The 230,686-nt window shown below is 71.8% G+C and carries 187 protein-coding genes, 2 tRNA genes, 1 other RNA gene and 3 pseudogenes (2 of these 193 cut by a window edge); 127 read left to right on the top strand and 66 right to left on the bottom strand.

Annotation, left to right across the window (positions count from 1 at the left end):
• Window positions 1-796, top strand: the 3' portion of a protein-coding gene (locus tag Bequi_RS07785; RefSeq protein ID WP_249737371.1) for an alpha/beta hydrolase. 14 nt of this gene lie to the left of the window's left edge; the window shows 796 of its 810 coding nt (coding positions 15-810); the start codon falls outside the window, past its left edge; its stop codon occupies window positions 794-796.
• A gap of 66 nt (window positions 797-862) precedes the next feature.
• Here the strand turns inward: Bequi_RS07785 and Bequi_RS07780 are convergent, their stop codons facing one another.
• The 4 genes from Bequi_RS07780 to Bequi_RS07765 all read right to left on the bottom strand — a co-directional run bounded on the left by Bequi_RS07780 (window position 863) and on the right by Bequi_RS07765 (window position 3,649).
• On the bottom strand, window positions 863-1,279 hold the full coding sequence (locus Bequi_RS07780; protein WP_249737370.1) for a hypothetical protein: 417 nt from the start codon (window positions 1,277-1,279) through the stop codon (window positions 863-865).
• The gene (locus tag Bequi_RS07775; RefSeq protein WP_249737369.1) at window positions 1,276-2,385 is read right to left on the bottom strand and encodes a serine hydrolase domain-containing protein; all 1,110 of its coding nucleotides are present in this window, start codon (window positions 2,383-2,385) and stop codon (window positions 1,276-1,278) included. The genes Bequi_RS07780 and Bequi_RS07775 overlap by 4 nt, the downstream gene beginning before the upstream one ends.
• Window positions 2,386-2,387: 2 nt before the next feature.
• Entirely contained in the window at window positions 2,388-3,011 is a 624-nt protein-coding gene (locus Bequi_RS07770) for a helix-turn-helix domain-containing protein (RefSeq protein ID WP_249737368.1), read from the bottom strand.
• 101 nt (window positions 3,012-3,112) lie between these two features.
• Complete coding sequence (locus Bequi_RS07765) at window positions 3,113-3,649, bottom strand: hypothetical protein (protein ID WP_249737367.1); 537 nt, start codon at window positions 3,647-3,649, stop codon at window positions 3,113-3,115.
• 193 nt (window positions 3,650-3,842) lie between these two features.
• On the opposite strand from Bequi_RS07765, the gene Bequi_RS07760 reads away from it, so the two are divergent.
• Window positions 3,843-4,124 (top strand): YciI family protein, encoded by a 282-nt coding sequence (locus Bequi_RS07760; RefSeq protein ID WP_249737366.1) that lies wholly within the window; start codon window positions 3,843-3,845, stop codon window positions 4,122-4,124.
• Window positions 4,125-4,138: 14 nt separating this feature from the next.
• Here the strand turns inward: Bequi_RS07760 and Bequi_RS07755 are convergent, their stop codons facing one another.
• Window positions 4,139-4,648, bottom strand: coding sequence for a DUF2254 domain-containing protein (locus Bequi_RS07755; RefSeq protein WP_249737365.1), 510 nt, complete (start codon window positions 4,646-4,648; stop codon window positions 4,139-4,141).
• A gap of 11 nt (window positions 4,649-4,659) precedes the next feature.
• Entirely contained in the window at window positions 4,660-5,574 is a 915-nt protein-coding gene (locus Bequi_RS07750; protein WP_249737364.1) for a LysR family transcriptional regulator, read from the bottom strand.
• 107 nt (window positions 5,575-5,681) lie between these two features.
• Here Bequi_RS07750 and Bequi_RS07745 point away from each other — a divergent pair, with 107 nt between their 5' ends.
• From Bequi_RS07745 to Bequi_RS14430, 8 genes and pseudogenes are all read left to right on the top strand, one after another.
• The gene (locus Bequi_RS07745; protein WP_249737363.1) at window positions 5,682-6,440 is read left to right on the top strand and encodes a LamB/YcsF family protein; all 759 of its coding nucleotides are present in this window, start codon (window positions 5,682-5,684) and stop codon (window positions 6,438-6,440) included.
• Window positions 6,437-8,227, top strand: a complete 1,791-nt coding sequence (locus Bequi_RS07740; RefSeq protein WP_249737362.1) for a 5-oxoprolinase subunit B/C family protein — start codon at window positions 6,437-6,439, stop codon at window positions 8,225-8,227. Before Bequi_RS07745 ends, Bequi_RS07740 begins: the two co-directional genes overlap by 4 nt.
• The gene (locus Bequi_RS07735; RefSeq protein ID WP_249737361.1) at window positions 8,224-9,972 is read left to right on the top strand and encodes an acetyl/propionyl/methylcrotonyl-CoA carboxylase subunit alpha; all 1,749 of its coding nucleotides are present in this window, start codon (window positions 8,224-8,226) and stop codon (window positions 9,970-9,972) included. Before Bequi_RS07740 ends, Bequi_RS07735 begins: the two co-directional genes overlap by 4 nt.
• Before the next feature lie 4 nt (window positions 9,973-9,976).
• Entirely contained in the window at window positions 9,977-10,663 is a 687-nt protein-coding gene (locus Bequi_RS07730) for a GntR family transcriptional regulator (RefSeq protein WP_249737360.1), read from the top strand.
• A gap of 139 nt (window positions 10,664-10,802) precedes the next feature.
• On the top strand, window positions 10,803-11,531 hold the full coding sequence (locus Bequi_RS07725) for a DUF969 domain-containing protein (protein ID WP_249737359.1): 729 nt from the start codon (window positions 10,803-10,805) through the stop codon (window positions 11,529-11,531).
• On the top strand, window positions 11,528-12,496 hold the full coding sequence (locus tag Bequi_RS07720) for a DUF979 domain-containing protein (protein WP_249737358.1): 969 nt from the start codon (window positions 11,528-11,530) through the stop codon (window positions 12,494-12,496). The genes Bequi_RS07725 and Bequi_RS07720 overlap by 4 nt, the downstream gene beginning before the upstream one ends.
• A 350-nt stretch (window positions 12,497-12,846) precedes the next feature.
• A pseudogene (locus tag Bequi_RS07715) lies at window positions 12,847-14,865 on the top strand (PhoX family protein); the annotation flags it as partial.
• Window positions 14,851-15,432 carry an S-layer homology domain-containing protein gene (locus Bequi_RS14430; RefSeq protein WP_430623102.1) on the top strand — a complete coding sequence of 194 codons (582 nt, stop codon included), beginning with the start codon at window positions 14,851-14,853 and terminating at the stop codon, window positions 15,430-15,432. The pseudogene Bequi_RS07715 and the gene Bequi_RS14430, both read left to right, overlap by 15 nt.
• Before the next feature lie 117 nt (window positions 15,433-15,549).
• Here Bequi_RS14430 and Bequi_RS07705 read toward each other — a convergent pair whose 3' ends face one another.
• The 3 genes from Bequi_RS07705 to Bequi_RS07695 form a co-directional block, all read right to left on the bottom strand.
• Entirely contained in the window at window positions 15,550-16,947 is a 1,398-nt protein-coding gene (locus Bequi_RS07705; RefSeq protein ID WP_249737357.1) for a carbohydrate-binding domain-containing protein, read from the bottom strand.
• 162 nt (window positions 16,948-17,109) lie between these two features.
• The gene (locus tag Bequi_RS07700; RefSeq protein WP_249737356.1) at window positions 17,110-17,904 is read right to left on the bottom strand and encodes a polyphosphate polymerase domain-containing protein; all 795 of its coding nucleotides are present in this window, start codon (window positions 17,902-17,904) and stop codon (window positions 17,110-17,112) included.
• Window positions 17,901-18,554, bottom strand: coding sequence for a DUF4956 domain-containing protein (locus Bequi_RS07695; protein ID WP_249737355.1), 654 nt, complete (start codon window positions 18,552-18,554; stop codon window positions 17,901-17,903). Before Bequi_RS07695 ends, Bequi_RS07700 begins: the two co-directional genes overlap by 4 nt.
• 312 nt (window positions 18,555-18,866) lie before the next feature.
• On the opposite strand from Bequi_RS07695, the gene Bequi_RS07690 reads away from it, so the two are divergent.
• From Bequi_RS07690 to Bequi_RS07675, 4 genes are all read left to right on the top strand, one after another.
• Window positions 18,867-19,862, top strand: coding sequence for an aldo/keto reductase (locus Bequi_RS07690; RefSeq protein ID WP_249737354.1), 996 nt, complete (start codon window positions 18,867-18,869; stop codon window positions 19,860-19,862).
• Between the two features lie 129 nt (window positions 19,863-19,991).
• Window positions 19,992-20,720 (top strand): hypothetical protein, encoded by a 729-nt coding sequence (locus tag Bequi_RS07685; protein ID WP_249737353.1) that lies wholly within the window; start codon window positions 19,992-19,994, stop codon window positions 20,718-20,720.
• Between the two features lie 103 nt (window positions 20,721-20,823).
• Window positions 20,824-21,822 carry a phosphodiester glycosidase family protein gene (locus Bequi_RS07680; RefSeq protein ID WP_347271980.1) on the top strand — a complete coding sequence of 333 codons (999 nt, stop codon included), beginning with the start codon at window positions 20,824-20,826 and terminating at the stop codon, window positions 21,820-21,822.
• A gap of 54 nt (window positions 21,823-21,876) precedes the next feature.
• A complete protein-coding gene (locus tag Bequi_RS07675; protein ID WP_283774727.1) occupies window positions 21,877-23,028 on the top strand; it encodes a bifunctional glycosyltransferase family 2/GtrA family protein in 1,152 nt (383 codons plus the stop codon).
• Here the strand turns inward: Bequi_RS07675 and Bequi_RS07670 are convergent.
• Complete coding sequence (locus tag Bequi_RS07670) at window positions 22,989-23,318, bottom strand: hypothetical protein (RefSeq protein WP_249737351.1); 330 nt, start codon at window positions 23,316-23,318, stop codon at window positions 22,989-22,991. The two genes, Bequi_RS07675 and Bequi_RS07670, sit on opposite strands and share 40 nt — an antisense overlap.
• Before the next feature lie 162 nt (window positions 23,319-23,480).
• On the opposite strand from Bequi_RS07670, the gene Bequi_RS07665 reads away from it, so the two are divergent.
• The 5 genes from Bequi_RS07665 to Bequi_RS07645 all read left to right on the top strand — a co-directional run bounded on the left by Bequi_RS07665 (window position 23,481) and on the right by Bequi_RS07645 (window position 29,436).
• Complete coding sequence (locus Bequi_RS07665; protein WP_249737350.1) at window positions 23,481-24,449, top strand: class II glutamine amidotransferase; 969 nt, start codon at window positions 23,481-23,483, stop codon at window positions 24,447-24,449.
• Window positions 24,446-25,450, top strand: a complete 1,005-nt coding sequence (locus tag Bequi_RS07660; RefSeq protein ID WP_249737349.1) for a CPBP family glutamic-type intramembrane protease — start codon at window positions 24,446-24,448, stop codon at window positions 25,448-25,450. Before Bequi_RS07665 ends, Bequi_RS07660 begins: the two co-directional genes overlap by 4 nt.
• Before the next feature lie 293 nt (window positions 25,451-25,743).
• A complete protein-coding gene (locus Bequi_RS07655) occupies window positions 25,744-27,408 on the top strand; it encodes a type 2 periplasmic-binding domain-containing protein (RefSeq protein WP_249737348.1) in 1,665 nt (554 codons plus the stop codon).
• The gene (locus tag Bequi_RS07650; protein WP_249737347.1) at window positions 27,398-28,402 is read left to right on the top strand and encodes an ABC transporter permease; all 1,005 of its coding nucleotides are present in this window, start codon (window positions 27,398-27,400) and stop codon (window positions 28,400-28,402) included. The genes Bequi_RS07655 and Bequi_RS07650 overlap by 11 nt, the downstream gene beginning before the upstream one ends.
• Window positions 28,399-29,436: a carbohydrate ABC transporter permease gene (locus Bequi_RS07645; RefSeq protein ID WP_249737346.1), complete on the top strand. Its 1,038-nt coding sequence runs from the start codon at window positions 28,399-28,401 to the stop codon at window positions 29,434-29,436. The genes Bequi_RS07650 and Bequi_RS07645 overlap by 4 nt, the downstream gene beginning before the upstream one ends.
• A gap of 42 nt (window positions 29,437-29,478) precedes the next feature.
• On the opposite strand, the gene Bequi_RS07640 is transcribed toward Bequi_RS07645, so the two are convergent.
• The 3 genes from Bequi_RS07640 to Bequi_RS07630 all read right to left on the bottom strand — a co-directional run bounded on the left by Bequi_RS07640 (window position 29,479) and on the right by Bequi_RS07630 (window position 32,668).
• The gene (locus Bequi_RS07640) at window positions 29,479-30,669 is read right to left on the bottom strand and encodes an ABC transporter permease (protein ID WP_249737345.1); all 1,191 of its coding nucleotides are present in this window, start codon (window positions 30,667-30,669) and stop codon (window positions 29,479-29,481) included.
• On the bottom strand, window positions 30,666-31,361 hold the full coding sequence (locus Bequi_RS07635; protein ID WP_249737410.1) for an ABC transporter ATP-binding protein: 696 nt from the start codon (window positions 31,359-31,361) through the stop codon (window positions 30,666-30,668). The genes Bequi_RS07640 and Bequi_RS07635 overlap by 4 nt, the downstream gene beginning before the upstream one ends.
• Before the next feature lie 218 nt (window positions 31,362-31,579).
• Window positions 31,580-32,668 carry an efflux RND transporter periplasmic adaptor subunit gene (locus Bequi_RS07630; RefSeq protein ID WP_249737344.1) on the bottom strand — a complete coding sequence of 363 codons (1,089 nt, stop codon included), beginning with the start codon at window positions 32,666-32,668 and terminating at the stop codon, window positions 31,580-31,582.
• 312 nt (window positions 32,669-32,980) lie between these two features.
• On the opposite strand from Bequi_RS07630, the gene Bequi_RS07625 reads away from it, so the two are divergent.
• Both Bequi_RS07625 and Bequi_RS07620 read left to right on the top strand, forming a co-directional pair.
• Complete coding sequence (locus Bequi_RS07625) at window positions 32,981-33,919, top strand: GT-D fold domain-containing glycosyltransferase (protein WP_249737343.1); 939 nt, start codon at window positions 32,981-32,983, stop codon at window positions 33,917-33,919.
• Window positions 33,916-34,821 (top strand): glycosyltransferase family 32 protein, encoded by a 906-nt coding sequence (locus tag Bequi_RS07620; protein WP_249737342.1) that lies wholly within the window; start codon window positions 33,916-33,918, stop codon window positions 34,819-34,821. Before Bequi_RS07625 ends, Bequi_RS07620 begins: the two co-directional genes overlap by 4 nt.
• 15 nt (window positions 34,822-34,836) lie before the next feature.
• Here Bequi_RS07620 and Bequi_RS07615 read toward each other — a convergent pair whose 3' ends face one another.
• On the bottom strand, window positions 34,837-35,577 hold the full coding sequence (locus Bequi_RS07615) for a glycosyltransferase family 2 protein (RefSeq protein WP_249737341.1): 741 nt from the start codon (window positions 35,575-35,577) through the stop codon (window positions 34,837-34,839).
• 213 nt (window positions 35,578-35,790) lie between these two features.
• On the opposite strand from Bequi_RS07615, the gene Bequi_RS07610 reads away from it, so the two are divergent.
• The 5 genes from Bequi_RS07610 (at window position 35,791) to Bequi_RS07590 (ending at window position 40,850) form a co-directional block, all read left to right on the top strand.
• Window positions 35,791-36,711 carry a glycosyltransferase family 2 protein gene (locus Bequi_RS07610; RefSeq protein ID WP_249737340.1) on the top strand — a complete coding sequence of 307 codons (921 nt, stop codon included), beginning with the start codon at window positions 35,791-35,793 and terminating at the stop codon, window positions 36,709-36,711.
• Window positions 36,712-36,833: 122 nt separating this feature from the next.
• The gene (locus Bequi_RS07605; protein ID WP_249737339.1) at window positions 36,834-37,922 is read left to right on the top strand and encodes a glycosyltransferase; all 1,089 of its coding nucleotides are present in this window, start codon (window positions 36,834-36,836) and stop codon (window positions 37,920-37,922) included.
• Window positions 37,919-38,866, top strand: a complete 948-nt coding sequence (locus Bequi_RS07600) for a GT-D fold domain-containing glycosyltransferase (RefSeq protein ID WP_249737338.1) — start codon at window positions 37,919-37,921, stop codon at window positions 38,864-38,866. Before Bequi_RS07605 ends, Bequi_RS07600 begins: the two co-directional genes overlap by 4 nt.
• Complete coding sequence (locus tag Bequi_RS07595; RefSeq protein ID WP_249737337.1) at window positions 38,863-39,768, top strand: glycosyltransferase family 25 protein; 906 nt, start codon at window positions 38,863-38,865, stop codon at window positions 39,766-39,768. Before Bequi_RS07600 ends, Bequi_RS07595 begins: the two co-directional genes overlap by 4 nt.
• Window positions 39,768-40,850 carry a glycosyltransferase gene (locus Bequi_RS07590; protein WP_249737336.1) on the top strand — a complete coding sequence of 361 codons (1,083 nt, stop codon included), beginning with the start codon at window positions 39,768-39,770 and terminating at the stop codon, window positions 40,848-40,850. The genes Bequi_RS07595 and Bequi_RS07590 overlap by 1 nt, the downstream gene beginning before the upstream one ends.
• A gap of 22 nt (window positions 40,851-40,872) precedes the next feature.
• On the opposite strand, the gene Bequi_RS07585 is transcribed toward Bequi_RS07590, so the two are convergent.
• From Bequi_RS07585 to Bequi_RS07570, 4 genes are all read right to left on the bottom strand, one after another.
• A complete protein-coding gene (locus tag Bequi_RS07585; protein WP_249737335.1) occupies window positions 40,873-41,670 on the bottom strand; it encodes an alpha-1,2-fucosyltransferase in 798 nt (265 codons plus the stop codon).
• Window positions 41,671-41,808: 138 nt separating this feature from the next.
• Complete coding sequence (locus tag Bequi_RS07580) at window positions 41,809-42,696, bottom strand: capsular polysaccharide synthesis protein (RefSeq protein WP_249737334.1); 888 nt, start codon at window positions 42,694-42,696, stop codon at window positions 41,809-41,811.
• Window positions 42,693-43,337 carry a WbqC family protein gene (locus Bequi_RS07575; protein WP_249737333.1) on the bottom strand — a complete coding sequence of 215 codons (645 nt, stop codon included), beginning with the start codon at window positions 43,335-43,337 and terminating at the stop codon, window positions 42,693-42,695. Before Bequi_RS07575 ends, Bequi_RS07580 begins: the two co-directional genes overlap by 4 nt.
• Window positions 43,334-43,957: a PIG-L deacetylase family protein gene (locus Bequi_RS07570; protein ID WP_249737332.1), complete on the bottom strand. Its 624-nt coding sequence runs from the start codon at window positions 43,955-43,957 to the stop codon at window positions 43,334-43,336. Before Bequi_RS07570 ends, Bequi_RS07575 begins: the two co-directional genes overlap by 4 nt.
• A gap of 205 nt (window positions 43,958-44,162) precedes the next feature.
• On the opposite strand from Bequi_RS07570, the gene Bequi_RS07565 reads away from it, so the two are divergent.
• From Bequi_RS07565 to Bequi_RS07500, 13 genes are all read left to right on the top strand, one after another.
• Complete coding sequence (locus Bequi_RS07565; protein WP_249737331.1) at window positions 44,163-45,905, top strand: pyruvate dehydrogenase; 1,743 nt, start codon at window positions 44,163-44,165, stop codon at window positions 45,903-45,905.
• A gap of 129 nt (window positions 45,906-46,034) precedes the next feature.
• Complete coding sequence (locus tag Bequi_RS07560; protein ID WP_249737330.1) at window positions 46,035-47,684, top strand: tyrosine-protein kinase domain-containing protein; 1,650 nt, start codon at window positions 46,035-46,037, stop codon at window positions 47,682-47,684.
• Entirely contained in the window at window positions 47,681-48,613 is a 933-nt protein-coding gene (locus tag Bequi_RS07555) for a glycosyltransferase family 2 protein (protein ID WP_249737329.1), read from the top strand. Before Bequi_RS07560 ends, Bequi_RS07555 begins: the two co-directional genes overlap by 4 nt.
• Entirely contained in the window at window positions 48,610-49,638 is a 1,029-nt protein-coding gene (locus tag Bequi_RS07550; RefSeq protein WP_249737328.1) for a CgeB family protein, read from the top strand. The genes Bequi_RS07555 and Bequi_RS07550 overlap by 4 nt, the downstream gene beginning before the upstream one ends.
• Window positions 49,626-50,708, top strand: a complete 1,083-nt coding sequence (locus Bequi_RS07545) for a hypothetical protein (protein ID WP_249737327.1) — start codon at window positions 49,626-49,628, stop codon at window positions 50,706-50,708. Before Bequi_RS07550 ends, Bequi_RS07545 begins: the two co-directional genes overlap by 13 nt.
• The gene (locus tag Bequi_RS07540; protein WP_249737326.1) at window positions 50,705-51,418 is read left to right on the top strand and encodes an acylneuraminate cytidylyltransferase family protein; all 714 of its coding nucleotides are present in this window, start codon (window positions 50,705-50,707) and stop codon (window positions 51,416-51,418) included. The genes Bequi_RS07545 and Bequi_RS07540 overlap by 4 nt, the downstream gene beginning before the upstream one ends.
• Complete coding sequence (locus Bequi_RS07535) at window positions 51,403-53,667, top strand: N-acetylneuraminate synthase family protein (protein WP_249737325.1); 2,265 nt, start codon at window positions 51,403-51,405, stop codon at window positions 53,665-53,667. Before Bequi_RS07540 ends, Bequi_RS07535 begins: the two co-directional genes overlap by 16 nt.
• On the top strand, window positions 53,658-54,758 hold the full coding sequence (locus Bequi_RS07530) for a glycosyltransferase (protein ID WP_249737324.1): 1,101 nt from the start codon (window positions 53,658-53,660) through the stop codon (window positions 54,756-54,758). Before Bequi_RS07535 ends, Bequi_RS07530 begins: the two co-directional genes overlap by 10 nt.
• Before the next feature lie 29 nt (window positions 54,759-54,787).
• Window positions 54,788-56,044 (top strand): ABC transporter permease, encoded by a 1,257-nt coding sequence (locus tag Bequi_RS07525; RefSeq protein WP_249737323.1) that lies wholly within the window; start codon window positions 54,788-54,790, stop codon window positions 56,042-56,044.
• Window positions 56,045-56,125: 81 nt separating this feature from the next.
• A complete protein-coding gene (locus tag Bequi_RS07520) occupies window positions 56,126-57,055 on the top strand; it encodes a glycosyltransferase family 2 protein (protein WP_249737322.1) in 930 nt (309 codons plus the stop codon).
• A complete protein-coding gene (locus Bequi_RS14380) occupies window positions 57,052-58,101 on the top strand; it encodes a glycosyltransferase family 4 protein (protein WP_249737321.1) in 1,050 nt (349 codons plus the stop codon). The genes Bequi_RS07520 and Bequi_RS14380 overlap by 4 nt, the downstream gene beginning before the upstream one ends.
• A 12-nt stretch (window positions 58,102-58,113) precedes the next feature.
• A complete protein-coding gene (locus Bequi_RS14375; RefSeq protein WP_347271979.1) occupies window positions 58,114-60,219 on the top strand; it encodes a glycosyltransferase in 2,106 nt (701 codons plus the stop codon).
• Window positions 60,220-60,313: 94 nt separating this feature from the next.
• Entirely contained in the window at window positions 60,314-62,158 is a 1,845-nt protein-coding gene (locus tag Bequi_RS07500; protein WP_249737320.1) for an ABC transporter ATP-binding protein, read from the top strand.
• 161 nt (window positions 62,159-62,319) lie between these two features.
• Here the strand turns inward: Bequi_RS07500 and Bequi_RS07495 are convergent, their stop codons facing one another.
• Entirely contained in the window at window positions 62,320-63,198 is an 879-nt protein-coding gene (locus Bequi_RS07495; protein ID WP_249737319.1) for a glycosyltransferase family 25 protein, read from the bottom strand.
• A gap of 321 nt (window positions 63,199-63,519) precedes the next feature.
• On the opposite strand from Bequi_RS07495, the gene Bequi_RS07490 reads away from it, so the two are divergent.
• Entirely contained in the window at window positions 63,520-65,073 is a 1,554-nt protein-coding gene (locus Bequi_RS07490) for a sugar transferase (RefSeq protein WP_249737318.1), read from the top strand.
• A gap of 4 nt (window positions 65,074-65,077) precedes the next feature.
• Window positions 65,078-65,608, top strand: coding sequence for a VanZ family protein (locus Bequi_RS07485; RefSeq protein WP_249737317.1), 531 nt, complete (start codon window positions 65,078-65,080; stop codon window positions 65,606-65,608).
• On the opposite strand, the gene Bequi_RS07480 is transcribed toward Bequi_RS07485, so the two are convergent.
• Window positions 65,493-66,341, bottom strand: a complete 849-nt coding sequence (locus Bequi_RS07480) for a nucleotidyltransferase family protein (RefSeq protein WP_249737316.1) — start codon at window positions 66,339-66,341, stop codon at window positions 65,493-65,495. The two genes, Bequi_RS07485 and Bequi_RS07480, sit on opposite strands and share 116 nt — an antisense overlap.
• Before the next feature lie 46 nt (window positions 66,342-66,387).
• On the opposite strand from Bequi_RS07480, the gene manA reads away from it, so the two are divergent.
• Genes manA through Bequi_RS07465 form a run of 3 tightly spaced genes read left to right on the top strand, consistent with a single transcriptional unit; the run spans window position 66,388 to window position 69,187 of the window.
• A complete protein-coding gene (gene manA, locus Bequi_RS07475; RefSeq protein ID WP_249737315.1) occupies window positions 66,388-67,593 on the top strand; it encodes a mannose-6-phosphate isomerase, class I in 1,206 nt (401 codons plus the stop codon).
• Complete coding sequence (locus Bequi_RS07470; protein WP_249737314.1) at window positions 67,590-67,880, top strand: PqqD family peptide modification chaperone; 291 nt, start codon at window positions 67,590-67,592, stop codon at window positions 67,878-67,880. Before manA ends, Bequi_RS07470 begins: the two co-directional genes overlap by 4 nt.
• Window positions 67,877-69,187, top strand: a complete 1,311-nt coding sequence (locus tag Bequi_RS07465) for a phosphoenolpyruvate carboxykinase (ATP) (RefSeq protein WP_249737313.1) — start codon at window positions 67,877-67,879, stop codon at window positions 69,185-69,187. The genes Bequi_RS07470 and Bequi_RS07465 overlap by 4 nt, the downstream gene beginning before the upstream one ends.
• 13 nt (window positions 69,188-69,200) lie before the next feature.
• Here the strand turns inward: Bequi_RS07465 and Bequi_RS07460 are convergent, their stop codons facing one another.
• Together Bequi_RS07460 and Bequi_RS07455 are read right to left on the bottom strand one after the other, a co-directional pair.
• Window positions 69,201-70,340 (bottom strand): MauE/DoxX family redox-associated membrane protein, encoded by a 1,140-nt coding sequence (locus Bequi_RS07460; protein ID WP_249737312.1) that lies wholly within the window; start codon window positions 70,338-70,340, stop codon window positions 69,201-69,203.
• Window positions 70,337-71,068, bottom strand: a complete 732-nt coding sequence (locus Bequi_RS07455; protein WP_249737311.1) for an arsenate reductase/protein-tyrosine-phosphatase family protein — start codon at window positions 71,066-71,068, stop codon at window positions 70,337-70,339. Before Bequi_RS07455 ends, Bequi_RS07460 begins: the two co-directional genes overlap by 4 nt.
• Window positions 71,069-71,203: 135 nt before the next feature.
• On the opposite strand from Bequi_RS07455, the gene Bequi_RS07450 reads away from it, so the two are divergent.
• From Bequi_RS07450 to Bequi_RS07440, 3 genes are read left to right on the top strand one after another with little or no spacing between them, the layout of a single operon-like run.
• Window positions 71,204-72,631: an MFS transporter gene (locus Bequi_RS07450; RefSeq protein ID WP_347271978.1), complete on the top strand. Its 1,428-nt coding sequence runs from the start codon at window positions 71,204-71,206 to the stop codon at window positions 72,629-72,631.
• 32 nt (window positions 72,632-72,663) lie between these two features.
• Window positions 72,664-73,842 carry a hypothetical protein gene (locus Bequi_RS07445; RefSeq protein WP_249737310.1) on the top strand — a complete coding sequence of 393 codons (1,179 nt, stop codon included), beginning with the start codon at window positions 72,664-72,666 and terminating at the stop codon, window positions 73,840-73,842.
• 50 nt (window positions 73,843-73,892) lie between these two features.
• Window positions 73,893-74,819: a methylenetetrahydrofolate reductase gene (locus Bequi_RS07440; RefSeq protein ID WP_249737309.1), complete on the top strand. Its 927-nt coding sequence runs from the start codon at window positions 73,893-73,895 to the stop codon at window positions 74,817-74,819.
• On the opposite strand, the gene Bequi_RS07435 is transcribed toward Bequi_RS07440, so the two are convergent.
• The gene (locus Bequi_RS07435) at window positions 74,809-76,893 is read right to left on the bottom strand and encodes a glycosyltransferase (RefSeq protein WP_249737308.1); all 2,085 of its coding nucleotides are present in this window, start codon (window positions 76,891-76,893) and stop codon (window positions 74,809-74,811) included. The genes Bequi_RS07440 and Bequi_RS07435 overlap by 11 nt on opposite strands.
• Before the next feature lie 177 nt (window positions 76,894-77,070).
• Between Bequi_RS07435 and metE the strand changes: the two genes are divergently transcribed.
• The gene (gene metE / locus Bequi_RS07430; RefSeq protein WP_249737307.1) at window positions 77,071-79,377 is read left to right on the top strand and encodes a 5-methyltetrahydropteroyltriglutamate--homocysteine S-methyltransferase; all 2,307 of its coding nucleotides are present in this window, start codon (window positions 77,071-77,073) and stop codon (window positions 79,375-79,377) included.
• A 98-nt stretch (window positions 79,378-79,475) separates the two neighbouring features.
• Here metE and Bequi_RS07425 read toward each other — a convergent pair whose 3' ends face one another.
• Together Bequi_RS07425 and Bequi_RS07420 are read right to left on the bottom strand one after the other, a co-directional pair.
• Entirely contained in the window at window positions 79,476-80,663 is a 1,188-nt protein-coding gene (locus Bequi_RS07425; protein ID WP_249737306.1) for a neutral zinc metallopeptidase, read from the bottom strand.
• A 187-nt stretch (window positions 80,664-80,850) separates the two neighbouring features.
• Window positions 80,851-82,215, bottom strand: a complete 1,365-nt coding sequence (locus tag Bequi_RS07420; protein ID WP_249737305.1) for an MATE family efflux transporter — start codon at window positions 82,213-82,215, stop codon at window positions 80,851-80,853.
• Between the two features lie 198 nt (window positions 82,216-82,413).
• Between Bequi_RS07420 and Bequi_RS07415 the strand changes: the two genes are divergently transcribed.
• The 3 genes from Bequi_RS07415 to Bequi_RS07405 all read left to right on the top strand — a co-directional run bounded on the left by Bequi_RS07415 (window position 82,414) and on the right by Bequi_RS07405 (window position 90,129).
• A complete protein-coding gene (locus tag Bequi_RS07415) occupies window positions 82,414-85,839 on the top strand; it encodes an efflux RND transporter permease subunit (RefSeq protein ID WP_249737304.1) in 3,426 nt (1,141 codons plus the stop codon).
• 28 nt (window positions 85,840-85,867) lie between these two features.
• Window positions 85,868-88,066 (top strand): MMPL family transporter, encoded by a 2,199-nt coding sequence (locus Bequi_RS07410; protein WP_249737303.1) that lies wholly within the window; start codon window positions 85,868-85,870, stop codon window positions 88,064-88,066.
• A gap of 125 nt (window positions 88,067-88,191) precedes the next feature.
• Window positions 88,192-90,129: a hypothetical protein gene (locus Bequi_RS07405; protein ID WP_249737302.1), complete on the top strand. Its 1,938-nt coding sequence runs from the start codon at window positions 88,192-88,194 to the stop codon at window positions 90,127-90,129.
• Here Bequi_RS07405 and Bequi_RS07400 read toward each other — a convergent pair.
• The gene (locus Bequi_RS07400) at window positions 90,110-91,756 is read right to left on the bottom strand and encodes a pyridoxal phosphate-dependent decarboxylase family protein (RefSeq protein WP_249737301.1); all 1,647 of its coding nucleotides are present in this window, start codon (window positions 91,754-91,756) and stop codon (window positions 90,110-90,112) included. The two genes, Bequi_RS07405 and Bequi_RS07400, sit on opposite strands and share 20 nt — an antisense overlap.
• Window positions 91,757-91,872: 116 nt before the next feature.
• Between Bequi_RS07400 and yczE the strand changes: the two genes are divergently transcribed.
• The 3 genes from yczE to Bequi_RS07385 all read left to right on the top strand — a co-directional run bounded on the left by yczE (window position 91,873) and on the right by Bequi_RS07385 (window position 94,627).
• Window positions 91,873-92,661, top strand: coding sequence for a membrane protein YczE (gene yczE, locus Bequi_RS07395; protein WP_249737300.1), 789 nt, complete (start codon window positions 91,873-91,875; stop codon window positions 92,659-92,661).
• Window positions 92,658-94,016, top strand: a complete 1,359-nt coding sequence (locus Bequi_RS07390; RefSeq protein WP_249737299.1) for an MFS transporter — start codon at window positions 92,658-92,660, stop codon at window positions 94,014-94,016. Before yczE ends, Bequi_RS07390 begins: the two co-directional genes overlap by 4 nt.
• Before the next feature lie 98 nt (window positions 94,017-94,114).
• Window positions 94,115-94,627 carry a mycothiol transferase gene (locus Bequi_RS07385; protein WP_249737298.1) on the top strand — a complete coding sequence of 171 codons (513 nt, stop codon included), beginning with the start codon at window positions 94,115-94,117 and terminating at the stop codon, window positions 94,625-94,627.
• Between the two features lie 118 nt (window positions 94,628-94,745).
• On the opposite strand, the gene Bequi_RS07380 is transcribed toward Bequi_RS07385, so the two are convergent.
• Complete coding sequence (locus Bequi_RS07380) at window positions 94,746-95,192, bottom strand: DoxX family protein (protein WP_249737297.1); 447 nt, start codon at window positions 95,190-95,192, stop codon at window positions 94,746-94,748.
• 144 nt (window positions 95,193-95,336) lie between these two features.
• Between Bequi_RS07380 and dnaB the strand changes: the two genes are divergently transcribed.
• The gene (dnaB, locus tag Bequi_RS07375; protein ID WP_249737296.1) at window positions 95,337-96,728 is read left to right on the top strand and encodes a replicative DNA helicase; all 1,392 of its coding nucleotides are present in this window, start codon (window positions 95,337-95,339) and stop codon (window positions 96,726-96,728) included.
• A 142-nt stretch (window positions 96,729-96,870) separates the two neighbouring features.
• Here dnaB and Bequi_RS07370 read toward each other — a convergent pair whose 3' ends face one another.
• Window positions 96,871-97,938: a hypothetical protein gene (locus tag Bequi_RS07370; RefSeq protein ID WP_249737295.1), complete on the bottom strand. Its 1,068-nt coding sequence runs from the start codon at window positions 97,936-97,938 to the stop codon at window positions 96,871-96,873.
• 165 nt (window positions 97,939-98,103) lie between these two features.
• Here Bequi_RS07370 and Bequi_RS07365 point away from each other — a divergent pair, with 165 nt between their 5' ends.
• Window positions 98,104-98,697, top strand: a complete 594-nt coding sequence (locus Bequi_RS07365; RefSeq protein ID WP_249737294.1) for a DapH/DapD/GlmU-related protein — start codon at window positions 98,104-98,106, stop codon at window positions 98,695-98,697.
• A 96-nt stretch (window positions 98,698-98,793) separates the two neighbouring features.
• Here the strand turns inward: Bequi_RS07365 and Bequi_RS07360 are convergent, their stop codons facing one another.
• Entirely contained in the window at window positions 98,794-100,185 is a 1,392-nt protein-coding gene (locus Bequi_RS07360; RefSeq protein WP_249737293.1) for an aldehyde dehydrogenase family protein, read from the bottom strand.
• 173 nt (window positions 100,186-100,358) lie between these two features.
• Here Bequi_RS07360 and Bequi_RS07355 point away from each other — a divergent pair, with 173 nt between their 5' ends.
• Window positions 100,359-101,156: a serine hydrolase gene (locus tag Bequi_RS07355; protein WP_249737292.1), complete on the top strand. Its 798-nt coding sequence runs from the start codon at window positions 100,359-100,361 to the stop codon at window positions 101,154-101,156.
• A gap of 112 nt (window positions 101,157-101,268) precedes the next feature.
• On the opposite strand, the gene Bequi_RS07350 is transcribed toward Bequi_RS07355, so the two are convergent.
• Window positions 101,269-102,348 (bottom strand): C40 family peptidase, encoded by a 1,080-nt coding sequence (locus Bequi_RS07350; protein WP_249737291.1) that lies wholly within the window; start codon window positions 102,346-102,348, stop codon window positions 101,269-101,271.
• Window positions 102,349-102,404: 56 nt separating this feature from the next.
• On the opposite strand from Bequi_RS07350, the gene Bequi_RS07345 reads away from it, so the two are divergent.
• The 4 genes from Bequi_RS07345 (at window position 102,405) to Bequi_RS07330 (ending at window position 107,136) form a co-directional block, all read left to right on the top strand.
• Window positions 102,405-103,733 (top strand): SLC13 family permease, encoded by a 1,329-nt coding sequence (locus Bequi_RS07345; RefSeq protein ID WP_249737290.1) that lies wholly within the window; start codon window positions 102,405-102,407, stop codon window positions 103,731-103,733.
• A gap of 332 nt (window positions 103,734-104,065) precedes the next feature.
• A complete protein-coding gene (locus tag Bequi_RS07340; RefSeq protein WP_249737289.1) occupies window positions 104,066-104,611 on the top strand; it encodes a DUF1990 domain-containing protein in 546 nt (181 codons plus the stop codon).
• A 96-nt stretch (window positions 104,612-104,707) separates the two neighbouring features.
• The gene (locus Bequi_RS07335) at window positions 104,708-106,084 is read left to right on the top strand and encodes an MFS transporter (RefSeq protein WP_249737288.1); all 1,377 of its coding nucleotides are present in this window, start codon (window positions 104,708-104,710) and stop codon (window positions 106,082-106,084) included.
• Complete coding sequence (locus Bequi_RS07330; RefSeq protein ID WP_249737287.1) at window positions 106,081-107,136, top strand: alpha/beta hydrolase; 1,056 nt, start codon at window positions 106,081-106,083, stop codon at window positions 107,134-107,136. Before Bequi_RS07335 ends, Bequi_RS07330 begins: the two co-directional genes overlap by 4 nt.
• 236 nt (window positions 107,137-107,372) lie before the next feature.
• Here Bequi_RS07330 and Bequi_RS07325 read toward each other — a convergent pair whose 3' ends face one another.
• Window positions 107,373-108,047, bottom strand: a complete 675-nt coding sequence (locus Bequi_RS07325; protein ID WP_249737286.1) for a GNAT family N-acetyltransferase — start codon at window positions 108,045-108,047, stop codon at window positions 107,373-107,375.
• Between the two features lie 214 nt (window positions 108,048-108,261).
• Between Bequi_RS07325 and Bequi_RS07320 the strand changes: the two genes are divergently transcribed.
• Window positions 108,262-109,950: a serine/threonine-protein kinase gene (locus Bequi_RS07320; protein WP_249737285.1), complete on the top strand. Its 1,689-nt coding sequence runs from the start codon at window positions 108,262-108,264 to the stop codon at window positions 109,948-109,950.
• A gap of 225 nt (window positions 109,951-110,175) precedes the next feature.
• On the opposite strand, the gene Bequi_RS07315 is transcribed toward Bequi_RS07320, so the two are convergent.
• The 6 genes from Bequi_RS07315 to upp all read right to left on the bottom strand — a co-directional run bounded on the left by Bequi_RS07315 (window position 110,176) and on the right by upp (window position 120,689).
• Window positions 110,176-111,840 (bottom strand): serine hydrolase domain-containing protein, encoded by a 1,665-nt coding sequence (locus Bequi_RS07315; protein ID WP_249737284.1) that lies wholly within the window; start codon window positions 111,838-111,840, stop codon window positions 110,176-110,178.
• A gap of 10 nt (window positions 111,841-111,850) precedes the next feature.
• The gene (locus Bequi_RS07310; RefSeq protein ID WP_249737283.1) at window positions 111,851-112,708 is read right to left on the bottom strand and encodes an SWIM zinc finger family protein; all 858 of its coding nucleotides are present in this window, start codon (window positions 112,706-112,708) and stop codon (window positions 111,851-111,853) included.
• Window positions 112,705-116,076, bottom strand: coding sequence for a DEAD/DEAH box helicase (locus Bequi_RS07305; RefSeq protein WP_249737282.1), 3,372 nt, complete (start codon window positions 116,074-116,076; stop codon window positions 112,705-112,707). The genes Bequi_RS07310 and Bequi_RS07305 overlap by 4 nt, the downstream gene beginning before the upstream one ends.
• A 161-nt stretch (window positions 116,077-116,237) precedes the next feature.
• A complete protein-coding gene (locus Bequi_RS07300; protein WP_249737281.1) occupies window positions 116,238-118,016 on the bottom strand; it encodes a chromosome partitioning protein in 1,779 nt (592 codons plus the stop codon).
• 476 nt (window positions 118,017-118,492) lie between these two features.
• On the bottom strand, window positions 118,493-119,290 hold the full coding sequence (locus tag Bequi_RS07295) for a winged helix-turn-helix domain-containing protein (protein ID WP_249737280.1): 798 nt from the start codon (window positions 119,288-119,290) through the stop codon (window positions 118,493-118,495).
• 760 nt (window positions 119,291-120,050) lie between these two features.
• Window positions 120,051-120,689, bottom strand: a complete 639-nt coding sequence (gene upp / locus Bequi_RS07290) for a uracil phosphoribosyltransferase (RefSeq protein ID WP_249737279.1) — start codon at window positions 120,687-120,689, stop codon at window positions 120,051-120,053.
• Window positions 120,690-120,915: 226 nt separating this feature from the next.
• On the opposite strand from upp, the gene Bequi_RS07285 reads away from it, so the two are divergent.
• The 4 genes from Bequi_RS07285 to Bequi_RS07270 all read left to right on the top strand — a co-directional run bounded on the left by Bequi_RS07285 (window position 120,916) and on the right by Bequi_RS07270 (window position 124,395).
• Complete coding sequence (locus tag Bequi_RS07285) at window positions 120,916-121,392, top strand: nucleoside deaminase (protein ID WP_249737278.1); 477 nt, start codon at window positions 120,916-120,918, stop codon at window positions 121,390-121,392.
• Between the two features lie 183 nt (window positions 121,393-121,575).
• The gene (locus Bequi_RS07280) at window positions 121,576-122,418 is read left to right on the top strand and encodes an ABC transporter ATP-binding protein (protein WP_249737277.1); all 843 of its coding nucleotides are present in this window, start codon (window positions 121,576-121,578) and stop codon (window positions 122,416-122,418) included.
• On the top strand, window positions 122,415-123,275 hold the full coding sequence (locus tag Bequi_RS07275) for an ABC transporter permease (protein WP_249737276.1): 861 nt from the start codon (window positions 122,415-122,417) through the stop codon (window positions 123,273-123,275). Before Bequi_RS07280 ends, Bequi_RS07275 begins: the two co-directional genes overlap by 4 nt.
• 49 nt (window positions 123,276-123,324) lie before the next feature.
• Window positions 123,325-124,395 (top strand): ABC transporter substrate-binding protein, encoded by a 1,071-nt coding sequence (locus Bequi_RS07270; protein ID WP_249737275.1) that lies wholly within the window; start codon window positions 123,325-123,327, stop codon window positions 124,393-124,395.
• Window positions 124,396-124,634: 239 nt separating this feature from the next.
• Here Bequi_RS07270 and Bequi_RS07265 read toward each other — a convergent pair whose 3' ends face one another.
• Genes Bequi_RS07265 through Bequi_RS07250 form a run of 4 tightly spaced genes read right to left on the bottom strand, consistent with a single transcriptional unit; the run spans window position 124,635 to window position 128,543 of the window.
• On the bottom strand, window positions 124,635-125,312 hold the full coding sequence (locus Bequi_RS07265) for a response regulator transcription factor (RefSeq protein WP_249737274.1): 678 nt from the start codon (window positions 125,310-125,312) through the stop codon (window positions 124,635-124,637).
• Window positions 125,309-126,724 (bottom strand): sensor histidine kinase, encoded by a 1,416-nt coding sequence (locus Bequi_RS07260; RefSeq protein WP_249737273.1) that lies wholly within the window; start codon window positions 126,722-126,724, stop codon window positions 125,309-125,311. The genes Bequi_RS07265 and Bequi_RS07260 overlap by 4 nt, the downstream gene beginning before the upstream one ends.
• Window positions 126,721-127,551 carry an ABC transporter permease gene (locus tag Bequi_RS07255; RefSeq protein ID WP_249737272.1) on the bottom strand — a complete coding sequence of 277 codons (831 nt, stop codon included), beginning with the start codon at window positions 127,549-127,551 and terminating at the stop codon, window positions 126,721-126,723. Before Bequi_RS07255 ends, Bequi_RS07260 begins: the two co-directional genes overlap by 4 nt.
• Window positions 127,548-128,543, bottom strand: a complete 996-nt coding sequence (locus Bequi_RS07250; protein WP_249737271.1) for an ABC transporter ATP-binding protein — start codon at window positions 128,541-128,543, stop codon at window positions 127,548-127,550. The genes Bequi_RS07255 and Bequi_RS07250 overlap by 4 nt, the downstream gene beginning before the upstream one ends.
• A gap of 537 nt (window positions 128,544-129,080) precedes the next feature.
• Here Bequi_RS07250 and Bequi_RS07245 point away from each other — a divergent pair.
• The 8 genes from Bequi_RS07245 to Bequi_RS07210 all read left to right on the top strand — a co-directional run bounded on the left by Bequi_RS07245 (window position 129,081) and on the right by Bequi_RS07210 (window position 136,575).
• Window positions 129,081-130,109, top strand: a complete 1,029-nt coding sequence (locus Bequi_RS07245; protein WP_249737270.1) for a methionine ABC transporter ATP-binding protein — start codon at window positions 129,081-129,083, stop codon at window positions 130,107-130,109.
• The gene (locus Bequi_RS07240; RefSeq protein ID WP_249737269.1) at window positions 130,109-130,816 is read left to right on the top strand and encodes a methionine ABC transporter permease; all 708 of its coding nucleotides are present in this window, start codon (window positions 130,109-130,111) and stop codon (window positions 130,814-130,816) included. Before Bequi_RS07245 ends, Bequi_RS07240 begins: the two co-directional genes overlap by 1 nt.
• Before the next feature lie 94 nt (window positions 130,817-130,910).
• A complete protein-coding gene (locus Bequi_RS07235) occupies window positions 130,911-131,762 on the top strand; it encodes a MetQ/NlpA family ABC transporter substrate-binding protein (RefSeq protein WP_249737268.1) in 852 nt (283 codons plus the stop codon).
• A gap of 216 nt (window positions 131,763-131,978) precedes the next feature.
• Entirely contained in the window at window positions 131,979-133,064 is a 1,086-nt protein-coding gene (locus Bequi_RS07230; protein WP_249737267.1) for an ABC transporter substrate-binding protein, read from the top strand.
• Window positions 133,061-134,116, top strand: coding sequence for a FecCD family ABC transporter permease (locus Bequi_RS07225; RefSeq protein WP_249737266.1), 1,056 nt, complete (start codon window positions 133,061-133,063; stop codon window positions 134,114-134,116). Before Bequi_RS07230 ends, Bequi_RS07225 begins: the two co-directional genes overlap by 4 nt.
• On the top strand, window positions 134,113-135,204 hold the full coding sequence (locus Bequi_RS07220; protein ID WP_249737265.1) for a FecCD family ABC transporter permease: 1,092 nt from the start codon (window positions 134,113-134,115) through the stop codon (window positions 135,202-135,204). Before Bequi_RS07225 ends, Bequi_RS07220 begins: the two co-directional genes overlap by 4 nt.
• Before the next feature lie 5 nt (window positions 135,205-135,209).
• On the top strand, window positions 135,210-136,178 hold the full coding sequence (locus Bequi_RS07215; RefSeq protein WP_249737264.1) for an ABC transporter ATP-binding protein: 969 nt from the start codon (window positions 135,210-135,212) through the stop codon (window positions 136,176-136,178).
• A gap of 76 nt (window positions 136,179-136,254) precedes the next feature.
• Complete coding sequence (locus Bequi_RS07210; RefSeq protein WP_249737263.1) at window positions 136,255-136,575, top strand: addiction module antidote protein; 321 nt, start codon at window positions 136,255-136,257, stop codon at window positions 136,573-136,575.
• Here Bequi_RS07210 and Bequi_RS07205 read toward each other — a convergent pair.
• Window positions 136,549-138,042 (bottom strand): amino acid permease, encoded by a 1,494-nt coding sequence (locus Bequi_RS07205; RefSeq protein WP_249737262.1) that lies wholly within the window; start codon window positions 138,040-138,042, stop codon window positions 136,549-136,551. The genes Bequi_RS07210 and Bequi_RS07205 overlap by 27 nt on opposite strands.
• 242 nt (window positions 138,043-138,284) lie before the next feature.
• Entirely contained in the window at window positions 138,285-140,480 is a 2,196-nt protein-coding gene (locus Bequi_RS07200; RefSeq protein ID WP_249737261.1) for a S9 family peptidase, read from the bottom strand.
• A gap of 109 nt (window positions 140,481-140,589) precedes the next feature.
• Between Bequi_RS07200 and Bequi_RS07195 the strand changes: the two genes are divergently transcribed.
• Window positions 140,590-140,677: transfer RNA gene (locus Bequi_RS07195), tRNA-Ser, on the top strand.
• 455 nt (window positions 140,678-141,132) lie between these two features.
• Here the strand turns inward: Bequi_RS07195 and Bequi_RS07190 are convergent.
• The 4 genes from Bequi_RS07190 to Bequi_RS07175 all read right to left on the bottom strand — a co-directional run bounded on the left by Bequi_RS07190 (window position 141,133) and on the right by Bequi_RS07175 (window position 145,887).
• Complete coding sequence (locus Bequi_RS07190; protein ID WP_249737260.1) at window positions 141,133-141,408, bottom strand: HPr family phosphocarrier protein; 276 nt, start codon at window positions 141,406-141,408, stop codon at window positions 141,133-141,135.
• 258 nt (window positions 141,409-141,666) lie between these two features.
• Complete coding sequence (locus Bequi_RS07185; RefSeq protein WP_249737259.1) at window positions 141,667-142,821, bottom strand: mannitol-1-phosphate 5-dehydrogenase; 1,155 nt, start codon at window positions 142,819-142,821, stop codon at window positions 141,667-141,669.
• Between the two features lie 5 nt (window positions 142,822-142,826).
• On the bottom strand, window positions 142,827-145,013 hold the full coding sequence (locus Bequi_RS07180; RefSeq protein ID WP_249737258.1) for a PTS mannitol transporter subunit IICBA: 2,187 nt from the start codon (window positions 145,011-145,013) through the stop codon (window positions 142,827-142,829).
• 391 nt (window positions 145,014-145,404) lie between these two features.
• Window positions 145,405-145,887: a GtrA family protein gene (locus Bequi_RS07175; protein ID WP_249737257.1), complete on the bottom strand. Its 483-nt coding sequence runs from the start codon at window positions 145,885-145,887 to the stop codon at window positions 145,405-145,407.
• A gap of 177 nt (window positions 145,888-146,064) precedes the next feature.
• Between Bequi_RS07175 and Bequi_RS07170 the strand changes: the two genes are divergently transcribed.
• The 14 genes from Bequi_RS07170 to Bequi_RS07105 all read left to right on the top strand — a co-directional run bounded on the left by Bequi_RS07170 (window position 146,065) and on the right by Bequi_RS07105 (window position 158,988).
• Window positions 146,065-146,868, top strand: a complete 804-nt coding sequence (locus tag Bequi_RS07170) for a PfkB family carbohydrate kinase (RefSeq protein WP_249737256.1) — start codon at window positions 146,065-146,067, stop codon at window positions 146,866-146,868.
• A 249-nt stretch (window positions 146,869-147,117) separates the two neighbouring features.
• The gene (locus Bequi_RS07165; protein WP_249737255.1) at window positions 147,118-147,951 is read left to right on the top strand and encodes a class II glutamine amidotransferase; all 834 of its coding nucleotides are present in this window, start codon (window positions 147,118-147,120) and stop codon (window positions 147,949-147,951) included.
• A gap of 115 nt (window positions 147,952-148,066) precedes the next feature.
• On the top strand, window positions 148,067-148,888 hold the full coding sequence (locus Bequi_RS07160; RefSeq protein ID WP_249737254.1) for an amino acid ABC transporter ATP-binding protein: 822 nt from the start codon (window positions 148,067-148,069) through the stop codon (window positions 148,886-148,888).
• A gap of 140 nt (window positions 148,889-149,028) precedes the next feature.
• A complete protein-coding gene (locus tag Bequi_RS07155) occupies window positions 149,029-150,012 on the top strand; it encodes a glutamate ABC transporter substrate-binding protein (protein WP_249737253.1) in 984 nt (327 codons plus the stop codon).
• Window positions 150,013-150,075: 63 nt separating this feature from the next.
• Window positions 150,076-150,765, top strand: a complete 690-nt coding sequence (locus Bequi_RS07150; RefSeq protein ID WP_249737252.1) for an amino acid ABC transporter permease — start codon at window positions 150,076-150,078, stop codon at window positions 150,763-150,765.
• Window positions 150,762-151,604, top strand: coding sequence for an amino acid ABC transporter permease (locus tag Bequi_RS07145; protein WP_249737251.1), 843 nt, complete (start codon window positions 150,762-150,764; stop codon window positions 151,602-151,604). Before Bequi_RS07150 ends, Bequi_RS07145 begins: the two co-directional genes overlap by 4 nt.
• Window positions 151,605-151,708: 104 nt before the next feature.
• Window positions 151,709-152,632, top strand: coding sequence for a class II glutamine amidotransferase (locus tag Bequi_RS07140; protein WP_249737250.1), 924 nt, complete (start codon window positions 151,709-151,711; stop codon window positions 152,630-152,632).
• Window positions 152,633-152,658: 26 nt separating this feature from the next.
• Window positions 152,659-153,771, top strand: a complete 1,113-nt coding sequence (locus tag Bequi_RS07135; protein ID WP_249737249.1) for a Gfo/Idh/MocA family oxidoreductase — start codon at window positions 152,659-152,661, stop codon at window positions 153,769-153,771.
• A complete protein-coding gene (locus tag Bequi_RS07130; RefSeq protein WP_249737248.1) occupies window positions 153,768-154,799 on the top strand; it encodes a Gfo/Idh/MocA family protein in 1,032 nt (343 codons plus the stop codon). The genes Bequi_RS07135 and Bequi_RS07130 overlap by 4 nt, the downstream gene beginning before the upstream one ends.
• Before the next feature lie 142 nt (window positions 154,800-154,941).
• A complete protein-coding gene (locus Bequi_RS07125) occupies window positions 154,942-155,751 on the top strand; it encodes an ABC transporter ATP-binding protein (protein WP_249737247.1) in 810 nt (269 codons plus the stop codon).
• Window positions 155,748-156,473 carry an ABC transporter permease gene (locus tag Bequi_RS07120; RefSeq protein WP_249737246.1) on the top strand — a complete coding sequence of 242 codons (726 nt, stop codon included), beginning with the start codon at window positions 155,748-155,750 and terminating at the stop codon, window positions 156,471-156,473. Before Bequi_RS07125 ends, Bequi_RS07120 begins: the two co-directional genes overlap by 4 nt.
• Window positions 156,470-157,135: an ABC transporter permease gene (locus tag Bequi_RS07115; protein WP_249737245.1), complete on the top strand. Its 666-nt coding sequence runs from the start codon at window positions 156,470-156,472 to the stop codon at window positions 157,133-157,135. The genes Bequi_RS07120 and Bequi_RS07115 overlap by 4 nt, the downstream gene beginning before the upstream one ends.
• Before the next feature lie 43 nt (window positions 157,136-157,178).
• Window positions 157,179-158,147: an ABC transporter substrate-binding protein gene (locus tag Bequi_RS07110; protein WP_249737244.1), complete on the top strand. Its 969-nt coding sequence runs from the start codon at window positions 157,179-157,181 to the stop codon at window positions 158,145-158,147.
• A 376-nt stretch (window positions 158,148-158,523) separates the two neighbouring features.
• Window positions 158,524-158,988 (top strand): SRPBCC family protein, encoded by a 465-nt coding sequence (locus Bequi_RS07105; RefSeq protein ID WP_249737243.1) that lies wholly within the window; start codon window positions 158,524-158,526, stop codon window positions 158,986-158,988.
• 97 nt (window positions 158,989-159,085) lie between these two features.
• On the opposite strand, the gene Bequi_RS07100 is transcribed toward Bequi_RS07105, so the two are convergent.
• The gene (locus Bequi_RS07100; RefSeq protein ID WP_249737242.1) at window positions 159,086-159,673 is read right to left on the bottom strand and encodes a dihydrofolate reductase family protein; all 588 of its coding nucleotides are present in this window, start codon (window positions 159,671-159,673) and stop codon (window positions 159,086-159,088) included.
• A 227-nt stretch (window positions 159,674-159,900) separates the two neighbouring features.
• Here Bequi_RS07100 and Bequi_RS07095 point away from each other — a divergent pair, with 227 nt between their 5' ends.
• Together Bequi_RS07095 and Bequi_RS07090 are read left to right on the top strand one after the other, a co-directional pair.
• The gene (locus tag Bequi_RS07095) at window positions 159,901-161,043 is read left to right on the top strand and encodes an MFS transporter (protein WP_249737241.1); all 1,143 of its coding nucleotides are present in this window, start codon (window positions 159,901-159,903) and stop codon (window positions 161,041-161,043) included.
• The gene (locus Bequi_RS07090; protein ID WP_249737240.1) at window positions 161,040-161,399 is read left to right on the top strand and encodes an MFS transporter; all 360 of its coding nucleotides are present in this window, start codon (window positions 161,040-161,042) and stop codon (window positions 161,397-161,399) included. The genes Bequi_RS07095 and Bequi_RS07090 overlap by 4 nt, the downstream gene beginning before the upstream one ends.
• 3 nt (window positions 161,400-161,402) lie before the next feature.
• Here the strand turns inward: Bequi_RS07090 and Bequi_RS07085 are convergent, their stop codons facing one another.
• On the bottom strand, window positions 161,403-162,362 hold the full coding sequence (locus tag Bequi_RS07085) for a sugar-binding transcriptional regulator (protein WP_249737239.1): 960 nt from the start codon (window positions 162,360-162,362) through the stop codon (window positions 161,403-161,405).
• A 138-nt stretch (window positions 162,363-162,500) separates the two neighbouring features.
• Between Bequi_RS07085 and Bequi_RS07080 the strand changes: the two genes are divergently transcribed.
• From Bequi_RS07080 to glpK, 3 genes are all read left to right on the top strand, one after another.
• On the top strand, window positions 162,501-164,249 hold the full coding sequence (locus Bequi_RS07080; RefSeq protein WP_249737238.1) for a glycerol-3-phosphate dehydrogenase/oxidase: 1,749 nt from the start codon (window positions 162,501-162,503) through the stop codon (window positions 164,247-164,249).
• Between the two features lie 264 nt (window positions 164,250-164,513).
• Window positions 164,514-165,254, top strand: coding sequence for an MIP/aquaporin family protein (locus Bequi_RS07075; protein ID WP_249737407.1), 741 nt, complete (start codon window positions 164,514-164,516; stop codon window positions 165,252-165,254).
• Between the two features lie 62 nt (window positions 165,255-165,316).
• Entirely contained in the window at window positions 165,317-166,870 is a 1,554-nt protein-coding gene (glpK, locus tag Bequi_RS07070) for a glycerol kinase GlpK (RefSeq protein WP_249737237.1), read from the top strand.
• A gap of 172 nt (window positions 166,871-167,042) precedes the next feature.
• Here the strand turns inward: glpK and Bequi_RS07065 are convergent, their stop codons facing one another.
• Window positions 167,043-168,476, bottom strand: a complete 1,434-nt coding sequence (locus tag Bequi_RS07065; RefSeq protein WP_249737236.1) for an N-acetylmuramoyl-L-alanine amidase — start codon at window positions 168,474-168,476, stop codon at window positions 167,043-167,045.
• 152 nt (window positions 168,477-168,628) lie between these two features.
• Here Bequi_RS07065 and Bequi_RS07060 point away from each other — a divergent pair, with 152 nt between their 5' ends.
• Complete coding sequence (locus Bequi_RS07060; protein ID WP_249737235.1) at window positions 168,629-169,105, top strand: NUDIX domain-containing protein; 477 nt, start codon at window positions 168,629-168,631, stop codon at window positions 169,103-169,105.
• A 25-nt stretch (window positions 169,106-169,130) separates the two neighbouring features.
• On the opposite strand, the gene Bequi_RS07055 is transcribed toward Bequi_RS07060, so the two are convergent.
• Window positions 169,131-171,131: a glycogen debranching N-terminal domain-containing protein gene (locus Bequi_RS07055; protein ID WP_249737234.1), complete on the bottom strand. Its 2,001-nt coding sequence runs from the start codon at window positions 171,129-171,131 to the stop codon at window positions 169,131-169,133.
• Window positions 171,132-171,329: 198 nt separating this feature from the next.
• Here Bequi_RS07055 and Bequi_RS07050 point away from each other — a divergent pair, with 198 nt between their 5' ends.
• The 6 genes and pseudogenes from Bequi_RS07050 to Bequi_RS07025 all read left to right on the top strand — a co-directional run bounded on the left by Bequi_RS07050 (window position 171,330) and on the right by Bequi_RS07025 (window position 177,577).
• Window positions 171,330-172,379, top strand: a complete 1,050-nt coding sequence (locus Bequi_RS07050; RefSeq protein ID WP_249737233.1) for a LacI family DNA-binding transcriptional regulator — start codon at window positions 171,330-171,332, stop codon at window positions 172,377-172,379.
• A gap of 232 nt (window positions 172,380-172,611) precedes the next feature.
• The gene (locus tag Bequi_RS07045; protein WP_430623101.1) at window positions 172,612-173,718 is read left to right on the top strand and encodes a sugar ABC transporter substrate-binding protein; all 1,107 of its coding nucleotides are present in this window, start codon (window positions 172,612-172,614) and stop codon (window positions 173,716-173,718) included.
• 169 nt (window positions 173,719-173,887) lie between these two features.
• Window positions 173,888-174,273, top strand: a pseudogene (locus Bequi_RS07040) (carbohydrate ABC transporter permease); the annotation flags it as partial.
• Between the two features lie 336 nt (window positions 174,274-174,609).
• Window positions 174,610-176,229 carry a sodium/proline symporter PutP gene (gene putP / locus Bequi_RS07035; RefSeq protein ID WP_249737232.1) on the top strand — a complete coding sequence of 540 codons (1,620 nt, stop codon included), beginning with the start codon at window positions 174,610-174,612 and terminating at the stop codon, window positions 176,227-176,229.
• A gap of 350 nt (window positions 176,230-176,579) precedes the next feature.
• Window positions 176,580-176,744: a hypothetical protein gene (locus Bequi_RS07030; RefSeq protein ID WP_249737413.1), complete on the top strand. Its 165-nt coding sequence runs from the start codon at window positions 176,580-176,582 to the stop codon at window positions 176,742-176,744.
• Window positions 176,741-177,577 carry an aldo/keto reductase gene (locus Bequi_RS07025; protein WP_249737406.1) on the top strand — a complete coding sequence of 279 codons (837 nt, stop codon included), beginning with the start codon at window positions 176,741-176,743 and terminating at the stop codon, window positions 177,575-177,577. The genes Bequi_RS07030 and Bequi_RS07025 overlap by 4 nt, the downstream gene beginning before the upstream one ends.
• A 196-nt stretch (window positions 177,578-177,773) precedes the next feature.
• Here the strand turns inward: Bequi_RS07025 and Bequi_RS07020 are convergent, their stop codons facing one another.
• Together Bequi_RS07020 and uxaC are read right to left on the bottom strand one after the other, a co-directional pair.
• Complete coding sequence (locus Bequi_RS07020; RefSeq protein WP_249737231.1) at window positions 177,774-179,042, bottom strand: mannitol dehydrogenase family protein; 1,269 nt, start codon at window positions 179,040-179,042, stop codon at window positions 177,774-177,776.
• A gap of 38 nt (window positions 179,043-179,080) precedes the next feature.
• A complete protein-coding gene (gene uxaC / locus Bequi_RS07015) occupies window positions 179,081-180,511 on the bottom strand; it encodes a glucuronate isomerase (RefSeq protein WP_249737230.1) in 1,431 nt (476 codons plus the stop codon).
• Between the two features lie 302 nt (window positions 180,512-180,813).
• On the opposite strand from uxaC, the gene Bequi_RS07010 reads away from it, so the two are divergent.
• The gene (locus Bequi_RS07010) at window positions 180,814-181,854 is read left to right on the top strand and encodes a LacI family DNA-binding transcriptional regulator (protein ID WP_249737229.1); all 1,041 of its coding nucleotides are present in this window, start codon (window positions 180,814-180,816) and stop codon (window positions 181,852-181,854) included.
• Between the two features lie 4 nt (window positions 181,855-181,858).
• Here Bequi_RS07010 and Bequi_RS07005 read toward each other — a convergent pair whose 3' ends face one another.
• From Bequi_RS07005 to Bequi_RS06990, 4 genes are all read right to left on the bottom strand, one after another.
• The gene (locus tag Bequi_RS07005; RefSeq protein ID WP_249737228.1) at window positions 181,859-182,830 is read right to left on the bottom strand and encodes a Sir2 family NAD-dependent protein deacetylase; all 972 of its coding nucleotides are present in this window, start codon (window positions 182,828-182,830) and stop codon (window positions 181,859-181,861) included.
• The gene (locus tag Bequi_RS07000; RefSeq protein ID WP_249737227.1) at window positions 182,827-183,690 is read right to left on the bottom strand and encodes an SMP-30/gluconolactonase/LRE family protein; all 864 of its coding nucleotides are present in this window, start codon (window positions 183,688-183,690) and stop codon (window positions 182,827-182,829) included. Before Bequi_RS07000 ends, Bequi_RS07005 begins: the two co-directional genes overlap by 4 nt.
• An 80-nt stretch (window positions 183,691-183,770) precedes the next feature.
• Window positions 183,771-184,547: a CE1759 family FMN reductase gene (locus Bequi_RS06995; RefSeq protein WP_249737226.1), complete on the bottom strand. Its 777-nt coding sequence runs from the start codon at window positions 184,545-184,547 to the stop codon at window positions 183,771-183,773.
• Between the two features lie 208 nt (window positions 184,548-184,755).
• Window positions 184,756-185,916: an LLM class flavin-dependent oxidoreductase gene (locus tag Bequi_RS06990; protein WP_249737225.1), complete on the bottom strand. Its 1,161-nt coding sequence runs from the start codon at window positions 185,914-185,916 to the stop codon at window positions 184,756-184,758.
• Window positions 185,917-186,459: 543 nt separating this feature from the next.
• Here Bequi_RS06990 and Bequi_RS06985 point away from each other — a divergent pair.
• The 3 genes from Bequi_RS06985 to Bequi_RS06975 are packed head-to-tail and all read left to right on the top strand — an operon-like array spanning window position 186,460 to window position 191,128.
• Window positions 186,460-188,373 (top strand): glycosyltransferase family 2 protein, encoded by a 1,914-nt coding sequence (locus Bequi_RS06985; protein WP_249737224.1) that lies wholly within the window; start codon window positions 186,460-186,462, stop codon window positions 188,371-188,373.
• Window positions 188,370-189,107: an efflux RND transporter periplasmic adaptor subunit gene (locus Bequi_RS06980; protein ID WP_249737223.1), complete on the top strand. Its 738-nt coding sequence runs from the start codon at window positions 188,370-188,372 to the stop codon at window positions 189,105-189,107. The genes Bequi_RS06985 and Bequi_RS06980 overlap by 4 nt, the downstream gene beginning before the upstream one ends.
• A gap of 56 nt (window positions 189,108-189,163) precedes the next feature.
• Window positions 189,164-191,128, top strand: coding sequence for a glycosyl hydrolase (locus Bequi_RS06975; protein ID WP_249737222.1), 1,965 nt, complete (start codon window positions 189,164-189,166; stop codon window positions 191,126-191,128).
• Window positions 191,129-191,344: 216 nt separating this feature from the next.
• On the opposite strand, the gene Bequi_RS06970 is transcribed toward Bequi_RS06975, so the two are convergent.
• From Bequi_RS06970 to Bequi_RS06960, 3 genes are all read right to left on the bottom strand, one after another.
• A tRNA-Ser gene (locus tag Bequi_RS06970) sits at window positions 191,345-191,429 on the bottom strand.
• A gap of 210 nt (window positions 191,430-191,639) precedes the next feature.
• The gene (locus tag Bequi_RS06965) at window positions 191,640-191,747 is read right to left on the bottom strand and encodes a methionine/alanine import family NSS transporter small subunit (protein ID WP_249737221.1); all 108 of its coding nucleotides are present in this window, start codon (window positions 191,745-191,747) and stop codon (window positions 191,640-191,642) included.
• 1 nt (window position 191,748) lies between these two features.
• Window positions 191,749-193,482, bottom strand: coding sequence for a sodium-dependent transporter (locus Bequi_RS06960; RefSeq protein WP_249737220.1), 1,734 nt, complete (start codon window positions 193,480-193,482; stop codon window positions 191,749-191,751).
• Window positions 193,483-193,733: 251 nt separating this feature from the next.
• On the opposite strand from Bequi_RS06960, the gene Bequi_RS06955 reads away from it, so the two are divergent.
• From Bequi_RS06955 to Bequi_RS06940, 4 genes are all read left to right on the top strand, one after another.
• Window positions 193,734-195,113 (top strand): M20 family metallopeptidase, encoded by a 1,380-nt coding sequence (locus tag Bequi_RS06955; protein WP_249737219.1) that lies wholly within the window; start codon window positions 193,734-193,736, stop codon window positions 195,111-195,113.
• A 103-nt stretch (window positions 195,114-195,216) separates the two neighbouring features.
• Window positions 195,217-196,833, top strand: coding sequence for an AbgT family transporter (locus tag Bequi_RS06950; RefSeq protein WP_249737218.1), 1,617 nt, complete (start codon window positions 195,217-195,219; stop codon window positions 196,831-196,833).
• An 83-nt stretch (window positions 196,834-196,916) separates the two neighbouring features.
• The gene (locus Bequi_RS06945; RefSeq protein WP_249737217.1) at window positions 196,917-197,921 is read left to right on the top strand and encodes an aldo/keto reductase family protein; all 1,005 of its coding nucleotides are present in this window, start codon (window positions 196,917-196,919) and stop codon (window positions 197,919-197,921) included.
• Window positions 197,922-198,007: 86 nt separating this feature from the next.
• The gene (locus tag Bequi_RS06940; protein WP_249737216.1) at window positions 198,008-198,706 is read left to right on the top strand and encodes a hypothetical protein; all 699 of its coding nucleotides are present in this window, start codon (window positions 198,008-198,010) and stop codon (window positions 198,704-198,706) included.
• A 238-nt stretch (window positions 198,707-198,944) separates the two neighbouring features.
• Here the strand turns inward: Bequi_RS06940 and Bequi_RS06935 are convergent, their stop codons facing one another.
• On the bottom strand, window positions 198,945-200,501 hold the full coding sequence (locus Bequi_RS06935; protein WP_249737215.1) for an alanine/glycine:cation symporter family protein: 1,557 nt from the start codon (window positions 200,499-200,501) through the stop codon (window positions 198,945-198,947).
• A gap of 549 nt (window positions 200,502-201,050) precedes the next feature.
• On the opposite strand from Bequi_RS06935, the gene ffs reads away from it, so the two are divergent.
• Window positions 201,051-201,147, top strand: an RNA gene (ffs, locus tag Bequi_RS06930) — signal recognition particle sRNA small type.
• A gap of 106 nt (window positions 201,148-201,253) precedes the next feature.
• Here the strand turns inward: ffs and Bequi_RS06925 are convergent.
• Complete coding sequence (locus Bequi_RS06925) at window positions 201,254-201,790, bottom strand: DUF4188 domain-containing protein (protein ID WP_249737214.1); 537 nt, start codon at window positions 201,788-201,790, stop codon at window positions 201,254-201,256.
• A 160-nt stretch (window positions 201,791-201,950) separates the two neighbouring features.
• Here Bequi_RS06925 and Bequi_RS06920 point away from each other — a divergent pair, with 160 nt between their 5' ends.
• The 3 genes from Bequi_RS06920 to Bequi_RS06910 are packed head-to-tail and all read left to right on the top strand — an operon-like array spanning window position 201,951 to window position 206,830.
• Complete coding sequence (locus Bequi_RS06920) at window positions 201,951-202,667, top strand: MerR family transcriptional regulator (RefSeq protein WP_249737213.1); 717 nt, start codon at window positions 201,951-201,953, stop codon at window positions 202,665-202,667.
• Complete coding sequence (locus Bequi_RS06915; RefSeq protein WP_249737212.1) at window positions 202,667-203,638, top strand: hypothetical protein; 972 nt, start codon at window positions 202,667-202,669, stop codon at window positions 203,636-203,638. The genes Bequi_RS06920 and Bequi_RS06915 overlap by 1 nt, the downstream gene beginning before the upstream one ends.
• A gap of 9 nt (window positions 203,639-203,647) precedes the next feature.
• On the top strand, window positions 203,648-206,830 hold the full coding sequence (locus tag Bequi_RS06910; protein ID WP_249737211.1) for a DNA polymerase III subunit gamma and tau: 3,183 nt from the start codon (window positions 203,648-203,650) through the stop codon (window positions 206,828-206,830).
• A gap of 15 nt (window positions 206,831-206,845) precedes the next feature.
• Here the strand turns inward: Bequi_RS06910 and Bequi_RS06905 are convergent, their stop codons facing one another.
• On the bottom strand, window positions 206,846-207,388 hold the full coding sequence (locus Bequi_RS06905) for a GyrI-like domain-containing protein (RefSeq protein WP_249737210.1): 543 nt from the start codon (window positions 207,386-207,388) through the stop codon (window positions 206,846-206,848).
• Between the two features lie 129 nt (window positions 207,389-207,517).
• On the opposite strand from Bequi_RS06905, the gene recR reads away from it, so the two are divergent.
• Both recR and Bequi_RS06895 read left to right on the top strand, forming a co-directional pair.
• Window positions 207,518-208,111, top strand: coding sequence for a recombination mediator RecR (gene recR / locus Bequi_RS06900; RefSeq protein ID WP_249737209.1), 594 nt, complete (start codon window positions 207,518-207,520; stop codon window positions 208,109-208,111).
• Window positions 208,112-208,124: 13 nt separating this feature from the next.
• Window positions 208,125-209,792: a hypothetical protein gene (locus Bequi_RS06895; protein ID WP_249737208.1), complete on the top strand. Its 1,668-nt coding sequence runs from the start codon at window positions 208,125-208,127 to the stop codon at window positions 209,790-209,792.
• A gap of 53 nt (window positions 209,793-209,845) precedes the next feature.
• On the opposite strand, the gene Bequi_RS06890 is transcribed toward Bequi_RS06895, so the two are convergent.
• Entirely contained in the window at window positions 209,846-210,961 is a 1,116-nt protein-coding gene (locus Bequi_RS06890) for an ABC transporter permease (protein WP_249737207.1), read from the bottom strand.
• Window positions 210,958-211,995 carry an ABC transporter ATP-binding protein gene (locus Bequi_RS06885; RefSeq protein WP_249737206.1) on the bottom strand — a complete coding sequence of 346 codons (1,038 nt, stop codon included), beginning with the start codon at window positions 211,993-211,995 and terminating at the stop codon, window positions 210,958-210,960. Before Bequi_RS06885 ends, Bequi_RS06890 begins: the two co-directional genes overlap by 4 nt.
• A 192-nt stretch (window positions 211,996-212,187) precedes the next feature.
• Between Bequi_RS06885 and Bequi_RS06880 the strand changes: the two are divergent.
• From Bequi_RS06880 to Bequi_RS06830, 11 genes and pseudogenes are all read left to right on the top strand, one after another.
• A pseudogene (locus Bequi_RS06880) lies at window positions 212,188-212,727 on the top strand (type 1 glutamine amidotransferase domain-containing protein).
• A gap of 240 nt (window positions 212,728-212,967) precedes the next feature.
• Window positions 212,968-214,335 (top strand): aspartate kinase, encoded by a 1,368-nt coding sequence (locus Bequi_RS06875; RefSeq protein WP_249737205.1) that lies wholly within the window; start codon window positions 212,968-212,970, stop codon window positions 214,333-214,335.
• The gene (locus Bequi_RS06870; protein ID WP_249737204.1) at window positions 214,332-215,438 is read left to right on the top strand and encodes an aspartate-semialdehyde dehydrogenase; all 1,107 of its coding nucleotides are present in this window, start codon (window positions 214,332-214,334) and stop codon (window positions 215,436-215,438) included. Before Bequi_RS06875 ends, Bequi_RS06870 begins: the two co-directional genes overlap by 4 nt.
• Before the next feature lie 215 nt (window positions 215,439-215,653).
• Window positions 215,654-216,349, top strand: coding sequence for a DedA family protein (locus Bequi_RS06865; RefSeq protein WP_249737203.1), 696 nt, complete (start codon window positions 215,654-215,656; stop codon window positions 216,347-216,349).
• A 116-nt stretch (window positions 216,350-216,465) separates the two neighbouring features.
• Window positions 216,466-217,338 carry a glucose-1-phosphate thymidylyltransferase RfbA gene (gene rfbA / locus Bequi_RS06860; RefSeq protein ID WP_249737202.1) on the top strand — a complete coding sequence of 291 codons (873 nt, stop codon included), beginning with the start codon at window positions 216,466-216,468 and terminating at the stop codon, window positions 217,336-217,338.
• 439 nt (window positions 217,339-217,777) lie between these two features.
• Window positions 217,778-218,779 (top strand): dTDP-glucose 4,6-dehydratase, encoded by a 1,002-nt coding sequence (gene rfbB / locus Bequi_RS06855; RefSeq protein WP_249737201.1) that lies wholly within the window; start codon window positions 217,778-217,780, stop codon window positions 218,777-218,779.
• Window positions 218,780-218,867: 88 nt separating this feature from the next.
• Window positions 218,868-220,283 carry a sugar nucleotide-binding protein gene (locus tag Bequi_RS06850; RefSeq protein WP_249737200.1) on the top strand — a complete coding sequence of 472 codons (1,416 nt, stop codon included), beginning with the start codon at window positions 218,868-218,870 and terminating at the stop codon, window positions 220,281-220,283.
• Window positions 220,284-220,377: 94 nt separating this feature from the next.
• Window positions 220,378-221,865 (top strand): APC family permease, encoded by a 1,488-nt coding sequence (locus Bequi_RS06845; RefSeq protein WP_249737199.1) that lies wholly within the window; start codon window positions 220,378-220,380, stop codon window positions 221,863-221,865.
• 75 nt (window positions 221,866-221,940) lie between these two features.
• Window positions 221,941-223,002 carry an AAA family ATPase gene (locus Bequi_RS06840; protein ID WP_249737198.1) on the top strand — a complete coding sequence of 354 codons (1,062 nt, stop codon included), beginning with the start codon at window positions 221,941-221,943 and terminating at the stop codon, window positions 223,000-223,002.
• Window positions 223,002-224,216, top strand: a complete 1,215-nt coding sequence (locus tag Bequi_RS06835; protein WP_249737197.1) for a DUF58 domain-containing protein — start codon at window positions 223,002-223,004, stop codon at window positions 224,214-224,216. The genes Bequi_RS06840 and Bequi_RS06835 overlap by 1 nt, the downstream gene beginning before the upstream one ends.
• On the top strand, window positions 224,213-226,597 hold the full coding sequence (locus Bequi_RS06830) for a transglutaminase TgpA family protein (protein ID WP_249737196.1): 2,385 nt from the start codon (window positions 224,213-224,215) through the stop codon (window positions 226,595-226,597). Before Bequi_RS06835 ends, Bequi_RS06830 begins: the two co-directional genes overlap by 4 nt.
• Before the next feature lie 97 nt (window positions 226,598-226,694).
• On the opposite strand, the gene Bequi_RS06825 is transcribed toward Bequi_RS06830, so the two are convergent.
• Window positions 226,695-228,119: an NAD(P)/FAD-dependent oxidoreductase gene (locus Bequi_RS06825; RefSeq protein ID WP_249737195.1), complete on the bottom strand. Its 1,425-nt coding sequence runs from the start codon at window positions 228,117-228,119 to the stop codon at window positions 226,695-226,697.
• Between the two features lie 294 nt (window positions 228,120-228,413).
• Here Bequi_RS06825 and Bequi_RS06820 point away from each other — a divergent pair, with 294 nt between their 5' ends.
• Window positions 228,414-230,686, top strand: the 5' portion of a protein-coding gene (locus Bequi_RS06820; protein WP_249737194.1) for a 5'-nucleotidase C-terminal domain-containing protein. It continues 301 nt past the right edge of the window; only the first 2,273 of its 2,574 coding nucleotides appear in the window; it begins with the start codon at window positions 228,414-228,416; the stop codon falls past the right edge of the window.

Here is a 230,686-nt window from a genome sequence, read left to right as displayed (position 1 = left end):
CGTCGACCACTACGCCGAATCCCTCCGCATGAACACCTCGATGGTGGTGCTGATGCCGCAGGCCGCCGCCGGGATCGGCATGGCCGGCGCCTACGGCGCCTACGGCGCCCCGGCGGCCGACGTCGGCGTGCCCGTGCTCTACCTCCTGCATGGGCTGTCCGACGACTGCACCATCTGGGAGCGCCGCACCGCGATCGAGCGCTACGCGAGCACGAAGGGCATCGCGGTCGTGATGCCCGAGGTGCGCCGCTCGTTCTACGCCGACGAGGCGCTCGGCGAGGACTACTGGACGTACATCGCCGACGAGCTTCCGCAGCTGCTCGCGCGAACCTTCCGCATCTCGACCGCCCGCGAGGACACCTTCGTCGCGGGGCTCTCGATGGGCGGCTTCGGCGCGATGAAGCTGGCCCTGAACCGCCCGGATCGCTTCGCCGCCGCCGCTAGCCTCTCCGGTGTGCTGGATCTCGGGGCGCTGGACCTCTCGGAGCACGGCGGGCACCTCGCCGCCCGCATCTGGGATGTGCGCGGGAGCGACGCCGGCCCCGGAGCGCATCTCGCGGCGGGAGGGCCCGACGATCTCCTCGGCCTCATCGCCGCAGCGGATCCCGCCTCGACCCCGGCGCTGTTCGTCGCGTGCGGCACCGAGGACTATCTGATCGAGGGCAATGAGCGCTTCCTCGAGGTCGCCGCGCGGCAGGGCCATGCCGTCGAGACCGTGCTGCGGCCCGGGGCGCACACCTGGGAGTTCTGGGACGAGGAGATCCAGCGCGTGCTGGAGTGGCTGCCGCTGCGCTGAGCGCGGGGGCGCCGCGCCGCCGCGCTGGCATGGCCGACGGGCCTCAGCCGGCGCACGCCGGCCGGATCACCCCGCCCACAGCATCGCGCCGACGAGCGCGAGGAACAGCACGATCTCGCTGACGAGCTCGAACCTGCTCGGACGCGTCGCGAGGCGCACCCGGCGCTTCTCGAGGAACGTCGGCCGACGATCCGGATCGACCTGCCGGGGCAGGCGGGGCGGATCCATGCGGGCCGCTCGCACCCACGCGGCGAGGGTGCCCACCAGGGCGAACACGAGCAGCGCCCACCACAGCAGGCCGAGGATCCCCGTGAGCGGCAGCATCAGGGAGAGCAGCAGCAGCCAGAACCCGGTGCCGAGGGTGAGGGTGAGCATCCGCAGGGGGTGCAGCCAGCTCCCGATGAGCACGGCGGTGCTCCAGATGACCATGACCGCGAGCACGAGCGGCACGGCGAGGGAGAGAAGGGCGATCGCAGGGCTCATGCGGCAAGGCTCCCGTCGAGGATGCTGACGCCCAGGTTGTCGAGCGTATTGGCGGTATCGGTCAGCAGGACGACCCCGCGCCCGCTGGCGGGTGCGAAGCCGATGAAGGAGGCGAAGCCGCCGGTCATGCCGTTGTGCCAGATCATCTCCGTGCCGGATGCCAGCTGCGTGCGGAACCAGTGCACAGCGACCTGCTGCGCCGGGTTCTCGCGTGCGATCGGCTCGAGTCCGCTGCCGACGGGCGCCGCCCCGTCGATCACTGCCCGCAGATACCGGGCCATGTCGGCGGCAGTGGAGCGGATGCCGCCGGTCGGGGCGTAGCCGTTCATCGTCCAGGCGGCCGCGCGGTGGCCGGTGGAGGAGTGGCCTCGCGGGTCGGCGTCCCCGAGCCGGTTCGGCGTGATGGGGGCGAAGGTGCGGGTCATCCCGAGGGGATCGAGGATGCGCTCGAACAGCAGGGTGTCCCAGTGGTCGCCGCCGATCTTCGCCAGCAGCTGTCCCTCGAGCGCCGCGCCGAGGTTCGAGTAGGCGACGGTGCCGCGACCGGTGAGGGGGGAGCGCAGGGCGTCGGCGATGACGTCGTCCGGGCTCTGACCTGCGTAGGGGTCTTTCCGCAGGGTCGTCGTCCAGATCGAGGAGAGACCGAGGCTCGAGCCCAGCCTGGGCAGCCCGGAGGTGTGGCTCGCGAGCTCTGCGAAGGTGACGTCCGCGACGGCGGTGCCCGCGGCCTCGGGGAGGACCTCCGCGACCGTGGTCGCGAGCTCCACCTCCCCGGCCTCGACCGCTGCCATCAGCAGGGCCCCGGTGAAGGTCTTCGTCGCGGAGCCGATCTCGAAGTCGCGGTTCTCGTCGGCCCCGAAACCGGCGAAGCGGGGCTCCGCACCCGGGCCCAGGAGGGCGACCGCGACGCGGCGGTGGCTCGTGAGCTGGGGGGAGAGGGCCGCGGCGAGGTCGGCATCGCCCGTCGGCTCGCCGAGGACGGCGGGGCGGGGGGAGCCGAGCGCGGCGGTCACGCCGAGGGCGGCGACGGCGGGGATGCCGGCGCCGAGCAGGGTGCGGCGGGAGGGGCTTGCGGGAGGCGCCGGGGCGGCGGGGGTCTCGGGCATGCTCAGCCTTCCTCGAGGGCGGTGATGATGGCGAGCAGGGGCACCACGCGGGTGGCGGGGACGGTCCAGCTGCCGCGGTGCGGAGAGGTCGCCCACTCCGCGCCCTGCAGCAGGTTCAGGTGGTGGTAGGCGACGCCGGTGGAGGCGAGGTCGAGCCGATCCACGAGCTGTGCGACGGTCTGCTCGCCCTCGAGCAGGAGCTGCAGAATGCTGAGGCGCAGGGGGTGCCCGAGGGCGGCGGCGCGGTCGGCGCGCTCGGCCCAGTCGGCCCGCAGCAGCGGATCGGTGGGGCGGCCCCACTGGTACTCGACGTGCCCGAGGCCGACGTCGACCGAGCCCGCGTACATCACGCCGCCCGGCGGTGGGAGCTGCTCTTTCAGAGCGGTGATGCCCCAGAACGGGTCGCCCGCGAGAGCAGTCGCGGGGGTGGCGGCGCCGGCGCCGACGGATGCGGCATCGGCAGTGCGTTCCGCTGGGCCGCCGGGGCCTGCTGCAGATGCGGCAGGAGCATCCAGACGGTCGAGGAGGTCCCCGAGCAGGGCCTCGAGGCGATCGAGCCGCGCCTCCGCGGATCGCGCGCCCGCGTCAGGAGCGCCGACAGGCCCCAATGTGTCTGGTGCGTTCACGAATGCTCCCTCTTCCGCGAATTACGGATCTACGGAAGAACGTAGCACAGCTCTCGCGGCAGCACCAGAGAGCGGGCGGCATGGAGGCGGCGAAGCGCGCCTCAGCGCGAGTGCAGGATCCGTGCTGCCTTCGCCGGGGTGACCGGCCGTGCCAGCGCTACGATGGCGAGCACGATCGCGGCCAGGGGATAGAGCACGGCGGTCACGATCGCGCCCACGGTCAGGATGGCGGACTGCACGGGCTCCTCATCGAAGCTGACGGGCTCCGTGCTCGTCAGCACGAAGAGCGTCAGGATGAAGAGCGCAGGCAGGGCGATCCCCACGGCGCCGAAGGCGGCCGCCCGCAGGCCGACGGACTTCGCGACCCGATTGCGCCGGCTGAGCACGAGGCCGGTGATCAGCATGGCGATCCCCGGCAGTGCGGCGGATGCCAGCGGCAGAGCGACGAGCGCCAGCAGTCCGAGAGCCCAGGCGAGGCGGCCGTCGTCCAGTGCGCTCGCCGGGAAGTGCTCGGGCCCGGGATCGGGAGGCAGCGGCGGGCGGCGCTGGGGTGCGGGCTGGCCGGGGGCGGGCTGCGGCGCGGTGCTATCAGGCGCGGTGGCATCAGGCGCGGTGAAGTCCGGCAGGGAGCTCGACATGGGTCTGCCTCTCGCAGGGGCCGCCGCGGCGGCCGGTATCGCGGCCCCGTCGGCCGCCCTTCGACCCTACGGGTGCGCGGCGACATCCGAGACGGAATCCGTCTCCCGTTCGCCCGCGTGCCTCCCGCCGCAGGAATGTCCCACGCCCGTCATATCCTGCTCGCAGCCCCGCCGAACCGACCCAGGAGCAGCCATGACTCTCTTCGCCGTCCGCTACGACTACACCGACGACGTCGCCGCGATGGATTCCACCCGCCCCGAGCATCGCGCTTTCCTCGGCGCTCTCCAGGAGTCAGGGGACGTCGTCGCGAGCGGCCCGCTGCTCGACGGCCCCGCCGGCGCGCTGATCCTCGTGCAGTCCGGCAGCGCCGAGGAGGTCGAGGAGATGCTGGAGGCGGATCCGTTCCGTCGCGAGGGCGTGATCGCCCGCCGCGAGGTGCGCGAGTGGAGCGTCGTGATCGGCTCCATCGGCTGAGCTGGAGGGAGCGCTCACGCGCTCTCGCTCTGCGCAGCCGCCCGCTCGGCGCCGTCGGCCATCGCGTCGAGGAGCTGGCCGACGGTCGCGCGGCGCAGAACATGGGAGCCGACGATCACCAGCGGCAGCGCCCCTCGCCCGCCGCTCGTGCGCAGGAACTCCTGCGCCATCGGATCCTGCAGCACGTTCACCCAGCTCACGTCCGGGCGGCCGCTGCGGATCGCCGTCTGCAGTCGGGCCGAGAGCGGATCGCCCGGCGCCCACAGGATGATCGCGCGCTCGTCGGACCGCATCTCGAGCGCGGTGGCGAGCGGCACGTGCCGCCCGCGGCGCAGCGGGGAGGTCCAGAAGCCCATGAGCAGGGCGAGCGCGGCGAGGAGCACCCCGGCGAGCACCTGATCGATAGCCACCAGCAGGAGCGCGGCGGCGATGCCCCCGATCGTCAGCAGCGCAGGGCGCAGCCAGAGCCGCGCGCGGCGCACGGGCGGTCCGTCCAGGGGAGCGGGGTTGCGGGACTCGTCCACGGCGGTCCTCCTCAGATGTGCAGCGCCGAGACGGAGCGCTCGGCGGCCTCGGCGGTGAGGGCGGCGCGCAGGGCCGCGACGGCGGGAACGGCGAGAGCCCCGGGCCGGCTGACCAGCCCGATCGTGCGGTCCGCGAGATCGGGGAGTGCGCGCACCACGACCTGCGAGGAGGGGTAGGCCTCGAGCGCGATCTCAGGGAGCAGGGCGACGCCCGCCCCGTGCTGGATGAGGCGCTGCACGACGGTGGCGTCGTCGGTCGAGTGGCGCACGTGCGGGGTGAAGCCGGCACGCTGCGCGTTCGAGAGCAGGTTCGCCCGGCAGCGCTCGCAGCCCGCGATCCACGGCTCCTCGCGCAGGTCGGCGAGGGTGAGACCCGGATCCTCGGCGCGGGGATGCGTGCGGGGGAGGACGGCGAGCACGCGGTCCTCGATGAGCGGCTGCCATTCCAGCGCCCCCTCGCTGACGATGTCGGTGCAGGAGTAGCGGAACACGAGGGCGAGGTCGAGATCGCCCGCGAGCACGGAGGCGATCGCATTCGGCGGCTCGAGCTCGTCGAAGGTGACATCGACCCCGGGGGCGGTCTCGCTCACGCGGGCGAGGGCCGGCGGGAGCAGCACCGCCGCCGCGGAGGGGAACGTCGCGAAGCGCACGCGCCCGCGGCGCAGCGAGGTGATCTCGGCGAGCTCCTCCTCGGCCGCGTGGAGAGCGGCGGCCATGGTCTCGGCGTGCACGAACAGCCGCGAACCGGCCTCGGTGGGCGTCACGCCCGAGGAGGAGCGCAGCAGCAGGGGCGTGCCGACCTCCTTCTCCAGGGCGGCGAGGTGCTGGGAGACGGCCGGCTGGGTCCAGCCGAGCTCGCGGGCGCCGCCGCCGATGGTGCCGTTGCGCACGACGGTGCGGAAGATGAGGACTCGACGAGGATCCATGGCGCGAGTCTACGAGCATGTCCCTAGGAATGCTTATGGGTGGCGGATTGTTGAACAACCTGGGAAGGTCCGGCATGCTGGGGTCCCTGCGACCGAAGGGGCCCGAAGTGAGCACGATCGACCTGAACAGCGATATCGGCGAGTCCTTCGGCGCCTGGAGCATGGGGGACGACGAGGCGATCCTGGACGTCGTCACCAGCGCCAACATCGCCTGCGGCTTCCACGCGGGGGATCCCTCGCACATGCGCGCGACCGCCGAGGGCGCGGCCCGCCGCGGGGTGAGCGTCGGCGCGCACGTCGCCTACCGCGATCTCGCCGGCTTCGGGCGCCGCTTCGTCGATGCGACCGCGACCGAGCTCGCCGACGACGTGCTCTACCAGATCGGCGCGCTCGAGGCGATGGCCCGCGCGGCCGGCACCCGCGTCACCTACGTGAAGCCCCACGGAGCGCTCTACAACACGATCGTCGACCACGAGGTGCATGCGCGCGCCGTGGTCGACGCGGTCGGCGCCTTCGGCGGCGGCCTCTCCCTGCTGCTCCTGCCCGGCTCCCTCGCCCTGCGCCTCGCAGAGCAGGCCGGCACCGAGGGCGTCGCCGAGGCCTTCGCCGATCGCGCATATAACCCCGACGGCACCCTGGTCTCGCGGCGCGAGCCCGGAGCGGTGCTGCATGATCCCCAGATCGTCGCCGCGCGCATGGTGCGCCTCGCGACCGAGGGCGTGCTCGAGGCGGTGGACGGCACCCTCATCCGGCCCGACGCCCGCAGCATCTGCCTGCACGGGGACACCGCCGGCGCCGTCGCGCTCTCCCGCGCTGTGCGCTCCGGCCTCGAGGCGGCCGGCGTGCAGATCGCGAGCTTCACGTGAGCGGCGCGATGCCCACGGGGGCGGCGGGAGACGCCGGGACTGCGCTGACGGCCGCAGCCCCGGACCTGCGGCCGATGGGCGCGCTCGCCGTGCTCCTCACGCTGCCGACGCTCGAGGACGTCATCGCCTGGCACGCCGAGCTCACCGCCCGGCCCGTCGCCGGCCAGGTCGAGGCGCTCGCCGCGGCCCGCACGGTGCTCGTGGGCTGCGTGAGCCCTGCTGCTGCCGCCGCTGCTCTCGGCGCCCTCGCCGCGCGCACCCCGGGCGCCGCGCGCTCCGCCGAGGGGCAGGCCGTGCAGATCGAGGTCGTCTACGACGGCGAGGACCTGGAGGAGGTCGCCCGCCTCACCGGCTTCAGCCCCCAGGGCGTGATCGACGCGCACACCGGCACCGCCTGGACCGCCGCGTTCGGCGGGTTCGCGCCCGGCTTCACGTATCTGACCGGCGGCGATGCCCGGCTGCAGGTGCCGCGCCGCAGCACGCCCCGCACCGCTGTGCCCGCGGGGTCGGTCGCGCTCGCCGGGGAGTACTCGGCCGTCTACCCCGGGGCCTCGCCCGGCGGCTGGCAGCTCATCGGCCGCACCGACGCGCCGCTCTGGCGCACCGACCGCGCCCAGCCCGCGCTCATCGCGCCCGGGGACACGGTGCGGTTCGTCGCGGTGCGGGAGCAGGCGCGCGTGGGTGCGGGTGCGGGTGCAGTGTCGGCCGACGGGCAGGCGCCGCCCGCCGATGGGGCCGGCAGCGCCCAGCGCGACGCGGACGCGGCGACTCCGCTGGCCCCCGCCGCCACCGCCGCGCTGGCCCCCGCCCTGCACGTCCTCGATCCGGGACTGCGCACGCTCGTCCAGGATCTCGGCCGCCCCGGTCGCGGGGACCTCGGCGTCACCGCCTCCGGCGCGGCCGACGCCCCCTCCGCCCGGCAGGCGAACCGCCTGGTGGGCAACGACGAGGGCGCGGCCGTGCTCGAGAGCCTGCTGGGCGGGACCGCCGTGCGCGCAGGGGAGCAGGCGCTCGTGCTCGCCCTGAGCGGAGCGCCGGCGTCAGCGACGATCTCTCCCTCTGCTGCCGACGAGCGCCCCGACCGCCCTGACCTCACCCCCGACCGCCCCGGCCGCCCCGACCGCCCCGCCCCCCACTGCGCGCCCTTCGCGCTCTACCCCGGCGAGACCCTGCGCCTCGCGCCGCCCGCCGCGGGACTGCGCACGTATCTCGCCGTGCGCGGCGGGATCGACGTCCCGCCCGTCCTCGGCAGCCGCGCCACCGACACCCTCTCGGGCATCGGCCCAGCGCCCCTGGCAGGCGGCGACGTCCTGCCCGTCGGCACGGAGCCGCACCGCGCCGTCGGCCCCGCGGAGACCCCCGCGACCACCCCGCCCGCCGCAGGCGAGCGCGCTGTGCTGCGCATGCTGCCCGGTCCGCGCGCCGACTGGTTCGGCGAGGGTGGCGCCCAGCAGCTCTGCGCACGCGAGTGGCGCGTCGGCCCGGCGAGCGACCGCGTGGGCGTGCGTCTCGCCCTCGCCGACGAGGCAGGCGCCCCCCTGCAGCGCGAGCGCGACGGAGAGCTCGCGAGCGAGGGGATGGCGCCCGGCGCGATCCAGGTGCCGCCCTCCGGCCTGCCGGTCGTCTTCCTCGCCGATCACCCCGTGACCGGCGGCTATCCCGTGATCGCGGTCGTCCACCCCGATGACCTCCCGCGCCTCGCGCAGCTCGCCCCCGGCACCGCCGTGCGCTTCGCCCTGCACGACGCCCCCACCCCCGCCCCCGCCTCGCCCCAGGAGACCTCGTGAAGAAAGTCCTCATCGCCAACCGCGGCGAGATCGCCGTGCGCATCGTGCGCGCCTGCGCCGATGCGCAGATCGCCTCGGTCGCGATCTACGCCGACCCCGACGCCGACGCCCTCCACGTGCGCCTGGCCGATGAGGCCTACGCGCTCGGCGGCACCTCGGCCGCCGAGACCTACCTCGACATCGAGAAGGTCCTCGCGACCGCCCGGCGCAGCGGGGCCGACGCCGTCCACCCCGGCTACGGCTTCCTCTCGGAGAACGCCGACTTCGCCGCCGCCGTGATCGAGGCGGGACTGACCTGGATCGGCCCGAAGCCCGCCGTGATCAGCGCGCTCGGCAACAAGGTCAGTGCCCGTGAGCTCGCTCAGCGCGCCGGCGCCCCGCTCGCGCCAGGGTCCGACGGGCCCGTCGGCAGCGGGGCAGGGGTGCGGGCCTTCGCCGAGGAGCACGGGCTGCCGATCATCATCAAGGCCGCCCACGGCGGCGGCGGGCGCGGCATGAAGGTCGTGCACGAGGTCGAGGAGGTCGAGGCGGCCTTCGAGTCGGCCGTGCGCGAGGCCGTCACCGCCTTCGGCCGCGGCGAGTGCTTCGTGGAGCGCTTCCTGGACCGCCCCCGGCACGTCGAGGCGCAGGTCGTGGCCGACGAGCACGGGAACGTGGTCGTCGTCGGCACCCGCGACTGCTCCTTGCAGCGCCGCAGCCAGAAGCTGGTGGAGGAGGCCCCCGCGCCGTTCCTGACCGACGCCCAGCGCACCGAGATCCACGAGGCCGCGCGCCGGATCTGCAGGGAGGCCGGGTACACCGGCGCCGGGACCGTCGAGTTCATGGTCGCGGCCGACGGCCTCATCTCCTTCCTCGAGGTCAACACCCGACTGCAGGTCGAGCACCCCGTCACCGAGGAGGTCTACGGGGTCGATCTCGTCGCCGAGCAGCTCCGCATCGCCCGGGGCGAGCGCCTCTCGCTCGCCGAGGATCCGCAGCCGACCGGCCACGCGATCGAGTTCCGCCTGAACGCGGAGGATCCGGCGCTCGGCTTCCTGCCGACCCCCGGCCCGGTCACCGCGATGGCGCTGCCCACGGGGCCGGGCGTGCGCGTGGATTCCGGCGTGGTCGCGGGCTCCGTGGTCCCCGGTCATTACGACTCCCTGTTCGCGAAGCTGATCGTGCGCGGCGCCGACCGCGACCAGGCTCTGCGCCGCGCGCGCCTCGCCCTCGCGGAGCTGCGGATCGAGGGTCTGCCGACGGTGCTGCCCTTCCACCGCGCGGTGGTGCGCGAGGCCGACTTCACCGACTCGCCGTTCCGCGTCGACACGACGTGGATCGAGCGCGAGCTCACCGGGCGCCTCGCCGCCTCCGACCCCGCCGCCCCCGCTCCGGACGGCTCCCGGCGCGAGGTCACCATCGAGGTCGACGGCCGCGCGGTGCGCCTCGGGCTGCCCGCCGACCTGCTCGGCGCGCTGGGTGCGCTCGGGGCGTCGGCCGCGGGCGGTTCGGCGGCGAGCGGCGGGGCTGACGGGCCGGACGCCGGGGCCGACGAGGGCGCGCTCGCCGCCCCGATGGACGGCACGCTCGTCGCCTGGCGCGCCGAAGACGGCCAGAGCGTCGAGGAGGGCGCCGTGATCGCGGTGCTCGAGGCGATGAAGATGGAGACCGAGGTGCGCTCCCCGCGCGCGGGGAGCGTGCGCCGCGAGGCGCTCGAGGCCGGGACCGCCGTCAGCCGAGGGCAGGTGCTCGCTCGCATAGGGTGATTCGGTGAGCACCCCTGAGCCTCCCCGGCGGGAGTCCCGGCGCCGGCTTCCGCGCCGCCACCCCGCGCAGACCGCGGCGCGCGTCGCCGACCGCCTGCGCAGCCAGATCGAGGACGGCACGCACCTGCCGGGGGCGAAGCTGGCCGAGCAGAGCCTCGCCGAGGCGCTCGACGTCTCCCGCAACACCCTGCGGGAGGCGTTCACCGCCCTCGATGCCGAGGGGCTGGTGCGGCGGGTGCCGTACCGCGGGGTCTTCGTGAAGCGGCCGAGCGTGGAGGACATCGCCGAGCTCTACCGCACCCGCCGGATGCTCGAGCCCGCCGCCGCGCTCTGGGGGCAGCTGAGCCCGTCGGCCCTGGAGCGGATGCGCGGGATCGTCGCGGAGGCCCTCGCGGCGAAGGACCGGTCCGACGTCCCCGCGATGGCCGCCGCGAACGAGGACCTCCACCGGGCGATCGTCGCGATGACCGGCGCCGCGATGCTCATCGAGACGATGGAGCAGGTGCTCGCGCAGGCGCGGCTGGTGTTCTTCACAATGCCCGACCGCGTCCAGTTCCACGCCTCCTTCGCGGTGGCGAACGCCGCGCTCGTGGAGCTGCTGGCCGCGGGGGATCGGCAGCGGGCGGCCGAGGAGCTGCGCGACTACCTCGACCGCGCGGAGAGGGAGCTGCTCGCGCACGTGCGGGGCTGAGCCTCCAGGTCACGGAACGGTCACGACGGGGACGGGATCCGGGGGAGGGGTCGCGCGCTGAGGTGTTGAACACTATTGTTCAACAATCGCGTCTTCGCGCGACGGCCATCCCTCCCCACCCCCCACGAAGGGAACGACCATGTTCGTCCTCCTCGGCGTGGCGCTCGTCGTCATCGGGTTCGCTCTGCGGATCAACCCGCTGCTCGTCGTCACCGTCTCGGGCATCGTGACCGCCCTCATCGGCGGCATCGGCCCCCTCGATATCCTCAACGCCTTCGGCACCGGCTTCGCCGGCAGCCGCTCCGTCACCACCTTCGCGATCATCCTGCCGGTCATCGGCCTTATCGAGCGCTACGGGCTCCAGGCCCAGGCCTCGCGACTGATCTCGGGCCTCAAGGGCCTGACCACCGGGCGCATCCTCGCGCTGTACATGGTGGTCCGCCAGGTCACCGCCGCCATCGGCCTGACCACCATCGGCGGGCCCGCGCAGACCGTGCGCCCCCTCGTCTACCCGATGGCGAAGGCCGCCGAGGAGCGCCGCCTCGGCCTCGACGTCCCGAACCAGGCGCTCCCCGAGAAGACCGCCGAGAAGATCAAGGCGTTCTCCTCCTCGTCCGACACCGTCGGCCTGTTCTTCGGCGAGGACGTCTTCGTGGCCGTCGGCTCGGTCCTGCTGATCACGTCCTTCGTCGACACGAACTACGGTCTCAGCCTCGAGCCCCTGAACATCGCGCTGTGGGCGATCCCCGTCGGCATCGTCGCGATGCTCGTGCACGGCAGCCGCCTGCTGATGCTCGACCGGACCCTGAAGACCATGGCCGGGGTCGTCCCCGCCACCGCCGCCACCCGCGCTGGAGGTGCGCTGTGATCACCGCTGAATGGCTGTACTGGGTCGTCGGGGCGTTCTTCCTCGTCGTCGCGCTGCTGATCCTGTCCGACCCCTCCCACGCCAAGCGCTGGACCTCGGGGATCTTCTGGGGCCTGCTCGGTCTGTGCTTCTTCTACGGCACCTTCGTCATCGCCGAGACGGCGCCCGCCTGGGTGCTCGGCATCGCCGTGCTGGTGCTCGTCGCGATCGCCGGCACCGGGCAGCTCGGCAAGGGCACCGAGGTGACCACCAGCCCCGCCGATCGCGAGGCCTCCGCCGAGCGCCTGCGCAACCGCCTGTTCATCCCCGCGATCACGGTCCCGCTGGTCACCGTGATCGTCGCGATGCTCGGACCGAAGCTGACCATCGGCGGCGAGCCCGTGCTCGCCACCGGCACCGCCACCCTCACCGGCCTCGGCATCGGCGGCCTCGTCGCGCTGATCGTCGCGTTCGTGCTGCTGCGCCCGCCGTCGCTGGCCACTCCGTTCCGCGAGGGCGCGCGGCTGCTCGAGGCCATCGGCTGGGCGGCCCTGCTGCCGCAGATGCTCTCGACTCTCGGCACCCTGTTCACCCAGGCCGGGGTGGGCGTGGCCGTGGGCGACATCGCCGCCTGGGTCGTGCCCGAGGAGATCCGCTTCTGGGCGGTCGTCGCCTACTGCGTGGGCATGGCCCTGTTCACGATCATCATGGGCAACGCCTTCGCGGCCTTCCCGATCATGACCGCCGCGATCGGCTGGCCGATCCTGGTGGGCAACTTCGGCGGCGAGCCCGCCGCGGTGTTCGCGATGGGAATGCTCGCCGGCTTCTGCGGCACCCTGTGCACGCCGATGGCCGCGAACTTCAACATCGTCCCCGCGGCGCTGCTGGAGATGAAGGACAAGTACGGCCCCATCAAGGCCCAGCTCCCCACCGCGGGCATCATGCTCGTGGTGACGACGGTGTTCATGTACCTGTTCGCCTTCTGAGCCCGGCCGCGGCGGGAGGGCGCAGCCCCCGCTGCTGGCCGGCCGCCCGGCACCCCCGCAGCCCCCGCTGCAGCGAGTTGGCGCACTCACGTTCCACCTGTGGAACGTGAGTGCGCCAACTCTGTTTCGGGGGCGGGCCGACGGCTGCCCCCCGCCGCCCCCGCCGCACCCGGACCGCGGTCCGATTGTTCCGATTCGGCGGAACACCTCGCCCCCCTGACATCTGCCGTCCACCCGCAGCGCCGTCGGATGCCATGTCGGGCCGCGACCGTGGAGCCACGCCCCTTCTCGCCCGCACCTGCGCATCGCCCTGCGCCGCCGGGCGGGATCCTTCTGCGAAAGGCCCCGCAATGGCTCTCCACCTCCCCCTCCTCATGAAGGATCACGTCGTCGGCAAGCGCTCGGCCGTGACCTGTGCGCTCAAGTGCGGCAACCAGTGCATGAGCGACACCTGCAACACCAGCTCCAACTCCTACTTCCGCGATATCGCCAGCGCCGCCCTCTCGCGCCGCGCGCTGCTCGGCGGCGCCACCGCCGGCGCTCTCGCGATCGCGGTGGCCGGGACCACGGGCGCCGCTCCCGCGCTCGCCGAGGGCAGCGCCTTCGCGCCCGCGGCGCCGTCGGCCCCCGCCGGCAGCCCCCTGAAGTTCGAGGCCATCGCCCCGGTCGACTACACGGTCGACGAGTTCACCGTCCCCGCCGGCTTCCGCTGGCACCCGATCATCCGGTGGGGCGACAAGCTGTGGTCCGACGCCCCCGACTTCGACTGGAATGCGCAGTCGGGCAAGGCTCAGAGCCGCCAGTTCGGCTACAACAACGACTACACGGAGATCCAGGAGATCCCGGGGTCCGACGGCACGCGCGCCGTCATGTTCGTGAACCACGAGTACACGAACGAGAACATCATGGTCCCCGAGGGCACCCCCCACGAGGAGGTCATCGAGATCGGCCTGGAGGCCCACGGCCTCACCGTCGTCGAGCTCCAGCGCCGCAACCGCGACTCGGCCTACACCTACGTCGTCGACGCCCCCCTGAACCGTCGCTTCCTGGCCGAGACCGAGTACGCCTTCACCGGCCCGGCGCGCGGCTCGGATCTGCTGAAGACCGTCGAGAGCCCCGAGGGCCTCGTCGCGCACGGCACCTTCGGCAACTGCTCCGGCGGTCTTACTCCCTGGGGCACGCTGCTCTCGGGCGAGGAGAACTTCCACTCCTACTTCCGCTCCCCGGGCACCTCGGCCGAGGACAAGCGCTACGGCCTGGCCGACAAGGCCACGGCTCGTCGATGGGAGGACACCCACCCCCGCTTCGACACCCACAACGCCGGGTACGAGCACGCTGCGAACCACTTCGGCTGGATCGTCGAGGTCGACCCGTGGAACCCCGATTCCACCCCGCTGAAGCACACGAGCCTGGGCCGCTTCAAGCACGAGGGCGCGAACATCATCATCGCCGAGGACGGCCGCGCCGTCGCCTACTCGGGCGATGACGAGCGCTTCGACTACCTCTACAAGTTCGTCTCGAAGGCGAAGTACATCGAGGGCGACCGCGGCCACAACATGACGCTGCTGTCCGAGGGCGACCTCTACGTCGCGAAGTTCACCGGCGACTCGGCCGGAGAGATCGACGGCTCGGGCAAGCGCCCCTCCGACGGCCAGTTCGACGGCACCGGGCAGTGGCTGCCGCTGATCCTGGACGGCAAGTCCATGGTCCCCGGCATGAGCGTGGAGCAGGTGCTCGTCTACACGCGCCTGGCCGCCGACAAGCTCGGGCCGACGAAGATGGACCGCTGCGAGGATGTCGAGCCCTCGCTGAAGAGCCGCAAGGTGTACGTGGCCTGCACGAACAACACCAACCGCGGCAAGGCCGGCTACGCCGCGGCCGACGAGGCGAACCCCCGCAACCAGAACCGCGACGGCCACGTCATCGAGATCGACGAGCAGGGCAGCCAGACCACCGCGGGCTTCGCCTGGAACATCCTCCTGGTCTGCGGCGATCCCGCGACCAACGAGTCCACCTACTTCGGCGGTTTCCCGAAGGACAAGGTCTCGCCGATCTCCTGCCCGGACAACCTGGCCTTCGACTCCGTCGGCAACCTCTGGATCTCCACCGACGGCGCGCCCTCCACCATCGAGCGCAACGACGGCCTGTTCCGCGTCACCCTCGAGGGCGGCGAGCGCGGTCGCGTCGAGCAGTTCTGCTCGGTGCCGGTCGACGCCGAGACCTGCGGTCCGATCGTGCGGGACCAGGACCGCACCGCGTTCGTCTCGGTGCAGCACCCGGGTGAGGACGGCTCCTTCGCGAAGCCGACCTCGTACTTCCCGGAGTACATGGGCACCGGCCCGAAGCCGACCGTCGTGCAGATCCTGCGCGCCGGCAGCCCCTTCACGGACATCAAGGAGGGCGACGAGCACTTCGACGCCGTCCTGTGGGCGTACAACGCGGGCATCGCCAAGGGCTACCCGGACTACACGTACCGCCCGCTGGCCCCGGTGAACCGCGATGCGATGGCGGCCTTCCTGCACCGCATGGCCGGCAGCCCCGCCGTGACCCTGCCGCGCACCGAGCCCTTCACCGACATCACCAAGGGCGATCAGCACTACGAGGCGGTCATCTGGGCCTACCAGAACGCGATCACCACCGGGTACCCCGATCGCACCTTCCGGCCGACCGAGCCCATCGCGCGCAACGCGATGGCGGCGTTCCTCTACCGCTACGCGGGCTCGCCCGCCACGGCGGCGCCGACGACCGCGCCCTTCGCCGACGTCCCCGCCGGTTCGGCGTTCGCGAAGGAGATCGCCTGGCTGAAGGAGCGGGGCATCGCGAAGGGCTGGGCCGACGGCACCTTCCGCCCCTACTCGCCGATGAACCGCGACGCCACCGCCGCGTTCATCCAGCGCGTGGTGGTGCAGGAGGGCGTGAAGTTCCGCAAGGGCTGATCGCTGCGGGCTGATCGGCCCCGGCCCATCGGCCCTGGCTGATCGCGTCGCGCACGCAGAGTCGGCGCACTCTCGTTCCACCTGTGGAACGAGAGTGCGCCGACTCTGCTTCGGGGCTCAGTGGCCGCCGCCGGGCCCGCCGCCCTGGCCGGGACCGCCGCCCATGCCGCCGCTGGAGAGGGCGTCGGCCGAGGTGATCGCTGTGCCGTTCGCGGTCAGGGTCGCGCCGTCGAGCGTGGTGTCGCCGTTGGTGTCCACCGGGGAGTCGCCGCCGTTCGCGGCCGAGGTGATCGTGATGTCGCCGCCGGTCAGGGAGGCCGCGCCGTTCGAGTCGAGGCCGTCGAAGTCCGCGGTCACCGTGACCGTTCCGCCGGTGATCGAGATCCAGGAGCCGTCGTCGGCCTCGCGGTTCTGCTGGGAGTCCGCGGTCGTGCCGGCCTCCTCGGCTGCGGCCTCCTCCGCCGTGGTGGCGTGGGTGGCGTTGATGCCGTCGTCCGACGCGGTCACCGCGACGGTGCCGCCGGAGATCTGGATGTCCTGCGCCTCGATGCCCTCGACCGACTTCGCGATGGTCAGCGTGCTGCCGGCGATCGTGACCGCCTGCTCGGCATCGATGCCGTCATCGCCCGAGTCGACGGTGATCGTGCCGCCGCTGATGAGCACCCAGCCGCGGTCCACGACCTCGTAGTTGTCGGACTTCAGCGCATCCCCGCCGCTGGTCAGATCGAGGGTGCCGTCGAGGATGTCGACGTAGTCCTTGCCGCGGATCGCGTCGTCCACCGCAGTGACGGTGATCGTGCCGGAGGCGATCACGAGGCCGTCCTTGGTGGAGATGCCGTCGTTCGTATTGCCGGTGACGGTCAGCGCGCCGGTGCCCGCGATCGTGAGGTCGCTGGCCGAGGCGATCGCCGCCACGGGGGTGGAATCGTCGGCGACCTCGTAGCCGGTGCCGTCGGCCACGGTGTTCTGCGTGCCGTCCTCGAGGTAGATCGTGGCCTCGTCGGCGCTGGTCACGGCGATGGCGGTGCCGTCGGCGTTCGTGATCGAGGCGCCGTCGAGGATGATCGTGACGGCCGCGTCGTCGGGGGCGGCGATGACGAGCTGGCCGTCGGTGAGGGTCCCGGAGATGCGGTAGAGGCCGCCGGCGGTAATCGTGACCGTCGAGCCGTCCACCGTGACGTCGCTGCTGGAGCTCGAGGAGCCGGAGTCGGCGAGGGTGATGGTCTGCTCCGCGGAGGCGTCCCAGGCCAGGTCGTCCTCGCTGTAGTGGGTGTCGAGCGAGGCGAGGTCGAAGGTCGAGAGGAAGTCGTTGGTGCGGGTGCCGTCGGCATTGCTCGCCCCGCCCGCCGTGTCCGTCGTGGTGGAGACGGTGGTGGTCGTGGTGCTCGACGTATCGGTGGAGTCGCTGGCGGTGGTGCCGGTGACGGCGGTGGCCGCGCCGCAGGCGGCCAACGCCAGGGTCGCGGCGCCGACGGTGACGGCGGCGGTCGTGCGGCGGATGCTCGAGAGGTTCATGGGGTTCCTTCCATCGGGCCCGTGCGGGGCGGTCCTTCGCCGACGGGCCGCGGCTGCGGCCGCTGCGAGCGGCGATGAATCAAGAGTCGAGGTCGGTGCTGTGCAGGGGCTATGTCTGAGGGGTGGTGGGGCTATGAGGTGCGGGAGTGCTGGTGAGCGCGGCTATGCCGCATCCGCCGCGACCGCGCCGAGCGTCTGGTGCCAGCGGTTGCGGGGGAGCGCCTCATCCAGCAGCGCGAGGCCTGTGGAGTACTTCGACAGGCGCAGGGGGCGGTGGGCGTGGGACCACAGCCAGCGGTCCGCGCGGCCGGGCTGGGTGCCCGCCTTCGTCTCGACGACCACGAGGCCGCTGAGCGCCCGGCGGCGGGCGGGCGGGCCCGCGCGGTCCGTCCTTAGGTCCTGCCGGAGGTCCTGCCAGGTCAGCTCCGCGTCGATCGTCAGGCGCGATCCTTCGCTCTCGACCAGCAGCGTGCTGCGGTCGTACGTCGTGCCGAGGATCGGCACGAGCGGGAGCGTCGGCGGCGTGCAGCCGGCGTCGATGAGGCGCTCCTGCACGAAGGCGAGCTGGCCGCCTGCGAGCGGCCGGTCCGCAGGGAGCCGAGACGGGATCTCGATGCGCTGCTTGGAGGTCTCACCGCGGCCCGTCGGGGTCTTCACCTCGAGGTAGGAGGCGCCGGTGTCGACGTAGTCGCGACGGCGGATCTTGAAGCGCCGGCGCCGGCTGCCCGCTGCGTCGCGGAAGGAGCGCAGATCGGCGGTGTCGTAGTAGGTCGAGCGATAGCGGAAGGTGCGCGCGCCGTCGATCTCCAGGACCCGCAGCCCGCCGTCCAGGGCTTCCAGGAGGCCCCGCACAGCAGGAAGGGGCACGAGGTACTTCCGGTCCACGCGGGTCATGAGGCTCGCGCGCTCGGCGAGCTCCCCGAGGTCGATGCCGGGGATCCGCTCGAGGCCGGTCACCGGGTCACCGCCGGGATGCGCTCGCGCTCGGGGAAGTCGACCCCTTCGGCAGTCGGCGCAGCGGCGAGGGCCTCGGCGCTCGTGCCGGCGAGGGCCGAGCGGCGCCCGGAGCGGACGCGGAACCGCACGTCCACGGTCGTGGTGTCGCTGACCAGGTCGACCTTCAGCACCGTGAACGCCGTGACGTCGGCCCCGAGCGTCTCCTCGAGGTGCGAGCGCAGCGCCCGCTCGTCCGTCAGCGCCCGGTCCAGGACCAGCAGCTGGCGGCGGTGCGCGGCGAGCAGCGCGGGGTGGTCCACCGCGGTCATCACGCCGACGATCAGCGCCAGGAACCCGGCGGCGAGCCAGATCGGGCTGAACCCGAGGCCGCCGACGAGCGCCAGCGCCAGGAATGCGAAGTAGTAGGCGATCTCGTGCTGGGCGAGCTCGTCGGACCGCAGGCGGATGATCGAGAGCACGCCGAACAGCCCCAGCCCGATGCCCGCCGTCACGGCGGAGGTCGCCAGCAGCGCGCACACCGCGAGCACGCCCACGTTGATGCCGAGGAACGCGACCACGAGATCGCGGCGGCGGTGGCGCGGCCAGTAGACGCCGAAGGCGAGCACGGAGGCTGCGAGGACATCGAGTGCGTACAGGGCGATGGTGGACATGGGGTTCTCCTCAGGGTGATGGATGAGGAGCGCGCCGGGACCCTCAACCCCCAGGGTTCGGATCCGCTGCGAGAGAGGGGGTGCCGACAGCGGATCCGCTGCGAGCCCCGGCGGCTCGAGAAGAACTCTCCGGCGCGGTGCTGTGCAGGGGCTATGTCCGTCCTGTCGCCGCTGTATGAAGGGAGGGAGCGCAGGTCAGAGGGATGAAGAGGTGCGTGGAGGGCGTACTGGAAGTCCCTCCCACTGCCTCCAAGGGGGCGTAGCCTGGCCCGGAGCAACCCCGTACGGCGACCTGCGACGGAGGAGCGCCCCATGGACTGCGTGAAGCTCGGGAACACCGCCCTGGACGTCTCGAGGCTCTGCCTGGGGACGATGGGGTCCGGAGATCCGAACGCCTGGATCCACTCGTGGGTGCTCGAGGAGGACGCCGTTCGCCCGGTCATTCAGCACGCGCTGGACTCCGGCATCACCTTCTTCGACACCGCCGACATCTACTCCCTCGGCCGCAGCGAGGAGATCGTCGGCAAGGCGCTCAGCGACATGGCCGACCGCGATGAGATCGTGCTCGCGACCAAGGTGCACGGCACCATGCGCAAGGGCCCGAACGGCGGCGGCCTCTCGCGCAAGCACATCCTCTCGGCGATCGACGCGAGCCTGGACCGCCTCGGCATGGACTATGTCGACCTCTACATCGTGCACCGCTGGGACTATGCGACGCCGATCGAGGAGACGATGGAGGCGCTGCACGACGTCGTCCGCTCCGGCAAGGTGCGCTACATCGGCGCCTCGGCGATGTTCGCCTGGCAGTTCCTCACCGCGCAGAACGTGGCCGAGAAGCACGGGTGGACGAGGTTCGTCTCGATGCAGAACCACTACAACCTCCTCTACCGCGAGGAGGAGCGCGAGATGATGCCGCTCCTGCGCGCCACCGGCGTCGCCTCCACCCCGTACTCTCCGCTCGCCTCCGGCCGCCTCACCCGCGATCCCGGCGAGACGACGGCCCGCTCGGAGACCGACGCGATCCAGTCCTCGAAGTACGACGGCTCCTCCGAGAAGGACCGGGAGATCATCGAGACCGTCGCCCGGATCGCGCAGGAGCGCGGCGTGGAGCGGGCGCACGTGGCGCTCGCCTGGCTGCTCTCGCGCCGCCAGGTCGCCTCCGTGCTCGTCGGGGCCACGAAGACCCGTCACATCGATTCTGCCCTCGGCGCTCTCGACCTGGTGCTGAGCGAGGAGGAGATCGCGGCGCTCGAAGCGCCGTACGTCGCGCACGAGGTGGTCGGGCCGGTGGCGGACCCGCGAGGGTGAGCGGTCCGGTGAGCATCGGGCGGGGCGGACCGGAATGTGATATCCACATTTCCCGTCGGTAAGTTCGGAAACGGGGCACTATTCTTCGATTCGACCGCGATTGTCGCGGATCCCGATCGAAGGATCGACATGACGTCATCCCGCCCCGCCCCTCGCCTCACCGCTCCTTCCCGCCGGGCCCTCGTCGGCGGCGCCGCATGGGCCGTGCCCGCCGCGGTCCTCGCCTCCGCCGCCCCGGCGTTCGCAGCCTCCACGGCCTGCCCGGCGAAGTCCTGGCACGCGCGCTCGCTCAGCCAGATCACCGCTCCGGACTGGACGAACAACGGCTTCCTCGACATCCACAACAGCGCCGACGGCGCCATGAAGTTCCAGCACTTCAGCCTGGGCCCGGGGATCCTCACCTGGCGCCTGATGCTCCTGTTCGAGGAGAGCCTCCCCGCAGGCTCGGTGACCCTCACGATCCCGAAGGATCCGACGTGGGCGGGGATGCCCGCGCAGATGGACTACGTCGCCTGGGGCACCGAGCTGGTGGCCGGGCACACGGTCGAGGAGTGGTTCTACAAGGGCTACACCCGGGCCGACGGCTCAGTGTGGCGGGCGTTCTGGCCGGCTCTCGCCCTCGAGCACGCGGGAGTCGCGACCCTCGCCGAGATCCCCGAGGACAGGTTCGTCGGCATGCCCCAGCCCACCATCGCCATCGGGGCCGACGCCATCGTCGTGACCTGGGCGGATCCGATCCCGCCCGGCTCCATGGGGATCATCCAGTTCGGCGCTCCCGCCTTCGGGGGTAATGCCGCGATGGAGGCGGGCGATCAGTTCTACGCCTCCGGGACCATGGACTTCGCAGACCGCTGCTGACCCCTCCCGCTGCCGAGCCCCGCATCGGGGCCCTCGCAGCGCATAGCCGGCGCACAGCACTCCCCGCCCCTCCCGCATAGGAGGGGCGGGGATCGTCGTCCCCATGACGATCACGCACCCCGCCCCCTCCGGAGCTCCCGCTCCCGCTCCCTCCGGCCCGTCGGCCCGCCGCTCGATGACGCGCCGCGTCGTCCTCGGCGGCGGCCTCGCCGTGCTCGCCGGAACCGGAGGCTCCGCCGCCTGGGCCTACGACCGCTTCCTGCGCGAGAAGGTCGAGGTCTCCGACGTCGCCGCCGCCGAGGAAGCCGCCGGGACCTCCGCCACCGCCACGGCATCGCCCGCGACGGACGGCGCGTTCACCCAGACCGGCTACACGTCCTCCACCACCACGATCACCCTCACCACCACGCAGACCGGCACGGGATCCGACACGGTCACCTGGTACGCGGCGGAGGTGCAGGTCGCCGACGCCGCGCTCATCCGCTCGGCGTTCGCCCAGAACAAGTTCGGCGAGAACATCACCGCCCTGCCGAGCGAGATGGCGGCCGATGCCGGCGCCGTGCTCGCGATCAACGGCGACTACTACGGCTTCCGCTCCACCGGCATCGAGATCCGCAACGGCGTCGCCTACCGCGACGAGCCCGCTCGCGACGGCCTCGCCTTCTACACCGACGGCCGCGTCGAGGTGTACGACGAGACCTCCACCAGCGCCGACGCCCTGGTGGCGGCGGGGGTGTGGAACACTCTGAGCTTCGGTCCGGCAGTCCTCGTGGACGGCGCGGTGCCCGAGGGCCTGGAGGACTTCGAGGTCGACACGAACGTCGGCAACCACTCCATCCAGGGCAACCAGCCGCGCACCGCGATCGGCGTGATCGGCACGAACCACCTGGTCTTCCTCGTGGTCGACGGCCGCAGCGAGGGCTACTCCCGCGGCGCGTCGCTGCCCGAGCTCGGCGAGATCCTCGCGGGCCTCGGCTGCACCACCGGCTTCAACCTCGACGGCGGAGGCGGCTCGGTGATGATCTTCGACGGCGAGATCGTGAACCAGCCCTCGAACAACGGCGAGCGCGCCACCAGCGACATCCTCTGCGTCGTCGGCTGACGCCCTCCTTCACCCCACTCCGCTCCCGCTCCACCCGTTCGAAAGGCGATCGCCATGACTCTCACCGCTGCCGCTCCCGCCGTTGCCCCTGCTCCCGCCGCTGCCCCTGCTACCGCCGCTGCCCCTGCTCCCGCCGCCGGCACCGCGCAGTCCGCCGCTCCCGCGGTCGTCGTCATCCCGGCGCTCGAGCCCGGTCATGACCTTGTGGTCCTCGTCAGCTCCCTGCTCGCCTCCGGCACCGACGTGGTCGTGATCGACGACGGCTCGGGCTCTCGGTTCGACGTGGTCTTCGATCGCTGCGAGCTGCAGGGCGCGCACGTGCTGCGCCTCCCGGAGAACCACGGCAAGGGCTACGCCCTGCGCACCGCCTTCGCGTTCGTGCGCGAGGAGTTCCCGGGAGCGGGGGTCGTCACGGCCGACGCCGACGGCCAGCACCGCCTCGCCGATATCGCCGCGGTGCGGGCGCTGCTCGATTCCCCGGCGACGCTCGCAGGGGTGACGCGCCCGATCGTGCTCGGCGTGCGCACCTTCGACAAGGACGACGTCCCCCTGCGGTCGCGCCTGGGCAATGCCGTCAGCGCCCTCCTGTTCCGCGCCGCCTCGGGGACTGCCCTCGGCGATACGCAGACGGGCCTGCGAGGGATCCCTGCCGAGCACCTCGAATGGGCGCAGTCGCTGCCGGGGGACCGCTACGAGTACGAGTACACGATGCTCGTGCGGGCCTCGCGCGAGGGGATCGGGCTCGCGCAGGTGCCGATCGAGACCGTCTACACCGAGGAGAATGCGACGAGCCACTTCCGGCCGGTGCGCGATTCCCTGCGGGTCATGGGGCCGGTGCTCGCCTTCGCCGGATCCGGGGTGCTCGCCTTCGCGGTGGACACCGGCCTGTTCCTCGCCTTCACCGCGCTCGGGGCGCCGCTGTGGCTCGCCCTCGGAGCGGCCCGGGTGGTGAGCGGCGGGATCAACTTCTCGGTGAACCGCTGGGGCGTGTTCGGCGGAGGCGCGCAGGTGCCGCTGCGACAGGCCGCGGTCCGGTACGCCGCGCTCGCCGGCGCTGTGCTCGCGGGCGGGATCGCGGCAGTCGATGCGCTGGCCGCGATGGGGGTTCCGCTGGTGGTGGCGAAGATCCTCGCCGATGCCGGCCTCTTCGCCCTGAGCTACCTGGCTCAGCGCTTCCTGGTGTTCGGGCGCCGCGCCGAGCGCTGAGGGGCGTCGGGCGCGGCGGCGGGGCGGCGCAGCCGCCCGTCGGCCCGGCGCCGAGCAGGCGCGGGGCGCAGCGCCTCGACCAGGCGCAGCGCCAGCAGGGCGCCGACGATCCCGAGCAGCAGCCAGTGCTCCGCCCAGATCGACAGGGCTGCCGTGATCAGGAGCGCGGCGATGTAGGCGATGTCGAGGACCCGCTCGGAGACGCCGAGGAACCGGGCGCCGAACCGCCCCCGCAGCAGCCGCAGCGCGAACAGCGCGAGGACGAGGGCGAGCGCGAGGTATCGGAGCACCCGCCCATCCTCGCCCACGCGCCTGGGACCGGGGGCGATGGCCCCCCGCGCGGGGACCGGCCGCGGCTCCTCCCGCTGCCCTGAGGCTTGCCGCCGCTGCTCCCACCGAAGGAGGGCTTGCCGCCGCTGCTCCCACCCGCCGCGCCTACGATGGTCCCCGCTATGTGCCGACTCTTCGCTCTCCACGCCGACCGCCCGATCACCGCTCAGTTCTGGCTGGTCGATGCGCCGTACTCCCTCTCGCACCAGTCGCAGTTCAACGCCGACGGCACGGGGATCGGCTGGTTCGGGGAGGACGGCACACCGCATGTGGTCAAGCGTCCCGTGGCGGCGCACTCCTCCAGCAGGTACGCCCATCTCGCCTCCGAGCTGCGCAGCCGGGCGATCGTCGCGCACGTGCGGAACTCCTCGGGCACCGCGAACGAGCTGTGCAACACCCACCCGTTCCTGATCGACGGGATCGTGCTCGCCCACAACGGCGTGGTGCGCGTGAACGAGGAGATGCGCGAGCGGGTCCGCGCGCTGCGGGGGGCATCCGACGGCGGCGCGATCGAGGGCGATACCGATTCGGAGTGGCTGGCGGCGCTGATCGCGGGGGAGACGGCCCGTCATGACGGCGACCTGGAGGCCGGTCTGATCGCCGCGATCAGCTGGGTGCTCGCGAACGCCCCGGTCTACTCGCTGAACCTCATCGCCGCGAAGGATGAGCACCTCTTCGCGCTGCGCCTTCCCGAGACGAATGAGCTCTGGGTGCGCGACCGCCCGGCCGGCGGCCGGGACGACGCCCCTCTTCATCAGCGCTCGGAGACCCTGGAGACCACCTCCGAGGATCTGCGCGAGGTGCGCTCGATCGTCGTGGCGAGCGAGCCGATGGACGACTCCCCGGACTGGCGCCTGCTGGAGTCAGGGGAGCTGCTGCACATCACCCCTGACGGCGCCATGCGCGCGCAGATGCCTTTCGACGCCCCGCGCGAGCAGCTCGTGCTGGAGGATCTGGGCCTCTCGGAAGCGGCCTCGCAGGCGCACGCGGCGGAGGCCGCGGCCCGAGAGGAGCGGCGCCGGCGCCTGCAGGAGTCCTGGCGCGCAGGTGTAGGTGCAGGCGCCGGCAGTGCTGCGGCGGCGGCGCGGTGAGCACGCGGACTGCCGGCACTCCGGCGACCGCCTCTATCCCTGAGCCGGGGCTCTCGCCTGCACCGTCCGCGCCCTCTGCGCCGGGCCTGCCCTATCACCGGCTCGCGCATCTGCGCCCCGAATGGGCGGCATGGTTCCGCCCGCTGCTGGCGGCGTTCGTCGCGGGCAGCGCGCAGGTGATCTTCGCGTACCTGGTGCTCGTGGGCGTCGTCTCCGTGCTCGCGGTGATCCCCGGGGTCGACCCGCTCGCGATCGGGCGCTCCCAGGGCGACCCGGCCAGCCCGCTCAGCGTGCTGGTGGCGCTGCTGCTGGGCGCGTTCGCGCTCCCGGCCGGGCTGCTCGGCGCGAGACTCGGCGGCTGGCGCCCCGCGGCGTGGCTGTGGTCGATCGCAGGGCGCCTGCGCAGGGACGCCCTGCGCGGCGCCGCAGCACGGATGCTGCCTATCCTCGCTCTCACCGCCGCCCTCTCGCTGCTCGTCGGCGCAGGCCCGCAGGCGATCCGTCCGCTCGCCGGCGCGGGCCAGATCGGCGCCGTCCTGCTCATCACCGTGCTGCTCGCGCCCCTGCGGGCGGTCGGCGAGGAGCTCGTGTTCCGGGGCCTCGGCCAGCAGGCCATCGGCACCTGGCTGCGCAGCCCCGTCTGGGCGATCCTCCTGCCCGTCCCGCTGAGCCTGATCGGCCGCGGGTACGAGGCCGACGCCGGCGCGCTCGCCGGGGCCGCGCTGATCTCCCTGTGCGCGGGGTTCCTGGCATGGAAGAGCGGGGGGCTCGAGCGGAGCATCCTGCTGCAGCTGGGCACGTTCGGGTTCACGGCGCTGCTCGCGCCGTTCGGGGGGCCGGTGATGCCCGGTCAGGGCGCGAGCATCGCGCCGCTGCTGATCGGGGTGCTGCTGGTGACCGTCCTCGAGGCCCGCGGCATCTCGCGACGCGAGGGACTCGGCTTCGGCGAGCCGCTGCGGCGGGCGGCCGATGCACCGAGGCCCCGCGTCGTGCGCATCTGACGGGCTCGCATCACCCCTCGCAAGTGTGCCCGAATTCACGGATATGTCCCCATTTATCCGCGCGAGCCCCCTTGCGCGACATTGACGGGAGGTGGTAGTAGGCATAGCGTGGCGAGCGCAGTGAGCCCGTCCCGAGAGGCTGGTCGACCGTCAGATCGGCGCCGCCTCCATCGGTGCCGAGCGCCATTCGGCCCGGCCCTCACCCCTCCGCAGCGAAGCGATCGGGCCTCTGCGCCTCTGCCGCGCCGGCATCCGCCGGCCCGCGTGCTCGTCCTGCCCTGAAGGAGCCCCCCGTGAGCGAAACCCGCCCCGCTCGGCCCATCGTCCCCTCGCGCCGCAGCATCCTCGGCGGGCTCACGGCCGCGGCCGTCGGCCCCTTCGCGCTCGCCGCGTGCTCGGCGCCGGATCCCGCGCAGCAGGCATCGCAGGCCGCGCCGACGGGCCTCGATGCCATCCTCCCCGCGCACATCCCGCAGACCGCCGTCACCCCGGACATCGCGGGCGAGAACGGGTCCACGCCCGGTTACCTCAGCTACCCCGCCGAGCTCCCGCAGACCGTCGACGCCCCTCCCGGCTCGGGCGGCTCCTACAGCGCGATGGTCCCCAGCTGGAGCGCCGTGCAGTCCGATCCCTCGAACGCCTTCACGGCCGCGCTCGATGAGGCCTTCGGCGCGACGCTCAGCTACCAGATGACCACCGGGAACGACTACCGCGACAAGCAGGCCGCCGTCTTCGCCTCCCCGGCCGACGTCGCCGACTGGGTGAGCGTGTTCGCCTGGAACCCGCCGGCCCGCTTCGATCAGGCCGTCGAGGCCGTCTTCCAGGACCTCACCCCGTATCTCGCGGGCGACAAGGTCTCCGAATGGAAGAACCTCGCGAACCTGCCCACCGCGGCGTGGCAGTACGGCGTGTTCAACGGGAAGCTCTACGGCATCCCCGTGCCCGGGGAGATCGTCACCGACGGCATCTTCGTGCGCCCGGATCTGCTGGAGGCCGCGGGCGTCGAGGCGCCGAGGACGGCCGAGGAGTTCCTGACCGTCTGCGCGGCGCTGACGGATCCCGCAGCGAGCCGCTGGGCGAGCAACGACATGGCCACCGGCGCGCCGAACCTGCTGTTCGGCGCGCCGCCGGACTGGCGCGAGACCTCGGACGGCGCCCTCGAGTACCGCTGGGAGACCGCGGAGTACCGCGCGGCCCTCGAGTTCCAGATCGAGCTGTTCGAGAAGGGGTACGTGCACCCCGACGTGGTCGCGGGCTCCGGCGATGCCAAGCAGCGCTTCGAGTCCGGCCAGGTCGCCATCCACTACGACGGCGTCGGCGCCTGGGCCGACATGCGCCGACGGATCGCGGCAGCGAACCCCGCCGCCTCGGTCGCGCCGCTCACGCAGCTCTCCGCGCAGGGCTCCGAGTCGCTGCGCTACGCCGGGGCGCCCGCGAACTTCTTCAGCTTCCTCAAGAAGTCCGACGACGAGGCCCGCATCCGCGAGCTCCTCGGCATCGCGAACATCCTCGCCGCCCCCTTCGGCACGAAGGAGTGGGAGCTCGCCGGCTACGGCGTCGAGGGCGTGCACTTCACCCGCGGCGCCGACGGCGTCCCCGTGCCCACGGACGCGCTGAAGGCCGAGCACCCCGGCGTGCTGTCGACGCTGGTCACCGGGCCGGTCGCGAAGTACGACTTCGGCGATCCCGACTTCGTGCGCGAGTACTGCGCGTGGATGGCAGGGGAAACCGCGCACATGGTCGAGGGGCCGTTCCACGGCTACAAGATCATCCGCCCCCTCGAGTACGCCGCGCTCGATCAGCCCCTGTACGACCTCGAGAAGGACGTGGCGCGCGGGCGCAAGACCATGGCCGACTTCGACCAGGCGGTCACGAACTGGAAGAACGCAGGCGGCGACCGCATGCGCGAGTACTACCAGCAGGTCCTCGCCCAGCTGCGCGACGCCGATGGCTCCTGAGAAGAGGCGGGGCAGCGCCCCGATGATCGAGCGGCGGAAGGTGCCGCTGGGCACGAGGCTGCGCAGGGACTGGCCGCTGCTGGCGATGGTCTCGCCCGCGGTGGTGCTGATGATCGTGTTCGCCTATATCCCGATGGCGGGCAACATCATTGCGTTCCAGTCCTACTCGCCGTACGCGGCGCCGGGGCAGAGCCCGCTGATGGCGATCGTGCGCAGTCCCTTCGTGGGACTGTGGAACTTCCAGCGCGTGCTCACGGCGCCCGACTTCTGGAACGCCGTCGGCAACACGCTGATGATCACCGCGTTCCAGCTGGTGCTGTTCTTCCCGGTGCCGATCATGATCGCTCTGCTGCTGAACTCGGTGCTCGCGCCCGGGGTGCGCACTGCGATCCAGTCGATCGTGTACCTCCCGCACTTCTTCTCGTGGGTGCTGGTGGTGACGATCTTCCAGCAGATCCTCGGCGGGGCCGGGCTGCTGAACCGCCTGCTGCGGCAGGCAGGGCTGATCTCGCCGGACGGCGGCGGCCTCGACATCATGACCAACCCCGACACGTTCCTGCTGCTGGTCACCTCGCAGGCCGTGTGGAAGGACGCCGGGTGGGGGATGATCATCTTCCTCGCGGCGCTGAGCACGGTGAACCCCGAGCTCTACGAGGCGGCCGCGATCGACGGCGCGAACCGCTGGCGGCGCATCTGGCACATCACCCTGCCGGCGCTGCGGCCGACGATCATCCTGCTGCTGATCCTGCGCCTGGGCGATTCGCTCACGGTCGGCTTCGAGCAGCTGATCCTGCAGCGCGACGCCGTCGGCCAAGGCGCGGCAGAGGTGCTCGACACCTTCGTCTACTACCAGGGCATCCAGGGCGGCGACTTCTCCTACGGGGCGGCCGCGGGACTGATCAAGGGCGTCGTCTCGCTGCTGCTGGTGCTGGGCGCGAACCGCCTGGCGCACGCCTTCGGCGAGGCCGGCGTCTACCAGAAGGAGGCGCGATGAGCACGGGGATGCAGGAGTCGTCGGCCTCGCGTGAGGCCGAACCGGGCACGTCGGCCCGGATCACGTCGGCTCAGCGCACGTCGGCGCAGCGCACGTCGGCCCGGAGCGCCTCGGTCAGGGACGGGCGGCGCAGGCGCTCTCGCGGCCCGGTGTGGGCCGAGCGGCCGCCGCTGGTCGAGCGGATCGGCAAGGTGCTCGCGCTCGTGCTCATCACTCTGGTGGTGCTCGTGCCGCTGTACACGGTGGTGCTGACGTCGCTCTCGACCGAGGAGACGATCACCCGCGCCGGCGGGATGGTGCTCGTGCCCGGCGAGCTCACCCTCGATGCCTACGCGACGATCCTCTCGGGGAACGTGGTCTCGCGCTCGATCCTCGTCAGCCTCGGCGTCACGGCCGTCGGCACGCTGCTCTCCACCGCCGTCTCGGTGCTCGCCGCCTACGGGCTCTCGCGCACCGACTCGGTGCTGCACCGGCCGCTGCTGTTCGTCTTCCTGATCACGATGTTCTTCTCGGCGGGGATGATCCCCGCGTACCTGCTGGTCTCCTCGCTGGGGCTGATCAACAGCTACTGGGCGCTGATCCTGCCCGGGGCGGTCTCCGCGTTCAACATCCTGATCCTGCGCGCGTTCTTCATGGGCGTGGACCGCTCGATCCTCGAGGCCGCTCGGATCGACGGTGCGGGCGAGTTCCGGGTGCTGGCGAAGATCGTGCTGCCGATGTCGGGGGCGGTGATCGCAGTGGTCGCCCTGTTCTACGGGGTGGGCTACTGGAACTCGTTCTTCAGCGCCATGCTCTACCTGACCGACCAGGGCAAATGGCCCCTGCAGCTCGTGCTGCGCTCCTATGTGCTCGAGGGCGTCCAGCTGCCCGGCAGCGAGCTCACCCCCGCCGGGGTGACCGGAGCGGCCCCGCCCGCGAGCCTCGCGCTGAAGATGGCGATCGTGGTGCTCGCCCTCGTGCCGATCCTCGTGATCTACCCGTTTGTGCAGAAGCACTTCACCAAGGGCGTCATCTTCGGGGCGATCAAGGGGTGAGGGGGCGGGGCGAGCATGTCGGCCCCGCCCCTCCGGTGAGCCTCAGCTCCTGATCGCGTCGATGACCTTGATCCGGGTGGCGATCAGCGCGGGCAGGGCGCCCGCGAGGATGCCGACGGCCGTGGCGGCCACGAGGCCCGTGATCACCGCCGAGGCGGGGAACGGCGGCAGATCCACCAGGCCCACGCCCTTGAAGTAGTCCAGCACCATCGGCGAGCGCACCAGGGCGACCGCCCCGAGCACGCCGACGATCCCGGCGATCACGGTCGCGACCACCGACTCCATGAGCACGCCGAAGAAGATCCGGCCGCCGGTCGCCCCGTAGGAGCGGCGGATGCCGATCTCCCGCACGCGGTAGCGCACGGTCACCAGCGCGATGTTCAGCAGCCCCATCGCTCCGAGGATCAGGATCACCGCGGCGATCGCGATCAGGGCAGTGGAGAGGATCCTGAACGGGTCGTCGGAACCGGGCCAGTAGTTCGAATAGACGTTGTACGTGCCGGTCGGGGTGGAGCTGAGCCGAGTCGTCAGCGCATTGGAGATCTGCTCGGTCATCTCCGGCGGGATCCAGGCGAGGTACTCCTGGCTGCTGAAGGCGGACTCGTCGATCCCCGGCAGCTCCGCTGCGCTCCCCACCGCGGTGTACGCCATGGGGTAGGGGCCCTGGGAATCGGGGACGACCCCGATCACGATCGCCGTGGAGTGCGCCTCCCCGCCGTAGAGATCGACGGCCTCCGAGCCGAGGTCCGGCCGGCCCATCGTCGCGTAGGCGGTCTGATTGACGACGATCGCGGGCGCAAGGCGGTCCTGATCGGAATCCGCGAGCCAGCGCCCGGCGTCGGGCCGGACCCGGTACATCTCGGCGTAGGCCGGATCCACGGCCGTGATCTGCATGCTCATCACGCCCTGGAGCGTCTGGATGCCGATCGGCAGGCTGGCGCGCCGGCTGCGCTGCTCGATGCCCATCACGTCGAACGTCTCGGCGACGGCGGCGTCGCGCTCGGCGCGAGTGCTCGAGGTGGTGTCCGACGCCTGCACCGTGACGATCGCGGGCCGACCGTTCGAGGCCTCGTTGCTCTGCTGGATGGCGGCGCCGAGCATCCCTCCGGCGCCGAGCGTCGCGGTCAGCGTGAACACCGAGAACGCCACGCCGAGCAGGGCGAGGAGGATGCGCAGGCCGTTGACGCGCAGCTCCCCGTAGGCCTCGACGAGGGAGGCGATCAGCGCGGTCATGCCCCCACCGCCTCGCGCCCGGCCCGGATGCCCTCGGTCGCCGCGAGCGCCGAGTGCGCGGCGCTCGTGTCGACGTCATGCAGCACCCCCCCGTCCAGCAGGTAGGAGCGGTGCGAGAGCCGCGCGACCTGCAGGTCGTGGGTGATCGTCACCAGGGCGGCGTCGGAATCCCGGGCGATCTCGTCGAGCAGGGACATGATGGCCTCTCCGGTGGTGACGTCGAGCGCGCCCGTGGGCTCGTCGGCGAGGATCAGGGTGGGGCGGCGCACGAGCGCCCGGGCGACGGCCACGCGCTGCTGCTCTCCTCCCGAGAGGCGGTTCGGCTTCTGATGGGCGCGACCGGCGAGGCCGACGCGGTCCAGCATCTCCATCGCCGCCTTCTCGCGGCCCCAGAACTGGCGGGCGGTGCCGTACATCATCGGCATCATGACGTTCTCCAGCGCCGTGCGGCCGTCCAGCAGGTTGAACTGCTGGAACACGAAGCCGATCGACGCGCCGCGCAGCCGCGCGCGGCGCCGATCCGAGAGTCGGGAGACCTCGTGCCCCTGGAAGAGGAGGTCGCCGGTGGTCTGGCGGTCGATGAGGCCGAGCAGGTTCAGCAGGGTCGACTTCCCCGATCCTGAACGGCCGACGATCGCCACGTGGTCGCCGGGGTGCACGGTCAGATCCACGCCGCGCAGGATGTGGAGCATGTCGCGCGAGGGCAGGCGCACGGAGCGGGTGAGGCCGCGCAGCTGGAGCAGGGCGCTCGGATCGACGTCAGCAACGGGGATCGGCGCCGTCTCCGGCTCTGCGGGGAGCAGGCCGATGGCGGCGGCGGTGTCGAAGCGCTCGCGGTCGGCGGGCTCGAACTGCTCGGTCGCGAGCTCCGGCCGATCCTCCGCGGGGCCGCGGGGCGGGACGGCGGTGCTCACCAGGGGCCCATCCCGCCCATGCCGGCCTCAGGGTTCTCCACTCCCGGGACGAACTGCAGGACCATGTCGCCCTCGTTCAGGCCGCCGGTGATCTCGACGACGGAGTCATCGCGCAGTCCGAGCGTGACGGGGACCGGGGTGGGCTCGCCAGTGGCCTCGTCCATCGTGTAGACCGTGCCGGAGCCGAGCTTCCCCTCGACGGCCGTGATCGGGAGGGTCAGCACGCCGCTGGCCGTGCCGAGGCCCACGGTCACCTCCACCGAGAGGCCGGGCACGATCTTGGTGCCCGCAGGTACCGGGCAGCGCAGAGAAGCGGCGGGCCCGCTCGAGGAGACGGGCATGCCGGTCATCGGATCGGTGGAGGTGGAGGGCTGCTGCGCGTCGGCCTCGTCGGCCGAGAGCTCCGTGATCGCGGGCGCCTCGCAGGGCACGGGATCCGGGGTGGTCGGCAGCTCGACGGTCGCGCTCAGCGGCACGTCGATCAGGCGCAGCTGCTGCTCGGGGGTGAGGTCGGCGACGATCGCGTACGTGCCGGGGGAGAGCTGGCCGATGGTGTCGCCGATGCTCACCTGCTGCTTCTCCAGCAGCTTCATCTCCGTCATCGTGCCGCTGCCGGTCGAGGTCACCTCGAAGTACTGGTACTTCGTGGCCACCGCCTTCGGGGCCTGGGCGGGCTTGTCGGGGTGGGTGAGGTTCCAGGCATCGGCGTCGGCCTGCGCCTTCGCCTCCGCTGCGGCGGTCGCCTTCGCGTCCTCCGCGCGCACCTCGAGGATGACGTCACCGAGGGCCACGGGGTCGCCGTTGTGCTTGGAGACCTTCGTGATCTCGCCGGCAGCGGAGGAGAGCACGGGCGTCGTGGCATCGGGCTTCACGGTCGCCGGCAGTTCGAGGGTGGAGGTGATGTCGGCAGGGGTCGCGGGCACCAGCGCATACTCGTCGTACGCGGCTGTGGGGGAGATGCCGTCCCCGCTCGCGCCGTCGGCGGCAGTGGCGGGGAAGAACGCCATGCGCACGAGCGCGGCGGCGATCAGGGCGAAGAGCACCATCCAGATGATGGGGAAGACGTAGCGGCGGGCCGTTTCCATGAGGACCTCTCGGAGCGCGGGGAAGGGAAGAGCGCCGGGCCGGATGGGGGTCCGCCAGGTGATGGGCTCCAGGCGCCGTCACCGGCTGTGACCTGGGGCATAGCAGGATCCTAGAGGCGCTGGTCGGCGCGCGGATCCGGTTTGGGGATGATTGGTACCCGGAGATGTCCCGGAGCGGGCTCAGCGCTCTCGGCTGCAATGCCCCCCGGTCCGCATCGCCTTAGGCCTCACGACCTGTGCCAGGATGACAGGCGCCGCAGCCGACTGCGCCCCGTCTCATCGTGGCGCTCCGAGGAATGATCGAGGTCAGCGATGCCATCCCTGAAGCGACTGGCGCGCCGCGCGAGCCGGCGGAGCGCTGCGCTGATCAAGCGCGCCGCCTACCACCCGGTCCTCATCCGCAGCCCGTTGAATCCTCTCGTGCGGGCCGGCATCCGGATCGCTGGGCCGGATGAGTCGGCGGAGTTGCTGATCGACAGCGAGAGGAGTCTGGCTCGATTCGGCGACGGCGAGTTCACGGTACTGATGGGGCTCGGTGCGACCCGGTTCCAGGACAGCAGCGCCGATCTCGCGGCACGGCTCGCCGAAGTCCTGGCCTCGGACCGGGAGGATCTCCTCATAGGGCTTCCGATCTGCCTCCAGGACACGCATGAAGCGCTGCCCGCGGAGCGCGTCTTCTGGGGCGACTACCTGCGGCGCAACGGCCGGCGTCTGCTATCCGTGGTGCCCCACCACCGCACGTACGCGGACGCGCAGCTCACCCGGCCGTTCGTGCCATACGGCGATCGCGATCTGGCACTTCGCCGGTTCGCGCGCCTCCAGGTGATCTGGAAGGACCGCGACATCCTCATGGTCGAGGGGGAGATGACGAGGGCCGGGATCGGCAACGATCTCTTCGACGGCGCCCGCAGTGTGCGGCGGATCATCTGCCCCGCGACCGATGCGTATGCGCACCTCGAGGAGATCGTCGGGGCGACTGTGGAGCACGGACAGGGAAGGCTGGTGCTGTGCTCCCTCGGCCCGACGGCCACCGTCGTCGCCCACGATGCGAGCGCCCGGGGGGTGCGATGCCTGGATCTCGGGCACCTGGACCTCGAGTACATGTGGGCGCTCGCCGGGACGCCCCGGGTGCCCCTGCGCGGGCGCTACGTCAACGAGATCCTGGACCAGGCTGATTCCGGACTGCTCCCGGAGGAGGCCGCTCTCTACGATTCGCAGATCATCGCTCGGATCGGGGTGGCACAGGCATGAGCAGACTCTTCGATGCCATTGCCGGAAAGGCTCGGGGATTCCAGAGGCGCCTCGCGCGGCAGCGCGGGAGCGCGGCGGACCGGGCGTTGCGCGCCGCCGCCGCGCGCGAGCCCTATGTCTATGACCGCGAGCGCTATGTGCATCACTACATGGAGGTGCGCACGCCCTCCTCGAGTACGTTCTCGGTCAACCACCTGGACCATGGTCCGGTCGTCGAGGCGGCTGCTCCGCTGGCCCCTGCGCCCCATGTGATCCATACGTTCTGGACGGGCTTCACGCCGATGAGCCCGACCCGTCGGCGCAATCTCGATGCGCTGCAGGCGATGAACCCCGAGGCGGAGCTGGTGGTGATCACCCCTGAGAACCTGGACCGGATCCTTGTCCCCGATCACCCTCTTCCGCCGGGATACGCCGGTCTGAGCGAGATGCATCGATCGGACTACCTGCGCTCGTACACGATGCTGTTCCACGGAGGGATCTACTGCGACGTGAAGGCGATGACGGCGCCCTGGGGTCCCACGGTCGAGAGGCTCAACGCCGATCCCGAGCTGTGGGCCGCCGGTCCCGAGGAGATCACGGCCGAGCACGCCTCGCCCGTGACCGGGCCGCTCGGGGACGACCAGCGCCGTCGCTACTTCGAGATTCCCAGCCAGATGGGCTTCGCGTTCAAGCCGGGCTCTCCGCTGGCCCAGGAGTGGTTCGACGAGGTCCAGCGCAGGATGCGCTATTTCGAAGATCTCCTGGAGCGCCACCCTGCGGCCTCGCCCCATGACTCGTCTGCGGACTATCCCGTGCCCTGGGCGGACCTCCATGGGCACGTGCTCTCGCCGCTGCTGCTGAAGTACCGGCCGCACGTGATCGCGGATCCGGACCTCCGATTCGATATCAGCGCGTATCGCTGAGTGCGGCGCGCCTCGTCAGCGGCTTCTTCTGCGCGACGCGTCTATCGCGCTCTTCAGGCTGTGGCGGCTGCGACGGATCTTCTCTAGCGCCCCCACGAGGAGTCGGACATGCGCGGGTGGACGGATGCCGATGAGGAGACGCTCAGCCACGTCAGTCTCGTGACCGGTCTTCTTCGAGAATTCAGGCGACGAGCTCGTCGTGCCCATATCCGTGCGGAACGGGGTCCTGATGAGAACGCCGTTCGCCTTTCGCTGGTGAGTGAGGAGCCAGTTGTCGCCGCCCCAGATCGTCAGCTCCTCGGGGATCGGGACATAGTTCTCTCGGCGCAGGCACATGAATGTTCCGTAGGTGACGACATACGGATCGGAATAGATGCGGGACCCGATTCCCCGGGCCTGGTCATCGATCGAGAAGCAGGTGCGGTCGGGGCCGATGATCCCGTACCGCTTCCGGCGGAGGAGCGCGGCGGCATGCGACAGCGCTTCGTCGCGGAAGCGCACGTCATCGTTGATGATCGCGAGCAGGGCTCCGCGCGACTCCCGCACCCCCAGGTTCCAGGCGGGGTTGACGAAGATGTTCCTGCCCGGCTGGAGCACTCGCACGGCACGATGGTCGAACTCGAGCGGCTCCTCGGCGTTGTTGACCACGGTGACCTCGTCCACATCCGGATGCGCTGCGCACTGCTCGACGATCGCCCTCAGATCTGACGATCGCTGCAGGGTCGGGATGATGACAGTGAAGTTCTCGGTGGACATGGGATTCCTCAGCAGGAGGGCACAGCGCGCTGCGCGAGCGGACCTGACTGACACTAGCCGAGGCGGACGCTCTGTCCGACTGCGCCCCTCTCCCGGCGGGGCCGGCTCTGCCAGAATGAGGGCATGGAACACCGATGGCGCCCCGCTGAGCCCTTGCACGTGCGTGCGGCGGGCAGGGCGCGACGGATCTTCGGGGGGGCGTGGCTGCGCGCAGTGCGCCGCTTCGGATACGGCTACGACGATCTCGCCGGGTCCTTCCGCTCCGAGAACGCGGATCTGATCGCCGCGGTCCGCGCGAAGATGGATCTGCCGGCGATCCCTGCTCGTCCCGGAAGTATCTGGGCAGTGGGGTTGGCCCGGAATGAAGCCGACATCATCGGCGAGACCGTGCGCCACCTCTGCTCGCAGGGCGTGGATGGCGTGATCGTGATGGACAACGGATCGGTCGATTCCACGGCGGAGGTGCTCAGGACGCTCTCCGGGACGCTTCCGGTCTTCGTCGGACAGGATCGCTGCTCGGCACACCTTCAGGCCATCAAGATGATGATCCTCTCCGACCATGTCACAGCGCATGGGGCGCGCTGGGTGGTGCCGTTCGATGCGGATGAGTTCTGGTTCGGCGTCGAGGGGACCCTGGCGGAGACTTTCCGGAGTTCACCAGCTCGAGTGATGCGCTCGCGGATGCTCAACGCCTTCCCGTATGGAAAGGGTGGCGAGGACTGGGTGATCGATCCCCATCAGCACCCCATGGGGAAAGTCGCGTTCCGCACCTCGACGACTGCTGTTCCCGAGGCGGGCAATCACGATGCCTTGCGGCGCGGCCTGCGACTGGGCGGCCTGGGTATCCTCCATCTTCCCTGGCGCTCGTATGACCAGATGCGGAAGAAGGTCGCCCAGGGTGCTCAGAGCCTGTCGCAGCCGGGGGTGAGAGCGTCCGAGGGCGCTCACTGGCGCCATCTCGGCTCGCTGGAGGAGGCTGGGCTGCGTGCCCAGTGGGAAGGGCTGCTGGAGGGGCGGCCCCAGCCCGAGCTGGGCTGGTACCCGCAGGGCGAGGTGCGGTCATTCACCCGTGAGGTCCCGAGCACGTGGCCGCAGATCGAGGCGCTGGTGCGACGAGCACCCAGATCGGAGTGAGGAGAGAACGCCAGACGTCAGCTCTTCGCGAGACGCTACCCACGATTCCCGCGGATCGCCCTGCGGCGACAGCGCCGCCGCATATTCTGATGGTCTTCACAGGTGGAGGAGAGGGGGTGCAAATGCGTTTCGCAGTACTGAGCGAGCACGATGCCGCGAGCTGGCGGGCTGCACATGCGCGCGGCGAACGGTCCAGCGCGCTTCCCTATGGCATCGATGCTCTCGAAACGAAGGGCCATCAGATCGCATTCGCGAAACAGAGCCCCTCCCCACGCCTGCGCCGTGCGTGGGCGAAGATCGAGCATCGCATCGGCGGGGATGTCGAGCGTCCGTTGCGTGCCCAGCGGCTCGCTGTCGGTGCCGACGCAGTGATCGGCCTGCTCGAGCAGCGCACCATCACCGCAGCCGCGGTGCGCCGCAAGCGGGTCGGTCCGCTCGGTCGGCGCCCGCTCATCATGCTGTCTTGCTGGCTCGCGCAATGGATCACGACCGCCGGCCCTTCGGAACGCTCCAGACTGATCGATCGCTACCGAGGAATCGATCAGATCGTCGTCTGGAGCCGGAATCAGATCGAGACGCTGGAGGAGGCGGGATTCGTGCGCGAGAGCCTGGGAGCCATCCCCTTCGGGGTGGACACTGCCTTCTATCGCGGCGAGGCGGACGCCCCTCGCAGCATCGATGTCCTCGCCGTAGGGCAGGACTCCGGTCGCGACTACTCCACGCTCTTCGATGCTGTCCGCGCTAGCGATCTCACCCTCGATCTGGTGTGCCGTCCGGAGAACCTGCGGGGCCTCGACGTGCCGGAGAACGTGCGCGTGCACGGGACGGTCCCCCACGCGCGGTACCGCGAGCTGCTGCGCTCTGCTCGGGTGGTAGCAGTTCCCACGCACGAGTTCCAGTATCCGACCGGCCAGTCCGTGGCGATGGAGGCGGCATCTGCGGGTGCGGCGGTGGCCGTCACGGGCACGCGACCGATGCGGGAGTACTTCGACGAGTCCGTCGCCCGACTGGTCGATCCGGGCGACGCTGCGGGCTGGCGCGATGCCCTGCAGGATCTGCTCGCCTCGGATGCCGATCGCATTCGCCTTGCCGGCGGGGGGCAGTGCAGGGCCGTCGAGCGCTTCGACACGGAGAGCTCCTGGGCCGCCTTCGATCGTCACCTCCGTGCCGTGGGGCTGACCGCGCCCTCCGCACTCGAGGGAGCTGCATGAGCGCGAACTCCTTCCAGCAGAGAGCGCGGGCCCTGGCCCGGAGAGCGGTGGGGGACCGCTGGAAGCTCGCGAAGAGCGCTCTCTACGCGCCTGCTCTGATGCGCTCCCGGGCGAATCCGCTGGTGCGGGCCGGGGTCTCGATCCTCGGCCCGGACGAGTCGATCGATCTCCTCGTGGATTCCGACAAGTCCCTCGCGCGCTTCGGCGACGGGGAGCTGGAGCTCATCATGGGGGTCGGAGGCCCCCGCTTCCAGAGGGGCTCCAGCGGCCTCGCCGAGCGCCTGCGCGAGGTGCTGAACAGCTCTCGGAGCGACCTCATGCTGGGCCTTACCCACTGCCTGGTCGAGACCGCCGGTGTCACCGAGCACGAGCGCCTGTGGTGGGGCGACTTCGTGCGCAGGCATGGCCGGCAGCTGGCCCGCGAGATCCCCTCCCGCCGCACCTTCCTCGACACCATGCTCACGCGGCCGTACATCCCGCATGACGACGTCGATCAGGCGATGGAGCGGTTCGGACGCCTGCGGCAGCTCTGGGCTGGTCGCGACGTGCTCTTCGTCGAGGGGGTGTACTCGCGGTCTGGGATCGGGAACGACCTGTTCGATGATGCTGCCTCGATCACCCGGCTCATCGGCCCCCCGTCGGACGCCTTCGACCACCTCGAGGAGATCGCGGCTGCGACCGAGGAGCTGGGTCGGGACCGCCTGGTGCTCACCTCGCTCGGGCCGACGGCGACGGTGCTCGCTCACGATGTCTCTGCGGCGGGGATTCGCTGCGTGGACATCGGCCATCTCGACATGGAGTACATGTGGGCGCGGATCGGTCGCGGGCGTGTTCCGCTCCCCGGTCGCCTCGTCAACGAGATCGCTCAGCAGGCTCCGCTCGACCTTGCACCGGAGCAGGCTGAGCTGCATGCCTCGCAGGTGGCAGGAAGGATCGGCGCATGAGCGGGAACGGGGGGCCAGGGGCGGCACGGATCGTGGCTCGCCGCGTCATCTCCGTACCGGATTCGCCCCGGAGGAATGCGTTCGAGGGCAACGGCGCAGCATCCACTTTCACGTTCTTCGATGCTTTCGACGCGCGCCGGGGCGGAGGGGAACAGCTCTTCGACGTGGAGGCTTATGCCCGGGAGGAGGGGCGAGCGCCGCTCGGAGGCGAAATCGGCTGCGCGATCAGCCATTACCTCGTGATGAGGGAGTTCGCCGAAGGCTCGGGCGCGGCGGATGACCTCATGCTCGTGGCAGAAGACGACGTGGTCTTCTCCACGCATCTCGAACCCGTGCTGCATAAAGTGGCATCCCTTATGCGCGCGGGCGACCTCGCCCTCCTCGCAGATCCCTACGGCGAGATGGACGTTCGTGATCGGCGCAAGCGCTCCGAGCGCGACGTGCAGCTCTCTCTGCTGGCCCGCCCTGTGGGCGGACGCCATCCCGCACACTTCCTCTTCGGTCATTACGAAGGGGAGCCCGCCGGGGCCATGCTCTATGCAGTCAGTCGGCGCGCTGCCGCTCTGTACTGCGCCTTCGTCGCCCAGCAGGGCCGGATCCAGTGGGCTGCCGATGACTACCGCAGGTGGGCCCTTCCTGCGGGGATCGACGTGCGGGTGCTGAAGCCGAACCTGGTCTCGTGCCGAGGGCCCTCTGAGATCGGGGTGACGGATGACCGGCACACCCCTGTGCTCACCGGCCCCCCTGGTCGTGCACCGGGCGACGAAGAGGATTTCTTGCAGTCCATCAAGTCGTTCATCGGCTTGCGCACGCGCGGGCTGATCTATCGCGGGATGGTGCGCGCGACGATCTCCGATGTGCGCCGCCGTCTCGCTTCTCGCCGCTACTGGAAGGCCCTCTGATGACCGTCACGTTCATCGCACCGGATCTGCCCCATCCCAGCGGCGGTCTGCGGGTGATCCACGCGCTGGCGGCGTCGCTCGATCGCCAGGGCGTTCCCGCGAAGGTGTGGCACGGGGATCGGTACCGAGTGCCGACGGGAGATCTCGCACCCGCTCCGGTGGTGTGTGCGGATTCTCTGGCATTCGTCCCCGGCGACATCCTCGTGATGACCGAGATCAACGCGCTGGCCTGGGCGCCCGAATTCTCCCAGGTTCCTGTGGTGCTCCACGTGCAGGGCCCCGATTTCGTCTTCGCCGGGATCGAGCCGGGAAGCACTGCGGCCCGAGCGCCGTATCCCGGATGGCCGAATGCGACGGCCGTGATCGCTGCCTCGCGCACCCTCGAGACATTGATGGAGGAGACTCTCGCGGGGCGCCTCCCGCTGTTCCGGATCCCCGTCGTGGTCGACACCGATCTGTTCGCGCCCGCTGAGAAGGACCAGCTGATCGCCTACATGCCGCGCCGGCGGATGGAGGAGATGGTTCCCGTTCTGAATCTTCTTTCCCGTCGAGAGGAGATGCAGGGCTGGGATCTCCTGCCCATCGACGGGATGACGCGCGAGCAGGTGGCTGAGGCGCTGGGGCGCAGCGCGATCTTCCTCTCCGGTGCCGAGCGCGAGGGATTCGGGCTGCCGGGGGCCGAGGCGCTCGCCGCAGGGGCGGCAGTCGTGGGCTTCAGCGGCCACGGCGGCACCGAGTACATGGCCGATGGACGCGCGACGGTGATCCCCGAGGGCGACGCCGTCGCGATGATGCGAGCGGTCCTGGCGGAGATGGAGGCATTCGAGAACGATCGGAGGGCCTGGGACTCGAAGCGCGAGGACGCACGGCAGTTCATCGGCGAGGAATTCTGCGGCGGCAGCCGCGATGCGGCAGCGCTCCGGGTGTTCACCCAGCTGCTCGCCGATGGTGCCCCTTCGCGGATCACTGAGTCTGTGGAGCTCCGGCACTTCTCCGCTTACAAAGTGCGCGGAGCGCTGCCACGGGCCCGTGTCGCCGTCCGGTCAGCCCTCGGCGGTCTGCGACGGCGCATTCGCGGCTGAAGGGTGGGGCGCTCCCGAGGGGTCAGCCGGGTCGATCGGCATCGGCCGTCTCGATGACGGTCCAGCGGGGATCGAGCTGGAAAGCTCGGCCTTCCGGCAGGTGGCGGGCGAAGAACGAGGGCATGATGATTCGTGCGTCCTCGAACATCGCGGTGGCGGCGTAGGCGCCCCAGTAGGTGAAGGTCGAGTTCGTACCTATCACCGCGCGGTGCCCGGCGATGGCGCGGAAGTTCGCGATGGCGTCCTGGGGGTCATATTCCACGCTCTCGCAGTGCCCGGAGAGCATCGCGCCGAGTGCGCTCCGGCACCATTCCGGGTCGTCGGAGACCACACGGATGCGTGGCAGTGCTGGCGCGGCCTCGAGCGCAGCGGCGAGGTACGCAGGAATGTCCATGCCGAGATCTGCGCGGAATCTCGCGACCGAGTAGTAGTCCCCGCGACGGATGTTCACGAGCAGCTCGTCCTGCGGTGCCGCAGACAGTCCCGGGAGGATCCGGTCGCGCAGGAAGCGGTCGAGGTCATCGGCCTCGAAATCGGTTCCGAAGCGCTGGTAGAACTGGCGCGAATGGTCCCATTCCCGCTCGTCGTTGAAGCGCACATCCTGAGGACGGATCGTGAGCTCCTGGAGTCGGGGGAACTCCTCCAGGAACGGATGCATGGACGCGCTGTGCAGCACGAAGCCGGGACGGCCGGAACGCGAGGCTATGTCGGCCTGCAGCCACAGATTGAGCAGGTTGCCGAAGCGGGTGCCGGCCGGAGGGCGGAAGACGATCCGATCGCCGCGGCGCACCGTGCGCTCCACGACATTCCGCCCGCGCACCAGAGAGTTGTAGATGCGAGGCCGGCGGGCCCGAAGCTCGTCACTGAGAAGCTGCATCCTGGGGGGATGTGGCATAGAAGTCGTCTCGCTTCTTCCGGGGGGGGGGTGCAGGAGCAGGGCGATCCGCAGAGAGGGCGGTCAGATGTAGCCGGTGAGAACAGGTGTGAGCGACGGCAGTTGGCGGATGTGGGAGGCGTGTTTGATCTGCAGCGGATGGAACACCTGCCCCAGCAAGGAGGACCACGGCACCGGATACTGGGGCCCTCCTGTTCGCTCACCGTTCGCGGGATGTGCCCTGAGCCGCGCGGCGAAATAATCCAGACGGCACTCCGTCTCCGTCAGCCATTCTGACGTGAGCGGGGTGCCGGGTCGTACAGCGTATGCACAGTTGCCGATGAAGCGCCAGTAGTTCGCCCGGAGCGCCTCCCCGATCCTGCCTCCCACCGGAGCCATTCCCCCGGGGGAGGGCTCGGGATACCCGACGGCCCACACCTCGGGATCGGACAGCATGGTGAACGCATCACCCCAACCCGCCCCTGACCTCTTCACGTCTGTGTAAGCGCCCCCGTGATGGTGCATCAGATACGTGCGCACATAGTCGGAGCGGTGGACCGCTGAGAGCTGCGGAAACGCACTGTGAATGGGGTGCTCATCCACCTCGTATTCACGAAAGCTCAGGTCATCTAGGAGGACGACCTCTGCTCCTCCCGCGTTCTCCCGGATCGATTGCAGGCCTCGGAGCCGATTATCCGACATCGGGGCATCGCCGCTCCAGTAGGCGAATATTGTCCGCGGCACGGGGGCGGGCTGCGGACGAAGCGGGAGCAGTCCTTCTTCGTGGAGGAAGAATGAGAACGGGAAGAAGCCGTCTTCGCCGCGGAAGCGGTCGAGGTCAGCTGGGAGCTGTCGGAAGCGTCCGATCATCCGCAGGCCGCGCGCTCTGGCCATCTCGCTTCGTTCCTGCAGCTCACGGCTTCCGAGCATTGCGTAATGCTTCGCGACACGTGCCCGCTGGAGAAGGCTCATGCGGTGGACTCGCGAAGGACGTTCTCCATCGGGTCATCCTCGTCCAGCAGCACCGTGACGATCGAGTCGCCGGTAGTGTGCTCGTGGCGAGACCATTCCAAGGCGATGCCGTGCTCAGCGAAGTCCGCTTCGGCCTCCTCGCCCATGTATGCCCGCCCGCCTGCGCCGGACAGGTAGGCGTCGCCGCCGACGGCCAGCACCTGCTCGATGAGGCGATCGGGACCGTTCTGCGCGGGGGGATCGGTGAACAGCAGAGGGGTGGTGATCCCCAGCATGTCGCGCACGATCTCGATCAGAGCGAGGTTCACCTCGTCGAGAGTGGTGCCCTGCGCGGCGTTGATCCGCTCCACGAGCTCGGTGCCGCGGTCCTTCCAGTGGCGCGCGGAGCGGTAGCGCCCGCCGATGATGTCCGTGAGGTTCATTTGCCAGCCCTCGCGCACGGAGACCTCGGTGATGGGCACGAGGGACGGCTTGCCGTCGAGCAGATGCGATGCCCAGCTGTCGCGCATCTTCACGCGGCGCTGATAGCCGTGCTTCTGGAACTGGTCGTGGCGGGAGACGATGAAGCCGTCGGAGACGGCCATCTTGTACCAGAACCCCGAATAGGGCAGCAGGTCGGGCTGGTGGATCGCGATTCTCATGCGGAGCGCACCTGCTTCACGAGGGCGTACTGCTCGGCGTACTCGAGGCCGCGGGTCTTGCCGACGGCGCCGGCGATGGCCTTGATCGCAGCGATCGGGTGCGGCCGGCTTGGAGTCTCCGAGACGTACTGCTCGCATGCGAGGGCTTTGAGGTCCGCCTGCTCCTCCGTGAGCGGCTCGAAGACGTTCCAGCGCAGGTCAGAGGGATAGAGATTCACGTCGTACACGGCGACGTCGTACACGAAGACCTGTGGGGCGCTCCAATGCCCCTCGCTCATGGAGAGCCGGGCCGAGCGCATACCCGCCTCGTACACCGCGATGTGGTCCTGGTGCACGGAGGGAAACGGGAGGTAGAGCTCCTCGGGCTGCAGCTCGCGGCACAGGGCGTCGACTCGCCCCACGAGATCTGGGATGTTGCGATCCACGAAGCCGTCGTCCATCCCGAACTCACGGGTGCTGCGCACCCCGAGCACGTCCATGGCTCGGGTGAACTCGTCCCGACGGATCGACCCGGAGTCGGCGGCAACCGCCACCGTGCACTCATGGGGGTGCTTTGCCAGCAGGCCGCCGCAGCCCATGCTCTCGTCGTCCATGTGGGGTGCCAGCACCAGGCGTCGCATCCAGGAATCCTTGCAGTGGGTGAACTCGGGCTTCCGGGCTGACGGGATCTTGAGCGCCGGATGCGAAGAGGCTATCCCAGGTGCCCGTTCCGTGCTGATTTCTCGGTGTCTGCGGTTTGGGATGCGTGCAGGGCCGAGCGATAGCGTGAAGTCCTCGAAGGCGCGCCTGCCGCCGCGCGCCATCCGACTTCTCAGGGAGGCCCCCATGGCACGCACCACCACCCTCGCCCGCCACCTCGTGACGCAGCTGCGCGACTGGGGAGTCGAGCGGATCTACGGGGTCGTCGGCGACTCGCTGAACCCCATCGTGGACGCCGTGCGCCAGACCGAGGGCATCGAGTGGTTCCACGTGCGCAATGAAGAGGCCGCCGCGTTCGCCGCCGGCGCCGAAGCCCGGCTGACGGGGAAGCTCGCCGTCGCCGCGGGCTCTTGCGGCCCAGGCAACACCCACCTCATCCAGGGCCTCTTCGATGCCCACCGCGACGGTGCCCCGGTGCTCGCGATCGCCTCCCACATCCCGAGCGGCAACATCGGCACCGGGTTCTTCCAGGAGACCCACCCCGAGATCCTCTTCCGCGAGTGCTCGCACTTCTGCGAGATGGTGAACTCCGGCCAGCACGGAGCGCGCCTCCTCCACCAGGCCGCCCAGACGGCCCTGGCGAAGAAGGGCGTCTCCGTGCTCGTGATCCCCGGTGATGTCGCCGACGAGGAGATCGAGCAGCCCTGGACCAAGGACCTCGCCATGCGCTTCGGCCGCATCCAGCCCGATGCGCTCGCCGTCCAGGAGCTCGCCGACCTCATCGAGCAGGCCGAGAAGGTGATGATCTTCGCGGGCGCGGGCGTGGAGGGCGCGCGCGAGGAGGTGCTCGCGCTCGCCGAGGCCGTGAAGGCCCCCATCGGCCACGCCTTCGGCGGCAAGGAATGGATCGAGTACGACAACCCCTTCGACGTCGGCATGAACGGTCTGCTCGGCTATGGCGCCTGCTACGACGCGATGCATGAGGCCGACCTCGTGCTCCTGCTCGGCACCGACTTCCCGTACACCGAGTTCCTGCCGCAGAAGGACGTGAGGATCGCGCAGGTCGACGCCGACGGCTCCCGGCTCGGCCGGAGGATCCCGCTCGACGCCGCGATCCACGGCGACGTGGCCCTCACCATCGAGGCGCTCATGCCGCTCATCTCGGTGAAGAAGAAGCGCCGCTACCTCGACGACATGCTGCGCAAGCACGAGAAGGCGCTGAAGGGGGTCGTCGCCGCCTACACGAAGAACGTGCAGAAGATGAAGCCGATCCACCCCGAGTACGTCGCCTCCGTGCTCGACGAGCTGGCCGACGACGATGCCGTCTTCACCGTGGACACCGGCATGTGCAACGTCTGGGCCGCCCGCTACATCACCCCGAACGGCAAGCGGAGGGTCTTCGGCTCCTGGCATCACGGGACGATGGCCAACGCGCTGCCCCAGGCCATCGGCGCCTCCGCCTCCCACCCCGGCCGCCAGGTGATCTCGATGTCAGGGGACGGCGGCCTCGGCATGCTGATGGGGGAGCTGCTCACCGTGAAGCTCCACCAGCTCGACACCAAGATCGTCGTCTTCAACAACTCGAGCCTCGGAATGGTGAAGCTCGAGATGCTCGTGGAGGGCATGCCCGACTTCGAGACCGACCATGCTCCCGTCGACTTCGCCGCCATCGCCCAGGGGGCGGGCATCCCCTCCGTGCGCATCGAAGATCCGAAGAAGCTGCCCAGGGACCTGAAGCGGGCGCTGGCGATGCCCGGCCCCGTCCTCATCGATGTCGTCACCGACCCTGATGCTCTCTCGATGCCGCCCAAGGTGACCCTGCAGCAGATCCGCGGGTTCGCGATGGCCTCCACGAAGGTGGTGCTCGGCGGCGGCGTCGGGAAGATGGTCGACATGGCCGCGAGCAACGTGCGGAACATCCCCCGTTGAGGCGGCTCGGCCTCCTGCGGGTGTGGTGACAGTCGCAGGGCCCGGCCCCTCCGCGCCGCACGCCCCGACCTATGATGGCAAGGACTATGGCATCGCAATTGCCATAATTCGACAACTGATGGGTGCCCCGTGACGATCGAAGAATTCCTCCGGATGCTGTTGCGCAACGCGCTGCTCCTGCTCGCGGTGACGGCACTCGGCGCGGGGCTGGGGTACGCGTACTCCTACACCAAGCCGGAGGTGTACGAGGCGCAGGCACTGGGCTTCGTCTCCGGTGCGACCGGCGCGGGCACGGGGGAGGGTCAGCAGTCGTACTCCAAGGCGCAGTTCTTCCTGCCACTGTTCACGACCAAGCCCGTCGCCGAGGCCATCGAAGCCAAGACCGGCTTCGCTCCGGGAGGGATCGAAGTCTCCCTCAACCCTGACGCAGCGATCATCACGGTCAACGCTCAGGCGGGATCGCCGGAGGCCGCTGCGGCGATCGCGAACGCGTCGATCGAGGCGGTCTCGGCGGAGGGTGAGAAGCTCGATCCCGGCACCGCGAACATGCTCGCGCCCTATGTGATCGCCAACCAGCCCGGTGCGCCCATCGGCCCGAATCGCACGCGGTTCGCCCTCGTCGGCGCCGTCCTCGGCCTCGCGCTCGCCATCGCGCTGGCGTGGCTGCGCAACCGCAACGACTCCCGCGTGCGCACCGTGGACGACATCCGAGCCTCCGTGGACGTCCCAGCCCTCGGCGTCCTGCCGGACGTCAAGGATCTCGCCCGCGGCAAGGATGGCCTGCTGCCCGAGCCCAGCTCGTTCCAGTCCCGCGAGGCCGTCCGCAAGCTCCGCACGAACCTGCAGTTCGTGAACGTCGACAACCCGCCGCGCTCGATCGTGGTCACCTCGAGCGCGCCCGGCGAGGGCAAGTCCACCGTCTCCGGCAACCTCGCCCGCGTCATGGCGTCCTCCGGCCGCCGCACGATCCTCATCGATGCGGATCTGCGCCGCCCGATGGTCGCGACGGAGTTCGGGATCGACGGGTCCGTGGGCCTCTCCCAGCTGCTCGCCGGCGCAGTGAGCCTGGACGAAGTCCTCCAGCCGATACCGGGCGGCCGCTTCTTCATCCTCCCCGCCGGGCGGATTCCCCCGAACCCCTCGGAGCTCCTGGGCTCGCGCCGCATGCACGACCTGATCGCCGAGCTCAGCCAGGAGTTCTTCGTCGTCATCGACGCACCGCCGGTGCTCGCGGTGACGGACGCCCAGCTGCTGAGCCGCCATGCGGACGGCACGATCCTCGTGGCCGTTCCCGGCCGTACCCGCGTCGAGGGGCTCACTCGTGCGGTGGACTCGATCCATGGGGTCGGCGGCGCCGTGCTCGGTGCGGTCATGAACCGCGCGTCGACCAGTCGCTTCAACCGCGTCGCGTACGGCGATGCGGAGTACGGCTACAGCTCCTACGGCTACTCGAGCTACGGCAAGAAGGGCTACGGCTACGGCTATGACGCTGCGACGCCCACGATGTCCGATGACGAGGTCGTGGCCGCGGATGAGCTGGAGCCGGCGGTCGGGCCGGGAGCGGTGAACGGTGCCCTGGCGGGATCGACCATCCCGGCCCGCGAGGGGGCTGTCGCACAGTCCGCTCCTGCTCCGCGGCCCGCGGTGAGCACTTCCGCTGCTGATATCGCTCCCGCGAGCGACGCATGGACCTCCCGCTCCGATGCGACCCGCGCTGACGGCGCCGGCCGTCGGCTGGGCCGCCGCGCGGCCCTGCCGAGCCAGGACGAGCAGCAGTGATCGACGGGCTCAGCGTGGTCGTGCCGGTGCACGGCCCGATCGAGCCCGTCCTGCCGCTGCTGGAGGCGCTGGTCGGCGGGAGCGTTCCCGAGGGCGACCGCCCACAGCGCGTGATCCTCGTCGATGATGCCTCTCCGATCGCCGTGGAAGCAGATCGCCTTCCTCAGGGAGTCGAGCTCGTCCGGCGCTCCGCCAACGGCGGCTTCGGGGTGGCCGTGAACACGGGGCTGCGCGAGGCGAGCACTCCGCTGGTCCTCGTCCTGAACTCCGACCTGGATCTCCCCGCGGGCTTCTGCCGACGGCTCGCAGAGCACGCCGCCCCCTGGCAGTCGGCGGTCGTCGGCTGCCGGAACGAGAGCGAGAGCGGAGCGTCGGGGTACGCGGCCCGCACCTGGCCGACGATCTCCCACCAGGTGGTGGAGTGGCTCATTCCGCTCGCCTCCCAGCGCCACCGCGACCTCCTCCATCGGGCCGTCGGCCATGATCTCTCGGCCGACCGCGGCACCGGCATGGTGCCGGTGGACTGGGTCTCCGGCGCCGCCCTGCTCCTGCCCCGCGAGGAGGTGCTCGCAGTCGGCGGCTTCGACGAGGGGTACTTCATGTACACCGAGGAGGTGGACCTCCAGCTGCGCCTGCGCGAGCGCGGGATCCCGGCTCTGCTCGACGCAGATCTGACCGTCGTGCACGCGGGGGGCGGCTCCTCCGGCACGGAGGCCCGTCGCCGTCGTTGGCTCGTCGGCGCGCGCATGCGCTATGCCCGCAAGCACGGGAACGTGCACGCCCTCCGCGCAGGGATGACGGCCGCCAGCGCCGCGAACCTGGTGTGGAACGCCGGGCGGCGGATCGCCGGCCGGGACGTGCGCCCGCTCGCCGTGCTCCGCGAGGAGCTCTCCCTGATCCACCGCGCAGGCAAGGACCTTCCCCGATGACTGTCACGCAGCCCGCGCCGCGACGCATTCTGCTGCTCTCCCCGGCCTTCCACGGCTACTGGAAGAGCATCGAGGATGCGCTCGTGCGCCTCGGCCACGAGGTGCGGAGCGTCCGCTACGACGCCTACGACACGGTGCCCGACAAACTGCGCCTGAAGGCGACCGTGGAGCTGCCCGATCGCCTGCGGCTCCCCGGGGATCGGCGCACCCCCGAGCGGCACCGGAAGACCGACCGCGTGATCGCCGCCCTGCGCGAGTTCCGGCCCGATCGCGTGCTCGTCGTCAAGGGCGACCTCCTCGATGACCGCTTCTGGGAGGCGCTGGGCGAGATCCCGCGCATCCTCTGGCTCTACGACGATCTGCACCGCCACGACTACTCGCGCGAGTTCCTGCGGGCGGTGGGCCCGGTGGTGAGCTACTCCCCGAGCGAGACGAAGGAGCTTGCCTCCGACGGCGTCGCCGCCGCTTTCCTGCCCGATGCTTTCGACCCGCACCGCGTGGCTGCCCCGGTCCAGCGGACCGGCGAGATCGCCTTCGTCGGCTCCGGGTACGAGAACCGGTACCGCATCCTCACGGACCTCCACGAGGCCGGCCTCCCCGTGCACGCCTGGGGACGCGACTTCTCGCGGCATCCCGTGGACCGCCTGCGCACTTTCTCCTGGTCGAGGCCCCCGATCGCGGCGTCCCGCGATGTGCCGCTGGACCGCGCCTACGAGATCGTGGGCGAGGCCGCCGCAGCAGTGAACATCCACGGCCTGCAGACGGGCCACGCGATGCGCACCTTCGAGATCCCGGGGATGGGCGGAGTGCAGCTCGTGGACCGCGAGGACGTCGAGATGTTCTACGAGGTCGGCACCGAGGTCGCGGTCTGGCGCAGCACCGAGGAGCTCATCGCGCTGGCGAGGCGCGCCGTGGAGGATCCCGCGTGGGGGAACGGACTGCGCGCGGCAGGTCAGCGCCGCACGCTCGCCGAGCACACTTTCGACCATCGCATGCGGACTCTGGAGGACCTGTGGCTGGACTGATCCACCCCGAGAGCATCGAGCTGTGGCGCGAATGGGCCGCATCGAGGGATCGCGCACGCCGCGCGAAGCATGCCGTCACCGATGCCGCACGCGCCCTGCGGCGCAGGGGCCAGGAGCCCGCTGAGGCCTCCGAGCCGGCGTGGATCCTGCATTCGCGCGAGGGCGAGGGCGAGGGCCGACTCCTCATCGCCGTCGACTCCGGCTCTCCGACCTCGCGCGCCTCGCTGCTGGCCTCCCTGCCCTACCTGAACGCCGGGATCGATGTGATCGCCCCGCAGGACGCCGCGCTGCCCGAGCTCGCTGGCGAGGAATGGTCCCGCACTCCCTTCGACTCGCCCCGCGACGCGGCGCGGGAGCAGACGGCCGCGGTCGTCTCCATCGGACAGCACCTGCCGGCCGGCGCCGCCACCCATTCGATCGCCCAGCGCCGCGGCCTCCCCGAGTTCGTGGTGCAGCACGGCGCGCTCACGCCCTACGCCCCGCCGCTCCCGCGCGACGCCGCCCTGCTGGCGTGGTCCGACGCCGACGCCGCCTTCTGGTCGACCCGCCGCTCCGACGTGCGCGCGGAGACGGTCGGATCGCAGCTGCTCTGGCAGGCCGCCCACGAGGACCGCGCCCCCGCGGCGCCGGAGGGGTGGGACGGGGATCGCCTGCTCTTCCTCGGCCAGCTGCACGGAGCTGAGCTCCCGCGCGCGGTCACCGGTGGCGCCGCGCGCGCGTTCTGCCGGGCGCATGACGCGCTCTATCGCCCCCACCCCTCGGAGACAGACATCCGCTCCCGGGCCCAGCACGCCCTGTGGCAGCGTCGCGGGATCGCGCTCGCCCCCACCGACGTGGCGCTCAAGGATCTGCCCAATCCCGTGGTCGCCGTGTTCTCGACCGGGGTCCTCGAAGCCGCGGTGCGCGGCCGCGACGCCTGGGTGTACGCCCCGAAGGCACCCGCCTGGGTGCACGAGTTCTGGGAGCGCTACGACATGCGTCCGTTCGGCGCCGAGCCCACCCCCGCACCGGATGCCACCGGCGAGGAGCCCGCAGCGAAGATCGCCCGCATCCTGGAGGAGGCCCTGTGACTGCCCTCGCCGTCATCCCCGCGCGCGGAGGCTCCAAGGGCATCCCGCGCAAGAACCTCCTGCCCGTCGGCGGGCAGCCGCTGATCGCGTGGACGATCCGCCAGGCGCTCGCGGCGAACGAGGACCGCGAGGGCGACGTGATCGTCGCCGCCTCGACCGAGGACGCCGAGATCGCCGAGGTCGCGGCCTCGTACGGGGCGCGCGTGATCGAGCGCCCTGCCGAGCTCGCCGAGGACACCACCCCCACCGAGCCCGTGATCCTGCACGCGATGGACGTGATCGAGGCCGAGGGCACCGCTCTGGACGCCGTCCTGCTGCTCCAGGCGACCTCGCCCGTGCGCCGGCCGGACACGATCCGACGCGCGATCGATCAGTTCCGCGAGACCGGCGTCGAGTCGCTCGTGGGCGTCGTCCCGGAGTCCCCGTTCTTCTGGCGGCCGCCGTCGGCCCCCGGCGAGAGCGCGACCGCGGCCTACGACCCGCAGCACCGCCCGCGCCGCCAGGAGCTCACTCCTGAGCAGATGCACTACTTCGAGAACGGGAGCCTGTACGTCACGGCCCCGCACATCTACCGCACGCTCGGCAACCGAATCGGCGGCCGCACAGACCTGTTCGTCCTCGACGAGGTCGAGGGCGTGGACATCGACACGGTGGCTGACGTCGCCGCCGCAGAGAGCATGCTCTCGAGACTCGGATGGAGCATCCCGTGATCCTGGACCGCACCACTGCCCCGTACATCGTCAACACCGAGGCCAGCGTCCTCGAGGCGCTGCGCGTCATCGGGGAGAACAAGGCGCGCGTCGCCTTCCTCGTGGACCCCAGCGGCGCCGTGCGCGGCGCCCTCACCGACGGCGACGTGCGCCGCTGGCTCGTCGGCCAGACCACCCCCGATCTCGCCGCGCCCGCGCTGGAGGCCGCGAACACGCAGTTCCTCTCGGTCGCCGAGGGCACGCCCGTCGAGCGGATCGCACCGCTGCTCACCGGCGGCGTCACGCGCATCCCTGTGCTCGACGAGCGCAGCCGACTGGTCGCGATCGCCTCGCCCGCGAGCCGCACCTTCACCATCGGCCGCCACACCGTCGGCGAGGATCAGCGCGCCCTGATCATCGGCGAGATCGGCAACAACCATCAGGGCTCCGTGGAGCTCGCGAAGGAGCTCGTGGACCACTGCGTCGCCGGGGGCGTGGACGTCGTGAAGTTCCAGCTGCGCGACATGGCGGCCCTGTACCGCTCCGGCAGCGGCGCCGACTCCTCCGGCGAGGACCTCGGCCCGCAGTACACGATGAACCTGCTGGCCAAGTACACCCTCAGCGTCGAGGACATGCGCACAGTGCTCGACTACTGCGCCGAGCGGGACATCGACGCGATCTGCACCCCCTGGGATGCGCCGTCGGCCGACGCCCTGCACGCCTACGGCGTGCCGGGCTACAAGATCGCCTCCGCAGATCTCACGAACCACGAGCTGCTGCGTCAGGTCGCCGGCTTCGGCGTCCCGATGATCGTCTCCACTGGTATGAGCACGGAGCAGGAGATCACCGGAGCGGTCGAGGTGCTGCGGGCGGCGGGCGCCCAGTTCGCGCTGCTGCAGACGCAGTCCACCTACCCGGCGCCGTTAAAGGACGTGAACCTGCGGTACATGGATCGCCTCGCGGAGCTGGGCGACGGGATCGTCGGCTATTCGGGCCACGAGCGCGGCTGGCACGTCCCGGTCGCGGCCGTGGCGCGCGGCGCCGCGATCATCGAGAAGCACGTGACCGTGGACAAGTCGCTCGAGGGCAACGACCACAAGGTCTCCCTCCTGCCCGAGGAGCTCGCGCAGATGGTGCGCCAGATCCGCGACCTCGAGGAGGCCCTCGGCTCCGATCAGCCGCGCGAGCTGTCGACCGGCGAGCTGATGAACCGCGTGAACCTCGCGAAGTCCCTGGTCGCCGCGCGCGATCTGCGCGTGGGCGATGTGGTGACCGCGGCCGACGTCGAGGTGAAGAGCCCGGGCCGCGGGCTGCAGCCCGACCAGAAGGACGTGCTGATGGGCTCGACCCTGTTCCGCGACGTCCCGGCCGGGGACTTCTTCTACCCGGGCGACCTCGCCGGCACCGCCCAGCAGCGCAGCGAGTACGACTTCCGGCGCCCGTGGGGACTGCCCGTGCGGTTCCACGACTTCCGCGCGCTGATGGAGGTCTCCGCGCCCGACTTCCTCGAGTTCCACCAGTCCTACAAGGACATGGAGCTGGATCCCTCGACGTTCTTCGAGCCCGGTGAGAAGCTCCCCCAGTTCTTCACCATGCACGCCCCCGACCTCTATGCCGGGGACTTCCTCATCGACCTCGCGAGCCCCGACGAGGCGATCTTCGAGCGCTCGATCGTGGAGGTGCAGACGGTCGTGGACATGGCGCGCGACGTGCGCCGCTACTTCATGTGCGCGGAGGATCCGATCCTTATCGTCACGATGGGCGGCTTCCTCCCCGACCACCACGTCGCCCCCAGCGAGCGCATGGCGATGTACGAGCGCGTGCAGCAGGGCCTCGCGCGGATCGACGAGGAGGGCGTGCGCCTGACGGCGCAGACCCTCCCGCCCTTCCCGTGGCTCATGGGCGGCCAGCAGTTCCACAACCTCTTCATGGAGCCCGAGGACACCGTCTGGTTCTGCGAGAAGTACGGGCGGCGCCTCACCTTCGACGTCTCCCACACGAAGCTCGCCGCGAACTTCGCGAAGCGCCCCTTCAGCGAGTACATCGACCTGATGGGCCCGTACACCGAGCACCTCCACATCGTCGACTCGATCGGCGTGGACGGCGAGGGCGTGCAGGTGGGCGAGGGCGAGGTCGATTTCAAGGACCTCGCCGAGCGCATGGACCGCCTCGCCCCGAAGGCCCCGTTCATCCCCGAGATCTGGATGGGCCACGTCAACAACGGCGAAGGCTTCTTCACGGCGCTCGATCGGCTGCAGAAGTGGTTCTGAGCGGCGCATCGGCGCCGCTCGCCCTCTGGTACGTCCCCGTGCCGGAGATCGGCGGGGTGGCCAGGCATGCGCTCGACGCCGTGCGGACGGGCATCCCCGGATTCCGGATCGTCGTGCTGTGTCCGGAAGGCCCGCTCGCCGCGCAGCTCCGGGCGCTGGGTGCGGCTGTGCTGACGGGCCCCGTGAGCCCTGCCGACGGGGCGCGCACGGCGATCGCGGAAGTGCGCCGGGTGCTCTCGCGGCTGCGCCCGGACGTGCTGCATACGCATCTCGCCTTCGCCGATATCGCGGGAGCAGCGGCCGTCACGGGACTTCGCTCCGGAGCGGGCCGACGGATCCGCCTGGTGAGCACCGAGCACGGGATCTCCCCGCGCCGTGGGTACTACCAGTCCAGTGCGGCCGGGGCCGCAGTCAAGGCTGCGGCGCATCGCGCGCGCCTGCACCGCACCGACCGCGTCATCGCCGTCAGCCAAGCCACCGCGCGGGAGATCCGACGTCAGTGGGGGAGCGGCGCCCCCGTCTCCGTGATCCGCAACGGCGTGGACGCGCCCGCCCAGAGCGCAGCCCGCGAGCCGGGGCTCCGCGTGCTCTCCCTGGCACGCCTCGCTCCGGAGAAGAGGATCGATGCCCTCCTCGAGGCGTTCGCCCTCGTGCATGCCTCGCACTCGGAGGCGCGGCTGACGATCGCCGGGGAGGGCGAGCGGGAGGCGGCGCTGCGCGAGCTGGCTCGCAGGCTCGGACTCGCGGGAGGAGAGGAGGCCTCGGTCTCTTTCCCCGGGCACGTGGATGCCGCCGAGGCCCTCGCCGCGCATGATGTCGTGGTGCAGCTCTCCGACTCCGAGAACCTCTCGTACACGCTCCTGGATGCCGTGGCGTCCGGGCTCGGCGTGGTGGCGACGCCCGTTGGCGGGAACGCCGAGATAGTGCCTGCGCGATGCCTCGTGTACGCCGCGAACAGTCGCGGAGTGGCCGCTGCGATCCTCGCCCAGGGCCTCGACGTGACGGCGCGGCCTCGGCCGGGGGAGGATGACCAGAGCGTCGCGGGGATGTGCACGGCTATCGGCCGCGAATACCGGGAGGCCTTGGCATGAGCAGAACCGCTGCGCCGGCGCGGCCTGTGGTGAGCACCGGAGTCCGTCGAAAGTATCTGGTCGGCGAATCCGCGTGGATGCGAGAGGGCGCCACCGATGCCCTGCGCACCATCGGAACGATCCGGATACCGGAGTTCGTGCTGTTCTTCCTGCTCATCTTCGAGGGCAGTTATGGCCTGCCGATCCCGTTCGACATCGCGCAGTTCTCCGCGATTCTCCTGTGCGGGCTCGTGTTGTTTCGTCGCCCATTGTTCGAGCTCGGCGGTCTGCAACGACTAGTGCCGACGTTCGCTCTTGCGCTGCTATACCTCGGCATAGTCTCCATGTTCGCGAGCCCGACGGAAGAAGCCGGGGACTGGACGCGGCGGATCTTCCGTATGACGCTCGTCCTGGTGATGATCTTCTGCCTGGCCTCGGGCCGGCTCGATCTGCGGTCTGGTCTCCTGGGACTTTTTGCGGGCACAGTATTCAACCTGGTCACCTTCTATGCCGGGCTGGCTCCCGACAATTACGGCGGCGTCCTCTCGGGTTGGTTCTTTGACAAGAATGTTGCAGGCCTCGGTCATGCAGTCTACGGATTCCTCGCGGTATTCGCTTTCCAGAAGCGGTGGACGCGTCTTCTCGCGGGAATGTTCGCGCTCGGAGCCACCTACCTCACGGGGTCCAGGACGTCGATCGCGGCGTTGGGTGCGGCGTTCATTTGGTACTTCGTGGCGCCGAAGCTGCCGCTCCTCGGTCGCTATGTGCTGGGCGCTGGTATTTGGTTCGGATTCTCAGCGTTGCAGGAGGACTTCTCCCAGGTGGGGCAGTTCTCCGATCGCAAGGGCTCGGACCTGCTCCGCGCGCGCATCGATGCCGCCTCGGAGATCCGCGTGCATCAGACCCCCTTCAGTGGCCAGGGGCTCGGCGAGGCATACGTCGATGTCCAGGGCCAGCACTTCTTCTTCCACAACTCGTACTGGACGGCGATCGTCGAGGGCGGCTATCCGTGGCTGATCTTCATCGTGGTGTTCACTGTGATGGTCGGGATCCGGCCGTTCGCACGGCAGCTCACCCGCTGGGAGTTCGGTGCCCAGGCGGCCACGATCATCCTGCTTCTGTGCTCCTGGAGGCTGGGCGAGGTGTTCCTCACCGCCGAGTGGGGGGTTGTGATGGCGTTCGCGCTCCAGGCGCGCTGGACCGCGCAGCGCGACTCGCAGCTCGAGTCCGGACCGGGCTCCTTCCAAGGGACTCTGAGTCCGGAGGGCCGAGGGGCCGGGCTCGGTGCCGCCCCTGGCCGGCGGTGACAGGATGGACCCGGTCGTGGATGCCCCAGCGGACTCTTCGAATGAGCGGGTCTCTTCCTTCAGAAAGGTCGGTGTTCTGCCGTGATAGAACCTGTCTTCTCCGTCGTCATCCCCGTGCTCAACGGTGCTGAGACGATCGAAGAGGAGCTCGACGCGCTGGCCGGGCAGCAGGGGGTTGATTTTCCCTGGGAGGTGATCGTCGCGGACAACGGATCGACGGACGCCACCCGGGATATCGTCCGTGCGCGCGTCGAGGGCTTCCCGGCCGCGCTCCGACTCGTGGACGCCTCGGCTGTTCGGGGTGCCGCGTTCGCGTGCAATGCCGGGGCGGTGGCGGCGGTGGGATCTTCACTGGCCTTCTGCGCGGCCGATGACCGGGTCGGTCCCAGATGGGTCGCTGCGGCTCACGAAGCCCTTCAAGGCGCCGAGGCCGTCGGCGGCCCGATACGACAGCTGCGGACGCCTCATGATCCCAATGCGCCGATCCTCCGCTATTCTATCGAGCACGCGATCCGAGGGGACTGCCCTGTCATCGTCGGCACCGGCAACCTCGCGATGCGACGTGACGCGTTCCTCCGCGTAGGCGGCCTCGACTTCTCCATGACGCGCTATGGCGGGGAGGACAACGAGTTCGCGCTTCGAGTCATGCAGGCTGGTGTGAGACCGGCGATCCGGGAAGATGTCACTCTATTTTTCCGGAGCGCTCCGACCCTCCGCACCGAGATCCGGAAGATTCTTGGCTCTGCTGGGGCTGAGGTGGATATCTGGAGGAAGCATCCCGATCAGTTTCCGTTCGAGAACGGCCGTGGCTGGCTTCTTGCTGTCTTGCGTGAATATCCGGGGCTGATGTTGCACGACCTTCGGAATCGCAACCCCCGGAGCGCCGTCCGATTCACTCTTCGACGCTTAGGAAATATCCGCTCGAAGCTCACGGGTAGGAGGCGGCCCCTCCCTCCTCCCCGTCTGATAGACCAGGTCGAGATGCCCCGTGACATCACCAAGGCGCCGTGAACGCCGCTCGGATCGCGATCGCCACCAACAACGGTGACATGGGAGGCGGCGAGGTGATGTTGTTGAACATCGCCGAGGCGCTGCGCTTCTCAGGCATCGCTGTGACCGTCGTGGGCCCTCGGGAGCCCGGCGGACTGGTCGAGGCGGCGGAGGAGCGCGGATTCTCGACGACGGTTCTGCCGGCATCCGGCCGCGCCGCCTACATGGTTCAGCTCGCGCTCTGGAGGCTGCGGAACCTTCGCGTGCCCCTGTGGTGCAACGGGCTCGTGCCTTCCGCAGCCACAGCCGGACTCGGGCCCCGCTTGGTGCATCTGCACATCATCCCGGAGGGGGCAAACGCCTTGGTGGCGCGGGTCGCGCGCCTCGGGGCCCGACGGGTGCTCGTGCCGAGCCGCTTCATGGCGCGCGAGATCCCCGGCACCCACGTGCTTGAGAACTGGACCGAGGATCTGCAGCGGGCTGTCCGCCGGCCCGCCCTGCAGGAAGGCGGACCGGTGAGGATCGGATTCCTCGGTCGTCTGATCCGCGACAAGGGAGCGGACGTGCTCGCCCGGGCAGTGCGCGAGCTGATCGAGGTGGACGGACTGGACATCCGGCTCGTGCTCGCAGGGGAGAACCGCTTCGGCTCTCCTGAGGATGACCGCGCGCTCGCCGCCGCTCTGGACGGGATCGAATCGCACGTGGAGCGTCTGGGATGGACTGACCGGGATGCATTCTTCGCCGGGGTGGACCTCGCAGTCTTCCCGAGCGTGTTCCCCGAGCCGTTCGGTCTCGTCGCCGCCGAGGCCATGGCCTCGGGCACGCCCTTCGTCATCTCCGACGCCGGGGGCCTGGCAGAGGTCGCCGGCCCCGATCATCCGTGGGTGGCGCGTGCGGGGGACCACCGGCACCTCGCCGCCGCGATCCGCTCCGCCCTGCCCGTGCTGCAGGATCCCGAGCAGCGCGCCGCGATGCTGGGTGCGGCGCGCGCCCGCTGGGAGGAGCTCTACAGCCCCCCGGAGGGCGCGCGACGGGTCCAGCGCCTTCTCTCCTCGCTCGTCGGCTGACAAGGAGCCACTGTGTTTCCCGCACCTCTCGCCTCGATCATCGTCCCCTCGTATCGGGGGGCTGCCCGCCTGCCCGCCCTGCTGGAGTCCCTGGCCCGCCAGGAGGAGAGCACCCCGCCTTTCGAGGTGATCGTGGTGGTCGACGGCTTCGACGACGGCTCCGTCGCGCTGGTCGAAGCGGAGTCCCGGTTCGATGTGCGCTCGCTCCTGCTCCCTGAGAATCGCGGACGCGTCGGCGCGCTCAATGCCGGATTCTCCGCGGCCCGAGGAGCGATCCTGATCCGCTGCGACGACGATCTCGTCGTGCCCCCGGGTTTCGTCTCCGCGCACGTCGCCGCGCACCGGGACCGCGCGGAGCCGGTCGCGGTCGCCGGTCTCACCCGGGACGTCCACGAGGACTCGCCGTTCGCGCACGCCTATGGGGCCGCCGCCGCAGAGCGGTCGTTCTCGCACGCCTCCACCCGTCCCGCCCCGGAGCGCTGGCGCCACTGGGCTGCGAACTGCTCGATCGACCGGGCCACCTGGGAGGAGATCGGCCCGTACGATCCCGCCTACCGCGCCTACGGCTGGGAGGACGTCGATTTCGGCTACCGCCTGCACGCAGCGGGGATCCCGCTGCTGCGCGTGCCCGCGGCCGACGCCGAGCACCACGGCCCCGCCCGCACCGCGGGAGCTCGCGCCCTCAAGGCCTTCGACTCCGGAGCCGCGCGCGACACCTTCCACCGTCTGCACCCCGAGGCGCCCCTCCAGCAGCCGGTCCCGGGGGAGGGGCTCTGGGGCCGCGCGGTGGACCTCTACGCCCGCACCCATCGCAGCGGGGCTGCCGTGGAGCGGACGGGCAGGGCCATCGATCGCGTGATCGGGCGGATGCCGCGCCGCGCGGCGGAGAAGCTGGTGGCGCTGAGCGTGGAGGGTGCGGGCCTCGCGGGTGCCCGTGCGGGGGCCGGCTCCAGGCCCGGACTGTCGGACGCCCCCGCGCCGGGTCCCCGCACGGGGCCGCGCATCGCCATCGCCCACGACTACCTCACGCAGCGCGGCGGGGCGGAGCGCCTGGTCCTCTCGATCTGCCGAGCCTTCCCGGAGGCCGAGGTCCACACGCTGTTCTACGAGCCTGAGCAGACGTACCCGGAGTACCGCGATGTCCGCATCCGCTGCAGTGCGCTCAACCGGGTCGGAGTGCTCCGCCGGGATCCCCGCCTGGGGCTGCCGCTTCTCGCCCCCTTCGCCTCGCGCATGCGGATCGACGCCGATGTCGTGATCGCGAGCTCTTCGGGCTGGGCGCATGCCTTCCCCGCCCGAGGGAAGAAGATCGTGTACTGCCATTCGCCCGCCAGGTGGCTCTACCTTCCGGAGGACTACTTGGGGGATGCGGGGCGCCTGGATGCCAAGCGGGTCGCTCTCACCGCCCTCGGTCCGCTGCTGAGGCGCTTGGACCAGCGGGCTGCCGCCCGCGCCGACCTCTACCTCGCGAACTCCAGCGTCGTGCGCGAGCGCATCGCCCGCGTCTACGGGATCGATGCGCCCGCCCTGTTCCCTCCGTTCAGCCCCGACGTGGCCGAGGGGCCCCAGGAGCAGATCGGGGCCCTCGCGGAGTGGACCGGCCCGGGAGGGGCGGAGGGCGGCCACTATCTCGTGGTCTCGCGACTGCAGCCCTACAAGCACGTCGATGCGGTGATCGAGGCGTTCCGCCGCATGCCGGAGCGGCGCCTGCTGGTGATCGGGAAGGGGCCCGAGGGCGAGCGCCTGCGCGCTCTTGCCCCCTCCAACGTGCGCCTGGTCGAAGGGCTCAGCGATGCCCAGATGCGCTGGGCCTACGCGCGCGCAGCAGCCCTGATCGCCGCCAGCCACGAGGACTTCGGACTCACTCCGCTGGAAGCAGGAGCTCACGGGGTTCCCACGCTGGCCCTGCGCGCGGGAGGCTACCTGGACACGGTGATCGAGGGGGTGAACGGACTGTTCTTCGACCAGGCGCGGCCCGAGCAGATCCGTGCAGCGGTGGAGCGCGCAGAGCGTGCAGCGCTGGATCCCATGGCCATCCGCGACCATGCGCGAGCGTTCTCCGAGGACCGGTTCATCCAGGAGCTGCGCGCGGCAGCGGCGAGCGTGACGTTGCGCTGAAACGATCCCCGGATGTTGGCGCAAGTGCGGCGCACCGGGCACTCTGGGCGTGCTGGCAGTGCTCGCCCGGGCACAGGAAGAAGGGGGAGCGCTGATGGCACAGATCGCCGACATCGAGCAGCAGAAGGACGGGCTGCAGACCGATATCGCGAATCTCCGCGTCGTCTTCCGTCTCATCCCGTGGCGCATGCGGTGGCGCATCATCCTCCTGGTTCTCGCCTCGGTGATCGCCGCCGGCCTGGACATGGTCGCGGTCGCGACGATGCTGCCGCTCACCCAGATGCTGACCGGCGGCGGGGAGATCCCGCCCGTCGTGCGCTCCTACGTGATCCCCGTGATCGGCACCTCCGATCGCAAGATGATCCTGCTGGCGCTCGCTCTCTTCGTGGGGCTGAGCTTCGTGACCAAGAACATCGGCATGATCGTGATCCGGTGGTTCAGCCTGGGGATGACCGCGCGCGCCTCCACCTCGGTGCAGGCCGGTCTGCTGCGGCGGTACATCTCGGCTCCCTACGCCTCCCATCGCCGCCGTTCCAAGGCGACGATCCTCCAGGCCGTGACCTCTGCAGTGCCCACCGCGCTGAATGCGGTGCTGCTCGGGTACGTGACCGTCGTCGTGAGCGGGATGACGACAGTCCTGCTGTTCCTGACCATCCTGATCCTGTCGCCTCTCGCCTCTCTCGCCGCAGTGGTGATCTTCGGCGGGGCCGCGCTGCTGATCGCTCGAGTGCTGAAGCCCTGGGCGATCCGGGCCGCCCTGCGCAACCTCGACATCGAGGTCGATGCCTGGCGTTCGGTGAACCCTGCGATCGAGGGCTTCCGCGAATCGCGCGTGTTCGGCAAGGAGGATCTCTTCGCTGACTCCTACGCGCAGAACCGCACCGATTCCGCTCGGCAGTCGCGCATCCAGGGCATCCTCGGCGAGCTGCCGAAGTACCTGCTGGAGATCGTGATGATCTTCGGAATCCTCGTGGTCGCTCTGCTGCTCTTCGCCACTCGCTCCGAGTCTGTGGCGTTCGGGCTGCTGGCGGTCTTCGCGGCCGCGAGCATCCGGATCGTCCCCTCGCTCAACATGCTGGTGGCGACGTTCAACGGCATCCGTGCTGGCCGCCCGCAGCTGAAGCTCGTGGCCGCGGAGGCGCTGCGCCTCGAGGCGGAGGAGGCGGAGAGCCGCGGCTTCGAAGAGGTCGTGGTCGAGCTGCCGCGGGCGGACATCGTTGTCCGCGACATGGGGTTCCGCTATCCGGATGGCGACCAGGACGTCCTGAGCGACGTGTCCGTGACGATCCCAGCCGGCAGCACTGTGGCTCTGGTGGGGGCCTCCGGTGCCGGAAAGACCACGTTCGCCGACATCCTCGCAGGGCTCCTGGAGTCCACCACCGGCTCGATCACCGTCGACGGCCGGGACATCGCCGAGTTCCCCCGGTCCTGGCGCAGCGGGATCGGCATGGTCTCCCAGAAGGTCTACGTCTGGGAGGCGACCCTGCGGGATCTGATCACGTTCGGGGATCCGGTCGAGCAGGTCGATGAGGCGCACCTGCGCGATGTCGTCCGCCGCGCGCGGCTGGAGGAGCTGGTGGAGTCGCTCCCGCAGGGCCTCGACACGGTGATCGGGGATTCCGGGGCTCGCCTCTCGGGAGGCCAGACCCAGCGCGTGGGCATCGCCCGGGCGCTCTACGCGGATCCGCAGGTGCTGATCCTCGACGAGGCGACCAGTGCACTCGACAACGAGACCGAGCACGAGATCACGGCGACGATCGAGGCGCTGCACGGGGAGATCACGGTGATCGTCATCGCGCACCGCCTCTCCACGGTCAAGAACGCGGACGAGATCCTCTACTTCTCCCGCGGCAGGCTCCGCTCCCGAGGCACCATGCAGGAGCTGCGGACGACGGACCCGGAGTTCGCCCGCCTCGTGGAGCTCGGATCGCTGACGTGACCGAGGATGGCGGCGGGCATGTCGAACAGACGCTTGGCTTCCGGTAGGCCGGTACCAGAGGCAAGGGCATGCCATTCTTGCAGTACTTGCATGATTGCAGAGGGGGCGCCGCGCGCGAGCCCCGACTGCCGAAGGCAAGCCTCCACCTGCCACGGATCAGCTCAGGGGGTGGCTAGGCAGCTACATAGGTCTGCTGCGGTGGCACGGAGTTGCATTGAGACATGTCGCAGTCGGCGCCCGGGGGCAAGCCAGGCTCGAAGCTTGCCGATGCGCGTGCTCGGCAGCGGTACGTCCGTGGGCGGTGCGATCTGGCTCTCCGGGCGCTCCTCGTATCCGATCATCGAGGGGCTGTCGCCCGTGACGGCGAGCGTGGGGCGCACTGCGCGCAGGTCCGTCCCGGAGACGATGGCGAGCTCGTGGTAGTCGTCGGCGAACCAGCTCATCCGCCCTGCCGTGTCGACATGGGTGATGTACGCGCGCGCTGCCTGGCGCGAGACGAGGTAGAGGCAAGCCCCGACCAGGAATCCGTCGATATGGCCCACGCGGTAGCGCCGCCCGGTCGCGGGGCCGGTGATCCGGGTCGAAAGCCATGAGAGCTGATGCTGGCTCTCCGACATGGACCAGAGGTTCCGCGCGGTCGCTGGGCCCGTGCCGTCGCGCAGCACGACGAAGCCGAGTTCGTCCCCCCGGTCCAGGATGGCCTGGACCACCCCGGGATAGTCGGGGGTGGGGAGCGTGTCGTCCTCGGCGACGACGAGGACATCGTCGTCCGGTCCCGGCGCCTCCGCGAACTCGCGAAGAACCCGCATGTGGCTGATCGCGGCACCCACTTCGCCCCCGGCTGGAGGGCGGCCGTAGCGCTGGGCGAAGGCCTCGCGATCGAACAGATCGTCTCCCCCACCCTTTCGCCCGTCGAGAGCCTCGTGCACACGGAAGCCCTGCGTCTGGGGATTCGCGAAGAACTGGTGGAGCCGCGGCGACCCGGCAAGTGCGATCACGACTTCGTCGGCCACTCGATGATGGGGGTGCGCTGCGCTCATGCGACGAGACTATCGGCGAGCCGCGGGTGGCGCAGAGCTGTGCGGTCCAGGTCCCCCAAAGGGAGGCAGAGGCCTCATAGCTCCGGAGTAACGTGTCACCCCGCACCCGGAGATGAACCGCGTTGTCCCTTTAACCCGGGCTCAGTAGTCTCGAAGCGCGTCCGGAAGACGTGTGCCCGGAAGCGGCGCGAGTCGATTTCTTGCCGGGCGCGGGCGGATTCCCGAGCCGCTTCCTCCGGCCGTCGCCTCAGGGAGTCGCGTCGAGAAGTCGCTGGGCCCGAGGCGGGTCAGCAGGAGCTCACGAGTGAGGGGAGGGGTCGCATGACGCAACGGGAGAGCGCACCTGTGAATGTCCAGCCTGCGCAGCGCGTCGGCCCGGTCGCTGCGAGCAGCTCCGGGTTCTCAGGCGAGGCCTCCGCGGGACTCGAGCTGGGGGAGCCGGCGCGCCATGCGCGCCTTCGGCGCGGTCGCTGGGCCCTGCAGATCAGCCTCCTGGTCGCAGACGTCCTCATGCTGGCCCTCGCCACCGCGTTCGCATACTCCCTGCGCCAGGCGCTCCCCGGGTTCGGGCGAGCGAACGATCTCTCGGCGAACGTGCTGGACAGCGGGCTGATCATCGCTCTCGGCTGGCTCCTGGCGATCCAGCTCTTCGGCGGCTACAGCACGGGCCTCATCCGCACAGGACCAGAGCTGTATCGCAATCTTCTCCACGCCTCGCTCGCTGCGGCGGGAATCGTCGGCGCGTTCCTGTACCTGGCAGGCACCGATCTCTCGCGCTCCTTCTTCGTCGTCCTGTTCGTGGTCGGGCCCCTCCTGCTCCTGCTCAATCGGGTGACCGCGCGCCGCATCGTCAACCTGCTGCGCCGGCGGGGCCACTTCCGCCAGGATGTGCTGGCGGTCGGAGCTCCAGTCCACGTCGAGGGAATCGCCCGGACCCTTCATCGCGAGAGCTGGCTCGGCTACGACGTCGTGGGCGCGGTGGTGCCCGTCCAGGCGCATCCGGGGCCCCTCGACTCCGAGATCCCCGTGCTGGGCACCGAGAGCGATCTGATCGACGTCGTGCGCCGGATCCGTCCTTCGGTGGTCCTGTTCACCGCAGGGTCCGCAGCGAGCGCCGAGCAGTTCCGCCGCATGGCATGGGAGCTCGAGGACCAGGAGATCAGCGTCATCGTGGTGCCCGGTCTCAGCGAGATCTCCAGCGATCGCGTCCGCATGCGGCCGGTCGCCGGGCTGCCGCTGGTCCACATGGACCTTCCACGTTCTCGGGAGTCCCTCAAGCTCGGCAAACGCGCTTTCGACGTCATCACCAGCGCGAGTATCCTCCTGGCTATCGCGCCTCTCATGGCCCTTCTCGCCGTGATCGTGAAGCTCGACGACGGGGGCCCCGTGATCTTCCGGCAGGTTCGAGTGGGACGCAATGGCGAGCCTTTCGAATTCCTGAAGTTCCGCTCGATGGTGACAGACGCCGAGGCTCTCCTGCAGCGGCTCCAGGAGCAGGAGCAGGACCGCGGCAACGACGTCATGTTCAAGATGGCGGACGATCCCCGCATCACGAAACCCGGCCGGATCATGCGGCGCTTCTCGCTGGACGAGCTGCCGCAGCTGTGGAACGTGCTGCGTGGCGACATGAGCCTCGTCGGCCCGCGCCCTGCGCTGCCACGCGAGGTCTCGTCATACGCCGGCGATGTGCACAGGAGACTCGCCGTCCGTCCCGGCATCACGGGGCTGTGGCAGGTCTCCGGCCGCAGCGACCTCTCCTGGGATGAGACCGTGCGCCTGGATCTTTACTACGTCGACAACTGGTCCTTCACGCAGGATGTGCTGATCCTCGGTCGCACGGTGCGCGCAGTGCTCTCCTCGAGGGGAGCGTACTGAGCGCATGTTCCTGCGCTCCGCCCGCATGCTCGCGGCGCTCATCCTGCTTGCCGGTTCCGCTGGAGCTGCCGTCCTCCTGCTGACGGCCGACGGCTGGGCGGTGAACCGCCTCAACGTGCGGATCTGGAACACTGTGACCAGTGAACTCGGGATCCGCCATCTGGTCACCCCGGAGCAGTTCGCCGTCCTCGCGAACGTCGCCCTGTTCATTCCCGTGTTCGCGGCGCTCGCCGTCCTCGTGCCGACCTGGTGGTGGGTGCTCCTCGCGGCTGTGCTCAGCACGGCGGTGGAGGTGTACCAGTCGAGCCTCGGTGGTCTGAGGATCGCGAGTTTTGGGGACGTCCTCGCCAACACTCTGGGGGCGCTGCTGGGGGTGCTACTAGGCCGCTGGGTCCATCATCGGCTCCGAACGCGCGACCTCAGCCGCGCCTCCCCAGCCGCCGCAGCCCCCGCGGCCACCGCTCCCACCACTCCCGGCGCAGCTCCTCAGGGGTCGGCGGGTGGCCCAGGCGGATCTCCAGATGATCGCGGTTGACGTGCGCGGCGCTGAGCAGCACGCGCACGCGCTCGCGCACTCCGCGCGCATCGCGCAGCCGCGCTCGCCACACCTCCGTGGGGTTCGCGTCGCGGTGCACGGCCTCCCAGAGGTGCTTCCCGTGGAGCCCGCGCGCGCGCTCGGGGCGGCCGGTGACGATCGCGAGCGGCACGCGCGCCCCGAGGCGATCGGCCAGCGCGTCCAGCTGGGCGCGCTCGGCGTCGTCGAGAGCGGTCCACGCGGAGGCGAGGTCGCCGTCGCGTCGGCCCATCGCATCGCGCGCCGCGTGCACGAGCAGGAGCAGGCGCTGGCTGACGAGGTCGGGGACGGCGCAGTCCCAGCCGCCGAGCTCCACGGTCTCGCGGCGCGACCAGAACTCCTCGAAGGTGCGCGCGGGATCCGCTTCCAGCCCCGGGAAGTGGCGGTGCAGATCCACCGTCCCCCATACCGGGCTGTAGAAGGTCGCGGCATGGCCGAACACGCTGCCCTGCTCGAAGTGGGTGCGCTGCTCCCAGCCCTGGTCGAGCAGCTCCTGCACGAGTGCGCTCACGCCCGCGGGGTCCACGAGCACGTCGCAGTCGCTCGAGGCGCCGCGGCCCGCGGAGAGCTCCGGGTGCAGGGAAACGCCCTTCACGTGCAGGATCCGCACTCCGGCGCCTCCCGCGACATGCTCCAGGCAGGCGTGGGAGAGGCGCAGGAGCACGTCCGTGGGGACGGCGAGGGGTGCGGTCATGGCATCCATGGTAAGAACGGTGGCAGCGAATCGGAGAAGAGGCCACATGTGGGAGATTGACGGCAGGCTCCAGCATTACGCCTGGGGCTCCGCCGAGGCGCTCCCGGAGTTCCTCGGCCGGCCCGCCGATGCGCAGCCCTGGGCCGAGGTCTGGTACGGCGCGCATCCCCTCGGCCCCGCCGTGCACGCGCGCACCGGAGAGCCGCTGGACGGCGCGATCGCTGCGGAGCCGCGCCGCCTGCTGGGCGACCCGGTGGCGCGCGCCTTCGGGGACCGCCTGCCCTATCTGCTGAAGGTGATCGCCCCCGCTGCTCCGCTGTCCCTCCAGGTGCATCCCACGCGCGAGCACGCCGCGGAGTCCTTCGCCGCGGAGAACGCCGCCGGACTGGCGATCGACGGCGAGGCCCGCAATTACCGCGACGACAACCACAAGCCCGAGATGGTCGTGGCGCTCACGCGGTTCCAGGCGCTGTGCGGGTTCCGCACGCCCCGCCGCGCCGCGACGATCCTCGAGGGCCTCGGCACGCCCCTCACCGATCGCCTGCACCGCCTGCTGGTCGATCAGCCGACGGCCCACGGGATGCGGGCCGCCTTCCGCACGCTCGTCTCCGCCTCGATGCGGCCGGGCCCGGAGCTCGTCCACGAGGTCGCAGCGGCCTGCGCCGCGCGCCTCGACGCCGGCACCTCGCCCTCCCCGCGCATCGACCGCACCGTCGGCGAGCTCCAGGCCCACCACCCCGGTGATCCGGGAGTGGTGGCGGCGCTGCTGCTGAACCCGGTGACCCTCCAGCCGGGCGAGGCGATGTTCGTGCCCGCCGGGGTCATCCACGCGTACCTCACGGGAGTGGGCGTGGAGATCATGGCGGCGAGCGACAACGTGCTGCGCGCCGGCCTCACCCCCAAGAAGGTGGACGCCGAGGAGATGCTGCAGTGCGTCTCCGTGCTCGCGGCCCCGCCGATGCGCGTCGCCCCCGAGCGGCTCACCCCCACCACCGTCGCGTACTACGCTCCTGTCGATGACTTCGAGCTCTCGATGACCGCGCTGGAGGACGGCCCGGGGATGTTCCAGCCGCGCCATCAGATCCCGGGATCGGGGCCGCGCGTGCTGCTCGGACTGGAGGGGGAGGTGCTGGTGGAGACGGGATCCGGTCGCGCCCGCCTGTCCCGGGGCCGTGCGCTCTTCGTCCCCGCGGCCGACGGCGCCCTGCGCGCCGGCGGCACCGGGCGCTTCGTGCAGGCGTGCGTGCCGTGACGGCCGCCCTGTACACCCCGGCGCCCCTGCGGGTGCAGGCGGAGACGGACACCTCGGTGTGGGTCGGGCTGCTGCCCTCGGGGCCGATCACCGAGCTCACGGGCATCGGACCGCTGCTGCTGGAGATCCTCGAGGACGCCGCGCGCCCGCTGAGCGCCGCCGAGGCGACCGCGCGCATGCGGGAGCTGGTCCCCTATGCCCCGATCGATGCAGAGGAGATCGTCGGCGCCTTCCTCAAGGGGCTCGCCGAGATGGGGATACTTCTGCACGCGGAGGGCGCCGCATGAGCGCGACCGCCCCGCGTGCCGACGAGGCCGCCGCTCCCGGGGACGCCGACACGTCGGCCCCGGAAGCAGCGCCGGGGCTGGATCTGGAGCACGTGCTCTTGGACCTGCCCGGCGGCCCGATGCTGCTCGAGTTCACCCCCGCGCACGCCGAGCTCGCGGGCGAGATCGCGGCGCTGTGGTCGCACGTCTCCCTGCCGCTGGATGCCTCGGGCGCAGGTCCTGCCCCGGACCCGCACCGCCTCAGCGCCCCCGAGGATCCCGGCGCGGGCGTGAAGGGCGAGGTGGTGACTCCGGGAGACGGCGCGTCCTACGCGGTCTCCGGGTACATCACCCGTGAGGTGATCTCCGCGCTGATCGGCGAGAAGCTGCTGCTCCACTCGGGGGCCGTGCGCATCCCCGGCCACGGGGTCGTGCTGCTGATCGGCCCCTCCGGCGCCGGGAAGTCGACGGCCAGCACGCATCTGGGCCGGATGGGGGAGTACCTCACGGACGAGCTCACGATCCTCGATCCGCAGTCCCTGCGCGTCACCGGATTCCCGAAGCCCGTCTCGCGCATCCAGCGCGATCTGGACGGCGCGCCCAAGCGCGACCTCGGCCTCGCCTCGCAGGGCCTGCGGCCGATCCGGGAGTCCGAGCCGCCCTCGCATGTGCTGCTCCTGAACCGGCGACAGGAGGGGGAGGGCACCAGCGGTGTGCGGCGCCTGCCGCTGCATGAGGCGGTGCTGCAGATGGTCGCCCAGTCCTCCTCGGTGTGGACCCTGCCGGATGGCCTGGAGACCATGGCGCGCCTGCTGACCTCCGTCGGCGGAGCCGTGGAGATCACCTACGCGGACGCCGACGAGATCCCCGGGCTCCTGGACGCGTTGCCCGCGCGCATCGAGGAGGAGTGGGAGACAGTGGCTGGCATTGGGGCCGACGCCGACGCCTCCGGGCTCGTCCGCTGCCTCCCGTTCGCAGGGGCCCTCGTCACCGACGAGGCCACGGTGCTGCTGCGCACCGGGACCGTGCTGACCCTCCAGGGCCTCTCGGACATCGTGTGGGAGATCGTGCGGGCCGAGGGGCCGCTCCCGCTCGAGCGCCTCGAGGAGGAGACGGTGGCGATGATCGGCCCCCATCCCGAGAGCAGCGCGCTCATCGCGGCCGCCCTCGCCGAGCTGGTCCAGCAGGGCGCGGTGGAACAGGATGCCGTGCAGCAGACAGCAGTGCAGCAGACGGCCGTGCAGGAGGATGCCGCAGAGACGATCCCCGCGGAGTCGGCCCCCGCGGAGGATTCCCCCGCGGATCAGGGGAGCGCGCCGAGCAGCTGAGCGCTGCGGGAGGTCAGAGGCCCGAAGTCTCCGCCACGCCCTCGTTCTCCCCGGGCTCCCCAGTCTTCGCGGTCTCCCTGCCGTCCTCGGGCAGCTCAGCCTCCTCGATCTGGGCGATCACCTGCTCCACGAACTCGGCGACCGCAGGCCCACCGAACACGGGGCCGCCGGCGGTGAGCCCGTCGGCCCCCAGCAGCATCGCCGCCGGTGCGCCGGCGGAGCGCAGGGAGGTCGCGATGTTCATCTCGACGTCCACGCTCGCGTGCTCGCCCGTGCGCTCCAGGAACTCCTCGGAGAAGGTGTCGAAGGGCTGGCGGAGCATCGCGCGCAGCTGCACGTGCGGGGCGAGCCGCTCGCTCCACCCCCGCATCTGATCGACCGTGCGCTCGCAGGGACCGCAGCCGGGGGTCACCCACACCATGAGCTGCGCGGCGCGGCTGAGGGTCTCGCGCACGCTCACGTAGCGCTCCTCGCCGTCGACGCGCTCCACGAGCATGCCGAAGGGGATCTCCTCGCGCTCGTACTCGAGCTCGTCGTCATCGGTGGCATCAGCGATGCCGTCCGCCTCGTGCGTGCGAACAGAGCCCGCGGCCGCGCCCGCGGTCCGCTCGTCTGCCGGCGCCGCCTCGGCCCGCGTCCCGCCGAGCGCGAGGGCCGTCAGCACGGTCGCCGCGACGAGGGCGAGCACCCACAGGATCCACGCGCCCGTGTGGGCGGTGACGGCGGCGGCGAGGTCCCCGCGAGCGGCGGCGGCCAGGCCGATCACGCCGAGCACGGTGAGCAGGATGTTCCGCAGCAACGTCGTGCGCGAGACCGTCGGCGAGCCGAGCGTGCCGAAGCACGAGCAGGTCACGGCCTCCGGGAACGTCAGCGCGCGGGCGATGATCACGAGGTACGCGAGCATCAGCGCGAGGATCGCTGCGGAGAGCACGATCTGGAGCGGCACCCACGGGATCCACAGGGCGAGGGCGGCCGCGATCTCCGCGATCGGCACCGCCGCCGCAGCGAGCGGATGCAGCGAGCGGGCGGGCAGGCGCAGGGAGCGCATCGCATCCTGGGTGCGCTCGCGGGCCTCGCGGCCCCCGGCCTTTGCCAGTCCGCTCACCAGCAGGGTGATCGACAGCAGGATCGAGGCGGCGACGAGGGGGCTCATGCGGAGGGCTCCTGGCGGGGGGAGTCGGAGTGGGAGGGGGAAGCGGGGGAGAGCGCTGCGGCGAGGCGCCGCACGTTCTCCTCGAGCTGGGCGGCGGCGGTCGCCGCGGCGGCGGCGCCGCGCTTGTAGGGGTCGGCGATCTCGGCGTCGGCCGGGACGGCCTGGCGGGCCCACTGCGCGACGTGCGAGCGGCGCAGCGTCTCACCCGGCGGCACGAGGGCGGCGAGGCTCGCGGCATCGCCCAGCAGTCCCACGCGGCGCATCGCCCCGGGGTGCTCCTCCAGCAGGTACTGCCGCTGGCGGCGGCTCATCACGAGGATCAGGTCTGCTGACGGCATCTCCGGCCCCAGCTGGCGCGAGCGGAATCCCGTCGCAGAGCCGCCGCGGGCCTGCAGCTCCGCCGCCATCAGGGAATCCATCGGCGCGCCGACCATCGCGTGGGTGCCCATGCTCTCCACGGCCGCTCCCGGGGCGAGGGCCTGCAGCAGGCGCTCGCCGAACGGCGAGCGGCACACGTTCCCCGTGCACACCACGAGCACCGAGCGCACGGCCCGGTCCTCGCCCAGCAGGGAGGAGACGCCGAAGGAGGATGCCCGCGGCGCGGTCGGCCCCGACGGCGCAGGGGGCGCGATGCCGAACTGCGGAGCGCGCGGCGCCTGTGCGAGCGCGCCGCCGAGGGGCGAGGCGGGGCTGGCGCCGGGTCGATCGGCGCGCCGGGAGCGGAACATGCTCCGAGACTACGTCGGCAGGCCGGGCCCGGGCAGTGCAGGGCCCGGGGGTTTGACCGATTCCACCCCGCGCCGCCCTGCCGAGCGGCGCAGGTGAGCCCGGCGATCGTCGCCCCACGGGCATAGACTCCGCGGGTGAGCACCCGTGACGTGAAGGACGCCCCTCTGCGGCCCAGGCGCCTGCTGGTCGTGCTGCTGCTGCCCCTGTTCATGGCGCTGGTGGCGGTGTCGGTCATCAACGTGGCGCTGACCCCGATCGGCCACTCCCTGCATGCGAGCTCTGGCGGCCTGCAGTGGATCCTCTCGGGCTACGCGCTCGCCTTCGCGATCCTGCTCGTGCCCGCGGGCCGCATCGGCGATGCCACCGGGCGCCGGCGCATGCTCATCATCGGCATCGCCGTGTTCACGATCGGATCCCTGCTCGCCGGCCTCGCCCCGAGCGTGCCGGTGCTGAACGCGGCGCGCATCCTGCAGGGCATCGGCTCCGGGCTGCTGAACCCGCAGTCCATCGGTCTGATCCAGCAGCACTTCCGCGGCCAGGCCCGGGCGCGGGCCTTCGCCTCCTTCGGCACCACGGTGGCCGTCGCGACCGCCATCGGCCCGGTGCTCGGAGGGCTGCTGATCCAGCTGCTCGGCGAGGAGGCCGGCTGGCGCTGGATCTTCCTCGCGAACGTGCCGATCGGCATCCTCGCCATCGTGCTCGCGCGCGCCTGGATCCCCGACGACCGCGCGCCCTCCCGCCGCGAGAAGGCCGACCTCGACCCCGTCGGCACGATCCTGCTGGGCGCGGCGATCCTGCTGGTCATGCTGCCGTTCCTCGAGCGCGGCGTCTCCGCGCTGATGTGGCTCTCGCTCCCGGTGGGCCTCGGCGTGCTGTTCGGGTGGGTCGCCTGGGAGAGCCGCTACCGGGACGCCGGGCGCCCCCCGATGGTCGATCCCGCGATCTTCCGCAACGTGCCCTTCCGCAACGGGATCCTGATCGTCTCGGTGTACTTCCTCGGCGCCACGAGCATCTGGATCATCGTGCCGCTGTACCTCCAGGCCCATCTCGGCCACACGCCCTTCGAGGCCTCGATCATCGGCCTGCCCTCGTCGGTCGCGGCGATGATCTCCAGCCAGCTCGGCGGGCGCTACGTGCTGCGCCTCGGCCGGCGCCTCGTGATCGCCGGCTTCCTCACCGCCCTCGCCGGGCTCGCCCTCACGGCGCTGCTCGCGGGCCCGGTCGAGAACGGCGCGACGTACTGGCTGCTGTCGCTGCCGCTGATGCTGATCGGCCTCAGCCAGGGCATGACCGTCTCCCCGAACCAGACCCTCACGCTGCAGGCAGTCGACCCCCGCTTCGGCGGGGTCGCGGGCGGCGTGATGTCCCTCGGGCAGCGCATCGGCGCCGCCGTCGGCACCGCGCTCATCCCCGGCATCCTGTTCTCCCTCACCGAGGGCGGCACCGCCTACCGCGAGGCCTTCGTGATCACGCTGGTGGTGATCATGGCGCTCACCCTCGCGGCGCTCGCCGTGAGCATCGTGGACCGCCAGCGGGAGAAAGCCGAAGGGCTCGGATCGTGAGGGCCGACGGGGCCGGCCCCGGGGCTGGTCCCATGAGGGCCGCGGCGGCGACAGAAGCAGCAGCGACCGCGGCCGCGCTCGGCCGCCAGGTCCGCTCCCTGAACCCGCTGCCGACCCTCGCAGCGGCTGCGATCGCCTACGCCGCGGCGTGGCTGACGGGGGCGCTCTGCGCGGGTGCGCTGGCGCTGCTCGTCCCGGGCTCCGGGGCAGGGGCCGACGGCGGCGGGGTGCTCGCGCGCGTGCTCGGCTGGTTCGGTCTCCCGAGCCCGGGGGAGGTGCTCGCGGCGATCTCCTGGCGCGCGCCCTTCCAGCTGATCGCGATGGCCGGCGGCGGCACCCTGCGCTTGAAGAGCCTCGACGATCCGCCGGTGGTGCTCGAGCTCGCGGCGGTGCCTCTTCCCGTGCTGGCGGCTCTCGCGATCGCTGCCTTCGTCGGCGGCCGCGAGGCGCAGAAGCGCTGGCACGGAGGGCTGCTCGCCCCCGATGATGCGCGCAGCCGCGCCGCGGTCGCCGGCGCCGTGGTGGCCTCCTCCCTGCTCGCGGGGCTGCTGCTCGGAGCGATCGCCGCCCTCCTCGCGTTCTTCACGGCCGCCCGGATCCCGGTGGGCGACCAGTTCCCTCCCCGCCTGCACGCCGGGGATCTCGACGCGGCGATGGGGCTGACGACCCTGACCACGATCGCTCTCGCCTGGGGCCGGCTGAGCGCGCCGCGCCTCGGCACCGGGCCCGCGGTGCGCCTGCGTGCGCTCGCCCCGATGGCGCTCGCCGTGCCGCTTCTGCTCGCGCTGATCGGGCTGCGCGGGCGCCTCGAAGCGACCGGAGACCTCGCGCGACTGCTCGGATCCCTGGTGGGCGAGCACCGGCTGGGGCTGACCGTCCTCGGTTGGCCGCTGTGGGCGCTCGGCGTCGGCCTTCTCGCCGCGCTGGTGGCGCTGGCGAGCGCACCTCGGCCCGCGGGCCGGATCCGAGAGCCGGGGGAGGCGGTGGTGCTGCCGCTCGGCTGCGTCATCCTCGCCGCGCTGATCGTGCAGGTCACCCGCTCGTCGCTGGTCATCCAGGCCGGCACCGGCGGATTCCTCGGATTCGGCGCCCGTGAGGCGCACGTCGCGTGGGAGGGCTCGATGAGCCTGCTCGCCCCGCTGGCCGCGCTCGCCCTCGGTCTTGTGGTCTCGGGAGTCCGCGCGCTGCGGGAGCGCACTGCACGTTCATAGAGCGACACCGGATCGCGCTCCCGCCGCCGGGGGACCCTAGGTTCCCTGGCATGTCCGGAAACTCAACGCTTGCCGAGCTGACCCGCCCCGCTGTGCAGCGCCGCCGCCCAGCCCTCAGCTACGAGCTCTTCCCCGCCCGCTCGGACACGTCCTTCGACCGCCTGCGCGAGACCATCGCCCAGCTCGAGGCGACCGCCCCCGACTACGTCTCGGTCACCAGCCGCGCCGGGCAGCAGAACTTCGGCCGCGTGCTCGACGTCGTCGACCACCTGCTCGCCGAGACCTCTCTGCGCCCGCTCGTGCACCTGACCTCGATCGGCACCACCCGCGAGGAGCTCAGCCTCGTGGTGCGCGCGCTGCTGGACCGCGGCGTGCGCGGGATCCTCGCCCTGCGCGGCGACCAGCCCGAGGGCCACAGCCTCGATGACGACGAGATCCCCTTCGCGCGCCCGCTCGTGGAGCTCATCCGCCAGGTCGAGCGCGAGCGCACCGCGCTGCTCGCGGCAGGGCGCGTGAGCGTCGGCGTCGCGGCCTACCCGCACCGCCATCCCGAGTCCGCGACCGCCCAGCACGACCTCGAGGTGCTCGTCGCGAAGGAGCGCGCCGGGGCCGACTTCGCGATCACCCAGGTGTTCTTCGACCCGGAGGTCTACGCACAGCTCGTGCGGCGCGCTCGCTCCGCAGGGATCCAGATGCCGATCATCCCCGGGGTCATGCCCGCCACCGATCCGGCGCGTCTCGTGAGGCTCGCCGAGCTCAGCGGCGTCCCTGCCCCGCGCGACCTCCTGCACGCGCTCGAGATCGCGCGCGACGACTCCGAGCGCCGCCGGATCGGCGTGCGCTTCACCGTCGACCTCGTGCGCCGCTCGCTCGATGCGGGCGCCCCCGGCCTGCACCTGTTCACCTTCAACCGGCACGCCGACGCCCTCGATGTGCTCGAGGCGCTCGATCTCGGGGGCTGGGCGGTCAGCGCCTAGCGAGTTCCTCGATGATCTCGAGGTAGCGCGGGAGCAGGACTTCTGGACGATGCGCTCGGGCGCCCGCGCGCGAAGCCTCGACAAGGGAGGCCCACAGATCCGTATCGCGGGAGACTCGGACGATCTCTGCTGCGAGAGCGGATGCGTCGCCTTGCCATACGAGGACGCCGCCTTCACCTACAGCCTCACGAAGCCCCGGTGCGTCTGCCGCGATGACAGCGCAGCCTGCAGCCTGTGCCTCAATGGCGACGACCCCGAAAGCCTCGTTCAACGTCGATGGAACGACTGCGATCCGCGAATCATTGAGGGCTTCGTTCACCTTGTCGGGGCTGAGCTCCCCTGTGAATCGGACGTGCTCTCCGAGGCCGAGATCAGCGGCCTGCTGCTCAAGGCTCGCGCGCTGAGCGCCGTCGCCGACGATCACGGCCTGCAGGTCCGGGAGCTCGCGCCGAGCCAGCGCCAGTGCGTCCAGGAGCACCTCCGCTCCCTTGCCGCGAACCAACCGGCCGACGAAAACGATACTGCCGACGGGGCGCTGGGCTGGAAGGGTCGTTTCGTGGAAGATATCGCTGCGATAGCTGTTGTGGATGACAGTTGCGTCAGCGCCCGTGTGCTCTGCCGCATCTCGACTCACACTGACAACTCGTGTCCCGCTGCGCCAGAGCTGCTCCCGCAGACGGTCACCGACTTCGAGCTTCGTGCGCTGGAACTTGCCTGTGAGGCCCGGGGCTATGCCCTGGAGGCGTGGGCCTTCCGGGTCGCGGATCCATCCGTGGATGATCGTGAGCGTCGGCTTGCGCAGCAGAGGCACCATCGGTGCCCAGCCGAGCATCGGGGAATTGAAGATCACGACATCGGCGCCGCGGATGGCCCTCCAGCGCTGGGCGGCGGAAGGAGCGCGAAGGATTCGGTAGGGCAGGGACGCCTCGTCGGGCATCTGCTGCTGCGTCGTCGTCAGGACGGTAACCGAGAGCCCGCTCCTGCCCAGGAAGTCGCACAGGAACGCGCCGACGGACTCCACGCCTCCGGCCGTCGGAGGGAAATAGGCGCTGAGCATGACGGCGCGAGTACCGCCGACGGGCCGGGGGGATGCAATGGAGCTTCCGCATGTCGCGGGGTCGTCGATCAGCTGGCGCGCGGGGAGCCGCCCGCCGCGATAGGCGAGGAGAGCGCGCAGATGGCCGGTGCGCCAGCCGAGGTCGTTCATGAGGCGCCTCGTGGCGGGGCGTCGTCGCGCAGTGGACAGTGCGAAACGGCCGAGAGCTTTGCCCGTGCCGAGGGCTAGGTCGATCCAGCCGCCATCCGGCGGAACGATCTCGGCGAAACGGAGGTGGTGCAGGCGCGTCATCTGCGAGTAGTGCATCTGCTGCCGGTAGAGGGCCTTGGAGCCCGGACGCATGCGGTAGTGAATCCACGCGGCGGGAGTGTGCTGCGAGGTGAAGCCGGCGCGATGCAGCCTCCATCCGAGGTCCCCATCCTCTGCGCCGCCGGCGTAGGTCTCGTCGAACCCGCCCACGGAGAGGAATGCGGAACGGCGGACGGCGAAATTGCATCCGGGAAGGCTCGGAAGGGCCCCTTCGGACGAGGGCGTGAAACCTGGCGGATCGATGGCCGCCGGATCGCCCGACGGAGCTTCGTCGGATGTGAAAGGCGCGATTCCGCCGAAGGATGTGTCGACTTCGGTGAGTGCAGCCGCATGGGCCGCGAGCCATCCCCGCCCGACCACATCATCTGCGTCGCAGAATGCGAGTCCCTCGGTCTCGGCGTGGAGGGCGCCCTTGTTGCGAGCGAAGGACTGCCCTGCCCGCTCGTGCGCAGGCAAGATCCGGATCGGGACAGGGAACGACTGCGCGAGTTCTGCAACCTTCGCCACGAGATCGTCGGTCGAGCCGTTGTCCACGATCATCAGCGACCACGGCCCCGAGTAGTCCTGATGTGCGAGCGCATCGAGCTGCGGATCGATGAGGTGCGACGCGTTCTTGACGGGGATGATCACCGTCAGGGAACGGACTGGCTCACGGCCCGATCCGTGCGGGGTCGAGGCGGAATCAGGCGCGAAGGCGGTCTCGCTCATGCGCCGAGCGTACAGGCGCATCGAGACGACACCGCGCGCCACAGAGCGTCATGGACATTGTGGACGACGAACGCGAGGCCCTAGCGTCGCCGGCGCCTCCAGTGCACCGCTCTGTCGCGCGGACCGGCACCGGACAAGCTGCCGTCCCGCCGTTCCGCAACCACCCCAGGAGTCCCCATGACCACCACCCCCGCCCCGCTGCCCGCCGCGACGATCCTCGGCTACCCCCGCATCGGCCCGCAGCGCGAGCTGAAGAAGGCCGAGGAGGCCTACTGGGCAGGCCGCATCGACCGCGCCGAGTTCGATGCGCGGGTGCGCGATCTGCGCCGCGCGACCCGCACCCGCCTCGCCGAGCTCGGCCTGCGCGACGCCGCCGCGATCCCCGAGAGCTTCTCGCTCTACGACCAGGTGCTCGACGCGGCCCTCGCGATCGGGATCGTCCCCGCGCGCTTCGCCGCCGACCTCGGCGAGGCCCCTGCGCTCGATGCCGACGACCTCTTCGCCCTCGCCCGCGGCACCGAGTCCCAGCAGCCGCTGGAGATGACCAAGTGGTTCGACACGAACTACCACTACCTCGTGCCCGAGATCGGCCCCGCCACCGACCTGCGCCTCGCATCGACCCAGGTCATCGACCTGCACCGCGAGAGCCTGGAGGACGGCGCCGGCACCCGGCCCGTGCTCGTCGGCCCCCTGACCCTGCTGCTCCTCGCGAAGGCCGAGGACGGCGCCCCGGAGGGCTTCGACCCCCTGGACCGACTGGACGACGCAGTCGCCGTGTACGCGCAGATCCTCGCCCAGCTCGCCGAGGCCGGCGCCCCGTGGGTGCAGCTCGACGAGCCGGCCCTCGCCGCCGACCAGCGCGTGGACGCCGATGCGCTCGCAGCTCTGCTGAAGCAGTCCGCCGGCCGCCTCGCAGCCGCCGCCGATCGCCCCCAGATCCTCCTGACCACGCCCTACGGCGGCATCGGCGACCTGCTCCCGGCCGTGCTCGCCACGGGCGTCGAGGCCGTCCACCTCGACCTCACCCGCGGTGATCTGCCGACGGCCGCCCAGCTCGCAGGCGTCGGCAGCACGCAGATCGTGGCGGGCCTCGTGGAGGGCCGCTCCATCTGGCGCACCGAGCTGCCGACGGCTGCCGCGCGCCTCGCCGTGCTGCGCGAGCGCGTCGCCGAGGCGGGCGGGGACCCGGAGCGCGTCAGCGTCGGCACCTCCGTCTCCCTGCAGCACGTCCCGCACACCGTCGATCTCGAGCCCGATCTGCCCGGCGATCTCGTCGCCACCCTCGCCTTCGCCGACGAGAAGGTCGCCGAGGTCGTGCGCCTCGCCTCCGGCGGCGTCACCGCCGGGGACGCCGACGGCCCCCGCTCCGTGCCCCGCACCTTCTCCGGGGTGCGCCGGGATGCCGTGCGCGAGCGCGCCGCGGCGCTGACCGCCGCCGATCTCGAGCGCAGCGCCGTCGCCGAGCGCGAAGCCGCGCAGCGCGAGGCGCTCGGCCTGCCCGACCTGCCGACCACCACCATCGGATCGTTCCCGCAGATCCCCGCGGTGCGCCGGGCCCGCGCCGATCTCGTCGCCGGCCGCATCGACGAGGGCGAGTACCGCCACCTCATGGAGGACGAGATCGCCCGCGTGATCGACCTCCAGGAGAAGCTGGGCCTGGACGTCCTCGTGCACGGCGAGCCCGAGCGCAACGACATGGTCCAGTACTTCGCGGAGAACCTCGACGGCTTCGCCGTCACGCGCAACGGCTGGGTGCAGTCCTACGGCTCGCGCTGCACGCGCCCCTCGATCCTCTTCGGCGACGTCTCCCGGCCCGCGCCGATCACCGTCTCCTGGTCGACCTACGCGCAGTCGCTCACGAGCAAGCCGGTCAAGGGCATGCTCACCGGCCCGGTCACGATCCTCGCGTGGTCGTTCGTGCGCGATGACCAGCCCCTGGCCGAGACCGCGAACCAGGTGGCGCTCGCCCTGCGCGACGAGGTCGCCGATCTCGAGGCCGCCGGCATCGGCATCATCCAGGTCGACGAGCCCGCCCTGCGCGAGCTGCTGCCGCTGCGCGCCGACGCCCACGAGGCCTACCTGCAGTGGTCGGTGGACTCCTTCCGCCTCGCCACCGCCGGGGCCGACGACGCCACGCAGATCCACACCCACCTGTGCTACTCGGAGTTCAACGAGGTGATCGATGCGATCGACGCGCTGAATGCGGACGTCACGAGCATCGAGGCCGCCCGATCCCGCGGCGAGATCCTCGAAGCCCTGGACCCCGAGCGCTTCGCCCGCGGCATCGGCCCGGGCGTGTGGGACATCCACTCCCCGCGCGTGCCGAGCGTGGAGGAGATCACCGAGATCCTCGCGGCCGCGAAGGAGCGCGTGGGCAGCGCCCGCCTGTGGGTGAACCCGGACTGCGGGCTGAAGACTCGCGGCTACGAGGAGACCGAGGCGAGCCTCGCGAACCTGGTGGAGGCCGCGCGCGCGGTGCGCTGAGGCCGACCAGAACTGCAGTCGGCGCACTCACGTTCCATCCGTGGAACGTGAGTGCGCCGACTCGTTCAGGCGCCGACGGACCGGGCCGTCGTGCTCATTCAGTTCGTGGGCGCCACGATCGCCGGCAGGGCGGCGCGGAAGGCGTCGCTCACGGTGCGAGCGGGCAGGATGTGCCCCTTCGCGCCCTTCTCGTTGGCCAGGCCGTCGGCCCAGCGGCCGGTCGCGGCGCGCTGGTCCGGAGTGCCGTGGTGGCCGTTCGAGGTGAACGAGCAGTCGCCGACCTCGTGGTCCACGCGGATGAACGCCTCGACGCGCTTGGTGCGCAGGCGCTCGCCCCGGGGGTGGGAGAGGTAGTAGCCGGCCAGGGCGTCGGCCTCGAGCTCGGTCTCGCGGGTCGCCTCGGGGGTGCGCGCGTGGTCGTCGAACAGGCCCAGGCGGTACTGGAGCTGGTGGCCGTACTCGTGGGCGAGGATGCCTCGCGGGGCCACATCGCCCAGTCCGATCGCGGCCATGCCCTCGAGGATGCCGTCGCCCATGATGATCTTGTCGGGGACGCCGAGGCCCTCGCCGGGGCCGGCGGTGCGGTCGGAGTAGGCGAATGCGTTGAACGTGAACAGCGGGTTCCGGCCGTCGTCGAACTTCGGCTGGTGCAGGTACTCCTGCACGGCGTCGACGATCTCCTGCGCCTCGGCTGCGGAGATCTCGAACGCGAAGGTCAGCGTGGCGACCATCTTCGCGTCGTCCTGGATGACCGCGCCGTGCATCGCGGCGAGATGGATGTCGCTGCCGTCGAGGTCCCAGAAGCCCTGGAGCTTCCCGAACGTCTTCTCGAGCTCCTTGGTGTACTCGCCGCTGCGGCCGTAGTACTGGGATCCGGAGGGCTCGAAGAGGAGCGCCTGATAGGTCGGCCAGTCGAGGACGGCGAGCTGGTCGAGGATCTCGAAGTCCTCGTCGGTCCAGCCCTTCGTCTGCTGACGGACGTACGCGCTGAGCTCGGTCGGGGCGCAGGAGTACTGCGAGCCGTCGATCGCGCGGCCCAGTCCGATCGCATCGACGCGGCGCTCCTCGTCGAGCTGCGCGGCGACGCGGGCCCCGGCGGCGGTGCGCCGACCGCGCAGATCCGGCAGAGCGGCGCGCAGCGCGCGCGTGCGATCAGCGCTCCAGTTGGCGGCGGCGGGTGCCGCGGGCGTGCCCGAGCCCGAGGGGCTCTTCGCCAGGGCAGGCGTGCCGAAGACGGCGGTGGGGAGGGCGAGGGCGAGGGCGGTGGTCAGGGTGCGACGGCGCATGGGGGTCCTTCCGCTGGTTCTGCGGCGCCGGGCGGCGCCGCAGGGGTGGAGAACAGTATGCATTGAGAGTGACCGGCGGCACACCCGGGATGGCGAAGTGCGTCGGAGCGGGAAGCGGGTGAGCGGGAAGCGGGTGAGCGGGGAGCGGGGAGCGCGGAGCGGGGCGCGGCCGAGGGCAGCAGGGCAGTCAGGCGCCGACGCGCATCCAGGCGTCCCCGCGCACCCGCAGCCCGAGCGCCACGGACCGCGCGAGCATGAACAGCAGGTTCGTCGCGGCCCACAGCGCCGCGAGCCCGAGCGGTCCTGCAGGCTGGAGCAGGCCGACTGCGATCGCGCCCGGCATCACCGCGGCGGCCGTGAGCATCCCCGCGCGCGCGAGATAGGGCGCGTCGCCCGCGCCCATCAGCACGCCGTCCAGCACGAACACGTACCCCGCGAGCGGCTGGGCGAGCGCGAGCACCCACAGGGCCGCCTGGAGGTTCGACTGCACCGCCGGATCCGGGCTGAACAGCGAGGGCACGACGTAGCTCGCCGCGAGCAGCAGCAGCCCGGCCGCAGCGCCCCCGCCCACTCCCCAGCGCATGAGGCGCCCGGTGACCGCGTGCACGGTGCCGGTATCGGAGGCGCCGAGGTAGCGCCCGGTGAGCGCCTGCCCGGCGATCGCCAGAGCGTCCAGCGCGAGGGACAGCGCCATGAACACGGTGGTGGCCAGCTGGTGCGCGGCCAGCTGCACCTCGCCGAGCCGCGCAGCGACCAGCACGGTCGCGATCGAGACGATCCGCAGGCTGAGGGTGCGCACGAGCATCGGGACCGCTTCTCGGCCGGTCGCTGCGACCGCGCCGAGCTGGGGCCGCAGGGTCACCTCATGGGCGCGGGCGTACCGCACGACCGCTCCCAGCAGCACCGCCCCCATCAGCCACTGGCTGATCACCGTGCCGATCGCGGAGCCGGCGATGCCGAGGTCGAGCACGAAGATCAGCAGGTAGTTCAGCGGGATGTTCAGCAGGGCTCCGCCGAGCGCGACGATCAGCGGGAGCCGCGCGTCCTGCAGGCCGCGCACGAGGCCGGTGGTCGCCTGGACGGCCAGCATCGCCGGCAGCCCGAGGGCGCTGATGCGCAGGTAGATCAGCGCCTGCGCGGTGACGTCGGCCCCGGCGCCGAACAGCGAGAGCAGCGGAGCGCCGAGGGGCACGAGCAGCGCGGCGCACGCCGCCCCGATCCCGAGCGCCAGCCACGACGCGTCGACCCCGCGGGCGACGGCCTCCCGCAGGCGGCCGGCGCCGACGGCCCGCGAGACGGCGGCGGTCGTCGAGTACGCCAGGAACACCGACAGCCCCACGACCGTCGTCAGGACGAGCGAGGCGAGCCCGAGCCCCGCCAGCGCCGTCGTCGAGACCCGCGCGATGAACGCGGAGTCGACCATGACGAACAGCGGCTCGGCGATCAGCGCCCCGAGCGAGGGGATCGCCAGGCGCAGGATGTCGCGATCGACGGCGCGGCGGGCGGCAGCGGAGGAGGTCGCCGGAGGCGGGGCGGGGGAGGAGGGGGTCACCGGATCATCGTGCCAGGGCTCTCAGCGCGCCCGGGCGCCCGTGACCCGCCCCACCACCGATCCCCGACCTTCGGAGGGTCCGATCGTCGGAGCACCGTGATGGAATGGCAGGGCGGCGGCCCGTGAGGGTCTCCGCCCCCTCCGCCCCGTGCGCGCGATCGCCCTCGCGCGAGGGCACGCCCCCGTCCCAGGAGCCCCATGAACGGCCTCGCCAAGCTCAGCCTGAACAACCGCGCCTTCATCGCGCTGGTCTGCATCGTGGTGTCGATCCTCGGCGCCTTCGCGATGTCGACGATGCGCCAGGAGCTCATCCCCTCGGTGCAGCTCCCGCAGATCCAGGTCATCACCTCCGCCCCCGGCTCCTCCTCGGAGCAGGTCCGCGAACGGATCAGCGGCAAGGTCGAGCAGGCCGTGAAGGGGCTCGAGAACGTCGAGCAGACCTCCTCGACCTCCCAGGCGAACGTCTCGATGGTGACGATCGAGCTGACCTACGGCACCGACGTCGCGCGCGCCTCCAACCAGGTCGAGGCCGCCCTCTCGCGCATCGACGGCGAGCTCCCCGAGGATGCGGATCCGCAGGTCATCGCGGGCGGCACCGGGGATCTGCCCGCCGTGATCCTCTCGGTCTCCTCCGACCTCGACCCCGCTGACCTCGCCGACCGCCTGAACGCCGCGGTCGTGCCCGAGCTCGAGCGCGTGGACGGCGTCTCCTCGGTGCAGGTCATCGGCGCTCCCCAGCAGATCGTGCGCATCACCCCCGATGCCGAGAAGCTCGCCGACGCAGGCCTCACCGAGAGCGACATCGCCACCGCCCTGGACGCGAACGGGCTCTCCCTCCCCGGCGGCGAGATCACCGACGGGGACCGCACCCTCGACGTCGTCCTCGGCCGTTCGCTGTCGAGCATCGAGGACCTGCAGACGATGGTGCTCATGCCCGCCGACGGGGGCGATGCCGCGAGCGCTGAGGGCCAGGACGAGGACTCCGCACCCGCTGCCGGCGCAGGCCAGGGTGCGAGCGGCCAGGGCGCGACCGGTCAGGCCGCCGCGGTCACCACCCTCGGCGATGTCGCGACCGTCGAGCGCACCGTCCAGGACCCCACCTCGATCTCCCGCACCGACGGGCGCGAGTCCCTCGTGCTCATGGTGACCGCGACGGCCGACGGCAACGTCGTGGACGTCTCCAAGGGCGTGGAGGAGGCGCTGGACGCGCAGCTGCCCGGCGTGGGCGGCGGCGCCGAGGCCGCGGTCGTCTTCGACCAGGCCCCGTTCATCCAGGAGTCGATCCTGGCGCTCGCCGAGGAGGGCCTGCTGGGCCTGGTGATGGCGGTGGGCGTGATCCTGCTGTTCCTGCGCCGGGTGCGGCCGACGATCGTCACGGCGATCTCGATCCCGACCTCGCTGCTGATCGCCTTCATCGGCATGCTCGTCACCGGCTACACGCTGAACATGCTGACCCTCGCGGCGCTGACCATCTCGATCGGCCGCGTGGTCGACGACTCGATCGTGGTCATCGAGAACATCATGCGCCACCTCGCCTACGGCAAGACCCGCATGCGCGCGATCCTCGACGCCGTCGGCGAGGTCGCCGGGGCGATCACCGCCTCGACCCTCGCGACCGTCGTCGTGTTCCTGCCGATCGCGGTCGTCTCCGGCATGGCCGGCGAGCTGTTCCGGCCGTTCGCGCTGACGGTCGCGATCGCGATGCTGAGCTCGCTGCTGGTGGCGCTCACGATCGTGCCCGTGCTCGCCTACTGGTTCCTGCGGGCTCCCAAGGGGACCGCCGAGGCGGCCGAGTCCGGCGACGAGGCGCGACTGGCCCAGATCCGCTCCGACGCGGAGGCGCGAGAGGAGAAGGGCTGGCTGCACCGCCTCTACGCCCCGATCCTGCGCTTCGTCGTGGACCGCCGCCTGGGCCGCATCGTGACCGTGGTCGGCGCGCTCGCGATCCTCGCCGGCACCGTGCTGCTGTTCCCGCTGATGCAGATCAACTTCCTGGGCGACTCCGGGCAGAACCTGGCCTCGATCTCCCAGAAGCTCCCGGCCGGCACGAGCCTCGAGCAGTCCTCGCGGAAGGCGGCGGACGCGGAGCAGGCCCTGATGGACGTCGACGGCGTCCAGACCGTGCAGACCACGATCGGCGGCTCGGCCTTCGGGTTCGGCGGCGCGAGCGCCGAGAACGAGATCTCGTACTCGATCACCACCGATCCCGACGCCGACCAGGAGGCCCTGCAGGCGACTCTCGTGGACACCCTCCAGGCGCTTCCGGACCCCGGGGAGATCGAGGCCGCGGCTTCGGCCTCGCCCACCGGCTCGAACGCGGTCGACATCCTCATCACCGGCCCGACCGCCGCGGACCGCCAGGCCGCGAGCGACGCGATCCTCGCGCAGCTCGATCCGCTGCCCGCGGGCGTGGAGAAGGCTGTGAGCGATCTGCAGGCCGACCAGCCCACCGCCGTCGTGACGGTGGATCGCGTGGCCGCCGCTCAGCGCGGGCTCACGGAGGAGGCCGTCATCGGCATGGTCGCCCAGCAGCTCTACCCGGGGGCGATCGGCCAGGTCACCCTGGACGACACCGAGCTGGACATCTACGTCGATCGCGGCGAGAGCGTCGACACCCTCCAGCAGCTGCGGGACCTGCGGCTCATGGGCACGATCCCGCTGACCGACGTCGCCGCCGTCGAGGAGCAGGCCTCGCGCCCCTCGATCTCCACGCGCGACGGGCTCGAGACCGTCACCGTGTCCCTGACCCCCTCGAGCGAGGACGTCAGCCAGGCCACCGCCGCGGCGAACGCCGCGATCGACGACGCCGACCTGCCGCAGGGTGTGCAGGTGAGCATCGGCGGCACCGCCGCCGACATCGACGAGACCTTCGGCCAGCTCGGCATCGCCATGCTCGCCGCGATCCTGCTGACGTACGTGCTGCTGGTGTGGATCTTCAAGTCCCTCGTGCAGCCTCTCGTGCTGCTCGTGTCGATCCCGTTCGCGGCGATCGGCTCCTTCGGCCTGCTGATCCTCACCCAGGTGCCTCTCGGCCTGCCGTCGATGATCGGTCTGCTGATGCTGGTGGGCATCGTCGTCACCAACGCGATCGTGCTCATCGACCTGGTCAACCAGTACCGCCGCCGCGGGATGGGCCTGGACGAGGCGATCCACCAGGGCGCCGCGAAGCGACTCCGCCCGATCCTCATGACCGCCGCCGCGACGATCTTCGCCCTCATCCCGATGGCGCTCGGTCTCACCGGCAACGGCGGCTTCATCGCCCAGCCCCTCGCGGTCGTCGTGATCGGCGGCCTCGTCAGCTCCACTCTGCTGACCCTCGTGGTGGTGCCCGTGCTCTACCGGATCACCGAGGGCCCGGGGGAGAAGCGCCGCCTGCGGCGCGAGGCGAAGTCGGCCGACGGGACGGGCGGGGGGATCGAGGCGGCCGCGACGGCCGGGCCCGCCGCGGCTCCGCGCACCGAGGCGGTCGCAGTCCCCGAGGACCGGGCGGCTGCTCCGGCCGGCGGCGCGACCGCAGCCCCCGCGACCCCCGCCGCCGCGACCGCGGCCCCGCAGCGGCGCACCCTGCGAGAGCGCGGCGGGATCGTCGGCATCCTGCGCGAGCGCAGGCGGCGCCGGGGGTGAGGCCGACGGGCCGTGCGACCATGGGGTGATGACGCCGACGCACCGCAAGGACCTGGCAGGCACGGCTCAGCGGCCGGGGGTGCTCGCGCGTCTGATCATCCCGGCGGTGCTGGTCCTCGTCTGGCTCGCGGTGTTCGCCTTCGGCGGCATGAGCTTCGGGAAGATCGGCGAGGTGGCCTCCGATGACCGCGCCTCCTTCCTGCCCGCCAGCGCCGAGTCGACCACCGTGCAGGACGCCCTGCCGGAGTTCCTCGGCTCCGACGCGATCCCCGCGATCGTCCTCGCCGAGCGCACAGGCGGCCTCACCGAGGAGGACCTCGCCGTCCTCCAGGCCGCCGGCGAATCCACCCCGGACCTCGTCCCGGGCGCACAGGCGTCCCCGCCGATCCCCTCCGAGGACGGCGAGGCGGCGCAGCTGATCGTCACGATCCCGGCGGATGCCGAGATCGGCGACGCCGTCGAGTCGCTGCGCCGGCAGCTCGGCCAGGACCTCCCGGAGGGCCTCGCCGTGTGGGTGGCCGGCCCCGCCGGATTCACCGCCGATCTGCAGGAGGCCTTCGCGGGGATCGACGGGATCCTGCTGCTGGTGGCGCTCGCGGCCGTGTTCGTGATCCTCGTGATCGTGTACCGCTCGCCGCTCCTGCCGGTGCTCGTCCTCCTGAGCTCCATGACCGCCCTGTGCGCGGCGGTGCTGATCAACGTGGCGCTCGCCCGCGCGGACCTCGTCACCATCAACGGCCAGGTCCAGGGCATCCTGTTCATCCTCGTGATCGGCGCCGCGACCGACTACTCGCTGCTGTTCATCGCCCGGTACCGCGAGACGCTGCGCGAGGAGCCCGCCCCGGCGCGCGCCGCCTGGCGGGCCCTGAAGGGCGTGCTCGAGCCGATCGCCGCCTCCGGCGGCACGGTGATCGTCGGCCTCCTGTGCCTGATGCTCTCGGGGCTCGGCTCGAACGCGGCGCTCGGCCCGGTGGCCTCCATCGGGATCCTCTGCGCGATCCTCACCTCCCTCACCCTGCTGCCTGCGCTGCTCGTGCTGGTGGGGCGCGCGGCGTTCTGGCCGAAGGCGCCGCGTGTCGCCGACGCCCCCGCCGCGACCTCGGCCCGGCCGACCGGCATCTGGGCGCGGCTCGGCCGCCTGATCGCCGCCGCACCCAAGCGGATCGCCGCCGCGGTGACCCTGCTGCTGCTCGCCGGCTGCGCCGGTCTGGTGCAGCTGAACGCCGACGGCGTGCCGCAGAGCGAGTTCGTGCTCGGTACGAGCGAGGCGCGCGACGGCCAAGCAGCGATCGACCGCCACTTCCCGGGCGGCTCGGGCACCCCGACCTACGTGCTCGCGCCGGAGACCGCTCGCACCGAGGTCGCCGAGGCGATCAGCGGCACGGACGGCGTGGACGCCGAGAGCGGGCTCGCCCTGGTCGCGCAGGACTCCCCGTCCGGCACGATCCCCGTCGGCCCGGACGGCGAGGTCGCCCCGCAGGCAGCGCAGGGACCGTTCGCCGGTATCGAGCCGACCGCCATCGACGGGCAGATCCTCTACTCGGTGACGCTCACCGCGCCCGCGGACTCCCTCGAGGCCGAGCAGACCGTGAAGGACCTGCGCGCGGCCGTCGGCCCCGAAGGAGCGATCGTCGGCGGATCCACCGCGGTGGACCTCGACACCAACGAGACCTCCGCGGCCGATCGCGCCCTCATCATCCCGATCGTGCTCGCCGCCATCACCGTGATGCTCGCGCTGCTGCTGCGCTCGATCCTGGCCCCGCTGATGCTGCTGGCGACGACCGTGCTCAGCTTCGGCACGGCGCTCGGCGTCTCCGCGCTGATCTTCCCGCTGCTCGGCCAGAGCGCCTCGGATCCCTCCGTGCCGCTGTACGCGTTCGTGTTCCTGGTGGCGCTCGGGATCGACTACAACATCTTCCTCATGACCCGAGTGCGCGAGGAGTCCCTGCGCCACGGCACGCGAGAGGGGGTGCTGCGGGGACTGCGGCTGACGGGCGGGGTTATCACCTCGGCCGGAGTCGTGCTCGCGGCGACGTTCGCCGCGCTTGCCGTCATCCCCATCCAGTTCCTGCTGCAGCTCGCGATCATCGTCGCCCTCGGCGTGCTGATGGACACGCTGATCGTGCGCTCGCTGCTGGTCCCGGCGCTCACCTACGCGCTCGGGGACCGGGTCTGGTGGCCGGCAGCGCTGTCGCGGGGCGTGCGCGCGGGGTCTTCGCGGAGCTGAGACCGCCGGCCGAGGCTGCCCTGCGTCTCGGCGGAGTGCAGGCGCCCTCGCGACGCGGCGGGCGGTAGGGACCGGTGCTCTCCGAGGGGGTGTGCCGGGCCGTCCGACTTGGTAGGTTTTCCTCCATGAGCTCAGGCCCGTCGTCCGTGGATCCCGCGCGGATACCAACGGCGGGCAGCGGGAGCCCGGTGCCGTCGCTGGACCGCCTGCGCGAGGCGCTCCGCGCTCCCGAGACCCCCCTTACCTTCCCTGCCACGACGGCCGCCGCCGCTCAGCGCGTGCGCGACCTCGTGCACGCCGAGCGCTTCTCCGAGGCGCGCTACGTTCTGCGCCATTCGGATGGGCGCGACGCAGCGCCCGAGGAGCGCTTGGCCCTGCAGCGCGCCGCCGCGCTGCTCGCCGTGCGGTCAGGGGATTCCGCTGCCACCGCCGAGGCGTTCGCCGGCATCGTCGAGACGCTGGTCGCGGCCGGTTTCGGCGATCAGGCCCGCGCCTGCGCCCAGGTGCTCGGCGATCGGATGGATGCCCGCGCCCGCAGCCGCAGCGCCCGAGCACTGCGCCAGGAGAGCGAGCGCACGGCGGCGAGCGGCGGCGAACCCGGCATGACGCCCGCACGGTCCGTGATCGCCCACGCGGAGACCGCCCGCTCCGTCGGCGGTCGGCGCCGCGGCAACGAGCCCTCCCTGTGCCCGGCGCTGCTGGCGGTCGTCGGAGGCATCGAAGTCCCGCCGGACCCCTCCGCTGCGCCCCGGCGCGAGCTGATGCGGCTGCGCGAGGCGGTGCGCGCCGTCCCGGAGGTCTCGGCCGCGCTGATCGATGATCCGGCGCCCCTGCTCGCGGAGCGGCTCGCGCTGCTGTGCGAGGGGGCGGGGCTGCGCGCCGACGCCCTCGGCCTCGCGCTCGACGTGCTCGAGCTGATCGCCGAGCGCGAATCCCGCGCCGGCGGGTACCGCGATCCGGAGCGCGTGCGCACCACCGCCCACGCGATCCTCAGCCGTTCGCTGCTGGAGAGCGATCCCCTCACCGCGGTGGAGCACGGGCTGCTGGCGCTGGAGAGCGTGAGCGAGGTCGACGATCCCCCGCTGCGGGTGGGTCTGGCGACGGCGCTGCTGCAAGCCCTGATGGCGGCCGGGCTCGAGGAGCACTCGAGCTTCACCGCCGGCCGGCTCCTCGGGCTCCAGCGCTCCCTGCGCCGCGACTCGCACCGCATCGCCCCGCTCATCGCCGTCGGCGCCCAGCGCGTGCGCGCCCAGCGCTACGACGCGGCGCGGGTGCCGCTGCTCGAGGCCCAGCGCCTCGCGCGCGAGGCGAGGGACCGACTGGCCTCTCTCGAGGCCTCGCGCCTGCTCGCCCTCCTCTCGCAGGAGACGGGCGAGGCCGACGCGGCGCTCGCGCACCTGCGGCGCACCGCGGCCGACGCCGCCTGGGCGGCGGACGACCTCCTCGTCAGCACCGCCGACCGCAACCGCTACGTGCGCGACGAGCTGAACGCGAACGCGCTCGTGCTGCGCTACGCGCTGGAGAGCGGAGACCGGCGTGCCGCCGAGCAGGCCGCCCGGGCGATCATCCGCCGCACGGGCCCGGGGGAGGCGACGCTCCAGCTCGGGGCGCCCCTGCGCTGGGACCACGAGGTCGATGCGCGCGTGGGCGCGCTGCTCGCCGCTGGGATCGGCCTGCGCGACGGCGCCCCGGAGGTCAGCGAGAACGACTACGACCGCCGCCGCCAGGAGGCGATGGAGGCCATCGGCCGCGTGCCCGACGGCCACGAGGAGCGCGCCCGCTACTGGGGCACCTACCTCGAGGACCGCCATGCGCGGATGCTGGCCGAGCGGGGCGATCTGCGACGCGCCGTCCGCGCTGCCCACCGGTCGCGGGGCGGCTGGGCTGCGCTCGGCATGGCCGAGGACCAGGAGAGCCTGGAGCGCGAGATCGCTGCCTGGAACGACGCGCTCGCCCAGGAGGACGCCGCCGCGGCCGAGGCCGAGGACCCCGCCGCGGAGGCGGCGGGCGGCGCTGCGGGCGGACAGCCCAGGAGGCGCGCCGTCAGGCGCCGTCGGCCCTGAGCATCGTCGTCTCCAGCAGCGAGATCACGGCGGCGGGATCGGTCGCGGGGTTCACGAAGGCGAGGCGCAGGGCCATCTCCCCATGCAGGCGCGTCGGCACGCAGAGCATCGAGCCCTCGGCTGCGAGACGCTGCGACCAGCGGCGATAGGCGGGCTCGTCCCAGCCGGGGCGGCGGAACACCACGACCGACAGCTCCGGCTCGAGGAGCAGCTCGAGGTGTTCCATCCCCTCGATCGCGGCGGCGACCTCGCGTGCGGAGGAGAGGCCCCGCTCGACGGCCTCGGTGTACTTCGCGGTGCCGTGCGTGGCGAGCGAGTACCACAGCGGCAGGCCGCGGGTGCGGCGCGAGAGGTGCGCCGCGAGGTCCGAGGGGTTCGACTCGCCGCGGTCGATCGAGTCGAGGTAGGCGGCGTGCTGGGCGTGCGTGCGCGCGGCCCACTGCGGCTGGCGGTACAGCAGCGCGCAGCAGTCGTAGGGCGCGAACAGCCACTTGTGCGGGTCCACGATGAAGGAGTCGGCCCGCTCGATCCCGGCGAAGCGGTCGCGCGCGCTGGGGGCGGCGAGCGCCGCGCCGCCGTAGGCGCCGTCGACGTGCACCCAGATGCCGTGGGACTGCGCGACATCCACCACGGAGGCGATGTCGTCGACGATGCCGGCGTTGGTGGTGCCGCCGGAGCAGACGACCGCCGCGATGCCCGGGTGCTCCGCGATCGCCGCGTCCAGGGCGGCGCCCGTGAGGTGACCGCGGTCGTCGACCGGGACGGAGACGACGTCCATGTCGAGCAGGCGGGCGGCCGAGGCCACCGAGGAGTGGGCGGTCGCCGCGCAGGCCACGGCCCAGCCGGATGCGGGCCGCTCGCGCGTGGCGCGGGCGCGCTCGCGGGCGGTGGCCAGCGCCGACAGGTTGCCGCTGGTGCCTCCCGCGACGAAGACGCCGCGCGCGGTCTCGTCCCAGCCGAGGAGCCCTGCGATCCAGGCGAGCACCTGGTTCTCCGCGAAGATCGCCCCGGCGCCCGACTCCCACAGCCCGCCGAACACGTTCGCCGCGCTGACGACGGTGTCGAAGGCGACGGCCGCGCGCGTCGGCGCCGCCGGGATGTAGGCGAGGTTCATGGGGTCATCAGCCGAGCGCGTGGCGGGCAGCAGCACCGACTCGAACAGGGCCAATGCCCGCTCGTGCCCGATGCCCTCGCCGGTGATCGTCTCCCCGGCGGCCTCCTGGAGCTCCTGCGCGCTGCCGGCCGACGTCATCGGATCCGATCCGCGCACCGCATACGCCGCCGCCCAGCGCAGCGCGGCCGTCACGGCCTCGCGCTCATCGCCCCACACCGGGCTCGCGGGGCGGTCGGACTGCAGGGCGTCGGCCGCGCGGGTGAAGGGATCGGCGCCAGGGTCGCCAGCGGGGGAGTGCAGGCCGGCGGGCTCGGGAGCGCCGTGGGCGGCGGGGCCGACGGGGGCAGGCGCGCCGGTTTCGGCAGCGGAAGGGTGCGCGTCATCGGCGGGATCCGCGAGGGCCGCCGCATCGGGGGCGTAGGGGCCCTCCGAGGAGACGAACGCCGGGCCCGAGGGGGTGCCGTCGGTCTCGGGGGCGGGGGAGGAGGCGGTGGGGGTCGCGTCTGAGGTCACCCGGCCGATCCTCTCACCGGCCCCGCGGGCCTCGGGCGGCGTGCCGGCGCGGGCGAGCGCCGCGTCCGGGGGCGCGGACGGCGGGATGATCCGCGCCCGGCGGGCACAATGGCCAGGTGACTGTCCCCTCCCCGCTTCCCGACCCTGAGCACTCTGAGCACCACGAGCCCTTGCCGCCGGAGACCGCGCCCGGCACAGCCCGCTCCCGCGCCCTCGAGAACCTTTCCCTGCGCGAGCAGCTGGGCATCGATCGCCTTCCCTTGCGGCTCGTGCTGCTGATGACCGGGCTGACGGGATTCGGCGTCTCCATCGCGATGCTCATCCGCGGCGGTCTCGGGGTGGCGCCGTGGGACGTCTTCCATGTGGCGCTCGCGGCCCGCACTCCCTTCACCGTCGGCACCGTGCTGATCGCGATCAGCTTCGTGGTGCTGCTGCTGTGGATCCCGCTGCGCCAGCACCCCGGCATCGGCACGCTGCTGAACGCGGTGTGGGTCGGCGTCGCCGCTGACCTCGCGCTGGCCGTTCTGCCGGGCGCCGAGGAGATCTCGCCGAGCCACGGCCTCGCCGTCGGCATCTCGCTGATGCTCGGCGCGATCCTCGTCAATGCGATCTCCAGCGCGATCTACATCGGCGCGCAGCTCGGACCAGGACCCCGCGACGGCCTCATGACGGGACTGAACCGCCGCTTCGGCTGGCCCATCGGCCGCTCGCGACTGCTGGTGGAGGGAACCGTCCTGCTCAGCGGATGGCTGCTCGGCGGGCCGATCGGCATCGGCACGGTGCTGTACGCGATCGGTATCGGACCGCTGTGCCAGGTCTTCCTGCCGTACACGATCGTCCCCGTGCGCTCGCGGCCCGGGGCTGCGGGCCCGGCGGGAGCCGTGCAGGGGAGCGAGCAGCCGTGAGCGGCGCATCCCCGTCCGCTCTGCGGGGCTCGACCAGGGCCCCGCGGCCCCGCCTCCCGCGCGAGATCCACGTGCTGGTGATCGCGGCTTTCGTGATCGCGGTCGGCTTCGGGATCGTCGCCCCGGTGCTGCCGAGCTACGCGCAGAGCTTCAACGTGGGGGTGACGGCCGCGAGCGCCGTCGTCTCCGCGTTCGCGTTCATGCGCCTGGTGTTCGCGCCCGCCGGCGGGCGCCTCATCACCCGCTTCGGCGAGCGGCCGATGTACATCGCCGGCCTGCTGATCGTGGCGCTCTCCACGGGCGCGGCGGCGTTCGCGCAGTCCTACGGGCAGCTGCTCGTGCTGCGCGGGCTCGGCGGCATCGGCTCCACGCTGTTCTCCGTGTCCGCGATGACGCTGCTGGTGCGGCTGGCCCCGCCGCGCTCGCGCGGCCGCGCCTCCTCGCTCTACGGCTCGGCGTTCCTGCTGGGCAGCATCGGCGGGCCCGCGCTCGGCTCCGCGCTCGCCGGCCTCGGCTATCGCGCCCCGTTTCTCATCTACGCGGTCTCGCTGCTGATCGCGGCAGGGTTCGTGGCGCTCTTCCTCGCCCGGGCCGACGGCGTCGCTCCGGGCAGCGCGCGGGGAGTCGGAGCCGCGGGCGCCGCCGGGGAGAGCGCCTGGAGCGGCGAGGGGGCCGACGCGGCCGCCGGCTCGTCGGGCCCGGCTGCGCCCGCGCCGGGCCCCGGACCGGCGATGCGCGTGCGCGAGGCCTGGGCCGATTCGGCCTTCCGCGCCTCGATCATCGGCGGGTTCGCGAACGGGTGGGCGAACTTCGGGGCGCGCATGGCGCTGATCCCCCTGTTCATCGGAGCTCTGCCGCACGTCCCGGCCGCCACCACCGGCATCGCCCTGACCGTCTTCGCGGGCGCGAACGCCCTCGGCCTCCTGGCCGGCGGGCGCCTCGTGGAGAGCGCGGGCCGCAGGCCGATCGTGATCGCGGGTCTGCTGATCGGCGCCGTCGGCACCCTCCCCATGGGCATGACGGACAGCCCGCTGGTGCTGTACGCGCTGTCGGTGATCGCGGGGATCGGCGCCGGGATGCTGACGCCCGCGCAGCAGGTGGTCCTGGCCGACGTCATCGGCGCGAAGCGCTCGGGAGGGGCGGTGCTCGCCGCGTTCCAGATGTCGCAGGACGCCGGAGCGATCCTCGGCCCCATCCTCACCGGCGCGATCGCCGCCTGGCTCGGCTTCGGCTGGGCGTTCGGCGTGACCGGCGCGATCCTCGCCCTCGGGGCCCTGGCCTGGCTGGGCGGGCGCGAGACCCGCGGGGACGCCGAGTCCGAGGCGAGCGAGGCCGCGCAGGCGGGCGAGGGCTGAGGGCTGAGGGCGCCGCCGTGAGCCCGACCGTGCGCTCTGCTCTGCAGCGCAGGCGGGCTGCTCGGACGCCCTCAGCCGGCCCGGCGTAGCGTGGAGGCATGAACAGCATCGACATCCTCACCGACGCCGCCTCCCGTCCCGCGGAGGCCATCGCGCAGCTGCGCGATCAGCTCACCCCCGCGCTGCTGGACGCCCATCCGGGCGGGCACGACAACTCGATCGCCTGGCTGCTGTGGCACGTCGGCCGCGAGATCGACGTGCAGGTCGCGAGCATGTCGGGCCGCGAGGAGGTGTGGCGCGCGAGCGGGCTGCGCGAGCGCTTCGATCTCGGCGAGGCGGGAGACGGGATCGGCTACGGCATGGACGCCGAGCAGGCGCGCAGCATCCGCGTCGAGGATCCCGATCTGCTGATCGAGTACGTGCAGCAGGCGACCGGCGCGCTCGTGGAGTACATCCGCACCCTCAGCGACGAGGACCTGGAGGACGTGGTCGACGAGGAGTGGGACCCCCCGGTCACGCGTGGCGTCCGGATCGTCAGCATCATCGACGACGCCGCGCAGCACGCCGGGCAGGCCGCATACGCGGCGGGGATGGCGGCCGCGCAGGGCTGACGGCGGGGGCCGGCCAGGCGGCTCGTCGGACCAGCGATCGACCGCACCGTCGGACGGATGACCGGCAGGGCCGACGGGGCCGACGGATAGTCCGTCGGTCCGCGTCGGTCCGGGCGCCTCAGGCGGCCGAACGGCGCCCGCGGCGACGGCCGAGGAGCGCGTGGTCCAGCGAGATCCGCCCCGCGCCGACAGCGACGAGCGCGAGGGCGCCCGCGCCGAGCGCGCCGACGAGCTCCCAGCCGCCCGCGTCGACGAACACGCCGTGCGGCGCGTGCACGAGCACCGCGGCCACCAGCATGTCGATCGCCAGCAGCAGCGCCGCCCAGGGCGTGAGCAGACCGAGGATCAGGGCGGCGCCCCCGGCGAGCTCGAGGATCGCCACGACCGGGGCGGCGAGCTCCGGCACCGGCACGCCCATCCCGGCGAACGCCTCGGAGGTCGCGCCGAGGCCCCAGGTCCAGATCTTCTGCGCGCCGTGGGCGAGGAAGATCGTGCCGAGGACGATCCGCACGAGCAGGAGCGCGAGGTCGCGGGGGACGGAGGTGCGGGATGCGGCGGTCGCCATGAGGGGGTCCTTCCGGTGGGGATGTGAGGCCCGACCACCATAGTGGAAAGATCAACGATGTGTCGCGGCAGAACGCCGGAGCCGTCGGCCGAGGAATCCCACATCGCCGCCTCGAATGTCGAGGCCCCTCCCTACACTGACCGGGTGACATCGAACGACGCCTTCACCCCCGGCCCGGACCGCGGCCTCGAGCGCACGCCCCCGCAGGATCTCGCCGCCGAGCGCGGCGTGCTGGGCGGCATGATGCTGTCCAAGGACGCCATCGCCGACGTCGTCGAGCGCATCAAGGGCACCGACTTCTACCGCCCGGCCCACGAGGTCGTGTTCGACGCGATCACCAGCCTCTACGGGCGAGGGGAGCCCGCCGACCTCGTCACCGTCTCCGACGAGCTGACCAAGCGCGGCGAGCTCGCGCGCATCGGCGGCGGCGCCTACCTCGCCGACCTCATCGACATGGTGCCGACGGCCGCGAACGCCGGCTTCTACGCCGACATCGTGGTCGAGCGCGCGACCCTGCGCCGCCTCGTCGAAGCGGGAACCCGCATCGTGCAGCTCGGCTACGCGGCCGAGGGCGGGGAGATCGAGGAGGCGATCAACGAGGCGCAGGCGCAGGTCTACGCCGTCACCGAGCGCGGCCAGAGCGAGGACTTCCTGCCGCTCGGCGAGGTCATCCAGCCCACCCTCGACGTCATCGAGGCCACCCAGAACCGCGGCGGCGAGGTCTCGGGAGTGCCCACCGGCTTCGCGCGCTTCGACGACCTCACGCGCGGCCTGCACCCCGGCCAGCTGATCATCTTCGCCGGGCGCCCAGCCATGGGCAAGACGACCCTCGGCATGGACGTCATGCGCTCCGCCGCGATCCACAACGGCCACCCCGCTGTCATCTTCTCCCTGGAGATGGACAAGACCGAGATCACGATGCGACTGCTGTCGGCCGAGTCGCAGGTGCCGATGCACCGCATGCGATCCGGTGAGCTCGACGACCGCGACTGGCAGTCGATGGCCCGTGCGACCTCCCGGATCGGCGAGGCGCCCCTGTTCATGGACGACTCCGCGAACATGTCGCTCATGGAGATCCGCGCGAAGTGCCGGCGGCTCAAGCAGAAGCACGACCTGAAGCTCGTGGTCATCGACTACCTGCAGCTGATGAGCTCCGGCAAGCGCGTCGAGTCGCGCCAGCAGGAGGTCTCGGAGTTCTCGCGCGCCCTGAAGCTGCTCGCCAAGGAGCTCGAGGTGCCGGTCATCGCGATCTCGCAGCTGAACCGCGGCAGCGAGCAGCGCCAGGACAAGAAGCCGATGATGAGCGACCTGCGCGAGTCCGGCTCGATCGAGCAGGACGCCGACCTCATCATCCTCATCCACCGCGAGGACTACTACGAGAAGGAGTCGCCCCGTGCGGGCGAGGCCGATCTCATCGTCGCCAAGCACCGCAACGGCGCGACCGACACCATCCCCGTCTCCTTCGAGGGCCAGTATTCGCGCTTCCGCGACATGGCCTCCGGCATGGGCGGCGGCGGGGGCGGCTTCTCCGGCTGAGGGTGGGGAGGGAGGCACCTCGCCCTCCCACCTGCCACGCGAGATCGTGGTCCTATGCCAATTTCTGGCATAGGACCACGATCTCGCGCCCGCGCGCGAGATCGCCCAGCGCCCGGTCTCGCGGTCGGCGGGGCGGGCCGCGTCAGGCCAGCGGCAGGGAGTCCGCTCGGTCGATGCCGACTGCCTGGTCGTGGAGGTCGAGCAGGATCTGCTCGCGGGGCGTCGGCGCGGGCCCTGTGCGGCTGACCAGTCGGCACACCGCGAACTCTTCGCTCAGGCGCTCGTACTCCTCGAGCCAGCCTGCGGGGGCTGGCTGCACAGGGACGCGCGGTCCGGTCAGCGCCTGGTGGAGGGCGTACGAGCCGACGCGCCACGGCTTCGGCGTGAGGCGCGCGCGGTAGGTCTCCTGCACCCGGCACAGGGTCACGTACAGCGGGTCGCTGCCCATCGCTTCGAGCAGCTCTCGCGCCTCGGTGCTCGCGGGCGCGGCGCCGAGCCCCGTGACCAGCACACGCAGCCCGGCGCGGGTGCGATAAGTGGAGAAGCCCAGCTCAGGGCGGGTGCGGGCGACGTCCTCGATGCGCGCGATCATTGCTGCCGCTGCGGGATCGTCTGCCGGCAGGCCAGCGCCGGAGGCGCCGTTCGCGCGCCCGGCGTCGACACCGCCTGCCGCCGCGTACGTGCTGCCGCCGCTCCCTGGGCCGCTCAGATCCGGGGCGGCGCCGCTGAGGTCCGGGCCAGGGTCCGCGGCCCGTCGGCCGAAGAGACGGCTGAGCAGTGACCCTCCGCCCCTGCCCGCGTCCCCGTTCCCGCCTGAACCCGCGCCGCGGCCGGGACGCTCGGCGCGGGTTCGGTCCTTGCGGCTGGGAACGGGCTCGGGGAGGTCGACGTCGGCGATGAGCAGCGCGTCGGTGTTGAGCACCTCGACCCCGTAGCGGTTGCGGGTGACGACGCCGATCAGCTCCTCGCCGTCGCGGACCTCCCGGAGGATCTCCTCGGGAGCGTGCCGGAGCGGGTAGTACCAGTCCCGGCGCACGTCCCCGTCGGCGTCCATGAACGCGGCGAAGCGCTCGTCGGCCTCGCGCTGCGCGTCGGCCTGCGAGACGTGGGAGGACCCGTAGGTGGTGAGGTCCCAGACCTCGGGGCCGAGGTAGGTCGGGACGGTGACGCGGTCCTCGCGGCGGGCCCAGTAGCGGGGGAGCGGCTTCATGCGGCGATCGTACGGGGCAGGCGGCGCCCCCGCGCCCCGCGAGATCGCGATCCTGTGCCACTTGTTGGCATAGATCGGCGATCTCGCGGACGAGCCCGGGGCGAGCGCACACTGAGACCAGGCCGATAGTGTCGGGACCGGACGAACCCCCACCGAGGAGACACCATGAGCCTGCAGGACTACACGGCCGCGCTCGCGGCGGGGGAGCGGATCTCCGCGGATTCGCCGCTGCTGGGCGAGGCCCGCGACGCCGCTCAGGACGCCCTGCGCATCACCGCTGAGCTGAACGGCCGGTACCACGAGCCCGCGCGCGTGCGCGAGCTGCTGGCAGAGCTGACCGGCAGCGAGATCGACGAGAGCGTCGTGGTGTTCCCGCCGCTGCGCGCCGACTTCGGCAAGAGCCTGCGGATCGGGAAGAACGTCTTCATCAACTCCGGCTGCGTCTTCCAGGACCAGGGCGGCGTGACCATCGGCGATGACTGCCTCATCGGCCACAACGCCGTCTTCGCGACGCTCAACCACGACCTCGATCCCGCCCGCCGCGGCGACCTGCTCCCGGCCCCGATCACGCTCGGCCGCGGCGTCTGGGTCGGCGCGAACGTGGTCTTCCTGCCCGGCGTGAACGTCGGCGATGACGCGGTCGTCGCCGCCTCCTGCACCGTCACGAAGGACGTGCCCGCCGGAGCCGTCGTCGTCGGCTCCCCGGCACGGGTGGTGCGCTACGTGCCCGGCTACGAGAACCCGGAGCTGCCGGCCTGAGCCACGGGGGCCCGGCACTCCACGAGACCGACGTCCTGTTCCAGGAAGTGGAACAAGGCGTCGGTCTCGCGGGCTCGAGTGCCGCCCGCTTGAGCCTCAGGCCACCCACACCGTCTTGAGGTTGCAGAACTCGCGGATGCCCGCGGCGGCGAGCTCGCGGCCGTAGCCCGAACGCTTGATGCCGCCGAACGGCAGGTGCGGGGTCGAGGCGGTCATGCCGTTCACGAACACGCCGCCGGCCTCGATGCCGTCAGCGAAGAACTCGATCTCCTCCTCGTCGGCGGTCCAGACCGAGGAGCTGAGACCGAATTCGGTCTGATTCGCGATCCGCAGGGCGTCTTCGCGGTCCTCCGCCCGGTAGAGCGCAGCGACCGGCCCGAAGGTCTCCTCCTGCACGATGCGCGCCTCCTCGGGGATGTCCGCGAGCACCGTCACCGGGTAGAACCAGCCCTCCCCGGCGTCGGCCACGGCGCCCCGGTCCCCGCCGAGCAGCACGCTGGCTCCGCGCGCCGTCGCGTCCTCGACGAGCTCCTCGAGCTCCTCGAGTCCGCTCTGCAGGGCGATCGGGCCGACGTCCGTGCCGTCGTCCAGCGGATCGCCGACGGTCAGCTCGGCGAGCGCCGCGACGAATTTCTCGGTGAAGGCGTCGTAGACGTCGGCGTGAACGATGAAGCGCTTCGCGGCGATGCAGGACTGCCCGTTGTTCTGCACGCGCGCCGTCACCGCAGTCTCCACGGCCTTGTCGAGGTCGGCGCTCGGCATGATGATGAACGGGTCCGACCCGCCGAGCTCGAGCACGGACTTCTTGATCTGACCTGCGGCGGCAGCGGCGACGGCCTTCCCGGCGCCCTCGGATCCGGTGAGGGTGACCGCCGCGATGCGTTCATCGGCGATCAGGTCTTCGATGGCGTCGGAGCCGACGAGCAGGGTCTGGAAGGCGCCGCGCGGGAAGCCGGCGCGAGCGAAGAGGTCGTCCAGGTAGAGGGCGGTCTGCGGGACGTTCGAGGCGTGCTTGAGCAGGCCGACGTTCCCGGCCATCAGCGCGGGCGCGGCGAAGCGGATCACCTGCCACAGCGGGAAGTTCCACGGCATCACCGCGAGGATCGCCCCGAGGCTCTGGTAGCGGGCGCCCGCGCGGCTCGCGCCCGAGGCGACCGAGGGATCCTCGAGCTCCTCGGGCGCGAGGAACGACTCGGCATTCTCGGCGTAGAACCGCAGCGCGGCCTGGCACTTCTCGATCTCCGCGCGGGACTGGGCGATGGGCTTGCCCATCTCGAGCGTCATCGTGCGAGCGAGGGCGTCGGCGTCCTCGCCGAGGAGATCCGCCGCGGCGCGGATCCAGTCGGCGCGCTGCGCGAACGTGGTCGCAGCGAGCTCGCGATGGGCCGACGCGGCCGCGGCCACGCGGCGCTCGATCTCCTGCGCGTCGTGCGCCGCGAAAGTCTTCTCGGTGGCGCCGGTGGTCGGATTGATCGTGGCGATGGCCATGGGGTCCTCTTCTCTGTGCGCTGTCGGGTTCTCTTCGCGCTGGCGGTTCCGCTGTGCGCCGTCGGGCTGCTCCGGGGTGCGCTCTGCTGCTGGGCACGCCTCGTCGCCGCGCGGATACGATGCCAGCGTGCCACGGCCCTCTGGTCGCGGCATGGGCGAACGGGGAGGACTCCATGGACGCGATGCCCGAGATCGGCGGACCCCCGCGGCTGTCGGCCGCGCTGCTCGGAGCCGACGGCTCCGCTCTCGCCCTCGAGGACGCCGACCGCCCGTACTACGCGGCGAGCACCATGAAGCTGCACGTGCTGATCGCCGTGCTCGAGGCGGCCGACGCCGGGATGCTCGACCTGGACGCCTCGGTGCCTGCGACGCGCACCTTCACGGGCGTGGACGGCGCCGCATTCACCCTCTCCGGCGACCACCTCGATCCCACGCATCCGGCCGACGGCGCTCCTGTCGCGATCGGCGAGCTCGCCCGGCGCATGATCGACCGCTCGAGCAACGAGGCCACCGACCAGCTGATCGCGCTGGTGGGACTGCCGGCCATCGCGCGCGTGATCGAGCGCCTGGGCCTGCGCGCCACGCGCGTGGAGCGGATGATCGGCGACCCCGTCGCGCTCGCCCGCGGCCTCACGAACGAGACGACCGCCCACGACCTCGCCCGCACGGTGCACGCTCTGACCTGCGAGGACTCCGCGCTCGCACTCTCCGCGCGCTCCCGCGAGCTCGCGCGGTCGGCCCTCGCGGCGCAGCGGATCCCGATCATCGCGAAGGCCGTGCGGCCGGGTGTCCCGTGGGGATCGAAATCCGGGTGGATCGACGCGATCCGCCACGACGTCGCCGTGGTCGGGGAGGGCGCGCAGCGCCGGGTGCTCGCCGTGCTGACCTCGGGGATGACGGTCGAGGAGGCCGACCCGCTGATCATCGCGCGGGCCCGCGAGCTGCTGGGGGAGCTGGCCGCGCAGGAGTGAGGGGCCGACGGCGCCGCAGGACTCATGCCAGCAGCGCCCACCCCAGCAGGCCTCACCCCAGCAGTGCTCACGCCAGAAGGGCTCTGCCCAGCAGGGCTTTTCCCAGCAGGGCTCAGCCCAGCGGACGCACCGCTCCCGCGTACTCGCCCTTCACGTCGTAGGCGTCCATGTCGACGATCTCGATCGCCCCGGCGGAGTTCGGCGCGTGGATCATCTGCCCGTCGGCCAGGCGCATGCCCACGTGCCGGATGTCCGGTCCGCCCGGGCCGTCGTAGAAGAACACCAGGTCACCGGGCTGCAGATCCTCCCGCTCGACGCGCGGCAGTCCCGAGAGGTCGCGCTGATCGCCCGCATCGCGCGGCAGGACGAGGCCCTGGGAGCGGCACGCCGCTCCGACGAGACCCGAGCAGTCGTACCCCCACGCGCTCATCCCGCCCCAGAGGTACCGCAGCCCGAGGAACCGGTGCGCGACAGCGATCGCGCCCTCGGTGGAGGGCGTGTCCGTCGCGCCGGGTCCGGTGCCGACGCGCACGTCGGAGCGCCGCAGGGTGCCCCATCCGCCGCCGGGCACGGCCACGCGCACGGTCGCAGCGCCAGGATCGGCCACATCGTCTGCCCCGTCGTCGGCCCCGCCGTCGGCGCTCGCCGCGGCGGCGGGCGAGTCGGCAGCCAGGGGCAGCATGGTCAGGAACGAGATCGCGACCTCCGTGCCGTCCTCGCGGAGCAGGGCAGCGGTGTCGGCGGTGACCACGGCCTGCGGCGCGTCGGCATCGGGGCCGGAGAAGCGGTCGTCGAGGGCGAGCTGCGCGGCCGGCATCCAGCCGGGGTAGCCGCGCGGGTCCTTGCCGCAGGCCTGGTCGAGCACGACGACGCGGGCCCACAGCGGGAGGGCATCGCCGTCGGCGTCAGCTGCGTCGGCCGACGGCTCAGCGAGCCCCTCGTCTCCCGCGGTGCGCAGCAGCTCGGTCACCAGCACCGCCGATCCCATCAGCGCCTGCGTCTGCACGCGGCCGAACAGCCACTCGCGCGAGGCGGCGTCGGGCATGGCCAGGGGCCAGGAGGGCCCGTCGGCCGAAGCCGCGAGAGCCAGGGGCTCGACGGCGGGGCGGCCCGCGACGGGGGCGGTCCAGATGGTCGCGACGGGCACGGCGACGACGGCGCGCTGCCCCGGGACGAGGGGGATGGTGTCCATGCCACCACGGTAGCGGGAGGGGCCGACGATCGAGGCGGCACGTATTCTCTGCGCTTGTGAACACCCCCGCCGACCCCGGTGCGCGGGCCGCGGCCGGGAGCGCCCCGGGCGCCCGTCCCCGCGCGCTCCACTGGCGCTTCCCGGGGCTCAGCCTCCTCCTGCTGGTGCTGGCGCTCGCCGCCATCGCGGCGGGGATGATCCCGGGCGAGCGCGCTCTGGCCGTGCTCGAGCGGGTCTGGCCGGTGCTGCTCTTCCTCCTGCTGCTGAAGGTCGTCTCGGATCTGCTCGAGGTGACAGGGCTGTTCGCGGCGCTCTCCGCACTGCTGGCGCGCGCCGGCCGAGGGCATCCGGCGGCGCTGCTGGGCCTGGTCACCGCGCTCGGCCTCGTGTGCACGATCGTCCTCAGCCTTGATGCGACCGCCGTGCTGGTCACGCCGATCGCGATCGGCCTCGCCCGCCGCGAAGGGCTGCGGATCGCGCCGTTCCTGCTCGCATGCATCTGGAGCGCGGGGGTCGGGAGCCTGCTGCTGCCGGTCTCGAACCTCACGAATCTGCTCGCCCAGCAGACCCTCTCCTGGCATGCGCTCGAGTTCGCGCGTGCGACCTGGCCTCTGCAGATCGTGCTCGCGCTCGTGCTCGTCGCGGTGCTGCTCGCCCTGTTCGGCGGACGGCTGCGGGAGGCGCGGGTGGCAACGGGGGCCGACGGGCCCGTCGGCCCTGCGCACGGCGGACCCGCCCAGCGTGCTGCCGACGGCGAGCCGCAGCCCGGTGCCGTGCCCGCGGGCGCGAGTGCGGGTGGAGATCGGGGGACCGGTGCTGCCGCCTGGGCGGGCGCGCTCGGCATCGCGGGGTTCGCGGCGGCCGTCCTCGCGGGCGTCGAGCCGTGGCTTGCGGCGGCTGCCCTCAGCGCCCTGCTGCTGGTCGCAGCCCTGGCGGCGGCTCCGCGCGGCGGGCGCGGCACGGTGGTGCGCGCGGTGAAGCCGCCGTGGGCGATGGCGGCTTTCGCCCTGGGGCTCTTCCTCCTGATGGAGGGCATCTCGGCGCCCCTGCAGCCGACGCTCCAGGCGATGCTCGGCCCGGGCGAGGGCTTCGCCGGACTGCTGCGGGTCGAGGCCGTCGCCGCACTCGCCGCGAACCTCGGCAACAACCTCCCGGCGTATCTGCTGCTCGAGCCGGCCGCAGGATCGCCCGGGCAGGTGCTCGCGCTGCTCGTCGGCGTGAACGCGGGGGCGCTCGTGCTGCCCTGGGGGTCCCTGTCCACGCTGCTGGTGCTGCAGGTCGCGAGGGAGCGCGGGGCGGGGCTGAGCATGCTGCGGATCGTCGGGCTGGGCGCCCTGCTGGTCGTGCTCCTGCTGGTCGCGGGCGCTGCGGTGCTGGGGGCCTGAGGCAGGGGCCGCGTGAGCCGAGTGCGGCGCGCGTCAGGGGTGCTCGGCCACCCCCCGATCGGCGTGCGCCCGGACGTCGTTATGGGGTGCGCATTCCGTCGTCAGGGCGCACGTCGATCTGGATGTGCCCCTCATTCCGACGTCAGCGCGCACCCCGATTCGATGTGCATCGGGGCGTCGTTATACGGCCCTCATTCCGACATCTGCACGCACGTCGATCGCGGCGCGGCCTCCAATTCGACGTCAACGCGCACGTCGATCCCGACCCGGGACTCAATCCGACGGCAGCCAGCCCCCACCCCGACCTCCCCACCCCGTGGCAGGATCGCCCCATGCGCTCCGCAGCCCGTGCCGGGCGACCTCTGCCAGCCCGCACCGAGGCCGCCCTCCGCCGGGCCCCGCTGAGCGCTCCCGCAGGCCTCGCGCTCGAAGACCCTGTGCCACCGGGATTCCGGCGCCTCGACCGCTCGGCCGTCCTCGAGCGCCGCGACCTCGACGCGGTCGCCGCCGAGCTCTTCTCCTGGCAGCTCCACCTCCGCGCGGGTCTCGGCGTGCGCGCCTCCGACACCCCGCTGGGCCTCGGCACCGTCCTCGAGCTGCGCCTCGGGCCGGGCCCGTTCAGCCTCCGCGCACCGTGCCGCGTGGTGGAGATCATCGAGCAGCCGGAGCGTCGAGGCTTCACCTACGCCACTCTGCCCGGCCACCCGGAGTCAGGTCTCGAGCGCTTCCTGCTGGAGCAGGGGGCCGACGGGCGCGTGCGGCTGACACTCAGCGCCGTCTCCGCCCCCGCGTCCCTGCCGGCGCGGCTCGCGAGGCCCCTGGCCGACGCGGTGCAGGAGCGCATCACGCGGCGCTACCTGCGAGCGCTCGAGGGCTGAGCCGCCCGGAAGCTCTGGCGCCGGCTCGAGGTCTGAGCCGCCCGGAAAGCTCCGGCACCGATGAGGCCGGCGCGGGCAGCGGTGGGAGAATCCAGCGTGCCGACATCCCCCGATCCCGCCCGAGATTCCGCCCCCACCCCCCGCTCCCCGCGCCCCCGGGTCGGCCTCGCCCTCTCGCTCGCCCTGGTGGTGCTGCTCGCCCTGAACCTCCGGCCCGTCGCCTCGAGCGTCGGCCCCGTCGTCGTGCCGCTGCTCGAGGCCTACGGCGTCGGCGAGGGAGCGGGCGGCCTGCTCACCGCGCTGCCCTGCCTGTGCTTCGGGGTCTTCGGCCTGCTCGCGGTGCCCGTGGCCCGCCGCGTCGGCCTCACCGGGACGCTGGTGATCTCCTTCGCGCTGCTCTCCGCAGGTCTGCTGCTGCGCCCGCTGACCGGCGCATTCGGGCCCTTCCTCGCGCTCTCGACGCTCGCGCTCGTCGGCCCCTCCTTCGCGAACGTGATCGCACCCGCGTGGATCAAGCGGCACGGCGGCTCGGCGACGGTGCTGCTGATGACGGCCTACGGGATGGTGCTGTCGGCCGGAGCGGCCCTCGCGCCCGCGCTCGCCGTGCCGCTGGCGGGGGAGGGGGAGGCGCACTGGCGCGATTCCCTGCAGGCGTGGGGATGGCTGGCGGTGGCACCGGGCATCCTGGCCCTGATCGTGCTGCTGCGCGTGGGCAACGACTTCCCGCGCGCGGACCCCGCGCTCGCGACCGACGGCGACGCCGATGGCGCCTCCGTCTCCGTCTCCGCCTCCGACGCCGACGCCCACGCCGACGCGGCGACCCGCCCGGGCTCGAGCCGCCCGCGCAGCCGGGGCCGGGAGGTCTCGCTGCTGCGCTCTCCGGCGGCGCTGTGGCTGACGCTCATGTTCGGACTGCAGTCGATGAACGCCTACACGCAGTTCGGGTACGTGCCGCGCATCCTCACCGACGCCGGGCTCGCCCCCGGCATGGCCGGCACGCTGACCGCCGTTGTCGCGGGCTGGGGTGTGCTCGGCGGTCTCGTCATGCCGACGGTCATCGCCCGCTCGACCCGGCTGCACGTGTGGGCGATCGTGTTCGGCCTGCTCACGAGCGCCGGGTACGCGGGCCTCGCCCTGTGGCCCGCGGCGGCTCCGATCCTGTGGGTGACGCTCCTGGGCATCGGGGGGTTCGCGTTCCCGACGGCGATCGCCATGATCCCCGCTCGCACCCGCGACCCCCTGGTCACGGCGCGGCTGTCGGGGATGGCGCAGCCCGTCGGCTACCTGCTCGCGGGAGTCGGCCCGCTGCTGCTGGGCGCCCTGCTGAGCGCGACCGGTTCGATGCCCCTGGTGCTCTGGCTGCTCGCGGGCAGCGGAGCGGTGCTGGCCGTGGCGGGGTGGCGCGCGGGCGCGAGCGGGATGATCGACGACGATCTCGACCGCGCGGCCCGCCGTGGGAAGATCGGTGCATGAGCCCCGCACCCGTGCAGCATCACGCCGACCACGCCGCGGCCGCAGGCCCTCTCGCCGCGACCGTCCAGGTCCTCGAGCCGGCACCGCCCGCTCAGGCCGACGAGACCGCGGGCGATGCCCGCCGCGGTCGCGCCGAGGCCCTGCAGGCGAAGCTCCCCCAAGGCCTGTTCGAGTTCGCCGCCCGCTGCAGCGCGAAGCCCTCGAAGCCCGCTCGCTCGCTCGTGCCCGCGGAGCTCCTCACGCGCAGCCGCCACCGCGGAGTGCCCGTGACCTGGATCGACCGGGCTGCGGCCGCTCGCGGCGTCATCATCCACCTCCACGGCGGCAGCTTCGCCTACTGCGAGAAGCCCGACCACTGGAACTGGCTGGACGACCTGCGCCTGCGCACGGGCGCGGCCGTCGCGATGGTCCACTACCGCCTCGCTCCGCAGCTCCCGTTCCCCGCCGCCTACGACGATGCGATCGAGGCGGTGCGCGGCATCCTCGAGGACCTCGAGCCGATGGACATGCCGTGGGTCCTCTCCGGGGACAGCGCCGGCGGCGGGCTCGCGCTCGCCGTCGCCCAGGCCCTGCACGCGAAGCACGAGCGCGAGCCTCGCGGGATCGTCCTGACCTCCCCGTGGGTCGATCTCACCGGGGCCGACGCGATGCTCCGCCAGCAGGCCGCGCGCGATGAGGCCTCTTCGCTGGAGCTGCTGCAGCGCTGCACGGCCCTCTACGCCGACGGCCAGAACCGTGAGGATCCGCGCCTGAGCCCGCTGTTCGGCGAGATGACCGGCCTTCCGCCCGTGCACCTGGTGACCGGCACCGATGACCTCCTCTACGGCGACGCCGTCCGGCTGCGCGAGGCCCTCAGCGAGGCCGTCGTGCCGCTGAGCTACCTCGCCCAGCCCGGCGGCACGCACCTGTTCCCGCTGACGTGGCGGGGGCCGGTCTCCCAGCACGCCCGACGCGCCCAGATCACGTTCGTGCGCGAATGCCTGGGGCTGCAGGCGGCCGTCGGACTCGCCGCGGGGATCGACGCCGCGTTCGACGGTGCCGCCGGGCACTGACGAGGGCGTCGGGCACCGACGGAGCCGCCGGGTACCGACGGAGCCGCCGGGTACCGACGGAGCCGCCGGATACCTACGGAGGCGCCGGCGCGGGCGGCAAGCACTGCCCCCGGCCCGCTCCGGTACCTTTCCCGCGCGCGAAAGGTACCTGAGCGGGCCGAAACCGGTGAGCGAGGAGTGCGAGGTGCGGTGCGGGTGCGTACGGGGCCTCCAGGCACCGACGAGGGTGCCGTCGGCTACAGCATCCGCTGCATGATCACCAGGTCCCACCAGCGGTCGAACTTGAATCCCGCCTGCGCCATGCGGCCGGTCTCGGTGAAACCGCAGACCGAGTGCAGGCGGATCGACGCGGTGTTCCCGGCCTCGATGAACGCGTTCAGAGTGTGCATCCCGCGCTCCGCCGCGAGGTCGGTGAGGGCCGTGAGCAGCGCGCGGCCGACGCCCCGGCCCTGGGCGGCGGGCAGCAGGTAGATCGAGTCCTCCGCGGTGAAGCGGTACCCGGAGTAGTCGCGCAGCGGCCCGAAGCAGGCGTACCCGAGCACGGCCCCGCAGTCCAGCACGTCGGCCCCGGCCCCGTCGCGGCCCTGCGCGCGATCCTCGCCGCCCGACCCGTCGGACTCGCCGGACCCGTCGGACTCGCCCGACCCGTCGGAGTCGCCCGACCCGTCGGCTCCGCCTACCCCGTCGGCCTTGCCCGCCTCGTCGACCGCCACGAGCAGCGTCCCCGCCTCGAGCTGGCGGGCGAACCAGGCGGCGGACTGCTCGGGGGTCGGCACGTCGTCCATCCAGAGCCCGCTGGAGGAGCGCACGGCCTCCTCGCGGATCCCGCAGACCACAGCGGCGTCGGACGGCAGACCCGGGCGGATGCGCACGGCCGGCGCGGAGGCGATGCGGGCGGCGTCGTCGGCCATGGGGACCTGCTCTCGATGAGGGGGAGGAGCGGAGACCGGCGGCGAGCGGCCACCGGGCGCGAGGAGGCGGAACCCCGGCTCGGCAGAGCGATTGTTCCCCACGCCGACCGCGCGCGCGAGGCGGGTCCACGTACTGTGGACCCGCGGGCGGCGCGCAGCCGCCCGGCAGCGTGCGCTGCATCGTGCGCTGTATCGGATCGAGCGGGAAGGCACCATGCCAGACGTCATCGTGGGGCGGTTCGCGCTCATCGACCTGATCGCCCGCGGCGGCTCGGGCTCGGTCTGGCGGGCCTGGGACCGGAAGGCGCGGAGGCTGTGCGCGGTGAAGGTGCTGCGCCAGCGCGACTCCGCCGACCTCCTGCGCTTCGTGCGCGAGACGGGCGTGACCTTCGATCACCCGCATCTGCTCGCCCCCTACGGCTGGGGCGCCGAGGACGAGCACGTCGTGATCGCGATGCCGCTGGTCAGCGGCGGGACGCTGGAATCGGTCGTGCAGCGCGAGGGGCCGTTCGCGGAGCCTGCGGTCGCGGTGATCCTCGATCAGCTCCTCGACGGCCTCGGTCATATGCACGAGCGCGGCTGGATCCACCGGGATGTGAAGCCCGCGAACCTCATGTTCGAGGTGAGCGGGAGCGGGGACTGGCCCCAGGCGCGGCTGGCCGATTTCGGCATCGCCGTGAGCGATCAGGACGTCCGCCTCACGCACGTCGGCATGGTCAACGGGACCCCCGGCTACATGGCGCCCGAACTGTTCGCGATGGCGGAGCCGCACCCCTCCCATGACCTCTACGCCGCCGGGATGCTCGCGCTGTTCGCCCTGAACGGCTCGCTGCCGCTGCGCGATGCGCCGCTGCGGGCCGACGAGGTCGCCCGCTATCTGCACGGGGTGGCGCCCCAGCTCGCAGCGGTGATCCGGCGCCTCATCGACCCCCAGCCCGGGCGCCGCTACCAGGACGCTCCCACCGCCCGGCGCGACATGCCGCGCGTGGATCCCGGCTATCCGCTGCAGCACCGCAGCGGCGCGCCGGTGCTGATGCGCGACACCCTCGCGCCCCTGCCGGACGGCGCCCCCGGGGCCGACGGGCAGGCGCAGGAGGAGAGCCTGCTGGCGGCCGCCCATCGCGGCGCGGCACGCCACGAGGCGGCAGCGCCGGTGCCGAGCGGGCAGCCGGCGGTCGGCGACCGGCCGACGACGGGTGGCGACGGGCCGACGACGGGTGGCGACGGGCCGACGGCGGGCGGCGACGGGCCGACGGCGGGTGGCGACCGGCCGACGACGGGCGAGGAGGCGCCGGTTCTGCGGCGAGTGGCTGCAGAGCCGGAGGCTGCGGGACCGGAGGTTGCGGGGCGACTGGCTGAGGAGCCGCTAGCTGCGGAGCGGCCGAGATCCGCTCCGGCGCAGGACTCAGCGCCCCCCTCCGCGCGGAATGGGGGGAGCCCGGCGGAGCCGGATGCGCCTGCGAGGGCAGAGCACGAGAGTGCTCCCATGGTCCCGTTGCAGGAGTCGGGCGTCAGCACCGATCCCATGCCGGCCGAGTCGACGACTCTGCGCGCGGCACCGGTGGTGCAAGCGCAGGCGCGGGCACAGGCGGTGCAGGATGCGCTCCGACCGGGCTCGAGCGCGGCACCCCTCGACCCTGCGCGGTTCGCGCCGTCCTCGGCGTCGGCTCCGACTGCGGGGCATTCCCCCGGGCACGGGTATCCGTCGGCGGTGCAGGCGCATTCTTCAGCGCAGCCGCACCCATCTGCCTCCGTGCCCCCTTCATCTCGCGACCCGCACCAGGACGGCTCTGCGCCGTCGCGCGCCGGGGGATCGCACCTGGTCAGAGCCGGACTGATAGGCGCCGGTGCGGGTGCGGCGATCGGGGTGCCGCTGCTGGCGGTCCTGCTGCTGCTGATCTGAGCTGGGGCACTTCCTCGAATTGAGGTGCGTGGAGTCGTCGGTATGAGGGAATGATTCCACCGTCTGCGCGCACCTCGATCCGCGGGCAGGCCGGATTCCGACGTGCAGACGCACCTCGATCGCGCGCTACGACGGCCTGCTGCGCGTGGAGGGCGGGGAGGCGCAGTAGGAGCGCGGGCCCCACCCCTGGCCTAGCGCAGAGCGCCGGCCCCGCCGCCCCGGGCCTCAGCGTAGGGCGCGGGTCTCCAGGGTCTGGATGAGCGCGGTGCTGCGGGGGTCCATCTCGAGGTCCACGCGCAGGCTCGTGCCCTCCACGGTCCCGGGCACCGTCCAGCGCAGCGCGGCGCGGGAGAGCACCTGGGCGCCCGCCGGGGTCAGGCCCTCGATCGCCTCGAGGCCGAGGCCGCAGGCCCCGAGCGCAGCATCCCGTCGCCGCAGCCTCTCCTCGCGGGAGGTGTCCAGGTCCATGTTGTCGGCGAACCAGGCGTCGGCCGCGGAGTCCTCGGGCGCGCTGAGCCAGGCGAGCGCCGCCTGGGCGGCTTCGAGCGTGCGGGGAGCGGCGATGCGGCCGCGCGGCGCGAGCAGCTCCGGCTGCAGACGGCGGATCAGGCGCAGCGCCTCCATCGCGAGCGAGGAGGCCGGCGCATACTTCGAGTTCGCGAGCGCCACCACGCCGAGACCGCTGTCGCGGTGCCACACCATGAACGATCCGTACCCCGGGTAGCCGCCGGAATGGGAGACGACCCCGCCGAGATCGGGGAAGCGCTCGATCACGAGCCCGAACCCGTATCCGCGCACGCGGTCGAAACCGGGGGAGACCGGCTCGCCGGCCGGGGCGGCGCCCAGCGCCTGGGTGCCGCCGGCTCCCGCGGCCGGGGCGGCGCCCTCGCTCGTCGTGGCCCCCGGCCCAGCGGCCGCGGCGCCGTCGGCCCCGCCGGCGGGCGCGACGGGCGGCAGCGGGGCGGTCTGCTGGATGCGGTGGAGCTGCTGCATCTCGCGGCGCGAGGCGGTGCGCAGCAGATCCTGGCTGCGCTCCGCGGCATCGGGGGCGTCGGCCGCGGCGAGGAAGCGCACCCAGCGGGCGATGTCGGCGGTGGTCGAGTAGATGCCCGCCATCGCCCCGTAGACGCCCGGGCGGTCAAGCTCCACGGGCTCGAAGCGGGTGGCGTCCTCCCGGTCTCCGAGGCGGTGGCCGGTGGCGATGCGCGCGGGGTCGAGGTCATCGGGGCGGAACGCGGAGTCGCCCATGCCCAGCGGCGCGAGGAAGTGCGTGCGCACGTACTCGTCGTAGCCGGTGCCGGAGACCTCGTCGATCAGTCGGCCGAGCAGGGCGTAGCCGGTGTTCGAGTACTCGAAGCCGGTGCCGGGCGCGTGCACGTGGCCGAGCCCCTCGGCCAGCATGCGCGCGAAGTCCTCGCGGGTCATGGCCTCCTGGCGGTCGCCCCAGGGATTGTCGGTGACGAGCCCGGCCGACATCGTCAGGAGGTCCCTCACGGTGATCTCGGGGGAGTCGGGCGTCGCGGCAGCGATCGCCGTGGCCTCGGGGACGTGCTGCGCGATCGGATCATCCAAGCGCAGAGCACCCTCGTCGCGCAGGCGCAGCACGCTCGCGGCGGTGAAGGACTTCGTCATCGAGGCGATGCGGGAGATCGATCCGGGACCTATCGCAGGGGATCCGGGTGCCGGGACGCCGCCCTCGAGGCGGTGGTGCCCGGCCCCGCCTGTCGCCAGGACCTCCTGCGCATGGTCGTGGCCGCCGACGATCGCCCACGTGATGCCGGCCGTGCGATGCGCCTCGACGGCGTTCGCAAAAAGCGCGCTGATCTGCGCTGATGTCCCCGGCGAGAGGGGCTGGACGGGAGCGGGCGGGGCGGCGGGGGTGGAGGTCATGCGCTCCACTCTAGGAGTCCTCTCGCTCGGCCCCGGCCTGTTCGGCCTCGGCCTGCCCTCTTCCGTCCCGCTCGGCCTCCGTGTGCTCGGCCCGGCCGCCCTGCCCCGCCCGGTAGAAGGCGGCGAGGACGGCGCCGGCGTCCTGCCCGAGGAGCTCGTGCAGCACGGTGGGATCGGCGATCGCGGGGTCGAACCCGCCCTGGCCCTGGTGCGGGGACTCCGCGGCGCCGCCCGATGCGTCACCGTCGGATGCGTCAGGGCTCGGTGCGGCGTCCGCAGAGCTGGTGCCGACGGGTGCGTCGTCGCCGCCGGAACCGGCACCGGCGGATGCGCGGCCGACGGGGGCGGCCACGTCGGCGAGGGTGAGGCTGCGCAGGGCGAGCAGGTGCTGCGGATGCTCCTCGACGGCCTCCACCAGCACGTAGGCCAGCGCGGCGACGTGCACGCAGGGGCCCGGCCAGTCCAGGCAGGTGCAGGAATGCGTGATCTCGCTGCGCGCGGAGGAGGGCAGCAGGTGCAGCTCCTCGCCCGCGAGCTCCGCCTCGATGCTCTCGGGATAGGCGCCGCTCGCGAGGCGGGCGGGCAGCTCAGGATGCGCGCGCAGGATCTGCAGCATCACGTCCCGGTCGCCGGCGCGCAGCGCCAGGAACTCCAGCGACGCCTGGGCGATCTGGCCGTCGTCCCCCAGCACCCCGGCCCGCGCCTGACCAGGGGCGACGTCGAACCACTCCACGCGCCCTCCTCGGGCCAGGCGCTTCCCTGCGGTCGCGCGGGCGGCGCCGAGGTGGTTCTCGAGGGTCTCCCGCAGGGCGACGGCGTGCCACGCGGTGCCGATCGCGCCCCGCTTCGATCTCAGCTGCACGCTCATCGATCCTCCACCGCTCCCGCTGCCGGCCCGGCCCCCGCTCGCGGCCCGTCGGCCCCGTCGTCCTCGCGCACCAGGGAGAGCATCCCCCACAGCTGCGCATCATCCATACCCATCAGCAGCGCCTCGGCGGGAGCGACGGTGAGGTCGGCGAGATCCTGCTTGTCGGCGAGGACCTGGTCGATGCGCTCCTCGATAGTCCCGGCGCTGACGAGCTTCCTGACCTGGACGTCCTTCGTCTGGCCGATGCGGAACGCGCGGTCGGTGGCCTGGTTCTCGACGGCCGGATTCCACCAGCGGTCCAGGTGCACCACATGGTTCGCGGCGGTCAGCGTGAGCCCGGTGCCGCCGGCGCGCAGGCTCAGCAGCATCGCGCCGGGCGTGCCGGCACCCACCTGGAAGTCGGCGACCATCTGGTCGCGGTCCTTCTTCGCGACCCCGCCGTGCAGGAACGGGATATCCATCCCGAAGCGCTCGCGCCAGTAGGGGATGAGCATGTGCCCGAACGTCGTGAACTGGGTGAACAGCAGCACCCGCTCGCCGTCGGCGAAGGCGTTGCCCAGCAGGTCGTCGACGAACTCGAGCTTCCCGGAGCGGTGCTGGCCGTCGCGCAGGATGGGGGAGCCGTCGCCGAGGTAGTGGGCGGGATGGTTGCAGACCTGCTTGAGGCGGGTGAGCGTCGAGGCGACGAGCGTGCGGCGCTTCTTGGGGTCGGCGCCGTCGATCTCGGTCATCAGCTCGCCGACGATCGCCTCGTACAGCCCGGCCTGCTCGGGGGTGAGGTTCACGGTGCGCACGAGGTCGATCTTCTCGGGCAGGTCGTCGATGATCGAGCGGTCCGTCTTCACCCGCCGCAGGATGAACGGGGAGGTCAGCGCCTTGAGGCGGGCGAGCGCTCCCTCGTCGCCGTCCTTCTCGATGGCGTCGGCGATGGTCTCCTGGAAGCGGGGGCGCGGACCGAGCAGACCGGGGTTCACGAGCTCCATCAGGGAGTGGAGATCGCCGAGGCGGTTCTCCACCGGGGTGCCCGTGAGCGCGATCCGATAGGGCGCACGCACCGCGCAGGCCGCGCGGGAGACGGCGGTGCCCGGGTTCTTCACGTGCTGGGCTTCGTCGAGCACGAGGCGGTGCCACGGCACCTGCGCGAGGACCTCCTGGTCGCGGTCGAGCAGCGAGTAGGTGGTGATGACGAGGTCGACGTCGGCCGCGCCCTCGGCGAAGGACTCGTCGCGGATCCGGTCGCCGCCGTGGTGGACGTGCACCCGCAGACCGGGGGCGAAGCGCGCCGCCTCCCGCTGCCACGAGCCGGCGACCGACATCGGGCACACGAGCAGCGTCGGCCCGGGCTGCGCGCCGCCGGAGCGCCCGGCCCCCGCAGCTCCGAAGTGCTCGGCCCCTGCAGCTCCGGAGCGTGCGGTGCGGGCCGACGGACCTGCCCCTCCGGCGAAGCGCGAGATCCCCACCTCCCGCTCCCGGCACAGGAGAGCGAGGATCTGCATGGTCTTCCCGAGGCCCATGTCGTCGGCGAGGATCCCCCCGACGCCGACCTCGTGCAGCGCCCACATCCAGTCGAGCCCCGCGAGCTGGTAGCTGCGCAGCGTCGCCTCCAGGGTGCGGGGCGACTCGTGCTGGACCGGTCCCGGTCCGCTGACCAGCAGGTTCCGCATCGTGTTCCGGGGCAGGGCCGACGCGCGGTCCGCCGCGGTGGGCGCGCTCCCGGGGCGGCCCGGCGGCACGAGCTGCAGATGGCGCTCGGGCGGCGCCGGGGGTGCGACGATGCGCAGATCGGCGCGCTGCGCCTCGGGGGCGGCGAGCAGCGAGAAGAGCTGCGCCCAGTCCAGCTGGCCGCTGACCGCAGCGGCCTCCTCGCCCGGCGCCGTGCCCGCGCCCGCCGCGCCCGCTCCGGACGCGCCCGCGGGGAGCGGGCGACGGCGGAGGCTCCCCGCCGCCCGGTTCCCGGCCGTCCCGGCCCCCGCAGAGCCGCCCGGCACCCCCTCGCCAGCAGCCCGGCGCTCGGCGCGCGTGCGATCGGCGAACGCATCGAGGAAGCGCTCGGCGGCGCGCAGCGTCCCCTGGTCCAGTCGCACCCACTTCCCGCGCAGCTGCACGAGCTCCTGCTGGGCGTCGCGGATCATCTGGATCTCGTCCTCGGTGAGGTCGAGATCGCCCACGGCGACGGTCCAGGTGAAGCTCTCCATCGCCCGCAGGCCGACGCTCGTGCCCGGCCGCGGCGTCTCCGCCTCGGCCTCCTCGCCGACGACGGCGGTCAGGCGCGTACGCTGCTTCGTCCAGTCGCGCGGCAGCAGCACGGTCACGCCGGCCGCCTCCAGCGCGGGGGTGTCGAAGGTGAGGAACGCGGAGGCCTGCTCGGTGGTGAGCAGCCAGTCCACTCCGGTCTCGTCGAGCGGGGCGGTGCGGACCGTCGGCGCGAGGCGCATGACCTCGGCCGACGCCTCCGCCGCCCCTTCGATGCTGACGTCCCCCACGGCGCGCAGATCCGCGACCGGGTGCACGGTGCCGTCGGGCTCCCGCAGGCAGGTCTGCAGAGGCCATGCCGTGCCGAGCGGCGGCTCGAACAGCCGCACCACGAGCTCGGAGTCGGTGGAGGCGAGGTGCACGCGCGCGTGCCCGGAATCGATGTAGGCGTCGAGGGCGCGCTGCAGGGCCCGGCGCTGCGGGAGGTCGGCGTGCAGGGCGGCGGCCTCCCCGCCGGTCGCGGCCAGAGCGGGCAGCAGGTGATGGGGATCGGCAGGGGCGCCGGAGCCGGCGAGATGGCGCGCGAAGGCGGAGCGCGCATGGGCGTCGACGAGGGCATCGAGCAGGGGAGAGGGATCATCCTCCTCGAGCGCGGCCCAGCGGGCGAGCCCCTGGTCGAAGCGCTCGGCGAGAACGATCCGCAGACGACGTGCGCCGACGAGCCGCTGGGCCTGGAGGTCCAGCAGAGCGCCCTGCAGGAGAGGCGCCATCGCGAACAGCTCCGGTGCCAGGGGTAGAGGCGCACCGGACTGCACGTGCTGGGCGAGGAGGGAGGGGAGGTCGCCCGCGGCGGGGTCACCGGCGCCTGCGGCAGGGTCGCCGGTGCCCGCGGGCAGAGCCGCGCTCGTGATCGCCGCCATCAGGTCCGTGAGGGTCTCGCCCGCCAGCGGCAGGCACGGCACGCGCGTCTCGCCGCTGCGGCGGGCGATCCGGGTGCGCTGGCGCAGGGGGCCGCGGTGCGGAGCGAGCACGGCAGCGAGCTCCGCCGGAGCGGACTCGACCAGGGAGTCCAGGTCAGCGCAGATGCGCATGGAGCCGTCGGCCCCGATCTCCCGCGCCCACAGCGCCGGACCGAGGTCGGCGTCCAGGGCGAGGGAGAGGCGGTGCTGAGGCATGCGCCCAGGCTACGCGGGGGCGCCGACAGACGAGACTGCCGGATCTGCACGCTCGCCCGTCGGCCCGTCGGCCCGTCGGCCCGTTGACCCATCGACGCGTCGGACAGCACTGCGCCCCGCCTGCCCTCGAGGGGCGGACGGGGCGCAGCGCAGAGAGCGGCTCAGAGGCCGTCGACGACCGCGGCGGTGGCCTTCAGCCACGCCGCCTTCGTGCTCGGGTGGATGCGCGGCCAGTCCAGCGGCGAGCCGTCCACGAACTGGTGCTCGAACGGCACCTCGACGATCGCACGGGTGTGCGCGCCGAAGTGCTGCAGCAGACGCGTGCGCAGCACCGGATCGACCTTCTTGGTCGAGTTGTGGGACAGGATCGTGACGGCGTGGTCGACCTGCTCGGCCAGCCCCGTCGCGCGCAGCTCGTCGATCATCCACGCGGCCGCGTTGAACGTGTCCTCGCGCAGCGTCGAGACGATCACGAGCTGGTCGGCCGAGCGCACGGCGGCGAGCCAGTTCGAGGCGCGCACGTTGTTGCCGGTGTCGATGACCTTCAGGCGGTAGAACCGCGAGAGCGTGTCGTTCAGGCGGTGGAAGGCGTCCTCGTCGATCAGCGCCGCCGAGCCCGGGTCCTCGTCGGAGGCGAGGATGTCGAAGCGCGTGGCCTCCTGCGGGCGCACGTAGCGGTCCAGGTCCGAGACGGTCGTGCTCGGATCCTGCAGGGAGTCGAGGTTGTGCAGGAGGTCCAGAGCGGTGCGCTTGTGCTGGCCGGGCATGCCGCGCCATCCGAGCGTGCCGCGGGTCTCGTTGTTGTCCCAGGCCAGCACGCCGCCGCCGCGCGCCCGGCCGAGGGTCGCCGCGAGCATCAGGGAGGACGTCGTCTTGTGGGCGCCGCCCTTGAGGTTCACGACCGCGATGTTCTTGGGCGCGTCGAGGCTGCGGGTGATGCGCGCGAGCTGCTCGCGCTCCTCGCGCTCGGCGCGGTTCGGGGCGGGGCTGATGCGGCCCCCGGTCATCCGCGCCACCGTGCCCTGCCAGCCGCGCGTCGCGGGGGCCTCGGTCGGCGGGCGGGTGCCCTCCTGGAGGTCCTGCAGCGTGGGGCGGGGGCGGTCGGTCGCCTGGACGGTCGGCCGGGCGGGGGCCGACGGATCTGCCGCGGCCGACGGGCTCGCGGGCGCCGCGGCTGCGGGCTTCCCGGCGGGGGCGAGGCCCGACGCCGTGGAGGCAGAGGCAGAGGCGGAGGGTGCAGACGCGGAGGCAGGCGCCTCAGCGGAGGAGGGCGCCGCAGGGGTGTTCGCCGGCGCGGGAGCCGCCGTCGTCGGCGCCGCGGCCAGGGTCGCGACCGGCGCCGAGTCGGACGCGGGGGCCTGAGCCGGACTGGGCGCAACGGGGCTCGTCGCCACCGAACTCGCCGGCATAGGGCTCGCCGTCACGGGGCTGGGCGCGGTCACCGGGCTCGCCGAGGCGGTGCCCTCGGAGGCATCCGCCGGGGGCGCGACGGGGACGAACCCGGCGGGCTCGACGGGCTGGTCCGATGACTCCTCGGACGGATCGCCGGCCGCGGTGAACGTCGGCAGGCTGGTCGCCGTCAGGGCGGATCCCTCGTCGCTCGCGCTCGCGGCGGCGGGCGCTCCCGCGGCAGGGGCGGTCCCCGCGGGCGTCTCGGCGGCCTCGGGCCCCTGTGCGTCCTCGCGGGGCCCGTACAGGGGGCGGTCATCGGCCGTGCGCGCGGTGATGCGGCCCGTCGGCTCCACCAGCAGGTGATGGCGTACGTCGGACTCGACGATGACGACGTCGATCGGCTCGCCCGCCTCCCGGGCGGCGGCGATGAACGCCTGCTTCACCTGGGTGCGGACGTCGGTGATGCTGTCGCCCTGGATCTCGACGTCGCGGGCCGCGAGATGCACGGTCGCGGTCGTCTCGGAGGTGATTCGCGCCTGCGCGATCATCGATCGGTTCCCCTTCGGTTCGGTCAGCAGTCGCGCCGGAGGCCGGTCGCGACGGATGCGACTACTGTACGGGGCGCCGATCGCAGGCCTTGCGGCAGGGGATGGCAAAGGACCTCCGGGACTGCGGACGTCACCCCTCAGAAGGGTCATGCGGAGCCCAAAAAAGCCCCTTCACCTGTGCAAACGGTTCCGCATCCCGCTGTGCGCGGCGGCCTCGCTGCCATAGGATCGATGGCGGATGCCGCCTCCGATCCCCCTCGGGCGCGGCTCCTGCGGGCCGACCCAGGCACCCCCCGCCATGGAGGCTCGCGCGTGCTCGTCGCCCGCCCCACCACCCTGAGGGCGGCGAGCCGGCGGACGGCCCGTGAGCCCCGACCTCTGGTCGCTGAGAGCTCCGGGCCGTCTGCGTCTCTCCCGGGCGCCGCCGCTCTCCCGGTCGCCGCCGCTCTCTCGCCCCGACGCTCTCGTGCCCCGCCTCAGTCGAGGATCGCCACGTCGCTGCCGGTATCCAGGCGATAGCCGGCGCCGCGCACCGTGCTGATGAGGCGGCGGTAGCGCCCGAGCTTCGCGCGCAGGCGCCGCACGTGCACGTCGACCGTGCGCTCGCCGGTCTCGGCGGGAGCGCCCGCCCACACCGACTCCATGAGCTCCTCGCGGCTGACGATCCGGCGCGAGTTGCGGGCGAGGTGCGCGAGCAGCTCGTACTCCTTGTGCGTGAGGTCGACGTCGGCCCCGTCGATCCGCACGCGACGGCCGAACAGGTCGATCACGAGCGCGGAGTCGGCTGCGGTCGGGGCGGCCGACGGGCTGACGGCGCGCGCCTGGAGCAGCAGTCGGCGTGCGGTCTCCGCGTCCCGGCGCGCGGGCGAGCTGGGGGAGACGATCCCGGCGCGGCGGGAGCTCTGCGGTGCGGCGGGGGAGGCGGCGCGGCGCGGGGGCAGTGCGCGCAGGGCGGCGCCGCGGGGCGAACCGCTCGCGGTGAACGAGCGCGGGGAGTGGACGGTCACGGTCGCGGCGGCCTCGCGGCCCGCGGTGAGGCGGCGGGCGCCGGAGCGCAGGGAATCCGCGATGCGGGCGGCCTCCACGTCGCTCGTGCTCGCGGGGAGCGTCAGGGTGAGCGTGAGGGTGACTGCGTCGGCGTCGGCCGCGGGGGAGGCTGCGGCGACGGATGCGCTGGGAGCGCCGGAGAGGGAGCGCAGGGCGGCGGTGCGAGGGCGGCCGTTCAGGGAGTGGGCGGCGGCGGGGATGTCAGTGCGGGTGAGGACTGCGGTCATGATGATGGCTCCAGGGGAATGCACCTGCGGTGCGATTCGGGCGGTGGGCCCGGGATCCCGTGCGAGTGATCGACGCGAGATTCTCGCGGTTCACATCTGGGGTGTGCTCCCGGCGGCACCTGGAGCCCGCGTCATCCGACCGGCTCCTGTCAGCCGGCCCTGGGAGGCATATCGAGCGTTCTCAGATGCTCGGCTGACGGCGCATCATGCGCATCATCATCATCATGTCCATCATCATCGAACGCATCACGGAGGGGGCCACCCGGCGGGCGGCCTCACAGCTCACGGAGTTCGAGGACATGCGAGCAGAATGCCGCACCGGCTGCGCGGCGGGCAAGGAGGGGTCCGGATAGTGAGACTGTGCAGGTCGGGGGTGCGGGCGGGCGCCGCGAGATCCATGTGGGGAGCCGAGAACGGGGGATCTCGGCTCCTCACGTGGATCTCGCCGCCGGGGCTGATCGGGCGCGTGCGGGCGCGCACGCGGCGAGGTTCGAGGGTGCACGCTGCTCGGCGACCGGGGGCCGATCGGGCGCGGCCGCTGACCTACCGCCGTCGGCCGACCTTGCTGCGCTCGAGAGCCCGGCGCGAAACGGGGGTGAATCGCGTGTGAGGAGACGAGAACGGGGGTTCTCGTCTCCTCACACGCGATTCGCGGGGGCAGGCGGGGTGGAGCGGTGCCGTCGCGGGCCGTCCGACGCGGGGGCCGACGCGCGGGCCGCCCGACGCGTCCGGCTCGGCCGCCCAGGGGCCGCCCGCCGGATCAGTCGACGACGCCGAAGAGGCGATCTCCCGCGTCGCCGAGGCCGGGCACGATGTAGCCCTTCTCGTTGAGCTTCTCGTCGATCGCGGCGGTGACGACGGTGAGGTCGACCGACGAATCGATCGCGGCCTCGAGTGTCTTCAGGCCCTCCGGGGCGCTCAGGAGCGTCACGCAGGTGATGTCGCGGGCGCCGCGCTCGTGCAGGTAGTTCACCGAGGCGATGAGGGTGTGGCCGGTGGCGAGCATCGGATCCAGCACGAAGCACTGGCGGCCCGTGAGGTCCTCCGGGAGACGGTTCGCGTAGGTGGTGACCTCGAGGGTCTCCTCGTTGCGCACCATGCCGAGGAAGCCGACCTCCGCCGTCGGCAGGAGGGTGGTGAGGCCGTGGAGCATGCCGAGGCCGGCGCGCAGGATCGGCACCACCATGGGCTTGGGGTTCGCGAGCTTCGTGCCGGTCATCGCGGTCACGGGGGTCTCGATCTCCGCCGGGCTCACGCGCACATTGCGGGTGGCCTCATAGGCGAGGAGGGTGACCAGCTCATCGGCGAGCTGGCGGAAAACGGAGGAGTGGGTGGTCTTGTCGCGCAGCACGGTGAGCTTGTGGGCGACAAGGGGGTGATCGATCTCGAGGACGCGCATGGGGTGAATCTACCGGAGGGGCCGGCAGGGCGCGCCGACGGTGCCGCAGGAGCGCCGGGCGTCCCGGGCGGCTAGCTCCCCTCCTCTCCCTGCGGGCCTCGACCGGGGCGCGGAGGAGCCATCGGATCCGGGGAGGGGGACACCGGCAGGCCCTGCGCCATGAGGCGCACCACCTCCCAGCCTGGAGAGAACCCCGGGGGGTCTCGGGGGCGGCGAGACTGGGCGCATGACCGATGACGATCTGATGGCCCTCGCCCTGGACGAGGCCCAGGCCGCCGCCCTGCGCGAGGGCCCCGGCGAGAGGGCCGACGTGCCGATCGGCGCCGTCGTGCTGGGCCCGGACGGCACCGTCCTCGCCCGCGCGGGCAACCGCCGGGAGGCCGACGAGGACCCCACCGCCCACGCCGAGATCCTCGCCCTGCGCGAGGCCGCCCGGGTGACCGGCCGCTGGAACCTCACCGGCTGCACCCTCGCGGTGACGCTCGAGCCCTGCACGATGTGCGCCGGGGCGATCGTGCTCGCGCGCATCCAGCGGCTGGTCGTCGGCGCGATGGACGCGAAGGCCGGCGCCGCGGGCTCCCTCTACGACCTCGTGCGCGAGCCCCGGCTGAACCACCGGGTCGAGCTCACCACCGGCGTGCGGGGGCCCGAGAGCGCCGAGATGCTGCGCGAGTTCTTCCGCGCGCGGCGGGGGAAGCGGTAGGGGCGCGTCCCGACGGCGCCGTACGCCTCGATCGCGCGAGGATGCGCGTTTCGGCGCCCAGTGCGGATCTGCCGCCTCCCCATCTGCGGAGCGAACACCCCTGCATCACCATGTGGGTGCGCGGTAGAGTATGCATTCCCCCGGGGCCGCTCGCGGCCTGCACCTGCACTCTCGAGGAGACGCATGAGCGCCGCCGATCCCCTCCCGCCGCCGCGGACCACACCCGACGGCACCGCACCCGACGGCACCGTCGCCGCGGCCGTCGAGGCCCGCGACGTCTCCAAGGTCTTCTTCGCCGGGGGCGGCGAGCCCGTCTGGGCCCTCGAGGACTTCTCGCTGTCGCTCGAAGAGGGCTCCTTCACCTGCATCGTCGGCCCGTCGGGCTGCGGGAAGTCGACCTTTCTTCGGATACTCGGCGGGCTGGAGGAGCGCACCAGCGGCGAGATCCGCACGTCTGCGCAGTCTCACGCGATCCCCTCGGCCTTCGTGTTCCAGGAGCACGGGGTGTTCCCGTGGATGACGGTGCGCGACAACGTCGCCTTCGGCCTGCGCATGAGCGGGGTCGGCGCTGCGGAGCGCAGCCGGATCGCGGACGACTGGCTCGAGCGGGTGCGGCTCGGCAGCTTCGGCGCCTCCTACCCCCATCAGCTCTCCGGCGGCATGCGACAGCGCGTCGCGATCGCGCGCGCCTTCGCGACCGGATCGCCGGTCCTGCTCATGGATGAGCCCCTCGGCGCGCTCGACGCGCAGACCCGCATGCTCATGCAGGAGGAGCTGATCGCCCTGTGGGAGGCCGAGCGCAAGACCGTCCTCATGGTCACCCACGACATCGATGAGGCGATCCTGCTGGGCGACAGCGTGATCGTGATGTCGGGCCGCCCGGGCACGCTGCGCGAGGACATCACCGTCCCGTTCCCGCGCCCGCGATCCTTCGACGTCGAGCGCAGCGCTGAGTTCAGCGCCCTGCGCGGACGCATCTGGGACCTCCTGCGCGAGGACCAGCCGGCAGCGCGGAGCGCGGCATGAGTGCCCCCGCCGCGCCGTCGGCCCCCCACGTCGGCGCCGGTGCGAGCACGCGCGCCGAGCGCACCATCGAAGCCGCGCGCGTCCTGCGCCGGCAGGAGAACCGCCGGCGCGCGTTCTACCTCGCACTGTCGATCGCGACGCCGATCGTGCTCGTGCTGCTGTGGGAGCTGTGCTCGCGCACGGAGATCCTCGACTCGCGCTTCTTCCCGCCGCCCAGCGAGATCGCCGCCACCGCGGTCGGGATGGCCGGGGACGGCGAGCTGTGGACCCACACCTGGCCTACCCTCATGCGCCTGCTCATCGGCGGCGGCCTCGGCGCGATCTGCGGCGTGGCCGTCGGCCTCCTGATGGGCACCTTCCGCCCGCTGAACGCAGCCTTCGGCCCCCTGTTCGCTGCGCTGTACCCGCTGCCGAAGATCGCGATCTTCCCGATCCTGCTCATGATCTTCGGGCCTACGGAGCTGCCGAAGATGATCGCCGTGTTCATCACGACGTTCTTCGTCATGCAGATCAGCACCGTCGCGGGCGTGCGCGCGATCGACAGCAAACTGCTGGAGGCGGGCGCCGCCTATGGGGCGAGGGGCCTGGACCGGTTCCGCTTCGTCGTGCTTCCGGGCTCGCTGCCGTTCATCTTCAGCGGCCTGCGCACGGCGACCGGCACCGCCGTCGTCGTGGTCACCGCAGTCGAGTTCACCGGCGCCTCCACCACGGGGCTGGGCTACCTCATCTGGAACTCCTGGCAGCTGTTCATGCCGGAGAAGATGTACGTCGGCCTCGTGGTGATCGGACTGATCGGCGCGGTGCTGACGTGGCTGCTCGGCGGCTTCGAGAAGCTCGTCCTGCCCTGGCGCCGCTGAGAATCCCGCACCTCCCTCTCCCATCCACCTCACCCACAGGAGCTCGACGATGAACCCCACCTCTCCCTTCGCCCGCCGCTCGCTGCTCGGCCTGCTCGGCGTCGCCTCCGCCGCCGCTCTCGCAGGCTGCGGCTCCGCCATCACCGGCAAGGACTCCGGCTCCTCGGGCTCCGGCGCGGGCGGGTCCGACGGCGGCGCCGCGGGCGGCACCACGACCGTGCGCGTCGGCCACCTGTCCTCGAGCCTGTTCGCCCCGCTCTACATCGCCGACGCCCAGGGCGCCTTCGCCGACAAGGGCATCACCCTGGAGCTGATCCCGGTGAAGTCCGGCCAGGACGGCATCCCCATGCTCGCCAGCGGCCAGCTCGACGTGATGGTGGCGGGCTTCAGCGCCGGCATGTTCAACGCTCTGCACGAGGGGCTCGCTTTCAAGATCGTCGGTTCCATGGGCATCTCGCCCGGCGATCCGGAGAACTCGCCGACGGCTCTGGAGGTCCGTCAGGCCCTCGTGGACGACGGCTCGGTGAAGGCCGTCTCGGATCTGCGGGGTCGGAAGATTGCGGTGGCCGGCGGGCCCGGTGCCACCGGCGGGTACCTGCTGGCCACGATGCTCGAGCAGGGCGGCCTCACGCTCGCCGACGTCGAGGTCGTGAACCTCTCCACCCCCGATCAGGAGCCTGCGCTCACCAACGGCTCGGTGGATGCGGCGACGCCGTCGGCCCCCTTCTCGACGGCGATCCAAGAGGCCGGCGTGGGCTCGCCCCTGGCTGTGCCTGCGAAGGGCGTGACCGGCACCGGCGTCATGTACTCCGAGCAGTTCGTGGCCGGGGAGTTCGCGCAGCCGTTCTTCACCGCGCTCACCCAGGGCGCGCAGCAGCTCAGCGACACGGGTGCGCAGAGCGATGAGGTCTACGAGATCCTCGCGAAGGCCACCGGACAGGACATCGCCGTGCTGAAGAGCGCCCCGATGTACACCTACCTGCCCGACCTCGCCCCGCAGCCCGAGCAGCTCGAGGCGATGCAGACCGTGTGGATCGCCGCTGGGCAGATCACGTACACGGATCCGGTCGATGTCGCGACGATCATCGACGCGAGCTTCGCGGAGGAGTCGGGGGCCTGAGGGCTGCGGCGGGGGAGCGCGTCTGATCGCGGCCGCCCGTCTCCTCCGCCGGGTGCGCGTCTTGTCGTTCGGGCATCGAGGTGTACGCAACCGTGGGAATGGGGGTGCGATTCCGACGGTCACGTACACCTCGATCGCGCGCGGGCCGGTATTCCGACGCCCACGTACGCCTCGATCGCGCGCGGGCCAGCATTCCGACAGTCACGTACGCGTCGATCGGCGAGCCGGGTCCTCGTCTCTCAGATCCACCCCTGCCGCCGCGCCACGGCCACGGCCTCGTGCCGGTTCGTCGCCTGGAGCTTCGCCTGGGCGCTCGAGAGGTAGTTGCGCACGGTTCCCTCGGCCAGGTGCGCGCGCCGGGCGATCTGCTCGATGGGGGCGCCGTCGGCCGCGTACTCGAGCACATCGGCCTCGCGCGGGGTGAGCGGGGAGTCGCCCGAGGAGATCGTCTCCGCGGCGAGCTCCGCGTCGATCGCGCGCCGACCAGCGGCGACGTCGCGGACCGCGGCGGCGAGCTGCGCAGCGGAGGTGGTCTTCGGCAGGAAGCCCAGCACCCCCTGTGCGAGCGCCCGTTTGAGGTATCCGGGCCGCGCGTGCGAGGTGAGGATCAGGCAGCGGGTCGCGGCGGAGACCTCCGCGATCTGCGCGCAGAGGTCCAGCCCGTCGCCATCGGGGAGCTGGAGGTCGACGACGGCGACGTCCGGCTGCTCGGCGCCGACGAGAGCCGCGCCCTCGGCCACCGAGGATGCCTCCCCGAGCACGCGGAGGTCGCTCTCGAGGGACAGCATGGTCGCGAGGGCCGACCGGATCAGATGCTCGTCGTCGACGAGCACGATGCGCAGCGCGGGTCCGGAAGGCAACGCGGGTCCGGAAGGCAGAGCGGGCCCGACGGGCTGGGCGGGGTCGGTGGCGGTCATGCGGGGCCTCCTGCGGGGTCGAAGCGGATGGAGAGGGTGAAGCGGTCCCCCTCGCGACGGGTCTCGAGGTGTGCTCCCGCACCCAGGCGTTCGCGCATGCCGGTCAGTCCGCTGCCCTCGCGCACCGGCGTGCTGTCGTACGGCGCGGGCACGCCGGGCGCAGTGTCCTCGTCGGCCCCCTCGGCCCCGTCGGCCTCAAGCCGGACACCATCATTGGTCATCGTGATGCCCTCCGGGCCGAGCGCGATGGACACGGCCGACGGGGCGGCGTGGCGCAAGATGTTCGTTCCGCCCTCGCGCAGCACCCAGGCGGCGGCGCTGCGGTGCCGGAGCGGGATCTCGTCGGCCGATCCTTCGATGGCGACGTCGACGTGCGCCGAGCGCAGCAGCGAGGCCGTGCCCCGGAGCTCGGTCGCGAGATCCGCCTCGCGATATCCGCGCACGAGGCCCCGGATCTCTGCGAGCGAGGAGCGGGCGATCTGGGCGACATCCCTGCCGTGCTCGGCCGCCCGGGGGTCGCCCCGCTCGGCGAGCTGGGCGACGACCTCGGCCTTGACCGCGATGACGGAGAGGTCGCGCCCGGTGACGTCGTGCAGGTCGCGGGCGAATCGCAGCCGTTCCTCGGCGACGGCCAGCTGGCCCTGGGCCTCGCGGGCGTGGTCGAGCTCGCGCACCACGGCCCCCAGCCAGATCGACATGCGCACGGTGAGCACGACCGCAAAGGTCACCACGATCAGGGGGAGCGCGAGGGCGGGAAGCAGTCCCGCTGGGATCAGCACCAGCCCGGCAAGAGCGACGGCAGCCGACCACGGCCAGGGGTAGCGCAGCAGCACCGCCACCGCGAGCACGACTGCAGAGAGGACCAGCAGCTGTCGGGAGCCGCTGCCGAGCAGCACCGTCAGCCCGATCAGGGGCGTCGGGACCGCGGCGAGCAGGAGCCGCGCGGCTCCGCCGGAGAGGATCCCGGCCCTCGGGAGGTCCCAGCGCCCGCGCCCCTCGTCGGTGGGGGCCGACGCCCAGCGGGCGAGCGCCGCGCGCGCCGACTCGGAGGCGAGCACCGTCTGAACCAGCAGGAGCAGGGCGCCGAACGGATGCTCGCGCAGCTCCTCGAGAGCAGAGGGCCCGATGACCCAGAGAGCGAGCACCGGGATCACGATGATCATGGCGAGCACGGACCACAGCGTGTAGAGGTAGAAGATCCGCCACTGGCGCGCGTTCGTGCTCATCGTGCGCTCCTCGTGCAGGTGGTGGGGGTCCGTCGGCGAGCCTAGCGGGAGGGCGGAGGGCCGACGGGCCTCGTCGGCCGCGCTGATGGGGGCGATGCGCGCGAGGGCCGACGTGCCGTGCGCAGCGGTCGACGCGACGGCGGAGGGGGCGCCGGCGGATGCCGACGCCCCGTCACCCCTGCTCACCCGCGCGGCTCCCAGCGGAATCGGGTGCTGACGAACCAGGCGCCGAGGCAGAACCACACCACCAGGATGCCGACCTGTCGCAGCGCCGCCGTGGCGAGGTCCGAACCGGCGATCGCGGCACCGCTCGCATCCGTGCCGAGCCACCCGAACCGAATCAGCTCGACCAGCGGCGCGGTGGGAGTGATCGCGATGAGGGACTGCGCCCAGTCGGGAAGCATCTCGAGCGGCAGCGCGGTGCCCGCCCCGAGCAGCGCGATCGCCATGAAGGGAAGGCTCGTCACCTGGGCAGACTCGACGGTGCGGGTGATGTTCGCCGTCGCCAGCGCCAGCGGCACGGAGACCGCGGCGCCGAGCACGACTCCCGCGACCACCAGCAGAGGATTCTGCGGCAGCGGCAGATCCAGGATCGCGACCGCGATCGTCATGGCGATCGCGACCATGGCGCCGGCGATCACGAGGGCCGGCACGGCCGTCGCTGCGAGGACGGTCGCATCGCTCGCCTCCCCGGTGCGCAGGCGCTTGAGCACGAGCGCCTCGCGCCGCGCGACGTAGGTGGAGAGCAGGTTGTAGTACACGACGAACAGCAGGATCATCACGGCCATCGAGCCCAGCGCTCCGACGAGGAGAGCATCGCTCATGCCGCGATTCCGCAGCGGCAGGTAGAGGAAGGGGACCGCGAGGGGGAGCACGATCGCGGTGAACAGCTGCATGCGGTTGCGCAGCAGGAGCGTCAGCTCGGCGCGAGCGAGGCCGAGGAGGCGATGCGCCGGGCGGCGGGACGGGAGCGGCGCGGAAGCGGTCGAGGTCACGGGGGCAACGGTGGTCATCGAGAGATCCCTTCGGAGGAGTCGGCGGGGGTGTCGTCGGCGATGCCGAGGAAGACGGATTCGAGGCTGGGGGCGCGGGCGTCGAGGTCCTGCAGAGCCAGGTCGTGGCGGCTGGCCCAGGCGAGGAGCTCGCCGAGGTCCTCCTGCAGTCGATCGGTGGAGATCTCCACGGCCGCGGCGCCCCGGGAGTTGACCTGCTGCGCAGCGCCGGCAAGCTGCGGGAGAGCCGGGATGTCGGCCCTCGCGGTGAAGCGGATGCGGGCGGGGTGCCCGGCGATCACCTCGGCGAGATCGCCCTCGCGCTCGATCCGGCCGCGGTGCATGATCGCGATCCGGTCCGCCAGGGCCTCCGCCTCGTCGAGGTAGTGGGTGGTCAGCACGATCGTGGTGCCGCGCTCGCGCAGGCCGCTGATGAGGTGCTGGGCGCGAGCGCGGGACTCGGGATCCAGTCCCGTGGTCGGCTCGTCCAGGAACAGCAGCTCGGGGTCTCCTGCGATCGCGCAGGCGAGGTCGAGGCGCCGCACCTCGCCGCCGGACAGCGAGGAGATGCGGGTGGAGGCGCGATGTGCGAGCTCCACGTCCTCCAGCAGGTCTGCGACGGGACGCGCGCGGGTGAGGGTGGAGCACCACATGGCGAGCGCCTCGCGCGCCGTCAGATCAGCGGGGAAGCCGCCGGTCTGGAGCATGAGGCCCTGGCGGGGGCGGATGCTCCTGCGGTCGCGGAAGGGATCGCCGCCGAGGACGGCGAGGGTGCCGCCGGTCGGACGGGCGAGCCCTTCGAGCATCTCGAGGGTCGAGGTCTTGCCGGCGCCATTGGTGCCGAGCAGGGCGAACAGCTCGCCGCGGAGGATCGACAGGTCGATGCCGGCGACGGCGAGGTGGGCTGTGCGGCCGGTGCCGTAGCGGCGCTCGAGGCCGCGGGCGCGGATGACGAGGTCGGCGCTCTGATCTGCGGGGTCTGGAAGGGCGGGGGAGAGGTGTGTCGTGCTCATGGCTCCGCTCTTCACGGGTTGGGCTGCGGGCGGGAGTGCCGGGTCTCATGACTGCGGGTGGGCTCTTCACGGGTCGGGGATGACATCTGTCATGGGTGGGCGTGGGGGTGTCGGCACTGTCCAGGTCCGGAGCGGGAGAGCTGGGCCGGCCCTGGCGGGACGCGGCAGGGCGGGGCGTACGTGGGCGTCGGTATGGGCGGGGATTCCGACCGCCAGGTACGCCTCGATGTGGCGACGGCTCGGCGAGGGCATCGAGGTGTCGGAGAACGTCGGAATGCGGGTGTCATTCCGACGGCCACCTACACCTCGATCGCGGCAGCGAGAGGATTCCGACGTTCACGTACACCTCGATCGCGGCGGTGCGGGGATTCCGACGGCCACGTGCGCGGCGCCATGCCGCCGCGACTCGCGTGGGGCCTCTGCCCCCACCGCTGCACCCCCCCCTACCCGTGAACCCGCCCACGATCCCCCCGTGAATATTTCAGTATGTGAACTCTGGCTGTCCGAGCGTCGGGCACCCCTGGTTCACTGGGAGACGTGATCACTCTCGAAGGCCTCACCAAGGTCTTCCCCGCGCCCGGCGGGGGAGATCCCGTCATCGCGCTCGACGGCATCGATCTGCATGTCGGCGCGGGGCAGATCCACGGCATCGTCGGCCGCTCCGGCGCCGGCAAGTCCACGCTCATCCGCTGCCTCACCGGTCTGGAGAAGCCCACGAGCGGGCACGTCCGGATCGACGGCACCGACATCGCCGCGCTCGAGGGCGCCGAGCTGCGCGCCGCGCGCCGGAACCTCGGCATGGTCTTCCAGCACGCGAACCTGCTGGACTCCCGCTCGGCCGCGCGGAACATCGCGCACCCGCTGGAGATCGCGGGCGTGGATCGCACCGCCCGCGCGAAGCGCGTCGCAGAGCTCGTGGAGCTCGTCGGCCTGCAGGGGCGCGAGCACAACCACCCCGCGCAGCTCTCCGGCGGGCAGATCCAGCGCGTCGGCATCGCGCGCGGACTCGCCGCGGAGCCCAAGGTGCTGCTGTGCGACGAGCCCACCAGCGCTCTGGACCCCGGCACCACCCGCCAGATCCTCTCCCTCATCCGCGACCTGCGCGACCGGCTCGGGATCACGGTCCTGATGATCACGCACGAGATGAGCGTGGTGCGCGAGATCTGCGACTCGGTGACCCTGCTCGAGGGCGGCCGGGTCGTGCAGTCGGGCTCCCTGGTCGATGTGGCCTCGGATCCGCACGGCCCGCTCTCCGCGGAGCTGATCCCGCTGCCCCCGGCCCCGACCGGCATCGATGCGCGCTTGGTCGACTGCGACTACGGAGAGAACCCGAAGTTCCCGGACGGCCCCCGCTCGAGCGAGGACCTCGTGCGTCTCGCGGCCGAGCACGGCGCCGTCGCCACTATCGTCGCGGGCACCATCGAGACCATCGCGGGCCGACAGGTCGGCCGCGTGCAGCTCGCCCTGCGCAACGAGTCCGGCGCCGCGATCAGCGATGCGGGCCTCGCCCGCTTCCTGTCCGAGCTCGAGGCGCGCGGCGTCGTCGCGAAGGAGGCGATCGCCTGATGGGCGTGCTCCAGGAATGGTTCTCGAACTCCGCGTTCACCACGTGGGACTCGAACAGCTCGCTGTGGTCGAACACGCTGATCACGCTCTACATGACGGCCGTCTCGATGCTGCTGGCCACGATCATCGGCCTGCCGCTCGGCGTGCTCCTCTACGAGACCGAGCGCGCGAGCGCGACGTCGCGAGCTGCACGCTGGACGAACCGGATCGTCGGGTTCATCGTGAACGTCGGCCGCTCGTTCCCCTTCATCATACTGATCATCGCGCTGATGCCGGTGACGCGGTTCGTCGTGGGCCGGGTGACCGGCCCCGAGGCCGCGATCTTCGTGCTGACGATCTCCGCGATCCCGTTCCTCGCGCGCATGATCGAGATCAACCTCAACGAGGTCGCCGCCGGCAAGATCGAGGCGGTGCAGATGATGGGCGCGAGCCGCTGGCAGGTGATCCGCCAGGTGCTGCTGCCCGAGGCGCTGCCCGGCATCGTCGGCTCCCTGACCACGACCACCATCGCGGTCATCGGCTACACGGCCATGGCCGGCGTCGTCGGCGGCAAGGGTCTCGGCGATCTCGCGAACCGCCGCGGCTACCAGAGCTACGACAACGTGGTGATGGTCGCGACCGTGGTCATGCTCGTGGCCATCGTGATCGCCGTCCAGATGATCGGGTCCCGGCTCGCCCGCCAGGTCGACCACCGCGCCCGCAGCTGAGCCCCGCCCCGCGCGCTCCCGGCCCTCGGCCCTGTGCGCGCGCCCGACGATCCCTCCCCGCATCCCCGCAGTCCGAATCCCCAAGGAGACACCCATGACCCGCTTCACCCGACGCTCCGTCCTCGCCGCATCCGGCGCGGGCTCCGCCGCCCTCGCGCTCGCCGCCTGCGGCGCCGGCGGCTCCGCGACCGAGGGCCCGAAGGAGGAGGGCGGTGTCACCGCGATCACCGTCGGCGCCTCGCCCGCCCCCCACGCCGAGATCCTGAAGTTCGTCTCGGACAACCTCGCCGAGGCCGCGAAGCTGAAGCTCACGATCACCGAGTACACCGACTACATCATCCCGAACCAGGTGCTCGAGAGCGGCGAGATCGACGCCAACTACTTCCAGAACGTCCCCTACCTGGAGACCCAGGTCGAGGAGAACGGCTACCAGTTCCACGGCTACGCCGGCATCCACATCGAGCCGCTCGGCCTGTACTCCGCGACGCTCAAGAGCATCGACGAGCTGCCCGAGGGCGGGGAGATCGCGATCGCGAACGACCCCACCAACCGCGGCCGCGGCCTCGGCCTGCTCGCGAGCTACGACATCATCACGCTGAAGGACGGCGTGAAGGTCACCGCCGCCACCCCGGCCGACGTCGCCGAGAACCCGAAGAACCTCGTCTTCACCGAGATCGAGGCCGCGCAGATCCCGCGCGCGCTCGGCGACTTCGCCGCGGGCGTCGTCAACGGCAACTACGCCCTCGAGGCCGGCATCAAGCCGTCCGAGGAGGCCCTCATCCTCGAGAAGAACGAGGACAGCCCCTACGCGAACATGCTCGTGGTGCGCGAGGCCGACAAGGACAACGCCGCACTCGTGAAGCTCGACGAGCTCCTGCACTCCGCCGAGGTCAAGAAGTTCATCGAGGACACCTACACCGACGGCTCGGTCATCCCGGCCTTCTGAGCCTCCTCGCCGCAGCGGCCGTCCGCCCCACGGGGCGGGCGGCCATTCGCGTGCTCCGGACGGTGGCGGCGCCTTGTAGCCCACCCCACGCGCACCCGGGTTGGCACCAAGGGAAGGCAAGGCTTACCTTGGTTAAGGTCGGTCGGCGCGAGCGCCGTCGGCCCAGCGCGGCAGGATCTGCCCGTTGACCTGCGCTCGCCTGGGAAAGGACCCCTCGTGACCCCTCGCACCACCGCTTCCGGCTCCCTCGCCCGCCGCTCCCTCCTCGGCGCAGGCGCTGCCGGCATGGCCGCCCTCCTCGCCGCCTGCACCACGGGCCCCAGCACGGGCGACTCCGCGGGCACGGCGGCCGGCAGCTCCGACGGCGGCGCCGCCGCGGGCTCCTACCCGCGCACGGTGAAGCACGCCCTCGGCGAGACGGTCATCCCTGCCGAGCCGAAGCGCGTCGTCACGATCTCCTGGGTGAACCCCGACGTCGTCCTCGCGCTCGGCGTGGTGCCCGTCGGCGTCGAGTCCGTCACCTGGGGCGGCAACGACGCGAAGTCGACCGACTGGTTCGACGCGGAGCTGGAGAAGCAGGGCGGCACCGCCCCCGAGCAGTTCTCCGCCACCGACGGCATCGCCACCGACGCGATCGCTGCCCTCACCCCCGACCTCATCGTCGCCGCCTACTCGGGCCTGGATGCCGAGCAGTACGCCGCTCTCGAGGCGATCGCCCCGACCCTCGCCTACCCGGAGGGCTCGGGCCCCTGGTCGACCTCGTGGCAGGACTCCGTGACGCTCGTCGGCGAAGCCCTCGCCCGGGAGGACGCCGCCGCCGCGCTGATCGAGGACGTCGAGGGGGCGATGAGCACCGCTGCGGCCGACAATCCCGCGCTCGAGGGCACGACCTTCATCTACGGCACCATCGATCCCACCGCCGCGGATCAGATCTCGATCTACACCGATGCGGACAACCGCCCGAAGTTCCTGCAGCAGCTCGGCATGGTCAACGCCCCCGTCGTCACGGAGAACCAGCCCGCCGACGGCGCCTTCTTCATGTCGTGGTCCGCCGAGAAGGCCGACGAGCTCGTCTCGGACGTCCTCCTGTCCTGGTTCAACGACGCCGCCGCCGTGGATGCGGTCGTCGCGGATCCGCTGCTCGGCCAGATCCCCGCGATCAAGAACGGCACGTTCGTCGCGCAGTCCGACGCCGCCGAGGTGCTCTCGATCTCTGCCGCCTCGCCGCTGTCGATCCCGTGGGCGATCGAGAACGTCGTCCCCGAGATCGTCGCCGCAGCGCAGAAGTCCAAGAGCCTGTGACCCGCACGCGGCGCCCGACCGCGCGCCGCGTGCTGTTCGCCGCCGTGCCGCTCGCCGTGCTCCTCGCACTGGCGGGCGCCTCGGTGGCGCTCGGGGCGCGCAGCGTCGAGGGGACCGTCGTCCTCACCGCGCTGCGCTCCCTGCTGACCGGCCACGGGGCCGAGGCGATCGCCGCGAGCGTGGACCAGGCGGCCGTCATCGACCGCGTGCCGCGCGTGCTCACCGGGATCCTCGTCGGCTCCGCGCTGGCCGTCTCCGGGCTCGCGATGCAGGGCGCGACCCGCAACCCCCTCGGCGATCCGGGCCTGCTCGGCCTCGGCGCCGGCGCCTCTCTCGCGATGGCGCTCGGCATCGGCCTCGGGCTGACGGGCAGCGTGCTCGTGGTGATGGGCCTCGCGATCGCCGGCACCCTCGGAGCCGCGGTCCTCGTCTACGCCGCCGCGAGCGCCGCGACCCGGATGAGCTCCGGTGCGGGCGGTGCCCCCGGGCCCCTCTCGCTCGTGCTCGCCGGAGCGGCCGTCTCCGCCGGGGCCGGGGCCGTCACGAGCGCCCTGATCATCGCGATCCCGCAGGTCCAGGACCGCTTCCGCTTCTGGTCCATCGGCACGCTCGCCCGCTCCTCCATGGCCGACGTCGGCGCGCTCGCGGGAGTGATCGTGCTCGGCATCGCCGCCGTGCTGCTCTCCGCGCCCGGGATGGACGCCATCGCGCTCGGCGACGACATGGCGCACGGCCTCGGGACCCGCCCCGAGCGCCTGCGCGCGGTGCTGCTGGGCGCGACCGTGCTGATGACCGCAGCGGCCACGGCCCTGGCCGGGCCCGTGAGCTTCGTCGGCCTGATGGTGCCGCACATGCTGCGCCGCCTGCGCCCGCCCTCGACCCGTCTGCTCGTGATCGCGACGGCGCTGTGGGGAGCGGCGCTCGTGCTCGCCGCGGATCTGATCGGACGGCTCGTCATCGCCCCCCAGGAGATCCACATCGGCGTCACCACGATCCTGCTCGGCGTGCCGCTCATGCTCGTGCTGCTGCGGCGGAAGTCGATGACCCTGTGAGCGCGGGGGAGTGCAGCACCGCGGCGGCCGCAGACCAGCCGACCGCGCGCGAGCAGGTGGCTGCGCTGCGCAGCCGCGGCAGGCGCCGACTGCGGCTCGTCGTCGCGGGGCTGGCCGTGCTGGTCCTCGCCCTCATGGCCGTGCGAGTGCTGCTCGGCGCTTACACCGTGACGATCCCCGACTTCTTCAGGATCCTCGGCGGGGAGCAGATCCCCGGCGCGACCTATATCGTCATGCAGTCGAAGCTGCCGCGGGCCGTCGGTGCTGCTCTCGCGGGCGCCGCGTTCGGGGCTTCCGGGTCCCTGTTCCGGCGCACCCTGCGCAACCCCCTGGCGAGCCCCGACCTCATCGGCATCTCCGCGGGAGCGTCGGCCGGAGCAGTGGTGGCCATGACGGTGCTGGGCTGGCGCGGCCCCGGGATGGCGATCGGCGCGCTGATCGGCGGACTGGGGGTCGCCGGCATCGTGCTGGCCTTCGCGCGCAGCGGCGGCGCCCGCGGGAGCGGCGGGGCGACCACCGCGATGGGCAGCGAGAAGGTGATCGTCGCGGGCATCGCCCTCAGCTCCCTGGCGATGGTGATCGTCTCCCAGATCGTGCTCTCGCTCGAGAAGGGCGATCTGCAGTCCGTCTCCGTGTGGACGTCCGGGTCGCTCAGCACCGCGAACTGGACGCGCATCACCTGGCTCGCGATCGCGCTGGTCATCCTGCTGCCGCTCGGCCTCGCGATCCATCAGGCGCTCGCTCCGGCCGACCTCGGCGCGGACTTCGCGCACGGCCTCGGAGCGCGCCCCGAGCGCACAGGCTTCCTCGCCCTCGTCGTCGGCGCGCTGCTGGCCTCCGCGGCGACCGCGGCCTTCGGTCCGCTGGCCTTCGTCGCCCTGCTCTCCACGCCGCTCGCGCGGGGGCTGACGGGCGGCCGGCCCTCGCTGCCGGTGGCGGCGCTCGTCGGCGCGGCGATCGTGGTGGCGGCCGACTTCCTCGGCACCGAGGCGATCCCCGGGGTGCGCCTGCCCACCGGCATCCTCACCGGAGCGGCGGGCGCCCCGCTGATGCTCTGGCTCCTCATCCGCTCCAAGTCGAAGGTGTGATCGCGATGGAATCCACTGGCGCATCCACGGACACGCCCGCTGCCGCCGCTGCCGTTGCTGCCGGCACCCCCGCCTTCCGCCTGCGCGGGGTCTGCCTCGGCTACGGGGGCGCGCGGATCGTCGGCCCCCTGGATCTCGACATCCCCGCGGGCGTGAGCACTGCGATCATCGGCGCGAACGGCTGCGGTAAGTCGACGCTGCTGCGCGGGCTGACGCGCCAGCTGCCCCTCATGGGCGGCAGCATCGAGGTGCTCGGCACCCCCGTCGAGGGCTGGCCCGCGCGCGCCTACGCGCGCACCGTCGCCCTGCTGCCGCAGTCGCCCGTGGTGCCCGAGGGGATGAGCGTCGAGCAGCTCGTGGAGCGCGGGCGCCACCCGCACCGCTCCTGGTTCGGCGCGAGGACCCGCCGGGACGAGGCGGTGATCGCCTCGGCGCTCGAGCGCACGGAGCTGGTGGAGCTCGCCGGCCGCGATATCGCCGAGCTCTCCGGCGGCCAGCGCCAGCGCGTGTGGCTCGCGCTCGTGCTCGCCCAGGAGACCCCGATCGTGCTGCTCGACGAGCCGACCAGCTACCTCGACATGTCGCACCAGGTCGAGCTGCTCGACATGGTGCGGGCCCTCCCGGATCCGTCGGCCGACGGTGCCGGGGGCGCCGACGAACGTGCCGGCGGACGTGCCGACGGCCAGCGGCGGCGCGCGACCACGGTCTCGGTGCTGCACGAGCTGAACATGGCGGCCCGCACCGCCGACTTCATCGTCGCGATGGCGCACGGCCAGGTCGTCGCCTCCGGCACCCCGGCCGACGTCCTCACCCCGGCCATCCTGGCCGAGGTGTTCGACCTCGAGGCCGACGTCATCCCCGACCCGCTCCTCGGGCACCCGGTGGTGCTGGCGCGGGGGAAGGGGCAGACGGCCGCGGTGGAGGGCGGACTGAGCGCATCGCTGTCGAACGGGGCCGACGACGGCGCGTCCTGACTCTGCTCCGCTCTATCCACAGGGCCACCCGTGGGCGTATCGTGCGGGATACATTCCGACGCCGCAAGGAGGCACGATGGCTGTGAGCCTCACGCGCTGGAATGCCAGCGACTACCTCGAGACGCCCGAGGACATGCTCGCCTACCTCGATGAGGCAGCGCGCACCGGCGAGCCCGCTCTGCTCCAGGCGGCACTGGGGGACGTCGCGAGAGCGCGGGGAATGTCGGAAGTGGCGCGCAGCGCCGGCGTCGGCCGCGAATCCCTCTACAAGTCCTTGAGCGCGGACGGCAACCCGTCATTCCAGACCGTCGCACGAGTGGTTGCTGCTCTCGGGGGGCAGATCTCCGTCACTCCGCGATCCGACGTCGCCTCAGCTCGCGGGCACCTCGGCCCCTGAGACGTCGGCGTCCTCGAGGCGCACGCCGGGAGCTCGGGTGATGAGCTTGTGGCCGGCCCACAGGGCGAGGAATGCAGGCAGCCCGATGTACGAACTGAGCACGCTGAGCAGCTCCCCACGGAAGAGCGCTTCGTAGTTCTGGCCGAGGATGACGATCAGGCACATCGTGAACGCGAGCAGAGGCCCCAGCGGGAACCACGGGGCGACGTAGGGCAGCTCGCTGACGCTGTGGCCCTGGCGCACGAACGCGCGCCGGAACCGGTAGTGGCACACGGCGATGCCCACCCAGGCGATGAAGCCCGACAGCCCCGAGACGTTCAGCAGCCACGTGTACGCGGCGCCTTGGCCGATGATCGCGGTGAGGAATCCGAACAGGCCCACGGCCGCGGTCGCCGCGAGCGCCCAGATCGGGACGCCGCGGCGGTTCACGGTCGCGAAGACCTTCGGCGCCTGGCCGTGCAGGGCGAGGGCGTGGAGCATGCGGCTGGAGGCGTAGAGCCCCGAGTTCCCCGCGGAGAGGATCGCCGTCAGGATCACCGCGTTCATGATCGAGGCGGCCACCGCGATGCCGGCCCGCTCGAAGACCAGGGTGAACGGGGAGGAGGCGATGTCGGAGGCATCCGTGCGCAGCAGGAGCGGATCGGTGTACGGGATGAGGAAGCCGATCACCGCGATCGCGCCGACGTAGAACAGCATGATCCGCCAGAACACAGTGCGGATCGCCTTCGGCACCTCGAGCCGCGGATTGCGGGCCTCGCCCGCGGCGACGCCGACGAGCTCCGTGCCCTGGAACGAGAACCCCGCGACCATGAAGATCGAGATGATCGCGAGCATCCCGCCCTTGAACGGGGCCTCGCCGGTGGTCCAGTTCGAGAAGCCGGGGGAGCTGCCGCCGAGGATTCCCGCGATCATCGCGACGCCTGCCACGAGGAACACGATCACCGCGATGACCTTGATCATCGCCAGCCAGAACTCGCTCTCGCCGTACGCCTTGGCCGACAGCGCGTTCAGCGCCGTGAGGATGACGAGGAACCCGCCCGCCCAGACCCAGCCGGGGACCCCCGGCAGCCAGAACGACATGATGATCCCTGCGGCCACGAGCTCTGCCGCGACGGTGATCGCCCAGTTGAACCAGTAGTTCCAGCCGATCGCGAAGCCGAAGCTGGGGCTGACGAACCGGCTCGCGTACGCCTGGAACGAACCGGCCACCGGCATATGCGCGGTCATCTCGCCGAGTGACTGCATGAGCAGCAGCACCATCAGCCCGATCGCCGCGTAGGCCACGAGTGCGCCGCCCGGACCGGCCGTCGAGATCGTCGCACCGGAGCCGACGAACAGGCCGGTGCCGATCGCCCCTCCGATCGCGATCATCTGCAAGTGACGGCTCGAGAGAGTGCGCTGGAGCCCGTCCGCCGTCGGCTGGACGGGGGCGGCGGCCGACGGGGCGGGACGTGCGGGGTGCGACATGGGGCTCCGACCTGGTGGGAGCTCAGCCGGTGCTCCTGCCGACGGGTGCGGCAGGCGGGGATGCGGGGCGAGCGGGATGCGTGAGGAGGACCGCGTCAGGCTACGCCCGCGCCCGCCCCGGCGGTCGGTGCGTCCAGCCGGGGCCGGGCAGGAGGTGACAAGTGCCGCGCGGGGGCGGCCTCAGGCGGCGGGCCGCGCGAGCCGGCCGGGGCCGACGCCGCGCGGCTCCACGGGGTGCCCGCTCAGATCAGCGCGGTCGCCCCGATCTGGTCGAGCAGCCAGGCGAGCTCGTCGGCCCGCTGCTCCCACTTCGCGTACCGGCCGGAGCGTCCGCCGTGCCCGGCGACCATCTCGCAGCGGAACACGATCGGCCGCTCCTGCTGGTCTGACGTCACGGTCTCCCGCAGGCGCGCCACCCACTTCGCGGGCTCCACGAAGAACACCCGCGTGTCGTTCAGCGAGGTCGAGGCGAAGATAGCCGGGTACTCCACGGCGCGGATGTTCTCGTAGGGGGTGTACTCCTTCATGTACGCGTACACCTCGGGATCGTGCAGCGGATCGCCCCACTCCTCCCACTCGCCGACGGTCAGCGGCAGCGTCGGGTCGAGGATCGTGGTGAGCGCGTCCACGAACGGCACGCCCGCGATGATCGCGCGGAACCGCTCGGGGGCGAGGTTCGCGACGGCGCCCATGAGCAGCCCGCCGGCGCTGCGGCCCTCGGCCGAGAGGCGATCGCCCGCGACCCAGCCCTGTTCGACGAGGAACTCGCCCGCGGCCACGAAGTCGCTGAACGTGTTCTTCTTCGCGAGCAGCTTCCCCTGCTCGTACCAGGGGCGGCCCATCTCGCCGCCGCCGCGCACGTGCGCGATCGCGACGACGACCCCGCGGTCCAGCAGGGACAGGCGGGTGGCGACGAAGGACGGATCCATCGACGCCTCGTAGGAGCCGTAGCCGTAGAGGTAGCCGGCGTTCGTGCCGTCGGCCTGCACCTCGCGGCGCATCGCGACCGACAGCGGGATCTGCGTGCCGTCGGCCGCAGGGGCCCACAGGCGCTTCTCGACATACAGCTCGGGATCGAAGTGCGGGACCTCCGTGCGCTTGAGGACCGTGACGGCGCCGGTCGCGAGGTCGCTCTCGGCGATCGTGCCCGGGGTCAGCAGGCTCGTAAGCTGGTAGCGGACGCTCCTCTGCTCCCAGTTCGGGTTCTCCACCAGCCACACCGAATCGAGCTCGCCGCCGTGGGTGACGTCGCGGGCGGAGGCGACATCCCAGATCTCGGCGGCCTCGGCGGCGGTGAGGGCGCTGCTGCCGGAGGGCGTGCGGCGGTTCAGCACACGCACACCGGCGAGGCCACCAGTGCGCAGCTCGATCGCCGCGGCGCTCGCGAAAGCGTCGGCCGATTCGAAGCGCTCGCCGTCGGCAGCGGAGAGGATCGTCGTCCATTCCTCCGGGGCGTCCAGAGCGGCGGTCGCGAGCGCGAACCCGGGGTGGCCGTCGTTGTGGACGATCAGGAGGTGGTCGCCCGCGTGCTCGAGCGAGTACTCGACGCCGGGGCGGCGCCCGCCTGCGGGGCGCGGGGCGGAGGTGGGATCGGCGAGGTCCAGCAGCCAGCCCTCGGTGGTGGTGGAGGAGCCGGACTGGATGATGAGCACGGAGCCGTCGCGGGAGGCCTCGAAGCCGATCGTGAAGCGCTCGTCGGCCTCCTCGATCACGAGCTCGTCGCCCTCGGAGGGGGAGCCGATGCGGTGGCGCCAGATCTGATGCTGCCGCCAGGCGTCGTCCACGCGCGCGTAGAACAGCCACTGCTCGTCCAGCGAGAACGCGAGTCCGTACCCGGCGCCCGTGACCGCCTGGTCGAGGATTTCGCCGCTCGCCAGGTCCTTGACGAGGACAGCGAAGCGCTCATCGCCTGCGACGTCGGTCGAATAGGCGAGCAGGCGCTGGCTGGGGGAGGGGCGGAAGCCGCCGAGGCTGAAGAACTCGAGTCCCTCGGCGAGGCCCTGCGCGTCGAGGATGACCTCCTCGCCGTCGATCAGCACGCCTGGCTCGATCGCCGGGATGCCACCCTCGGTGCGGGGGAGGTCTGCGCTGTCGCGCACGCGGGTGTAGCGGGGGTAGTCCTCGCCCTCGGTGGTGCGGGTGATGTACCACCACTCGCCCCTGCGCACGGGGACGGAGAGGTCGGTCTCCTGGGTGTGGCCGGCGAACTCTTTGACCAGCTGGGCGCGCAGATCCGCGAGGTGCGCGGTGCGGGCGTCGGCGTAGGCGTTCTCGGCCTCGAGGTGCGCGATGACCTCGGGGTTCGTCTTGTCGCGCATCCACTCGTAGGGATCGGTGACGGTGTCGCCGTGGAAGGTGCGCTCGGTGGGGTGCTGGGCCGCGAGGGGGGCGGCGGCAGCGCTGTCGTCGGGGCGGGGGGCGTCGTCGCTCTGGCTCATCACCTGATGGAGCGTACCGGGATGGGGTGACAGACGAGGGCGGTGAACTGGATCGCACGGCCCCGGAATCGGTTTGCCCCGCATCAGGGCTCCCACTAGGATCGACCACGGTAGCGTGTCCGAGCGGCCGAAGGTGCAACACTCGAAATGTTGTGTACGGTAACCCCGTACCGCGGGTTCAAATCCCGCCGCTACCGCTCTTGACCAGGGGTTTTGCTCCTGGAGACGAAGCCCCCGCCGGTTCCCGGCGGGGGCTTCGTCGTGCGCCTGGGCGCCGCTGTGGCGAGGGCTGTGCCGTCCAGATCCGCGGGCCTGTCCTGCCCTGCTCGCCTGCTGCAGACGCGCCTCCCCGCCCGTCCAGCAAAGTCCTCGGTGTGAGAGCCGCTCGCGTGGACTGGTCCACGTCACCGGCTCCTGGACCGAGGACTTTGCTGGTCGCGGGCGAGGAGCCGGGCCCCGAGTCAGGCTCGGCGGGGCCGTGCCGCCGCGGGCCGGCACCGGAGCGCTGCGTGCGCAAGCGGCCGGCCCGGCCCCGGCATGACGAAGGGCCAGCCGTCGCTGAACGGCTGGCCCTTCGGGGCGCTGCGGGCACTGCGGGTGCTGCAGGGCGAGGGCTCGAGCGTCTGCGCTCGCTGCCCTCGCGCTTGGGGTCTCAGGCGCCCTCGGCGTCCAGATCCTTCTCGAGGAGCTCTGCGAGAGCGTTGACCGACTCCTCGGCGCCCTCGCCCTCGGCGCGCAGCACGACCTGGTCGCCGTTGCCGGCGCCGAGGGTCATGAGCATGAGGATCGAGGAGGCGGAGACGGCCTTGCCGCCGACCTTCTCGATGGTGACCTTCGCGGGCTGCGACGCGGCAGCCTTCGAGAAGATCGCCGCCGGGCGGGCGTGCAGACCGGTGGCGCTGGCGATGGTGACGGTGCGCTCCGCCATGGCAGGGCCTCTCTTCCGTATTCGGGTGCCGCCTTCGCCGATTGAAGGCGGTGAGACCCAGGATACGTGCCTCTCCCGTGCAGAGTCCGGGCGATCCGCCGGGCAGCGCCGGACAGCCCCGGCGGACACCCGGCGGGAACGGATTCGGCCCGCCTAAGTACCTTTGCGATGAGCGAAAGGTACCCAGACGGGCCGAAGCGGTGGGCCCGCGAGGACCCCGTCTACCAGACGGGCCGAAGCACGGACCGGCAGGAGCGGTCAGCTCCCGGCGACCTCCGCCATGCGCGCGACCACGGCCTCGCGCACGGACGGGTACAGCGGGTGGTCCGACGCGAGGCCGGTGATCTCCGTGGTCGCGGCATCCGCGTCGGATCCGGCGAGGATCTCCTGCAGCTGCGTCACCTCGGGGTCGCCCTCGGGGGTGAAGCGAAGCGCCGCCGCGAGCGACCCGCAGACGAGCGCCTCGGCGCTCATGCCGCGCTCGGCCAGCTCGGCCGCCGGAGCGATCACGCGGTCGTGGCGGGAGAGCTTGCGGATCGGACCGCGGCCCACGCGCTCGACCGTGTCGGGCAGCGCGGCGTTGGTGAAGCGCTTCAGGATCTTCTCCTTGTACGCCCGCTGCGTCGCCTCATCGAAGCCGTGCTTGGCGACCAACAGCGCGCTGGTCTCGGCGAGCACCGCCTCGACGGTCTCGAGGACCGACGGGTCGGCGATCGCGTCGGAGATCTTCTCGATCCCCGCCGCCCAGCCGAGCCACGCGGTGGTGGCGTGGCCGGTGTTGAGGGTGAAGAGCTTGCGCTCGATGTACGGCGCGAGGTCGTCGACCCAGGTGATCCCCGGGACGTCGGGCTCGTCGCCGCCGAACGGCGTGCGGTCCACGGCCCACTCGTAGAACTCCTCGACCGTGACGTCGAGCCCCGCATCCGCGGCCTGTGCGGGCACGATGCGGTCGACGGCCGTGTTCGAGAAGAAGGCCTTCTCGTCCAGGTCGTCGCCCTCGTAGTTCTTGCGGATCTCCTCCTCGAGGACATCCGTGCCGTTGATCGCGTTCTCGCAGGCCATCACCGCGACCCGGCTGCTGCCCGCGGGGCGAGCAGCCAGGCCGGCGGCGATGGCGGGAGCGACGAACTTCAGGATGTGCACGCCGACGGCGGTGGTGACGATGTCCGCGGAGGCGATCTCCTCGGTCAGCGTCTGCGGATCCTGCGCGGAGTTCACCGCGCGGAAGCCGTCGACCACGGTGTCCTTCGGGTTCTCGCCCACCTGGTGGACGGTGTACGAATCCGCCTGCTGGAGCGCGGAGATCAGCCCCTCGGAGACGTCCGCGAACACCAGCTCGATGCCGGCCTCGTGGAGCAGGAGCCCCACGAAGCCGCGGCCGATGTTCCCGGCGCCGAAATGCACAGCCTTCATGTCGATCAGTTCCCTTCGGAGAAGATGGCCAGGATCTCGTCAGCCGAGGTCGCGCGCTCGAGGCGGGCCACCTGCTCCTCGTCGGAGAAGGTGATCGCGACCTGCTGCAGGAGATCGAGGTGCTCGTTGCCGACGCCGGCGATGCCGACGACGAACTTCACGATCTCACCATTCCAGTCGATCCCCTGGGGATAACGGACGAAGGACATCGCCGAGCGCGTGATAGCGCCCTTCGCGTCGTTCGTGCCGTGGGGGATGGCCAGGCCGTTGCCCATGTACGTCGAGACGGTCGCCTCGCGGTCGTGCATGGCGCGCACGTAGGAGTCGTCCACGGCACCGGCGCGGACCAGCAGGCTGCCGGCCTCGTCGATCGCGGAGGAGGCCGACGCGGCCGAGCCGTTCAGCACGATGCTGGACGGGGCCAGGATCTCGGACTGTGCGGCGGGTGCGGCCGGGACCGGTGCAGCAGCTGCGGTGGGTGCAGCAGCTGCGACAGGTGCAGCGGCGGCGACGACGGGGATCGGGCCGGGGGTCGGCTGATTGCCGAAGGTCCCCGCCTCGTCGCCCGTGGCGTGGGCGGTCGCCGCGTCATCCGCGGTGCCGTATGCGGGAGCGGCAGTGTTCACGCCCGCTGCGTTATCAGCGAACCCGTCGTAGCCCGCGCCGTCTGCACGAGCGTCGGTCCCGGTGCCGGTGACGGCCCCGTTGTTGCGCTCGCGGACCAGCTCCACGACCTCGTCGTAGCGCGGCGAGTTCATGAAGTTGTCCACGGAGACGTGGATCGCGGAGCCCGTGCGCTGCTGCGCGCGGGGGGTGAGCTGCGCCTGGGTGACCACGAGGTCCCACTCATCGGCGAGGTTCGCAATCGACTTGTTGGTGACCTCGACGTCGTCGAAGCCGGCAGCGCGGATCTTCTTGCGCAGGACGGTCGCGCCCATGGCCGAGGAGCCCATGCCCGCGTCGCAGGCGAAGACGATCTTGTCGATGCGGCCGGTGTGGGCCGACGCATCGGTGCCTGCTGCGGCGGAGTCGCCGACGAGGGCCCCGGCCACGGAGGACTTCTTGCCCTTCATCTGCTCCATGTTGGCGGTCGCCGCGGCGATGTCGCCGTCATCCTGCTTGCCGGTGCGCAGCAGGATCGCTGCGATGACGAACGAGACGAGAGTCGCGCCGAGGACCGACAGGTAGACGCCGACGTGCGAGCCGGGTGCCGTCACTGCGGTGATCGCGATGATCGAGCCGGGAGCTGCGGCGGAGGCGAGGCCCGACTTGAAGAGCGAGTTGATGGCGATGCCCGTCATGCCGCCCGCGATGGTCGACAGGATGAGTATCGGGCGCATGAGAACGTACGGGAAGTAGATCTCGTGGATGCCGCCGAAGAAGTGGATGATCGCCGCACCCGGAGCGGAGGCCTTCGCAGCGCCGCGGCCGAAGAAGCAGTAGGCCAGCAGCAGGCCGAGACCCGGGCCGGGGTTCGCCTCGAGGAGGAACAGGATCGACTTGCCGGTCTCGGCCGCCTGGGCGGTGCCGAGCGGGGTGAGGATGCCGTGGTTGATGGCATTGTTCAGGAACAGCACCTTCGCGGGCTCGATGAAGAGCGAGGTGAGCGCGAGGATGTTGTGGGCGACCAGGAAGTCGACGCCGCCCTGCAGGACGCCAGTGAACGCGACGACGAGGGGTGCGACGCCGAAGAATCCGGCGAGCGCCAGGAGGAAGCCCCAGATGCCCGCGGCGAAGTTGTTGACGAGCATCTCGAAGCCGGCCGGGATCTTCCCGTCCCAGAGGCTGTCGATCTTCTTCATGGTCCAGCCGGCGAGGGGGCCCATGATCATGGCGCCGATGAACATCGGGATGCCGGCGCCGACGATGACGCCGACGGTCGCGATCGCGCCGACGACGCCGCCGCGGTGGCCGTAGACCATGTTGCCGCCGGTGAAGGCGATGAGGAGGGGAAGGAGGTAGGTGATCATCGGGCCGACGAGGCCGACGTTGGCGACGCCGTCAGCATTCTCGCCGAAGCCGCCGAGAACACCGATCGGGATGGGGCCCTTCTCGATGAACAGGGCCGTGATGATGCCCCAGGCGATGAAGGCGCCGATGTTCGGCATGATCATGTTCGACAGCGCGGTGCCGAACTTCTGGACGGCGACGCGGGCATTGAATGCCTGGGGCGCCTCGGTGGTGGTGCTCATGAGGAGTCCTCGTGACGGCCCGGCGAGGACGGCGACGACGGTGTCGACGGCGGTGTCAGCGCTGCGGGCGAGGCCGCGTCAGGATGACGCGGAATCGGGCGCAGTCCGGCGGTGGGTCGCACGTCGCGCTTGGGCGTGGAATCTAGGCGGCTTTCGTCCCTGGGACAAGTCAGCAGGGCGTGCTATGCGCCGCAGAGCCGGGGCGGGCCCGGCGCCGCCGCCGCCCGCCGATTCCGGGATGCCGGAATCGCCCCCGGAGAAATCCTGTGATCTGCCGCGATGCCGCGCGCAGAGGCGATGGATCGATCAACAGTGCACGTCAGGGCTCGTCGGGCACTGCGATATGGCGTCGATCACGCGCGACTCCCGGCCGGATCTGGAGTCGCCTGGGTCACTCCCTGTCGCGGCGATCGGGGAAGACGAACCGCCCGTACGTCACATACCGGAAGCCTGTCGAGACGATCTGGCCGATCAGATTCCCCGAGATGTTGTCGGCGAGCGGGGAGTCCAGGTGCAGGACGTACCGCGAGAAGCCGAGGCACGCGAGCTGCAGCCCGGCGGCGACCACGTTGATCACCGCGAACGCGATGATCGAGCGGGCGGTCGCGGGGGAGGGGCGGTCGCCGAAGGTCCAGATCCGATTGCCCGCATAGGTGAGGCAGGAGGCGAACGCGATCGTCAGCACCTTCGCCGTCAGCGGGTGCGCGTGCAGGATGCCGCCCGACCATCCCGTCAGCCCCTCGGCCGGATTCCAGAACACGAGGAGGTTGTAGAGCGCGGCGTCGATGAGGAAGACGATCCCGCCCACCGCCAGGAACTTCGCCGTCGGCCCCAGATGCCGGGTCACGGCGGAGGGGAGGGCGGGGCGCGGCACCCCCGCACTGTACGCGAACGCTGGGCGTACGATGGCTGGTCGATTGCCGCAGCGACGGCCTGCCGGGCGCCCGTGAGGGACGCGCCGACGGGGCCTGGGAGCGCTCGGTGCCCCGTGCTCGCGCCGCGCCCCCGGCCCGGAGCGAGCGCCCCGCCACCGCTTCCCAGGAGGAGCCCCATGCCCCGCCCCGTCCTCGCCATCGCCGGATCCGAGTCCACCGGCGGTGCCGGCGCGCAGACCGACCTCAAGACCTTCCACCAGCTGGGCGTCTTCGGGCTCGTCTCGCTGACCTGCATCGTCAGCTTCGACCCCGAGGCGGGCTGGTCGCATCGCTTCGTGCCGATCGACCCGCAGGTCATCGCCGATCAGATCGAGACCGCGACCGCCGCCCATGACATCGACACCGTGAAGATCGGCATGCTCGGCACCGAGGAGACGATCGACGTCGTCGCCGACTCCCTGCGCAGCGGCGCGTTCCGCACGGTCGTCCTCGATCCGGTGCTGGTGTGCAAGGAAGGCGAGACCGCGAGCCCTGCGGCCCGCACCGACGGCGCGCTCATCGAGAAGATCCTGCCGCTGGCCACCTTCGTCACCCCCAACCACGGAGAGGCGAAGATCCTCTCGGGGATGGAGGTCATCGAGACCCCCGCGCAGCTCGCCGAGGCGGCCCGGATCATCCACGAGCGCTCCGGCGCCGTCGTCCTCGCCAAGGGCGGGGTGGAGATCGCCGGGGAGGACGCGGTCGATGTGTTCTGCGACGGCGAGCAGCTCGTCGAGCTGCGGGAGCCGAAGATCGGGGAGCACCGCGTCACCGGTGCCGGCTGCACCCTCGCGGCCGCCATCACCGCCGAGCTCGCCAAGGGCGCTGCGCCCCTCGAGGCCGCGCGGATCGGCAAGGCCGTGGTCACGAGCGCCATCGCCCACCGCCAGAGCACGCACGCCGGATTCGACCTCGTCTACCAGGGCGCGTACCGCACCTGACCTGCTGCGATTCTGAGCGCGGGCCTGCCGCAGGGCCGGCAGAGGTCGCATCCGTCGGCCCCCGCGTCTCACTCCTCGCGCCACCGTCGTCCCAGCATGCGGATGGCAGTGGCGCGGGGCCCGCCGACCAGCAGAATTCCCCGAAGAGCATGGAACGCGCAGCGCCGAGGCTGGCGAGCATCCCGGCTCCACCGCCTCACTGCTCGGCCCACCCCCCTGTCACCGCGTTCCGAAAGCTGGTCCGCTGCCATGTGCCGCCTCCTGGGTGCTGTCACCCTCCCCTCGGTCCCCCTCTCCGAGGCCCTGCGCGAGGAGTTCGCGCCCTTCACCGACCAGTCCGAGGTGCACAGCGACGGCTGGGGCATCGCCTGGTACGACGGTCCCGACGCCCGCACCCCGCAGCTGCGCCGCGAGCTCGCCGTTGCGCGGGAGTGCGGCGTGTACGAGACGGCCGCACGCGAGGCCGTCGGCCCGCTGGTGATGGTGCACCTGCGCAAGTCCTCTCCGACGCTCCCGCCGGATCCTGCGAGCATCCATCCCTTCCAGGCCGGCGACCTGATGTTCTGCCACAACGGCTACTTCGCGCGCCCGGATGCCCTGCGCGCCGCGGTGCTCGCGCGCGGCGGGCGCACGCCCCAGGGGATGACGGACTCGGAGCTGTTCCTCTCCCTCATCACGGTCCATCACCGCACGCATCCGCTGGCCGAGGCCGTGCAGCGCGCCGCCGCGGAGATCGGCGCGCTGACCCGCGAGCACGCCGACCGCCCGCCGGCCGCGCTGAACTGCCTGATCACGAGCCCTGATGAGCTCGTGGCCTACTGCGAGTACGACCCCGCCCAGCGGCTGCCGCACCACACGGACGACAACTTCGTGCTGCGCTATCGGGCCGACGCCGACCGCGTGCTCGTGATCTCCTCCGGCCTCCCGCAGGACGATTACAGCGTGCTCGGCCAGGGCGAGGCGCTCGTGGTGGACCGCGAGACGCTCGTCGTGCGCGTGGTGCCGCCGCTCGAGGCGGGCGCTGCGCCGACGCCTCTTGCGGAGCTGGCCGACGAGGCCGCGGGGGATCTCCTCGCCGCCTGAAATGCCGGGAAGGCTGTGATTCCGGCGCTCCCCGCGGGTCACGAAACGGTTCCGAAATGTGAACCGCTGTGTCAGCGCGTGGACATATCGCGCGCGGCGCGCGATGCTTCCCCGTATGACCGACACCAGCACGGCCACGGGCTCCACGCCTGATCACGCCGCTCACGCACCTGCTGCCGCCAGCGCCGCCGCCGCGGACGGCGCCCCGCTCATCACCGTGCGCGGAGTGAACAAGTTTTTCGGAGACTTCCAGGCGCTGAAGGACATCGATCTCGACGTGCACCGCGGCGAGGTCGTCGCGGTCATCGGCGCCTCGGGCTCCGGCAAGTCCACGCTGTGCCGCTGCATCAACCGCCTCGAGACGATCTCCGACGGGGAGATCACCATCGACGGCCAGCCCCTCCCGGAGGAGGGCCGCGAGCTCGCACGCCTGCGCAGCGAGGTCGGCATGGTGTTCCAGTCGTTCAACCTCTTCCCCCACCTGCGCGCGGTCGACAACGTGACCCTCGGGCCGACGAAGGTGCGCGGCATCTCCAAGGCCGAGGCCACCGCGGAGGCGATGCGCCTGCTCGAGCGCGTCGGCCTCAAGGGCAAGGAGAACAACCTCCCCGCGGCGCTCTCCGGCGGCCAGCAGCAGCGCGTCGCGATCGCGCGCGCCCTCGCCATGAAGCCGAAGGCCCTGCTGTTCGACGAGCCGACCTCCGCGCTCGATCCCGAGGTCATCAACGAGGTCCTCGACGTGATGACCGAGCTCGCCAAGGGCGGCATGACGATGCTCGTGGTCACCCACGAGATGGGTTTCGCCCGGCAGGTCTGCGACCGCGTGGTCTTCATGGACCAGGGCGAGATCGTCGAGCAGGGCGACCCCGAGCAGTTCTTCACCGCGCCGCAGACCCAGCGTGCCCGCGACTTCCTCTCGAAGATCCTCCCGCACTGATCCCAGCGCGCTGATCCCTGCGCACTGATCCGCCCGCGCCGGGAACCGCCCGTCGGCCCTTCCGGCCGCCGGATCCGGACCGTCCCGGCCCCTCGCACCTCCGTCGCCCCGACCGGGGCGGCCTGACGAATGGAGAACCCATGTCACGCACCACCTTCCGTCCCGGCCGCCGCGCCGTGGTCGCCGCAGCCGCGGCCCTGCCGATCGGTGCGGCCCTCGCCGCCTGCTCGAGCGACTCCTCCGACGCCCCCTCGCTCGGCGGCGGGGACGCGAGCGACGGCGGCGGCACCGACACGGCCGCCTACGACGCCGTGATCGCCGGCGGCCCCGTCGCCGCGGACACCGACATCGCCGCGAGCGCGTGGGCCACCGCCATCAAGGAGGCCGGATCGCTCAAGCGCGGCGGCACCACCGCCAACCAGGTGTTCTCCCTGATCAACCCCGCCAGCGGCCAGGTCACCGGCTTCGACGCGGGCATCACCCAGCTCCTGGCCCGCTACATCCTGGGCGACGGCGGCGAGGAGAAGGTCGAGTACCTCGACACCACCGTCGAGACCCGCGAGACCATGGTCGAGAACGGCACCGTGGACTGCGTGATCGCGACCTACTCGATCACCCCCGCGCGCCTCGAGAAGATCAACTTCGGCGGCCCGTACTACCTTTCCGGCACCGCGATCCAGGTGCGCACCGAGGACGCCTCCTCGATCACCGGCCCCGCCGACCTTACCGGCAAGAAGCTCGTCACCCAGGCGAACTCCACCGGCATCCAGGCGATCACCGACAACGTGAAGGACCCCGCGAGCGTCGACACCCTCGCCGACAACGAGTCCTGCGTCGCCGCGCTCAAGCAGGGCCGCGCCGACGCGTACGTGCTCGACCAGGGCGTGCTGCTGGGCAACTCGAAGGCCGACCCCGAGGTCACGGTCGTCGGCGAGCCCTTCACGCAGGATCCCTACGGCATCGGTCTGTCCAAGCAGCACGAGGACGCCCTCGACTTCGTGAACGCCTTCCTCGGCGCGATCGAGGAGGACGGCACCTGGAAGAAGCTGTACGACGCGACCGTCGGCCAGGTGATCGAGGGCGACGCCCCCGAGCCGCCCACCCCGGGCGATCTCCCCGCCTGATCCCGCCACGGCCTGCCCGGCGCCCTCGCGGCGTCGGGCGGGCCCGCTCCTCGAAGAGGTCCCATGCAGGTCATCCTGGACAACCTCCCGCTGCTGCTGCGCGGCGTGGGCATGACGCTCGCGCTGACGCTGTGCGGGTACGGGCTCGCGCTCCTGCTCGGCACGGCGCTCGCCGTGTGCCGCGTGAGCCCGATCCCCCCGCTGCGCGGATTCGCGACGGTGTACGTGGAGATCTTCCGCAACATCCCGCTGCTGAGCCTGCTGATCCTCATCGCGTTCGGCCTGCCCGATGCCGGCCTGCTGCTGCCGTACTTCTGGTGCGGCGTCGCGGGACTGACGCTCTCGAGCGCGGCGTTCGTGTGCGAGAACGTGCGCTCGGGCATCAACACGGTGCCCGTCGGCCATGCGGAGGCGGCCCGGTCCATCGGCCTGGGCTTCTTCGGGGTGCTGCGGTTCGTCGTGCTGCCGCAGGCGTTCCGCACGATGGTGCAGCCGCTGGTGAACGTCTTCATCGGCACGCTGCTGGGCTCCTCGCTGTGCGCGGCGATCTCGATCTCCGAGACCACCCAGCTCACCCAGCGCCTGACGGGCGAGACCGCCGAGGCGATCCCGCTGTTCCTCTTCGCCGGCGCCGTCTACCTCGTGCTGTCCCTCGGCATCGCCTACGGAGGCCGGCGCATCGAGCGCGCGGTCGCCCCGGGCGCTCGCCGTCTGCGCACCACCGATCGACTGAGGGGAGCGGCCCAGGCATGAGCACTCGATCCGCCGCCGCCACGCAGGTCCTGTTCGACGCCCCCGGGCCGAAGGGCCGCCGCCGCATCCTGCTGATCTCGATCCTCTCGAGCCTCGCGATCCTCGCCCTGCTCGCGCTCGGCCTGTGGCAGTTCCATGTCAACGGCCAGCTCGAGGCCCGCAAGTGGCTCCCGTACCTGCGCTGGGACTACATCGCCTTCCTCGGCCAGGGTCTGCGCGGCACGCTGCTCGCGACCGCCGTCGCCGCGGTCTTCGCCTTCCCGCTGGGCCTGCTGCTCGCTCTCGGGCGCATCTCGCGCGTGCGCGCCGTCAGCTGGATCACGACGGCCTGGATCGAGTTCTTCCGCGGCATCCCGATGCTGCTGGTGGTCTACGCGTTCCTGCTGGCCCTGCCCGTGTACGGCATCTTCTTCCCGCGCTTCTGGATGCTCGTGATCCCGATGATCCTGGTCAGCTCCGCGACCACCGCCGAGGTGTTCCGCGCCGGCATCGGCGCGGTGGACCGCGGCCAGCACGAGGCGGCGGCCGTCATCGGCCTCTCGGGAACGCAGACGATGTTCTCGGTGATCCTGCCGCAGGCCGTGCGCCTCGTGCTCCCGAGCCTGATCCTGGCGCTCGTGAGCCTGCTGAAGGACTCCACCCTCGGGTTCGTGGTCAGCTACAACGAGTTGCAGTTCCAGGGCAAGAACATGGTCGGCCAGACCCGCTTCCTGGTGCAGACCTACCTCGTCGTCTCCGGCATCTACATCGTCATCAACTTCCTGCTGACGCGACTGGCGAACCTGCTGGACCGCAGGATGCGCCGACGCGCCGCGGAAGGGTCCGCGCGCACCCGCTGAACCCGGGTACTGTCCGATCCGGGCGCTGCACGCCCGCCCCGCCTGCGGCCGGGTGACGCCGCGCCCGCCCCGCCCCCGCTCGATCCCTCTCAGGAGCCCCCGCCATGTGCCGACTGCTCGGCGTCATCACCCGCGAGCCCACCCCTCTGCTGGAGGCGGTGCCCGACGAGCTGCCGCTGTTCACGGCGCTGTCCGAGAAGCACAAGGACGGCTGGGGCGCTGCCTGGTACTCGGGCGCTCCGGGACGGGCAGGCACCGAGGACCCGTCGGCCCTCGAGGACGTCCACGCCGATGCCGCCTCCGGCCTGCACGTGCGCCGCGGCATCGACACCGCGCGCGCCTCCAACGCCTACGGCGAGACGATCGCGGAGGCCGACGGCGAGATCATCATCGTGCACCTGCGCCGCGCGAGCGAGGGCCTCGCCCTCGCCCTGGAGAACACGCACCCCTTCACCGAGGGCCCCGTCGCCTTCGCGCACAACGGCCAGTTCGACATGCCCGCCGGCCTGCGCGAGAAGGTGCTCGCCCTCGGCGGGCGCCCCGTGCGCGGCACCACGGACTCGGAGATCTACTTCAGCCTCATCACCGTGCACGCTCGCGAGCACGGGTGGGCAGGCGCGATCCAGCGCGCTGCCGCGGATCTGACCCGCTGGATCCCCGAGCTCGGCGGCCGCTATCCCGAGGGCCTGAACTGCCTGCTCATGACCCCCGACGCGCTCATCGCCTATGCCCAATCCGATCCGGAGCAGCTCCAGGCGACGTCGACCTGGGACACCTACGACCTGTGCTGGCGGGTCGACGCCCACCGCGTCCTCGTCAGCTCCACCGGCTACGACCAGCCGGGCTTCGCCGTGATCGAGCAGGGCTGCGCGATCGAGATCGCCCGCACCTCCCTCGAGGTGCGCGAGCACGCCGCGCTTCCCGGCTTCCAGCTCTCGACCGCCCGCGCCGAGGGGGAGGCCGCCTGGGCGGCTCGTCGGCCGGACGCTCCCGGAGCGCAGGCCTCGCTGCTCGCCACCACCGCCTGAGAAGGCGCCGCGCCGGAGGAGATTCCATGCTGAACGTCGCATTCATCGGCAACGGCAAGAGCACGAACCGCTATCACGCGCCCTTCCTGCTCTTCCGCCCGGAGACCTTCCGCATCCGGACGATCTACGGCCGCAGCGCCCCGACCTGGGATCTCATCGACGGCGTGCGGTACGTGCGCGACCCCGAGGAGATCTGGTCGGATCCGGAGATCGACCTCGTCATCGTCACGACCACCACTGCCGAGTCCCATGCGCAGTTCGCGCGCGAGGCGCTCGAGCACGGGAAGAACGTCGTGGTCGACAAGCCCTTCGCGCCCACGGCCGCCGAGGCACGGGAGATCTTCGACCTCGCGGCGGAGAAGGGCCTGTTCGTCCAGGGCTACCAGAACCGCCGCTTCGACTCGGACTTCCTCACCGCGAAGTCCGTGATCGAGTCGGGCGTACTCGGGGAGCTGCTCGAGGTCGAGATGCACTACGACTACTACCGCCCCGAGGTGCCGGAGTCCTTCGCCCCGGCCGAGGATCCGGGCCTGTCCTTCCTCTACGCCCACGGCGTGCACACGCTCGACCAGGCCATCAGCCTGTTCGGCGCGCCGGCCGCCGTGCGCAGCGACGTGCGCCAGCTGCTCGGAGCGGGCCGGATGAACGACTACTTCGACGTCGCGCTCGACTACGAGGGCTTCACGGTGCGGGTCGCCTCCAGCTACTTCCGGGTGGTGAACCGCCCGCGGTTCGTCCTCTACGGCCGCCGCGGCGTGTTCGTGAAGACCACGGAGGACCGCCAGGAGGAGCACCTCAAGCTGTTCGCGGTCCCGGGCACCCCCGGGTTCGGCCTCGACCTGCCGGAGCACTACGGCACCCTCACGTACGTCGACGCGGCGGGGGAGCGGCACGAGGAGAAGGTGCCGAGCATCCCCGGCGACTACGCGCGCTTCTACGACGGCGTGCACGCCTCGATCGTGGAGGGCGCCGAGAAGATCGTGCGCGACGAGGAGACGATCGCGGTGATCGGCATCCTCGAGGAGGGCATGCGCGGCTGGGTGCCCGCTTCTGCCGCGGCGAGCGAGGGATCGCCGGCGGGCGGCGGCGCGTCCGCGGGCGCCGACGCGCCGGAAGGCACCGGAGCGGCACCCCGATGAGGCTCGCCGTCCTCGGCAGCGGGATGATCGTGCGCGACTTCCTCCCGCACGCCCGCGAGGTCGAGGGCTTGGAGCTGGCCGCGATCTTCGGCCGCCCCGCGAGCCGCGAGAAGCTCGAGGCGATCGCGGGCGAGCACGGGATCGCGCGCGTGCACACCGACCTCGCGGCGTGCCTCGCCGATCCCGGCGTCGACACCGTGTGGGTGGCGCTCACCAACGACCTCCACTTCGAGGCGTCGATCGCCGCCCTCGAGGCGGGCAAGCACGTCATCTGCGAGAAGCCCTTCGTGCTGCGCGAGGACCACCTCGCGCAGCTGCGCGCGATCGCCGAGGAGCGCGAGCTGATCCTCGTCGAGGCCATCACCACCCTCGACCTGCCCGCCTTCGAGTGGGTGCGCACGCACCTGGACCTGGTGGGGGACGTGCGCCTGCTGCAGTGCGACTACTCCCAGCGCTCCTCGCGGCTGGACGCCTTCGCCCGTGGCGAGACGCCCGCCGCGTTCGATCCCGCCCGCGGCGGCGGGGCGCTGCTGGACATCGGCATCTACACCCTGCACCTCGCCGTCGGCCTCCTGGGCGTCCCGCGCCGCGTCCGCTACACCCCGCGCATCGAGCGCGGCGCCGACACCTCCGGAGTGCTGGTCCTGGACTACGGGGACAGCACCGCCGTCTGCGTCTGCGCGAAGGACTCCTACGGCCCGCGGCGCACCGCCGTGCAGGGCACGGACGGATGGATCGCCGTGGACGGACCGCCGAACACGATGGGCCCCGTGCGCGTCCAGCGCCGCGGAGAGGCGGAGGAGAGCGCCCCCGAGCAGCCTGCCGAGCACCGCATGGTCCCCGAGTTCCGGGCCTTCGCGCGGATGATCGCCGCGGGCGACCTCGCCGAGCGCGACCGCCGCCTGGACCACAGCCAGGCCGTACTCCGCCTCGCGCTCGAGACGCTGCGCGGAGCGGGTCTGGGGCCGGCCGCAGCGGCGCCGTCGGCCGGAGCCGAGAGCCCGCCGCTCCGAGCCGGGACCGCCTGAGCAGAGGATCCGTCCCACCCTGTACGTTGCCCGGGAGCGCGGGGCAGCAGAGCCCGTAGGGTGGCGAGTCGCCCGTCCTGCAGTCCCGGGGCGGAGCCGGGCACCCCCGCTGCCCGCGCCGACCTGAGGAGCACCCCCCCCCATGATCCGCTTCGACCGCGTCGGGAAGACCTACCTCGGCGGCACCACGGCGGTGCACGACTTCTCCTTCACCATCGACTCCCATGAGTCCGTGGTGCTCGTCGGCACCTCCGGATCCGGCAAGACCACCCTCATGCGGATGGTGAACCGGATGGTCGAGCCCAGCAGCGGCCAGGTGCTGATCGACGGCACCGACGTCGCCACGATGGATCCCGTGAAGCTGCGCCGCCGCATCGGATACGTCATGCAGGCCGCCGGGCTCCTGCCGCACCGCACCGTGCTCGACAACGTCGCGACCGTCCCCGTCCTGAATGGGAAGCCGAAGCGCGAGGCCCGCGCCCGCGCCGCCGACCTCCTGGAGATGGTCGGCCTCGGCCGGGACCTCGGCGAGCGCTACCCCTCGCAGCTCTCCGGCGGGCAGCAGCAGCGCGTCGGCGTCGCCCGCGCGCTCGCCGCGGATCCCAACATCCTGCTGATGGACGAGCCGTTCGGGGCCGTGGACCCGATCGTGCGCGCGGAGCTCCAGAAGGAGCTGCTGCGCCTGCAGAGCGACCTGGGCAAGACCATCCTGTTCGTCACCCATGACATCGACGAGGCGTTCCTGCTCGGCGACGAGGTCGTGATCCTCCGCCCGGGCGGGGTGATCGCCCAGTCGGGGACCCCCGCGGAGATCCTCGCCGCTCCGGCCGACAACTTCGTGGAGTCCTTCGTCGGCAGCCGCGAGGGGCGGCGCGCCCTGCACGTCGAGGAGAAGGACGGCGAGCGCATCGTCCTGGACGGCGCGGGCCGCGTCGCCGGGGTGCTCCGGTGAGCTGGGTCCTCGCGAACCTGGACCTGCTGGCCTCCCGGCTCGGGGCGCATCTCCTCCAGTCCCTCCCGCCGATCCTGCTCGCCTTCGTGCTGGCGGTGCCGATCGCGAAGCTCGCGAGCGCCCGCGGCTGGCTGCGCAGTTCCGTCACCACCACCGCGGGGCTCCTGTACGCGATCCCCTCCCTGCCGCTGTTCATCGTGCTGCCGATCATCCTCGGCACCAGCATCCGCAGCCCCCTGAACATCGTGGTGGCGCTGACGATCTACGGCCTCGCCCTGATGATCCCGACCGCGGCGGAGGCCCTGCGCGCCGTGCGCGGCGCGACGCTCGACTCCGCGACCGCCCAGGGCTTCACCCCTTGGGCCCGGTTCTGGCAGGTCGAGCTGCCGCTCGCGGGGCCGGCACTGGTCGCCGGGCTGCGCGTGGTCGCCGTGAGCACGGTGTCGCTTGTGACCGTCGGCGGGGTGCTCGGCGTCCCGAACCTCGGCCTGCTGTTCATCGACGGCTTCCAGCGCGGCATCACCGCCGAGATCCTCTCCGGCATCCTGCTGACGGCCGCCCTCGCGCTCCTGCTCGACGCCCTCATCGTCCTCGCCGGTCGACTGCTGCTCCCGTGGAGCCGACCGGCCCGGACCGCGAAGGTGCGCACGGCGCCGCGGGCAGGGCAGCAGACGGCGCAGACCGCCCACCAGGCGGCGCAGCAGACGGGAGAGGCGCGATGAACCAGCTCCTCCTCGCCCTGCAGTGGCTCGCCGACCCTGCCCGCTGGTCGGGGCCGACGGGCATCGGCGTGCGCCTGCTCGAGCACCTCGCCTACACCGCGCTCGGCGTCGCGATCGCCGCGGCCATCGCGATCCCGATCGGCCTGCTCGTCGGCCACACGCGCCGGGGCCGCGGGCTCGCCGTGACCCTCAGCGGCGCCGCGCGCGCCCTGCCCACCCTCGGCCTCGTGACCCTGTTCGGGCTCTGGTTCGGGATCGGGCTGACCGCCCCGATCCTCGCCTTCGTGATCCTCGCGATCCCCTCGCTGCTGGCCGGCGCGTACTCGGCGGTCGAGGCGGTGGACTCGCAGACCGTGGACGCCGCCCGGGCCCAGGGCATGACAGAATGGCAGATCCTCACCCGCGTCGAGGTGCCGCTGGGGCTGCCGCTGCTGATCTCGGGCGTGCGCCTGGCGAGCGTGCAGGTGATCTCCACGGTCATGCTCGCCGCCTACATCGGCAACGGCGGCCTCGGCCGCTTCATCTTCCTGGGCCTCAACATCCAGGACTACCCGCAGATGCTCGCGGGGTCCATCCTAGTGGTGGCCCTCGCCCTCGTCATCGACCTCGCCCTGCGGCTGCTCGAACGGGTCGCCGCTCCCCGCGGTGCCGCCCGCGCCTGACCGACCGCATCCGCCGCATCACTCGCTCTCCGAAGGAGACACCATGACCTCCAGCAGCACCTCCGCCTCCGCGGTCTCCCGCCGCGCGCTCGCCGGGATCGCCGGCGCCGGGGCCATCGTCCTCGGCGCCGCCGCCTGCTCGAACTCCGATCCGCTGGCCGAGGGCACCTCGGCCCCCGCATCCGGCGCCACGAGCGGGGGAGCGGCGGGCAGCGGGGCGATCGTCGTCGGCAGCCAGCAGTACTACTCCAACGAGATCATCGCCGAGCTGTTCGCGCAGGCGCTCGAGGGCGCGGGTGCGAGCGTCGAGCGGCAGTACCAGATCGGCCAGCGTGAGGTGTACGTCCCCGAGCTGCAGTCCGGCGCGATCGACGTCATGCCCGAGTACCTGGGGAACCTCGCCCAGTACTTCGACGATGCGATCACCACCGGCACGGCCGACGAGCTCTCCGCCGCGCTCGGCACGTCGCTGCCAGAGGGCCTGCGCGCCCTTGCGTACGCCCAGGCCACCGACCAGGACTCCTACTCCACGACCGCCGATTTCGCCGCCCAGCACTCGCTCGCGCAGATCGGCGACCTCGCGGGGATCGCGGATCTGCAGATCGCGGCGAATCCCGAGTTCGAGGCCCGTCCCTACGGCCCTGCCGGCGCGAAGAGCAGCTACGGCGTGGACATCACCCTCGTGCCCGTCTCCGACTCGGGCGGCCCGCTCACGCTCGCCGCGCTGCTGGACGGCAGCGTCCAGATCGCCGACATCTACACCGCCGATCCCGCGATCGGGAAGAACGGCCTGGTGGCGCTCGAGGATCCGAAGTCGATGATCCTCCCGCAGAACGTGGTGCCGATCGTCTCCGCGAAGGTCGATGACGCCGCTGCCGCCGCGCTGAAGGCCGTCACCGACGCCCTCACCACCGAGGAGCTCATCGCGCTGAACACCCGCAGCGTCGACGAGCAGGCCGATTCCGCCGCGATCGCGAAGGACTGGCTGGCCGCGAAGGGCCTCGCGGGCTGACAGGGGCGGGGGCCGCCGAGGGCGGGGGCCGCCCCCCTCCGGCCCGGCCCACACGCCCCCAGCACGTTCGGCCCGGCCCGCACGCCCCCTGCGCGTTCGGCCCGCTCAGGTACCTTTGCGCCGCGCGAAAGGTACGGGAGCGGGCCAGATCCGCCTCGATGGAAAGGGGCATGGGCCGCACGCAGTGCTCCGTGCACTGTGGCCCCCTGGGGTACCTTTGCGCCGGACGAAAGGTACGTGGGCGGGCCGGAGACTGGCGCCTCGGTGAGCATGGCGGTCCGGAGGCGGCCTCCCGGCCCTCCGGCGGCCACGCCTCCCAGCTTCCGCCCAAGCGCACGGGTGCGATTCCCAGGTTCGCGGTGGCAGGGTAGGAGGCATGAACACCAACGACACCTCCCTCTCCGTCTCCCGCACCATCGACGCCCCGGCCAGCGAGATCTTCTCGCTGCTGAGCCTGCCGGCCCGCCACCACGAGTTCGACGGCTCGGGCATGGTCCGCTCCGCCGAGAACACCGAGCGCATCTCGAAGACCGGCGAGGTCTTCGTGATGAACATGCACGCCGAGGACATGGGCGGCGACTACCAGATGTTCAACCACGTCACCGCGTTCGACTCCAACAAGATGATCGGCTGGCAGCCGGCCCAGGAGAAGAGCAAGACCGAGCCCGCCGGCTGGGAGTGGCTCTACACCCTCGAGTCCCAGGGCTCCGACTCCACCCTCGTCACCCTCACCTACGACTGGTCGAAGGTGACCGACAAGAAGCTCGCCTCGATCTTCCCGAAGGTCTCCGCGGACGAGCTCGAGGACTCCCTGAACCAGCTGGCTGCTGCGGTCGCCTGATCTCAGCGCCCGCGCGCTGCATTCAGCGCTCGCGCTGCATGCGAAGAGGGGCTCGTCGGCATCTGCCGACGGGCCCCTCCTGCATGCGCGCAGACTCTCAGCCCTCGCGCACGACCTCCAGCACGGTGGCGCGCACGCCGTTGGAGAACGTCTCGTCCTCCAGGACCTTCAGCTGCGCGATGCCGGCGTCCTCGCTGGAGAAGAGGCGCTGGCCCGCGCCGAGCACCACGGGGAACGTGAGCAGGTGGATGCGGTCCACGAGGCCCGCCGCGAGCAGCGACTGGGCGAGCTTCCCGGAGCCGTGCACGATGATCGGTCCGCCCTCGGTTTCCTTGAGCGCAGCGACGTCGTCGATCGAGGTGAGCAGGTGGCAGTCGCCCCAGGCGTTCGCCTCGACCTCCTCGGCGTCGAGCGTCGTGGAGACGACGTACTTGGGCAGCGCGTTGTAGTGCGCGAACTGCTCGTCCATCGAGGGCCAGACCGGCGCGAAGAACCTGAAGGTCACGCGGCCCAGCAGCAGGGCGGTCGACTCCATCTGCTCGCGGCCCTTGAGGGCATAGGCCTCGGGCACGAAGTCGATGTTCTCGAACGTCCAGCCGGCGCGCGGGTGCTCATCAGGGCCGCCGGGCGCCTCCATCACGCCGTCCAGCGTGATCATCTCGGTGAGGATCAGCGGGCGGGTCATGCCGCAGCCTCGAAGTGGACGGGACGCCCGGGGGCGGGCGTCGCAGCAGGGTCGGTCATGGGGTCCTCCAGATCAGGTCCGGGGGGCTCCGCGGGGTGCCGGCGCCGGATGCGTGCACAGACTAGCCCCCGGGGCGCGAGGGAAGAACGTCCCTCCCCCCGGACGATCCGCCCGTACGCTGTGCACACCCGATCGCCGCAGGCGATCGCCCTGGAAGAGGAGTCCCCATGCCCGCTTCGCATGCCCCCGCCCGTGCCCTCGCGGCCGACGGATTCCGGCCCGGGACCGGCTGGCTCATCGGGATCGTCCTCGCGGTCATCACGTTCTGGCTGTTCGCGCAGACCTTCATCAACGTGAACCCGGCGGTCCAGAGCTCTCTCGGCATCCCGCAGACCACGACCAACCTCGCGGTCTCCGTCGCCGCCCTCTTCTCGGGGATCTTCGTGGTGGTCGCCGGCGGCCTCGCCGACCGCCTCGGCCGCGTGAGGATGCTGCGGATCGGCCTGGTCCTCAGCATCATCGGCTCCGCGCTCGTCGCTCTCGCCCCGGCCGACGCCGGCGCCCTCACCTCGAGCGTCCTGCTCGGCGGCCGCATCGCCCAGGGCCTCAGCGCCGCGGCGATCATGCCCTCGGCGCTCGCGCTGATCAACACCTTCTTCCAGGGCGCCGACCGCCAGCGCGCGGTGTCCTTCTTCTCGATCGGCACCTTCGGCGGCTCGGGGGTGACCTCTTTCTTCGGAGGGCTGATGGCCTCCTCGTTCTTCGGCTGGCGCGGCATCTTCGCGCTGTCGATCCTGGTCGCGATCGGCGCGCTCCTGCTGACGCGGGGCACCCCCGAGGTGAAGGCGCAGGCGCCCGCTGGCGGCCACGCCCGGTTCGACCCGGGCGGCGTGATCGTCTTCGTGATCACCCTGCTGGCGCTGAACGTGTACATCTCCCAGGGGCCGCGCATCGGCTGGCTCTCCCTCGCGGGCATCGCGCTGCTCGTGGTGACGGTGATCGGACTGATCGCCTTCATCGCGATCGAGACGCGCAAGGCCGCACCGTTCCTGCACCTGGACCTGTTCCGCATCCCCACGTTCACCGGGGCCGTGGTCGCGAACTTCCTGGCCAACGCCACGATCGGCACGATCTTCCTGGTGCAGAACTTCCTGCAGAAGGGCGCCGGCTGGTCCCCGCTGGCCGCCGCCTCGCTGACCCTGGGCTACCTGATCGCGATCCTCTCGCTGATCCGGGTGGGGGAGAAGCTGCTGCAGCGCTTCGGCCCGAAGCGCCCGATGACCTGGGGAATGGCGATCCTCGGCACCGCGGTGTTGCCCTGTGCTCCCTCACGTTCCTCCCGCTGCCCGTCTACGTGGTGGTCGCGGTGATCGGCATGACCCTGTTCGGCACGGGCCTGGGGTTCTTCGCCACCCCTGCGACCGACGCCGCGATCTCCTCGGTGCCCACGGAGCAGAGCGGCGCGGCCTCGGGCGTCTTCAAGATGGCCTCCTCGCTCGGCGCCGCGATCGGGCTCGCGATCGCCGGCGCGATCCTCGCCGCGGGTTCCGCGATGGATCCCGACCGCATCGCCGCCGGGGGACTGTTCCAGGGTGCGCCCGACGCCCTCCCGATCCGCTTCGGCGCGATGGCCGGGAACCTGTTCGAGGCGGGAATGGTGATCCTCGCGCTCATCGCGGTGATCGTGCTCGTCCCGAGGACGGCCGGTTCGGCGAAGGCCTCCTGAACCTCAGCCCAGCTGCATGAGGCGGGCCGCGGTCACCTCGTCGACCACCAGATCGGTCGCGCAGCCCGACAGCAGCGCCGCCCGCAGCGGCACGGCCTTGCGCGGCCCCGCAGCGACGAGCACGCGGCGGGGGATCCGGGCGAGCGCCTCCGGGCTCGGACCCGAGCCGCGCGCGTTCATGCGCACGGGCCGCCAGGTGCCGTCGGCCCGCAGGAACACGGTGCAGACGTCGCCGACGGCGCCGTCGGCGCGCAGGCTGCGCACGTCCTCGGCCGAGAGGTAGTCGGAGGTGTGGACGTGGCTGGGCACCTCGGCGTCGAACGCGCCGACGCCGAACACGGCCAGCCGGCAGCGGGACTGCAGGGCGAGCACCTGCCGCACGGACCGCTCGCGCCACAGCGCCTCGCGCGTCTCGGGGTAGTCGAAGAAGGCGGGCACGGGGAAGAGGTGCACGCGCGCGCCCCAGGAGTCCGCGGCGCGCGCGAGCATCGCCGAGACGTAGGGCAGGCCCGCGCCGGCGGCGTTGATCGCGCCGTTGAGCTGCACGATCGAGAGCCCGGGCAGGGGGCGCGGCTCGAGCGCGCCGACGAGCGCGGCGATGGTGGTGCCCCAGGCGAGGCCGATCACGGAGTCGGGCTGCACGAGCGCGCTGACGACCTCCGCCCCGGCGGCGGCCACGGCTGACAGGCGGTCGTGCTCGCTCTGCTCGCGGGGCGAGGGCACGACGATCGCGCGCACCCCGTGGAGCGCGGACAGCTCCTCCTGCAGGTCGCTGACCCTGCGGGCGCCCGGCGCGTGCAGGGAGATCCGCACGATGCCTTCCTCGCGCGCGTCGCTCAGGAGCCGCGACACCGTGGAGCGGGAGACGCGCAGCCGAGACGCGATCGCCTCCATGGTCCGGGCGTCCTCGTAGTACATCCGTGCAGCCTCGAACGCCAGCGCGCGCCGATCATCCGCTCTCATAGGCCTATTGTGCACATCTGTGCACAGGTATTGCACGCATCGCACATCGGTTCCACCATAGACCCGCGGCAGGGCGGCCGCTCCGACGGCGCCCTGCACCACCGACGACGACCGCCCCCGGTCAGCTAGGAGCAGACGATGCCGTCCCTGCGTGAATCCCTTCTCTCGCCCTCCGCCCGATCCGAGCACATCGATCGCCTGAAGGCCGCCACCGCCGAGAACCCGCTGGACGTCCTCGTCGTCGGCGGCGGCGTCAACGGCGCAGGCGCCGCCTTCGATGCGGCCACCCGCGGACTCTCCGTCGGCGTCGTCGAGGCCGCCGACTGGGCCAGCGGCACCTCCTCCAAGTCCTCCAAGCTCATGCACGGCGGCCTGCGCTACCTGCAGATGCTCGACTTCAAGCTCGTCGCCGAGGCGCTGCGCGAGCGCGACCTCCTCATCGAGCGCACCGCCCCGCATCTCGTGCATCCCATCAAGTTCGTCTTCCCCTTCTTCAAGAAGGTCGTGGACCGCGCGTTCATCGGCTCCGGCGTCATGCTCTACGACGCGATGCAGATGGTGGGCCGCAAGCGCGCCGTCCCCATGCACCGCCACCTCCTGCACGACAAGATGCTCGAGGTCTTCCCGGGACTGGACGGCGAGAAGATCGTCGGCGCCCTCGAGTACTACGACGCGCAGATGGACGACGCCCGCTTCGTGATGATGCTGGTGCGCTCCGCCGCGCAGTACGGCGCCGCGGCCGCGAACTACACCCGCGTGCTCGACTACCTCCACGAGGGCGAGCAGGTCACCGGCGTGCGCGTGCGCGACGAGGAGAGCGGCGAGGAGTTCGACATCCACGCCCGCACCACCATCCTCGCCGGCGGCGTCTGGACCGGCGAGCAGCAGGACCTCGCCGGGGCCGACGCCGGCCTCGAGGTGCTCGCCTCCAAGGGCGTGCACATCTCCGTCGCGAAGGACCGCATCCCCGCCGCCCCCGACACGGGCGTCATCACGCAGACCGAGAAGTCGGTGCTGTTCCTGATCCCGTGGGACGAGTACTGGGTCATCGGCACCACCGACACCCCCTGGGAGCAGGACGTCGATGACGTCTCCGCGACCGGGAAGGACATCGACTACATCATCGAGCACGCGAACGCCGTGCTGAAGAGCGACCTCACCCGCGAGGACGTCATCGGCGTCTACTCCGGACTGCGCCCGCTGCTGCAGCCGGTGAAGAAGAGCGGCGGCTCCTCCACCAAGGTCTCGCGCGAGCACACTGTGATGCAGGTCGAGCCCGGGCTCTCCGCGATCGCGGGCGGCAAGTTCACCACCTACCGCGTGATGGCCGAGGACGTCGTCGACTTCGCGATCAAGGACGTCTTCCCGGGCCGCCGCAGCCTCACCACCTCCGTGCCGATCATCGGCGCCCAGGGATACCAGGAGCTCGTGCGCGACAAGAGCGCCATCGCCGCGCGGTACGGCTTCGACGCCGTGCGCATGGACCGCCTGCTGTTCCGCTACGGCGCGCTGCTGACCGACGTGCTGGCGCTGATCGACGAGGACTCCGAGCTCGGCACGCCCCTCGCGCACGCGCCCCGCTACCTGCGCGCCGAGATCGTCTACGCGGCGCGCGCCGAGGGCGTCCGCCACCTGGCCGACGTCATCGAGCGCCGCACGCGGCTGGACTACGAGACCTCCGACCGCGGCGTCGACGCCGCCGAGGAGATCGCCCAGATCCTCGCCGCCGAGCTCGACTGGGACGAGGCCCGCGCCCAGGCCGAGGTCTCCGCGTACTCCGCGCACATCGCCGCCCGCCTCGAGGGCGAGACCACGGCGAGCGACGAGGCCGCTGCGGCCGCCGTCGCCGCCGCACCCGGCACCCCCGCAGGGTCCGCCGGCCGCTGATCCGCGTGCCGCCGGGCCCTCCCCGGCGGCGCACGGCGGCTGTCGGGGAACGCCCCGGCAGCCGCTATCCTCGACCCACCATCCCGCCCCGGCTCGTCCGACGGCGCACCCCGGACCGCCCCCGGTCCATCCGCCTGCCGACGCCGTCGGCTTGGCACCGCGGCCTGTCCCGGCCGCACCCGGCGCCGCGCACCCAGCGGCCCCGGGACGCTCGTCCCCGCACAGAGGCGGGGGCGCACTCGATGAGGAGATCCCATGGGAACGATCGGCACCATCTTCCTGCACGAGATCGCGGGCACCGCGATGCTCCTGCTGCTCGGCGGCGGCGTCGTCGCCAACGCGATCCTGGCCAAGACCAAGGGCAACGGCGGCGGCTGGCTGATGATCAACATCGGCTGGGGCCTCGCGGTCTTCGCCGGTGTCTACGTCGCCTACGCGACCGGCGCGCACCTGAACCCGGCCGTCACGCTCGGCCTGCTCGCCAACGGCAGCGACATGTTCGGCGGCAACCCTGACCTCGGCCTCGCGGCGATCCCCGCGACCGCCGGCAACGTCATCGCCTACCTGGTCGCCCAGATGATCGGCGCCATGATCGGCGCCCTGCTGGTCTGGGTCGTCTACAAGAACCACTTCGACGCGGAGACCGATCCGGGCACGATCCTCGGCGTCTTCTCCACGGGCCCCGAGATCCGCTCGCTGGGCTGGAACTTCATCACCGAGGTCATCGGCACTTTCGTGCTCGTGTTCGTGATCATCATGTTCGGCTCCACCCCCTCGGGTCTCGGGCCGCTCGCCGTCGCCCTGCTGGTCGTCGCCGTCGGCGCCTCGCTCGGCGGTCCGACGGGCTACGCCATCAACTCCGCCCGTGACCTCGGCCCGCGCATCATGCACGCGATCCTCCCGATCCCGAACAAGGGCGGCTCCGACTGGGGCTACGCCTGGGTCCCGGTCCTCGGCCCGATCGTCGGCGGCGTGCTCGCCGGCCTCGTGGCGCTCGCCTTCTGAGCCGCTTCGGCTCCCACCCTGTTCACGCAGTTCCGTCCGACCATCACCACAAGGGAGTACTGATGAACGACAAGTCCACCGACAAGGGCGAGAAGAAGTACATCCTCGCCATCGACCAGGGCACGACCTCCACCCGCGCGATCGTCTTCGACCACGCCGGGCAGATCGTCGCCACCGGCCAGAAGGAGCACGAGCAGATCTTCCCGAAGGCGGGATGGGTCGAGCACGATCCGATCGAGATCTGGAAGAACCTGCGCTCGGTCGTCGCCGAGGCGATGTCCGCAGCGGAGATCAACCGCCACGCGCTCGCCGCCGTCGGCATCACCAACCAGCGCGAGACCGCGGTGGTCTGGGACAAGACCACCGGCGAGCCCGTCTACAACGCGATCGTCTGGCAGGACACCCGCACCCAGAAGATCTGCGACCGCCTCGCAGGCGACGAGGGCGCGGAGAAGTACAAGGAGCGCGTGGGCCTCCCGCTCGCCACCTACTTCTCGGGCCCCAAGATCGCCTGGATCCTCGAGAACGTCGAGGGGGCGAAGGAGAAGGCCGAGGCCGGCGACCTGCTGTTCGGCAACACCGACTCCTGGCTCGTGTGGAACATGACCGGCGGCGTCGAGGGCGGCGTGCACGTCACCGACGTCACCAACGCCTCGCGCACGATGCTCATGAACATCGACACCCTCGACTGGAACGAGGACATCGCGAAGGACATGGGCATCCCGATGTCGATGCTCCCCGAGATCAAGTCCTCCTCCGAGGTCTACGGGCACGGCCGCAAGAACGGGCTGCTCATCGACACCCCGATCGCCGGCATCCTCGGCGACCAGCAGGCGGCCACCTTCGGCCAGGCGTGCTTCGAGGTGGGCATGGCCAAGAACACCTACGGCACCGGCAACTTCATGCTCATCAACACGGGCGAGGAGCTCGTGCACTCGGAGAACGGCCTGCTGACGACCGTCGCCTACAAGATCGGCGACAGCAAGCCGATCTACGCCCTCGAGGGCTCCGTGGCGGTCACCGGCTCGCTCGTGCAGTGGGTCCGCGACAACCTGGGCCTCATCACCGACGCCCCGGAGATCGAGGAGCTCGCGAAGAAGGTCGACGACAACGGCGGCTGCTACATCGTCCCTGCCTTCTCGGGACTGTTCGCTCCGCACTGGAAGTCCGATGCCCGCGGTGCGATCGTGGGTCTGACCCGCTACATCACCAAGAACCACATCGCGCGCGCGGCCCTGGAGTCCACGGCCTTCCAGTCCCGCGAGGTGCTGGACGCGATGAACGCCGACTCCGGCGTCGAGCTCACCGAGCTCAAGGTCGACGGCGGCATGGTGAAGAACGAGACCCTCATGCAGTTCCAGGCCGACATCCTCGGCGTGCCCGTCGTGCGCCCCAAGGTCATCGAGACCACCGCGCTCGGCGCCGCGTACGCCGCGGGCATCGCGGTCGGCTTCTGGGACGGCGAGCAGGACGTCATCGACAACTGGGCCGAGGACAAGCGCTGGGAGCCCCAGATGGACGAGGAGACCCGCGCCCGCTACATGCGCCTGTGGAAGAAGGCCATCGAGCGGACCCTCGACTGGGTCGACGAGGACACCGAGGCGCTGTACGGCTGATCCGGCACGGGGAGGGGGCTCGGCTCAGCCGGGCCCCCGCCTCCTGAAGCGCAGTCGGCGCACTGGTGTTCCATCCGTGGAACGCCAGTGCGCCGACTGCATTTCCGGCCGAGGCCTGCGGGGGAGAGGCGGGCGGAGCCGCTGCTGCCGCCCGCCTCGGACCGCCTGTGTGTCAGACGCCGCGCAGGTCCGACGTCTTGACGAACGCGGAGCGCTGGTTGAGCTGGATGCGCGCCCACGAGGTGTCGTCCCGCACCCACTGCCCGTGCGTGCCGTCGAACCGCGGGGACCAGTAGTAGGCGCCCTGGGAGACGTCCTGCAGGACGTAGGCCTGCTCGTCCGTGAGCGAGTACGGCAGCGGGGCGAGGACCACGGGCTCGAGACCGGCAGCCCGGAAGGCCTGCTCGCCCGGGAAGGACGCCCCGTAGACCTTCACCGCGCGGTTCTTCTTCGGCCGGACCGTCTTCACGCTGGGCGGCGGCACCTCGATCGCGGAAGCGCCGGATGGGTCCGTCTCCTTCACCCAGCCGATCCGCCCCGAGATCCAGATCCCGCACCACCCGTCGACACGGTCCGCCACCGCGAAGGTCTGGCCCCAGGAGACCTGGTTCCCCCAGTCGCAGATGTAGTCCTGGCCGGTGATCGCGGGCTTCGCCGCAGCCAGCGCCGGATCGGTGAGCAGCGGCGCATCGTCGCGCGGCGCGGTGCGCACCATGAGGACCGACGTCGGCCGTGCCGGGAGCCGGCCCTCTCCGGGATCGCAGCTGAGGAAGTCCCGCACGTTGGACTCGTAGGCCGGAGCGATGCGCACGGTCTCGGCCTTGCCGCTGCGGCCGCTGCGCAGGGGAGCCGCGGGAGCGTCGGCGGCTGCGAAGAGCTTCTCCCAGTCGTAGTAGGCGCCCGGATCCCAGTGCATCTTCCCGTGGGAGGCGGGGCTCGCGCCGGGAAGGTTCTCGTGGCCGAGGATGTGATCGCGGTCCAGTGGGACCTCGTAGCGCTCGCAGAGGTAGGCGACGAGACGGCCGGCGGACTCGTACTGCGCATCGGTGTAGTGCTCGGGCTCCTCGGCCACTCCGATCAGCTCGATGCCGATGGAGGACTGGTTGAACGTCCAATTCCCTGCGTGCCAGGCGATGTCCTGGTTGCGCACCATCTGCGTGACGCGGCCGTCCTCGCGGATGACGTAGTGGATCGACGCGTAGTAGGCCGGGTTGGTGAAGATCTCGATGGCCAGGTCGTAGTCGGTCTCGGTGTCGTGGATGATGATCGCGTCGATGTCGGCGGGACCGCGCTCGGCGAGCGAGTAGCTCGCGTAGTCGTCGGGGTCGGCGGGGTTCATCGACTGGTAGGCCGAGGGGATGACCTCGATGTCGAGACCCGCGGGCCCTTCGGGCGCGAACGTCCCGGGCGGCGGGCTCAGCGGCGCGGGCGCGGAAGGAGTCCTGGGCTTCGCGGGCGCCGCGTGGGCGGCTGCGGCGCCCAGGGGGAGAGCGAGCCCAGCGAGGGCGAGCCCTCCGAGCCCTCCGAGCGCGGAGCGGCGGGTCAGGGAGGCGAGGAGCTCGTCGCGCTCGTCGCGGCGTGCGGGGGTGATGTCAGGCAGGCACATAGCGGTCCTCATGTCGGGGGCGCGTCGTCGCACCCGGAGCCGTCGAGTGTGCCACCTCGCAGGCGCAAATGGAAGAGTCTTGCGTTGAGACTCGGATCGATGGAAGCGACTTCCGGGCAGCCTCCCTCGGGGCGCCGTGCCAGGATGGCCCGATGAACCGACTCCTGCCCGATCCCGTGTACTTCGCCGGTCTGCCGAAGGTCATCACCTCCGGCGCCGTGATCCTGCGCGACGAGCACGGGCGCGTGGTCATCGAGAAGCCCAACTACCGCGTCCACTGGCTCCTGCCCGGTGGGGGAGTGGATGCAGGGGAGGACGCCCGCGAGTGCGCGCAGCGCGAGGTGCGCGAGGAGCTGGGGCTCGATCTCCAGGTCGGGCGCCTGCTGACGGCCGACTGGGCGCCCTCGCGCGCGGCCGTCTCCGCGCCGATGGGCGTCCACTTCGTCTTCGATGCGGGCGTGATCCCCTTCGCCGAGCTCGAGGCGCGGATCATCCCGCAGGAGGCGGAGCTCGACGGCTGGATGGTGGCCGACGACGCCGCGCTCGATCTGCTCGGCCCCTGGGGCGCCCGCCGGGTGCGGCGCTGCCTCGCCGTTCTGGACGGCGAGGCAGAGGCCGACCTGTACTGAGCGGGCTCCTGCGGGCCTGCCCGCGTCAGGCGTTCGCGATGACCCCGAGGGCCTGCGCGATCGGCACGGCGCTCGCGGCGGCCCACGCCTGCGGGCGGCAGGACGCCGGGTAGGGCAGAGGCGGGTCGACCTCGTCGGCGCTCTGGCCGCTGAAGAGCTCGGGCAGGCGCTGGTCGAAGCCGTTCGCCGCGCTCAGGAGCGCGCGGGCCAGGATCCGCGCCTCGGCCTCGAATCCCGCGCGCAGCATGCCGCGCAGGATGTACCCGGTGTCGTGGGTCCATACGCTGCCGCCGTGGTAGCGCAGCGGCCAGTAGGCAGCGTTCGTGGTGGAGAGCGTGCGCACCCCGTAGCCCGACATCATGCTCGGGTCGAGGAGCCTCGCGACCACGATCTCCTCCTCGTCGGCATCGAGGATCCCGGTGCCGAGCAGGTGGCCCATGTTCGATGCGACGCCGTCGACCGGGCGCTTGGCGCCGTCCAGCGCGAGCGCGGGGAAGCGGCCCAGCTCGTCCTCGCACCAGAACTGCGCGCGGAAGCGATCTCGCAGGTCCGAGGCCCAGGAGCGCAGGGCGCCGACCAGCTCGGGGCGGCTCTCGGCCGCTGCGGCGCAGGGGCCCTCGAGGAGGTTCGCGGCGTGCAGGGCCGCGGCGTACGCGTAGCCCTGCACCTCGCACAGCGCGATGGTGCCCTCCGCGATCGTGCCGTCGGCGAAGCGGATCGAGTCGCCGGAGTCCTTCCAGCCCTGGTTCGCGAGGCCGTGCCCGGACTCGTCGATGTACTCGAGGAATCCGTCGCCGTCGGCGTCGGCGTGCTCGAGCAGCCAGTCGGCGGCGGCCGCGAGGTGGGGGGCGAGCTCGGCGACCTCGGCCGCCTGCATCCCGCCCTTCCAGGCGTCGTGCAGCAGCTCGATCCACAGGGGAGTGGCGTCGATGGTGCCGAAGTAGACGGGCGGCAGGTGGCTCTCGATCATGTCGATGCCCTGGGCCCGCACCTCGTGGAGGATCTTCCCGGGCTGCTGGGCCGACTCGATGTCCTTCACGGTGCCCTGGCGGCGCGCGAGGGTGCGCAGGGTGCTCGCGGCGAGACCGGCATCCAGCGGCAGCACGAGGGAGGCGGCGATCAGGGAGTCCCGGCCGAAGAGCGTGAAGAACCAGGGGGCGCCCGCCGCGAGGAACTCCTCGTCCTCGGCGCCCGGGACCGCGAGGCGCAGGGCGTCGAGATCGGCGAGCGAGCGGTCGAGGAGCCGGCTCACGGCGAGGCGCTCGGGATCGGCGCCCGACTCGCGCGCATCAGCGCTCGCATCGCCCTGGCCGGCGGCGGCGAGCGGGCTCCACGCGCCCCGCGCGGGCCCGAAGGGCAGGTCGGGATCGCTCGCCTCGAGCGACCACTGCGCCTGCGCGGTCCCGCCTCCGGCCGGGACGGCGAGCTCCATGACCAGCGTGATCTCTCCGCTCGGATCCGTCTCGATGCGGCCGCCGCCGACCCGGAGGGTCGCCTTCCCCGCGCGGCTGAACGACCAGGACGCCGCGGCGTCCCCGCCGGCCGACGGGGCCGGACGCTCCCCCGAGAGGGCGGCGAGCAGCCGCGGCTCCTTCACGGCCGACATCGCCGCGTCATCGGTGATGAGCGCGATGCGCACCTCGAGCGCGCGCGCCTCTGCGTCGGCGCTGACCAGGCGCACGGTCTCGCGGATGCCGTCGGCATCGGCCCGGCGCTCGCGGTGCAGCTCGAGCAGGGGGTCCACGTGCGCGCCGGCGATCGCGACCACGTCGCGCAGCACGATCTCCCGAGCCGATCGCACCTGGAGCGGCATCGGCGCCAGATCCGCGCCGGGGACCTCGATCTGCAGCGAGGAGAGCAGGCGCGTGTCGCCGAGGAAGATGCCCTGCGCGCCCTCGCCCGTCATCGCGCCGTCCGCGCGCGACCACGCCTGCAGCGGCGCGTGGAACACGCCCGCGAGATAGTGCACGTACGGCTGGTGGCGCTGCACGGGGTACGGGTGGGGAGCGCTCGCAGAGGCGTTCATGGGGTCCTTCCGGGACAGGGCGGGGGCAGGGACGCCATCGCACGGAAGGGGCGGATCGCAGCGGGCTTGACAGGCCGCGCGTTCAGGGTGACGATGAGCGCATCCCCAGTTTGATCGATCAACAGTGCAGATGCAACCGCGGTTGATCGTTCAACACCAGAAGTCCCGATGACGCGGCAGCAGGAAGGAGGTCAGGCGATGACGCAGTCGACCGCGCCCGCGACCGCCGCCTCCGGCGCGAAGCCCACCCTGAACTCCATCGCGGCCGCCACCGGTGTCTCCCGCCAGACGGTCTCCAACGTCGTCAACGACCCCTCCCGCGTCGCCGAGCCCACGCGCGGCATCGTCGAGAGCGAGATCCGGCGCGTCGGCTACCGTCCGAGCGCGGCGGCCCGGCAGCTGCGCACCCAGCGCTCCGGGCTCCTCGGCTTCCGCATGCGCGCGGTGGCCGACGGCATCAACGGCTCGATCCTGGACCGCCTGCTCCACGCGCTCACCGAGCGGGCGCACGAGCGGGGCTACGCGATCCTCGTGTTCGCCGCAGCCGACGACGACGCCGAGATCGCCGCCTACGACGATCTGCGCGCGACCAACGCCCTGGACGGCTTCCTGCTCACCTCCACCAACCACGGCGACCGCCGCAGCGACTGGCTCGCAGCGCAGGGGATCCCCTTCGTGGCCTTCGGCCGCCCCTGGGGCCGCGACGATGCCGCGCACTCCCGCGACCACGACTGGATCGACATCGACGGCGGCCACGGGACGGCCGAGGCGGTGCGCGCGCTCGCAGCCGACGGCGCCCGTCGCATCGGCCTGATCGGCTGGCCGGAGGGCTCCGGCGCCGGGGACGACCGCGCCGACGGCTTCCGCCGCGCCTGCGCGGAGCTCGGGCTCGAGGGCGACCTGATCGAGCGCGCGGAGGACAGCTTCGAGTCCGGGCAGGAGAGCGCCGAGCGGCTCGTCGGCCGCGGCGCCGAGGCGATCGTGTGCGTCTCGGACTCCCTCGCGCTCGGCGCGGTCGCCCGGATGCGCGCGCTCGGACGGCACGACGTCATGGCCCGGATCATCGGCTTCGACGACACCCCGGTCGCCCGCGCCATCGGCATCTCGAGCGTCGACCAGCCCATCGAGCAGGCCGCCCGCGCCATGCTCGACCTCCTCGTCCACCGCATCGAGCATCCGCAGGCGGCTCGCACCGACGGCCCGCCCGCGCTGCTCCTCCCCACCGTCCGGCGGCGCACCGTCGCCTGACCCCAGATCTCCGGCTCCTGGAGCCGGCAGCCCTCTGGCCGCCTCAGCGGCCCGACCTTTCCTAGGAGACACCATGACCACCCACCGCACTCCTCTCGAGCGTCGCCGCGTCCTCGCCGGCATGGCTGCGATCCCCGCCCTCGGCCTCACCCTCGCCGCCTGCGGCGGCGGCTAGGGCTTCGACTCCTCGGGCTCCTCCGACGGCGGCTCCGCCGGCGGCAGCAGCGACGGCCTGCGCGTCCTCATCGGCGCCTCCGGCGACGCCGAGCTGAAGGCAGTCCAGGACGCCGTCGCCGCCTGGGCGAAGGAGTCCGGCAAGTCCGCCGAGGTCATCCCGGCCTCCGACCTCAGCCAGCAGCTCTCCCAGGGCTTCGCCTCCGGCTCGCCCTCGGACGTCTTCTACCTCTCGGCCGACGCGGTCGCGGGCTACGCGAGCAACGGCTCCCTCGAGCCCTACGGCGACACGCTCTCCACCATCGGCGACTTCTACCCGGGCCTGGTCGAGGCGTTCACCGTCGACGGCAAGCAGTACGGCGCCCCGAAGGACTTCTCGACCCTGGCCCTGGTCATCAACTCCGACCTGTGGGCGGCCGCGGGCCTGACCGACGCCGACATCCCCGCCTCCTGGGACCAGCTCGCCGCCGCTGCCCAGAAGCTGACCCAGGGCAGCGTCGTGGGCCTCGCGACCTCGGGCGAGTACCAGCGCCTCGGCGCCTTCATGGCGCAGGCCGGCGGCGAGCTCGTCACCGACGGCAAGGCCACCGCGAACTCGACCCAGAACGTCGAGGCCCTGAACTACGTGAAGTCGCTGCTCGCAGCCGGCCACATGAAGTTCGCCAAGGACCTCGGCGCCGGCTGGGGCGGAGAGGCGATCGGCAAGGGCCTGTGCGCCATGACGATCGAGGGCAACTGGATCGTCGGCGGCCTGAAGGCCGACTACCCCGACGTGAAGTACACGGTCGTCGAGCTGCCCGCAGGCCCCGCCGGCAAGGGCACCCTGCAGTTCACCAACGCCTGGGGCATCGCCGCCGACTCCTCGCACAAGGAGGACGCGGTCGCGCTCGTCGAGTTCCTGACCTCGGCCGATCAGCAGATGGCCTTCGCCGAGGCCTTCGGCGTCATGCCCTCGCTCTCGACCGTCGCGGGCGACTGGCAGGCCGCCAACCCCGAGCTCGCCGCCTTCAGCGCCTCGGCCGAGTACGCGAAGAACGTCCCCGGCCAGGAGGGCGTCTCCGACGTCGTCTCCGACCTGAACTCGCAGCTCGAGTCCCTCGCCTCGGCCGACCCGAAGGCGATCCTCGATTCGGTGCAGTCGAACCTCGAGTCCGTCCTCGCCTGATCCGGCGTGATCTCGCGCGAGACGGCCTGATCGCGACCTGATCCGGCCTGATCGCGCACGGAGCGGCCGCCCCCGCGGGCGGCCGCTCCCGTCGGCCCCCCTTGCCCCGACTCCCCAGGAGCTCCACATGACCGCTCGGCGACGCCGCAGCCCCCTCGGCCCCGATGCCGCCGCCGGCGTGTTCATCATGAAGAACTTCTTCGAGTCGATCCCGAAGTCCGTGGAGGAGCAGGCCCGGATCGACGGCGCCGGCACCTTCCGCACCTTCTGGTCGATCGTGCTGCCGATGGCGACCCCGCCCTGATGACGATCATCATCCTGAGCTTCCAGGGCTCCTGGAACGAGATGAACCACTTCATCGTCTCCACCCAGTCGCCCGAGCTGACCACGCTCACCAAGGGCGTCGCCCAGCTCGCGAGCGGCCAGCTCTCCCAGGGCACGCAGTACCCGCTGAAGCTCGCCGCCGCCGCGCTGATGACGGTGCCGGTCGCGATCGTGTTCCTCGTGTTCCAGCGGCGCATCATGAACACCTCGGCCGGAGCGGTCAAGGGCTGAGCCCGCCGCGGGGCAGGCTCCTCCGCCCGCCGAGGGGCCGGGGGCTGACCCCGCCGAGGAGCCGGGTGCTGAACCCGCCGATCCCGCCCGAGAGGGGCGCCTCCGCATCGGAGGCGCCCCTCTCGTCCATCCGAGCACCGCGACAGAGATCGCCCTCCGAGGGCCTTCGATGCTCGCGCCCCGGTTCCTCTCAGGTCGATATGGTCGGTATGCTCCCCGTGCACCGCTCCCGTCGGGCGGCCCTCGGCGCACATCGCTGTGCGGGGCCGACGCCCGTGCCCCACGGCTGAGCGGTCTCCGCCCCGGACCGCACGGTCCCCGACGAACGGTGGTCCCATGGACCTGACATTCAAGATCATCGCGCTCGCGATCTACTTCCTCGCGATGCTCGGCATCGGCCTCTATGCCTTCCGCAAGACCAGCGACGGCGACGAGTACATCCTCGGCGGCCGCCAGCTGCATCCCTTCACCGCGGCGCTGTCCGCCGGCGCCTCCGACATGTCGGGCTGGCTGCTCATGGGCCTGCCCGGCGCGCTCTACATCTCCGGGCTCGTCGAGAGCTGGATCGCGGTCGGCCTCACCGTCGGCGCCGCCCTGAACTGGTGGCTCGTCGCTCCCCGTCTGCGCCAGTACACCGCGATCGCGAACAACTCGCTCACGGTGCCGAGCTTCTTCGGCAACCGTCTCCACGACCGCACGCGCGTGCTGCGCATCGCGGCCGGCGTCGTGATCCTCGTGTTCTTCACGTTCTACGTCTCCTCCGGCATGGTCGCCGGCGGCGTGTTCTTCGAGTCCATGTTCGGCGGCTCCTACCTCACCGGCATGCTGCTCGTCGCCGGCATCACCATCCTCTACACGATGTTCGGCGGCTTCCTCGGCGCCACCTACACCGACGTCGTGCAGGGCATGATCATGCTGGTCTCGCTGGCCGCCGTGCCGATCGCCGCGATGCTCGCAGTCGGCGGCCCCGGCGCGATGTGGGAGTCGATCCAGCAGGTCAACGCCGACTTCACCTCCATGACCGGCGGCGCGACCGCGATCGGCGTGATCTCCTCGCTCGCCTGGGGTCTCGGCTACTTCGGACAGCCCCACATCATCGTGCGCTTCATGGCCCTGCGCTCCTCGCGCGATGCGAAGTACGGCCTGGTGGTCGGCATCGGCTGGATGATCCTGTGCGTGGTCGGCGCGATCTTCACCGCCATGGCGGGCCTCGCGTACTTCCAGCAGCACCAGGATGCGGTGCTGACGAACGAGAACGGCGAGTCCGTGTTCCTCGACCTCGCCCAGATCCTCTTCCACCCGCTCATCGCGGGCCTGCTGCTGGCCGCCGTCCTCGCGGCCATCATGTCGACCCTGTCCTCGCAGCTCGTGGTGAGCTCCTCCGCGCTCGTGGAGGACATCCTCGAGGGCGTGAACATCCGCATGGGCGCCGGCGCGAAGCTCTGGGCCGGCCGCCTCGGCGTGCTCGCGGTCTCCCTGCTCGCGGTGATCCTGGCGCTCAATCCGAAGAACTCGATCCTCGACCTGGTCTCCTTCGCCTGGGCCGGGTTCGGCGCGGCCTTCGGCCCGATCGTGCTGCTGAGCCTGTTCTGGCGGCGAATGACCACCGCCGGAGCATTCGTGGGCATGGTCGCGGGCGCCCTCACCGCCTTCTGGTGGGGCGGCGGGTTCCAGACCATCCGCGGCATCAGGCAGGTGGTCCCCTTCGACGAGGCAGCGAACCTGTTCAACGGGGAGCACCTCTACGAGATCGTGCCCGGCTTCCTGATCTGCCTGGTCCTCGCGGTCCTCGTCTCGCTGATCACCCCGAAGCCCCCGGTCGCCGTGACCGAGGAGTTCGACGAGATGGTCGCCTCGCTGAAGGACGGGGTGGTGCCCGCGCATCGCCTCGCCCCCTCGACTGCGGCCGCCACCGGCGCCGCGAGCTCGGGCAAGGGCTCGCACGCGGCGCGCTGACGCCGCTGCGGCTGGCATCGCCAGCAGATTCCTCGGTGTGAGGGCCGGTGACGTGCCATATTGCAGGTCACCGGCCCTCACACCGATCTTTTTGCTGCTGGTGGCTGACTAGGCCTGCCGGGGGCTTCCTTGGCACATGGGCATCTGGGTCTGCCGGGGTCTGCCGGGGCACCTGGGCCTGCCGGGGCCTGCCGGGCCCTCCCGGGCGTGCAGGGGCCTGCCCTCCGGACGAGCCCGCGCTCGCCAGACGAGGATGCCCCCGCCGGCCGGGCCGGGCCGCGCTCGTGGTGCAGGGGCAGGGAGGCTCGGGTGGGATGATCGGGGCCAGTCGCACGACAGGAGATCCCACGATGACGCCCCACTCCGCTGGCAGCACCCCCGAACCTGGCCCCACCGGCCCTGCGCCGCAGTCCGCGCCCGCCGGCCGGTCTGCCGCCGACGCCCCCGCGCCCGGAGGCGTGCTGGAGCTCCTGGGGCGGCCGACGCCCCGGATCGGCTACGGCATGGGTCGCTGACCCGCGCGGCGTCGGATCCGCAGGCGCGAGCCGGTGCCGTCGAGCTGCTGCGCCGCGCCTTCGAACTGGGCATCCGCCACTTCGACACCGCCCACTTCTACGGGGACGGCCGCGCGATCGCGCTGCTCGCCGGGGCCCTCGGCGACCGCCGGGAGGAGATCCTCCTGGCCACCAAGGCGGGCGCCGTCTCCACGCCTGATGGCCCCTTCCCGATGGCGCTCGCGCAGCATCCTTCCGATCTGCGCCGCAGCATCGAGCAGAACCTCGAGACCCTCCGCACCGACCGTCTCGATCTCGTCTACCTGCGCCGCGCCGACCAGGGCCCGGGGCTCCTCTCGCCGGAGGACCAGCAGGTGCCGCTCGCCGCGCAGCTCGAGGTCCTCTCGGGCCTGCGCGCGGAGGGAGTGATCGGCGGGATCGGCCTCAGCCACGTCAGCCTCGACCAGCTGCGCGAGGCGCTGCCGGCGGGGATCGTCGCCGTCCAGAACATCTTCAACCTCGCCGACCAGGGGGACAGCGACCTGCTCCGGCTGTGCGAGCGCGAGGGCATCGCCTGGGTGCCGTACTTCCCGCTCGGCGGCGGCTTCGGGAATCTGCCGCGGGTCGTCGAGCTGCCAGTGGTGCAGGAGATCGCGGAGGAGCTCGGCGCGACTGCGATGCAGGTCGGTCAGGCATGGCTGCTGGCTGTCTCTCCCCGCAGCGTGCTCATCTCCGGGACGTCCTCCGTGCACCACCTTGAGCAGAACCTCGCCGCGGGGGACCTCCAGCTCACGCCTGCGCACATGCAGCGCCTCGAGGACGGCGCCCGCGCCGCCGGAGGCAGCGGCGCCTGAGCCGGCATCTGAGCCAGGGAGAGGGGGCCGTGAGCCCGCTGTTCCAGCAGATTCCTCGGTGTGAGGGCCGGTGACGTGGCATATGCCAGGTCACCGGCCCTCACACCGATGTTTTTGCTGCCAGAGCCCGAATCCGGCCCGGATCTGGACCCCCGGAGAGCCCCGATCCGGCCCGGATCGGGACTGCTGCGCAGCCTCAGGCCCGGGGGAGGGCCTTCTCCGCGGCGACCACGGCCTCGACCAGGGAGTCCTCGGCGCCGCCGTCGACGATCTGATCGAGCAGGGCGCGCACGCGCGCGGTGTCGTCCTCGAGCTTCCCGGCCTCCACGATCGCCTCGGCACGGGGATCGCTGATCTCCACGCCGCCGCGGGCGCGCTCGGTCATGAGCGCCGTCCACCCCGCGATCATGTTCACCGCGCCCGGTGCGGAGTCCGCCCCGCCGCGCTCGGCGATCACGGGCAGCGCGCGCACCCGCAGCTTCTCGGAGCCGTCGGCCGCGATGCGGTTCAGCTGATCGGCCATCCGCGGGTTCTCGAAGCGCGCGAGCAGGGCCGAGGTGTACGCGTCGAGCTCCTCGGCCGGCAGGTCGAGGGTCGCGCGGGTGTCGGCCCAGACCTTCTCCACGAGCTCTCGCACCGCGGGATCCGCGATCGCCTGGTCCACGCGCTCGTGGCCGGCGAGCTGGCCCGCGTACGCCATGAACGAGTGGGCGCCGTTAAGCAGGCGCAGCTTGCGCTTCTCGTGGAGCTCGACGTCGTCGGTGAGCTGCGCACCGGCCTTCTCCCACGCGGGGCGGGCGCCGCGGAACACGTCCTGCACCACCCACTCCTTGAAGGGCTCGGTCACCACGGTCGCGCGGTCCTCGAGGCCGGTGGCCTCGCGCACGACCTCGGCGTCAGCCTCGGAGGACGCCGGCGTGATGCGGTCGACCATCGTCGAGACGACGTCCACGTGGTCGTCGAACCACTCGCGGGTCTCGGCGTCCGCTGCGGCCAGCACGGCCTCGCGCAGCACGGCGCCGTTGCCCGGCAGGTTGTCGCAGGAGACCAGCGCGATCGGCTCCTCGACGCCGGCCTCTCGGCGGGCCTTCAGCGCCACCGCGAGACGGGCGGGGGCCGAGGTCTCCGGGTCGTTCCCCGCCGAATAGCCCTTCTCCGTGATGGTCAGCGTGACCACCGCGGTCTCGGGATCGGCGAGCAGGCGCGAGAGCGCCTCGACGTCGGATGCGGGATGGACGTCATCGAGGATGTCCATCACCGTGACCTCATCACCGCCGGGCTCGCGGACCACGAGCCCGTACTTGCCGTCCTGGGCGTTCAGGACGTCGGCGATGTCGGCCGACCGCCCGGTGAAGGCGCTGACGCGCCACCCCTCGGCGGCTGCGGTGTAGACGAGGGTGTGGGCGCGGGCGAAGTTGCCGATGCCCAGGTGGACGAGGCGGCGGGAGCCGGTGGGGTCGCTCATGATGCTCTCCTTCGAACGGTTCTCGGGTCCAGGCCGGATCAGTGCGCGATCGGCGGGTAGGACGCCTTCGGCAGGGTGCTGGTGAGGTCGACGGCCGTCTCGATGGCCTCCTCCTCGGTCAGGCGGCCCTCGGCCACGAGGTTCGCGAGGTAGCCGGCGTCGATGCGGCGCGCCAGGTCGTGGCGGGCTGGGATCGAGGCGAACGCGCGCGTGTCGTCCACAAAGCCCGAGGTGTTGTAGAAGCCGGCGGTCTCGGTGGCGAGCTCGCGGAAGCGGCGCATGCCGTCGGGGGAGTCGATGAACCACCACGGGGCGCCGAGGCGCACGGCCGGGTACGTGCCGGCGATCGGCGCGAGCTCGCGCGAGTACACGGTCTCGTCGATCGTGAACAGGATGCAGTGGAAGTTCGGGTTCCGGCCGAAGGCGTCGAGCATCGGCTGCACGCCGCGGGTGTAATCCACGCCGATCGGGATGTCGTAGCCCTTGTCCTTGCCGTAGGTCTCGAGGATCTCGGTGGAGTGGTCGCGGCGCACGCCCGGGTGGATCTGCATGACCAGGCCGTCCTCGGTGGACATCTTCGCCATCTGGAAGAGCATGTGCGCCTCGAACGCGGCGCCCTCCTCGGCGCTGATCTCCTCGCCCGCGACCGCGCGGCCGTAGAGCGCGGCGGCCTCCTCGTCGGGCAGGGGCTGGGTGTTCGGCAGCAGGTGGCCGTGGTCGGTGGCGCGGGCGCCGGCCTCGATGAACGCGCGGCGGCGGTGGCGCAGCGCGGCGAGGTAGCCCTCGTAGGTCGAGACATCCTCGCCCGACAGCTTCCCGATCGCCTCGACCTCGGCCTTGAAGGTCGGCCCGGTGAGGGTGAGCGCGGCGTCGGGGCGGAACGTCGGCACCACGCGGTGGCCGAGGCCCTGCTCGCGGATCTGCCGGTGGAACTCCAGATCCGAGGAGGCCGGGTCGGTGGTGGAGATGATCTCGATGTCGAAGCGGTCCAGCAGGCCCTGGGGCGTGAAGTCCTCCTCGGCGATCACGGAGGCGATCTGGTCGTAGATCGCGTCAGCCGTCTCGGCCGACGGCACGAGGTCGACGCCGAACACCTCGACGAGCTCGTGCTCGATCCAGAAGCGCGAGGGCGTGCCGCGGTACAGCTTCCAGTTCTCGCAGAAGCGCTTCCAGATGGCGCGCGAGTCGGTCTCGACCGCGCCGCCGTCCTGGCGGGGGACGCCCAGGTCATCGAGGTTCACGCCCTGCGAGGCGAGCATGCGGAACACGTAGTGGTCCGGCACGATCAGCAGCTGCGCGGGATCGGGGAAGGGGGTGTTCTCCGCGAACGCCTGCGCCTCCACGTGGCCGTGCATCGAGATGATCGGCAGGTCCTTCACGTGCTCGTAGATCCGCACGGCGATCTCGCGCGTGCCCGGATCGGCGGGGAAGGCGCGGTTCGGGTCAAGGGTCAGGCGTGCAGCGTTCATGGTCTCCTCCTCGAGAGCTCGACGGCGCGGTCCTGTCGGGCCGTGACGCGTAGTCGGCATCGCCCTCCGCGCGTGCGGAATGTGACGTGCCCTACCCCAGGATGCTCCCCCGATTCGGGGGCCGGGGGTCACTGGTTGCCGATGTTTGCACGTGGGATCAGGGATCCGCCCCGGCCGACGGGCCCGCCGCGCGCGCCTGATGGGCTGGGCCGACGGGCGCGTCCCCCCTGCCCGACCGCGGGCGTCCAGGGGTCGGACGTATCGTGGGCGCCTGCCCTTCTTCCCCCGCAGAGAGGCATCGCGTGCGCACCCCCGAAGATCCCGCACCCCGCGATCCGTCCCCCCGCGAGCCGACCCTCCACGAGGTCGCCCGCGCCGCCGGCGTCTCCGTGGCCACCGCCTCGCGCGCGCTCTCCGGAGCGAGCCGCGTCGCCGAGAGCACGCGCGCTCGCGTCGTCAGCGCGGCGCGCGAGCTGGACTTCCGGCCCAGCGGGCTGGCCCGCGCCTTCGCCTCGGGGCGCTCGGGCATCATCGGGATGCTGACCCACCACGCCCGCGGCACCTGGTCGGGGCCGATCTCACTGGGGGCGATCCGCGAGCTCGGCCTCCACGACACGGGCGTCATCCTGCACGACGCGGACTTCGACGACTGCGCCCTGGCCCGCCACATCGACACCCTGCGCTCGCGCCGGATCGACGGCCTGCTCGTGGTCGGCGACGGCCCGCTGTCGGTGCTCCCCTCGCTGCGCGAGAAGGTCTCGGTGCCGACGGCGTACGTCTTCACCCGCAGCGCCGATCCGGCGGATCCGGTGCTCATGCCCGACTACGCCGCGGCGGGCGCCATGGCTGCCGAGCACCTCGTGGCCCGGGGCTGCCGCGCGCTCGCCGCGATCCCCGGGGATGCCCGCGACCGCACCGCGCGCGAGCGCACGGAGGGTTTCGTCGCGCGGGCCCGCGCGCTCGGCTTCCCGGTGCGCGTCGCCGCCGGCCGCGCCGCCTGGACCCACAGCTGGGGCCGGGCGGGGATGGAGGAGCTCCTGGACCAGGGCCCCGCTCCCGATGGCGTGCTCTGCGGGAACGACACCATCTGCTGGGGCGCCCGCGATGCGCTGCGCCGACGGGGCCTGCGCACCCCCGAGGACGTCTCGCTCGTGGGTGTGGACAACTGGGGCGGCGTCGTGCTGCGCCGCCCTGACATTCCTCTGACCACGATCGACCTCGGGCTCGAGGCGCTCGGGCGCCTGGGGGCGCAGTGGGTGCTGGGCGGAGGGGAGGGTCCGCTGCCCGACGTGCGCGCGGCGATGCGCCTGGTGCAGGGGGAGACGACGCGCGAGCTGCGCTGAGGGCTCAGTCCCGCATGCCCGCCCAGTCGCCGAGCACATCCGCGAGGCGGCCGTGAAGGCGGATGCTCGCGAGCGCATCGCCGCGCGTCGGCCCGTCGCCGAGGATCACGACCGGCGTTCCCGCTGCGGCCGCGCGGCGCACGAACCGCAGGCCGGACATGACAGTGAGAGAGGTGCCGAGCACGAGCAGCGCCTCCGCGCGCTCGAGGGATTCGAGGGCGCGCGCGAGCGTCGCGGGCCGCGCGCTCTCCCCGAAGAAGACGACGTCGGGCTTGAGCATCCCGCCGCACAGCGCGCATGCGGGGTAGCGGAACTCGTGGGTGCGATCGACCTCGGCGTCGCCGTCAGGCGCCTGGGCGGTGTCGGCCGCGAGCGCGGGCAGGCGGCTCGCGACCTGCGGATTCATCGCCAGCAGTCGCGCGTGCAGGCGGTCGCGCGCGATGATCTCCTCGCAGCCCAGGCACCGCACCGCATCGAGCCGGCCGTGCAGATCGATCACCTCGGTGGAGCCGGCCTGCTGGTGGAGACCGTCGACGTTCTGGGTGATCACGCCGGTCAGCGGCACGGCGCCCTCGAGCGCCGCCAGGGCGCGGTGCGCGCGGTTCGGGCGGGCGCGCAGGAACTGCGTCCAGCCGACGGTGGAGCGGGCCCAGTAGCGGCGGCGCGAGAGGTCCGAGCCCGTGAACTCCTGGAAGGTCATCGGGGAGCGGGGGACCGCCCGGGGCCCGCGGTAGTCGGGAAGCCCCGAGTCGGTCGACATGCCCGCGCCGGTCAGCACGGCCGTCGGCCGGCCGCGCAGCAGGGCGAGAGCCTCGGCGATCTCTGCGGCGCTGCTGCGCCGGCCGTACTGGTCGCTCGGCTCGGGCCCCCAGGCCGGAAGGCGCGGGAGGCCGCGGGCGCCGGAGCGGGGCGCGGCGGCGGAGAACCAGCGGCCGACGTCGGCCGCGGGGCCCGCGATCCCCGACGCTCCGCTCACCCGCGGAACAGCAGCTCGTCGGCCTGGCCCCTCGCGCCCGGCTCGACGGCGTAGAGGGAGCCCGCCGTCGGATCCTCGCCCGGATCGAGGTTCTCGCGGCTCGTCGTGATGTAGAGGGTGGCGAGATCGGGGCCGCCGAAGGTGCAGGCGGTGCTCTGGCGTGCGCCGACGCGGATCCGCTCGAGCACCTCTCCGCTCTCCTCGAGGCACAGCACGGTGCCCGCGCCGTTCATCGCGACCCAGATCCGGCCGTCCGCGTCGATCGTGAGGCCGTCCGGGTTGCCGTCCTCCTCGGAGAGGTCGATCAGCGCGCGGCGCTCGACGAGCCCGTGCTCGTCGTCCCAGTCCAGGATGTCGATCCGGTGGGTCGGGGTGTCGATGTAGAAGGCGCGGGCGCGGTCCGGGGTGAAGTCCAGCCCGTTCGAGGTGGTCAGCCCGGTGGCGACGCGGCGCGAGGAGCCATCCGGCAGGAGGCGCCACATCGAGGCGGCGCCCTCGGCGCGCGAGTACGCCATCGTGCCCGCATAGAAGGAGCCGTCCGGTGCGATGGCGCCCTCGTTCATCCGCACGTCCTCGCTCCAGAGCTCGGGAAGGAGGCTGATGGTGCCGTCGGGGTCCTGGAGGGCGAAGCCCTTCTCCACGGCGAGCACGGCGCCGCCGTCAGCCCGCGGGCGCACGCAGGCGACGACGGGCGAGCCGGTCGCGGTGCGGGAGATCGCGCCGGTGCGCGGATCGAGCTCGAGGAAGTCGCCGGCGAGCATGTCCACCCAGCGCAGCGCGCCACCATCACCCCAGGTCGCGGACCAGCGGGGACCCTCGGTGTGGTAGCAGAGCGAGTCGGTGATCCGTGCGGCGTCCATGGGTCCTCCTGGTGGCGGGTGCGCGTGCGCCCACCGTACCGAGCGGGGCTGGAGAGCGGCAGGGGCAGCGGGGGCCCGCGTCACTTCCCGCCGAGGAGGCGATCCATCGGCACGAAGTCGGAGAACTCGGGATCCAGGGACGAGCCGGTGCGGGCATCCCCGCCGTCGGCCGCGGGGCCGGTGATCGCCTGGTCCTGGCCGGCCTGGCCGGCCTGGGGAGCCTGGCGGCCCTGACCCTGGCCCGCGGCCTGCCCCTGGTCCTCGTGCTCGATCGCCGATTCCGCAGCCTCGCCGACGCCCGCCAGGAGCATCGTCGCGAGCTCCGCCCCTGCGCGCCGGGCGCGGACGGCGAGCGGCTGCTCGTCGGCCTCGTCCGGGGAGGTGGCGCCGAAATCCGCCGAGGAGGCGAACACAGCCGTCGGCACCACCTCGGAGCGGAGGTAGCCGAAGGTCGGGCGGATCGCGTAGTCGATCGCCAGGGAGTGGCGCGACGTGCCTGCGGTCGCGCCCAGCAGGACGGGCTTGCCGGTCCAGAGCTCGCGGTCCACGGCGTCCAGGAACGACTTCGCCAGCCCCGAGGGGCCGACGTTGAAGATCGGCGTCACAGCGATCACCGCGTCGGCCTGGGTGAGCGCGCTGATCACGTCGGCGAGCCTCTGGCTGGGGAAGCGGGTCAGCATCATGTCGGTGATGTCATGGGCGAGCTCGCGCAGCTCGACGGTGCGCACCTCGACCTGAGCCCCGCGGGACTCGAGCGCGTCGGCGGATGCACGGGAGAGGACATCGGCGAGCATCCGCGTGGAGCTCGGGGTGGAGAGCCCGGCGCTCAGGACGAGCAGACGGATCGGTGCGGACATCGGAGTACCTCCTGGGTGGGGTGCGGAGAGCGGGGGCGTCTGCGGCGAGCGTTCGGGAATGCGACAGGAAGCGCAGCCTGCGACTGGGGTGCGGGACGGGATGGATCGGACCGCGACGGGTGCCGCGTCCGGGTGAGGGCTGGACCTGGCGCACTCACGTTCCACCGGTGGAACGCGAGTGCGCCGACTCGGTCGCTTCCCGGCAGTCTCAGCGCTGCGAGGAGTCCCCGGCGCGCAGGCCGGTCCAGTTGTCGCCCGTCTCGAAACGGTACGACGGATCGAAGCGGCCCTGCTCCGCGTCGCGCGCGGCGACCATCGCGGCGTGGGTCGGGGCGTCGGGGACGTCGGCGGGGCGGCGGGCGTCCAGCTCGCGGCGCAGCACGGGGACGACCTCCGTGCCCAGCAGCTCGATCTGCTCCAGCACCGTCTTCTGCGGCAGGCCCGCGTGGTCCATGAGGAAGAGCTGGCGCTGGTAGTCGCCGACCTCGTCGGCCATCGTGAGGTAGCGCTCGATGACCTGCTCGGGGGAGCCGACGGTCAGCGGAGTCTGCGCGGTGAAGTCCTCCAGCGAGGGGCCGCCGCCGTAGACCGGCGCGTTGTCGAAGTAGGGGCGGAACTCGGCGACGGCCGCCTGGCTGCTCTTGCGCATGAACGCCTGGCCGCCGAGGCCGACGATCGCCTGGTGGGCCTTGCCGTGGCCGTAGTGCTCGTAGCGCTCGCGGTAGAGCTGCACCATCTGACGGGTGTGGGTGATGGGCCAGAAGATGTTGTTGTGGAGGAAGCCGTCGCCGTAGCACGCGGCCTGCTCGGCGATCTGCGGGGAGCGGATCGAGCCGTGCCACACGAACGGGGCGACGCCGTCGAGCGGGCGGGGGGTGGAGGTGAACTGCTGCAGCGGCGTGCGGAACTGGCCCTCCCAGTTCACGACATCCTCGCGCCACAGGCGGTGCAGCAGCTCGTAGTTCTCGATCGCGAGCTCGAGGCCGGTGCGGATGTCCTGGCCGAACCACGGGTAGACCGGTCCGGTGTTGCCGCGGCCCATCACGAGGTCGACGCGACCCCCGGTGAGGTGCTGCAGCATCGCGTAGTCCTCGGCGATCTTCACCGGATCGTTGGTGGTGATCAGCGTGGTGGCGGTGGAGAGGATGAGCTTCTCGGTCTGCGCGCCGATGTACGCGAGCGTGGTGGTGGGGGAGGACGTCACGAACGGCGGGTTGTGGTGCTCGCCGAGGGCGAAGACGTCCAGGCCCACCTGCTCGGCGAGCTTCGCCTGCTCGACGATCGTGAGCAGGCGCTCGTGCTCGGTGGGGACCCGGCCGGTCGTGGGATCGGGCGTGATGTCGGCGATGCTGAAGATTCCGAACTGCATGGTGTGCTCCTCGGTGCGGGTGGTGCCGCGGTGACCAGCTGCGGCGATAGTAGAAACATAAACTAAAGTCGAGGCGCGCGCAAGCGTCGACTGGATGCACCGAAGGGTGAACTTGCGGAGAGGTCAAGGTGAATGGAGTGTGACGAACACTGTCGGCTTTGAGCCGGTTTGCCGGAAATGCAAAGCCAGGTGCGCCACACACTCGTCCTGTCCCTCCCGGTCGGCGCTCGGAGTGGCAGGATGAATACGATGCCGCGGCATCGTGGACAGTTGGGGCGAGCTGCCGCATGGAGATGCGGAGGGGCGGCCCCGGGGCGTCGTGGTGGCGACCGCCTGTCCTGCTGGAGAGCCTTGACTGCGAGCAGGCTCCCGCCCTGACCCCCGCCCCCGAACCCGCAGCGCGCCGACGTGCACGGGCTCGTTCTTCTCGACCCCGTCGGCCGGAGGACACATATGTCCAGCCCCTTGCACGACTATGCGGCAGTGGACCGCTTCGACCCTGTGAGTAGGCGCGAAGCAGTTCGCGATCGATACTCGCCCGTCATGATCGTGATGACGATCATCGCGACGATCGGCGTCCTCGGCTATGCGGGCTTCCTGCTCCAGCCGAGCCATCGCGGCGACCTCCTCCCCTGGCTGATCGTGATCATCTCCGAGGCGATCCTGCTCTTCCACGCACTTTTCGCGATGTGGACGATCCTGGCGGGCTCCAAGGAGGTGCGCACGTTCGACTACTTCCGTGCTCGCGACAACCTGTACAGCGCCAAGAGCATCCTCAAGAAGGGCCTGAAGGAGACGCCGTCCGCGTGGCCGATGCGCCTGAACGGCAAGCCGATCACCGTCGACATCTTCATCACGGTCTACGGCGAGCCGATCGATGTCATCCGCAGGACTGCGACGGCAGCGATGAACGTGCGCGGCAAGCACACGGTGTGGATCCTCGATGACGGCCACTCCGATGAGGTCCGGGCCCTCACTGAGGAGATCGGCTGCCGGTACATCCGCCGCCTGTCGAGCAACGGCGCGAAGGCCGGCAACGTCAACCATGCGCTGAGCATGACCTCCGGGGAGTTCTACGTCATCCTCGACGCTGACTTCATCCCGCTGCCGGGGCTGCTGGAGGAGACGCTGCCGTTCTTCGAGAACCAGACGGTCGCCTTCGTGCAGTCGCCGCAGACATACGGCAACCTGCACAACTTCATCTCGCGCGGAGCGGGCTACATGCAGGCGATGTTCTACCGCTTCCTGCAGCCCGGACGCAACCACTTCAACGCGGCGTTCTGCGTGGGCACGAACGTGGTGTTCCGTCGCGCAGCGATCGACGACATCGGCGGCATGTACACCGAGTCGAAGTCCGAGGACGTCTGGACCTCCCTGAAGCTCCACGAGCGCGGATGGAAGTCCATCTTCCTCCCGACGACTCTCGCGATCGGAGACGCCCCCGACACGATCGAGGCGTTCTCTAAGCAGCAGCTGCGCTGGGCGACCGGTGGCTTCGAGATCCTGCTCCAGTCGAATCCTCTGAGCCCCCGGCGTCGGCTCACGTTGGATCAGCGCTTGATGTACTTCGTGACCGCGAGCCATTACCTCACGGGCATCGTCCCCGGTCTGCTCCTGCTGGTCCCCGTGCTCGAGATCTTCTTCGATCTCCGGCCGGTCTCCCTGGACGTCACATGGGAGACCTGGGCGCTGTTCTACGCAGGCTTCTACGTCGTGCAGGTGGCGTTGGCGTTCTTCACCCTGGGCTCCTTCCGCTGGGAGGTCCTGATGCTCGCGGCCTGCTCCTTCCCGATCTACGCGAAGGCCCTCTACAACGTGATCATCGGCCGGGACCAGGCGTGGAGCGTGACCGGCACGGTCAAGCGGCGCTCCCCGTTCAACGTGATGATCCCGCAGGTGCTCACCTTCATCCTCCTGCTCGTCACCACCTTCGTCGGCGCATGGCGGGACGACATCAACAGCGAGCTGTCGATCGCGACGCTCTGGGCAGGTCTGAACACTGTGATCCTCGGCGTCTTCATCCTGGTCGCCTTCGGCGAGCAGCGCGAGACGCGCCGGAACGGCGAGACCGATCCGGGACTCGCGCTGAAGAACGAATGGGTCACAAGCCTCCTCGCCGCTCCGGCGCCGATGACCACCCCGGCCGACACGATTCTCTACGAGCTCGGGATGGAGCCGACCGAGCCGGACACCTCGCAGTCGCTGGGCCGGGCGCTCCCGCCGCCCCTGGGCCGGTCCTTCACCCCTTCGCGTGTCGCCCCTCCGGTCACGCCGGAAGAGGAGTCTCACCGCCGGGGAAGGCGGCGCCGAATGGTGAGCGGCGCGGCGACCGCGGTGGCAGAGCGCCCGAGTCCTGACGGCCCCTCCACCGACGCCTGGACCAGCGACCCCGCTGAGAACCCCGGCTCCACGCACTCCGCGACCAACGACACCTCCTCCGGAAGGAACCCCCGATGACCTGGAGCAACCGCTTCCGTCTGCTCGGCTCTGCGATCCTGCTGCTCGCCGTTCTCGCTTTCCTCATCCTCGTGTTCACCCAGCGCCAGGCTCATGTGCAGTCGACCACTGCGGTCATCGAGCAGCCCCGGTTCGTGATCGGAGCCCAGTACACGGGCATCGTCACGGATCAGCAGGTCGAGCTCGGGGACACTGTGACCGCGGGCCAGGTCCTCTTCACACTCTCCAGCCCTGCGCTCCTGGCGGACGCAGCCAACGGCGTGGAGCCCTCCTCGGACATCGCCACGGACATCAATCCGGCCGAGGGCACCGTCGTCTACAAGGCGACGGCAGACGGCACGATCACCGAGCTCAATGCCATCCAGGGCGGCTACATCATCGGCTCCACCCCGCTGGCGACGATCGTCCAGTCCACGCCCCGTACCGTGATGGCTGACTTCCAGCTCTCTCCGCGGGACTACGGCCGCCTCGAGCAGGGCGCGAAGGCCACCATCCTCCTCCCGGACAACACCACGGTGACGGGCGAGGTGGTCTCCGCGCAGGTGACGACGGAGGAGGGCCAGGCCTTCACCGAAGCCCGGATCATCAGCAAGGAGCTCGACGAGTCCGATCTGACCCTGCTGGCGACGGACGGGGCGCCGGTGATCGTCACGGTTCAGCTTCGAAGCGAGGGCTTCCTCGCCGGACCGGCCGACGCCATGATGGACTTCCTCCAGAAGATCGGCCTGCGATGACCCGCCGGGTCCGCGCAGCCGCCCTCGTGACAGCCACCGTTCTACTCGCCGGATGCATGGGCGAGGGTCCCGCGCCGACGGGCCCCACAGGCAGCTCCTCCGGCGATGTCTTCAGCGTCGAGCAGGTGCAGTCCCTCACGGCAGGTGTTCCCGAATACACGACGCCGACTGACCTCAAGCCCGCGCGCCTTGGGGAGGGCCTCGTGCCGCCCACGAACCGCTGGTTCTCCGGGCTGGTCTTCGGCGACGAGGCGCAGCCCGTGTTCCCCCTCCCGTTGAGCTTCGGTCTCCAGGGGGGCGGCTTCGCGTTCGGAATGCCCGCCGTCGCGGTGACCGAGAAGACGATCGCCAGCGGTTTCAATCCCGCAGTCTCCGTCACCGTGGCTAATGCCGGCAGTAGCGTCGTCTCCGCCTACGACGATGCCTCCGTGACGGTGCAGGCGCAGGACGCCAGCGGCGGTGCGATCGGGGACACGGTCATCGCCGAAGGCTCACCGATCGTCAGCTTCACTGCCGTCAAGGATGCCGAGCTCACCCTCGACCAGCAGTTCGTCCAGACCGGAGACCACTACGAGGTCGATCTCGGGGGCGATGTCTACGGGCTGGTGCTCGGAGAGGGGGCGACCCTCGACGGCAGCGTCGTGAACGTGCCGGAGGGAGCGACCGTCTCCTGGTTCGCGGTGCCGAAGGATGGAGACGCCGCCGCACTCGCTGGGCTTGCAGCCGATCCGCTCACAAGCACCTCCGCGACGTACGAGGTGGGGGCTGATTCCGTCACCACCACCGTCGGGTACATCACGGCTGGCGGCGGCGAGACGGCGTTCGTCGCCATGCCGCACCAGCAGAAGTCGCTCGTCGGCTTGACCTGCGATCTCGGCACCTATCCTTCGGTGTTCGGAGAGCTCTCTCTGTGCTCAGGCACCGAGCTCAGCTGGGGTGCCCCGAAGCAGACGGTGAATGCGCAGCTCGATCTGAGCGGGCTCTCTCAGTCCGAGAGGGAGCTCTTGGCCCAGCAGGTCGCTGAAGACGTCGGAGCGACGCCCGAGTACCCCGCCGATACCTACTTCGGCGGCAAGGCGCTCTACCGCGATGCGATGCTCTACTCGATCGCCTCGCAGGTCGGAGCCGATGAGGCCGCGGCGACGGCGAGGGAGCGCCTTCTCACGCAGATGCGCCAGTGGACCCAGGCCGACGGCTGCTCCGAGCGCGACGCGTTCTGCTTCGCCTATGACGCGAAGAACAAGGGAGTGATCGGGCTGACCCCTTCATTCGGCTCCGAGGAGTACAACGACCATCACTTCCACTACGGATACTTCCTCTATGCCGCGGGCGTGGTGGCGAAGGACGACCCGGCTCTGGTCGAGGAGTTCGCGCCGGTGATGGATCTGCTGGCGGCCGACATCGCGAACGACGCCACCACCGGCGAGCTGCCGGTGCGCCGCACGTTCGACGTCTACCAGTCGCATTCGTGGGCTTCGGGCACCTCCCCGTTCGCCGACGGCAACAACCAGGAGTCCTCCTCGGAGGCGGTCAACGCCTACGCGGGCCTCCAGCTGTGGGCCGAGGCGTCCGGCAACGATCCGCTCGCCGCCCAGGCGCAGTGGATGATGGCGAACGAGGCGAGCTCCGCCCTGAGCTACTGGACGAACTTCGATCGCTCGGAGGACGTCTACCAGGGCTACGGCCACACGGTGATCCCGCTGAACTTCGGGGCCAAGCGCGACTACGCCACCTGGTTCTCCCCGGAGCCGGCGGCGATGCTCGCGATCCTCGCCCTCCCGCTGAGCCCGAGCTCGGACTTCCTGGGCGTGGACCCGGCCCGCGTGGACACCAACATCGGCGAGGCGACCGCCGCCGGAGGCTACAACCAGACCTACGGCGACTGGCTGCTGATGTACTCCGCGCTCGGCGGCGAGGAGCAGAAGGCCGCGGCTCTGCAGCAGGCCCAGACGCTCTCGGACGAGTGGATCGATGACGGCAACACGCGCTCGTACATGTACGCGTACATCATGAGCCGCTGACGATCTGACCTCGTGCGGCCCGCCCGCTGACTCCGCGAGACCGCCCTTCTGTGCCGCTTTCTGGCACAGAAGGGCGGTCTCGTTCTGTGCGGGGGCGGAGGCGGAAGCGGGGGGGTGCGGGGGCCGGGGAGCCGGGGCGGAGGCGGGAGCCGCCCCCGGATACGCGAACAGCCCCCGACCCGGTGCTATTCACACAGGTCAGAGGCTGTTCCACGGCGGAGGATGGGGGATTTGAACCCCCGAGGGCTTGCACCCAACACGCGTTCCAGGCGTGCGCCATAGGCCGCTAGGCGAATCCTCCAGTGCTCTGAGAGCAGGCACCAGACTACAGGACGTCCAGTCCGCCTCTCTCCGCGGGCGGCAACCTTCGGACCCATCTCACATCGGAGCGCCGATCGCCGTCCTGAGCATTGCCGTGCACAGCAGAGCGCCCGCCCCCGAGATCGGGAACGGGCGCTCTGTGCAGGCGCGCCGCCGCCGGAGCGGGCTCGGGCGGCGGCGCGAGAGGAGATCAGTCGTCGATCTCCGGGTGGCGCACGATGTTCACGATCGCCAGGACGAGACCGCCCCAGACCGTGCCGATCGCGATGAGCAGCATGATGATGGCCGAGACCGACATGTCAGCGTCCTTCCGGGGTGGTGGTGCCCGCTGCGCCCGCGAGGCCCGTGTACATCCGGGTCGAGGGCTGGCGCAGCTCGTGGGGGGTGGAGGCGGTGGAGCCGTCGGGCGCGGTCGCGACGCTCAGCGGCTCGCCGGGGACGAGCGCCGGAGCGATCTCGTCGCCGTCCGAATCCAGCTGGTCGAGGTTCGAGTTCCGCGACCACGGGGCCAGGGAGAGCACGACGGCGAGGACGATGAGCGCGAAGGCCATGCCCCAGCCGAAGAGGTTCACGAACCAGTTCGGGTAGTCGCTGTAGGGACCCTCTGCGGTGAGCAGAGCCTGGGTCGCGAAGAAGAGCGTGGTCCCGAGGACGACCGGGGCGATGATGCCCACGCAGATCTGCCAGCCGATGCCGACCTTGAAGCTTCCGCGGAAGTTCAGGTGGTCCCGCAGAGCGGGCAGCGCGCGGAGGATGAACGTCAGGGCGATCGTGGAGACGAAGGCCGCCCCGACGATGCCGTAGGAGTTCACGAAGTTGTCCAGCGTGTCCAGGAGCGCGAGGCCCATGGTCGTCGGGAACAGGATGATCGAGATCAGCGCGAGCGGCACGATCACCACGAGCGTGCCGGTGACGCGCTTCAGGCCGAACTTGTCCTGCACGGCCGAGATGATGACCTCCACGATCGAGACGATCGAGGTGAAGCCCGCGAGCACGAGCGAGCCGAAGAACAGCACGCCGATGAGCGCGCCGCCGGGAGCCGCGGAGATGATCGTCGGGAACGCGATGAACGCGAGTCCGATGCCGGAGGAGACGACCTCGCCCACCTGCACGCCCTGGGCCTGCGCCATGAAGCCGAGCGCGGAGAACACGCCGATGCCGGCGAGGATCTCGAAGCCCGAGTTCGCGAAGCCGACCACGAGGCCGGAGCCGGTGAGGTCGGTGTTCTTCTTGAGGTACGAGGAGTAGGTCAGCATGATGCCGAAGGCCACGGACAGCGAGAAGAAGATCTGGCCGTAGGCGGCGATCCACACCATCGGATCCAGCAGGGCCGACCAGTTCGGGGTGAACAGCGCGTCGAGGCCGACGAAAGCGCCCGGCAGGAACAGCGCGCGCACCACGAGGATCAGGAACATGACGACCAGCAGCGGGATGAAGATCATCGAGGTCTTCGCGATGCCGTTCTCCACGCCGAGCGCCATCGTCACGAGGGTCGCGACCCAGACGATGATGATCGTCAGCACGATCGCGCCGACGTAGTCGAAGGACATGTGGACGTCGGGCCCGGTGAGGGACTGCGTGAACGTCGACATGAAGAAGCCGGCCGGGTCGTCGCCCCAGCGCTGGTCGAAGGAGAACACCATGTAGTTCAGCGACCAGGCGATGATGAGCGCGTAGTAGATGGCGATGATGACGCAGATCAGCACCTGCCACCAGCCGATGAACTCGCTCCAGCGCTTCAGGCGGCGCCAGGCGAGGGGGGCCGATCCGCGCCAGCGGTGGCCGATCGCGTAGTCGACGAAGAGCAGGGGGATGCCGGCGGTCAGCAGTGCGATCAGGTAGGGCACCATGAAGGCGCCGCCGCCGTTGTCGTATGCGACGGCGGGGAAGCGCCAGATGTTGCCGAGGCCGACGGCGGAGCCGATCGCGGCGAAGATGAACGCGGAGCGACCGGAGAAGGCGCCGCGGTTCGCGCTCTTCTTCTCGGGGGCGCCCGCAGCGCCGGCGGCGCCGGCGGGGACTGAGGAGGACATGAGGACCCTTCCGGGGGCTCGGGGGATAGGGTGCGAGCGCGCCGACGGGAGCAGGGTGGCTGCCGCGTCGGCGCAGAAGCGCGCCTCAGGCTAGGGGAGTACGGCGAGGCGGTCCATGAGTGACCGCATGGCGGACTGCGCTTGCGCCCTCTGAGCGATTGGTCTGCTGGTCCACGCGGATCACGCGCGACGCCTGCCGGAATTGTCCGGTCCCGCGGACGCGACGTGTGACCTTCGGCTAGTGTCGGGTCATGGCAGATGCAGCGACGCACCCCTCCAGCACCGCGGCCGCTCCGACGGCGGAGCCCACCCTCCCCTCGGACGCCTACCTCCGCGAGCTCGACCAGGCGCGCGAGGCGGCGATGCGCACCACCCGCCACCCAGGGTCCGAGCACCAGGGCGCCCCGACCGCTCTGCACGATCAGCTCGAGTCCGCCGTCGCCGAGGATGCCGAGGAGATGGTGGCGCTGATGCACGATCTCGCCGCACACCCCGAGGTCGCCTTCGAGGAGCGCCGCTCGGCGCGCGCCCTCGCCGACTTCCTGATCGCGCACGGCATCGACGCGCAGGTCGGGGTGCACGGACTGGAGACCTCCGTGCGCGCGGAGATCGGTGCCGGGGCCGACGGGGCGCCGACCCTCGCGATCCTCGCCGAGTACGACGCCCTCCCGGTCGTCGGCCACGGCTGCGGCCACAACGTGATCGCCGTGATGGGCCTCGGCGCGTTCCTCGCCCTCGCACGCCTCGCCGCGGAGGACCCCGCCGCGGTGCCCGGGAGAGTCGTCTTCCTCGGCACCCCCGCCGAGGAGGGCCACACGGGCAAGGAGTTCATGGCCCGCGAAGGGGCGCTCGAGGACATCGACGCGGCCGTCATGGCCCACCCCTACGGCTACGACCTCGCCGACCAGGCCTGGCTCGGCCGCCGCACCCTTACCGTCGAGTTCCACGGCCGCACGGCGCACGCCTCCGCCCAGCCCTTCATGGGGCGCAACGCACTGGACGCCGCGAGCCTCATGTACCAGGGCATCGGCCTCATGCGCCAGCAGACCCCGCCGTCGGACCGCGTCCACGCGGTGATCCGCGAGGGCGGGGACCGCGCGAGCGTCATCCCCGACCTCGCCCGCCTCGACCTGTACGTGCGCTCGCTCGCGCCCTCGACGCTGCGCGATCTCTCGGCGCGCGTGGAGGAGGTCGCCCGGGGAGCGGCGATGATGGCCGGCTGCGGCCTCACCCTCACCTGGGACGAGCACCCGCCGTCCCTGCCCGTGCGCACCAACGAGGCGCTCACCGGACGCTGGGTCCAGGCGCAGCGCCGTCGCGGCCGCGACCCCCTGCCGCGCGGCGTCGTCTCCGAGACCCTCGCCGCCTCCACCGACTTCGGCAACGTCTCCTATCGCGTGCCGGGAATGCACCCCGTCATCCGGATCGCCCCGGCCGAGACGGCCCTGCACACGCGCGAGTTCGCGGCCGCGGCCGTCAGCCCGGAGGCGGCGAGCGCTGCGGCCGACGGCGCCTACGGCCTCGCCGCCACCGTGCTCGACGTCCTCCACGATCCCGCGCTCGCCGCAGCGGTCGCCGAGGAGTTCGCGCAGGCCGGCGGCGCGATCGACGTGCCCCGCTTCTTCGACTGAGCGCGCTCGCGCGCATCCCGCTCAGGCCGTCTCGGCGCAGGCCCCGTCGGCCCCGCGCACCCCGTCCGACCGCAGCCTCCCCTCATCTCCTCAGGAGCCCCCCATGAGCAGCACCCCGCAGACCGCTCCCGCCGGATCGGCGCCGCCGTCTGGCCGCGGCGACCGCCTCCTCAACGGCATCGAGCGCCTGGGCAACAAGCTGCCCGAACCGTTCATGCTGTTCCTGATCCTCTTCCTCGTCACCGGCCTCGTCTCCACCGCGATGGCGCTGGCCGGCGTGGTGGTGCAGGTTCCCGGGGCCGACGAGCCCACCGTGATCAAGGGACTGTTCACCGGGGAGGGCCTCACCTGGCTCACCACGAACCTCGGCCAGAACTACATCGGCTTCCCGCCCCTGCTGACGGTCCTCCCGATCCTGCTCGCGATCGGCATCGCGCAGCACTCGGGGCTGCTGGGCGCGGGGATCCGGAAGCTCTTCGGCTCCTCCCCGGCATGGCTACTGCCGTACGTGGTGGGCTTCGTGGGCGTGGTCGCCTCGATCATGGCCGACTCGGCATTCGTCGTGATCCCGCCGCTCGCGGCGCTCGTGTTCAAGGCCGCGGGCCGCCACCCGGTCGCCGGGCTCCTCGGCGGCTTCGCCGCCGCCGGCGCCGGCTACTCCACCAACATTTTCCCGACCTCGCTGGACGCCCTGTTCGCCGGCATCACCACCTCCGCGATGGAGGCGCTGCCGCACCTGGAGACCCAGTCGGTGAACCCGGTGTCGAACTGGTGGTTCAACATCGCCTCCTCCCTGGTGCTGGGGCTCGTCGCCGGATTCATCATCGACCGCGTGATCGAGCCGCGCGTGGTGCGCCAGGGCGTCTCGCGCGACGAGGTCGAGACCGATGACGCCGACGGCACCGCTGGTGTGGCTCCCGCGGCAGAGGAGGAGGACATGCGCGCGAAGCTGAGCCGCGAGGAGAACCGCGGACTGCTGCTCGCCGTGATCGCGGGCGTGCTGCTCACGGCGGTGATCCTCTTCGCCGTGCTGATCCCGGACTCCCCGTGGCGCAACGAGGAGGGCGGCTTCCTGCCGAAGTCGCCGCTGCTGCAGTCGATCGTGTTCATCGTCTTCGCGTACTTCGTGGTGCTGGGCCTGGTCTACGGCTGGATCACCGGCACCCTGCGCTCCACGCGCGACGCGGTCGCGATGATGACGGAGGCGCTCAAGGAGATGCTGCCGTTCATCGTGCTCGCGTTCATCCTCGGCAACTTCATCGCCCTGTTCAACTGGTCGGGCATCGGGGCGTGGATCGCGGTCACCGGCGCCGAGGCGCTCGAGGGGATCGGGCTGACGGGCTTCCCGGCCGTCATCGGCTTCATCCTGCTGGCGAGCGTGCTGAACCTGTTCATCATCTCGGGCTCGGGCATGTGGACGATCATGGCCGCGGTGTTCGTGCCGATGTTCGCGCTGATCGGCTACGAGCCCGCGTTCACGCAGGCGGCGTTCCGCGTGGGCGACTCGGCCACGCAGGTGATCACCCCCATGAACCCGTACATGATCGTGCTGCTCGGCATGCTGCGGAAGTACGAGCCGGGCGCCGGGTTCGGCACCCTCATGTCCCGGATGCTGCCGTTCGTGGTGCCGTTCTGGTTGGTGTGGACGGCGATCCTCGCGGTCTTCTTCTTCCTGGACCTGCCGCTCGGGCCGGGCAACGGGATCTTCCTCGGGAACTGACGAGGAGCTGAGCTGAGCGGGGCTGAGCGGACCTGATCGGCGCGGCCGCTCGATCGTCCGGCCCGGCGCGTAGGCTCGAGCGCATGGAACATCGACACCTCGGCCGCTCCGGCCTCAAGATCTCCGAGATCATCTACGGCAACTGGCTCACCCACGCCTCTCAGGTCGAGGACGACCGCGCGACCGCCTGCGTGCGCGCGGCGCTCGACTCCGGCATCTCCACGTTCGACACGGCCGACGTCTACGCCAACACAGCCGCCGAGGAGGTGCTCGGCCGTGCCCTCGCCGGGGAGCGCCGCGAGGGCCTGGAGATCCTCACCAAGGTCTACTGGCCGACGGGCCCGAAGGGCCACAACGACGTGGGCCTCTCGCGCAAGCACATCATGGAGTCGATCGACGGCTCCCTGCGCCGCCTGCAGACCGATTACGTCGACCTCTACCAGGCGCACCGCTACGACTATGAGACCCCGCTCGAGGAGACGATGCAGGCGTTCGCCGACGTCGTCCGCTTCGGGAAGGCCCTGTACATCGGGGTCTCCGAATGGAACGCCGACCAGATCCGCGCGGGCCACCAGCTCGCCCGTGAGCTCGGCTTCCAGCTCATCTCGAACCAGCCCCAGTACTCGATGCTGTGGCGCGTGATCGAGGAGCGCGTGGTGCCGACGTCCCGCGAGCTCGGGCTCTCGCAGATCGTGTGGTCGCCGGTCGCCCAGGGCATCCTCACCGGCAAGTACGAGCCCGGCGCCGAGGCGCCCAAGGGCTCGCGCGCGAAGGACGAGAAGGGGGGCGCCGACATGATCAAGCGCTTCCTGAACGACCCCGTGCTCGAGGCGGTCCAGAAGCTGAAGCCCATCGCGGCGGAGCAGGACCTCACCATGGCGCAGCTGGCCGTGGCGTGGGTGCTCTCGAACGACAACGTCGCCGGCGCGATCATCGGCGCCTCCCGCCCCGAGCAGGTCACCGAGAACGTGAAGGCATCCGGGGTGAGGCTCTCCGCGGAGGTCCTCGCGCAGATCGACGAGGCCCTCGGCGACATCCCGGAGACCGATCCGGGCAAGACCCTGTCCCCGGCGCAGCGGCCGGCCTGAGCGACGGCAGGGGCGCGGGCGCGGAGACGGGCACGGACGTGAGCCCAGACAGGGGTGCGGGCATGCGAGCAGATCCGGGAGCAGCGATGAGCGCCGATCAGCAGGCTCCGGGCCCGGCTCTCGCGATCCTGCGGGGCGCGGGCCGAGCCGTGCGCCTCGCCCTGGTGGTCGGCGTCGTGCTGAGCCTCGTGATGCTCGCGATCTGCATCCCCTGGGTGCGGGAGAACTATGAGTTCCCCTTCGAATGGGGAGACGTGCCGAGAACGATGCCGATCGCCGTCGGCGTGGCCGTCGGGGCGCTCGGCTTCATGCTGGTCCCTGTCTGGAGCTCGGAGCGCAAGCGGCGCACCCGCGTGCAGATCCTCGCGTTCGAGCTGCTGGCTCCGCTCATGGTCGCTCTGATGGTCACCGGCGCCGCCTGCTGGTGGTCGACGATCGGGCCCGTCCACGTGTCCGAGCCCGGGATCTGGCCGGCCGCCGGGCCTCAGCGCGCGCTGGATCTCGGCCTCATGGTCGCGGCGGTCTCGGCTGCAGCCCTCGCCGCAGGGGTGATCATCGAGAACATCAGCACCGTCCTGCAGAGCGTCGTCGGAGCGGTGCTGGGCATCGGCGCGCTCGCCGCCGGGCCGCTGGGGCTCCTCTGGCTGCTCGGCGCAGAGGTCTCGCCGCAGCTGACGGTGGCGCTGGCGATGGCAGCAGGCATCGCCTGGGTGGGACTCGCAGCGGCGACCCTGCTGCGGGTGCCCGCGGAAGGGACTCGGGAAGGCGGGGGCCTGCGGAGCTGAGCGCCGCTCGATCAGCGGAGCTGAGGGCCGGCCTATCGGCGGAGCTGAGAGCCCGGGCTGGGCGGAATGCTCCGCGCAGGACCGAACCCGGGCCCCCGGTTCGCCCGGCTTCGCACCTGCCCACCTCTGCCCTGCGCGCGGTCGACCACAGCCCTGCACCCCATCCGCCCTGCACGCAGAAGCGCCGGCACCCCGTGAGGGATGCCGGCGCTTCCTGCAGCGGAGGACCGCTCAGCGGTCAGCGTCGGTGCGAGCCCGTGCCGGTGGTGCCGGCGTCGTTCGCGGCGCTGTCGGCGCCGGAGCGGGCGCGGCCGTCGGCCCGGGCCTCCCAGAAGTCGGCGTTGATGATGCCGAGGGGGCGCGGATCGAACTGCGGATCGATGCCGCGGCGCTTCTGCTCGTGGTAGTCCTTCAGCGCCTTCAGGGCCGGGCCCTGCAGGATCAGGATCGCCACGATGTTCAGCCACGCCATCGAGCCCACGCCGATGTCGCCGAGAGCCCAAGCGGCGCCGCCGGTGGACGTGGCGCCCACGAGCACCGAGATCAGGATCAGCACCTGGAGGCAGGTGATGAGCACGCGGCGCACCGCGCGGTTCGGCACCCAGCGCATAAGGTATGCGAGGTTGACCTCGGCCATGTAGTAGTACGCCAGGATGGTCGTGAAGCAGAAGAAGATCAGCGCGAGCGCCACGAAGGTCGGGCCGAAGTGGGGCACGACGCTGTCGAAGGCGGTCTGCGAGAAGATCGGGCCGGGTTCGACGTCGGTCGCGACGATGCCGTCGCCGTAGAGGACCTCGCCGTCAGGGCTGGTGACGTGGAAGGCGTTGGTCGACAGCAGCAGGAAGGCGGTCGCGGTGCAGACGAACAGGGTGTCGACATACACGGCGAAGGACTGCGCGTAGCCCTGCTTGGCGGGGTGGGAGACCTCGGCGGCAGCGGCCGCGTGGGGGCCCGTGCCCTGGCCGGCCTCGTTCGAGTACAGCCCGCGCTTGACGCCCATCTCGATGGCCTTGCCGACGATGGCGCCGAAGATCGGGTTGATGCCGAAGGCGCTGGAGAAGATCAGCCCGAACACGTGGGGGATCTGCTCGAAGTTCATGAGGAACACGACGGCGACGGCGAGGATGTAGACGATCGCCATGACCGGGACGACGACGACGGCGAAGTTCGCGATGCGCTTCACGCCGCCGATCACGATGACGGCGAGGACCGCGAGGGTCACGAGGCCCGTGATCCACGGGGCGATCGACCAGGCGTTCTCGACCGAGGCGGCGATGCCGTTGGCCTGCACGCCGGGGAGGAAGAAGCACATGGCGAAGACGGTCACGATCGCGAACACGATCGCGTAGACCTTGAAAGCGCCTGCGACAGCGGTGCCCTTGTACGCCTTCTCGATGTAGTAGGCCGGGCCGCCGCGGTACTCGCCGGTGTCCTTGTCCTTCTCCTTGTAGATCTGGCCGAGCGTGCACTCCACGAAGGAGGTGGCGGCGCCGAGGAACGCCATCACCCACATCCAGAACACGGCGCCGGGGCCGCCGAGGGCGATCGCCGTGGCGACGCCGCCGATGTTGCCCATGCCCACGCGGCCGGCGAGCGACATCATGAGGGACTGGAGCGACGAGGTGCCGTCGGGCGAGGCCTCGCCCTTGCGGAGCTGCTCGAGCATGTCGGGGGTGCCCCGGACCTGCAGGAACATCGTGCGCAGCGAGAAGTAGAGGCCTGCCAGGAGGCAGAGGACGACGAGCGGGAGTGACCAGATCAGATTGTTGGCCGAGTCGACCAGATCTGTGAACATGCGGGGCTCCTCTGGGAGAGGTGGAAGGGACGGCCCCTCCGCCCGGTCCGCGGAGGAGCGGCACGGAGAGGAGCGGCGCGACAGCTGGGTGGGGCGGGGTCGGCTCACGGTGAGGACTCGAGCATGTGATGCCTGCCATGGTGCAGGATCGGACCAAAGGTACTGCATTTTGACGGCATCTGTGTGCAATTCCTGGATCAGCTGGAGAAAGTCTGTGCAAAGGAGGCCCCGCCGCCCCGCGCTGCAGCGTCCCGCTGACCTCTCGTCACCTCGCCCCGCTGCCCTCTCGCCCATCGCCACACCGCGCAGCAGCCCCGTCGCGCCCTCGCCCGCGGAGGTCGAGGCGTACGTGAGCGTCGGATAGGACCGCGATTCCGACAGCCAGGTACGCCTCGATGGGGGCGGGCCCTCATTCCGACGGCCGCAGACATCCCCAGACCGGCCGCCCCGGCGGCGCCCCCGCCCTCAGTCGACGCAGCGCCCCGCGTTTCCCGCGTGTGAAGCGCGCGACCGCAGTTCGTGGTCGCCGAGGGCATTCGCTACACTCGAAGCGACCCCTCGTGCGGTGTCATCTCGCTGAACTCCCCCAGGGCCTGACGGCAGCAAGGGCAGGCGGGCTCTGGCAGGTGCACGGGGGGTCGTCTCATGCCCGCAGGCCGTGCCTGCGGAGCAACCGCCCTGGAAGGCGACTGCCCAGCGAGGTGACCACCCAGCGAGGTGGCCGCCGGCGGCGAGGGCTCGCCGCCGCAGTGTCAGCCGCGCAGGCTCGGGCCGGGCGCCTCTCGAGTCGCGCCGAGCCGTTCGCGCGCCGTGACGCCGCGCCGCTCCACGGGGATCGTGCCCGCGATGCGCCCGAGGCCGACCCGTGCTCCGTTGACGTAGAGCGTCTCGATGCCGTCGGCCGGAACGACGTACGTCTCGTGCCAGACCCCGACGGCGCCGGGGCTGCGCCGGACCCCCGCGTTGAACGCCTTCCAGGCGGGGAGGTGGGCGCGTGCGGGATCGCGCGCGTAGGCCTGGAGGAGCTCGGGGGTGCGCCAGAACTGCACCATCCAGGGCCCATGGCCGCTGAGCGCGAAATCCCCGCCCAGGAAGCCGAGGTCCTCGGCCCGGCCGCCGGCCGCGTCGTCCCGGTTGCGCTCGAGCTCGCGGATCATGCGGGGCATCGCCATGAGGACGGGACCCCAGAGGTCGGGGCGGTGGGGCCGGCGGATCGTCATCCCGATGTGGAAGACGGTCACGGGCCCTTCGTGGGCATGGGTGAGGGTGGGGGGCTTCTGGCGGCTCATAGGAGAGCCTTTCTGCTCGGGTCTGCGACGGATCGGGCGGCGGGGCCCGCGGCTCGGGAGCGCGCGGGCGGTCGAGCGGATGCTGCGGAGGAACGGTGTGCGATCGTGGTGGGACACCCTTAATCTAGATAGTAGAACTTGCTAAAATCAAGGAGCGGCCATGAAGATCTCCGCGCTGTCCGCCGCGTCGGGCGTCCCGGTGCCGACGATCAAGTACTACCTGCGCGAAGCGCTCCTGCCGCCGGGCATCTCGCTCTCCCGCACCCAGGCCGCCTACGGGCAGGAGCATGTGGAAAGACTGCGCCTGATCCGGGCCCTCATCGATGTGGGGGGGCTGGGCATCGGCGAGGTCGCAGCGGTGCTGGCCGTGATCGACGGTCCGACAGCCCCCCGGCTGGATGTGCTCGATGCGGCGCAGTCGGCGCTGCCCTCGGTGGTGCGCTCGCAGCCCGCGCAGCGCCCGGGGGCGGAGGGGGCGATGGCGCCCGGCCCTGAACTCGAGCCCGGCGCGGCAGAGTCCGCGCGGCCGTCGGAGGGTCCTGCCGCGCGCTGGCTCCGCGCTCGGGGCTGGAGGATCGACGCCCCCCATGGGCTGGTCGAGGACCTCGAGGCGGCGTGGAGCGCGTGCGACGCCACGGGGCTCGGGCTGGATGCGGCGCGGCTCGATGCCTACGCCGATGCCGTCGAGGAGATCGCGCGCATCGACATCGCCTCTGTGCCGTCGCAGAAGGATCGGGCGGTGCGCCAGGTCGTGCTCGGCACCGTGCTCGTGGACCCGCTCCTGGCCGTCCTGCGGCGGCTCGCGCAGCAGCATCTCTCCATCGCCGAGGAATCCGGCCGGGCCGAGGAGCAGCGGCGCGGCGGGGAGGAGCGCTGATGGGAGACGGGACGACGAGATCGGTCCCAGCGCCCCCGCTCTCCGACGGATCCACCACCCTCTTCCGCGGCGTGCACCGCGGGGAGCTGGTCGAGGTCGAAGTGCGCTGGAAGGGCTTCCGGCCGGGGGTCGGCGCTGTGCTCGTGGGCGGTGAGCCCGTGCGCAGCAGCACGCGCCGCACATCGGGGGAGGGCGTCTCCGTGAGGGTCGTCCCGCAGGGCGGCGGCGCTCAGGCCGGCGAGGGTCCGGCCGACGGCGAGGCCGCGGAGGACGACGAGGCCGCGAGCGGCGCCCGCAAGCTCACCATCCGCATCATCCCGCGGGGCCGCATGACGGCCGGTGAGGTCCACATCGAGACTGCCTACGGCGGCGTCGGCACAGTCCTCGTCCCGGAGGACGGCTCGAGCTCGGCGGAGCGCGATGAGAAGGCGCTGCGCCATCCGTGGCGCGCCGCGATCATCCGCGGACTGATCGCCGCCGCCAAGGTGCTGCTGCCGCTGCTGGGCCTGCGGGTCTGGCTGGATCGCGCCACCCAGCCCGCCCAGGACGCCGCCGAACAGGCGGCGCGACCGGCCGTGGAGGCCATCTCCCCGGTGCTCGAAGCGATCGGCGCGGTCGTCGGCCCCGTCGCGGACCTGCTGGGGAGTGTGCTCGGATTCCTGCTGGGCTGGATCCCGCCCCTCATGGGGCTCCTCTTCGGATGGCTGCCCGACGGCGGCTTCGAGGTGGTCTTCGGCGTGCTGACGGTGCTGGGCACGACGCTCGCCGCCCGCGCCGCTGCGGCCCGCCGGGCGAAGGGGCTGGAGCGCAGCCGCGCGCAGCTCGCCGCGCTCGACGAGACGGAGCAGGTGGGGGATCCTCGTGCTGACCTGCAGATGCGTCTTCACGCGCTGCTGCGCGGCCGCCTCGCGCAGCTGCGCGATCCCCAGCCCCAGGGCCCGCGCGCCTCGGATGTCAGAGGCCTCCACTAGCCTGATCCCGTGGCCACAGCTCTGTACCGTCGATACCGTCCCGAGACCTTCGCCGAGGTCATCGGGCAGGACCATGTCACCGTGCCGCTCATGCGCGCGCTGCGATCCGGGCGGATCGGCCATGCCTATCTGTTCTCCGGCCCGCGCGGCTGCGGCAAGACGACCTCCGCGCGCATCCTCGCGCGCTGCCTGAACTGCGCCGAGGGGCCGACGGACACCCCCTGCGGCACGTGCGACTCGTGCCGCGATCTGGCGCGCGGGGGCCCCGGCAGCCTCGACGTGGTCGAGATCGATGCGGCGAGCCACGGCGGCGTGGACGATGCCCGCGAGCTGCGCGAGCGGGCGACGTTCGCCCCGGCCCGCGACCGCTTCAAGGTGTTCATCATCGATGAGGCGCACATGGTCACCTCTGCGGGCTTCAACGCTCTGCTCAAGCTGGTGGAGGAGCCGCCGGAGCACGTGAAGTTCATCTTTGCGACCACGGAGCCCGACAAGGTCATCGGCACGATCCGCTCGCGCACCCACCACTACCCGTTCCGCCTGATCCCGCCGCAGGTGCTCGGTCCGTACCTCGAGACGGTCTGCCAGGCGGAGGGAGTGCAGGTCGGTGAGGGAGTGCTGCCGCTGGTCGTGCGCGCGGGCGCAGGCTCCGCGCGCGACACCATGTCGGTGCTGGACCAGCTGATGGCCGGCGCGGGCGAGGACGGCGTGGACTACGCGACCGCCGTGAACCTGCTGGGCTTCACCGACTCCGCGCTGCTGGACCGGGCGATCAGCGCCATCGGGCAGCGGGATGCGGCGACTCTGTACGGCGCGATCGAGCAGGTGCTCGCGACCGGGCATGAGCCCCGCCGCTTCGTCGAGGATCTGCTGGAGCGCCTGCGCGATCTGATCGTCCTGGCCGCCGTGCCCGATCGTGGGCATGAGCTGCTGCCGGAGATGCCGGCCGACGAGCTCGAGCGCATGCGCGAGCAGGTCTCCTGGTTCCCGCCGGTGGAGCTGTCGCTGTGCGGCGACCTCGTGAACCAGGCGCTGAGCACCATGAGCGGGGCCACCTCTCCGCGACTGCACCTCGAGCTGCTCGCGGCGCGGCTGCTGCTGCGCGGAGCCCAGCTCGGAGCACCCCAGCTGGGGGGAGCGGCGACGGGCGGTGCGCAGACTGCCGGCGGCGCCGCGCCGACGGGAGCTGCCACGGGTGCGCCCACTGCGGGCGGCGGTGCTCCGGCCGGCGCCGGATCGGGGCGCGAGCGGGCTCGCCAGGCTGCGCAGGAGCAGGCCGAGGCCGCGCGCCGCGCGCGCGAGGAGCAGGTGCCGCAGCGCTCCGCCCGCCCGCAGGTGGAGCCCGCTCCTCCTGCCGGGCAGGCGCCCGCGGCGCAGAGGCCCGCCCCCTCACCGGGGGCGCAGCCTGAGGCGGCCCCAGCTTCGACTGCGCAGCCCGCGGACAGTTCCGAGGACGGCTGGGGGCCTGTCGCCGCCATCCCGGGTCAGGGCGCAGGTCAGGGCCAGGGCCAGGGCCAGGTCGCAGGGCAGGAGACCGGGAGCGGCGAGGCCGCCCCGCGCGCGCAGGCGGCGGAGAGTGCTGAGCAGCCTGCCCCCGCGAATGCGCAGCGGGGGGCCCCTGCCGCGCAGACGGCGGGGGAGGCGACGGTGGCGGCGGCGGGATCCGGCGCGGGAGCCGGGTCCGGCCCGAGCACGGAGGATGTGCGTGCGCAGTGGCCGGCGATCCTCGATGCCGTGCAGCATATCCGCCGCCCGGTATGGGCGCTCGTGTCTCAGCACGCGCAGGTCAGCGCAGTGCGCGGGAGCGAGCTCATGATCTCGTTCCGCTCGCCGGGTCTGCTCAGCGCATTCCAGCGCGGCACCGGCGCCGACAACATCGCCCAGGCCGCGAAGCGCGTGCTCGGCGCGGAACTCCAGGTCAGCGCGATCGTCGACGAGAACCCCGGCGACGACGGAGCAGGCGGAGCTGGTGGGCCCGGTCCGGGCGGGGCCGGCCCCGGCGCAGCGGGCCCGGGCGGAACGGGCCCGGGCGGAACGGGCCCGGGCGGGACCGGTCCGGGCGGAGCGGGCACGGGCGGGCCGGGGGCGGGTGATCCCACATCCGTCGGCGGGCCCCCATCCGGCGGCGGGCGCGCACCGAGCGGGCCCGGATCCGGCAGCGGACCCACGGACCGGCAGCGCCCCGCGGGCGGGGGGAGCGCAGTGCAGGAGGGCGGCCGCGCAGCCGCCAGGATCCCGGCGTCGCGTCCGACGAGCGCCGACCACGACGCCCCGCCGCCCTGGGACGACGAGGTCCCGCTGGGGCCCGATGACGAGTACCCGCCGGACACGGAGGACTCGTGGACGCCGCCCTCCGCCCGTTCCGCAGCCGCCCCGCGGGCTCAGGGCGCCGCTCGGCCCACGACCCAGCCCGCGCCGCAGGCCCAGCGTGCGGCTCAGTCCGCGACCGAGACCGCCCCGCAGGCTAAGGGCGCCGCTCAGTCGGCGACCCCGCCCACGCCGACAGCTCAGGCGGCGCCGGCACAGCAGGACGCGCCGCAGGCCCCAGCCGGTTCCGCCGGCGGGACCGCCGCCGTCCCCGATGAGGGCCGCGACAGCGTGCCCGCCGGCGAGCCGCGCACCCACGGCCAGGCGGCGCTGCGCCGCGCCATCGCCGAAGGCATCGTGGTGCGCTCCCTGCAGCCAGAGGGCGAGCCCAGATCGAGCGGTGAGGCTGCCGCCGCAGGCGCCCCTGCGCAGGCGGGAACCCCGTCAGACCACACCGCGGATGCTCGCGTGCAGACGGAAGCCCCTTCGGACCGTGCAGCCTCCGGCTCCTGGGATGACGATCCGCCCGTCGCTGCGCCCGGTGGGGGCATCGCCGGGCAGAGCCGCGGCGCCGCGGCACCCGTGACCGCAGCAGCCCCCGAGACCCCGGCTGCTCCTGAGACCCCGGCAGCGCCCGTACGCACAGCAGGGCAGACCGCGCGAACGACGGGTCCGAGCGGAGGGCCCGCAGCCCGGGATGCCCGCACGCCTCCGTCGGCCCCCACCCCGCGCGGGCCTCAGGCGGATGACGCGCTCGCCGACGACCCCACCGGCGGCGCCTCCCGCGACGACGAGGATGCGACCTTCGAGACCCGCAACGGCCGTCAGATCGCCGAGACCGTCCTCGGCGGGCGCGTGCTCGAGATCATCGACGAGAGCCGCTGACCCCTCCCGCGCACCTCACGCGCGGGTCGCGGCCCGCTCCTGGAGGAGCGAGACCATGTCCGTGCGCAGCTCGGCCGGCCGGCTCACCTCGGCGGGATTGCTGACGTACAGCTCCCAGAACGGATAGGCCAGCTGCTCGCCGGCATCCCCGCAGGACTCCACGAACGCGCCCCAGGACTCGGCGAGGCTCGCGTACCCGCCCATGTGGCTGCGGATCGCGACCCGGCCCGCGGGCAGCTCGGAGGGCTCCACCAGCAGACCATTGGGGAGCGTGAAGCTCCTGGTCAGCGGCTGGTCGATGGGCAGTCCGAGCTCGAGGTCCGCGGTGTCCACGGGGAAGCGGTGATGCAGGGCGAACGCCGGGCCGATCGGGGTGAGCCCCTGCTCCGCGAGGGCCTCGGCCAGGTGGGAGAACACTCCGTCCATCAGCCGCGGCAGCTTGTGCACGGGGAACTCGATGCGCCGCACCGCCGCGGTCGCCACCGCCGGGGCCTGGGCCACGCGGACCTCCTCGAAGGGCGACTCGAGGTCGTACGGGGCGGGCATCGAGGCGGGCATGGTCTCTCCTGGGGCGAGGGGCCGGAACGAGGGCCGGGGCGGCGGATCGGATCGTCCGCCCAGCGTACCGGCCCGGCATCGGCGCCCCGCCCGTCTCGTTCGTCGGCGCCCCCGTCTAGAGTGGCCAGCGTGTATGAAGGCATCGTCCAAGACCTGATCGACGAGCTCGGCAAGCTGCCCGGGATCGGCCCGAAGTCCGCGCAGCGCATCGCGTTCCACCTCCTGGATGCGGAGGAGGAATCCGCGCGCCGCCTCGCGGAGGTGCTGATGAAGGTCAAGGAGACCGCGCGGTTCTGCGAGGTCTGCGGGAACGTCTCGGCAGAGGATCTCTGCCGGATCTGCGCCGATCCGCGCCGCACCGACGAGGTGATCTGCGTGGTGGAGGAGTCCAAGGACATCGTCGCCATCGAGCGGATCCGCGAGTTCAAGGGCCGCTACCACGTGCTCGGCGGGGCGATCGATCCGATCGGCGGCGTCGGCCCCAACGACCTGCGCATCAGCGAGCTGATGCGGCGCCTGGCCAGCAACGAGACCCAGGAGATCATCCTGGCGCTGGACCCGAACATCGAGGGCGAGGCCACCAGCGCCTACCTCTCGCGGATGCTCGCACCGATGGAGCTGACCGTGACCCGCCTCGCCTCCGGGCTCCCCGTCGGCGGGGACCTCGACTACGCCGACGAGATGACGCTGGGCCGCGCCTTCCTCGGCCGCCGAGCCGTCTGAGGGCGGCGACGCCGTGAGCTTGGCCCCGCTGCAGGATCTCCCCGCGCCCCGGCCTCTGCCGGCGCTGGACCCCCAGCTCGTCCTGCCCCAGGAGTTCGTGCTCGACTCGCGGCGCGATCTGACCCGGCGCCTGCTGCGCCGGGCGTGGGGTCCCGCGCTCGTGCTGTGGGGGCTGTGGCTGCTTCTGAGCGCGGCCTACATCCTCGGCGCGGCCCCCAGCTTCTGGGTGCTCACCCTGATCTTCTCCCTCGCCGAGCCGAGCCTCGGCAGCTCCCAGCGCGCCGCGATCGGGTTCTCCTGGGGAGACGTCGCGCGGATCCTCGGGATCGTCCCCCTGCTCGGCACGGGGCTCAGCCTCGCCGCGCTCCCGCTGTCCAGCGCGCTGGTCGCGCGACTGCGCCCGCAGGAGCACCTCGGCGAGGAGGACTTCCAGCGCGCGGTCTCCGCACGCGCCGCCGCGCCCCTGCTCATCGCGCCGTGCGCCGCGATCGCGCTGCTGCTCGCGCTCGTCGTCCTCCAGGTGCCGCTGCAGTGGCGGGCTCTCGCGGCCGGCCCGCTCGGCGCTGTTGCCTTCGGGCTGGGGATGGTGCTGATCGCCTTCGTGATCCTGCGCCGCGTGCTGAGCGCCTCTCGGCTGCTCGGAATAGAGCCCGCGGAGGCGCTGCGGCAGCGCCTGCAGGGCACCGCTACCGAGGATGCCCCGCTCATCGCCGCCCGGCTCCTGGTGCAGGACCGCAGGCACCTGCCGCCCACCAACTCCCTGCAGGAGCAGATCTCCCTCGCGGGATTCGGCCGGGCATTGCGGGTCGCGGGCCGGGAGTGGCTGAGCTGGTTGGTGCCCGCCGCCCTGGCCTGTGCGTGGCTGATCTTCACCGCCGTCGATGCGGTCGTCATGTTCGCGAGGCTCCTCGAGACCGACGGCCTGGGAGGCTCGCAGACCCGCAGCGAGCTTCCCTGGACGGTCTACGCCGCCGGCATCCCCATCGCGGCCCTGCTCGTCGCGGGGATGGGCGCGGCGCCGTTCGCGGCGATGCGCCTGGCCCGCTCCCGACGCGGATCGGCCTCCGATCTGCGCACCTACCCGCTCTGGGAGGATCGCGCCCGCGTGAATCCGTGGGAGGCGAGCGTCGTGCGCACCACCGGTTGGCTCCACGGGGCGATGGCGATCGGGGCGATCGCGGCGCTGACGGCAGTGCTGCTCGCGACAGGGACGATGACCGGGGCGGGGTGGGCATGGATCATCACCGACGCGCTCCTGCTCGCGCCCCTGATCGGCGCGGCCGGCGCGAGCGCCATGCGGCGGGGCCTGCGAGAGGTCGTCTACGGGCCGGCTGGCCGCTATGTGCGCCGGCCCGTGCCGTGGATGCTCGTCGCACCGCTGCACGGCACGCGCGCCGACCGCGCCGCCGATCCGCGGGTGCGCGCCGAGCAGCGCCGCCGCGAGATCGATGCGGCCGGGGTGCACGGTCTCCTGCTGCTCGACGCGCCTCTCGGCGAGACCGCCGCCAGCTCCGGCGGGGCGCCCGGCGAGGGGGCCGACGGGAAAGCCGGTGGGCCGGATCCCGCCGCGCTCCCGGACTTCGGAGCGTCGGCCGATCAGGACACGGCGCGTCGATCGCGCGGGCCCGCGACCCACGCCATCCCGCGCTCCGAGACCGTCCTGCGCGGCCCCCGCTCCTGAGCACCCGCGGGTAGCCTGCCCCGCCCCGCCCCGCCCCGCCCCGCCCGCACCGGTCAGGCGATGCGGGTGCCCGCCGCGAGACGGGTCATCGGAGTGCGCAGCCGGGCTACGGTGAACGCCACCGCGCCGAGTGCCGTCAGCCCCCAGATCGCCGCGCCCGCGAGCCACACGGGGTTCCCGCGCGGGGAGCCGAAATCGCCCGGGTAGCCCGGCACGGACGGGTCGAAGCACGTGGTGTGCAGGGACGGGTGCTGGGGGTTGCTCGCATAGGCGACGCCGATGCTGATGATCTGCAGCAGGTCGGTGTAGTCCGAGGGGGAGGTGCCCTCGCCCCAGGGATCCCCGCCCGCAGGCACGGGGGACATCCCCGCGACCATCACCATGGGATTCACCCACAGCAGCGGAGCCACCAGGTCGCTGCGCGAGACGGGGAAGGTCTCGACGCTTTCCACGCAGCGGTCCGCCGAGCCTTCGTAGCTGTCGTCGTCCCACTGCTCGGACCAGGTCGTCACGGGACGCTCCTCGTACAGCATCAGCGAGGAGGCGCTGACGATCACGGGCAGCAGGAACGTCGTCCCCAGCACCACGAGATACGTGAGCACGACGGAGCCGAGCTGGCGCGAGGCGAACGAGGACAGTCCCACGCCGAGCGCCACGATGCACAGCGCGAGGAATGCGATCATCGCCAGCACCCGCAGGACGTAGAAGGGGGAGACCCCCGCGACCAGGGCGACCGGCAGCAGCGCGGGCAGGGCCGCGCCGAGGAACGCGAGCCCCGTGATCCATCCCGCGAGCACCTTCCCGAGCGCGATCTCCATCGGGCTGAGCAGGGACACCTGCAGGATCGCGAGGGTACCGGCGGTGCGGTCGCCGTTGATCGCGCCCGCGCTGAGGGCGGGCAGCACCAGCAGCATCGCGAACACCACCAGCATCACCACCAGCGAGAACACCAGATGCGCGGCCCACTGCACGCTGGACCCGCCGCCCGTCGTCCAGTACGCCCCGCCGAGCATCAGCCCGCTGGTGCCGAGCAGCACGAGGATCCACACGGCGAAGGCCGCGTACCAGCGCTTGGAGCGCACACGCTGACGCAGCTCGAGGGCGGCCATGAGCCACACGCCGCGCGGTCGCGCGGACAGGGAGGAGCGGTGAGGGGCTGCGGTGCTCATCGTGAACCCTCCCGGGCTGCATCGGTGCGGAGGTAGGCGGCCTCGAGGCGGCCGGTGGTCGGGGCGAACTCGACGATCTGCGCGTCGCGCTGCGCGAGGTCGCGCAGCAGCCTGGACGCGGTCGGCGCATCGGGCAGCTGGAGCACCGCCTCGGCGTGGCCGGTGGCGGTGCGGGACGGCTCCTGGACCACCACCCAGTCCAGCCCGACGTCCTGCAGAGCGCGCCACAGGGCTGAGGCCGACAGGCTCCGGATGCGCCAGGACTGCGGCTGGGCGGCGAGCTCCGCGAGGCTCGAGGACTCCGTGACGCGGCCGCCGTCCATCAGCACCACGCGATCGGCCATCTCCTCGAGCTCGGAGAGGATGTGGCTCGAGATCAGCACCGCCGCGCCGGCGTCCGCCCGGGAGCGGACCACCCCCTGCAGTCGGCGCCGCGCCGCGGGATCCAGGCCCGAGGCGGGCTCGTCGAGGATCAGCACCGTCGGCTCGTGCAGGAGGGCGCGGGCGAGGCCGAGGCGCTGCTTCTGCCCGCGGGAGAGCACGTGGGCGGGCTGATCGGCCAGGGTGCGCAGGTCCAGCTCGTCCAGGAGCCCCTCGATGCGCTCGCGCACCACCGGCCGCGGCAGGAAGTACGCGGCGCCGATCACCTCGAGCACCTCCCGCACTCGCAGGGAGTCCCAGGCGCCGAACTGATCCGGCATCCAGCCGACCATCGCCTTGACCGCCGAGGGGTTCTGCGACGGGTCGACCCCGTTGACGAGGATCCGGCCGCTCTGCGGGGCGAGCAGCGCCGCCGCCATCAGCATCAGGGTGGATTTGCCGCAGCCGTTCGGGCCGACGATCGCCGTGACCTGGCCGCGCGGGATGCTGAGGCTCAGATCCTGCACTGCCTGCACGCTGCCGAAGCTGCGGGAGAGGCGGCTCGCCTCGATGGCGGGGACGGAGTCGGCGCGCACTGCGCCGGTGGGGGCGGAGCCCGTCGGACCGGGCGGGCCGGGAGGCGAGGCGGAGGAGGGGCCGGGCAGGGAGGTCATGTGCCCGATCCTTGCATGCGCCGCCCCGTGCGCGATGGCGTTCTCGTGCGGAGGGGGAGGGGGATCTGTGGAGGTGGCGTGCGCGTGCCGGACCGGCTGCGTCCAGGCCTCGCCCAGGTGCCGCTCACCGCCCGTTGGAGCTGCCCCGTTAGCGTGGTCGCGACACAGACCTCCACCGAAGGGACCACCCCCATGGCTGACCTCACCGGACGCACCATCGCCTTCCTCGCCAACCGCGGCGTCGAGTAGCCCGAGCTCGCCGAGCCCCTGAAGGCCCTGCAGGACGCCGGCGCGAAGACCGTTCTGCTCTCCGCCGAGGAGGGCACCGTGGTCGCGCTCCAGGGCGACTGGGACCGCGGCCAGGAGTTCCCCGTCGACGCCCCGATCGCGGGTGCGAAGGCCGAGGACTTCGACGGCCTCGTGATCCCCGGCGGCACGCTGAACGCCGACTCCCTGCGCGTGGACGCGGACGCCGTCGCCCTGACCAAGGCGTTCGCCGCAGCAGGCAAGCCCATCGCCTCCATCTGCCACGGCCCGTGGGTCCTCATCGAGGCCGGGCTCGTGGACGGACTGGAGATGACCAGCTACACCGCCCTGGAGACGGATCTGAAGAACGCCGGCGCGAAGTGGAAGGACGCCGAGGTCGTCACCGACCGCGGCATCACCACCAGCCGCAACCCCGATGACCTCGAGGCCTTCAACGCCCGCCTGCTGGAGCAGTTCGGCGCCTGAATCTCGGCTTCGCACCGTCGGCCGACCGGGGCAGCCGGACGGCCGACGGTGCCTGCGCGCGCACGCTGGATGCTCTGGCGAGCACGCTGCGCGCCCGCCGCGGGCCGCCTCCGCGCGCCCGCGATCCGGGCGTCTGCCCGGCCGGACGGCCGTATTCCGTAGGATCAGGGGAACGCCACTGCTGCCCGCGGTCCCGCTGCGGGCGCCGGTCACCGGCCCGTCCCCCGAAGGAGTCCCCCGATGAGCCTCGTCGTGCAGAAGTTCGGCGGCTCCTCCGTCGCCGATGCCGCCTCCGTGATCCGCGTGGCGAACCGCATCGCGAAGTACGCCCGCGCCGGGCACGAGGTCGTCGTGGTCGTCTCGGCGATGGGCGATACGACCGACGAGCTGATCGACCTCGCCGAGCAGGTCACGGCCACACCGCCGCCGCGCGAGCTGGACATGCTGCTGACGGCCGGAGAGCGCATCTCCATGGCGATCATGTCGATGGCGCTGAACGACCTCGGCGTCGAGGCGAGCGCGTACACGGGCTCGCAGGCGGGGCTCATCACCGATGCGGTGCACGGGCGCGCGCTGATCCAGCGCGTCACCCCGGGCCGCATCCGCAGCGCCCTGGACAAGGGCCATGTCGCGATCGTCGCCGGATTCCAGGGCGTCTCGCACTCCAGCAAGGACATCACGACCCTCGGCCGCGGGGGCTCCGACACCACCGCCGTCGCGCTCGCCGCCGCGCTCGACGCGGACGTCTGCGAGATCTACTCCGACGTCGACGGCGTGTTCACCGCGGATCCTCGCATCGTGCCCGCCGCCCGCCGCGTGTCCGTGATGTCCTGCGAGGAGATGCTCGACCTCGCCGCCAACGGCGCGAAGATCCTGATGGTGCGCAGCGTCGAGTACGCGCGCCGCTACGGGGTGCCGCTGCACGTGCGCTCCTCGTTCTCGGGCCGGCTGGGCACGACCGTCTCCGACGACCTGGACCGCGTCATCCCCGTCGATCCCGACGTCACCGCCCGCATCTCCGACGTGCCGCGACTGGATGCGGCCGACCCCAGCAAGGAGCTCCCCATGGACATCACCGACGCCCCCGGGCTCGAGGCGCCGATCATCTCGGGCGTCGCCCACGATCGCAGCGAAGGCAAGATCACCGTGGTGGAGGTCCCCGACCAGCCCGGGAAGGCCGCCCAGCTGTTCGACGTGCTCGCCTCGGCCGGCGCGAACATCGACATGATCGTGCAGAACACGTCCACCACCGATGACACGGTCGCGATCTCGCTGACGCTCCCTGAGACGGACGCACCGGCCGCGATCGCCGCGATCGAGGCCGCGAAGGAGACGATCGGCTTCTCCGAGGTGCGCTACACCGATCAGGTGGGAAAGGTGTCCGTCGTCGGCGCCGGCATGAAGTCCTCCCCGGGCGTCTCGGCGACCCTCTTCCGGGCGCTGGCCGATGCGAACATCAACATCGACATGATCAGCACCTCCGAGATCCGCATCTCGGTGGTCACCGACATCGCCCGCCTGGGGGATGCCGTGCGCGCCGTCCACACCGCCTTCGGCCTCGACGCAGAGCAGGCCGAGGCCGTCGTCTACGGAGGAACCGGCCGATGAGCACCACCGACACCGCCCCCGCCGCCGCCCCGGACTTCTCCGGGACCCCCGGCTTCCGGGCCGACGGCCCCGTCATCGGCGTGGTCGGCGCGACCGGGCAGGTGGGCCGCGTGATGCTCGCGCTGATCGCCGAGCGCGCCCTGCCCCACAGCGCCGTGCGCGCCTTCGCCTCGGCCCGCTCCGCCGGCAGCACCGTCGACTATGCGGGGCTGCAGCTCACCGTCGAGGACGCCGAGACCGCGAGCCTGGAGGGGGAGGACCGCGTGGACATCGCGATCTTCTCCGCCGGCGGCGGCACCTCCACGCGACTCGCGCCCCGCTTCGCGGAGGCCGGAGCGGTCGTCATCGACAACTCCTCCGCGTGGCGCAAGGACCCGCAGGTGCCGCTCGTGGTCTCCGAGGTGAACCCCGAGGCCATGGCCGACCGCCCCCGCGGCATCATCGCGAACCCCAACTGCACCACCATGGCCGCGATGCCTGCGCTGAAGGCGCTGCACGACGTCGCGGGCCTCACGCGCCTGAAGGTCGCCACCTACCAGGCCGTCTCCGGCTCCGGCGTCGCCGGCGTCGCCGAGCTCGCCCGCCAGGTGCGCGCCGCGGCCGACGACCTCGAGGCCCTCGCGACCGACGGCTCCGCGATCGAGATGCCCGCCCCTGAGGTCTACGCGAAGCCGATCGCGTTCAACGCGCTCGCGCTCGCCGGGAGCCTCATGGACGACGGCACCGGCGAGACCGACGAGGAGCAGAAGCTCCGCAACGAGTCCCGCCGGATCCTCGGCCTGCCCGACCTCGCCGTCGCCGGGACCTGCGTGCGGGTGCCCGTGATGAGCGGGCACTCCCTCGCGATCCACGCCGAGTTCGCAGAGCCCATCAGCGCGGAGCGCGCCCGCGAGATCCTCGCGGACGCCCCCGGCGTGGAGCTCGTGGACCTGCCGAACCCGCTCGAGGCCGCAGGCCGCGACGGCACGTTCGTGGGCCGCGTGCGCGAGGACCAGTCGGTCCCGGGCGGCAAGGGCCTCGTGCTGTTCGCCGTCGCCGACAACCTGCGCAAGGGCGCGGCGCTGAACGCCGTGCAGATCGCGGAGATCCTCGCCTCCGCCTGAGGCGCGTCCCCGGGCCGACGGGCGTCCCCCGTCGGCCCGGGATCTGTCGGCCTGAGCTCGTCGGCCCGGCTCTCGGGTCCGCAGGCCCGCACGTATTCTCCACAGGGCCTCCACGCGGAATCGGTCACCACAGGTGGCGCGGACCCCGCCCGCCCGCGCACCATTGCTGAGGCCGCGACCCCGCAGGCCGCTGGCCGCCTGAACGGAATGCCCCCATGGATCTGATCCACATGCTGATGGACCCCGCCGCTCTGCTCGAGCGGTTCGGGGATGCGTTCTGGTGGGTCGCCCACCTCATCGTCTTCGTGGAGTGCGGGCTGTTCTTCCCGATCCTCCCGGGCGACTCCCTGCTGTTCGCGGTGGGCATGTTCAGCCACGAGGGCGCGCTCGCGGCGCCGCTGGCCCTCTCGCTGCTCACGCTGACGCTCGCCGCGTTCGCCGGGAACGTGTGCGGCTACGAGATCGGGCGCGCAGCGGGCCACGGCCTCTACGAGCGCGACGGCCGGATCCTCAAGCGCAAGTACTTCGACACCTCCATCGAGTTCTTCGAGAAGTACGGCCGGCGGGCCCTCGTGATCGGCCGCTTCGTGCCGATCGTGCGCACCTTCGTCACGGTCGTCGCGGGCGTCTCGCAGATGCCGCGCCGCACGTTCTACACGTGGTCTGCTCTCGGCGCGGTGCTGTGGGTCGGCCTGATCACGATGCTCGGCTACGCGCTCGGCGGCGTGCCGTTCATCCGCGACAACCTCGAGGCCGCGGTGCTCGTGCTGGTGGCGATCTCCGTGCTGCCGATGGTGATCGAGGCGCTGCGCCGGCGGATGAAGGGCGAGAAGGCCCCGATCTCGCCCGCCGCCGAGGTGCTCGCGGCGAGCGAGGCTGCGGACCGCTGGGCGGAGGATCGCCGCGCCTGATCTGCGCCGGGCAGGGCGCGCGGGCCGCGTGAGGCTCACCGCGCACGGTGGTGCCTGTCCAGAACGCGCGGCGCAGGACCGCCGCCCCTGCGCGCGCTCCTGACATACTGGGCTCCATGCGTGGAATCATTCTCGCCGGCGGGACCGGCTCGCGACTGCACCCCCTGACCATCGGCGTCTCGAAGCAGCTGATGCCGGTCTACGACAAGCCGATGATCTACTACCCGCTGAGCACGCTGATGCTCGCGGGCATCCAGGACTTCCTGATCATCACCACGCCCACCGACCAGGAGGCGTTCCAGCGCGTTCTCGGCGACGGTTCGCGGTTCGGCGTCTCCTTCGAGTACGTCGCCCAGCCCTCCCCGGACGGTCTCGCGCAGGCGTTCATCCTCGGCGAGGATTTCCTCGACGGCGATCGTGCCGCCCTGGTGCTGGGTGACAACATGTTCTACGGCCAGGGCATGGGCTCCCAGCTGCGCCGCTACCACGAGGTCGACGGCGCGGCCGTGTTCGGCTACTGGGTCAGCGATCCCACCGCCTACGGCGTCGTCGAGATGGACGAGAACGGCAAGGCGCTCTCTCTCGAGGAGAAGCCCGCGAAGCCGAAGTCGAACCTCGCCGTGCCGGGCCTGTACTTCTACGACCAGACCGTCTCCGAGCGCGCGAAGGCCCTCGCCCCCTCCCCGCGCGGAGAGCTCGAGATCACCGACCTCAACCGCACCTACCTCGAGGACGGCACGCTCCAGGTCGAGGTCCTCACGCGCGGCACCGCGTGGCTCGACACGGGCACCTTCGATGATCTCGCCGCCGCCGGGGAGTTCATCCGTACCGTGCAGAAGCGCCAGGGCCTGTCGATCGGCGCCCCCGAGGAGGTCGCCTGGCGCATGGGCTATCTGAGCGACGAGGAGCTGCGCGAGCGCGCCGAGCCGCTCGTGAAGTCCGGGTACGGCAAGTACCTGCTCGACACGCTGGAGCGCGAGCGCTCCTGAGCCGGGGCGGGCCGGCGGCAGGCCCCAGCCGGCCCTCCACCCACCCACACAGACACCGAGTGCCACGTGGCGAGCCGAGATCCTGCGATCTCGCCTCGCCACGTGGCACTCGCTGCATCGGGGCCTCGGCGCGGGCGCGCGAGCACCCTTCCGCCCGCGAAACGCATCTGAGGACCCGAGATCGCCGGATCTCGGGTCCTCCGTTGCGTCTCGGTGTCGTACGAAGAGCACGGCATGCGATCACGGGGCCGGGGTGGGCCTGAGCCCTGCGCCGATCCAGGCGCGCGCCGCCCCCCGCTCCCGCCGCGCCCCAGTGTGAGCAGATCCCCGCTCCCGCCGCGGGATCGGCCGGGCGCGACGGGGCGGCGCATGAGAACCTTGTCCGATAGGACAATCTGCCTGGGCCAGCCCCCGGCGTCGCCATCTGAAGGGAACCGTCATGCCCCGCCACCTCCTCGTCACCGGTGGAGCCGGCTTCATCGGCTCGAACTTCGTGCACTACGTCGTCGGGAACACGGATGACACCGTCACCGTGCTGGACAAGATGACCTACGCCGGCAACGCCGCCTCGCTCGAGGGCCTGCCCGAGGATCGCGTGCAGCTGGTCGTCGGCGACATCGCGGACGCGGAGCTGGTGGACGACCTCGTCAGCAAGGCCGACGCGGTCGTGCACTACGCGGCGGAGTCCCACAACGACAACTCGCTGAACGACCCCTCGCCGTTCCTGCAGACGAACATCATCGGCACGTACACGCTGATCGAGGCGGCACGGAAGCACGGGAAGCGCTTCCACCACATCTCCACCGACGAGGTCTACGGCGACCTGGAGCTGGATGATCCCGAGCGCTTCACCGAGCAGACCCCGTACAACCCCTCCAGCCCCTACTCCTCCACGAAGGCGGGCTCGGATCTGCTGGTGCGCGCGTGGGTGCGCTCCTTCGGGCTGCAGGCGACGATCTCGAACTGCTCGAACAACTACGGGCCCCGCCAGCACGTCGAGAAGTTCATCCCGCGCCAGATCACGAACCTGATCGACGGCATCCGCCCCCGCCTCTACGGCGCCGGCGAGAACGTGCGCGACTGGATCCACGCCGACGACCACTCCTCGGCCGTCCTCACGATCCTGGACAAGGGCCAGATCGGCGAGACCTATCTGATCGGCGCCGACGGCGAGAAGAACAACAAGGAGGTCGTCGAGCTGATCCTGGAGACCATGGGCCGCGACCGCTCGGACTACGAGCACGTGAACGACCGCCCCGGCCACGACCTGCGCTACGCGATCGACTCGACCCGACTGCGCACGGAGCTCGGCTGGGAGCCCTCCTTCCAGGACTTCGAGGCCGGCATCGCGGCGACCGTCGACTGGTACAAGAACAACGAGGCCTGGTGGCGCCCGCAGAAGGCTGAGACCGAGGCGAAGTACGCCAAGACCGGTCAGTGACCGCTCGCGCAGCCGCCCGGTGCCCCCGAGAGTCGCACCTGGTGGCTGCGCGCCTGCCTGTTCCCCTCTCCGTGATCCGTCCCCGCGAATGCCGAAGGAGCATGCTGTGAAGCAGCTTGCCGTCCACTCCACCTCGATCCCCGGCCTGCTGGTCATCGACCTGCCCCTTCCCGGGGACAACCGCGGCTGGTTCAAGGAGAACTGGCAGCGCGCCAAGATGGTCGCGGCGGGACTGCCGGACTTCGGCCCGGTGCAGAACAACATCTCCTTCAACCAGGCCGTCGGGGTCACCCGCGGCATCCACGCGGAGCCGTGGGACAAGTACATCTCGGTCGCGACCGGCAAGGTCTTCGGCGCGTGGGTGGACCTGCGCGAGGGGGAGTCCTTCGGGGCGACGTACTGGCATGAGATCACCCCGGACGTCGCGATCTTCGTGCCCCGCGGCGTCGGCAACGCCTTCCAGACCCTCGAGGCGCCCGCCGCGTACACGTACCTGGTGAGCGACCACTGGTCCGAGGCCGCGCAGGCGGAGTACACCTTCCTGAACCTGGCCGACGAGACGGCCGGGATCCCGTGGCCGATCCCGCTGGCAGAGGCGGAGCTCAGCGACAAGGACCGCGCGCACCCCCGCATGGCCGCCGTCGTCCCCGTGCCCCCGAAGCGGACCATGATCGTCGGCGCGAACGGCCAGCTCGGCCGCGCGCTCGCGCAGCGCTGGGAGCATCGGGCCGACGTCGACGCGGTCGGCCGGGACGCGCTGGACATCTCCCGCGCCGACTCGGTCGCCGCCTTCGACTTCCGCCCCTACGGCACGATCATCAACGCCGCCGCGTACACCGCGGTCGATGAGGCCGAGACGGCCGAGGGCCGCCGCGCCGCCTGGGCCGTGAACGTCGATGGTGTCGCACGCCTGGTCGAGGCGGCGCGCGCGCACGGCGCGACGCTCGTGCACGTCTCCAGCGACTACGTCTTCGACGGCACGAGCGCGCTGCACGGGGAGGACGAGGAGCTCAGCCCGCTCGGCGTCTACGGGCAGACGAAAGCCGCCGGCGACCGCATCGCCCAGACCCTCCCGGACCACTACGTGCTGCGCACGAGCTGGGTCGTGGGGGAGGGGAAGAACTTCGTGCGGATCATGGCCTCGCTCGCCGAGCGCGGCATCGATCCGTCGGTCGTCTCGGACCAGCGCGGCCGCCTCACCTTCACCGAGGATCTCGCCGGCGCGATCGAGCACCTGCTGCACGAGCGCCCCGAGGCAGGCGTCTACAACGTCTCGAACGCGGGAGAAGCTGCTTCCTGGGCCGACCTCGCTGCGCGAGTGTTCGCGCTGACCGGCCATGACGGCTCGCGCGTGACCCCCGTGAGCACCGCCGAGTACTACGCGGGCAAGGACGGCATCGCACCCCGGCCGCTGAACTCGATGCTGGACCTGAGCAAGCTCGAGGCGACCGGCTTCACCCCGCGCGACCAGTTCGAGGCGCTGGAGGCGTACCTGAGGAGCTGATGCTCCCGCTGAGGTTTCGGTGCCGAGAGGCGTATCGGAGGTCGGGGCCCGGGCCGTCGAACTCCTCCCGGGCGCACCTGCAAGGGTGGGGCGCATGTCTTCGACCCCCGACAGACCCGGCACGTCCCCTTCCGGCACCGAGGCCGACCCCTCCGCGCAGCCCCTCGCCTCCACCCTCAAGCCGTCTTGGGTGTTCGCGATCGCGCTCGGATCGGCGGTCGGCTGGGGCGCGTTCATCCTCCCCGTCGACTGGCTGGGGGCGGGCGGAACCGCCGGCGCTCTGATCGGTTTCGCGATCGGCGCAGTGCTGATCGGCATCATCGGTGTCAGCTACGGCATGGTGATCCGGGTGCTGCCCGTGACGGGCGGGGAGCTCGCCTACGTGCTCGCCGAGTTCGGGCGCCGCCACGCGTTCGTCGTCGGCTGGTTCCTCGCGCTCGCGTACGCGTGCATCGTCGCGCTGAACGCGACGGCCGTCTCGCTGGCCGCCCGGATGCTCTTCCCGGGCATCATGGAGCGCTGGCACCTGTACACCGTCGCCGGGTGGGACATCTACCTGCCGAGCGTCATCGTCGCCTGCACCGCGATCGTGCTGACGGGCATCGTGAACTCGCTGGGCACGGCCCTGTCCGGTCGCTTCCAGTTCGTCGCCTGCGTGATCCTGCTGGCCGCGGTCGCGATCGTCCTGGGCGCCTCGCTCGTGCACGTGGTGCAGAACGGGTTCGCGATCGCCCCCGCCTTCCCGCGCGAGGTCTCGCCGCTCTCGGCGATCGCGGTGATGGTCGCCTTCGCCCCGTGGGCCTTCGTCGGCTTCGGCAACGTGCCCCAGGCCGCCGGCGAGTTCGACTTCTCCCCGAAGAAAGCCCTGCGCCTGATCCTCGCCGCGATCGCGACCTCCGCCGCTGTGTACATGGCGATGGTGCTGGCCTCCTCGATCGCCGTCGCCGAGGCCGGCTCCGCGGTCGACGGGTCCGTGTGGGCCACGGCCGACGCGATCGCCGCGATCCTCGGACCCGTCGGCCGGATCCTGATGGTCATCGCGGTGCTGATGGGCGTGGTCACGGGACTGAACGGCTTCACCGTCTCCGCGAGCCGCGTGCTGATGACGATGTCGCGCGCCCAGATGCTGCCTCCCGCCTTCGGCCGGGTGAGCGCACGCCGAGGCACCCCGATCGTCGCGATCGCCTTCGTCACCGCGCTGTGCCTGGTGGCGCCGTTCTTCGGCCGCTCCGCCCTCACCTGGATCGTGGACATGACCTCCGTCGGCGTCACCATCGCCTACGGCTACACGTGCCTCGCGGCCGTGAAGCTCACGCACCCCTCGCGGGCCGGGGAGAGCGACGTCTTCGGCCGTCGGCGCCCGCTCTACCGGGCGATCGCCATGCTCGGCGCAATCATCGCCGCCGGATTCCTCGCCCTGCTGTTCGTGCCCGGATCGCCCGGTCAGCTGAGCACGCCGCCGCTCATCGCGCTCGCCGTGTGGGTCGTGCTGGGCGCGATCTTCCTCGCCCTGCGCCACCGCCGGCTCATGGCGGTGCCCGAGGAGGAGCTCGAGGGAGTGGTGCTGGACGCGCAGACCTGAGCGAAGCCGGCCCGCGGCGCGCGGGGGCTCCGTAGACTTCCCAGGAGCCATTGCGCCGAGCGACCGAGGAGCCCCATGACGCACAGCGAGGCCCCCGCGGCGCGACCGCCCGCCGCGCCGCGGCGCCCCACCCGGTCCTCAGCGCCCGCCCCCGCGGAGCCGTCGGCCCTGCTGACGCCGGAGGAGGCGCAGCGCATCGCGCAGACCGCGCAGGCGGTCATCGCCGAGATCGCCACGGTGATCGAGGGCAAGCGCGAGGTCGCCGAGCTCGCCGTGATGGTGCTGCTCGCCGGCGGGCACCTGCTCATCGAGGACGTCCCCGGCACCGGCAAGACCATGCTCGCCAAAGCCCTGGCCGGTGCGCTCGGCACCGATCGCGCCCGCATCCAGTTCACCCCCGACCTGCTCCCGGCCGACGTCACCGGCGGGAGCGTGCTGATGCCCGGCAGCGGCGAGCTCGAGTTCCGGCCCGGGGCCGTGTTCACCCAGATCCTCCTGGCCGACGAGATCACCCGCGCCTCCGCGAAGACGCAGTCCGCGCTGCTGGAGGCGATGGAGGAGCGCCAGGTGAGCGTCGACGGCGCGACCTATCCGCTGCCCGAGCCGTTCATGGTGGTCGCGACCGCGAACCCGGTGGAGATGGAGGGCACGTACCGCCTGCCCGAGGCGCAGCGCGACCGCTTCCTCGCCCGCACCTCCATGGGCTATCCGGCCGCCTCCGCCGAGGCGCGGATGGTTGCCGCGCAGGCCGGGCCTCCGCCCCGCGGGGAGCGCGAGCTGGTGGACGCCCTGCGCGCACGCACCGACCCCGCCGAGATCGCCGCGCAGGTGCGGGCCGTGCGCCGCATCCACGCCGCGCCCGCCCTCGTGGAGTACGTGGTGCGCCTCGCCGCCGCGACCCGCGAGCATCCGCAGTGCGCGCTCGGCGCCTCGCCCCGCGCGAGCGTGCACCTCGTGCGCGCCGCGAAGGCCCGCGCCGCGATGAGCGGGAAGCAGTACGTGCGCCCGGAGGACGTCCAGTCCGTGATCGGGCCCGTCTGGCGCCACCGCCTGCACCCGGCGCCCGGGGCGATCGCCCGCGGCATCGACGCCGACGCGATCCTCGCGGACGTGCTCGCGCAGGTGCCGGTCGACTGATGGCCGCTCGCTCCCGGCTCGCTCCCACCCCGCGCGGCCTCGCGCTGCTCGTGCTCGCGGCGGCGCTGTGGGCGCTCGCCGGGATCACGGGACTGGCCGCTGCCGCCGCGATCTCCGCAGCGCTGCTGCTCGCTCTCGCTCTTGCCGTGATCTGCGTGCTCCTCGGAGGCGTCCGGCTCCGCCTGCAGCGCATCATCGAGCGGCCGGTCCTGAGCGTCGGGGATGAGACCGCGATGTCCCTGCACCTGGACGAAAGCTCCCTCCTGCAGAAGGTCCCGATGGCGAGCGGCGAGGTGCATCTGCGCGTGCCGGCGCAGATCGCCGCTCCCGCCGTCCTGCCGCTCGCATCCCGCACGGACTGCACCCTCGCCGTGCTGCGCCGCGGGGCCCACCCGCTCGGGCCGATGGAGACGCTCCTGCAGGACCCCTTCGCCCTGATGCGGTTGCGCATCCGGCAGGACGACGGCGCCGCCGTGATCGGCCTGCCCCGAGCGGAGCCGCTCGCAGGAGCCCTCGCGCTCGGTCTCGCCCGCGGGGAGGAGGACCGTGCCGCAGCGGCCGGCAGGTCCGGGGAGCTCGGAGTGATCCCCCGCCCCTACGTCGCAGGCGACGATCTCCGCCGGATCCACTGGCGCGCGAGCGCCCGGGTCGGCACGCTCATGACTCGCGAGGAGGAGCCGGCGGAGAGCCCGGGAGCCGTGATCATCCTGGACACCCGGGCGCGCCCGCAGGATGCTGCGAGAGCAGCCGAGCTCCACGACCGGCTCGTCGACCACGCAGCCTCCCTCCTGCTCGCTCTCACCGCCCACGGCTGGGACACGCGCGTCCTCGGCGCGGGCGGCGCGCAGATCGCCTCGGAGCCCGGGGACCGTGATGCGCCCTCCCAGCTCGCCGCACAGGACGCGCTCATCGCGCTCGCCGGTGTCCGATTCGAGGACCGGCCCGGCGATCCCCTCGCCGCGCTACACGTCGCGGCGGAAGCGGGGTCGATCGTCTTCGTCCTCGCCGCGGAGAGCGACGGGGCGCCGTCGGCCCCGGACGGCAGCGGTGGGGGAGCAGGCGCGGCACAGGGGACCGCCATCAGCCTGCGACCCGCGGGCGCCGGGGGAGGGGCGATCCGCGCAGAGCGCTTCGGCGGATGGCGCCGCGTCTCCGCCCCCGCCGGCGCCTCGCTCCAGCAGATCCTCGAGCGGGCCGCCGGGAGCGCGCGATGAGCCGGCGCGCCGAGACGGCCGCCGCAGCCGCCGGTCGCGCGCGCCGACGCCGCGGAGCGCTGCTCAGCGCTGTGCTAGGGGTCGCGGTGATCCTTGCGAGCACCCCGCTCTCGCTGCTCATCGCGGACCTCGACTGGCTGCGCGCCGCTGCTCTCGCCGCCGCGACCGTGTGCGGGGTCGGCGTGCTCGGCCGCCTGGCGCTGCGTCCGACGATTCTCCTGCCCCTGCTGCAGGGCGGCGCGCTCGCGCTGCTGGTGCTCGCGGTGGAGATGCACGGCGGGATACTCCCCACGGGAGGCCCTGCCGACCTGCTGCGCGGCCAGGTGCCTCTCGTCACCGAAGGCTTCACCGCCCTGACGATGGAGGTGCCGCCGGTCGCGCTCGGCGCCGAGGCACGTGCGGTGCTGATCCTCCTGGTGGGCGTCGTGGTGCTCGCCCTGGACGTCCTGTGCGCTGAAGGCGGCTGGTGGGGGGTGTCCGCCGTGCTGCTGCTCTGCTTCCAGCTCGTTCCAGCACTCATGCATCCCGAGGGGGCTCCCTGGTATGTGATCGCGGGGCCGACACTCGGCGCCCTGCTGGTGCTCGGCGCAGGCGCGTCGCACGGCCGGTTCGACGGGCGCAGAGCCGCCGTCGGGGTGCTCTGCGCGCTCCTCGTGGCCGGGGCGGCTCCGCAGGTCGCGGCCGTCCTGCCGACCCCTGCCAGACCCGCCCTGCCTCTCGACATCGGGAGCGTCACCGGGCAGGGAAGCACCCAGCCCCTCGGGCCGACGATGATCGACGACTCGATCTCCGTGCGCCGCGACCTCCTCCAGGCCGAGGAGACGACGGTGCTCACCTACGCCACGGACGCGCCGACACCCGATTACCTGCGGCTGCGCACGCTGCGCGAGTTCACCGGGGAGGAGTTCGTCGAGGGGGCGCTCGCCGGGGAGGACCCGATGCCGTTCACCGGCGGCTTCTCCTCCACCTCCGAGATCAGGATCAGCGGACTCGTCTCCGACAGGCTCCCCGTGCCCGCGGGCCAGGAGTTCACGGGGATGGTCCTGCACGGCGGGGAGAGCGAAGCGCTCATGATCCAGAGCGGCTCAGTGGCGCTCGCGGGCGCCCCGCGGGATCTCTCCGGCTGGCAGTACGAGATCTCCGGGGCCGCCCAGGAGCCCGCCCCCGAGCAGCTGCGCGGCATCGACGTGCAGGCCGCGGGCGCTGAGCTCCCGCGCGGCTACTTGGACATCGAAGCACCGGATGAGGTCGGCGCGCTCGCCGAGCAGATCGTCGGCGAGGCCGGAGCGAGCGGCGGCTACGATTCCGCCCGGGCGCTGGAGGACTACTTCCACGGCTTCGCGTACTCCGTGACCGCGCGGACCCCGCGGGGCGCCGACCCGATCCAGAGCTTCCTCGATGACCGCGTGGGCTACTGCGAGCAGTTCGCGGGCACGTTCGCGCTGATGATGAACCATCTGGGCTACCCCACGCGCGTGTCCATCGGATTCACCGCCGGGCAGAGCACAGGCACCTCGAACGTCGTCACCAACCGCAATGCCCACGCCTGGCCCGAGGTGTACTTCGGACCGGAGGTCGGCTGGGTGCGCTTCGAGCCGACGCCCGCGACCTCCGGGAACGGGATCGCCCCGCCGCCGATCGCGCCGGAGGACCCGGGCGAGGAGATCCCGGTGACCGCGCCCGAGGCGGAGTCCCTCTCGCCGACGACCGCCCCCGTGTCGCCCTCGGCCGCGCCCTCGGCCACCGCGATCCCCGCGACCGAGGATCCCCGCAGCTCCGCGGCGCAGCTCGAGAGGGGCGCCCTGATCGGGCTCGCCGTCGCCCTGGCGGCCGCGGCCCTGATCGGCGCGGCGGTCCTCGGGCGGCGCCGCGCAGCGCGCCGCCGTGAGGAGGGGTGGGAGGAGATCGCAGTGCGGGGCGGGGGAGCGCAGGCCTCGCGGGCGTCGGCGGAGTCCGCCCGCCGAGCGGCCGGGCTGCTCGCCTGGAGCGAGGTGCAGGAGCACATGCGCAGGAGGGACCGCCGGATCCGCCTGCTCGGATGGACCGGCGCCTGGGGGCGGCCGCCGCGCGCGCTCCGCTTGGACCCGAGCCGACCGCCTGCGGCGGCGATGGAGGGCCTCCTGCGGGACGCGGGCGCGGACCCGGCCGCACCTGTGCACCGGGCGGGCGCTCGCGTGGCCGATGCCGTGGCCGACGCCCGCTATGCGCCGGAGCCGGCCGTCTGCGGAGCGGTCGATGTCGGAGCGGTCGATGGCGGGCCGGCCGACCCGGCAGGACCAGCCGCGGCCGCCTCGGCAGGATCCGGCGCGGATGTCGTGGCATCCCTTCGCCAGGACGCCGATGATCTGCTCGCGCTCCTGCGGGAGCGCCGTCGGCCCTGAGGCCGTCGGACCGCCGGCCCTGAGACCGTCGGACCGTCGGACGGACGCAGCGCCCCCGCCCGAGAAGGGCGAGGGCGCTGCGAGGAAGGCTCCGGGATCAGTCGTGCCCGGGGGTGTCCTTGTCCGGGCCGAAGCGGCGCGAGCCGGCCTCCTCGCGGAACCGACGGGCGGCCGCGATCGAGTCGACCTCGCCGATGATCGGGTTCGGCTGGTGCCGGGTGCGCAGCCCGCTCGTGTACAGCGAGACGAGGTTCATCGAGACGGCGCGCTGGTTGCGGTGGCCCAGCAGCTTGCCCACATGCACGCCGAGCCAGGCCAGCCAGCCGATCGTGCCGGTGAATCCGACGTTCTCCAGGTGCGCGCGCTTGACCAGCGGGGTCTGCGGCAGCTGCACGATCGCGGCGCGGCGCCCGATGGTGGCCATGGTGCCGAAGTCCGCGTACGTGAACGGCTCCGGGCGACGGCCCGCGACGTCGGCCGCGATGGACTTCGCGACCGCGTGACCCGTCTGGATGGCGGGCTGCGCGAGCTGGGGGAGGGCGTCCTCGCCGCCGGCGACATCGCCCGCGGCGTAGACGCCCGGGAAGCCCTCCACCTGCAGCGTGCGGTCCACGATGATGCGGCCGTGCTTGTCCTGGGGGAAGCCCCACTGCGCGACGGCCTTCGAGATCGCGACGCCCGCGGCCCAGATCGTGATGTCCGACTCGAGCACCGAGTCGTCATCGAGCACGACGTAGTCGTACCCGACCTCCTTCACGCCGTGGCCGAGCTTCAGCTGCACCCCGCGCGAGCGGAGCTCCTCGGCCGCGTAGCCGCGGTACTCCTCGCGGAACTCCTTGAGCACTTCCGTGCCGCGCTGCAGCACGGAGACCCGCAGCGTGCCCGGATCCATCTCCGGGTAGAGCACGTCGAGCTCCTGCAGGCGGAAGTCCGCGAGCGCGCCCGCGATCTCCACGCCCGTCGGCCCGCCGCCCACGATGCACACCTGGAGCTTGTCCGAGTCGCCCGCGCGGCTGGTGCGCTCGAGCTCGGAGAACACGCGCTCGCGGATCGCGAGGGCCTGTGCGCGGGTGTACATCGGCATCGCGTACTCCTCGGCGCCGGGGGTGCCGAAGTAGGTGGTGGTGGCGCCGTTGGCGAGCACGAGGTAGTCGTACGCCATCTCCTCGGGCTCGTCCTCGCCGCCCTCGAGGCTGACGACCTTCCGCTGCGGATCCACGCCCACGACCTCGCCTTGGCGGTAGCGCATGTTCGGCACCGTGAGGGAGAGGGAGCGCAGCATCATCGTGACGTCGCCCGGGTTCAGGCCGGCCGTGGCCACCTGGTACAGGAGGGGCTGGAAGGTCTTGTACGCATTGCGGTCGATGAGGGTGATGCGCACGCGGGTGTCGCGCAGGTGCAGCACGGCGTTCGCGCCCGCGAAGCCGCCGCCGACGACGACGACGTGGGGCCAGGAGGAGCCGTCCGCTGCGGGCACGGTGGTGCGCCGGCCCAGGAGGCGGTCGAGGGCGGAAGTGAGCATGGTGATCCTTGGCGACGAGAGCGGGGGGCGATGGCTCGACTCTAGAGGAACCCTCCCCCTCGCCGCATGCACGGCAGCGCGGGCGGAGCCGGGGGAGCGCGCGCAGAGTCTGCGGGGGAGCGCGCGGGAAGTGCCGGCCCGCACGCACAGCCCGGGTGAACAGCGCATGGCGCGCACGGAACGGCTGATGAGGCACCTGGTCACGAAATGGTCACATCGGTCTCGTCCGTCGGTGGGCCGGGGTTCAATGACAGGGATCACTGAGATCCCCACCCCATCCCCCAGGAGACGTTGATGTCCTCATCCTTCGCGCGGCGCTCCGCTCGCCGCTCGGCCGCCGGCCTCGGCCTCGCCGCCGTGACCCTCACCTCCGCCCTTGCGATCGGGGGCCCCGTCCTCGCCGCCGGCACCGGCGACCAGGTCACGCTGTTCAACATCAACGACTTCCACGGCCGGATCACGGCGACCGCGAAGCCGCTCGCCTGCACGCTCGTCACGCAGCGCGCGGGCGTCTCGAACTCCGCGTTCCTCGCCTCGGGCGATCTCGTGGGCGCGAGCGAGTTCGCCTCCTACATCCAGAACGACCAGCCCACGATCGACTACCTCAACGCCCTCGGCCTCCAGGCGAGCGCCACGGGCAACCACGAGTACGACCAGGGCTACGCCGACCTGCGCGACCGCATCGCGAAGCAGGCGAAGTGGCCCTACCTCGCCGTGAACGTCTACGAGGGCGGCAAGCGCACCACCCCGGCCTACGCCCTCGTCGATGCGGGCGATGTGAAGGTCGCCGTCGTCGGCGCCGTCACCCAGGAGACCCCTGCCCTGACCTCTCCGGCAGGTCTCGCCGGCATCGAATTCCGCGACCCTGTCGCCTCCGTGAACACCGCGATCGCCGAGCTCAAGGCCTCGGGCGAGAAGTACGACGTGCTGGTGGTCGAGTACCACGAGGGCTCCTCCGCGAGCGCCCCGGCCGGCAGCGCGCCCACGGCGGGCGCCCTGTTCGACACGATCGTGAACGAGACCTCCGCCGAGGCCGACGTCATCTTCAACGCGCACACCCACCAGACCTATAGCTTCCAGGCGCCCGTGCCCGGTCAGTCCGGCGAGACGCGCCCGATCATGCAGACCGGCTCCTACGGCGAGAATCTGGGCAAGGTCACCCTCGAGCTCGGGGCCGACGGCGACTGGGACGCGGTGCCCGCGAAGACTGGCCTCGTCCCCACCAAGGGCGCCGACCTCGCCGCGTGCGCCTCGGATCCGACCTACGCCGCTGCCGCGGCGATCTCCGAGAAGGCCACCAAGCAGGGCGACATCGCCGCCCAGCAGAGCGTCGGCACCATCACCGGAGACGTCACCACCGCGTTCGCCCCCAACCGCGCCGAGTACGTGAACGGGGTCTGGACCCGCAAGGCCGACGCCGGAGCGAGCCGCGGCGATGACCGCGGATCCGCCTCGGCCCTGTCGAACGGGCTCGCGGAGTCGATGGTGTGGGCCACCAACCAGGATTCCTACGGCGGCACGAAGGCCACCATCGGCGTGATGAACCCCGGCGGTGTGCGCGCGGATCTGAACTACGCCGCTGCCGGCGCCGAGGGCGACGGGGTGGTGACGTACAAGGAGGCGAACGACATCGTCCCCTTCGTCAACAACCTCTCGACCACGCAGCTCACCGGCGCGCAGTTCGTCCAGCTCCTCGAGGAGCAGTGGCAGCGCAACGCCGACGGCACGACCCCCTCGCGCGGCTACCTGCAGCTGGGCCTGTCGGACAACGTCACCTACACCTACGACGCCTCGCAGAAGCGCGATGAGCGCATCACCTCGGTGATGATCGACGGCGAGCCCATCGATCTCGACGCCACCTACACGGTCGTCGCAGCGAGCTTCCTCGTGGCCGGCGGCGACAACTTCCATACCTTCGCCAAGGGCACCGGCACCACCGACACGGGCCTTCTGGACCGCGACGCGTGGATCGACTACCTGAAGGCTCACCAGAATCTCGCCCCCGACTACTCCGCGCGCGGCGCGCAGGTCGTGCTCGGCGAGGCTGCCGATGGCGGGACGCTCCTGACGATCTCGGGAGTGGAGAGCCGCTCCCTCGGCGCCCCGCAGGTCACCCAGGTGTCCGTCGAGATCGCCGGGGCCACCTACTCGGCGCCGTACACCGCGCAGACGGGCGGCTCCTTCGCCGCACAGATCGCGATCCCGGCAGGCGCGATCCCCCGCGGCGACCACCTGGCCTCGATCACGACGACGCCCGAGGCCGGCACCGAGATCCTCGTGCCCGTCTCGTTCGAGGACGGTCTTTTCACGGACGTCCCCGAGGACCTCCAGTTCGCCGATGAGATCTACTGGGCGGCCGACCAGGGCTATGTAACGGGTTGGGCCGACGGCTCCTACCGCCCCTTCGAATCGGTGAACCGCGATGCGATGGCCGCTTTCCTGTACCGCATGGCCGGATCCCCTGCAGTGGACACTTCCGGCGCGTCGCCGTTCACGGATATCAAGGCCGGGGATGAGCACTACGCGGCGGTGCTGTGGGCCTATCAGGAGGGCATCACCACGGGGTG

The organism is Brachybacterium equifaecis (genome assembly GCF_023509525.1).
Classification (GTDB): domain Bacteria; phylum Actinomycetota; class Actinomycetes; order Actinomycetales; family Dermabacteraceae; genus Brachybacterium; species Brachybacterium equifaecis.
Note: the sequence above shows the minus strand (reverse complement) of the source record. Positions and strands in the feature narration are given on the sequence as shown.

Bases quoted from the DNA above. Each gene is read 5' to 3' on its own strand.
- Bequi_RS07780 (WP_249737370.1), bottom strand. From the start codon at position 1,279: ATGAGCCCTGCGATCGCCCTTCTCTCCCTCGCCGTGCCGCTCGTGCTC.
- Bequi_RS07775 (WP_249737369.1), bottom strand. From the start codon at position 2,385: ATGCCCGAGACCCCCGCCGCCCCGGCGCCTCCCGCAAGCCCCTCCCGC.
- Bequi_RS07765 (WP_249737367.1), bottom strand. From the start codon at position 3,649: ATGTCGAGCTCCCTGCCGGACTTCACCGCGCCTGATGCCACCGCGCCT.
- Bequi_RS07760 (WP_249737366.1), top strand. From the start codon at position 3,843: ATGACTCTCTTCGCCGTCCGCTACGACTACACCGACGACGTCGCCGCG.
- Bequi_RS07750 (WP_249737364.1), bottom strand. From the start codon at position 5,574: ATGGATCCTCGTCGAGTCCTCATCTTCCGCACCGTCGTGCGCAACGGC.
- Bequi_RS07725 (WP_249737359.1), top strand. From the start codon at position 10,803: ATGTTCGTCCTCCTCGGCGTGGCGCTCGTCGTCATCGGGTTCGCTCTG.
- Bequi_RS07705 (WP_249737357.1), bottom strand. From the start codon at position 16,947: ATGAACCTCTCGAGCATCCGCCGCACGACCGCCGCCGTCACCGTCGGC.
- Bequi_RS07695 (WP_249737355.1), bottom strand. From the start codon at position 18,554: ATGTCCACCATCGCCCTGTACGCACTCGATGTCCTCGCAGCCTCCGTG.
- Bequi_RS07690 (WP_249737354.1), top strand. From the start codon at position 18,867: ATGGACTGCGTGAAGCTCGGGAACACCGCCCTGGACGTCTCGAGGCTC.
- Bequi_RS07685 (WP_249737353.1), top strand. From the start codon at position 19,992: ATGACGTCATCCCGCCCCGCCCCTCGCCTCACCGCTCCTTCCCGCCGG.
- Bequi_RS07680 (WP_347271980.1), top strand. From the start codon at position 20,824: ATGACGATCACGCACCCCGCCCCCTCCGGAGCTCCCGCTCCCGCTCCC.
- Bequi_RS07675 (WP_283774727.1), top strand. From the start codon at position 21,877: ATGACTCTCACCGCTGCCGCTCCCGCCGTTGCCCCTGCTCCCGCCGCT.
- Bequi_RS07665 (WP_249737350.1), top strand. From the start codon at position 23,481: ATGTGCCGACTCTTCGCTCTCCACGCCGACCGCCCGATCACCGCTCAG.
- Bequi_RS07650 (WP_249737347.1), top strand. From the start codon at position 27,398: ATGGCTCCTGAGAAGAGGCGGGGCAGCGCCCCGATGATCGAGCGGCGG.
- Bequi_RS07645 (WP_249737346.1), top strand. From the start codon at position 28,399: ATGAGCACGGGGATGCAGGAGTCGTCGGCCTCGCGTGAGGCCGAACCG.
- Bequi_RS07640 (WP_249737345.1), bottom strand. From the start codon at position 30,669: ATGACCGCGCTGATCGCCTCCCTCGTCGAGGCCTACGGGGAGCTGCGC.
- Bequi_RS07635 (WP_249737410.1), bottom strand. From the start codon at position 31,361: ATGCTCCACATCCTGCGCGGCGTGGATCTGACCGTGCACCCCGGCGAC.
- Bequi_RS07630 (WP_249737344.1), bottom strand. From the start codon at position 32,668: ATGGAAACGGCCCGCCGCTACGTCTTCCCCATCATCTGGATGGTGCTC.
- Bequi_RS07625 (WP_249737343.1), top strand. From the start codon at position 32,981: ATGCCATCCCTGAAGCGACTGGCGCGCCGCGCGAGCCGGCGGAGCGCT.
- Bequi_RS07620 (WP_249737342.1), top strand. From the start codon at position 33,916: ATGAGCAGACTCTTCGATGCCATTGCCGGAAAGGCTCGGGGATTCCAG.
- Bequi_RS07615 (WP_249737341.1), bottom strand. From the start codon at position 35,577: ATGTCCACCGAGAACTTCACTGTCATCATCCCGACCCTGCAGCGATCG.
- Bequi_RS07605 (WP_249737339.1), top strand. From the start codon at position 36,834: ATGCGTTTCGCAGTACTGAGCGAGCACGATGCCGCGAGCTGGCGGGCT.
- Bequi_RS07600 (WP_249737338.1), top strand. From the start codon at position 37,919: ATGAGCGCGAACTCCTTCCAGCAGAGAGCGCGGGCCCTGGCCCGGAGA.
- Bequi_RS07595 (WP_249737337.1), top strand. From the start codon at position 38,863: ATGAGCGGGAACGGGGGGCCAGGGGCGGCACGGATCGTGGCTCGCCGC.
- Bequi_RS07590 (WP_249737336.1), top strand. From the start codon at position 39,768: ATGACCGTCACGTTCATCGCACCGGATCTGCCCCATCCCAGCGGCGGT.
- Bequi_RS07580 (WP_249737334.1), bottom strand. From the start codon at position 42,696: ATGAGCCTTCTCCAGCGGGCACGTGTCGCGAAGCATTACGCAATGCTC.
- Bequi_RS07575 (WP_249737333.1), bottom strand. From the start codon at position 43,337: ATGAGAATCGCGATCCACCAGCCCGACCTGCTGCCCTATTCGGGGTTC.
- Bequi_RS07570 (WP_249737332.1), bottom strand. From the start codon at position 43,957: ATGCGACGCCTGGTGCTGGCACCCCACATGGACGACGAGAGCATGGGC.
- Bequi_RS07565 (WP_249737331.1), top strand. From the start codon at position 44,163: ATGGCACGCACCACCACCCTCGCCCGCCACCTCGTGACGCAGCTGCGC.
- Bequi_RS07550 (WP_249737328.1), top strand. From the start codon at position 48,610: ATGACTGTCACGCAGCCCGCGCCGCGACGCATTCTGCTGCTCTCCCCG.
- Bequi_RS07535 (WP_249737325.1), top strand. From the start codon at position 51,403: ATGGAGCATCCCGTGATCCTGGACCGCACCACTGCCCCGTACATCGTC.
- Bequi_RS07500 (WP_249737320.1), top strand. From the start codon at position 60,314: ATGGCACAGATCGCCGACATCGAGCAGCAGAAGGACGGGCTGCAGACC.
- Bequi_RS07495 (WP_249737319.1), bottom strand. From the start codon at position 63,198: ATGAGCGCAGCGCACCCCCATCATCGAGTGGCCGACGAAGTCGTGATC.
- Bequi_RS07490 (WP_249737318.1), top strand. From the start codon at position 63,520: ATGACGCAACGGGAGAGCGCACCTGTGAATGTCCAGCCTGCGCAGCGC.
- Bequi_RS07485 (WP_249737317.1), top strand. From the start codon at position 65,078: ATGTTCCTGCGCTCCGCCCGCATGCTCGCGGCGCTCATCCTGCTTGCC.
- Bequi_RS07480 (WP_249737316.1), bottom strand. From the start codon at position 66,341: ATGACCGCACCCCTCGCCGTCCCCACGGACGTGCTCCTGCGCCTCTCC.
- manA (WP_249737315.1), top strand. From the start codon at position 66,388: ATGTGGGAGATTGACGGCAGGCTCCAGCATTACGCCTGGGGCTCCGCC.
- Bequi_RS07465 (WP_249737313.1), top strand. From the start codon at position 67,877: ATGAGCGCGACCGCCCCGCGTGCCGACGAGGCCGCCGCTCCCGGGGAC.
- Bequi_RS07460 (WP_249737312.1), bottom strand. From the start codon at position 70,340: ATGAGCCCCCTCGTCGCCGCCTCGATCCTGCTGTCGATCACCCTGCTG.
- Bequi_RS07455 (WP_249737311.1), bottom strand. From the start codon at position 71,068: ATGTTCCGCTCCCGGCGCGCCGATCGACCCGGCGCCAGCCCCGCCTCG.
- Bequi_RS07445 (WP_249737310.1), top strand. From the start codon at position 72,664: ATGAGGGCCGCGGCGGCGACAGAAGCAGCAGCGACCGCGGCCGCGCTC.
- Bequi_RS07440 (WP_249737309.1), top strand. From the start codon at position 73,893: ATGTCCGGAAACTCAACGCTTGCCGAGCTGACCCGCCCCGCTGTGCAG.
- Bequi_RS07435 (WP_249737308.1), bottom strand. From the start codon at position 76,893: ATGAGCGAGACCGCCTTCGCGCCTGATTCCGCCTCGACCCCGCACGGA.
- metE (WP_249737307.1), top strand. From the start codon at position 77,071: ATGACCACCACCCCCGCCCCGCTGCCCGCCGCGACGATCCTCGGCTAC.
- Bequi_RS07425 (WP_249737306.1), bottom strand. From the start codon at position 80,663: ATGCGCCGTCGCACCCTGACCACCGCCCTCGCCCTCGCCCTCCCCACC.
- Bequi_RS07415 (WP_249737304.1), top strand. From the start codon at position 82,414: ATGAACGGCCTCGCCAAGCTCAGCCTGAACAACCGCGCCTTCATCGCG.
- Bequi_RS07410 (WP_249737303.1), top strand. From the start codon at position 85,868: ATGACGCCGACGCACCGCAAGGACCTGGCAGGCACGGCTCAGCGGCCG.
- Bequi_RS07405 (WP_249737302.1), top strand. From the start codon at position 88,192: ATGAGCTCAGGCCCGTCGTCCGTGGATCCCGCGCGGATACCAACGGCG.
- Bequi_RS07385 (WP_249737298.1), top strand. From the start codon at position 94,115: ATGAACAGCATCGACATCCTCACCGACGCCGCCTCCCGTCCCGCGGAG.
- Bequi_RS07380 (WP_249737297.1), bottom strand. From the start codon at position 95,192: ATGGCGACCGCCGCATCCCGCACCTCCGTCCCCCGCGACCTCGCGCTC.
- Bequi_RS07370 (WP_249737295.1), bottom strand. From the start codon at position 97,938: ATGAAGCCGCTCCCCCGCTACTGGGCCCGCCGCGAGGACCGCGTCACC.
- Bequi_RS07365 (WP_249737294.1), top strand. From the start codon at position 98,104: ATGAGCCTGCAGGACTACACGGCCGCGCTCGCGGCGGGGGAGCGGATC.
- Bequi_RS07360 (WP_249737293.1), bottom strand. From the start codon at position 100,185: ATGGCCATCGCCACGATCAATCCGACCACCGGCGCCACCGAGAAGACT.
- Bequi_RS07355 (WP_249737292.1), top strand. From the start codon at position 100,359: ATGGACGCGATGCCCGAGATCGGCGGACCCCCGCGGCTGTCGGCCGCG.
- Bequi_RS07350 (WP_249737291.1), bottom strand. From the start codon at position 102,348: ATGGACACCATCCCCCTCGTCCCGGGGCAGCGCGCCGTCGTCGCCGTG.
- Bequi_RS07340 (WP_249737289.1), top strand. From the start codon at position 104,066: ATGCGCTCCGCAGCCCGTGCCGGGCGACCTCTGCCAGCCCGCACCGAG.
- Bequi_RS07330 (WP_249737287.1), top strand. From the start codon at position 106,081: ATGAGCCCCGCACCCGTGCAGCATCACGCCGACCACGCCGCGGCCGCA.
- Bequi_RS07325 (WP_249737286.1), bottom strand. From the start codon at position 108,047: ATGGCCGACGACGCCGCCCGCATCGCCTCCGCGCCGGCCGTGCGCATC.
- Bequi_RS07320 (WP_249737285.1), top strand. From the start codon at position 108,262: ATGCCAGACGTCATCGTGGGGCGGTTCGCGCTCATCGACCTGATCGCC.
- Bequi_RS07315 (WP_249737284.1), bottom strand. From the start codon at position 111,840: ATGACCTCCACCCCCGCCGCCCCGCCCGCTCCCGTCCAGCCCCTCTCG.
- Bequi_RS07310 (WP_249737283.1), bottom strand. From the start codon at position 112,708: ATGAGCGTGCAGCTGAGATCGAAGCGGGGCGCGATCGGCACCGCGTGG.
- Bequi_RS07305 (WP_249737282.1), bottom strand. From the start codon at position 116,076: ATGCCTCAGCACCGCCTCTCCCTCGCCCTGGACGCCGACCTCGGTCCG.
- Bequi_RS07300 (WP_249737281.1), bottom strand. From the start codon at position 118,016: ATGATCGCGCAGGCGCGAATCACCTCCGAGACGACCGCGACCGTGCAT.
- Bequi_RS07295 (WP_249737280.1), bottom strand. From the start codon at position 119,290: ATGACCGCAGTCCTCACCCGCACTGACATCCCCGCCGCCGCCCACTCC.
- upp (WP_249737279.1), bottom strand. From the start codon at position 120,689: ATGCGCGTCCTCGAGATCGATCACCCCCTTGTCGCCCACAAGCTCACC.
- Bequi_RS07285 (WP_249737278.1), top strand. From the start codon at position 120,916: ATGACCGATGACGATCTGATGGCCCTCGCCCTGGACGAGGCCCAGGCC.
- Bequi_RS07280 (WP_249737277.1), top strand. From the start codon at position 121,576: ATGAGCGCCGCCGATCCCCTCCCGCCGCCGCGGACCACACCCGACGGC.
- Bequi_RS07275 (WP_249737276.1), top strand. From the start codon at position 122,415: ATGAGTGCCCCCGCCGCGCCGTCGGCCCCCCACGTCGGCGCCGGTGCG.
- Bequi_RS07270 (WP_249737275.1), top strand. From the start codon at position 123,325: ATGAACCCCACCTCTCCCTTCGCCCGCCGCTCGCTGCTCGGCCTGCTC.
- Bequi_RS07265 (WP_249737274.1), bottom strand. From the start codon at position 125,312: ATGACCGCCACCGACCCCGCCCAGCCCGTCGGGCCCGCTCTGCCTTCC.
- Bequi_RS07255 (WP_249737272.1), bottom strand. From the start codon at position 127,551: ATGACCACCGTTGCCCCCGTGACCTCGACCGCTTCCGCGCCGCTCCCG.
- Bequi_RS07250 (WP_249737271.1), bottom strand. From the start codon at position 128,543: ATGAGCACGACACACCTCTCCCCCGCCCTTCCAGACCCCGCAGATCAG.
- Bequi_RS07240 (WP_249737269.1), top strand. From the start codon at position 130,109: ATGGGCGTGCTCCAGGAATGGTTCTCGAACTCCGCGTTCACCACGTGG.
- Bequi_RS07235 (WP_249737268.1), top strand. From the start codon at position 130,911: ATGACCCGCTTCACCCGACGCTCCGTCCTCGCCGCATCCGGCGCGGGC.
- Bequi_RS07215 (WP_249737264.1), top strand. From the start codon at position 135,210: ATGGAATCCACTGGCGCATCCACGGACACGCCCGCTGCCGCCGCTGCC.
- Bequi_RS07210 (WP_249737263.1), top strand. From the start codon at position 136,255: ATGGCTGTGAGCCTCACGCGCTGGAATGCCAGCGACTACCTCGAGACG.
- Bequi_RS07205 (WP_249737262.1), bottom strand. From the start codon at position 138,042: ATGTCGCACCCCGCACGTCCCGCCCCGTCGGCCGCCGCCCCCGTCCAG.
- Bequi_RS07200 (WP_249737261.1), bottom strand. From the start codon at position 140,480: ATGAGCCAGAGCGACGACGCCCCCCGCCCCGACGACAGCGCTGCCGCC.
- Bequi_RS07190 (WP_249737260.1), bottom strand. From the start codon at position 141,408: ATGGCGGAGCGCACCGTCACCATCGCCAGCGCCACCGGTCTGCACGCC.
- Bequi_RS07185 (WP_249737259.1), bottom strand. From the start codon at position 142,821: ATGAAGGCTGTGCATTTCGGCGCCGGGAACATCGGCCGCGGCTTCGTG.
- Bequi_RS07180 (WP_249737258.1), bottom strand. From the start codon at position 145,013: ATGAGCACCACCACCGAGGCGCCCCAGGCATTCAATGCCCGCGTCGCC.
- Bequi_RS07170 (WP_249737256.1), top strand. From the start codon at position 146,065: ATGCCCCGCCCCGTCCTCGCCATCGCCGGATCCGAGTCCACCGGCGGT.
- Bequi_RS07165 (WP_249737255.1), top strand. From the start codon at position 147,118: ATGTGCCGCCTCCTGGGTGCTGTCACCCTCCCCTCGGTCCCCCTCTCC.
- Bequi_RS07160 (WP_249737254.1), top strand. From the start codon at position 148,067: ATGACCGACACCAGCACGGCCACGGGCTCCACGCCTGATCACGCCGCT.
- Bequi_RS07155 (WP_249737253.1), top strand. From the start codon at position 149,029: ATGTCACGCACCACCTTCCGTCCCGGCCGCCGCGCCGTGGTCGCCGCA.
- Bequi_RS07150 (WP_249737252.1), top strand. From the start codon at position 150,076: ATGCAGGTCATCCTGGACAACCTCCCGCTGCTGCTGCGCGGCGTGGGC.
- Bequi_RS07145 (WP_249737251.1), top strand. From the start codon at position 150,762: ATGAGCACTCGATCCGCCGCCGCCACGCAGGTCCTGTTCGACGCCCCC.
- Bequi_RS07140 (WP_249737250.1), top strand. From the start codon at position 151,709: ATGTGCCGACTGCTCGGCGTCATCACCCGCGAGCCCACCCCTCTGCTG.
- Bequi_RS07135 (WP_249737249.1), top strand. From the start codon at position 152,659: ATGCTGAACGTCGCATTCATCGGCAACGGCAAGAGCACGAACCGCTAT.
- Bequi_RS07130 (WP_249737248.1), top strand. From the start codon at position 153,768: ATGAGGCTCGCCGTCCTCGGCAGCGGGATGATCGTGCGCGACTTCCTC.
- Bequi_RS07125 (WP_249737247.1), top strand. From the start codon at position 154,942: ATGATCCGCTTCGACCGCGTCGGGAAGACCTACCTCGGCGGCACCACG.
- Bequi_RS07115 (WP_249737245.1), top strand. From the start codon at position 156,470: ATGAACCAGCTCCTCCTCGCCCTGCAGTGGCTCGCCGACCCTGCCCGC.
- Bequi_RS07110 (WP_249737244.1), top strand. From the start codon at position 157,179: ATGACCTCCAGCAGCACCTCCGCCTCCGCGGTCTCCCGCCGCGCGCTC.
- Bequi_RS07105 (WP_249737243.1), top strand. From the start codon at position 158,524: ATGAACACCAACGACACCTCCCTCTCCGTCTCCCGCACCATCGACGCC.
- Bequi_RS07100 (WP_249737242.1), bottom strand. From the start codon at position 159,673: ATGACCCGCCCGCTGATCCTCACCGAGATGATCACGCTGGACGGCGTG.
- Bequi_RS07095 (WP_249737241.1), top strand. From the start codon at position 159,901: ATGCCCGCTTCGCATGCCCCCGCCCGTGCCCTCGCGGCCGACGGATTC.
- Bequi_RS07085 (WP_249737239.1), bottom strand. From the start codon at position 162,362: ATGAGAGCGGATGATCGGCGCGCGCTGGCGTTCGAGGCTGCACGGATG.
- Bequi_RS07080 (WP_249737238.1), top strand. From the start codon at position 162,501: ATGCCGTCCCTGCGTGAATCCCTTCTCTCGCCCTCCGCCCGATCCGAG.
- glpK (WP_249737237.1), top strand. From the start codon at position 165,317: ATGAACGACAAGTCCACCGACAAGGGCGAGAAGAAGTACATCCTCGCC.
- Bequi_RS07065 (WP_249737236.1), bottom strand. From the start codon at position 168,476: ATGTGCCTGCCTGACATCACCCCCGCACGCCGCGACGAGCGCGACGAG.
- Bequi_RS07060 (WP_249737235.1), top strand. From the start codon at position 168,629: ATGAACCGACTCCTGCCCGATCCCGTGTACTTCGCCGGTCTGCCGAAG.
- Bequi_RS07055 (WP_249737234.1), bottom strand. From the start codon at position 171,131: ATGAACGCCTCTGCGAGCGCTCCCCACCCGTACCCCGTGCAGCGCCAC.
- Bequi_RS07050 (WP_249737233.1), top strand. From the start codon at position 171,330: ATGACGCAGTCGACCGCGCCCGCGACCGCCGCCTCCGGCGCGAAGCCC.
- putP (WP_249737232.1), top strand. From the start codon at position 174,610: ATGGACCTGACATTCAAGATCATCGCGCTCGCGATCTACTTCCTCGCG.
- Bequi_RS07030 (WP_249737413.1), top strand. From the start codon at position 176,580: ATGACGCCCCACTCCGCTGGCAGCACCCCCGAACCTGGCCCCACCGGC.
- Bequi_RS07020 (WP_249737231.1), bottom strand. From the start codon at position 179,042: ATGAGCGACCCCACCGGCTCCCGCCGCCTCGTCCACCTGGGCATCGGC.
- uxaC (WP_249737230.1), bottom strand. From the start codon at position 180,511: ATGAACGCTGCACGCCTGACCCTTGACCCGAACCGCGCCTTCCCCGCC.
- Bequi_RS07000 (WP_249737227.1), bottom strand. From the start codon at position 183,690: ATGGACGCCGCACGGATCACCGACTCGCTCTGCTACCACACCGAGGGT.
- Bequi_RS06995 (WP_249737226.1), bottom strand. From the start codon at position 184,547: ATGTCCGCACCGATCCGTCTGCTCGTCCTGAGCGCCGGGCTCTCCACC.
- Bequi_RS06990 (WP_249737225.1), bottom strand. From the start codon at position 185,916: ATGCAGTTCGGAATCTTCAGCATCGCCGACATCACGCCCGATCCCACG.
- Bequi_RS06985 (WP_249737224.1), top strand. From the start codon at position 186,460: ATGATCGTGATGACGATCATCGCGACGATCGGCGTCCTCGGCTATGCG.
- Bequi_RS06980 (WP_249737223.1), top strand. From the start codon at position 188,370: ATGACCTGGAGCAACCGCTTCCGTCTGCTCGGCTCTGCGATCCTGCTG.
- Bequi_RS06975 (WP_249737222.1), top strand. From the start codon at position 189,164: ATGGGCGAGGGTCCCGCGCCGACGGGCCCCACAGGCAGCTCCTCCGGC.
- Bequi_RS06965 (WP_249737221.1), bottom strand. From the start codon at position 191,747: ATGTCGGTCTCGGCCATCATCATGCTGCTCATCGCGATCGGCACGGTC.
- Bequi_RS06960 (WP_249737220.1), bottom strand. From the start codon at position 193,482: ATGTCCTCCTCAGTCCCCGCCGGCGCCGCCGGCGCTGCGGGCGCCCCC.
- Bequi_RS06955 (WP_249737219.1), top strand. From the start codon at position 193,734: ATGGCAGATGCAGCGACGCACCCCTCCAGCACCGCGGCCGCTCCGACG.
- Bequi_RS06950 (WP_249737218.1), top strand. From the start codon at position 195,217: ATGAGCAGCACCCCGCAGACCGCTCCCGCCGGATCGGCGCCGCCGTCT.
- Bequi_RS06945 (WP_249737217.1), top strand. From the start codon at position 196,917: ATGGAACATCGACACCTCGGCCGCTCCGGCCTCAAGATCTCCGAGATC.
- Bequi_RS06940 (WP_249737216.1), top strand. From the start codon at position 198,008: ATGAGCGCCGATCAGCAGGCTCCGGGCCCGGCTCTCGCGATCCTGCGG.
- Bequi_RS06935 (WP_249737215.1), bottom strand. From the start codon at position 200,501: ATGTTCACAGATCTGGTCGACTCGGCCAACAATCTGATCTGGTCACTC.
- Bequi_RS06925 (WP_249737214.1), bottom strand. From the start codon at position 201,790: ATGAGCCGCCAGAAGCCCCCCACCCTCACCCATGCCCACGAAGGGCCC.
- Bequi_RS06920 (WP_249737213.1), top strand. From the start codon at position 201,951: ATGAAGATCTCCGCGCTGTCCGCCGCGTCGGGCGTCCCGGTGCCGACG.
- Bequi_RS06915 (WP_249737212.1), top strand. From the start codon at position 202,667: ATGGGAGACGGGACGACGAGATCGGTCCCAGCGCCCCCGCTCTCCGAC.
- Bequi_RS06905 (WP_249737210.1), bottom strand. From the start codon at position 207,388: ATGCCCGCCTCGATGCCCGCCCCGTACGACCTCGAGTCGCCCTTCGAG.
- Bequi_RS06890 (WP_249737207.1), bottom strand. From the start codon at position 210,961: ATGAGCACCGCAGCCCCTCACCGCTCCTCCCTGTCCGCGCGACCGCGC.
- Bequi_RS06885 (WP_249737206.1), bottom strand. From the start codon at position 211,995: ATGACCTCCCTGCCCGGCCCCTCCTCCGCCTCGCCTCCCGGCCCGCCC.
- Bequi_RS06875 (WP_249737205.1), top strand. From the start codon at position 212,968: ATGAGCCTCGTCGTGCAGAAGTTCGGCGGCTCCTCCGTCGCCGATGCC.
- Bequi_RS06870 (WP_249737204.1), top strand. From the start codon at position 214,332: ATGAGCACCACCGACACCGCCCCCGCCGCCGCCCCGGACTTCTCCGGG.
- Bequi_RS06865 (WP_249737203.1), top strand. From the start codon at position 215,654: ATGGATCTGATCCACATGCTGATGGACCCCGCCGCTCTGCTCGAGCGG.
- rfbA (WP_249737202.1), top strand. From the start codon at position 216,466: ATGCGTGGAATCATTCTCGCCGGCGGGACCGGCTCGCGACTGCACCCC.
- rfbB (WP_249737201.1), top strand. From the start codon at position 217,778: ATGCCCCGCCACCTCCTCGTCACCGGTGGAGCCGGCTTCATCGGCTCG.
- Bequi_RS06850 (WP_249737200.1), top strand. From the start codon at position 218,868: ATGCCGAAGGAGCATGCTGTGAAGCAGCTTGCCGTCCACTCCACCTCG.
- Bequi_RS06845 (WP_249737199.1), top strand. From the start codon at position 220,378: ATGTCTTCGACCCCCGACAGACCCGGCACGTCCCCTTCCGGCACCGAG.
- Bequi_RS06840 (WP_249737198.1), top strand. From the start codon at position 221,941: ATGACGCACAGCGAGGCCCCCGCGGCGCGACCGCCCGCCGCGCCGCGG.
- Bequi_RS06835 (WP_249737197.1), top strand. From the start codon at position 223,002: ATGGCCGCTCGCTCCCGGCTCGCTCCCACCCCGCGCGGCCTCGCGCTG.
- Bequi_RS06830 (WP_249737196.1), top strand. From the start codon at position 224,213: ATGAGCCGGCGCGCCGAGACGGCCGCCGCAGCCGCCGGTCGCGCGCGC.
- Bequi_RS06825 (WP_249737195.1), bottom strand. From the start codon at position 228,119: ATGCTCACTTCCGCCCTCGACCGCCTCCTGGGCCGGCGCACCACCGTG.